Source organism: Paenibacillus sp. SZ31, assembly GCF_012912005.1.
GTDB lineage: Bacteria > Bacillota > Bacilli > Paenibacillales > Paenibacillaceae > Paenibacillus.
In genome coordinates this window covers 1-230,686 of the sequence record NZ_JABBEA010000010.1, presented here as the reverse complement: position 1 = coordinate 230,686, position 230,686 = coordinate 1, and the positions used below count along the sequence as shown (strand labels likewise).

The 230,686-nt window shown below is 46.5% G+C and carries 216 protein-coding genes, 4 tRNA genes, 1 other RNA gene and 1 other annotated feature (1 of these 222 cut by a window edge); of the genes, 188 read left to right on the top strand and 33 right to left on the bottom strand.

Annotated features, from left to right (window positions below):
- Positions 1–49 carry the 5' end (the start) of a PLP-dependent cysteine synthase family protein gene (locus HF638_RS19585; protein WP_169481659.1) on the bottom strand. The gene continues 875 nt to the left of window position 1, outside the view, so only the first 49 of its 924 coding nucleotides appear in the window; it begins with the start codon at positions 47–49; its stop codon lies beyond the left edge, outside the window.
- A 1-nt stretch (position 50) separates the two neighbouring features.
- Entirely contained in the window at positions 51–695 is a 645-nt protein-coding gene (locus tag HF638_RS19580) for a class I SAM-dependent DNA methyltransferase (RefSeq protein WP_169481658.1), read from the bottom strand.
- Between the two features lie 326 nt (positions 696–1,021).
- Between HF638_RS19580 and HF638_RS19575 the strand changes: the two genes are divergently transcribed.
- From HF638_RS19575 to rnpB, 24 genes are all read left to right on the top strand, one after another.
- Positions 1,022–1,381, top strand: coding sequence for a histidine triad nucleotide-binding protein (locus HF638_RS19575; protein ID WP_169481657.1), 360 nt, complete (start codon positions 1,022–1,024; stop codon positions 1,379–1,381).
- A 189-nt stretch (positions 1,382–1,570) separates the two neighbouring features.
- Positions 1,571–1,744, top strand: a complete 174-nt coding sequence (rpsU, locus tag HF638_RS19570) for a 30S ribosomal protein S21 (protein ID WP_005547957.1) — start codon at positions 1,571–1,573, stop codon at positions 1,742–1,744.
- A 15-nt stretch (positions 1,745–1,759) separates the two neighbouring features.
- On the top strand, positions 1,760–2,203 hold the full coding sequence (locus HF638_RS19565) for a GatB/YqeY domain-containing protein (protein ID WP_062835503.1): 444 nt from the start codon (positions 1,760–1,762) through the stop codon (positions 2,201–2,203).
- Positions 2,204–2,487: 284 nt separating this feature from the next.
- On the top strand, positions 2,488–3,810 hold the full coding sequence (locus HF638_RS19560; RefSeq protein WP_169481672.1) for an NfeD family protein: 1,323 nt from the start codon (positions 2,488–2,490) through the stop codon (positions 3,808–3,810).
- Between the two features lie 162 nt (positions 3,811–3,972).
- Positions 3,973–4,983: a flotillin-like protein FloA gene (floA, locus tag HF638_RS19555; protein WP_169481656.1), complete on the top strand. Its 1,011-nt coding sequence runs from the start codon at positions 3,973–3,975 to the stop codon at positions 4,981–4,983.
- Positions 4,984–4,996: 13 nt separating this feature from the next.
- Entirely contained in the window at positions 4,997–5,596 is a 600-nt protein-coding gene (locus HF638_RS19550) for a hypothetical protein (protein ID WP_047843783.1), read from the top strand.
- 180 nt (positions 5,597–5,776) lie between these two features.
- Positions 5,777–6,070: a sporulation protein YqfC gene (gene yqfC, locus HF638_RS19545; RefSeq protein WP_017687241.1), complete on the top strand. Its 294-nt coding sequence runs from the start codon at positions 5,777–5,779 to the stop codon at positions 6,068–6,070.
- Positions 6,067–7,260, top strand: a complete 1,194-nt coding sequence (yqfD, locus tag HF638_RS19540) for a sporulation protein YqfD (RefSeq protein WP_169481655.1) — start codon at positions 6,067–6,069, stop codon at positions 7,258–7,260. Before yqfC ends, yqfD begins: the two co-directional genes overlap by 4 nt.
- Positions 7,261–7,266: 6 nt before the next feature.
- Complete coding sequence (locus HF638_RS19535) at positions 7,267–8,238, top strand: PhoH family protein (protein WP_169481654.1); 972 nt, start codon at positions 7,267–7,269, stop codon at positions 8,236–8,238.
- Between the two features lie 16 nt (positions 8,239–8,254).
- A complete protein-coding gene (locus tag HF638_RS19530) occupies positions 8,255–10,504 on the top strand; it encodes an HDIG domain-containing metalloprotein (protein ID WP_169481653.1) in 2,250 nt (749 codons plus the stop codon).
- Positions 10,505–10,538: 34 nt separating this feature from the next.
- Complete coding sequence (ybeY, locus tag HF638_RS19525; RefSeq protein WP_036674804.1) at positions 10,539–11,036, top strand: rRNA maturation RNase YbeY; 498 nt, start codon at positions 10,539–10,541, stop codon at positions 11,034–11,036.
- Complete coding sequence (locus HF638_RS19520) at positions 11,036–11,407, top strand: diacylglycerol kinase family protein (protein ID WP_169481652.1); 372 nt, start codon at positions 11,036–11,038, stop codon at positions 11,405–11,407. The genes ybeY and HF638_RS19520 overlap by 1 nt, the downstream gene beginning before the upstream one ends.
- Positions 11,408–11,669: 262 nt before the next feature.
- On the top strand, positions 11,670–12,083 hold the full coding sequence (locus tag HF638_RS19515; RefSeq protein ID WP_062835495.1) for a cytidine deaminase: 414 nt from the start codon (positions 11,670–11,672) through the stop codon (positions 12,081–12,083).
- 39 nt (positions 12,084–12,122) lie between these two features.
- Complete coding sequence (gene era / locus HF638_RS19510; protein WP_047843779.1) at positions 12,123–13,022, top strand: GTPase Era; 900 nt, start codon at positions 12,123–12,125, stop codon at positions 13,020–13,022.
- Between the two features lie 104 nt (positions 13,023–13,126).
- Positions 13,127–13,267, top strand: coding sequence for a YqzL family protein (locus tag HF638_RS19505; protein ID WP_169481651.1), 141 nt, complete (start codon positions 13,127–13,129; stop codon positions 13,265–13,267).
- 33 nt (positions 13,268–13,300) lie between these two features.
- Entirely contained in the window at positions 13,301–14,053 is a 753-nt protein-coding gene (recO, locus tag HF638_RS19500) for a DNA repair protein RecO (RefSeq protein WP_036674806.1), read from the top strand.
- A 410-nt stretch (positions 14,054–14,463) separates the two neighbouring features.
- The gene (gene glyQ, locus HF638_RS19495; protein ID WP_169481650.1) at positions 14,464–15,351 is read left to right on the top strand and encodes a glycine--tRNA ligase subunit alpha; all 888 of its coding nucleotides are present in this window, start codon (positions 14,464–14,466) and stop codon (positions 15,349–15,351) included.
- The gene (glyS, locus tag HF638_RS19490; RefSeq protein WP_169481649.1) at positions 15,344–17,419 is read left to right on the top strand and encodes a glycine--tRNA ligase subunit beta; all 2,076 of its coding nucleotides are present in this window, start codon (positions 15,344–15,346) and stop codon (positions 17,417–17,419) included. Before glyQ ends, glyS begins: the two co-directional genes overlap by 8 nt.
- 229 nt (positions 17,420–17,648) lie before the next feature.
- The gene (locus tag HF638_RS19485) at positions 17,649–18,116 is read left to right on the top strand and encodes a YaiI/YqxD family protein (RefSeq protein WP_481856167.1); all 468 of its coding nucleotides are present in this window, start codon (positions 17,649–17,651) and stop codon (positions 18,114–18,116) included.
- A gap of 47 nt (positions 18,117–18,163) precedes the next feature.
- Positions 18,164–19,984, top strand: coding sequence for a DNA primase (dnaG, locus tag HF638_RS19480; RefSeq protein ID WP_036615029.1), 1,821 nt, complete (start codon positions 18,164–18,166; stop codon positions 19,982–19,984).
- 43 nt (positions 19,985–20,027) lie between these two features.
- Positions 20,028–21,167 (top strand): RNA polymerase sigma factor RpoD, encoded by a 1,140-nt coding sequence (rpoD, locus tag HF638_RS19475; protein ID WP_017687256.1) that lies wholly within the window; start codon positions 20,028–20,030, stop codon positions 21,165–21,167.
- A 184-nt stretch (positions 21,168–21,351) separates the two neighbouring features.
- Complete coding sequence (locus tag HF638_RS19470) at positions 21,352–22,110, top strand: tRNA (adenine(22)-N(1))-methyltransferase (protein WP_169481648.1); 759 nt, start codon at positions 21,352–21,354, stop codon at positions 22,108–22,110.
- Complete coding sequence (locus tag HF638_RS19465; protein WP_169481647.1) at positions 22,086–23,201, top strand: Nif3-like dinuclear metal center hexameric protein; 1,116 nt, start codon at positions 22,086–22,088, stop codon at positions 23,199–23,201. The genes HF638_RS19470 and HF638_RS19465 overlap by 25 nt, the downstream gene beginning before the upstream one ends.
- A gap of 82 nt (positions 23,202–23,283) precedes the next feature.
- Positions 23,284–23,692: RNase P RNA component class A (gene rnpB / locus HF638_RS19460), an RNA gene on the top strand.
- 259 nt (positions 23,693–23,951) lie between these two features.
- Here rnpB and HF638_RS19455 read toward each other — a convergent pair.
- A complete protein-coding gene (locus tag HF638_RS19455; protein WP_169481670.1) occupies positions 23,952–25,181 on the bottom strand; it encodes an aminotransferase-like domain-containing protein in 1,230 nt (409 codons plus the stop codon).
- A 114-nt stretch (positions 25,182–25,295) separates the two neighbouring features.
- On the opposite strand from HF638_RS19455, the gene pdxR reads away from it, so the two are divergent.
- Positions 25,296–26,816, top strand: a complete 1,521-nt coding sequence (pdxR, locus tag HF638_RS19450) for a MocR-like pyridoxine biosynthesis transcription factor PdxR (protein WP_169481646.1) — start codon at positions 25,296–25,298, stop codon at positions 26,814–26,816.
- A gap of 86 nt (positions 26,817–26,902) precedes the next feature.
- The gene (locus HF638_RS19445) at positions 26,903–27,160 is read left to right on the top strand and encodes a hypothetical protein (RefSeq protein WP_036615016.1); all 258 of its coding nucleotides are present in this window, start codon (positions 26,903–26,905) and stop codon (positions 27,158–27,160) included.
- A 106-nt stretch (positions 27,161–27,266) separates the two neighbouring features.
- Here the strand turns inward: HF638_RS19445 and HF638_RS19440 are convergent, their stop codons facing one another.
- Positions 27,267–29,141 (bottom strand): S8 family peptidase, encoded by a 1,875-nt coding sequence (locus HF638_RS19440; RefSeq protein WP_169481645.1) that lies wholly within the window; start codon positions 29,139–29,141, stop codon positions 27,267–27,269.
- A 283-nt stretch (positions 29,142–29,424) separates the two neighbouring features.
- Between HF638_RS19440 and HF638_RS19435 the strand changes: the two genes are divergently transcribed.
- The 6 genes from HF638_RS19435 (at position 29,425) to thiI (ending at position 34,275) form a co-directional block, all read left to right on the top strand.
- Positions 29,425–29,931 (top strand): YpuI family protein, encoded by a 507-nt coding sequence (locus tag HF638_RS19435; protein ID WP_062835484.1) that lies wholly within the window; start codon positions 29,425–29,427, stop codon positions 29,929–29,931.
- Positions 29,932–30,098: 167 nt separating this feature from the next.
- Complete coding sequence (locus HF638_RS19430; protein WP_076211597.1) at positions 30,099–30,317, top strand: DUF1540 domain-containing protein; 219 nt, start codon at positions 30,099–30,101, stop codon at positions 30,315–30,317.
- A 35-nt stretch (positions 30,318–30,352) separates the two neighbouring features.
- Positions 30,353–30,766, top strand: a complete 414-nt coding sequence (locus HF638_RS19425; RefSeq protein WP_169481644.1) for a hypothetical protein — start codon at positions 30,353–30,355, stop codon at positions 30,764–30,766.
- 189 nt (positions 30,767–30,955) lie between these two features.
- Positions 30,956–31,708, top strand: a complete 753-nt coding sequence (locus tag HF638_RS19420; protein WP_169481643.1) for a lytic transglycosylase domain-containing protein — start codon at positions 30,956–30,958, stop codon at positions 31,706–31,708.
- Positions 31,709–31,878: 170 nt separating this feature from the next.
- Positions 31,879–33,027 (top strand): cysteine desulfurase family protein, encoded by a 1,149-nt coding sequence (locus HF638_RS19415; RefSeq protein WP_169481642.1) that lies wholly within the window; start codon positions 31,879–31,881, stop codon positions 33,025–33,027.
- A gap of 6 nt (positions 33,028–33,033) precedes the next feature.
- On the top strand, positions 33,034–34,275 hold the full coding sequence (gene thiI / locus HF638_RS19410) for a tRNA uracil 4-sulfurtransferase ThiI (RefSeq protein ID WP_169481669.1): 1,242 nt from the start codon (positions 33,034–33,036) through the stop codon (positions 34,273–34,275).
- Positions 34,276–34,395: 120 nt separating this feature from the next.
- Here the strand turns inward: thiI and HF638_RS19405 are convergent, their stop codons facing one another.
- Positions 34,396–35,106 carry a TerC family protein gene (locus HF638_RS19405; RefSeq protein WP_062835479.1) on the bottom strand — a complete coding sequence of 237 codons (711 nt, stop codon included), beginning with the start codon at positions 35,104–35,106 and terminating at the stop codon, positions 34,396–34,398.
- A gap of 87 nt (positions 35,107–35,193) precedes the next feature.
- Between HF638_RS19405 and HF638_RS19400 the strand changes: the two genes are divergently transcribed.
- From HF638_RS19400 to HF638_RS19375, 6 genes are all read left to right on the top strand, one after another.
- Positions 35,194–35,853, top strand: coding sequence for a TerC family protein (locus tag HF638_RS19400; protein ID WP_169481641.1), 660 nt, complete (start codon positions 35,194–35,196; stop codon positions 35,851–35,853).
- Between the two features lie 297 nt (positions 35,854–36,150).
- Positions 36,151–36,645, top strand: coding sequence for a hypothetical protein (locus tag HF638_RS19395; protein WP_169481640.1), 495 nt, complete (start codon positions 36,151–36,153; stop codon positions 36,643–36,645).
- Between the two features lie 176 nt (positions 36,646–36,821).
- The gene (gene typA, locus HF638_RS19390; protein ID WP_169481639.1) at positions 36,822–38,666 is read left to right on the top strand and encodes a translational GTPase TypA; all 1,845 of its coding nucleotides are present in this window, start codon (positions 36,822–36,824) and stop codon (positions 38,664–38,666) included.
- Positions 38,667–38,972: 306 nt separating this feature from the next.
- Positions 38,973–39,269: a YlaH-like family protein gene (locus HF638_RS19385; RefSeq protein WP_047843765.1), complete on the top strand. Its 297-nt coding sequence runs from the start codon at positions 38,973–38,975 to the stop codon at positions 39,267–39,269.
- Between the two features lie 90 nt (positions 39,270–39,359).
- Positions 39,360–40,421, top strand: a complete 1,062-nt coding sequence (locus HF638_RS19380; protein WP_169481638.1) for an LCP family protein — start codon at positions 39,360–39,362, stop codon at positions 40,419–40,421.
- Positions 40,422–40,519: 98 nt separating this feature from the next.
- Complete coding sequence (locus tag HF638_RS19375; protein WP_169481637.1) at positions 40,520–40,972, top strand: pyridoxamine 5'-phosphate oxidase family protein; 453 nt, start codon at positions 40,520–40,522, stop codon at positions 40,970–40,972.
- Positions 40,973–40,979: 7 nt separating this feature from the next.
- Here HF638_RS19375 and HF638_RS19370 read toward each other — a convergent pair whose 3' ends face one another.
- A complete protein-coding gene (locus HF638_RS19370) occupies positions 40,980–41,675 on the bottom strand; it encodes a YhcN/YlaJ family sporulation lipoprotein (RefSeq protein WP_169481636.1) in 696 nt (231 codons plus the stop codon).
- A 152-nt stretch (positions 41,676–41,827) separates the two neighbouring features.
- Between HF638_RS19370 and HF638_RS19365 the strand changes: the two genes are divergently transcribed.
- Both HF638_RS19365 and HF638_RS19360 read left to right on the top strand, forming a co-directional pair.
- A complete protein-coding gene (locus HF638_RS19365; RefSeq protein WP_169481635.1) occupies positions 41,828–43,162 on the top strand; it encodes a PhoH family protein in 1,335 nt (444 codons plus the stop codon).
- A 221-nt stretch (positions 43,163–43,383) separates the two neighbouring features.
- Positions 43,384–44,652 carry an extracellular solute-binding protein gene (locus HF638_RS19360; RefSeq protein ID WP_169481634.1) on the top strand — a complete coding sequence of 423 codons (1,269 nt, stop codon included), beginning with the start codon at positions 43,384–43,386 and terminating at the stop codon, positions 44,650–44,652.
- A gap of 59 nt (positions 44,653–44,711) precedes the next feature.
- On the opposite strand, the gene HF638_RS19355 is transcribed toward HF638_RS19360, so the two are convergent.
- The gene (locus HF638_RS19355; protein WP_169481633.1) at positions 44,712–45,791 is read right to left on the bottom strand and encodes a hypothetical protein; all 1,080 of its coding nucleotides are present in this window, start codon (positions 45,789–45,791) and stop codon (positions 44,712–44,714) included.
- A gap of 183 nt (positions 45,792–45,974) precedes the next feature.
- On the bottom strand, positions 45,975–46,211 hold the full coding sequence (locus HF638_RS19350) for a DUF2626 domain-containing protein (protein WP_169481632.1): 237 nt from the start codon (positions 46,209–46,211) through the stop codon (positions 45,975–45,977).
- A gap of 316 nt (positions 46,212–46,527) precedes the next feature.
- Between HF638_RS19350 and HF638_RS19345 the strand changes: the two genes are divergently transcribed.
- The 37 genes from HF638_RS19345 to HF638_RS19165 all read left to right on the top strand — a co-directional run bounded on the left by HF638_RS19345 (position 46,528) and on the right by HF638_RS19165 (position 89,484).
- Positions 46,528–47,178 (top strand): RsfA family transcriptional regulator, encoded by a 651-nt coding sequence (locus HF638_RS19345; protein WP_017687282.1) that lies wholly within the window; start codon positions 46,528–46,530, stop codon positions 47,176–47,178.
- 150 nt (positions 47,179–47,328) lie between these two features.
- Entirely contained in the window at positions 47,329–48,288 is a 960-nt protein-coding gene (locus tag HF638_RS19340) for a ketopantoate reductase family protein (protein WP_169481631.1), read from the top strand.
- Positions 48,288–48,662 carry a DUF3397 domain-containing protein gene (locus HF638_RS19335; RefSeq protein ID WP_169481630.1) on the top strand — a complete coding sequence of 125 codons (375 nt, stop codon included), beginning with the start codon at positions 48,288–48,290 and terminating at the stop codon, positions 48,660–48,662. Before HF638_RS19340 ends, HF638_RS19335 begins: the two co-directional genes overlap by 1 nt.
- A gap of 153 nt (positions 48,663–48,815) precedes the next feature.
- Complete coding sequence (locus HF638_RS19330; protein ID WP_169481629.1) at positions 48,816–50,513, top strand: peptide ABC transporter substrate-binding protein; 1,698 nt, start codon at positions 48,816–48,818, stop codon at positions 50,511–50,513.
- Between the two features lie 190 nt (positions 50,514–50,703).
- The gene (locus tag HF638_RS19325; RefSeq protein ID WP_169481628.1) at positions 50,704–51,636 is read left to right on the top strand and encodes an ABC transporter permease; all 933 of its coding nucleotides are present in this window, start codon (positions 50,704–50,706) and stop codon (positions 51,634–51,636) included.
- A 47-nt stretch (positions 51,637–51,683) separates the two neighbouring features.
- Positions 51,684–52,565, top strand: a complete 882-nt coding sequence (locus HF638_RS19320; protein WP_371327939.1) for an ABC transporter permease — start codon at positions 51,684–51,686, stop codon at positions 52,563–52,565.
- Between the two features lie 17 nt (positions 52,566–52,582).
- Positions 52,583–54,352 (top strand): ABC transporter ATP-binding protein, encoded by a 1,770-nt coding sequence (locus HF638_RS19315; protein WP_169481627.1) that lies wholly within the window; start codon positions 52,583–52,585, stop codon positions 54,350–54,352.
- A 157-nt stretch (positions 54,353–54,509) separates the two neighbouring features.
- Complete coding sequence (bshC, locus tag HF638_RS19310; RefSeq protein ID WP_169481626.1) at positions 54,510–56,141, top strand: bacillithiol biosynthesis cysteine-adding enzyme BshC; 1,632 nt, start codon at positions 54,510–54,512, stop codon at positions 56,139–56,141.
- A gap of 45 nt (positions 56,142–56,186) precedes the next feature.
- Positions 56,187–57,452 (top strand): adenosylhomocysteinase, encoded by a 1,266-nt coding sequence (locus HF638_RS19305; RefSeq protein WP_169481625.1) that lies wholly within the window; start codon positions 56,187–56,189, stop codon positions 57,450–57,452.
- 277 nt (positions 57,453–57,729) lie between these two features.
- A complete protein-coding gene (gene mraZ / locus HF638_RS19300) occupies positions 57,730–58,167 on the top strand; it encodes a division/cell wall cluster transcriptional repressor MraZ (protein ID WP_017687291.1) in 438 nt (145 codons plus the stop codon).
- Between the two features lie 18 nt (positions 58,168–58,185).
- On the top strand, positions 58,186–59,136 hold the full coding sequence (rsmH, locus tag HF638_RS19295) for a 16S rRNA (cytosine(1402)-N(4))-methyltransferase RsmH (RefSeq protein WP_169481624.1): 951 nt from the start codon (positions 58,186–58,188) through the stop codon (positions 59,134–59,136).
- Positions 59,137–59,163: 27 nt separating this feature from the next.
- Positions 59,164–59,592 (top strand): hypothetical protein, encoded by a 429-nt coding sequence (locus tag HF638_RS19290; RefSeq protein WP_169481623.1) that lies wholly within the window; start codon positions 59,164–59,166, stop codon positions 59,590–59,592.
- 12 nt (positions 59,593–59,604) lie between these two features.
- Positions 59,605–61,938: a penicillin-binding transpeptidase domain-containing protein gene (locus tag HF638_RS19285; RefSeq protein WP_169481622.1), complete on the top strand. Its 2,334-nt coding sequence runs from the start codon at positions 59,605–59,607 to the stop codon at positions 61,936–61,938.
- 93 nt (positions 61,939–62,031) lie between these two features.
- Positions 62,032–63,984, top strand: coding sequence for a stage V sporulation protein D (locus HF638_RS19280; protein WP_169481621.1), 1,953 nt, complete (start codon positions 62,032–62,034; stop codon positions 63,982–63,984).
- Positions 63,985–64,124: 140 nt separating this feature from the next.
- Entirely contained in the window at positions 64,125–65,612 is a 1,488-nt protein-coding gene (locus HF638_RS19275) for a UDP-N-acetylmuramoyl-L-alanyl-D-glutamate--2,6-diaminopimelate ligase (protein ID WP_169481620.1), read from the top strand.
- On the top strand, positions 65,612–67,024 hold the full coding sequence (locus tag HF638_RS19270) for a UDP-N-acetylmuramoyl-tripeptide--D-alanyl-D-alanine ligase (protein WP_169481668.1): 1,413 nt from the start codon (positions 65,612–65,614) through the stop codon (positions 67,022–67,024). Before HF638_RS19275 ends, HF638_RS19270 begins: the two co-directional genes overlap by 1 nt.
- A gap of 12 nt (positions 67,025–67,036) precedes the next feature.
- Positions 67,037–68,005 carry a phospho-N-acetylmuramoyl-pentapeptide-transferase gene (gene mraY, locus HF638_RS19265; RefSeq protein ID WP_169481619.1) on the top strand — a complete coding sequence of 323 codons (969 nt, stop codon included), beginning with the start codon at positions 67,037–67,039 and terminating at the stop codon, positions 68,003–68,005.
- A 3-nt stretch (positions 68,006–68,008) separates the two neighbouring features.
- Positions 68,009–69,430: a UDP-N-acetylmuramoyl-L-alanine--D-glutamate ligase gene (gene murD, locus HF638_RS19260; RefSeq protein WP_169481618.1), complete on the top strand. Its 1,422-nt coding sequence runs from the start codon at positions 68,009–68,011 to the stop codon at positions 69,428–69,430.
- 48 nt (positions 69,431–69,478) lie between these two features.
- Positions 69,479–70,576 carry a stage V sporulation protein E gene (gene spoVE, locus HF638_RS19255; RefSeq protein WP_169481617.1) on the top strand — a complete coding sequence of 366 codons (1,098 nt, stop codon included), beginning with the start codon at positions 69,479–69,481 and terminating at the stop codon, positions 70,574–70,576.
- 7 nt (positions 70,577–70,583) lie between these two features.
- The gene (gene murG, locus HF638_RS19250; protein ID WP_169481616.1) at positions 70,584–71,693 is read left to right on the top strand and encodes an undecaprenyldiphospho-muramoylpentapeptide beta-N-acetylglucosaminyltransferase; all 1,110 of its coding nucleotides are present in this window, start codon (positions 70,584–70,586) and stop codon (positions 71,691–71,693) included.
- 149 nt (positions 71,694–71,842) lie between these two features.
- Positions 71,843–72,748 (top strand): UDP-N-acetylmuramate dehydrogenase, encoded by a 906-nt coding sequence (gene murB / locus HF638_RS19245; protein ID WP_169481615.1) that lies wholly within the window; start codon positions 71,843–71,845, stop codon positions 72,746–72,748.
- Between the two features lie 17 nt (positions 72,749–72,765).
- A complete protein-coding gene (gene murA / locus HF638_RS19240) occupies positions 72,766–74,049 on the top strand; it encodes a UDP-N-acetylglucosamine 1-carboxyvinyltransferase (RefSeq protein WP_169481614.1) in 1,284 nt (427 codons plus the stop codon).
- Between the two features lie 58 nt (positions 74,050–74,107).
- Positions 74,108–74,875, top strand: a complete 768-nt coding sequence (locus HF638_RS19235) for a cell division protein FtsQ/DivIB (protein WP_169481613.1) — start codon at positions 74,108–74,110, stop codon at positions 74,873–74,875.
- 293 nt (positions 74,876–75,168) lie between these two features.
- A complete protein-coding gene (gene ftsA, locus HF638_RS19230) occupies positions 75,169–76,449 on the top strand; it encodes a cell division protein FtsA (RefSeq protein WP_169481612.1) in 1,281 nt (426 codons plus the stop codon).
- A 150-nt stretch (positions 76,450–76,599) separates the two neighbouring features.
- The gene (ftsZ, locus tag HF638_RS19225) at positions 76,600–77,715 is read left to right on the top strand and encodes a cell division protein FtsZ (RefSeq protein WP_017687306.1); all 1,116 of its coding nucleotides are present in this window, start codon (positions 76,600–76,602) and stop codon (positions 77,713–77,715) included.
- A gap of 254 nt (positions 77,716–77,969) precedes the next feature.
- Positions 77,970–78,950, top strand: a complete 981-nt coding sequence (gene spoIIGA, locus HF638_RS19220; protein WP_169481667.1) for a sigma-E processing peptidase SpoIIGA — start codon at positions 77,970–77,972, stop codon at positions 78,948–78,950.
- 11 nt (positions 78,951–78,961) lie between these two features.
- Positions 78,962–79,684, top strand: a complete 723-nt coding sequence (sigE, locus tag HF638_RS19215; RefSeq protein ID WP_017687308.1) for an RNA polymerase sporulation sigma factor SigE — start codon at positions 78,962–78,964, stop codon at positions 79,682–79,684.
- A gap of 111 nt (positions 79,685–79,795) precedes the next feature.
- Positions 79,796–80,578 carry an RNA polymerase sporulation sigma factor SigG gene (sigG, locus tag HF638_RS19210; RefSeq protein WP_017687309.1) on the top strand — a complete coding sequence of 261 codons (783 nt, stop codon included), beginning with the start codon at positions 79,796–79,798 and terminating at the stop codon, positions 80,576–80,578.
- Positions 80,579–80,752: 174 nt separating this feature from the next.
- The gene (locus HF638_RS19205; RefSeq protein WP_017687310.1) at positions 80,753–81,145 is read left to right on the top strand and encodes a YlmC/YmxH family sporulation protein; all 393 of its coding nucleotides are present in this window, start codon (positions 80,753–80,755) and stop codon (positions 81,143–81,145) included.
- Between the two features lie 51 nt (positions 81,146–81,196).
- Positions 81,197–82,096 (top strand): peptidoglycan editing factor PgeF, encoded by a 900-nt coding sequence (gene pgeF / locus HF638_RS19200; protein WP_169481611.1) that lies wholly within the window; start codon positions 81,197–81,199, stop codon positions 82,094–82,096.
- 6 nt (positions 82,097–82,102) lie between these two features.
- On the top strand, positions 82,103–82,804 hold the full coding sequence (locus HF638_RS19195; protein WP_169481610.1) for a YggS family pyridoxal phosphate-dependent enzyme: 702 nt from the start codon (positions 82,103–82,105) through the stop codon (positions 82,802–82,804).
- Positions 82,795–83,262: a cell division protein SepF gene (locus tag HF638_RS19190; RefSeq protein WP_062835447.1), complete on the top strand. Its 468-nt coding sequence runs from the start codon at positions 82,795–82,797 to the stop codon at positions 83,260–83,262. Before HF638_RS19195 ends, HF638_RS19190 begins: the two co-directional genes overlap by 10 nt.
- A gap of 7 nt (positions 83,263–83,269) precedes the next feature.
- Positions 83,270–83,539 (top strand): YggT family protein, encoded by a 270-nt coding sequence (locus HF638_RS19185; protein ID WP_169481609.1) that lies wholly within the window; start codon positions 83,270–83,272, stop codon positions 83,537–83,539.
- Positions 83,540–83,555: 16 nt separating this feature from the next.
- Entirely contained in the window at positions 83,556–84,338 is a 783-nt protein-coding gene (locus HF638_RS19180; RefSeq protein WP_169481608.1) for a YlmH family RNA-binding protein, read from the top strand.
- Between the two features lie 241 nt (positions 84,339–84,579).
- Positions 84,580–85,089, top strand: a complete 510-nt coding sequence (locus tag HF638_RS19175) for a DivIVA domain-containing protein (protein WP_017687316.1) — start codon at positions 84,580–84,582, stop codon at positions 85,087–85,089.
- Between the two features lie 57 nt (positions 85,090–85,146).
- Positions 85,147–85,439 (top strand) — a binding site (T-box leader).
- A 424-nt stretch (positions 85,440–85,863) separates the two neighbouring features.
- A complete protein-coding gene (gene ileS / locus HF638_RS19170) occupies positions 85,864–88,962 on the top strand; it encodes an isoleucine--tRNA ligase (protein ID WP_169481607.1) in 3,099 nt (1,032 codons plus the stop codon).
- A 165-nt stretch (positions 88,963–89,127) separates the two neighbouring features.
- The gene (locus HF638_RS19165; protein WP_169481606.1) at positions 89,128–89,484 is read left to right on the top strand and encodes a DUF5665 domain-containing protein; all 357 of its coding nucleotides are present in this window, start codon (positions 89,128–89,130) and stop codon (positions 89,482–89,484) included.
- A 43-nt stretch (positions 89,485–89,527) separates the two neighbouring features.
- On the opposite strand, the gene HF638_RS19160 is transcribed toward HF638_RS19165, so the two are convergent.
- Complete coding sequence (locus HF638_RS19160; protein ID WP_169481605.1) at positions 89,528–90,265, bottom strand: TraR/DksA C4-type zinc finger protein; 738 nt, start codon at positions 90,263–90,265, stop codon at positions 89,528–89,530.
- 220 nt (positions 90,266–90,485) lie between these two features.
- Between HF638_RS19160 and lspA the strand changes: the two genes are divergently transcribed.
- The 8 genes from lspA (at position 90,486) to HF638_RS19120 (ending at position 97,051) form a co-directional block, all read left to right on the top strand.
- Positions 90,486–90,980 carry a signal peptidase II gene (lspA, locus tag HF638_RS19155; RefSeq protein ID WP_062835441.1) on the top strand — a complete coding sequence of 165 codons (495 nt, stop codon included), beginning with the start codon at positions 90,486–90,488 and terminating at the stop codon, positions 90,978–90,980.
- Positions 90,973–91,935: an RluA family pseudouridine synthase gene (locus HF638_RS19150; protein ID WP_481856166.1), complete on the top strand. Its 963-nt coding sequence runs from the start codon at positions 90,973–90,975 to the stop codon at positions 91,933–91,935. Before lspA ends, HF638_RS19150 begins: the two co-directional genes overlap by 8 nt.
- Before the next feature lie 110 nt (positions 91,936–92,045).
- Entirely contained in the window at positions 92,046–93,299 is a 1,254-nt protein-coding gene (locus HF638_RS19145; protein WP_169481604.1) for an LL-diaminopimelate aminotransferase, read from the top strand.
- 203 nt (positions 93,300–93,502) lie between these two features.
- Complete coding sequence (locus HF638_RS19140) at positions 93,503–94,393, top strand: decaprenyl-phosphate phosphoribosyltransferase (protein WP_169481665.1); 891 nt, start codon at positions 93,503–93,505, stop codon at positions 94,391–94,393.
- A 19-nt stretch (positions 94,394–94,412) separates the two neighbouring features.
- On the top strand, positions 94,413–95,045 hold the full coding sequence (locus HF638_RS19135; protein ID WP_169481603.1) for an HAD-IB family hydrolase: 633 nt from the start codon (positions 94,413–94,415) through the stop codon (positions 95,043–95,045).
- 26 nt (positions 95,046–95,071) lie between these two features.
- On the top strand, positions 95,072–95,362 hold the full coding sequence (locus HF638_RS19130) for an EamA family transporter (RefSeq protein ID WP_211175697.1): 291 nt from the start codon (positions 95,072–95,074) through the stop codon (positions 95,360–95,362).
- Positions 95,349–95,669, top strand: coding sequence for a DMT family transporter (locus HF638_RS19125; RefSeq protein WP_340398907.1), 321 nt, complete (start codon positions 95,349–95,351; stop codon positions 95,667–95,669). Before HF638_RS19130 ends, HF638_RS19125 begins: the two co-directional genes overlap by 14 nt.
- A gap of 77 nt (positions 95,670–95,746) precedes the next feature.
- Positions 95,747–97,051: a DUF6080 domain-containing protein gene (locus HF638_RS19120; protein ID WP_169481602.1), complete on the top strand. Its 1,305-nt coding sequence runs from the start codon at positions 95,747–95,749 to the stop codon at positions 97,049–97,051.
- Positions 97,052–97,142: 91 nt separating this feature from the next.
- Here the strand turns inward: HF638_RS19120 and HF638_RS19115 are convergent, their stop codons facing one another.
- Positions 97,143–99,818 carry a YhgE/Pip domain-containing protein gene (locus HF638_RS19115; protein WP_169481601.1) on the bottom strand — a complete coding sequence of 892 codons (2,676 nt, stop codon included), beginning with the start codon at positions 99,816–99,818 and terminating at the stop codon, positions 97,143–97,145.
- 709 nt (positions 99,819–100,527) lie between these two features.
- On the opposite strand from HF638_RS19115, the gene pyrR reads away from it, so the two are divergent.
- The 22 genes from pyrR to HF638_RS19005 all read left to right on the top strand — a co-directional run bounded on the left by pyrR (position 100,528) and on the right by HF638_RS19005 (position 122,962).
- Positions 100,528–101,091 (top strand): bifunctional pyr operon transcriptional regulator/uracil phosphoribosyltransferase PyrR, encoded by a 564-nt coding sequence (gene pyrR / locus HF638_RS19110; RefSeq protein ID WP_017687330.1) that lies wholly within the window; start codon positions 100,528–100,530, stop codon positions 101,089–101,091.
- Positions 101,091–102,002, top strand: a complete 912-nt coding sequence (locus HF638_RS19105; RefSeq protein ID WP_481856168.1) for an aspartate carbamoyltransferase catalytic subunit — start codon at positions 101,091–101,093, stop codon at positions 102,000–102,002. Before pyrR ends, HF638_RS19105 begins: the two co-directional genes overlap by 1 nt.
- 126 nt (positions 102,003–102,128) lie before the next feature.
- A complete protein-coding gene (locus HF638_RS19100; protein ID WP_169481599.1) occupies positions 102,129–103,433 on the top strand; it encodes a dihydroorotase in 1,305 nt (434 codons plus the stop codon).
- Between the two features lie 336 nt (positions 103,434–103,769).
- Positions 103,770–104,912, top strand: coding sequence for a glutamine-hydrolyzing carbamoyl-phosphate synthase small subunit (carA, locus tag HF638_RS19095; protein ID WP_169481598.1), 1,143 nt, complete (start codon positions 103,770–103,772; stop codon positions 104,910–104,912).
- A 1-nt stretch (position 104,913) separates the two neighbouring features.
- Positions 104,914–108,132: a carbamoyl-phosphate synthase large subunit gene (gene carB, locus HF638_RS19090; protein WP_169481597.1), complete on the top strand. Its 3,219-nt coding sequence runs from the start codon at positions 104,914–104,916 to the stop codon at positions 108,130–108,132.
- Between the two features lie 103 nt (positions 108,133–108,235).
- Positions 108,236–108,976 (top strand): orotidine-5'-phosphate decarboxylase, encoded by a 741-nt coding sequence (gene pyrF / locus HF638_RS19085; RefSeq protein WP_169481596.1) that lies wholly within the window; start codon positions 108,236–108,238, stop codon positions 108,974–108,976.
- The gene (gene pyrE, locus HF638_RS19080; protein WP_036674850.1) at positions 108,973–109,614 is read left to right on the top strand and encodes an orotate phosphoribosyltransferase; all 642 of its coding nucleotides are present in this window, start codon (positions 108,973–108,975) and stop codon (positions 109,612–109,614) included. Before pyrF ends, pyrE begins: the two co-directional genes overlap by 4 nt.
- 272 nt (positions 109,615–109,886) lie before the next feature.
- Positions 109,887–110,834: an ABC transporter ATP-binding protein gene (locus tag HF638_RS19075; protein WP_169481595.1), complete on the top strand. Its 948-nt coding sequence runs from the start codon at positions 109,887–109,889 to the stop codon at positions 110,832–110,834.
- Complete coding sequence (locus tag HF638_RS19070; RefSeq protein ID WP_169481594.1) at positions 110,797–111,906, top strand: efflux RND transporter periplasmic adaptor subunit; 1,110 nt, start codon at positions 110,797–110,799, stop codon at positions 111,904–111,906. Before HF638_RS19075 ends, HF638_RS19070 begins: the two co-directional genes overlap by 38 nt.
- Positions 111,906–114,818, top strand: coding sequence for an ABC transporter permease (locus HF638_RS19065; RefSeq protein WP_169481593.1), 2,913 nt, complete (start codon positions 111,906–111,908; stop codon positions 114,816–114,818). The genes HF638_RS19070 and HF638_RS19065 overlap by 1 nt, the downstream gene beginning before the upstream one ends.
- 2 nt (positions 114,819–114,820) lie before the next feature.
- Positions 114,821–115,684: an ABC transporter ATP-binding protein gene (locus HF638_RS19060; RefSeq protein WP_036614799.1), complete on the top strand. Its 864-nt coding sequence runs from the start codon at positions 114,821–114,823 to the stop codon at positions 115,682–115,684.
- A gap of 20 nt (positions 115,685–115,704) precedes the next feature.
- Positions 115,705–117,156 carry an ABC transporter substrate-binding protein gene (locus HF638_RS19055; protein ID WP_169481592.1) on the top strand — a complete coding sequence of 484 codons (1,452 nt, stop codon included), beginning with the start codon at positions 115,705–115,707 and terminating at the stop codon, positions 117,154–117,156.
- 136 nt (positions 117,157–117,292) lie between these two features.
- Complete coding sequence (locus tag HF638_RS19050) at positions 117,293–117,457, top strand: hypothetical protein (RefSeq protein WP_169481591.1); 165 nt, start codon at positions 117,293–117,295, stop codon at positions 117,455–117,457.
- Positions 117,458–117,528: 71 nt separating this feature from the next.
- A tRNA-Met gene (locus HF638_RS19045) sits at positions 117,529–117,602 on the top strand.
- Positions 117,603–117,658: 56 nt separating this feature from the next.
- A tRNA-Ile gene (locus tag HF638_RS19040) sits at positions 117,659–117,732 on the top strand.
- A 182-nt stretch (positions 117,733–117,914) separates the two neighbouring features.
- Complete coding sequence (locus HF638_RS19035) at positions 117,915–118,340, top strand: hypothetical protein (protein ID WP_169481590.1); 426 nt, start codon at positions 117,915–117,917, stop codon at positions 118,338–118,340.
- Positions 118,341–118,533: 193 nt separating this feature from the next.
- Positions 118,534–120,084 (top strand): tetratricopeptide repeat protein, encoded by a 1,551-nt coding sequence (locus tag HF638_RS19030; RefSeq protein WP_169481589.1) that lies wholly within the window; start codon positions 118,534–118,536, stop codon positions 120,082–120,084.
- Between the two features lie 180 nt (positions 120,085–120,264).
- Positions 120,265–121,080: an alpha/beta fold hydrolase gene (locus HF638_RS19025; protein ID WP_169481588.1), complete on the top strand. Its 816-nt coding sequence runs from the start codon at positions 120,265–120,267 to the stop codon at positions 121,078–121,080.
- A gap of 147 nt (positions 121,081–121,227) precedes the next feature.
- A complete protein-coding gene (locus tag HF638_RS19020; RefSeq protein WP_169481587.1) occupies positions 121,228–121,395 on the top strand; it encodes a hypothetical protein in 168 nt (55 codons plus the stop codon).
- A 170-nt stretch (positions 121,396–121,565) separates the two neighbouring features.
- Positions 121,566–122,240: a hypothetical protein gene (locus tag HF638_RS19015; RefSeq protein WP_169481586.1), complete on the top strand. Its 675-nt coding sequence runs from the start codon at positions 121,566–121,568 to the stop codon at positions 122,238–122,240.
- A gap of 116 nt (positions 122,241–122,356) precedes the next feature.
- Complete coding sequence (locus tag HF638_RS19010; protein WP_017687347.1) at positions 122,357–122,473, top strand: YjcZ family sporulation protein; 117 nt, start codon at positions 122,357–122,359, stop codon at positions 122,471–122,473.
- A gap of 159 nt (positions 122,474–122,632) precedes the next feature.
- Positions 122,633–122,962 carry a DUF1904 family protein gene (locus HF638_RS19005; protein WP_124116044.1) on the top strand — a complete coding sequence of 110 codons (330 nt, stop codon included), beginning with the start codon at positions 122,633–122,635 and terminating at the stop codon, positions 122,960–122,962.
- A 39-nt stretch (positions 122,963–123,001) separates the two neighbouring features.
- On the opposite strand, the gene HF638_RS19000 is transcribed toward HF638_RS19005, so the two are convergent.
- Positions 123,002–124,225 carry an MFS transporter gene (locus HF638_RS19000; protein ID WP_169481585.1) on the bottom strand — a complete coding sequence of 408 codons (1,224 nt, stop codon included), beginning with the start codon at positions 124,223–124,225 and terminating at the stop codon, positions 123,002–123,004.
- Positions 124,226–124,372: 147 nt separating this feature from the next.
- On the bottom strand, positions 124,373–124,561 hold the full coding sequence (locus HF638_RS29065; protein WP_083679584.1) for a DUF6199 family natural product biosynthesis protein: 189 nt from the start codon (positions 124,559–124,561) through the stop codon (positions 124,373–124,375).
- Between the two features lie 313 nt (positions 124,562–124,874).
- Here HF638_RS29065 and HF638_RS18995 point away from each other — a divergent pair, with 313 nt between their 5' ends.
- Both HF638_RS18995 and HF638_RS18990 read left to right on the top strand, forming a co-directional pair.
- Positions 124,875–126,023 (top strand): sensor histidine kinase, encoded by a 1,149-nt coding sequence (locus tag HF638_RS18995; RefSeq protein ID WP_169481584.1) that lies wholly within the window; start codon positions 124,875–124,877, stop codon positions 126,021–126,023.
- A 110-nt stretch (positions 126,024–126,133) separates the two neighbouring features.
- On the top strand, positions 126,134–126,616 hold the full coding sequence (locus tag HF638_RS18990) for a NucA/NucB deoxyribonuclease domain-containing protein (RefSeq protein WP_169481583.1): 483 nt from the start codon (positions 126,134–126,136) through the stop codon (positions 126,614–126,616).
- A gap of 127 nt (positions 126,617–126,743) precedes the next feature.
- On the opposite strand, the gene HF638_RS18985 is transcribed toward HF638_RS18990, so the two are convergent.
- On the bottom strand, positions 126,744–126,968 hold the full coding sequence (locus tag HF638_RS18985; RefSeq protein ID WP_017687353.1) for a hypothetical protein: 225 nt from the start codon (positions 126,966–126,968) through the stop codon (positions 126,744–126,746).
- A 207-nt stretch (positions 126,969–127,175) separates the two neighbouring features.
- Between HF638_RS18985 and HF638_RS18980 the strand changes: the two genes are divergently transcribed.
- From HF638_RS18980 to HF638_RS18970, 3 genes are all read left to right on the top strand, one after another.
- Positions 127,176–127,625, top strand: coding sequence for a general stress protein (locus HF638_RS18980; RefSeq protein ID WP_169481582.1), 450 nt, complete (start codon positions 127,176–127,178; stop codon positions 127,623–127,625).
- Positions 127,626–128,051: 426 nt separating this feature from the next.
- A tRNA-Leu gene (locus HF638_RS18975) sits at positions 128,052–128,137 on the top strand.
- Positions 128,138–128,413: 276 nt separating this feature from the next.
- Positions 128,414–131,335 carry an insulinase family protein gene (locus HF638_RS18970; protein WP_169481581.1) on the top strand — a complete coding sequence of 974 codons (2,922 nt, stop codon included), beginning with the start codon at positions 128,414–128,416 and terminating at the stop codon, positions 131,333–131,335.
- A gap of 153 nt (positions 131,336–131,488) precedes the next feature.
- Here the strand turns inward: HF638_RS18970 and HF638_RS18965 are convergent, their stop codons facing one another.
- Positions 131,489–132,196: a helix-turn-helix domain-containing protein gene (locus tag HF638_RS18965; protein WP_017687366.1), complete on the bottom strand. Its 708-nt coding sequence runs from the start codon at positions 132,194–132,196 to the stop codon at positions 131,489–131,491.
- Between the two features lie 251 nt (positions 132,197–132,447).
- Between HF638_RS18965 and HF638_RS18960 the strand changes: the two genes are divergently transcribed.
- The 5 genes from HF638_RS18960 to HF638_RS28440 all read left to right on the top strand — a co-directional run bounded on the left by HF638_RS18960 (position 132,448) and on the right by HF638_RS28440 (position 136,272).
- Positions 132,448–133,668, top strand: a complete 1,221-nt coding sequence (locus HF638_RS18960) for a MalY/PatB family protein (protein WP_169481580.1) — start codon at positions 132,448–132,450, stop codon at positions 133,666–133,668.
- 240 nt (positions 133,669–133,908) lie between these two features.
- Entirely contained in the window at positions 133,909–134,577 is a 669-nt protein-coding gene (ung, locus tag HF638_RS18955; RefSeq protein ID WP_047843722.1) for a uracil-DNA glycosylase, read from the top strand.
- 19 nt (positions 134,578–134,596) lie between these two features.
- Positions 134,597–135,016, top strand: a complete 420-nt coding sequence (locus HF638_RS18950) for a hypothetical protein (protein ID WP_169481579.1) — start codon at positions 134,597–134,599, stop codon at positions 135,014–135,016.
- Between the two features lie 422 nt (positions 135,017–135,438).
- Positions 135,439–136,023, top strand: a complete 585-nt coding sequence (locus HF638_RS18945) for an LOG family protein (RefSeq protein WP_169481578.1) — start codon at positions 135,439–135,441, stop codon at positions 136,021–136,023.
- A 120-nt stretch (positions 136,024–136,143) separates the two neighbouring features.
- Positions 136,144–136,272: a hypothetical protein gene (locus tag HF638_RS28440; RefSeq protein WP_017687371.1), complete on the top strand. Its 129-nt coding sequence runs from the start codon at positions 136,144–136,146 to the stop codon at positions 136,270–136,272.
- A gap of 219 nt (positions 136,273–136,491) precedes the next feature.
- Here the strand turns inward: HF638_RS28440 and HF638_RS18940 are convergent, their stop codons facing one another.
- Positions 136,492–136,758 (bottom strand): hypothetical protein, encoded by a 267-nt coding sequence (locus tag HF638_RS18940; RefSeq protein ID WP_169481577.1) that lies wholly within the window; start codon positions 136,756–136,758, stop codon positions 136,492–136,494.
- Between the two features lie 235 nt (positions 136,759–136,993).
- Between HF638_RS18940 and HF638_RS18935 the strand changes: the two genes are divergently transcribed.
- The 8 genes from HF638_RS18935 to HF638_RS18900 all read left to right on the top strand — a co-directional run bounded on the left by HF638_RS18935 (position 136,994) and on the right by HF638_RS18900 (position 144,048).
- Complete coding sequence (locus HF638_RS18935; protein ID WP_169481576.1) at positions 136,994–137,731, top strand: glycerophosphodiester phosphodiesterase; 738 nt, start codon at positions 136,994–136,996, stop codon at positions 137,729–137,731.
- A 274-nt stretch (positions 137,732–138,005) separates the two neighbouring features.
- On the top strand, positions 138,006–139,061 hold the full coding sequence (locus tag HF638_RS18930; RefSeq protein WP_169481575.1) for a FecCD family ABC transporter permease: 1,056 nt from the start codon (positions 138,006–138,008) through the stop codon (positions 139,059–139,061).
- Positions 139,062–139,063: 2 nt separating this feature from the next.
- A complete protein-coding gene (locus tag HF638_RS18925; protein ID WP_169481574.1) occupies positions 139,064–140,095 on the top strand; it encodes a FecCD family ABC transporter permease in 1,032 nt (343 codons plus the stop codon).
- Positions 140,096–140,139: 44 nt separating this feature from the next.
- Complete coding sequence (locus tag HF638_RS18920) at positions 140,140–141,855, top strand: ABC transporter ATP-binding protein (RefSeq protein WP_169481573.1); 1,716 nt, start codon at positions 140,140–140,142, stop codon at positions 141,853–141,855.
- 234 nt (positions 141,856–142,089) lie between these two features.
- Complete coding sequence (locus HF638_RS18915; RefSeq protein WP_169481572.1) at positions 142,090–142,419, top strand: hypothetical protein; 330 nt, start codon at positions 142,090–142,092, stop codon at positions 142,417–142,419.
- A gap of 125 nt (positions 142,420–142,544) precedes the next feature.
- Complete coding sequence (locus HF638_RS18910; RefSeq protein WP_169481571.1) at positions 142,545–142,961, top strand: DUF3221 domain-containing protein; 417 nt, start codon at positions 142,545–142,547, stop codon at positions 142,959–142,961.
- 120 nt (positions 142,962–143,081) lie between these two features.
- Entirely contained in the window at positions 143,082–143,510 is a 429-nt protein-coding gene (locus tag HF638_RS18905) for a DUF5071 domain-containing protein (RefSeq protein ID WP_169481570.1), read from the top strand.
- Between the two features lie 103 nt (positions 143,511–143,613).
- Positions 143,614–144,048, top strand: coding sequence for an Imm8 family immunity protein (locus HF638_RS18900; RefSeq protein WP_169481569.1), 435 nt, complete (start codon positions 143,614–143,616; stop codon positions 144,046–144,048).
- A 135-nt stretch (positions 144,049–144,183) separates the two neighbouring features.
- On the opposite strand, the gene HF638_RS18895 is transcribed toward HF638_RS18900, so the two are convergent.
- Positions 144,184–145,086 (bottom strand): manganese catalase family protein, encoded by a 903-nt coding sequence (locus HF638_RS18895; RefSeq protein ID WP_169481568.1) that lies wholly within the window; start codon positions 145,084–145,086, stop codon positions 144,184–144,186.
- A gap of 171 nt (positions 145,087–145,257) precedes the next feature.
- Here HF638_RS18895 and HF638_RS18890 point away from each other — a divergent pair, with 171 nt between their 5' ends.
- The 4 genes from HF638_RS18890 to HF638_RS18875 all read left to right on the top strand — a co-directional run bounded on the left by HF638_RS18890 (position 145,258) and on the right by HF638_RS18875 (position 146,622).
- A complete protein-coding gene (locus tag HF638_RS18890; protein ID WP_169481567.1) occupies positions 145,258–145,566 on the top strand; it encodes a hypothetical protein in 309 nt (102 codons plus the stop codon).
- A 56-nt stretch (positions 145,567–145,622) separates the two neighbouring features.
- A complete protein-coding gene (locus HF638_RS18885) occupies positions 145,623–145,943 on the top strand; it encodes a DUF3889 domain-containing protein (protein ID WP_169481566.1) in 321 nt (106 codons plus the stop codon).
- A 192-nt stretch (positions 145,944–146,135) separates the two neighbouring features.
- Positions 146,136–146,357 carry a hypothetical protein gene (locus tag HF638_RS18880; RefSeq protein ID WP_017687387.1) on the top strand — a complete coding sequence of 74 codons (222 nt, stop codon included), beginning with the start codon at positions 146,136–146,138 and terminating at the stop codon, positions 146,355–146,357.
- Positions 146,341–146,622, top strand: a complete 282-nt coding sequence (locus tag HF638_RS18875) for a LexA family transcriptional regulator (protein WP_169481565.1) — start codon at positions 146,341–146,343, stop codon at positions 146,620–146,622. The genes HF638_RS18880 and HF638_RS18875 overlap by 17 nt, the downstream gene beginning before the upstream one ends.
- 75 nt (positions 146,623–146,697) lie before the next feature.
- Here HF638_RS18875 and HF638_RS18870 read toward each other — a convergent pair whose 3' ends face one another.
- From HF638_RS18870 to HF638_RS18860, 3 genes are all read right to left on the bottom strand, one after another.
- Positions 146,698–146,934 (bottom strand): DUF3892 domain-containing protein, encoded by a 237-nt coding sequence (locus HF638_RS18870; protein ID WP_169481564.1) that lies wholly within the window; start codon positions 146,932–146,934, stop codon positions 146,698–146,700.
- A gap of 112 nt (positions 146,935–147,046) precedes the next feature.
- Positions 147,047–147,490 carry a GNAT family N-acetyltransferase gene (locus HF638_RS18865; protein ID WP_169481663.1) on the bottom strand — a complete coding sequence of 148 codons (444 nt, stop codon included), beginning with the start codon at positions 147,488–147,490 and terminating at the stop codon, positions 147,047–147,049.
- Positions 147,491–147,728: 238 nt separating this feature from the next.
- Entirely contained in the window at positions 147,729–147,986 is a 258-nt protein-coding gene (locus HF638_RS18860) for a hypothetical protein (RefSeq protein WP_169481563.1), read from the bottom strand.
- 144 nt (positions 147,987–148,130) lie between these two features.
- Between HF638_RS18860 and HF638_RS18855 the strand changes: the two genes are divergently transcribed.
- The 4 genes from HF638_RS18855 (at position 148,131) to HF638_RS18840 (ending at position 150,414) form a co-directional block, all read left to right on the top strand.
- A tRNA-Val gene (locus HF638_RS18855) sits at positions 148,131–148,203 on the top strand.
- Between the two features lie 264 nt (positions 148,204–148,467).
- The gene (locus HF638_RS18850) at positions 148,468–148,740 is read left to right on the top strand and encodes a hypothetical protein (protein ID WP_169481562.1); all 273 of its coding nucleotides are present in this window, start codon (positions 148,468–148,470) and stop codon (positions 148,738–148,740) included.
- Positions 148,727–149,725 (top strand): glycoside hydrolase family protein, encoded by a 999-nt coding sequence (locus HF638_RS18845; protein ID WP_169481561.1) that lies wholly within the window; start codon positions 148,727–148,729, stop codon positions 149,723–149,725. The genes HF638_RS18850 and HF638_RS18845 overlap by 14 nt, the downstream gene beginning before the upstream one ends.
- Before the next feature lie 2 nt (positions 149,726–149,727).
- Positions 149,728–150,414 carry a hypothetical protein gene (locus HF638_RS18840; protein WP_169481560.1) on the top strand — a complete coding sequence of 229 codons (687 nt, stop codon included), beginning with the start codon at positions 149,728–149,730 and terminating at the stop codon, positions 150,412–150,414.
- Between the two features lie 125 nt (positions 150,415–150,539).
- On the opposite strand, the gene HF638_RS18835 is transcribed toward HF638_RS18840, so the two are convergent.
- Positions 150,540–151,751 carry a chromate transporter gene (locus HF638_RS18835; RefSeq protein WP_169481559.1) on the bottom strand — a complete coding sequence of 404 codons (1,212 nt, stop codon included), beginning with the start codon at positions 151,749–151,751 and terminating at the stop codon, positions 150,540–150,542.
- A gap of 258 nt (positions 151,752–152,009) precedes the next feature.
- Here HF638_RS18835 and HF638_RS18830 point away from each other — a divergent pair, with 258 nt between their 5' ends.
- From HF638_RS18830 to HF638_RS18810, 5 genes are all read left to right on the top strand, one after another.
- A complete protein-coding gene (locus HF638_RS18830) occupies positions 152,010–152,429 on the top strand; it encodes an organic hydroperoxide resistance protein (protein WP_017687397.1) in 420 nt (139 codons plus the stop codon).
- A 562-nt stretch (positions 152,430–152,991) separates the two neighbouring features.
- Positions 152,992–153,618, top strand: a complete 627-nt coding sequence (locus HF638_RS18825) for a TetR/AcrR family transcriptional regulator (protein ID WP_169481662.1) — start codon at positions 152,992–152,994, stop codon at positions 153,616–153,618.
- A complete protein-coding gene (locus HF638_RS18820; RefSeq protein ID WP_169481558.1) occupies positions 153,611–154,348 on the top strand; it encodes an SDR family oxidoreductase in 738 nt (245 codons plus the stop codon). Before HF638_RS18825 ends, HF638_RS18820 begins: the two co-directional genes overlap by 8 nt.
- A gap of 506 nt (positions 154,349–154,854) precedes the next feature.
- Positions 154,855–155,409 (top strand): copper amine oxidase, encoded by a 555-nt coding sequence (locus HF638_RS18815; RefSeq protein ID WP_036614723.1) that lies wholly within the window; start codon positions 154,855–154,857, stop codon positions 155,407–155,409.
- 97 nt (positions 155,410–155,506) lie between these two features.
- Complete coding sequence (locus HF638_RS18810; RefSeq protein ID WP_169481557.1) at positions 155,507–155,824, top strand: DUF1292 domain-containing protein; 318 nt, start codon at positions 155,507–155,509, stop codon at positions 155,822–155,824.
- A gap of 208 nt (positions 155,825–156,032) precedes the next feature.
- Here the strand turns inward: HF638_RS18810 and HF638_RS18805 are convergent, their stop codons facing one another.
- Entirely contained in the window at positions 156,033–157,508 is a 1,476-nt protein-coding gene (locus HF638_RS18805) for an aminotransferase class I/II-fold pyridoxal phosphate-dependent enzyme (RefSeq protein ID WP_062836119.1), read from the bottom strand.
- A 176-nt stretch (positions 157,509–157,684) separates the two neighbouring features.
- On the opposite strand from HF638_RS18805, the gene HF638_RS18800 reads away from it, so the two are divergent.
- From HF638_RS18800 to HF638_RS18785, 4 genes are all read left to right on the top strand, one after another.
- Positions 157,685–158,977: an MFS transporter gene (locus HF638_RS18800; RefSeq protein WP_047843707.1), complete on the top strand. Its 1,293-nt coding sequence runs from the start codon at positions 157,685–157,687 to the stop codon at positions 158,975–158,977.
- A gap of 253 nt (positions 158,978–159,230) precedes the next feature.
- Complete coding sequence (locus HF638_RS18795; RefSeq protein WP_145322902.1) at positions 159,231–159,830, top strand: hypothetical protein; 600 nt, start codon at positions 159,231–159,233, stop codon at positions 159,828–159,830.
- A gap of 173 nt (positions 159,831–160,003) precedes the next feature.
- Positions 160,004–161,413 carry an NADP-dependent phosphogluconate dehydrogenase gene (gndA, locus tag HF638_RS18790; protein WP_169481556.1) on the top strand — a complete coding sequence of 470 codons (1,410 nt, stop codon included), beginning with the start codon at positions 160,004–160,006 and terminating at the stop codon, positions 161,411–161,413.
- Positions 161,414–161,727: 314 nt separating this feature from the next.
- The gene (locus HF638_RS18785; protein ID WP_248278203.1) at positions 161,728–162,237 is read left to right on the top strand and encodes a shikimate kinase; all 510 of its coding nucleotides are present in this window, start codon (positions 161,728–161,730) and stop codon (positions 162,235–162,237) included.
- Positions 162,238–162,367: 130 nt separating this feature from the next.
- Here HF638_RS18785 and HF638_RS18780 read toward each other — a convergent pair whose 3' ends face one another.
- Complete coding sequence (locus HF638_RS18780; protein WP_169481555.1) at positions 162,368–162,673, bottom strand: rhodanese-like domain-containing protein; 306 nt, start codon at positions 162,671–162,673, stop codon at positions 162,368–162,370.
- Between the two features lie 106 nt (positions 162,674–162,779).
- On the opposite strand from HF638_RS18780, the gene aroA reads away from it, so the two are divergent.
- From aroA to ptsP, 4 genes are all read left to right on the top strand, one after another.
- Positions 162,780–164,075 (top strand): 3-phosphoshikimate 1-carboxyvinyltransferase, encoded by a 1,296-nt coding sequence (gene aroA / locus HF638_RS18775; RefSeq protein ID WP_169481554.1) that lies wholly within the window; start codon positions 162,780–162,782, stop codon positions 164,073–164,075.
- A gap of 59 nt (positions 164,076–164,134) precedes the next feature.
- Positions 164,135–164,569 (top strand): CoA-binding protein, encoded by a 435-nt coding sequence (locus HF638_RS18770; protein WP_169481553.1) that lies wholly within the window; start codon positions 164,135–164,137, stop codon positions 164,567–164,569.
- Positions 164,570–164,765: 196 nt separating this feature from the next.
- Positions 164,766–166,646: a glucose PTS transporter subunit IIA gene (locus tag HF638_RS18765; protein WP_169481552.1), complete on the top strand. Its 1,881-nt coding sequence runs from the start codon at positions 164,766–164,768 to the stop codon at positions 166,644–166,646.
- The gene (ptsP, locus tag HF638_RS18760; RefSeq protein ID WP_169481551.1) at positions 166,643–168,403 is read left to right on the top strand and encodes a phosphoenolpyruvate--protein phosphotransferase; all 1,761 of its coding nucleotides are present in this window, start codon (positions 166,643–166,645) and stop codon (positions 168,401–168,403) included. The genes HF638_RS18765 and ptsP overlap by 4 nt, the downstream gene beginning before the upstream one ends.
- A gap of 124 nt (positions 168,404–168,527) precedes the next feature.
- On the opposite strand, the gene HF638_RS18755 is transcribed toward ptsP, so the two are convergent.
- The gene (locus HF638_RS18755; protein ID WP_169481550.1) at positions 168,528–169,052 is read right to left on the bottom strand and encodes a type 1 glutamine amidotransferase domain-containing protein; all 525 of its coding nucleotides are present in this window, start codon (positions 169,050–169,052) and stop codon (positions 168,528–168,530) included.
- Between the two features lie 277 nt (positions 169,053–169,329).
- On the opposite strand from HF638_RS18755, the gene HF638_RS18750 reads away from it, so the two are divergent.
- The 4 genes from HF638_RS18750 (at position 169,330) to HF638_RS18735 (ending at position 172,135) form a co-directional block, all read left to right on the top strand.
- The gene (locus HF638_RS18750) at positions 169,330–169,743 is read left to right on the top strand and encodes a hypothetical protein (RefSeq protein ID WP_169481549.1); all 414 of its coding nucleotides are present in this window, start codon (positions 169,330–169,332) and stop codon (positions 169,741–169,743) included.
- A 122-nt stretch (positions 169,744–169,865) separates the two neighbouring features.
- Positions 169,866–170,213 (top strand): bacillithiol system redox-active protein YtxJ, encoded by a 348-nt coding sequence (ytxJ, locus tag HF638_RS18745; protein WP_169481548.1) that lies wholly within the window; start codon positions 169,866–169,868, stop codon positions 170,211–170,213.
- Between the two features lie 92 nt (positions 170,214–170,305).
- Positions 170,306–171,319 carry a catabolite control protein A gene (gene ccpA, locus HF638_RS18740; protein WP_169481547.1) on the top strand — a complete coding sequence of 338 codons (1,014 nt, stop codon included), beginning with the start codon at positions 170,306–170,308 and terminating at the stop codon, positions 171,317–171,319.
- Positions 171,320–171,439: 120 nt separating this feature from the next.
- The gene (locus HF638_RS18735; protein ID WP_169481546.1) at positions 171,440–172,135 is read left to right on the top strand and encodes a 5'-methylthioadenosine/adenosylhomocysteine nucleosidase; all 696 of its coding nucleotides are present in this window, start codon (positions 171,440–171,442) and stop codon (positions 172,133–172,135) included.
- Positions 172,136–172,244: 109 nt separating this feature from the next.
- On the opposite strand, the gene HF638_RS18730 is transcribed toward HF638_RS18735, so the two are convergent.
- Positions 172,245–172,877 (bottom strand): GNAT family N-acetyltransferase, encoded by a 633-nt coding sequence (locus tag HF638_RS18730; RefSeq protein WP_169481545.1) that lies wholly within the window; start codon positions 172,875–172,877, stop codon positions 172,245–172,247.
- A gap of 295 nt (positions 172,878–173,172) precedes the next feature.
- Here HF638_RS18730 and acsA point away from each other — a divergent pair, with 295 nt between their 5' ends.
- Positions 173,173–174,897, top strand: a complete 1,725-nt coding sequence (acsA, locus tag HF638_RS18725; RefSeq protein ID WP_169481544.1) for an acetate--CoA ligase — start codon at positions 173,173–173,175, stop codon at positions 174,895–174,897.
- A 239-nt stretch (positions 174,898–175,136) separates the two neighbouring features.
- Here acsA and HF638_RS18720 read toward each other — a convergent pair whose 3' ends face one another.
- The 3 genes from HF638_RS18720 to rpsD all read right to left on the bottom strand — a co-directional run bounded on the left by HF638_RS18720 (position 175,137) and on the right by rpsD (position 181,357).
- Positions 175,137–178,235 carry a transglycosylase domain-containing protein gene (locus HF638_RS18720; RefSeq protein WP_169481543.1) on the bottom strand — a complete coding sequence of 1,033 codons (3,099 nt, stop codon included), beginning with the start codon at positions 178,233–178,235 and terminating at the stop codon, positions 175,137–175,139.
- A 229-nt stretch (positions 178,236–178,464) separates the two neighbouring features.
- Positions 178,465–180,570, bottom strand: coding sequence for a methyl-accepting chemotaxis protein (locus HF638_RS18715; protein WP_169481542.1), 2,106 nt, complete (start codon positions 180,568–180,570; stop codon positions 178,465–178,467).
- A gap of 187 nt (positions 180,571–180,757) precedes the next feature.
- Complete coding sequence (gene rpsD, locus HF638_RS18710; protein ID WP_169481541.1) at positions 180,758–181,357, bottom strand: 30S ribosomal protein S4; 600 nt, start codon at positions 181,355–181,357, stop codon at positions 180,758–180,760.
- A 465-nt stretch (positions 181,358–181,822) separates the two neighbouring features.
- On the opposite strand from rpsD, the gene HF638_RS18705 reads away from it, so the two are divergent.
- The 5 genes from HF638_RS18705 to HF638_RS18685 all read left to right on the top strand — a co-directional run bounded on the left by HF638_RS18705 (position 181,823) and on the right by HF638_RS18685 (position 186,895).
- Positions 181,823–183,814: a sensor domain-containing diguanylate cyclase gene (locus tag HF638_RS18705; RefSeq protein ID WP_169481540.1), complete on the top strand. Its 1,992-nt coding sequence runs from the start codon at positions 181,823–181,825 to the stop codon at positions 183,812–183,814.
- Positions 183,815–183,950: 136 nt separating this feature from the next.
- Positions 183,951–184,808: a hypothetical protein gene (locus tag HF638_RS18700; protein WP_169481539.1), complete on the top strand. Its 858-nt coding sequence runs from the start codon at positions 183,951–183,953 to the stop codon at positions 184,806–184,808.
- A gap of 111 nt (positions 184,809–184,919) precedes the next feature.
- Positions 184,920–186,035 carry an aminopeptidase gene (locus HF638_RS18695; RefSeq protein WP_076333328.1) on the top strand — a complete coding sequence of 372 codons (1,116 nt, stop codon included), beginning with the start codon at positions 184,920–184,922 and terminating at the stop codon, positions 186,033–186,035.
- A gap of 95 nt (positions 186,036–186,130) precedes the next feature.
- Complete coding sequence (locus HF638_RS18690; protein WP_036614658.1) at positions 186,131–186,376, top strand: HPr family phosphocarrier protein; 246 nt, start codon at positions 186,131–186,133, stop codon at positions 186,374–186,376.
- A gap of 225 nt (positions 186,377–186,601) precedes the next feature.
- Positions 186,602–186,895 carry an Fpa/YlaN family protein gene (locus tag HF638_RS18685; RefSeq protein WP_017687426.1) on the top strand — a complete coding sequence of 98 codons (294 nt, stop codon included), beginning with the start codon at positions 186,602–186,604 and terminating at the stop codon, positions 186,893–186,895.
- 185 nt (positions 186,896–187,080) lie between these two features.
- On the opposite strand, the gene cax is transcribed toward HF638_RS18685, so the two are convergent.
- Positions 187,081–188,169: a calcium/proton exchanger gene (cax, locus tag HF638_RS18680; RefSeq protein ID WP_211175688.1), complete on the bottom strand. Its 1,089-nt coding sequence runs from the start codon at positions 188,167–188,169 to the stop codon at positions 187,081–187,083.
- Between the two features lie 166 nt (positions 188,170–188,335).
- Between cax and HF638_RS18675 the strand changes: the two genes are divergently transcribed.
- Positions 188,336–188,698, top strand: coding sequence for an Asp23/Gls24 family envelope stress response protein (locus HF638_RS18675; protein ID WP_017687428.1), 363 nt, complete (start codon positions 188,336–188,338; stop codon positions 188,696–188,698).
- Positions 188,699–188,876: 178 nt separating this feature from the next.
- Here the strand turns inward: HF638_RS18675 and ftsW are convergent, their stop codons facing one another.
- A complete protein-coding gene (gene ftsW / locus HF638_RS18670; RefSeq protein ID WP_169481538.1) occupies positions 188,877–190,166 on the bottom strand; it encodes a putative lipid II flippase FtsW in 1,290 nt (429 codons plus the stop codon).
- A gap of 13 nt (positions 190,167–190,179) precedes the next feature.
- Positions 190,180–190,527 (bottom strand): YugN family protein, encoded by a 348-nt coding sequence (locus HF638_RS18665; protein WP_062835371.1) that lies wholly within the window; start codon positions 190,525–190,527, stop codon positions 190,180–190,182.
- 210 nt (positions 190,528–190,737) lie between these two features.
- Here HF638_RS18665 and HF638_RS18660 point away from each other — a divergent pair, with 210 nt between their 5' ends.
- From HF638_RS18660 to HF638_RS18625, 8 genes are all read left to right on the top strand, one after another.
- Complete coding sequence (locus tag HF638_RS18660) at positions 190,738–191,907, top strand: M20 family metallopeptidase (protein ID WP_169481537.1); 1,170 nt, start codon at positions 190,738–190,740, stop codon at positions 191,905–191,907.
- A 192-nt stretch (positions 191,908–192,099) separates the two neighbouring features.
- Positions 192,100–193,794: a DNA repair helicase XPB gene (locus HF638_RS18655; RefSeq protein ID WP_169481536.1), complete on the top strand. Its 1,695-nt coding sequence runs from the start codon at positions 192,100–192,102 to the stop codon at positions 193,792–193,794.
- Between the two features lie 36 nt (positions 193,795–193,830).
- Positions 193,831–195,549: a helicase-associated domain-containing protein gene (locus HF638_RS18650; RefSeq protein ID WP_169481535.1), complete on the top strand. Its 1,719-nt coding sequence runs from the start codon at positions 193,831–193,833 to the stop codon at positions 195,547–195,549.
- Positions 195,550–195,701: 152 nt separating this feature from the next.
- Positions 195,702–196,139, top strand: a complete 438-nt coding sequence (locus HF638_RS18645; RefSeq protein WP_169481534.1) for a YlbF/YmcA family competence regulator — start codon at positions 195,702–195,704, stop codon at positions 196,137–196,139.
- 30 nt (positions 196,140–196,169) lie between these two features.
- Positions 196,170–196,433 (top strand): YlbG family protein, encoded by a 264-nt coding sequence (locus HF638_RS18640; RefSeq protein WP_095290540.1) that lies wholly within the window; start codon positions 196,170–196,172, stop codon positions 196,431–196,433.
- A 165-nt stretch (positions 196,434–196,598) separates the two neighbouring features.
- Complete coding sequence (locus HF638_RS18635) at positions 196,599–197,036, top strand: hypothetical protein (RefSeq protein ID WP_017687436.1); 438 nt, start codon at positions 196,599–196,601, stop codon at positions 197,034–197,036.
- Positions 197,037–197,167: 131 nt separating this feature from the next.
- Positions 197,168–198,094 (top strand): selenium metabolism-associated LysR family transcriptional regulator, encoded by a 927-nt coding sequence (locus HF638_RS18630; RefSeq protein WP_169481533.1) that lies wholly within the window; start codon positions 197,168–197,170, stop codon positions 198,092–198,094.
- Positions 198,095–198,155: 61 nt separating this feature from the next.
- The gene (locus HF638_RS18625; RefSeq protein ID WP_169481532.1) at positions 198,156–199,025 is read left to right on the top strand and encodes a PHP domain-containing protein; all 870 of its coding nucleotides are present in this window, start codon (positions 198,156–198,158) and stop codon (positions 199,023–199,025) included.
- Positions 199,026–199,166: 141 nt separating this feature from the next.
- Here the strand turns inward: HF638_RS18625 and HF638_RS18620 are convergent, their stop codons facing one another.
- Both HF638_RS18620 and HF638_RS18615 read right to left on the bottom strand, forming a co-directional pair.
- Positions 199,167–199,613, bottom strand: coding sequence for a GNAT family N-acetyltransferase (locus HF638_RS18620; protein WP_169481531.1), 447 nt, complete (start codon positions 199,611–199,613; stop codon positions 199,167–199,169).
- Between the two features lie 195 nt (positions 199,614–199,808).
- Positions 199,809–201,581, bottom strand: coding sequence for an Rqc2 family fibronectin-binding protein (locus HF638_RS18615; protein WP_169481530.1), 1,773 nt, complete (start codon positions 201,579–201,581; stop codon positions 199,809–199,811).
- A gap of 361 nt (positions 201,582–201,942) precedes the next feature.
- Here HF638_RS18615 and HF638_RS18610 point away from each other — a divergent pair, with 361 nt between their 5' ends.
- The 19 genes from HF638_RS18610 to spoVM all read left to right on the top strand — a co-directional run bounded on the left by HF638_RS18610 (position 201,943) and on the right by spoVM (position 223,523).
- Positions 201,943–204,792, top strand: a complete 2,850-nt coding sequence (locus HF638_RS18610) for a calcium-translocating P-type ATPase, SERCA-type (protein ID WP_169481529.1) — start codon at positions 201,943–201,945, stop codon at positions 204,790–204,792.
- 184 nt (positions 204,793–204,976) lie between these two features.
- Entirely contained in the window at positions 204,977–205,810 is an 834-nt protein-coding gene (dapF, locus tag HF638_RS18605; RefSeq protein ID WP_169481528.1) for a diaminopimelate epimerase, read from the top strand.
- Between the two features lie 215 nt (positions 205,811–206,025).
- On the top strand, positions 206,026–207,915 hold the full coding sequence (locus HF638_RS18600) for a bifunctional homocysteine S-methyltransferase/methylenetetrahydrofolate reductase (protein WP_169481527.1): 1,890 nt from the start codon (positions 206,026–206,028) through the stop codon (positions 207,913–207,915).
- A gap of 19 nt (positions 207,916–207,934) precedes the next feature.
- Complete coding sequence (locus HF638_RS18595; RefSeq protein ID WP_169481526.1) at positions 207,935–208,834, top strand: YicC/YloC family endoribonuclease; 900 nt, start codon at positions 207,935–207,937, stop codon at positions 208,832–208,834.
- 51 nt (positions 208,835–208,885) lie between these two features.
- The gene (remA, locus tag HF638_RS18590) at positions 208,886–209,146 is read left to right on the top strand and encodes an extracellular matrix/biofilm regulator RemA (protein WP_006209218.1); all 261 of its coding nucleotides are present in this window, start codon (positions 208,886–208,888) and stop codon (positions 209,144–209,146) included.
- 13 nt (positions 209,147–209,159) lie between these two features.
- Complete coding sequence (gmk, locus tag HF638_RS18585) at positions 209,160–209,732, top strand: guanylate kinase (RefSeq protein ID WP_017687445.1); 573 nt, start codon at positions 209,160–209,162, stop codon at positions 209,730–209,732.
- A 156-nt stretch (positions 209,733–209,888) separates the two neighbouring features.
- On the top strand, positions 209,889–210,101 hold the full coding sequence (gene rpoZ / locus HF638_RS18580; RefSeq protein WP_036614619.1) for a DNA-directed RNA polymerase subunit omega: 213 nt from the start codon (positions 209,889–209,891) through the stop codon (positions 210,099–210,101).
- A 141-nt stretch (positions 210,102–210,242) separates the two neighbouring features.
- Positions 210,243–211,478, top strand: coding sequence for a bifunctional phosphopantothenoylcysteine decarboxylase/phosphopantothenate--cysteine ligase CoaBC (coaBC, locus tag HF638_RS18575; RefSeq protein WP_169481525.1), 1,236 nt, complete (start codon positions 210,243–210,245; stop codon positions 211,476–211,478).
- Between the two features lie 3 nt (positions 211,479–211,481).
- Positions 211,482–214,031: a primosomal protein N' gene (gene priA, locus HF638_RS18570; RefSeq protein WP_169481524.1), complete on the top strand. Its 2,550-nt coding sequence runs from the start codon at positions 211,482–211,484 to the stop codon at positions 214,029–214,031.
- A gap of 118 nt (positions 214,032–214,149) precedes the next feature.
- Positions 214,150–214,638, top strand: coding sequence for a peptide deformylase (gene def / locus HF638_RS18565; RefSeq protein WP_169481523.1), 489 nt, complete (start codon positions 214,150–214,152; stop codon positions 214,636–214,638).
- Between the two features lie 12 nt (positions 214,639–214,650).
- Positions 214,651–215,604 carry a methionyl-tRNA formyltransferase gene (gene fmt / locus HF638_RS18560; RefSeq protein ID WP_169481522.1) on the top strand — a complete coding sequence of 318 codons (954 nt, stop codon included), beginning with the start codon at positions 214,651–214,653 and terminating at the stop codon, positions 215,602–215,604.
- Complete coding sequence (gene rsmB / locus HF638_RS18555) at positions 215,601–217,103, top strand: 16S rRNA (cytosine(967)-C(5))-methyltransferase RsmB (RefSeq protein ID WP_169481521.1); 1,503 nt, start codon at positions 215,601–215,603, stop codon at positions 217,101–217,103. Before fmt ends, rsmB begins: the two co-directional genes overlap by 4 nt.
- A gap of 254 nt (positions 217,104–217,357) precedes the next feature.
- On the top strand, positions 217,358–218,398 hold the full coding sequence (gene rlmN / locus HF638_RS18550; RefSeq protein ID WP_062836114.1) for a dual-specificity RNA methyltransferase RlmN: 1,041 nt from the start codon (positions 217,358–217,360) through the stop codon (positions 218,396–218,398).
- A gap of 7 nt (positions 218,399–218,405) precedes the next feature.
- Complete coding sequence (locus HF638_RS18545) at positions 218,406–219,182, top strand: Stp1/IreP family PP2C-type Ser/Thr phosphatase (RefSeq protein WP_169481520.1); 777 nt, start codon at positions 218,406–218,408, stop codon at positions 219,180–219,182.
- Positions 219,179–221,389 (top strand): Stk1 family PASTA domain-containing Ser/Thr kinase, encoded by a 2,211-nt coding sequence (gene pknB, locus HF638_RS18540; RefSeq protein WP_169481519.1) that lies wholly within the window; start codon positions 219,179–219,181, stop codon positions 221,387–221,389. The genes HF638_RS18545 and pknB overlap by 4 nt, the downstream gene beginning before the upstream one ends.
- A 61-nt stretch (positions 221,390–221,450) precedes the next feature.
- Positions 221,451–222,359 carry a ribosome small subunit-dependent GTPase A gene (gene rsgA / locus HF638_RS18535; protein WP_169481518.1) on the top strand — a complete coding sequence of 303 codons (909 nt, stop codon included), beginning with the start codon at positions 221,451–221,453 and terminating at the stop codon, positions 222,357–222,359.
- 1 nt (position 222,360) lies between these two features.
- On the top strand, positions 222,361–223,020 hold the full coding sequence (rpe, locus tag HF638_RS18530) for a ribulose-phosphate 3-epimerase (RefSeq protein ID WP_017687456.1): 660 nt from the start codon (positions 222,361–222,363) through the stop codon (positions 223,018–223,020).
- Between the two features lie 3 nt (positions 223,021–223,023).
- Complete coding sequence (locus HF638_RS18525) at positions 223,024–223,275, top strand: hypothetical protein (protein WP_169481517.1); 252 nt, start codon at positions 223,024–223,026, stop codon at positions 223,273–223,275.
- Between the two features lie 167 nt (positions 223,276–223,442).
- Positions 223,443–223,523, top strand: coding sequence for a stage V sporulation protein SpoVM (spoVM, locus tag HF638_RS18520; RefSeq protein WP_019424875.1), 81 nt, complete (start codon positions 223,443–223,445; stop codon positions 223,521–223,523).
- 194 nt (positions 223,524–223,717) lie between these two features.
- Here the strand turns inward: spoVM and rpmB are convergent, their stop codons facing one another.
- Entirely contained in the window at positions 223,718–223,906 is a 189-nt protein-coding gene (gene rpmB / locus HF638_RS18515; RefSeq protein ID WP_017687459.1) for a 50S ribosomal protein L28, read from the bottom strand.
- Positions 223,907–224,542: 636 nt separating this feature from the next.
- On the opposite strand from rpmB, the gene HF638_RS18510 reads away from it, so the two are divergent.
- From HF638_RS18510 to HF638_RS18495, 4 genes are all read left to right on the top strand, one after another.
- On the top strand, positions 224,543–226,354 hold the full coding sequence (locus HF638_RS18510) for a DAK2 domain-containing protein (protein ID WP_169481516.1): 1,812 nt from the start codon (positions 224,543–224,545) through the stop codon (positions 226,352–226,354).
- Between the two features lie 75 nt (positions 226,355–226,429).
- Positions 226,430–227,293: a DegV family protein gene (locus HF638_RS18505; protein ID WP_169481515.1), complete on the top strand. Its 864-nt coding sequence runs from the start codon at positions 226,430–226,432 to the stop codon at positions 227,291–227,293.
- A gap of 10 nt (positions 227,294–227,303) precedes the next feature.
- Positions 227,304–229,349, top strand: coding sequence for an ATP-dependent DNA helicase RecG (recG, locus tag HF638_RS18500; RefSeq protein ID WP_062835348.1), 2,046 nt, complete (start codon positions 227,304–227,306; stop codon positions 229,347–229,349).
- A 114-nt stretch (positions 229,350–229,463) separates the two neighbouring features.
- Positions 229,464–229,751 carry a stage VI sporulation protein F gene (locus tag HF638_RS18495; protein WP_062835347.1) on the top strand — a complete coding sequence of 96 codons (288 nt, stop codon included), beginning with the start codon at positions 229,464–229,466 and terminating at the stop codon, positions 229,749–229,751.
- Positions 229,752–230,686 lie beyond the last annotated feature (935 nt).

Below are 230,686 nucleotides of genomic sequence, written 5' to 3'. Positions count from 1 at the left end.
GCAGTGGCGTATTACCTATAAGTTCCTGTACATGTTGATAAATGGGCAAATTAACCAATCTCCTTTTTTGCGTTCATTAACCATACATATTTGTTTAGTCGGGAAAAGTGCGTGATAAAACCATATTTCGATAAAATGGTTTGTAATACATCGATTGTTGTATAGTATTCGGTCCGTAGATCTGCCAGCAGTTCAGTATAGCCTTGAGAGGTTACCTCATCCTCAATCTGACGACGACTCTCCTGATCCTGAAAGACGGTATCTGCAAACACAATTTTTCCATTGGGGCTGAGCAGTTTGGCATATATTGAAATCGCGTGTTCTTTCTCTGCATCCGTTAAATGATGGAAAGCATATGTGCTCACGATGGCGTCTATTGGCTCAGCGAGAGGAGGGAACTCCAGAAAGTCTCCTTCAACCAATTCGAAATTCAGATTCCGCTTTTGCACTTGATTGATCATCCCTTGTGAAGGTTCAACCCCGTATACTTTATGACCTGCGGCTATCAACTTTTCTGTAAGATTTCCCGTTCCAACGCCAAATTCCAAAATCGTTCCGCTCACCTCTGAGACTACTGTATGAAGAATTTCTTCATAATGCTCAAATACTTCCTGATATTGTTGGTCATGTCCCATTACGGTTTGATCATAATCATTTGACCATTGGTCAAATAAAGCCACAAATTCTCTGCCCATTACCTTAATATCCTCCTTGGTATTGCCAAAAGTAAAAGCAACTATATCAATGGGGATTATATACTATAAAAGTGTAATTTAAAAGAAAAATATGGAATTTTATGGCTTTAAACCATCACCTCTGTACCTCTTCACTTGACTGATTTGCGTGACTTTTTTTAGTTATTTCTCTACCTGAAAGCCATGGATATGGATCTCTGAAAGGAAGAGGAACGAAAAGTGTGTTTAGACTGGCTGGCTGTGTGTCTAGAGATTGGACGTGGGTTTTTACTTCTAGTATGATAGGAGGGAATACATACATTGGTTTACAAAGGAGGGTATGAACTATGGATTGCTTATTTTGCAAAATTGTAGAGGGCAGCATTCCCTCCAATAAAGTACTGGAGAATGACCATGTTATTGTGTTTCATGACATCCAGCCCGCAGCACCGACACATGTGCTCGTCATTCCGAAGAAACATATTGCTTCGATGAATGAAGTGACTGCAGAAGATCTACCTTTGATCGGCGAGATTCATCTGGCTGCTCAAGAAGCGGCCAAGCGTCTTGGGGTGGAGGAAACAGGTTATCGCTTAATCAACAATTGTGGTAAGGATGGAGAACAAACCGTACATCATCTGCATTATCATTTGCTGGGTGGTACCAGACTTGGCGCATTGACAAGTCTGTCTGATTCTCACAAATAAACGAGCTAACGTGTGCTAATATTGGGTCATTATGCATATGTATTAACTTCATGAATATGTGGCCAAAGCTCATAATAAATAAGTGATCATTACATTGAGGTTGACACCTTTATTACCTTTCGCCTATAATGAAAGATGATGAACCGTGTTATTGCTCTTGGACGGTCTGGTCGGAGGGAGGGAAAACTGGTGTCTGAAACTAAAGTTCGCAAAAACGAGACTATTGATGCTGCACTTCGTCGTTTTAAACGTTCCATCGCTAAAGATGGCGTATTGGCTGAGGTGAAGAAACGTAAGCATTATGAGAAGCCAAGCGTAAAGCGCAAGAAAAAGTCCGAGGCTGCTCGTAAGAGAAAGTTTTAGGAGGATTTTGACTACATGAATCTTAGCGAACGATTGAACGAAGATATGAAGCAAGCGATGAAGAGTAAGGACAAGTTCAGACTCTCCAACATTCGGTTGATTCGTTCGACGATCAAGAATCTTGAAATAGATTTGAAAAGAGATTTGGATGACAACGAAGTGCTTGATATCCTGAGTCGTGAAATCAAACAGCGCAAAGATGCCCTCCAAGAATTTGACAAAGCGGGCCGTGAAGACCTCGCGGCAAATGCAAAAGCGGAAATTGAAGTACTCATCCAGTACCTTCCCGCACAGCTTTCCGAAGAAGAAATTAAAGTTATTGTACAGCAGACCATCCAGGAAACCGGTGCTTCTTCGAAAGCCGAGATGGGGAAAGTCATGGCGGCCCTTATGCCGAAAGTTAAAGGCAAAGCGGACGGCAAACTGGTAAATCAAGCAGTTCAACAATTTCTGCAATAAAGCAAATCAATAAACACCTCCTGACTTGTCAGGGGGTGTTTTTTCCGTGTACAAGACCACATGAAGTCCTCGTGACCAGTGGGATTTTCTTATTAATGGTTAATATATATTATTATGGATTTATATTCTTGCAATTGCTCCTGTTTTCAAATATAATTTTAAGATTTTGAAACGAAATGTTGCATTGCACGTAATAAATACCATAAGCTGGACAGTATAACATTATTGGAAAAGGGGGGACTATTGTGAAGGGAAAGCGCCGGAAGAAGCTTACGGGGCCATTGATGCTCTTAATGCTGCTGACGCTGTTGCTTCCTGTCTGGATTGGATCACCGTCAGCGCATGCAGCTGAGAAGAGTGGTGCCGTATATATTATTCCGGTTGACAAACCAATCGAGCAGGGGCTTGGCAAGTTCATGGAACGTGGTTTCAGGGAAGCGGAAAAGATGAACGCTGGCCTGATCGTTCTTGATATCAATACGCCGGGAGGCCGTGTCGACACTGCGGAAGCATTGGGTACCCTGATTAAGGACAGTCCGATAGAGACGGTTGCATTTGTCCGTGGAGATGCTGCTTCAGCTGGGAGTTTTCTGGCCCTGAATGCAGATAAGATCGTAATGTCACCAGGCAGTATGATTGGTGCGGCTGCAATGGTGGATAGTTCGGGCAAACATGTTGATGATCCGAAGCTTGTTGCATTCTGGAAGAGTAAAATGCAGGGAGCGGCCGAGATTAGTGGCCGTGATGGCAAGATTGCAGCTGGAATGACGGATGTTAACATGGTCGTGGAAATGCCAGAGATCAATAAAACCAAGCAAAAAGGTGAAATTATTGCTCTCTCGGCTGAAGAAGCGCTGAAAGTCGGTTATGCCGATCACATCAGCAACACACCAGAAGAAGCAGCGACTTGGCTCGGTTACAGTCTGGATGATGTATTCAAGGTAGAACGGACGACGGCAGAGAATATTTCATCTTTTCTTACCAATCCTGTTGTCATGACTGTATTATTGTTCCTCGGAATCGCGGGTGTGATCATTGAATTGATTGTTCCTGGTTTTGGAGTTCCAGGTATTGTGGGTATCGTGTGTTTCGTCTTATATTTCTCAGGTAATTACATTGCGGGATTTGCCGGAGCGGAGACATGGGTATTGTTTACTGTCGGACTCATCATGATGATTCTGGAGATGTTTATTCCGAGCTTCGGTATTCTGGGGATTTTGGGATCGATTGCGCTTGTGGCCGGTGTCGTAAGGGCTGCTTATGATACGAGTGATGCATTTGTATCTCTGGGTATCGCTTTTGGAGCAGCACTGGTAGTCATTGCGATCATCTCAATCATCTTTAAGGATCGAGGGATCTGGAATCGCTTCATACTGAGTGACAGTATGTCAGCGGACCGTGGATATTCATCAGCCACAGAACGCAAAGAGTTGATTGGTCTGCAAGGAATCAGTCTGACACCACTTCGTCCTTCTGGAACAGCGATGTTTGAAGGGGAACGAATTGACGTTGTGACTGACGGAGACTTCATTCCCATTGATACACCGATTATTGTGATCAAAGCGGAAGGTACCCGGATTGTGGTTCAGCAAGCTTTGCCGGTGTAACTCGCTCTGTTGTCGAAGCGGATCAACGCTTCGGCAATGTACATAACCACGTAGCTGAAGCTGCCAGCGAGGTGGGTGCAGTCTTTAATTTAGCAGCGGACTCATGAATGTCTTCTCAAATGTTTTTATCAAATTCAAATTGCAAATGGAGGAAATTAAACAATGGACACATCTATGATTACGATTTTGCTCATTGCGGTAGTAGGTATTATCGTATTGAGCGTATTCTTCAGCTTTTTCCCGGTTATGCTCTGGGTTTCAGCGATTGCATCCGGCGTACGCGTAAGTATTATTACATTGGTTGCGATGAGACTGAGACGTGTAACGCCTAGCCGTATCGTAAATCCGATGATTAAAGCAACTAAAGCGGGTCTTAAACTTTCAATGAACCAACTGGAGAGTCACTTCCTGGCCGGTGGTAACGTTGACCGTGTTGTAAACGCTCTGATTGCTGCACAACGTGCGAACATTCCACTCGAATTTGAACGTGCTGCTGCCATTGACCTCGCAGGTCGTGACGTATTGCAAGCCGTACAAATGAGCGTTAACCCACGTGTTATCGAAACACCTATTGTCTCTGCGGTAGCCAAAGATGGTATCGAAGTTAAAGTTAGAGCACGAGTTACGGTTCGTGCCAATATTGACCGTCTCGTCGGTGGTGCTGGTGAAGAAACGATCATCGCCCGTGTCGGCGAAGGTATCGTAAGTACAAACGGTTCCTCCAATTCTCACAAAGACGTCCTGGAAAATCCGGATCTGATCTCCCGTACCGTATTGTCCAAAGGTTTGGATGCAGGTACTGCCTTTGAAATCCTGTCCATTGATATTGCGGACGTTGATGTAGGTAAAAACATTGGTGCCTTCTTGCAGACTGAGCAAGCAGAAGCTGACAAACGTATCGCTCAAGCCAAAGCGGAAGAGCGTCGCGCAATGGCCGTAGCCCAAGAGCAAGAGATGAAAGCACGCGTAGTGGAAATGAGAGCGCGCGTTGTTGAATCCGAATCCCAAGTACCTTTGGCAATGGCTGAGGCACTGCGTAGTGGTAAAATCGGTGTCATGGATTACATGAATCTGAAGAATATTGAAGCAGATACTCAAATGCGTAACACATTGGGAAAACCTGGTGAAGGTTCGAATTCCAACGATCAGGGTGATTCCAAAAACGGAAGATAGGCGGTGAGTGCATATGGGCCTATTTGAATGGATTTTTGATAATCTGTATATTGTGGCCGTCATCGGTTTTGCGCTCTTCTCCTTCTTGGGGAAAGCTGCCAAATCGGCTGATCCGAACAAAAAGCGTCCTGCCAACGGGATGCCTACATTTGGAGGCAGTGGTGATTCAGGCCGGGATGAACGTTCAAGAGATAACTCATCTCCGCAGCAGTCTTCCGGACCTACAGACCCCCGCTATGATGAACAGTATGACGATCGGTATGATGACGTGCAATATGAGAATCAGTATGATGAGCCGTATTCGGAGCCTGCTGCATCTTCTCGCCCCGCAACTGACTACAGAAGTGAGGGCACGATGAGTGCGATGGCAAATTCACTTGAGGAACAGATGAGAGGCATGGAAGAACAGCAGCGCTTGATTGAAGAACGCTTGAATCGCATCTCTTCTGCGAATCGGCCAGTTGTGTCTGATTCCAGTTGGGATGAGACCAGCACCGATGAATCGGGAGCGTCTCCACTTCGTCCTGCTGATATTCGTACAGGTGTCCTGTGGGCAGAAGTGCTGGGTTCCCCTCGTTCCAAGCAACCGTTTGGTACAAGAGGAAAACTGTAAACAAGTCAATTTATTGGACGGAAATAGAGCCGTCTCTGGTGAGCATAAAGCCGCCGGAGACGGCTTTTTCTGTGTTCTATCCTTTTTTCTTAATATTCGTACCTAACACGCCCCGGAATTTTCATAAATTCATGAATCTGCGCATAAGTTGAACTGTAGAGGAAGGGGGAAGACCTTCGAATGACCCGGATCAGCCGCAAGCTGCGCAGATGGACCAGTGAAGTGTTGGATCTGCCGCAGGATGTGCTTTATGATATGCCACGGTTAACCCTGATTGGCAGTAAGCAACTGTATATAGAGAATCATCGCGGTGTCATCCATTTCACGCCGGATCGCATCGTGCTGGCTCTTTCCCAAGGCCAGTTGGAGATCAAAGGGACTGCTTTGGTGATACGCAACATTTTGCCGGATGAAGTAGCTGTTGAAGGAACAATCCTGGATATTCATATGAATGGAGTGGAGGGGAACGGATGAAGCAGCCCAGTCTGTACAAACTGCGGGGAGCAGTCCGAATCACGGTCACTGGGGGAGACATTGAAGCATTGATCAACATGGTGGCAGAGCAGGGACTGGAAGTGTGGAACCTGCGTGCTCACGATGGACGCGTGGCAGAGATGAACATTCTGCTGCCGCATTTTTTCAGGCTGCGTCCGATGTTGAAACGGACAGGCTGCAGAGTGAAAGTGACCCATCGCAGCGGTTTTCCTTTTTTTGCGGCCCGATTATTGCGAAGGAAGTTTTTTCTCGGGGGAATGTTGTTTTTTGTGGCAGCTTTGTTTGCTTTGTCGTCTATGGTGTGGAATGTGGAGGTCAAGGGTAACGTTACCATTCCCACGGACGAGGTGCTCGCAGCAGCGAAGAAAGAGGGGGTATACCCTTTCCAATGGGGATTCCGCTTGCAGAGCCAAGACAAGCTCTCCAGACAGCTTGCACTCGCTCTACCGGATGTCACCTGGATTGGCGTGAGCAAAGAGGGGACAACCATTACCATTCAGGTCGTGGAATCGGCGCAACCAAAGCGCGAGCCGTTACTGAATCCCAGACATCTGATCAGCAAAGCGGATGCTGTCGTCACTCAAATCTATGCAGAGCAGGGACGTCCTGTTGTTCAGAAGGACATGCGTGTCAAAAAGGGTCAGGTATTGATCTCGGGTATTCTCGGAGATGAGGAGAACACCAAGACGATCGTTGCCAAAGGGGAAGTACGTGGTCTGGTATGGCGTGAGTATCAGGTAGAAGTCCCGCTTGTGCAAAAACATAACACGATGACGGGTGAGAGCAAAGAACGTTTTTACATGGTGTTGGGAAAATGGGCGATCCAACTATGGGGATACGGAAATACACCGTTCAGTTCTTTTGATACCGAGAGTAATCATAGACCCCTGAGCTGGCGATCCTTTACACTTCCCATGGGCTGGCTGACAGAGAAGGATCTGGAGACCCGAGAGCATGAGGAACAACAGACGATAGAGTGGGCCAGAACGAAAGGATTGGAAGGAGCAAGGAACGATATTATTGCCAAAAATGGCAAAGGAACGAAAATTATAAGTGAAAAAATTTTGCATGAGAAGAAAGAGAATGGTAAAGTTTATATGAAAGTCTTATTTGAGGTAGAAGAAAGCATTGCGGAGGAACTTCCGCTAGTCCATAGTCAAGGAGAATGAGGATATTTGTCAGAGCAAACACGCAGCATACAAATCTCCCTCCAGAGTGCGGGAGAGGGTCAATCTCTTTTTGGACCCCAAGATACTTTTCTTAAACTGATTGAATCCGAGATTCCCGCCCAGATTGCATCCCGTGAAGCGGAGATTGTGATTTTCGGCAATGCACAACAGGTGGAATCGCTTGAACAATTATTTGATGTGTTACTGCAATTGATACGCAACGGATACGTGTTAACCGAAAGAGATGTGAAGTATGCGATTGAACTTGCCAAGGATATGCGGGCAGACCAGCTGTTGGATCTGTTCAAGGGCGAGATTACGACGACATACCGAGGTAAACCAATCCGTGTTAAAACCATTGGACAGAAGCACTATGTAACTACAATTAAAAAACGTGATATTGTATTTGGCATTGGTCCTGCAGGTACGGGTAAAACCTACCTGGCTGTTGTACTGGCTGTTGCCGCAATTAAAGAAGGCAGCGTCAAACGCATTGTGCTGACACGACCTGCTGTTGAAGCAGGAGAGAGTCTTGGATTTTTGCCAGGTGATCTTCAGGAGAAGGTAGACCCGTATCTGCGACCGCTGTACGATGCCCTGTATGACGTTATGGGACAGGAACAGACCGCGAAGGCACTGGAGCGAGGGTTAATCGAAATCGCGCCACTCGCCTACATGCGGGGTCGTACGCTGGATGACTCTTTCATCATTCTTGATGAAGCACAGAACACAACACCGGAACAGATGAAGATGTTCCTGACCCGTCTTGGTTTTGGCTCCAAAATGGTCATCACCGGAGACGTGACACAGATTGATTTACCGCGTGGTAAGAAATCCGGGCTTGTGGAAGCGAATTCGATCTTGAACGAAGTTAACGAGATTGGGTTTGTCTATTTTGCCGAGCAAGATGTTGTGCGGCATTCCCTCGTCCAGAAAATTATCGTGGCTTACAACCACGCCGCAGAAAATCAAGCATAGAAAGGGATTGTCTAAAGTGACCTCGAAGGAACCGTCAAAAGGCAAATCTTTTCAGAATAAGGCTACAGGATGGAAGTATAGCGTGTGGGCACGCTATCTTCTGTTTTTGTTTCTGGTGATTCTTTTCTACGTGAGTCTGGCTTCCAAGTTGCTCCCCGAGCGGTATGATATTCAGGAAGGTACACGGAGTGAAGTGGATATTGCTGCGCCCATGCAGATTCCGAATAACAAGGCCACACTCAAAGCACAGGAAGAAGCGGCTGAACGCGTACAACCAATATTTCAGATCGTGCAGATGCGGAACGAAAATTTGATGACAACCCTGCTTGATCGTGTAGATCGATTAAATCAGGATGATCAGATTTCAAGTCAGGATAAGATTGATATTTATCGGGATGAAATTCCGCAACGCCAGAAGGATTTTGTGACCAACTATATCAATAATAATCGGAAAGCCGGTACATACTCCGAGACGCTGTTGGAAGAGATCCGAAATGTGGTACAGGAGCAAAGCTACCGTATTCCCGAAGAGACCTACATCAAAATCTCACGTCTGACATCGGATGATATCCAAGAGATGAAACCAGTTGCGAGGGATATTGTTTCCCGGTTAATGACGGATCAGATCAGCGATGCAACCACCGCACGTGCGAAAGTAGCCGAGATGGTGAGTGTCAGCTCTCTTAGTAAGCGTACGCAACGTGAGGTGGTGCAGGAGCTTGCTCGCCTCGTGGTGACCGCTAACCGCTTCTACGACGAAGAGGGAACCAAGGAAGCGAAAGTTCAGGCACGTGAGAACACGCAAACCGTCTTTATCAAGCAAGGGGACACATTAGTTGCCAAGGGTGAAATGATCACCCCGGAAATGTATGCGCTCCTGGATGAGAATGACTTGCTGAAAAATGAAGTGAACTACTGGCCGCAGCTTGGGCTTCTTATGTTTTCCTGTCTGTTGTCGGCAGCAATTCTGATGTATATTCAGCAATGCAGCGGAACGCATTTCAAATATAATAATGCGCAGCTGTTGATGCTTGTTCTCATTTTTATTATTACGATTGTAGTTATGCATGTGACGGCGATTATCCAGACCAATGAGAGGTCTTATGTTGGCTTCCTTGCACCTGTTGCGGTAGGGGCGATGTTAATTGCGCTGTTACTGGATACGTCGCTTGCCTTTGTATGTTCGATTTTGATCGGTATGTTGTCTAGCATTATTTTGAACACGCATCAGGGTCAGCTTTTTGACTTTGAACTGGGCTTCTTCGCTGTATTGGTTTCATTTGTTGCGATCTTCGCAACTCATAAGGCTAGCCAACGATCAACGATCTTGAAAGGGGCCATTATGGTCTGCTTGTTCGGGTCCATAGCGGTCTTCACCCTGGCTTTAATTGACTCGGGAGATTGGAACCGAACCACAACACTGTATGGTGTTGGTTTTGCATTTGCTGGTGGCGTATTGACTGCCATATTGGTCATTGGGCTGATGCCATTTTTCGAAACTTCATTTGGCATCTTGTCAGCGCTCAAACTGGTGGAACTGTCTAATCCCAACCATCCGCTTCTGCGCAAGTTGCTCACGGAGACACCGGGTACCTATCATCACAGCGTTATGGTAGGCAATCTGTCGGAGGCTGCGGCAGAGGCCATTGGAGCTAACGGATTGCTCTGTCGAGTGGGATCGTATTATCATGATATTGGCAAGACGAAGCGCCCCATCTATTTTATTGAAAATCAGAATAACATGGAGAATCCGCATGATTCGATCGATCCGAAACTGAGTAAATCCATTATCGTTGCCCATGCCCGTGATGGTGTGGAAATGCAGAAGGATTACAAACTACCCAGACCTATTCGGGATATTGCGGAACAGCATCACGGCACGACATTTCTCCATTATTTCTATCACAAAGCGCTGCGCCAAGCGGAAGAAGCAGGAGTTGAACCTGATTTCACGGAAGAAGATTTCCGTTACCCTGGGCCGAAGGCTCAGTCCAAGGAATCTGCTATTGTTGGCATTGCCGATAGTGTAGAAGCTGCTGTGAGATCTTTACGCAAACCGACAGTGGAGCAAGTGGAGTCCATGATAGAGAAGATTATTAAAGGTCGATTGGATGATCATCAGTTCAATGATTGTGATCTTACGATGCGTGAACTGGACATCGTCGCCAGAACATTGAAGGAAACGGTGATGGGTATCTTCCACTCCAGGATAGAATATCCGGAGGAGATCAAGAAACCAAAGCCGACTTCACCCGAAGCAGGCTAATTTAATATTATTAGTAGACAGGAGTTATGAAGGAATGAGTCTTAACCTGGCATGGAATAATGAACAACAGGATAAAGAAATTACAGAACCGATGATTGCAATGCTGGAACAGTTGCTGAATCTAGCTGGAGAAGCGGAAGGTGTGGCAGACGGAGAAGTGGCTCTGACTTTTGTAAACGATGAGCAGATCCACGAGTTGAACCGTGACTATCGCGGTATTGACCGTCCTACGGATGTATTGTCTTTTGCGATGAATGAGACGGTGGATGAAGAACTCGACATTATCTATGAGTTGGATGAAGATGAAGAAATGGAAGAAATGCCGGATGTTCTTGGAGACATCATCATTTCCGTACCACGGACCATCCTGCAAAGTGAGGAGTATGGACACTCATTTGAACGTGAGCTTGGTTTTTTGTTCGTCCATGGCTTCTTGCACCTGCTCGGATATGACCATCAGGATGAAGCTAGCGAGGCTGAAATGATGGGTAAACAAGAAGCGGTATTGGCCCAGGCCGGGTTGACACGATAATGAAAAGGCGCTCCTGGGGTCTGGTATTCCGCAATGCTGCGGAAGGAATCGCATATGGGTTGCGGACTCAGCGTAATGTGAGAGTTCACACGGGAGTGGCTGTTTTGATGTGTGTAGCCGGCTTTTTTTTCAAAATCTCAAGAATAGATTGGATGTTTGTGCTGACCGCTGTCTTTTTGGTCCTGGTGACTGAATTGATGAACACGGCTGTAGAGGCTGCAGTTGATCTGGCACATCCCCATATCCATCCGCTGGCAAAAGCGGCGAAGGATACCGCGGCCGGGGCAGTTCTGCTGGCTGCGGTATTCGCCGTCATCATCGGTTGTATCGTTTTCATTAAGCCGGTGATGAGCTGGCTGGGTTTTCACTGATTTTGTATTAACTTTGTTTTGATTCGTTTTGATTTTAATACCACACACTAATATAAATTTACTTGATGCAAACACGATAACGGAGAGGTCAGAAGAAACCTGAAGAAACGGAGTGTGCGCCTTTATACCCGGATTTTCCCTTATCAAAAGGGATCAAAAAAATCTGGGGATAACAGCGCTCGGAAGGTTGTTCTGACAGCGGAGTGTCCAGTGTAAATGCACTAGTTTGATTTTATATTGCACCCTAAGGGAGAGAATATCAATGGATAATGGTTTGCTAATGCAAGAAGCAATTAAGGCACGTACGAAGGCGTACACGCCGTATTCCCATTTTGGTGTAGGTGCAGCTTTGCTTGACAGTGAAGGACATGTGCATCATGGTTGTAATATTGAGAATGCTGCGTATACACCAGGTAACTGTGCTGAGCGTACAGCGATGTTCAGTGCCATTGCAGGTGGACAGCAGCCTCGTAGCTTCAAAGCGATTGCCATTGTGGGAGACACGGATGGTCCGATTGCTCCATGTGGCGTATGTCGTCAGGTCATGTACGAACTGTGTGAACCCGATATGAAAGTCATCTTGGGAAACATGAAAGGTGATCTGCAAGAGACCACCGTTGCTGAACTGTTACCTTGGGCTTTTGGGCCTTCTGATCTGAATTCTGCCAAAAAATAAACCAATACATTCCAGGCCTAGGCGCCTGAGGAGGAACATATGAAAAAACAAGCATTCAAATCCGGTTTTGTAGCCATTATTGGACGTCCAAACGTAGGTAAATCCACACTGATGAACCAGGTGATCGGACAGAAAATTGCGATTATGTCGGACAAGCCACAAACGACACGTAATAAGATTCATGGTGTGTATACATCCGAACATCAGCAAATCGTTTTCTTGGACACACCAGGGATTCACAAACGTCAATCCAAACTTGGCGATTACATGAACCAGACTGCTTTGAACACGCTAGGAGAAGTAGAAGCAGCACTGTTTCTGATTGACGCTTCGGAAGGGTTGGGTGGCGGTGACCGTTATATTGCGGAACAGTTGAAAAATATCCGTACGCCTGTCATTCTCGTCATGAATAAAATTGACAAAATTGAGCCGGAAGCGCTGTTGCCACTCATTGAGACGTATCGCAAGCTTCACGATTTCGCTGAAATCGTTCCTGTCTCTGCCATGCTTGGCAGCAATGTCAGCACGTTGCTGGAACAGCTCGGCAAGTATTTGCCTGAAGGTCCACAGTACTATCCTGATGACCAGGTTACTGACCATCCGGAGCAGTTTGTATGTGCCGAGTTGATTCGTGAGAAAATTCTGCAAATGACTCGTGAAGAAGTGCCTCACTCCATTGCTGTAACGATCGAAGATATGAAAGTTCAGGATAATGGTGTCGTTTATATCTCAGCCGTCATTTTTGTGGAACGGGATTCCCAAAAAGGGATCATTATCGGGAAGCAAGGTGCCCTTCTGAAAGAAGTGGGTAAACGAGCTCGACATGACATTCAGAATTTGCTTGGCTCCAAAATCTTCATGGATCTGTGGGTTAAAGTGAAAAAAGACTGGAGAAATCAGGATCGAGTTCTGCGTGACCTTGGCTTTGGCCGTGATTGATCGTCGGAATTGTATCCAGTAATTGCAACACATAGTTTACCTTGCAAGACTCCATCCTATTTGGTAGATGCAGACGTCATTTCCGAAGAGAGGATGAAATTCCGATGCGAGATTTTTCGTGGAAGGTTTTTGCGATGACGGGGGACGTGGAGTCCTATTTGTTATATACCGAGGCGTGTAACTCGTTAGGACAGGAGTCGGAACTTGCAAGGGAAGTGATTGAAGATGAAGAAGCCGAGGGATAACTGGCTGATTCGGGAATGGTTAGGTGACGAGGCATGCTATACAGGGTGGAAGGGATTGTCATCCGCAGCATGGACTACGGCGAAGGGAACAAAATCATTACGCTTTGCACCGAAAGCGGCGGGAAAGTAGGGGTACTCGTCCGCGGTGCCAAAAAGCCCAAGAGCCGACATGCTGCACTGGTGCAGCCGTTTACGTTTGGTCAATATGTATATTTTCGCAATACAGGTCTAGGTACACTGAATGCTGGAGAAATTGTTGAATCCTATCATGAGTTGCGTGAAGATCTGGTCAAGGCCTCTTATGCCTCTTATGCGTGTGAACTATTGGATCGCGTGCTTCAAGATGAAGAGACAGGTACATTTTGGTTCAAACAGTTAAAGGCGTGTCTGCAGGCGTTGAAGGAAGAAAAAGATCCGGTTGTTATTACCAGTCTGTACGAAATGAAAATATTACAGGCATCCGGTTATGGTCCACAGTTCGATGAGTGTATCTCCTGTAATCAGGAGCGACCGGATGAGCAGTTGTTTATAAGTCCCAGACTTGGTGGCGTCCTGTGTCGTGCATGCAAACATTTCGATCCTCCGGCGATGTCAGTCAGTCCAAAGGCTCTGAAGTTGTTACGTTTGTTCGCGCAGTTGGATCTGCAGCGCTTGGGAAATATATCAGTGAGTGAATCTACCCGTGATGAGATCAAAAAACTGATGCGTGCCTTCATGGATCATCAGCTTGGTCTGAATCTTAAATCCCGTTCTTTCCTCGATCAGATGGAGAAGTACGGGATTTGAGGCGTTTTGATGGAAGTGAAACTATATCTTGACTTCATACTAGATTTTATATATTATGAAATATAATTTCTCTTTATGAGACATGCATTGAACGAGAAAGTAAAAGAATGGATTTATTGCATTTGTGGGGGCAAGTTGTTGTATGACACTTGTGAAACATGAATGAGCGAGCCGGGGATGGTGGAAGCCGGGCTAAATCGATCTTTGAAACGGCACTCGGGAGCATGAATGGACACGGAAAAGTGGGCTGGAACGAACAGGATCATCCTGTTTGATCCAAGCCAAGTAGGGTGGAACCGCGGGAATAGCTCTCGTCCCTACGTCTGTACAACAGGCGTAGGACGGGGGCTATTTATTGTTGTCTGCTCCGTTCTAAGCTTGCTAACAAACCATTGAAAAGGAGCATGATTATGAATTTTCAGCAGATGATTCTAACGCTGCAACAATTCTGGGCCGAGCATAACTGTATTATTGTCCAGCCATACGATACGGAAAAAGGGGCAGGTACGATGAACCCGATGACCTTTTTACGTTCGCTTGGACCCGAACCTTGGAAAGTGGCCTATGTGGAGCCTTCCCGTCGTCCTTCGGACGGACGTTATGGCGAGAACCCTAACCGGCTGTACCAGCATCATCAGTTCCAGGTGATCATCAAGCCTTCTCCGGACAATATTCAGGAAATTTACCTGGAAAGTCTGAAGCGTCTGGGCATTGATCCGCTCAAACATGATATTCGATTTGTTGAAGATAACTGGGAGAACCCTTCCCTTGGTTGTGCAGGTCTTGGTTGGGAAGTATGGTTGGACGGAATGGAAATTACACAATTCACGTATTTCCAACAAGTTGGTGGAATCGAGACGAATCCCGTAGCTGTTGAAATTACGTATGGTATGGAGCGTTTGGCTTCGTACATTCAGGAAAAAGAGAATGTGTTTGATCTGGAATGGGTGGAAGGTATCACTTATGGTGATGTATTCCGTCAACCAGAATTCGAACACTCTAAATATACGTTTGAAGTATCTGATGTGAAAATGTTGTTTACACTCTTCAACATGCATGAAGAAGAAGCAAACAAAGCCATGGCACAGCACCTGGTATTCCCGGCATATGACTATGTGCTGAAATGTTCCCACACGTTCAACCTGTTGGATGCACGTGGAGCCATCAGTGTAACGGAACGAACGGGCTACATCACACGTGTCCGTAATCTGGCTCGCCAAGTCGCTGCAACATATATGGAAGAGCGTGAGAAGCTAGGCTTCCCGCTGATCAAGAAAGGGGGAGCCAAGCATGTCTAAGGATCTGTTGTTTGAAATCGGGCTGGAAGAAGTACCTGCACGTTTCATGCGCGCAGCAATCGCGCAGCTACAAGAGCGTATCGTGAAATGGCTTGATGCATCCCGCATTGCTTATGGTGAAGTGAACGCATATGCTACACCGCGCCGACTGGCTGTTTTGATTCAAGGTGTGGCTGAAAAGCAGGAAGATATCGAGGAAGAAGTGAAAGGTCCTTCACGCAAAATTGCACTGGATGACAGTGGCAATTGGAGCAAAGCTGCACTGGGATTCGCCCGCAGTCAAGGTGTTGAACTGGACCAGTTTACGTTCAAGGAATTGAACGGTGTCGAATATATCTATGCAACGAAGAGCAGCAAAGGTGTGGAAACGGCTTCTGTGATTGGCGAAGGCTTGTTATCTGTATTACATGCCATGACGTTCCCGAAATTCATGCGTTGGGCTTCTTATGATTTCAAATTTGTACGTCCAATCCGCTGGATCGTCGCTATGCTCGGCAGTGATGTTATCGACCTGGAAGTAACAGGCGTCAAGTCTGGCAATGTAACTCGCGGACATCGTTTCCTCGGTAAGGAGGCCGTGATTTCCAATCCGTCTTCGTACGTGGAAGTGTTGCGTTCTGAACATGTCATTGCAGATATCCAGGAACGTGAACAGATCATTGTATCCCAAATTCAGGCTCTGGCTGCTGAGAAAAAATGGGATATTGCGATTAAGGAAGACTTGTTGGAAGAAGTGCTGTTCCTGGTGGAAACACCTACGGTATTGTTCGGGACATTCGACTCTTCATTTTTGAATATTCCACAAGAAGTATTGATTACTTCCATGCGTGAGCATCAGCGTTATTTCCCTGTATTGGACAGCGAGGGACAATTGTTGCCATTCTTCGTAACGGTACGTAACGGTGGAAGTGATTCACTGGATGTTATTGCCAAAGGGAATGAAAAAGTTCTGCGTGCACGTCTGTCTGATGCCAAGTTCTTCTATAAGGAAGATCAGAAGCTACAGATTAAGGATGCACTGTCGAAGCTTGAAAGTATCGTCTTCCAGGAAGAGCTGGGAACGGTTGGAGATAAAGTACGTCGTATTCGCAAGATTGCCGATGGGCTTGCTGCCAAATTGCAAGTATCCGGTGATGTTGCCGAATCCGTTAGCCGCTCAGCAGATATCTGCAAATTCGATCTGGTGACACTGATGGTAGGTGAATTCCCGGAACTGCAAGGTGTGATGGGTGAGGATTACGCTCGTAAAGCTGGCGAGAAAGAAGAAGTGGCCAAAGCTGTATTCGAACACTATCAGCCACGTTTCGCCGGAGATCAATCTCCTGCTTCGCTTGTCGGTGCCATTGTGAGTGCTGCGGATAAAATGGACACAATCGTGGGTTGCTTCTCCATCAACATCATTCCTACGGGATCTCAAGATCCGTATGCGCTGCGCCGTCAGGCTGCAGGTATTGTACAGATTTTGCTGGATCATAAGCTACCGTTGACATTGTCAGATGTGTTCGGAGTAGCACTTCAAGTGCATGCCCAGATGAACCTGTTGAAACGTGCAGATGAAGAGGTTCGTAAAGATCTGCAAGACTTCTTCGGGCTTCGTGTGAAAAAATTATTGTCCGAAACCGTCCGTTACGACGTTGTGGATGCCGTGATTTCTTCCGGATTCGATGATATCAGCGCTGTGGTTCCAAAAGGTGAAGCGTTGATGGCGGCTGTTCTGACAGGAGACGCATTCAAAACAACGGTTGAATCGTTCAACCGTGTGGGTAATCTGGCTGCTAAAGCATCCAATGCTTCCGTACATCCGGAACTGTTCACAGAAGATGGAGAGCGTCAGTTACACGAGGCATGGAGCAGAACGAATGCAGAGTACCGTCAGGCCTTGACTCAGCACGATGCTGCAGAAGCGCTGGCTATTGCATCCGCTTGGAAGGATGGTATTACTTCATTCTTCGATTCGGTCATGGTTATGGCTGAAGATGATGCTGTTCGTGCGAACCGACTTGCACTGCTCGCGGCTATTGATCGTGACTTGAAAGGATTTGCTGATTTTTCCAAGTTGGTTTGGTAATTGGGCGTATTTCATGAGTCCTTTTCCACAGACTTGGAGCAATGCTAAAATTCAGTATTAAAGAAGGATATATGAGGGTATAAATATACGGAACGGGTTGTGAAATGTATTTTTTACAATCGCTCCGTATTTTAGCCTTTGATTTCCCTTGCTCCGGCAGAAGGATTTTGCCTGGCCGGGGTCGTATATTACAATATGCAGCTATTTTATGAAACCGGGTGGTCTGGGATTGAGTGAGTTAAATATACGCCATATTGTTGTGGATGGTGATGCTTGTCCGGTCAAAACCGAGATTGCGCAAACCGCTCGCCTTTTCAACATCCCTGTACTGTTAGTCTCTTCATTTGATCATTTGCTTCAAGGAGGAGAAGGGGTGCGAACCGTGCAAGTGGATCGCAGCGATCAGAGCGCAGACCTGTATATTGCTAATCATATTAAGCCATGCGATGTGGTTATCACTCAGGACTATGGACTTGCGGCACTTGCGCTCGGTAAACGTTGTTATGTTTTATCCTTTCGTGGTCGTGAGTTTAACGATCGTGATATTGATTTCATGTTGGATTCTCGTCACACTGCGGCCAAAGCGCGAAAAAGAGGGCATTATGGGAAAGGCCCAAAGCCTTTCACAGAGCAGGATCGAGAAATTTTTCAACATAAACTGACAAAACTTTTAAAAGATTTGCAGGAGAATGTGTAAGTTTATCGAATTATATTTACGTGTTGAAGAGATGAAGGTGGCCAGAGATGAGTACCGGACAAGGCGGTATACCCGAAAGTATTATTGAATCGGTGTTACAGCAGAATGATATTGTCGATACGGTGAGCCGATTTGTGCATCTGACCAAGCAGGGGAAGTATATGAAGGGCCTCTGTCCTTTTCATTCCGAGAAGACGCCTTCGTTCACCGTTACACCTGAGAAACAAATTTTCTACTGCTACGGTTGCGGCACGGGTGGAAATGCCATCAAATTCAGGATGGAAATCGAAGGGTTATCCTTTCCCGAGGCTGTCAAGACGATGGCAGAAGAAAGCCATATCTCTATGGGCGACTGGCAAGGGCGTGAATCTGCTCATGTGAATCCGGAGACGGAACGTCTGTTGGAGGCCTATGAGCTTACCGCGAAGCTGTATCATTTTTTGTTGAAAAATACAGAGCACGGCAAGTCAGCCATGGAGTATTTACGCTCACGAGGTTTTGGCGACAAGTTAATCGACCAGTTCCAGATTGGGTTCGCACCAAATCGTTGGGACACCCTGGTACAATTTCTTGAAAAACGTAACTATCCGCTTGAAGAGATGGAAAAGGGTGGACTTCTGTCACCGCGAAATGAAGGTCAAGGATATGTGGACCGATTCCGAGACCGGATTATGTTCCCGATCAATGGCAGGAGCGGTAAGCCGATTGCATTTGCAGGGCGCATATTGGGAGACGGGCAACCGAAGTATCTAAATTCACCGGAAACCCGGTTATTTAACAAAAGCCGTGTTCTCTATAATCTGCATCATGCCAAAAATGCAATTCGCAAACAACGTCAAGCCATTTTGTTCGAGGGATATGGTGATGTCATATCCGCATGGGATCAGGATATCCAGAATGGTGTAGCGGCAATGGGTACGGCGTTAACCGAGAATCAGGCACTGATGCTCAAGGGGATGTGCGACGAGGTCATCATATGTTATGACGGCGACCGAGCAGGACAAGCTGCTGCACTCAAAAACTTTCCCATTCTTGAGGAAGCCGGATTGCAGGTCAAAGTGGCTCTCATTCCTGAGGGACTTGACCCGGATGATTTTATCCGGAAGCATGGTGGTGAACGGTTCCGAAACCAGATTGTGGACGGTGCCGTGACAACTACAAAATTTAAACTTATAAACCTAAAAAAAAGCCATATACTGCTAGAGGGTGGCGGACAAATCGCCTATTCGAAAGAAGCAGTAAAATTGATTGCCCCCTTACCTTCTCCAACAGAGCGGGAGGTGTATCTTCGTGAACTGGCTGCAGAAGTGGACGTATCCTTCGAAACATTGAAGCAGGAGTGTAATGAAGAACGGGAGGCGATGAAAAATAACCTCCAGTTTGGGGATAATAACCCGAAAAGGTGGAATAATGGTAGGCAACAAAATAGGCAGGTGCCTACACCCAATCTGTTGCCGGCTTACCACGCTGCTGAACGCAAACTGATCGCCTGGATGTTGCAGGATGATGAGGCTGCCCAGTACGTGAATGAGCATCTTGGTGAAGCTTTTAACTTGGATGATCATGCAGCTATTGCTGCTTATCTATATGCCTACTATGCGCAAGGCAAGCCGTCGGATACAAGCCGTTTTATGTCTTCACTGCATGACGATCGTCTGGAAAAAACGGTCAGTTCAATCTCGATGATGGATGGTCCAGGTGAATGGAGTATTCAAATGCTCGATGATTGCATCAGGGAAGTGCTGAAGCATCCGCGTAAGAAAGAGTACGATTTGAAAAAAGAAGAAATGATTGCTGCAGAGCGGGCAGGTGATTCTGTACGCGCGGCACAGATTGCAATTGAAATGATTGCCCTAGAGAGACAGTGAACGTCTGATTATTGGATGTTTCTAGGGAGGAGGGAGTCGAGTTATGGCGAATGATCAGCATACTGAACTAGAAACAGAATTGACACTGGATCAGGTTAAAGATCAATTGATTGAATCAGGTAAGAAAAGAGCTTCGCTGAATTACAAGGAAATCATAGAGAAACTCTCTCCTTTTGAGCAAGATGCAGAGCAAATGGATGAGTTCTATGAGCAACTGAGCGATCTGGGTATCGATGTAGTGAATGAAAATAATGAAGAGGTTACACTTCGTCCTAGTGAAGATTCCGAGAACAACACCAGAGAGGGAGAGGACGAATTCCACTTTGATGATGATCTGAGCTTGCCGCCAGGTATCAAAATCAATGACCCTGTCCGCATGTATCTCAAGGAAATTGGTCGTGTGCCATTGTTGTCGGCAGATGATGAAGTACAGCTGGCCAAACGGATTGAGAACGGGGATGAAGAAGCCAAGCGTCGTCTGGCTGAAGCGAACCTGCGTCTCGTAGTCAGTATCGCCAAGCGGTACGTTGGACGTGGAATGTTGTTCCTTGATTTGATTCAGGAAGGTAATATGGGTCTGATCAAAGCGGTTGAGAAGTTCGACCACAAAAAAGGATACAAGTTCAGTACGTATGCCACATGGTGGATTCGCCAAGCGATCACTCGTGCTATAGCTGACCAGGCGCGTACGATTCGTATCCCTGTGCACATGGTGGAGACGATTAATAAGCTGATCCGGGTATCCCGTCAGCTGTTGCAGGAACTTGGGCGTGAACCAACACCAGAAGAAATCGCTGCTGAGATGGATCTGAGTGTGGAGAAAGTTCGTGAAATTACGAAGATTGCACAGGAACCGGTTTCTCTGGAGACACCGATTGGTGAGGAAGATGATTCCCATCTGGGTGACTTCATTGAGGATCAGGAAGCACTTGCTCCGGCGGATGCTGCTGCATATGAGTTGCTGAAAGAACAGCTCGAAGATGTTCTTGATACATTGACTGAGCGTGAAGAGAATGTTCTTCGTCTACGTTTTGGTCTGGACGATGGACGGACGAGAACGCTGGAGGAAGTCGGCAAGGTATTTGGTGTTACGCGTGAGCGTATTCGTCAGATCGAAGCCAAGGCTCTTCGTAAGTTGCGTCACCCGAGTCGTAGTAAACGACTCAAGGATTTCCTCGAATAATCGAACTATGGGAGACTTTCCGCAAGACGCTTTAGCGGCGGCGGGGTCTCCTTTATTTTTAATTTAAACGTCTTGATTTCTTGGTTTTGGAAATTCATCCTTGAAATGTTTGATTGGATTTTATTTTATCGCTTTTCCTTGTTCAATGCAAATCAATAAATTAAATGAATGGTGTAGGTGCTTCATGAAACTTTCGAATCGATTACAGCGAATACATGATCAAATTCCCGATGGCAGCCGCATTGCTGATATCGGTTCAGACCACGCGTTGTTGCCAGTAGCTGTGATCCGCAGTGGGAAAGCTGCAAGTGCAGTAGCCGGGGAAGTCAATCCTGGCCCTTATGATGCTGCTTGCAAACAAGTCAGCGATGCTGGCCTGAAAGAGAAAATCACAGTGCGTCGTGGAGACGGGCTTGATGTGATTTCTGCGGGAGAAGTGGAAGTCATCACCATTGCGGGTATGGGTGGTGCTCTGATTGCTTCTATTTTGGACCGAGGCTTATCCAAACTGGAAGGAGTCCAGCTCCTTATTTTGCAACCGAATGTGGGAGAGGATATCCTCAGACGCTGGTTGTTGGAGCATAATTGGGTAGTTGTAGCAGAACAGTTGCTCGAAGAAGACGGTAAGATCTATGAAATTATAACGGCGATGCCACAATCCGTAAGCCCGATTGCCAATGTTGAGGTGTATCGTGCACGTCCGCTTCAAGGCGGGACAGAATTGACGGAAGACTTGCTGCTACGGATGGGGCCTTATTTGGTTGATCGACCGACGGATGTATTTTTTGCCAAATGGGAAAGTGAGATCGTCAAACTGCAAGGGGTTGTTAACTCCATCTCCAAATCCGATCAGGATTCTTCCCGGGACAAGGCGGCTGAGGTAGAGCGTCTTATCGCAAACTTGAAGGAGGTTTTGGCATGTTTGCCAAAGGTCAATCTATAATTCAACTGATGGAGCAACTTGCTCCGAAACATCTGGCTGTACCAGATGATCGCATTGGTCTGCAGCTGGGCAGTTTGCAAAAAGAAATCAGTCACGTGTTAGTTGCTTTGGATGTGACGGATGAAGTGGTGGACGAAGCGATTCGTATCGGTGCCAATTTGATTATCGCCCATCATGCCATTATTTTCCGACCGGTTAAGTCACTGAGTACGGATACGCCTATGGGTAAACTGTATGAAAAGCTGATTAAGCATGATATTGCTGTCTATATCAGTCATACGAACCTGGACGTAGCCGAAGGTGGCATGAATGATTGGATGGCCGAGGCACTCGGCATCGAGAGCAAAGAATCGCTGGAGGATGTACATACAGATCATCTGTACAAACTCGCTGTATTTGTGCCTCGCACGCATCATGAACAGGTTCTTCAAGCCATTCTGGAAGCCGGAGCGGGGAGTATCGGTCAATACAACAAGTGCAGCTTCAACACGGAAGGTACAGGAACTTTTGTACCAGGTGAAGGGACACAACCGTTTATTGGTACTCAAGGGCAGATGGAACGTGTGGAAGAAATGCGTATTGAGACCATTGTGCCTCAAAGCCTGCGTAGTAAGGTCGTTCAGGCCATGCTTAAGGCTCACCCGTATGAAGAAGTGGCCTACGACCTCTATGCAATGGATTTAAAAGGTCGTACGCTCGGTCTGGGACGCTTGGGACCCCTTAGGGAGCCTAAGACATTAGGTGAGCTCGTGGAGGTCGTGAAGACCCAATTCAATGTGCCTCATGTGCGTGTAGTAGGGGATCTGAACAAAAAGATCAAAAAAGCAGCGGTTCTTGGCGGCTCCGGCAGCCGTTACGCGCTCACGGCTCGCTTCAAAGGTGCGGATGTTATTGTGACCGGGGATATTGATTATCACACGGCTCATGATGCGTTAATGGCAGGCATGTGTATCATCGACCCGGGACATAATTCCGAGAAGATTATGAAACCGAAAACAGCCGATTGGCTTCGTTCCCATTTGCAAGATAAACGATATGATACGCAAGTTACGGCTTCAGAGGTAAATACGGAAGTATTCCAGTTTATCTAAAAAGATAGTTGCTGTGCGATTCCCAGTAATATTAAGCTTGTCTGGGAACTCAAATGCCTGTATACTATGTAATGTTGTTCGGAAAGTTTGACAGACAATCGCTGGTGGCCTTGTTGCCACGAGAGGAAAGTCCGGGCTCCACAGGGCAGGATGCTGGATAACGTCCAGTCAGCGCGAGTTGAAGGATAGTGCCACAGAAATGGACCGCCGATGGCCGGATTTTCCGGCACAGGCAAGGATGGAACCGAGGTGTAAGAGACCCCGAGGAACGCTGGTGACTTCGTTCCTGGTAAACCCCATCTGGAGCAAGACCTAATGGGACACAGCCGCCTTTTCGGAGGAGGCAACCTTAGCCCGAGGTGTGTCTAGGTTGGTCGCTTGAGCTGTGCAGCAATGTATGGCCTAGATAGATGATTGTCGCTTCTGGTGGGAGGGTAGTTCCCGTATGAACCACGAAGAGCACAGAACCCGGCTTACGGTAAGCTTTCCTAACTGCAACAACAACACCATAGCGACACAATGTAGTCCACCTATCAGTCGAGGACAACTCGTATGAATCATCCGATGGCCTGACTGATCAGAAGGACCCATGAACATCCGAAAAACATAACTCCTGTTGATAACAGGTTCTATAAAAATAAGGCGGCAGTTCCGAGATTCTCGGGCCTGCCGCCTTATTTTTATTTCTCATATCAAGCTATTTAACAACCTTCATACGCTAATGGATATCGAAACATTTATGACAGTTCATTACAGTGTAACAACACTGTCCGATGTTAACGAAGCATGCCAGCGTTGAATGGCGCGATCCATTCGTTCTACAGCCTCCGGGAGTAGCTCGGGATCCGTATGCGTGAAGTTGATCCGCATGCGGTTGAGCTCCGGTGTACCCGCATAGAAGGAATCACCTGGCACAATGCACACTTTCTCCTGAATACCGTAAGTGAACAGATTGCTTGCAAGCATGCCTTCAGGCAATTGCAGCCACAAGAACATGCCACCTTGGGGTGAATTCCACGAGATGCCTTCCCATGCTTTGGCTGCCATAAGAGTCGTCAGTGTTTTCATGCGTTTTTCGTAATCCTCTGAAATATGGCGGATATGCGCATCCAAATCGAAGGATTCAAGCAGTGCGTGAAGAGCTCTTTGGTCGATACTGCTGGAATGCAAGTCTGCACCCTGTTTAGCCCGTGCTGCCATTTTGACAATATCGGGAGCGGCCAGAATCCAGCCGGTACGAAGACCCGGTGCTACCGTTTTGGAAAACGTACTGGTGTAAACGACATTAGAAGGGCCGCCATAGGATGCTGCATCCAATTCTGCAAGAGCAGGGACATCCAATTGCTCCGGATTGAACCGAATTTCGCCATAGGGATCATCTTCGAGGATGAGTACACCATATTTGCGGCATAGATCCACAGCGTTCTGACGTCTTTCTCGTGACCATACTTTACCCGTAGGATTGGAGAACGTTGGGTTGATATAGACGAGCTTTGGACGATGTAGCTGGAGCTGTTCCTCCAAAGATTCAGGCAACATGCCGTGATCATCACAGGCTACGCCGTGAGATTCAGCCTGATAGGAATGAATAACTTGCAGGGCAGCGAGGTAGGTAGGTGATTCAACCAGTACGCGGTCACCCGGATCAAGAAGAATACGACAGACCAAGTCGATGGATTGTTGTGAACCCGTCGTGAGGAGCATATGGTCGGGTGAAGCGGGAATGCCCTTGGATTCAAGACGCTCGGCGATTTTGGCGCGGAGAGGACGATAACCTTCAGTCTCCGCATATTGAAGAGCGGCTGCTCCGCTCATAAATACTTTTTCATATGCAACACGGATAGCTTCCAGCGGGAATGAAGTCTGGGCTGGTAATCCACCGGCTAGTGAGATCATTCCAGGTGCCTGAGCGGCCTGGAGCATGTCGCGAACGACAGAGGACGGGGTGTTTTGTGCCATTTTGGACCAAGGGATACTCATGTTCATGTTATTCTCATCTCCTGTTATTCACTGTTATACTGATATTATAAACTATAATAGACGGACTGCACTATAACAGTAAAATGAAGATCATAACAGTTGGGGGGAGCACGCATGCATATTGAATTAAAACGAGGAAGCAGTACCAAATTGTACGTGCAAATTGCGCTAACGATTGCGGACCGCATCAGGTCAGGACTGATTGAACCCGGAACCCGACTTCCTTCTGTTCGTAAAATGACCACGGATCTGGGTGTCAGCCTGGTCACCGTATCGAAGGCCTATGCTGAACTCGAAGCGATTCAATTGATTACCTGCTCCCAGGGTAAAGGTTGTTACGTAAGAGGGGCGTTGCACGTGGATCAGAGAGAGGATGCCGACCGGACACAACGGGTCCATGGTAATGGTGAATCCAGTACGCCATGGAATTGGCAGATGGCACTGGTGGATTATTTACCAAGAGCACAGCTCTGGAGACATTTTGATACGTCACCTCAAGTACGCTATGAACTTCATATGTCAGCGATTCAGCCTGAACTGTTACCTACACGGGAGATTATCGACAGTGCCTACCGGCTTTCCTCTGATCATGCAGAGCGTATGGCGGCGTATGGATCTTTTCAGGGAGATCGGGAACTCAGACAGATCTTTGCGGAACATTTTGCCGAGCGTGGCCTACAGGTGACACCTGAACGCATGCTAATTACAAGCGGTGCTCAGCAGGGAATTGATCTTGTGGCACGGACTTTTGTCGGACCCGGAGATGTCGTGTATATGGAGGCGCCAAGCTATACCGGAGCCATTGATGTGTTTACAAGCAGAGGGGCCAAGATCATCACGGTTCCGATGGATGACGAAGGCATGCGTATTGATCTGTTAACCCGCTTATGTGACACCTATCCGCCCAAGCTGATCTATACGATCCCGACCTATCACAACCCAACTGGGATCACGATGAGTGCAAGAAGGAGAGCGCAGCTACTGAATCTCGCGCAAAGCTACCACTGCCTCATTCTGGAGGATGACCCGTTTGCAGATCTTTATTTTCGTGATCCTCCCCCGGCTTCCATTAAATCCATGGATGGGACAGGTCATGTGGTGTATATCAAAAGCTTCAGCAAGGTGCTGTCTCCCGGTTGCCGTATAGCCTGCGCCATTGCAGACGGAAGCGTACTGACCCGGCTTGTGGCTGCGAAATCTACGGCAGATTTGGGAAGCCCACTGCTTACACAGAAGGCATTGCAATCCTTTATTCAGAATCAGTATGGGGCCTATGTATCCCGCTTGAGGGATGAATTGTATTCTCGTTTGTGTGCCGCATCTGAAGTGTTGGAAGAGCATGCTACTAAGGATATACACTGGCGCTTGCCAGAGGGAGGACTTAATCTGTGGCTTCAACTTCCGAGTAGCCTGGATATGCGTGAACTGCATCATCAGTCGCTTGCCGCAGGGGTCTCATTCCTCCCGGGTTCCGCCTGTTATGTGGGGGAGACGGATACTTCCAGTCTACGCATCTGCTTCACGGTAACGAGCGTCGAGCTTTTGTGTGAAGGGCTTCGTGTACTTTGCGGAGTCATTGACAGAGTAACACCTCAGCAGGGTGGGGCAGTGGCGGACAGGCTACCGCTCATATAATTTTTAGGAGTATGGACATACATCCAATCCACTTTCGACTTAATGCAATAGGTTATAGTATCACCAGAAAGGGAGTTGGTTTTGAAATGAACCATTACTGTCCACCGCTTTGTCCGATTGTCTGTGACCCGATCCAGGTTGTTGAGGATTATTACATTCCGCAAATCGTACCTGTAATCCACCCGATTGAAGTGATCAAAAAACATCACTGTGTTCCGATCCACCACCACATGTACCCTGTTGTTGTTAAAGAAGAAGATCCTTGCTACGTATCCAGCCATAATCCGAAGAAAAAATCCGTGAAAAAATCAAGCAAAGCCCGCACAACTTCTCGCAAACGGTAATCGCAGCGGGTGCCCCGGGGAATTGGAATTTGGATATAAACCAAAGAGCAGCGTACGCCCCGGGGCGCAGCTGCTTTTGTGTTTTTACAGAATAGAGTCATGACGACTACTGGGTATACTTTTTCATCGTATTATCCATTTGTTGTCTGACATGCTGGGGCCAAAACTGCAGAGGAGCGCTGTTGCCTGATGCGGCTTGCAGTGCTTTATAGACATCGATCTGCCCATAGCCGAAATACTTATCGTGGCCCGGATCGCCGAGGTCGATGACACTTTGGCGCATCAGATCCATGACTTCCGTGTTGGTTAAGTCCGGGTTCAAGGAACGAATCAACCCTGCAAGCGCGGCTACATGTGGGCTAGCCATGGATGTACCAGACAACGCTGCATACTGATTGTCCGGGTACGTACTTGCAATACTGGACCCCGGGGCCATCACATCCACATAGTCCCCGTAGTTGGAATAGGATGCTTTGCTCATATCCGGGTCCGTAGCAGATACGGCAAATACTTCCGGATAGGCAGCAGGGTAGCCAGGACGCTCGGTATTATCGTTTCCTGTGGCTGCAATCAGCACGATATCGCGGTCAAAGGCGTATTTAATGGCATCATGAAGAAATTGCGCGTCAGCATAATTGCCGAGACTCATGTTGATGACTTTAGCTCCATGATCGGCTGCCCAGATGATACCTTCAGCAACGGCATACGTGGTTCCAGACCCCGAGTTATCCAATACTTTTACCGGCAGGACCTTGTTATACCAGCTCATGCCTGCCACGCCTTCATTATTGTTGACAATGGCACCGATAATGCCTGCGACGTGTGTACCATGTCCCACATCATCCATTGGTTGGCTTCCCGGTTCGACCACATTATAGCCCTCAAGAAGCTTGCCCTTCAGGTCAGGGTGATTCATATCAACCCCCGTGTCGACCACAGCAACGATGACATCTTTGTTCCCCTTGGTAATATTCCAACCTCTATTTGTCTCAATCGCAGGCAAGTTCCACTGATAATCGGAGAACAAAATGTCGTTGGGTATCGTTACATCGGTTTGTTCAGTTACGGTGTCATTGGTTAAATACATGTAATGGGGTTCCATATAGAGTGGAGTCCATTTACTTTCGAAATAGCTATGCAATTGCTTGTAATTCATGTGTTCTGACCGAAAAACATACGTATATCCCAGCTTGCGCGCAGATTGCGCTCTTAGATCAGATTTAATGATTCGCATATCCCGTTCACCGGGATCTTGCCGAAAACGGATGACGATTTCATTTTCGTAGAAATGACTGGCATTGGCATTATCATGCCCGGTTTTCACCGTGATTTCGTTCAGCGTATCCGGGTGAACTGACTCAATTTTAAATTTGCCTTCACGCGGATAAGGGATCATGCGCAGATTTTTGCGCTGGTGTTGTTCAACAGCATTCAATACGTTCTGACTAAACAAGGCAATCACAGCTCTTTTACCATCTTTCGAGGGTTGCCCCATTACAAAATATTTTTCTTTTCCCAAAGGGAAAGAAGAGGATTCGAAGCTTTGACGTTTGTTTACTGCTTTTTTGGCAAGGTTCAGCGCATGATCAAGCTTCTGTCGTTCTAGCTTGCTGCCTCGCGGGGATGCCTGATCAAATGGCTTGCCCAATGAGCCATTGGTACCCATAAGATGAATGGATTTGATATGTCCATGTGAACTTTGGAGATCATTCACGTATCGACTAATCTGTGTGTCATTCATTGTTGAGGTTTTCTCCAGCATGATACTGAGATGTTGCTTGGCATCCATGCGAGTCAGGAGATCTGTTGCTTTGACATCCTGCACTTTCAGACGCTGCTTGTTCGTGTGCTCTTCATGAGCAGAATCGGGCAGGGCACTTGGCTTAGGTTCGGGACGATTGGATGTTGGAAGCAGGAGTGTCAGGGCGAGTGCTCCCGCACCAGCTGCAAGGGCCCAGTTAATCCATTTCGGTCTGGACATGGTGGATGGAACCTCCTTGGTTCATTTTGGACAATCATTAACAGTGCTTCATCGTTGTCACTGGTTATATCTATCGTTAGAAAAAGCGGATATTTTTATGCAGGCGAGTTCGAGTCTAACTGCGTATAATAGGCATGTTTAATGACAGAAACGGAAAGCATGATTAAGGGATACCGCTCGTCATCTTTTTATGGTAGGATTATAGCTGAGAATTCAAAGGTCAGGGGAAAACCACCGTTGGCCGACCTATATGTAAGGACTTATTTAAGGGGGAGCTACCTTTATGTCAGCAGCCAATGTACAGAAAACATGTGAGTCAACTAGGGAAAAGTTAAAACCGGCTATCGATCGGATTGAAAAATTTTTGAATGAAAATGCCTTGCCTGAACTGGATCAGAATCAGACGGAAGAATCAACAGCCTTCTACAAAGGATTTCTTTCAGATCTCCGTCATTTGCTCGTTTTTTCTGAAGTTTCTTACGAAAAACTTGGCGTTGTGCTGCGTCGTGCCAACTTTGATGTCGATTTTGCCGAAAAGGCTCTTTATAATACGTATCACCAATGCGTAAATAGCTTTTTCTATCCGAAAAATGAATGTTATTCCGAAGACGGAAGATACGCTTACACAGGACAAGACGCCATTCGGTTCCGTGATAAGCCAATCCGTGCAGTACGGGATGTCATTCTTGAGGTTTCCAAAACGTACGAAGAATTGCGCGATGATCTGGCATATTATGAAAGTGACTACTTGACTCAGCGCCGTATGCAAAATCAACGTAATCACGCTTAATTCACGTTTAAACCTTAATATGAAATTGGACGAAACCGCCCTTGTGGCGGTTTTTTTGCGTCTCTAGGTGACAATCAGACTATGGCGTGATCATGTCATCATCTGGCATTTTGGCGGGGAATATCGGGTTTGTGGCGGGGAGACAATAGTAGTCGAGGTGATAAAAAATGAGCCAAGACAAACCAATAGTCAAATGCAGCGTCTCCAACTGCAACTTCTGGGGAGAAAACAACTTCTGCCAAGCTGATGCCATCATGATTGACATTGATCAACATGCCACCCGTCGTCTGCATGAGGAATTTGCCGGTGAGACATTTGACTCCGATCACCATGATCATGCACGCACATCCTCTGCAACATGTTGTCACACGTTCAAACCTAAGTGAGCAGTCATCCCTATTTATAACGGAGGTGCTTCCAAATGAAAAATGACGATAATAAGTTTAATTTTCAAGATCGTCCTAAAATCAATGTTGACGGTGAAAAACAGCGTATGCGTGTCGATTATCCCAGAAAAGCACATCGGGAAGAATACGGGGCAGAGGTCGCTCCTCCGACTGTTGTAAGAACTGGAGGTACCGAACGGGCAGAGCCTGTACCTGAGAAGCATGAGGCTGACCGGGTCATGGAATCAACAGGTAAGGTCGCGGGTTACATGGGACTTGCCTTCGGCATCGCGTCCTTGTTTATGTGGTCAATTGTACTTGGACCGGCCGCAGCCGTACTGGGTTACTATGCTTATGTGAATGGTCGTAAGACAGCGGGCGCCTGGTCCATTGGACTGGGTATTGTAGCTACGCTGAGTTATTTTTTCATGATTCCATTCGCTCGCTAAATTGTAAAATGATTTATTCAAAAGCCTTCTGTTCTCACCCACATGCGGTGAATAACAGAAGGTTTCTTTCGTATATGCGCAGGTTAAGTGGGAAGATTCATATAATTTTTTGAAAACAATGGAACCTTGCTGTAAAACGATGTAGAATAAGGTCATAATACGCTTATTATACGGGAGTGGGTATAACTCATGCAGATTGATCCAAACGGATCGCGGCAGTTGTTGGAACTGCAATTGTCCAATGTGAACAACCAAACCAATGGATCAGACCCAGATGCTGGTTCAACAGTGGATTTCGCCAACATGATGGACGGGCTGTTAGGCACGGGTGCCAATTCGTCAAGCAATACGAATTCCAGCGCCACAGGCTCCAAAAGATCCAGTGATGGTCTGTTGTGGCTGCAACTTGGAAGCACGTACAATCCGGATATAAATACGGCAGGATCTTCCTCTGTCTCCAATAACATCGTTGAGTCTTTATTATCTTTATCCAATACAGGAATCGTGGATTCCGGTGCATCTGTACCTACGGATTATGAATCATTGATTGCGGAAGCAAGTGCCAAGTATGGTGTGCCTGAATCATTGATCAAGGCCGTCATTGACACAGAATCCAATTTTGACCCAAATGTAGTGTCCTCCGCAGGTGCTAAGGGGCTTATGCAATTAATGGATGGCACGGCTGCAGGGCTGGGTGTGAGTAATTCGTTTGATCCTGCCCAGAACATTGATGCAGGTACGAAGTATCTTTCCCTTCAGCTTCAGCGTTTCGGTGGAGAAGTGAAGATGGCGCTTGCTGCTTATAATGCAGGACCGGGTCGTGTTTCACGTCTGGGCGTGTCGAGTGATAGTGAACTGATGAGTGTACTTAACCGTCTGCCTTCAGAAACTCAGAATTATATTTCCAAGGTGGAAAAGGCACAGTCCAAATATGTGATCTAAATTCACAGAAAGACATTGCGAAAACACATCATTGCAGGACAAGATCAAATGTGGGAGCAGCAGCGCTTGAAACGCTTGTTCCCGGTTGGTCTTTTTGTGTTGTATGGGTATCGTGTTACAATGCTCACTGTAGGTTTATGAACCAAGAGATAAGGGAGGTCTAACCTCATTTGAAATATTTTGATTATGCTGCAACGACACCTCCCCATCCTGATGTGATTCGTACGATGGCCGAAATTATGGAGACACAATTCGGAAATCCGTCCTCCATTCACGGGTATGGAGAGCGTGCTCATCAATTGTTGCGTCGTGCTCGATCCGGATGTGCTGCGGCAATAGGTGTTAAGCCTGAAGAGATTGTATTTACTTCCGGTGCGACCGAGAGTAACAATCTCGCAATAAAAGGTGCGGCATTACGTTATCAGTCACGAGGCAGACACATCATAACAACGGCTACCGAGCATGCTTCGGTGTATGAAAGTTTTATGCAATTGCAGCAGTGGGGATGGGATGTAACGCTAATTCCTGTCAATTCCGATGGTGTGGTGAACGCTCAACAGGTTGTAGAAGCGATCAGACCGGATACGGTGCTTGTGAGTCTGATGCATGTTAACAATGAAACAGGAGCCATCCATCCGATTGCAGAGATCGGCAAACAGCTCAAAAAGAAAGCACCACGTGTGCTTTTCCATGTAGATGGTGTTCAGGGCTTTGGGAAAATGAAGGCTACACCTGCCGCATGGAGTGCAGATCTGTACAGTTTGTCTGCTCACAAGATCCGTGGACCGAAGGGAGCAGGTCTCCTGTATGTGCGAAGTGGAGTGGAGCTTACGCCACTATTGTCAGGGGGATCACAGGAGCAGGGCCTAAGAGCAGGTACAGAGAACGTGGCCTTGCTGGTAGGCATGGCGAAGGCCATGCGAATGGCAGCGGAAGATCAGGTGGATTTTGCCCGGCGTACAACGGTGCTCCGTGATCAATTGATGGAAACGATACGTGCCATTCCTGAATTTGAATTAATCAGTCGCCAAGAGGGAGCGCCTCATATTGTGCACTTCTCCTATCCCGGAATGAAGGCAGAAGTGGCGCTGCACACCTTGGAGCAACTTGGCGTAACGATATCCACCCAATCGGCCTGTTCTTCGCGTTCGGCTGAACCGAGTCGGGCTCTACTCGCGATGGGCAGGGATGCAGCTTGTGCTGCTGGCGGATTGCGTATTAGTCTTGGAGATGAACTTACAGAAGAAGATGTAGCCTTGCTTGAGCAGGCTTTACATCAGATGGTGGCGCAGTTGCGACCCCTTGAAAGGCGGATGTGAATGGATATGAAATATGATATGCTGCTTCTCCGTTTCGGAGAGTTTATGTTAAAAGGGAAGAATCGTGCACGATTTGAAAAAACAATCATTACACAGGTGAAAGCTTTGCTTAAACCTTATCCAGGAGCGAGCCTTCGCAAAGAATATGGCCGTGTCTATGTGGATCTTGGCGGTGAATCACATACTGAACTGATTAATGTACTGAAGCGGGTATTCGGTGTGATGTCGATTAGTCCGGTTAAAGTTACTCCATCCGAGCTAGATGAGATTGTGAAAACAGCAGTTGCGTTTATGGACGAAAGGCAAGACGAATTTAAGGAAGGCACCACATTCAAGGTAAATGTAAGGCGGGTATGGAAAGAGTTCCCGAACTCTTCGCATGAAATGAATCATCTGGTTGGTTCCCCGATCCTACGGAAGTTTCAGCAATTAAGTGTTGATGTTCGTCAACCTGATATTGAACTTCGAGTGGAAATTCGGGATCAGGGCACCTATGTTTTCAACGAAACCATTCCGGCAGTAGGTGGGTTTCCGCTGGGTACGAATGGAAAAGCGATGGTACTGCTGTCAGGTGGAATAGATAGTCCCGTTGCAGCCTGGTCTTCCATGCGCCGTGGACTGGAAGTGGAATGTGTGCATTTCTACAGTTACCCGTTCACAAGCGAGCGTGCCAAAGAGAAAGTCATTGATTTGGCGCGTGCCCTTGCTGATCATGCAGGAACAATCAAGCTGCATCTGGTTCCATTTACAGAGATTCAAACGGCATTTACCCAACTGGGTCAGGATAACCTGATTATTACGCTGATGAGACGTTCAATGCTCCGAATTGCCTCCAAACTTGCCGAGCGTGAACGTGCACTTGCACTGATCACCGGAGATAGCTTGGGTCAAGTAGCGAGTCAGACGCTTCCGAGTATGAATGTCATTGGTCGTGCGACGGATCTGCCGCTGCTACGGCCACTGGTTATGATGGATAAGCAGGAGATCATCACCCTGTCCAAACAGATCGGAACGTATGACATATCTATTTTGCCATATGAGGATTGCTGTACTCTCTTTGTGCCAAAGTCACCTTCAACCAATCCAAATCTTCGAATTGTGGATAAAATTGAATCGACAATGAGCCAGTTGCCCGAATGGCTGGATCAGGCGGTAGAGCAGACAGAAACGATCACACTTCATGCCGGTGAAACTTCCATGGTATCCAATCAGACAGGTGATAATGGATTGAAGGATGATTGGTTCTAATTCAACAAAAATTAGCACGACTGACATAATAAGGGCTATGTAAACTGGAAAAAAGGACTGTACGATGAAATATCGTTCAGTCCTTTGCTGTATTCAGAAGACATTTTAAGATTAGACTCCCTATGAGTAGGAGCGCTGCTGCTCCCCGCCAGATCCCTTGTTGCTGGAGCTGCTGGAGCGTTTGCGATAACCCGCAAAGACTACGCCTGCAATAACAACAACGATGAAGAGAATGCGCAATGCCGGATGTTCAGTAAAGTAAGGCAAGAGTCGCTGCTCCTCAGTAATCATATTGGAAGCTGTATACCCGAGAACAATGGCTCCGACATAGATGATCCAAGGGAAGTGATTGATGAGCTTGATAAACAGGGTACTACCCCAGACGATGATCGGTACACTGATTAAGAGTCCGAGAATGACAAGCACGAGATGCTGCTGTGCAGCTCCGGCGACTGCAATCACGTTATCTAATCCCATGGCTGCATCCGCGATTACGATGGTTCGAATAGCGGTCCACAGGGAAGTTCCCGCCTGAATATCATTGTGTTCATCCCCCTGATCAGCCAATAATTTATAGGCAATCCAGATCAGAAGTATGCCTCCCACAAGCAAGAGCCAAGGCACCTTAAGCAACCATAACACAACAACCGTTGCCAAAATTCGAATCAGAAGTGCGCCGCCGGTTCCGTATAGAATCGCCTTTTTCTGCACGGAGGGATGCAAATTTCGAGCTGCAAGGCCAATGACGATGGCATTATCTCCAGCCAGAATGAGATCAATAAAGACAACGTTCAACAAAGCCAGCCAGAATGTGGGACTAAATAGCTCCATGGGATATGTCACTCCTTATATAATGTTCAATCATTAAGAATAGCATGGACAACTCTGACATACAAGTTAATGTGGGGGGATGAGGACATGGATACACTATGGCTGTTAACTGAGATTTTAATGATCAATCTGGTATTGAGTGGAGATAATGCGGTTGTTATTGCGCTTGCCAGCAAGGATCTGCCACCAATACAACGTAAAAAGGCGGTATGGTGGGGGGCTTTTGGTGCGGTACTGTTACGCTGCGTATTAACCTTCGTAGCAGTATTATTGCTGGGAATTCCGTTTATTCAGGCCGCAGGTGGTCTACTGTTACTCTGGATTGCAGTGAAGCTGCTGCTTCAAAATGATGATGAAGTACATATCCGAGAAGCTTCCACGACCTGGAAAGCCATTCAAACGATTCTGATTGCCGATTTTGTAATGAGTCTGGATAATGTCTTGGCCATAGCAGCATTGGCTGATGGAGATCTGGCTTTGATCGTCATCGGGATTGCTATCAGTATCCCTATTGTCGTATGGGGGAGTGGGTTAATTGTTGGTTTGTTGAAGCGATTTCCGATTCTGGTATTCGTCGGCTCAGGCATTCTGGCCTTCACAGCAGGTGAGATGGTAATGAAAGATCCAAAGTTAGGAGAATGGCTGGGAGGAATGGCATCAGAGGTACATACGCTGCTACCCGCAGCAATGGCTTGTCTTGTGGTCGCGGTTGGAGGCGCGCATAAATTTGTGCGGAAGAACGCATAGTTTGGTATCGGGTAAAAGCTTGGACATATGGCCGTCTGAACCGTCTGGTTTAGGCGGTTTTGTGTGGCGAGAAATCCTCTTGTCAATACATGTCCCATTGGGCTAGTCATAAGTTGCACATTTTAGGGTAATACAGGTAAAGGGAGCAAGTAAAGTGCGACATAAAGTATAGTTTTTTGGCGAAACATCGGATACACTAGAAGCAGGATTACAGGATTGAAAACCAATGACATCATGGAATGCGCATCGTTTATAAGAGTGAAAATACATAGCCAATGGTATAAGAGGTGAATTCAGATGAGGATGAGAAATGAAAAAGCGATTGGACTATTTATTGTGGTTGCGGGGATTATTATTCTGCTTGGCAAGTTTGGTGTGTTTGGATTCATTGGTCGTAATTTCTGGCCTTTGCTAATTCTGCTGCCAGGTATCGCCCTTCATGCGTTATACTATGCGCGTATTTCACCATCGTGGTCACTTGTTCCTGGTGGCATACTAACGGTGTATGGTGTTTTATTCAGTATAACGAATACATGGGGTGCAGGACTTATGAGCAGGCTGTGGCCAGCGTTCTTGCTGGGGATCGCCATAGGTTTACTCGAATATGGAATGGCTGAGCGGCGAAGACCGGAATTTGTGTTACCTGCAGCTCTGATCCTTGGAGCGGTGTCGATCATATTATTCGGATTTACCTTGCTTCAAACGGGAATAATCTATGTGTTGGCTGTCCTTTTGATCTTGGGCGGAGCCTGGTTATTGCTTGGTCGAGGGCGTCAAGGGAGAGGCTGGTAACATTCCCAGTGGTCTTTTCATGCGAAATATCTTGATTTTTACCTATGATCAACTATAATATAAGGGATATAGACATGCGTCGGGATATCACCGACGCTTATTTTGTGAGTAACCTGCGAAATTGCGGGAAGTTTAGTAGATAAGAATTGAAATTGGAAAGGATATGGATACAAACCATGCATTCAAGAGAACACATTCGCAATATTGCGATTATTGCCCACGTCGACCACGGGAAAACTACGCTCGTCGACAAGTTGCTCCAGCAATCCGGTACTTTCCGTGATCACGAAACGGTACAGGAGCGCGCAATGGACTCCAACGATTTGGAGCGTGAACGCGGTATTACGATTTTGGCCAAAAACACGGCTATAACTTATAAAGATTACCTGATCAACATTGTGGATACACCAGGACACGCCGACTTCGGTGGTGAAGTGGAACGTATCATGAAAATGGTTGACGGCGTATTGCTCGTTGTTGATGCATATGAAGGCTGTATGCCACAAACGAAGTTCGTACTTCGTAAAGCACTGGAGCACAACCTGACACCAATCGTTGTTGTAAATAAAATTGACCGTCCAGCGGCTCGTCCGACTGAGGTTATTGATGAAGTACTGGACCTGTTCATTGAACTGGGTGCCAACGATCAACAACTTGAATTCCCTGTTGTATATGCTTCCGCATTGAACGGAACATCCAGCATGGATAATGATCCTGCGAAACAGGACGACAACATGATGGCGATCTACAATACGATCGTTAGTCATATCCCTCACCCAACAGAGAATGTTGAAGAGCCACTTCAATTCCTCGTTACTTTGATGGACTACAATGAATACCTTGGCCGTATTGCCATTGGTCGTGTTAACCGCGGTGTGATCCGTCAAGGACAATCGGTAACGGTTATTATGCGTGATGGTAAAAGCAAAACTGCACGTATCGAGAAACTGTTTGGTTTCCAAGGTCTCAAGCGTGTTGAGACAGAAGAAGCAGGAGCAGGCGATATCGTTGCGATTGCAGGGATCAAGGACATCAACATTGGTGAAACCATCGCTGATCCGAATAACCCAGAAGCACTTCCAGTTTTGAAAATTGATGAGCCTACACTGCAAATGACGTTCCTCGTGAACAACAGTCCATTCGCAGGTCGTGAAGGTAAATGGGTAACTTCCCGTAAACTTCGTGAGCGTTTGTTCAAAGAGTTGGAAACAGACGTTTCCCTTCGTGTTGACGAAACGGAAAGCCCTGATGCATTTGTCGTTTCCGGACGTGGTGAGCTTCACTTGGGTATCCTGATTGAAAATATGCGTCGTGAAGGATATGAGCTTCAAGTATCCAAACCAGAAGTTATCGTAAGAGAAGTTGACGGTAAGAAAATGGAACCGGTTGAGCGCTTGTTGATTGATATCCCTGAAGAGAGCATGGGTTCCGTAATGGAGAGCCTGGGCGCACGTAAAGCAGAGATGGTTAACATGGTCAACACTGGTAGTGGACAAGTACGTCTGGAGTTCCTGATTCCAGCACGTGGTTTGATCGGATATAGCACAAACTTCCTGACTTTGACTCGTGGTTACGGTGTTATGAACCATGCATTTGACAGCTACGCTCCAGTAGTGTCCGGTCAAGTGGGTGGACGTCACCAAGGTGTACTGATCTCAACTGAAACGGGTACATCTACGTTCTACGGAATGATGGGCGTTGAGGATCGTGGTACGCTCTTCTTGGAGCCGGGTACTGAAATCTACGAAGGTATGATTGTTGGTGAACATACACGTGACAATGATATCGTTGTTAACATTTGCAAAGAAAAACAACTGACTAACGTTCGTTCTTCTGGTAAAGATGATACGGTTAAAATTAAAACTCCGATTATCTTCTCATTGGAACAGGCGCTTGAATATCTGAATGAAGATGAATATTGTGAGATTACACCAAAATCTATTCGTCTTCGTAAGAAGATCCTGAACAAATCCGAGCGTGAGCGTGCAGAAAAACAACGCAAAATGGCTTCAAAATCCTAATAACAACAAAATAATTTATATAAGTTAACGTTTGATGGAACACATCTACACCATCGACATCGATTACAGCCCGCTAAAGTAGTGGAGGATACGGAATCGATTCTGTAGGAGCGAAGCGTTCGCCTTTATCCCCGGATTTTACCATTGAGAAATGGATCAAAAAAAATATGGGGATAACAGCGACCAAAAGAACGATCCGAATCCGAAACGGTCGCATTGCAGAGCTTTGTAATTAATGTTGTTGGTGGTGTTCCATCAACCAGTTAACTTATATCCTAGCATGATAACGAAAGGAGCTGGCTGTGCATGCAAGCATGGTTCGCGTCAAACCCGATCGTAGCCTACATCGTCATCTTTGTATTGATTACTTACGTATATAACAAGGTGTTTCGGGTACGTCAGAAATTGCCGCTTGGTAAGGAAATCGTTCTCTATATATTGATGGCGATGGGCACATTCATGCTTCTTATTTTTCAAATCGACAAGCTTCCCATCATTCAATGTTTGCTGGTGGCGGTTGGTTTGATGTTATTAGTGAGAGTGCGTTATTTTATTGAAGGTCGTCAAAAGAAAAAAGCGGAAGCTGCCGCTCGAAACTCATAAATCCTGTCTTGTACAGACCATCCGTTTTCCTTAGGGAAAGCGGTTGTCTTTTATTTAGACAAAAACAGATGTGATAAAGGTGTTGAAGATATGAACTCGAATTCGAACGGACTGCCTCCACGGAGACAGGCACCGACGCAATCCGGCGCTTCTGGATCGAAGAATGGCAAGGGAAAGCAGCCTAAGAAGAAAAAGAGAATGAATGCTTTTGGCAGAATCTTTTTGAGTCTATTGGTTATTGCCATTGTGGTAGGCGGCGGATATGCGTATTGGGTATACAATCAAGTCGTTGATACAGGCATCGACAAACCGGTACCTCCGGGGATGTCAGCCACAACCAAACCGATCACGATGTTGTTGCTTGGTACGGATAACCGTCCGGAAACTGGTACGTATCTCTCGGATGTCGTTATGGTAGCTTCGTTGAATCCGGAGACCAAGACGGCAACCATTGTATCTTTGCCACGAGACACACGTATTCAATTAGATGGATACAAATCCAACAAGCTGAACTCCTATTATCCAAGGTTCAAAGCACAGGAAAAAACCTCCGGCAAAAATGCAGAGGATCAGATGAAAGAAATGATGGGCAAATATTTGGATGTAGATATTAATTATACAACCGTCCTGAATTTCCAGGCGTTCCGTGATGCTGTCAATGCTGTAGGTGGCGTGGATGTGACTGTGGATAAAAATATGTGTTACAGAGATACAGCCGACGGTACGGATATCAATCTGGTCGCTGGCGCACAACATCTCGATGGTAAAGCGGCACTGGACTTTGTTCGTTACCGGAAATCCAATTGTGATCCAAAGACTGCTGAATCCAACGACTTTGATCGTAACAAACGTCAAAACCAAGTGCTGAACTCTATGCTGGATCAGATGAAATCTCTTGGAGGCATTACGAAGATTAGCAAAGTGATTGGTGCAGTGGATGATAACATGACGACAGATGTGGAATCGGAACAAATGAAAAACTTTATCTCGACGTATTGGAACATATCTACCTCGGATGTGCATTATACTCCGGTTACCGGAGAGTGGAGAAGTCCATATGTGTATATTAATGAGACGGAACTCGCCAATGCAAAGCAGGCTTTGCAAGATACACTTTCAGGTAAAGTAACGACTTCACCTTCAGCCGAATAACCTTCATTCTTTTGGGATTGGAAGCACGCTAATTGGTATGCTATAATAACATAAACCAAGTTTAAGAATTGCATAAAGAAGGTTAGGGGGCTGGTTGAATGTCCGAAGCCGTCACACAATTAACTGATTCTCTTTTACAGCAATTCAAGAATGAGACCTTTGTGCTTCTGAGCACAGTGGATGTAGAATCCGGAGGTCCGACTTCAACAGCCATCTCCTGGATTTATGCGGAGAATGCTTCTACGTTTCGTGTAGCGATCGATCATCGTTCACGCTTAGTAAACAACATGATTAAGAATCCGCTCATTACAGTTACTGTCTTTGGAGAAGAGACGGTGTACGCAGTGAACGGACGTGCTGCGGTACGACAAGATCCGCTGCAGGATGTTCCATTTAATATGTGCTGTTTCGACATTACGATTGAAGCGGTGAGGAATGCTCTGTTTTACGGCGCTCAACTGTCTTCTGTGCCTCAATATGTCAAAATATATGATCAGCGTGCTGCTGAGAAATTAGATGAGCAGGTTTTTGCTGCCATGAAAAAAGCCTAGTGAGAGATCACTGGGCTTTTTGTTGTTTTTTGTCCGATGAATGCAGCTGCTGCATTTGTTGTTCTGGATTCTCATGTTCATCCGGATTTTGACGGACTTTGACGTCTTTTGGTAGTTGGGGAATAATGCGTCCCACCATGTCAGCGAGTTCTGAAGCAAAACCGGAGATCGGGTGTCCTTGACGAATATGTTCACCAATTTCTTTAATTCGTTCAGTGACATCCGCATCTGCAGTAACAATGGAATCTACGCCTTCGGGGTCTTTGCGAAGTGCCTCGGCTACAGAGTACTTAATGGTACCTACTCGAGCACGTTCCAGTTCACCATCAACATCAATGCCAACTACGGCTGTATTACCGAGTATGACGCAGTTCGCATCTTCAACACCTTCGACTTGCTTGGCAAGGGCTTTAAGATGATTAATCCGTTTTTCATTTGGCATCCGGCCATTCTCTGCATCATCCGCAATGTTGGTATCATGGACTTCACCCGTATTTTCATTGAGACGGTTCAGACGTGAAGGGTTCATCCGATCTTCCTGTGCATTGAGCATGTGAGATCCTTTCCTTTGATCTTGCTGAGTTGTTACATTTCCTCCGTAACCTTTTGCATGTGTACCCTGATTCGGCGAAGCGTTGCGTGTGGGACTGTTGCAACCTGTAAGTATAAAGATCAGAAGCAGTGTGCATACCCATATTTTCATAAATGTTCATCCTTTCTTGGAGTTTTTCAGAATGGTTGACAATTATTTTGCCCTAGTCGAATACATTTATGTATGGGATCATGATTGTCCATGCCGCTGCTGAAAGATCACACTATCCATGCCTTTAACGACGCCGCTTTGGAGGGGATTGAATGAAAAAGATTTTTGTATTGGATACCAACGTGCTTCTGCATGACCCCAATGCCATATTTGCCTTTGAGGAACATGAGGTAATCATTCCCGCGGTTGTACTGGAGGAGATCGACTCCAAAAAAAGAAATGCCGATGAGATTGGGCGTAATGCCCGTAATGTATCCAGACTTTTGGATGGATTACGTGAGCTGGGTCACCTGCACAGTGGGGTGCCTTTGGCTAATGGAGGTAATCTGAAAGTAGAGCTGAATCATCGGAGTTTCGTGAAAGTTCAGGAAATGTTTGGTGAAGTGTCCAATGATAATCGCATTTTGGCCGTCGCACTGAATTATCAGATTGAGGAGAATGAGAAGGAAGTAGTCGAACGTCAGGTGGTGCTGGTCAGTAAAGATGTACTGGTGCGTATCAAAGCGGATGTACTTGGTCTGTTCACACAGGATTACTTATCAGATCGGACGGCAGGACTCAGTGAGTTATATCCAGGTTATACAGCCCTAAAAGTTCACCCGTCAGTGATTGATGAGTTTTACACATATCGTTTTTTACCGATCAAACCGTTACAATTGTCTTATTCGCTGTATCCGAATGAATTCGTCATTCTCAAGGATGAGATGGGAACCAATAAATCGGCTTTGCTTAAAGTGAATACAGAGGGAACGAAGCTGGAGCCGCTTTTCCTCAGTAATGATAATGTCTGGGGCATTAGCGCTCGTAACGCGCAACAACGCATGGCACTGGAACTGCTTTTGAATGATGACATCCCGCTGGTTACCATCACTGGTAAAGCTGGAACAGGAAAAACCTTGCTGGCACTTGCAGCGGGTCTGCTTAAGGTAGAGGATGATCATAAATACAAAAAACTGTTGATCGCTCGTCCTGTCGTTCCGATGGGGAAAGATATCGGTTACTTGCCTGGTGAGAAGGAAGAAAAGCTCCGGCCATGGATGCAACCGATTTATGATAATTTAGAGTTCTTGTTTGACACCAAAAAATCCGGAGATATCGATAAAATTCTAATGGGGCTTGGCAGTATTCAGGTGGAGGCTCTAACATATATTCGTGGAAGATCGATACCTGGACAGTTTATCATTATTGATGAAGCACAGAACCTGTCCCGCCATGAAGTGAAAACGATCGTATCAAGGGTCGGTGAAGGCAGTAAAATCATCTTGATGGGAGACCCTGAGCAAATAGACCATCCGTATCTCGATTCGGCAAGTAACGGTCTGACGTATATCGTAGAAAGGTTCAAACAAGAGGGGATTAGCGGACATATTATGCTCGAAAAAGGAGAACGTTCCAAGCTAGCACAGCTTGCAGCTGATTTATTGTAAAATTCAGGGTATTTATTTCCCGGAAAATGTTGCTATTAAAGCCGGCTCTTGGAGCCGGCTTTTTGCTGAAAAAATAAGAAAGCGTTATTGCACAGAACTCTGTATGCTCTTATTATGCAAAAATCCGAAAAAGTGTTTTTCGGCAGGGTAGGACAAGAGTACTACTTATTTGTTACAATAATTGCTGCAGGAAAAAACTAGGTGAACAAGGAGGGGAGTTAATGAAGCGTAGACATCAGGTTGTTTTGTTCGCGGTATTGCTGCTTTCGTTAACGATCCTGTCTCCGAGTTTTGACTTCAGAGGTTCACAGCTCAACCAGGAACGAGACCAGGAAAAGGATACCTTTCCGGGTTCTTCTTCCCGTAATGAGGATGCTCAAGCCCCACTGGAGATTGTAGTCGCCATGTCGGATGAAGAGTTTCATGCCTTTCAAAAGATAGCCAAAGAAGTTGCTGCTTCACAGTTAGTAGAGATTAATCTTCGGAATGAGAAGCCGGATACATATAAGCGTGTTTTGGATCTTGAGTTTTCACTGGGGGAGAACGGGGATGTGGTTCTGCTTGATAGTGAGGAAGTGCAATACTATGCCAAAAAAGGGCATCTGTATCCGTTAAACGGTACGACATTATCAAAGTCGCTTGGAGAGACGGTAGCCAGGCTACGTGGAATGACAGAGTGGAATGGTTATCAATGGGGGATGCCTTTTGATTTTGACCCGTACATTCTGGCGGCAAAATCTTCATTTCTGAAGAAAGCTGGTCTGGAGATGTTACCTCACAGTAAAGATCAATGGACCAAACTCACTCAACAATCCATGGCGGAAGGAATTCCGTTAATTGCAATGAACATGAGTGATATGTACGGGACGAGTGCGTGGTTGAATCATTTTGAACCGGGGATGGCACCTGATCAAGTTAAACGTTCGCAAACTTCTCCGCAAACAAGTGGTCTTGAGCAGGGCATTCAGTTAATGGATCAGATTCAGCCCTATATTAGGGGCCAATCTACCAATCCGGAGTTCTCTCCAACTGCTGACCAGAACGGAACACCGATGGTTGTAACATTGTTATCGCAATTATTAAGTATAGAGCAAGAGAGTACAGTTGATAAAGGTTCTTTAGAGCGCATTACTTTCGAAACTTTGGAATCAGTGGAGTCCAGAAGTCTTGTTATTACTGCCGGTTCGGTTGAGGCTGAGGAAGCCAGCAGATGGATTGAAGGCATGACGTCCGCTACGACACAGTTGAAATGGTATCAACAGGTTAATCGCTTGCCTGCAAAGCAACAGGAACTGGATTTGGAGTCTGAGAAGCTCGCTGGACGTTATGACATGACCAAGGGACAATCCTGGTTTTCAACCGAAGATGTCCCCGCTGCAACGGCCGAAAGTCATGCTGTGATAACACGATTTCATAAAAAGGTGCAGCAATTCTTAAAGGGTGAGATTACAGCCAATCAATACGTAGATAGTATTAGAGCGAAAAATTAACTTTAAGTTCGTGTTCAAAAAGTTTGGTTTTCAGTACCGAGAAGATGGAATGAAGCCCTCTAAAAAGATATAGCCAGTTTTACTTCCAGTACACCCTCACTTGTTGATACATCAGTGGCTTTGACAAAGGACAGAATTTTCTGTGGATAGAATCCAAGGTCAAATTCTCTTTCCAGCATTCGGCGAGTAGTGTCTGGTAATTCAAGCTGATTGAATACAAGTTTGTCCACATGAAAACGTATGGAGTTTTGAGGTTCATTTTCTACCGTATAATGTCCTTCAATGCTTAGTTGCAATTGATCCCGCTGACCGGAAGCTGTAATCTTATCCTGATTGAACTTAAAAGCAAAGTCTTCAAAGATGGAATTCTGGGAACGAAGAAACGCATTAAGCTCATCCTGGCCAATTCGAATTGTATACGTTGTTCCGGTTGTGGAAATACCTCCGTTTTGCTCTTGAATAAAGTCTGGAAGGTTCTGCATGGCAGATGCCAAAGCTTTGAAATATCGTTTCACCTCATAGATGCCTATGTTCTCCCAATAGAGAGTCAGTTCATCCATCAGTTTTTGAATCGCTGCCGCATCTCCGCTGGTGGCTATTTGGGCGTCCACTTCTTTTTGCAGGGCGACTACACGTTCCCGCTGGTTTTGAAGATTAGTCTTCATTTCAGATAATTCTGCTGTAGTCTGACGAATCTGAGTGGAAGTCTGTTGCAGGTCGCGATAACGTTCCTGATACTTGTCTAGCACAGCCTGATCCCGTCCTATAATAATTTGGTAATAATCATACAGTACAAACAGGTCTTTGAATGACCTGGCTCCCAGGACCGTCATGAGAAGACTGTCACGTTCACCGGTATAGTAGGATCTTACCACAGCCCCGGCCCGATCTTGCTGAATATGTATCTGCTGTTCCTGTTCCTGAAGCTGGATGGATAATGTCTCGTATTGTTGAGCCAGCTGCTTCTGCCTTTCTGAGATGCGTTCGATTTCATGATCGATTTCGACGATGGATAGACTTTTTTGCAATATTTCACGTGTATCCTCGGGTGAAGACTCTCCATAGGCATAAGTTGATGGTAGTTGAAGAAATACAATGATGCATAATATAAAGGCGTTAATGCCGTATTGACGTTTCACCGATCATTCTCCTTTCTACTTCTTAAATGACAATAGTACAGGCTTGTTGTCTTCCAGACAATATATGAAACAAATACGTGAAATATCCTTAGTGGTTACATAACACCACGAACCATCATTTAATCTGAACATAACAAAAAAGCAACCCGACTGATGCCGGATCACTTTGATGTTGCAGGTGGATTAGAGCGGCAACCCCATTTGGAATACGGTCCAGTAGCTGAACCCCGAGAATGTCACGATCATATAACCCCAGAAGAGCAATATGTACGTTCGTTCAGTAAATTTCAAGTATCCCAAAATGACAAAAAACGCAGTCTGCAGGAAAAAAAGCAAAGCCATTTCGACCAGATCTCCCGCAAAAGCCATCAGGCCAATCGCAAGCGTGAAGAACCCGAGTACCCGAAACATGCGTGCCACGGTAAATCCTCCTCTCCTAAGTGCGATCATAGATTGTCTACACAACATTATACCGGGAAAGGAAAAACGTGTAAACAAAATTGGATATGAAAGCGAATTCTTTTTTTTGCCCTGTAGCAAGTAAAGCAGGAGTAGTTTTACATATGTTACGTATGAGCAAGCCTAAATGTGGAAATACATTTTAGTATGAAATCAATTCTATGAACTCTATGAGAGGCATAAGAATGAATGAAGCAGCTTTTATACCTAATTCACATACCGGGCTTCCGGTAATGCGGACGGTTATTTTAGGATGTTGTTAGGAGGGTATTATAGCATGACTGCAGTGAGACAGGATGCTTGGAGTACAGAAGACGATTTGATATTAGCTGAGGTTACTTTGCGTCATATTCGGGAAGGTAGCACACAACTGGCCGCTTTTGAAGAGGTAGGCGAAAAAATAGGCAGAACTTCTGCCGCATGCGGTTTTCGCTGGAACAGCTGTGTACGTAAAAAGTATGAGTCTGCTATCAGTAACGCCAAGGCACAACGGCAAAAACGTAGTTATCTCAGAAAGCAGCCGGCTATGCTGGGACCGCAGGTTGCAGCTCTGTCTACACTGGATACCGAAGAACATCTGTATAAATCAGATGGGATCTCGGACGATTCATTATCTATGGATGCTGTAATCCGCTTCCTGCGACAATGGAAAGGAACAGTGCAGGAGAGCAGTCGTCAGCTCAAGATGCTCGAGAAGGAGCTTCGGGAGAAAGAAGATGAATTGCTTGAACTACGGTGCGAGAATGACCGTCTCTCCAAGGAAGTGAACGAAGTACAAACGGATTACCGTGTGGTGAATGACGATTACAAAGCTTTGATTCAGATTATGGATCGGGCTCGCAGACTCGCATTTTTGTCTGAAGAAGAAGAGGAACTCAAAACACGTTTCAAGATGGATGCCAACGGGAACCTGGAACGAATTGAATAGCAAGAACAGGCCTTTGATTTGCAAAAGTCAGATATAGACCCGCCACACCTCCGTTACGTAACGGCAGGTATGACGGGTTTTTAGTTTGGTGATTTTGTTCTATTATAGATAAGAGAAGAGCAACTACTGAAGCGGAGAGGAGTGCATCATATGATCATTGACATCGTAGGAGCGGGGTCACTGGGACTTTTGTATGGCGGAAAACTGCTGGCAGCAGGTAACGAAGTTCGATTTTGGACCAGAACATCCGCTCAGGTAGATTTACTAAGTCGTGATGGAGTAACGATCGTGGAACAAGACGGGAAGATACATATTCAACCAGATCAGATACAGGCAAAACCGATAAACGAGCTGTCGGACACATGGGAGCGCACGCCTGGAGAGTGGTTATTGCTCATGGTTAAGCAAACAAGCATTGACGAGTTCATTCATGAGGTTGGTCCATTGAAAGATCATGTGATAAACATCGCGTGCTTCCAAAATGGGATGGGCCATCTGGAGAAATTACAAGCTGCTTTGCCGCATTCCCTTATATGCAGCGCGATTACAACAGAGGGTGCGAAGCGTGCCCAGTATCAGGTCACTCGGGCGAGTGCAGGTGAAACCAGACTGGGAAGGCGCAACATACCTATCGAAGCTCCTACCTCAATAGAGGAGGAGAGAACATTTACTCTTTCGAGACTTCTGCAGCAGGCAGGATTTGACTGTACAGTGTCGAATGAAATCGATAAGCTGATATACAGGAAACTGTTGATCAACGCGGTCATTAACCCGCTTACGGCATTATGGCGAATCCCCAATGGTGAATTGATCATTAAGGAAGATCGCAAGAAGCTTATGCGACAGTTATATGATGAAACACTGGTAATCTACTCAGCCAGTGGAATAAGGCTAGATCAGGATATGTGGGAGCAACTGATCGGTGTCTGTCGTTCCACAGCCACGAATACTTCCTCGATGCTTGCAGATGTTCTCCAAGGACGTGGCACAGAAGTCGGATCAATCAACGGACATATTGTAAGGATGGCACAAAAGTCAGGCCTTGCTGCACCTACACATGAAATACTGCTTCATCTGATTGAAGGAATGCAACCGGAAGGAGTGAGTTAATGGGACTTTTTATTGTATTGAGCATACTACCTTTTTTTCCGTTCTTTCTTGTATATTGGGGAATGTACATTTGGAAAAAAGACAAACGCACAGCGTTGCGAATGGCAATGGATGTAACCACTTTTTTTCTTGTATTTTCAGTTTCAGCGTTATTCAACTTAACATTTGACTCGAATTTTGGTTTTTATCTGACATTAATACTCATACTAGTAGCACTTGGATTCATCGGGGGTGCGCAAAATCGACTAAAAGGGAAGGTCGATAGGGGTAGAATGTTCCGGGCCGTATGGCGCATGTCTTTCGTCATCATGAGTTTCGGGTATATTTTGTTTACTTTATTTGGATTATTTAGATACTTCATGCAACAGATGTGAGGATACATAACGCAAAAGGGCTAAAAAATGTGTCGATTTTGTCGAAAACTGAAAAAAACATTACTTTCTGAAAAAGTAATGTAGATTTTTTTGACCGGTGGTTGTATAATCTATAAACATATAAACCATATCAATTTAGGGGGAACGTGTTAGATGAAAAGGAAAAGTCTATTAGTCCTTTTGACGCTGATTTTGGCGTTCGGTACCGTACTTGCAGCGTGCGGATCGAAAAACGAAGGCACAGGTAACACCGATACTGGTTCTGCAAACGAAGGAAATGGTCTTGCTAAAGATCAAATCTTGAAAATCAACCTGTCAGCTGAACCTCCTACGTTGGACCCGGCTCAAGCAAAAGACAGCCAAACCAACACAGTTTTGAAATTCTTGTATGAAGGTCTTGTACGCATCGATGCTGATGGTAAAGAACAAGCAGGCGTAGCTAAAGACTGGACAATCTCCGAAGATGGTTTGAAATATGTTTTCAACCTGAACCCGGAAGCTAAATGGAGCAACGGTGATGCAATCACTGCCGAAGACTTTGTTCGTTCTTGGGAACGTGCTTTGAAACCGGAAACAGCTTCTCCATATGCTTACCAATTGTACTACATCAAAGGCGCTGAAGGTTACAACCTCAGCAAAGACGAAACATACACTGGTACTAAAATCACAGAGTTCTCACAAGTAGGCGTTAAAGCTACTGATGCGAACACACTGGAAGTAACGTTGGAAAACCCAACACCTTACTTCTTGGGTCTGACAGCATTCTACACGTACTACCCAGTACATGCATCTGCTGACACGAATGACAAATTCTTCACAGACTACAAAAACATGATCGTTAACGGACCATTCGTAATGGATCAATACGCTAAAGGTCAAAAAATTGTTGTGAAGAAAAACGATGGCTATCATGCAGCTGCCGACATCAAATTGGCTCAAATCGATATGTCCCTGACTAACAGCAGTGCTTCTGAACTGCAAGCTTACAAATCAGGACAATTGGACTACACTGGTGCACCTAACGGTGAAATTCCATCCGATCAAATTCCTTCTGTAAAAGCGGAATTGCCGGACGAGTTCAAAGCTACTGGTATTGCAAGTACGTACTACTATCAGTTCAACGTAAATGAAGCACCATTCAACAACGTTAAAATCCGTAAAGCATTTGCAATGTCCATTAACCGTCAACTGATCGTTGACAAAGTAACACAAGGTGGACAAATTCCAGCATTCGGCTTTGTACCTCCAGGTATCCGTGGTGAAAACGGCGAGTTCCGTGATGAGCACAAAGACGATTACTTCACTGAAAATGTAGAAGAAGCTAAAGCATTGCTTGCTGAAGGTATGAAAGAAGAAGGTTACACAACATTGCCAGCTGTTACTTTGATCTACAACACAAGTGACGGTCACGCGAAAATTGCGTTGGCAATTGCTGATATGTGGAAACAAAATCTTGGTGTTGACGTGAAATCAGAAAACCAAGAGTGGGGCGTATTCCTTGAGAATCGTCAAAACCAAAACTTCCAAGTCGCTCGTGCAGGCTGGTCTGCTGACTACAACGATCCATACAACTTCTTGGAAATGTGGACTACTGGAAACACAAACAATGATTCCAAATTCAGCAACGAACAGTATGACAAAGATGTTAAAGACACTGTGAAATCTGCTGATCCAGCTGCACGTATGGCTGCATTTGCTGACGCTGAGAAAATCCTGATTCAAGATGAAATGGGCGTTATGCCAATCTATTACTACACTAACGTATCTTTGACTAAGCCTTACCTGAAAGACGTACAACTTGATTTCAGTGGAGCTATTGACTTCACTCGTGCATATCTGGAAGAGAAATAAGTTGTTCTGAAGTCTAATATGATTACTTCGGGATATATATGTGGAATTCCATATATATCCCGATTTTTTTGTATGTGCACCGATTTTCCTTATAATTCTTGAAATTTCCGATAAATGGATTGGACTTTATTTCTGTCTAATTCTACAATCGATTTGTATACAAAATATTGTTTGTGGAGGTGTGCAAGGGTTGGTTAAGTACGTTTTGAAAAAACTACTATTTATGCTGCTATCGCTTTTCATACTCGCATCGATGACTTTCTTCCTGATGAAGGCCATTCCTGGTGACCCTTTTACATCCGAGAAAAAAGTATCACCTGAAATCCGTGCACTCTTGGAAACCAAGTATGGACTGGATAAGCCGATGTATGAACAATACCTGAAGTATATGGGTGGAATTGTCAAAGGAGATTTCGGGGTTTCAATGAAATATTTGAATCGCGATGTGTCCAGTATGATTGCTGAAACATTCACTGCTTCACTGAAGCTTGGTATCTTTGCGATCATTATCTCCATTGTTGTTGGTGTATTGCTGGGTCTTCTCGCAGCAGTCTATCATCGCAAATTAATTGATGATGTCACAATGGTCATAGCTGTCATAGGTATTGCTGTTCCGAGCTTCTTGCTCGCATCATTACTACAGTATCTATTTGCCTTCAAATTGGGATGGTTCAACGTTATGGGCTTCGACGGACCACTTGACTATGTTCTCCCAGTTGCAGCATTGTCTGCATCACCAATTGCCTTTATCGCACGATTGACTCGTTCAAGCATGCTGGAAGTTTTACATGCAGATTATATCAAAACAGCTAAAGCCAAAGGTTTGAAATGGCCAGCGATTATGTTTAAACACGTTGTAAGAAACGGTATTCTACCGGTAGTAACTTATGTTGGTCCAATGACAGCGAATATCATCACAGGTTCCGTTGTAATTGAACAGATCTTTAACATCGGGGGAATTGGTAAAGTATTCGTAGAAAGTATCACAAACCGGGATTACACCATGATTATGGGAATCACGATTTTCTATGGTATTCTCCTCATGTTGGCACGTTTCCTAACAGATATTGCTTACGTGCTGATCGATCCTAGAATTAAGCTGGAAAGCCGGAAGGGGGCATAACGTTGTCTGGCACGAATAATAAAAAGAATGAAACGGCGAACACTAACCTGACTAGTCAGGCAGCGGTTAAACCGCAAGAAAGTGTATCCCTTTTTAAAGATGCCATGTACAGACTTGCAACCAATAAGGCTGCTATGATAAGTCTGGGTGTATTGGTTCTTGTCGTGATTTTCTCTTTGATTGGTCCAACTTCTTTGTTTACAAGTTATAATTACTATTCAAATGATTTGATGAATGCCAACGCAGCGCCTAGTGCCGAGCATTGGTTCGGTACGGATGAACTTGGTCGTGATGTATGGGTAAGAACATGGGTTGGTGCACGTGTATCCCTTACTGTAGGTTTGGCAGCAGCTCTGATTGACCTTGTTATTGGTGTAATCTATGGTGCTATTATGGGTTACTATGGCGGACGTGTTGATGGTATCATGAACAAGTTCTCCGAAATCTTGTATTCCCTGCCTTACATGCTCGTTGTTATCTTGTTGCTGGTTGTATTGGAACCAAGTCTGACAACCATCATCATTGCCCTCACCATTACAGGCTGGATCAGTATGTCTTGGATTGTACGTGGTGAGATTATGCAACTCAAAAACAGAGACTTCATTCTCGCGGCACGCTCCATGGGTGCAAGTACAGGACGTCAATTGTTCCGTCACTTGTTGCCAAATGCAGTGGGTCCGATTATCGTAACTTTGACATTGTCTATTCCTAACGCAATCTTTGCAGAGGCGTTTCTGAGCTTCCTCGGACTTGGTGTATCTGCACCGAGATCATCCCTAGGATCCATGATCAATGACGCACTCACAGGCTGGACGCTGTATCCTTGGCGGATGTGGTTCCCGGCAGGTCTGATGGTTCTGACTATGCTTGCATTTAACTTGCTCGGTGACGGTCTGCGCGACGCACTCGATCCGAAATTACGTAAATAGAAATAGGAGGTGGGATTATGGAGCCGATTTTAACAGTCAAGGACTTGAGCGTGTCATTCTCAACGCGCTCTGGTGAATTTGATGCCGTTAAAAATGTGAGTTTTGAAATTGGCAAAGGAGAGACGCTGGGGATCGTAGGTGAATCTGGTAGTGGTAAGAGTGTTACCGCCCAAACCATCATGAAATTGATTCCCTCCCCGCCTTCGAAGGTCAAAAGCGGAGAAATTACTTTTCACGGGCAAGACCTGCTGAATAAGACAGACAAACAAATGGAAGCGATTCGTGGTAAAGATATCGGTATGATCTTCCAAGATCCAATGACTTCTTTGAATCCTACCATTAAAATTGGTAAACAAATTACCGAAGTATTGCGCAAGCACCAAAACATGTCCAAACAAGCAGCGGATAAAGCTGCGTTGGAAATGTTGGAACTTGTAGGTATCAAAAATGCGGCTATTCGCATGAATCATTACCCACACCAATTCTCTGGTGGTATGCGTCAGCGTGCCATGATTGCGATTGCGCTTGCTTGTCGTCCATCCCTTCTGATTGCGGATGAGCCGACAACTGCACTTGACGTTACAATCCAGGCTCAAATTCTGGATGTAATGAAAGATATGCAGCAAAAGCTTGGAACATCAATCATGCTCATTACGCATGACCTTGGTGTTGTAGCAGGTATGTGTGACCGTGTTGTTGTTATGAAAGAAGGCGAAGTTGTTGAAACAGGAACAACTGCTGAAATCTTTAGTAATCCTCAACATCCATATACGATTAAATTGCTGAATGCTTTACCTCGCCTGGACGAGCCCAAAAAGGAAAAACCAGCTCCAGCTGGTATTATCAAAGGCAGCAACAAGCCTCTGGTGCAAGTGAAAAACTTGAAACAATACTTTAATTTGGGCAAAGGTAACATTCTCAAAGCGGTCAATGATGTAAGCTTTGATATCTTTGAAGGTGAAACACTTGGCGTTGTAGGCGAGTCCGGCTGTGGTAAATCCACAACAGGTCGTACTATTCTGCGTCTTTATGAGCCAACTGGTGGAAATGTTAACTTTAACGGAACGGATATCTACAAGTTGTCCCCGCGCAAAATGAAAGAAATGCGTAAAGATATGCAGATGATCTTCCAAGATCCATATGCATCCCTTAACCCGCGTTTCAACGTAATGGATATTATCGGGGAGTCCCTTGATATTCATGGTCTGGCTTCCAGCTCTAAAGAGCGTAAGAGACGAGTGGAAGAGTTGCTTGATCTGGTAGGTTTGAATCCAAGTCATGCACTTCGTTATCCACATGAATTCTCTGGTGGTCAAAGACAACGGATCGGGATTGCGCGTGCACTTGCTGTAGACCCTAAATTCATCATCTGTGATGAGCCATTGTCTGCACTGGATGTATCCATTCAGGCGCAGGTCGTTAAATTGCTTGAAGAACTTCAGCAACGTCTCGGCTTGACATACCTGTTTATTGCGCATGACTTGTCCATGGTTAAACATATCAGTGACCGTGTAGCTGTAATGTACATGGGTAAAGTGGTTGAACTCGCAGAAAGTGAAGAATTGTATGCGAACCCTATTCACCCTTATACCAAAACATTGCTTTCAGCGATCCCTGTGCCTGATCCGGAAGTGGAAGCGAACAAACGTCGCATTTTGCTGCCGGATGAGCATATGAGTCCGATTCAGAATGGATCTGGCGGTCCTGCAAATGACCCGTACAACCTGGAAAATGCTCAATTGATTGAGGTTTCCAAAGGTCATTGGGTTGCAGAACCTTACGTATAATAGAAATATTAAAGTGATATGCTATTATTGATGTATTATGTGCCGCCGACTCGTTCGGCGGTTTTTTTCGTTTTTTAATTACTTTCTTTTGACGAAGCGCCCCTGAATTCGGTACAATCAAGAAAGGCTCTTTGAAGCAGAATAGGAGGCAGACCTCATGAACGGTATTACCGAGGCACTCCGCAGCGGATCAAGACTTGCAGAAGATTATATCTGTTCAAGAGATGCTGCGCGTGTCCTTTACGAGTATGACATTCGCTGGGAATCAGGACTTCAGGCACGTGCCGAGTGGCTGGACCAATCGGAAAACACACGTATTGATCGTCTTGATCTGGCAGAGTATTTACGTATATATAATAAACGGGTGAACGACCATGGAGAGGTTCATGCGTCCATCACACGTCTTGCAGAACAAGGTGCATTGGTGGTTACAGGAGGACAGCAAAGTGGTTTGCTAACCGGACCACTGTTTGTCATATACAAAGCCGCCAGCGTAGTGGCAGCTGCGCGTGAAGCTGAAGAAAGACTTCAACGCCCGGTCGTTCCCGTATTCTGGATCGCGGGTGAAGACCATGACTGGGATGAAGTTAACCATACGTATCTGCCTGATCACCAGGGAGACATGAAGAAAGTCAAGTTGCAAGGACGATTCACAGGAAGGGATTCTGTGAGTAATGTTCATGTGGATACGCAGCAGTGGATGAGTGTACTCGAGCAGGTTGAACATCTGTTGCCTGATACGATACATAAACCAGGATTGATGAAATGCATTACTGAGATCCATCAATCCAGTTCGAATCTGAGTGATGCCTTTGCCCGCATGATATCCGCTTTGTTTGCCAGCAGTGGACTTGTACTAATGGATGCATCAGATCCGGACTTACGCAGGCTGGAACAGCCCATATTTGAACGACTCATCCGACAAAATGAAGTGTTACGTAACGCTTACACACAAGGATCTTCGTTAGTACAACAAGCTGGTTATGCTATGCCTGCCGAAGTGGCTGAGGATGGAGCCAATCTGTTTTATATCCATGAAGGCACACGTTTGCTTTTGCTGCTTAAGGATGGCTTGTATGGCGATCGTAAAGGGCTGGTTTCTTTCACAGAGGAGCGTCTGCTTCAGGAACTGGAAGAGCATCCCGAGCGCTTCAGTAACAACGTATTGACGCGGCCATTAATGCAGGATTCCGTTCTACCAGTAGCCGCTGTTATTTTGGGTCAAGGTGAAATTGCATATTGGGGTTTGACTCGCGAAGCGTTCCGTCAGTTCGGACTGCAAATGCCTATTTTGTTGCCACGCTTGTCTTTCACCGTTATGGAAGATATTCATGATAAACATATGAAGCAATATGGACTTTCTTTTCAGGATGTTCAATATGATATGGAAGATAAGAAGGAACAGTGGCTCGCACAACAGGAGACGTTCCAAGTAGATGAACAATTTGATAAGGTTCAGGAAGCATTTCTGGATCTGTATGGCCCATTGTTAGATGAAATTACGGAAATCCATCCGGGGTTGGAACGAATTGGAGATACCAACTTGAATAAAATCAACGAGCAAATGCAGTATCTCAAACAGCAGACTCAAAAAGCCATTGAGGATAAACATAATGTAAGTCTAAGGCATTGGAACGGCATTCAAAACTCTCTATTCCCGACGGGCAAACCGCAGGAACGAGTACATAATGCACTCTTTTACCTGAATCGTTATGGCACCGAGTGGATCGATGAACTGATTAAGGCTTCAAGCGAATTCCGTGGAGAGCACAAGGTTATTGCACTGTAGAGACCCTTTATAATAGAAGAAACACATAAACGAGGAGGACGTGAAATGACTACACCTGCATTGCAAAACAGTATTGTTAAAGATATGGGACTCGCTTCAGAGGGGCATTTGAAAATTGATTGGGTAGAGGCGCACATGCCGGTATTGAACCGTATTCGTCGCCAGTTTGAACAGGATCTTCCTTTTAAAGGTTTGAAGGTTGCTATTTGTCTTCATCTGGAGGCAAAAACAGCTTACTTGGCAAAAGTGATCCAAGCCGGCGGGGCAGAAGTAACGATTACGCACAGTAACCCATTGTCTACACAAGATGATGTATGCGCAGCATTGGTAGAGGATGGCGTTACCGTATATGCGAAGTACAACCCGGAACCTGCGGAATTCAAATCACTGCAGCTTCGTGCACTTGAGGTGAAACCTGATCTCATTATTGATGATGGCGGAGACTTCGCAACCATTATTGCATCCGAGCGTCCTGACCTCGCAGCGACGATTCGCGGAGGAGCAGAAGAAACGACAACGGGCATTATTCGTTTGAAAGCATTGGCGAAAGAAGGCCAATTGAAATTCCCGATGGTGGCAGTTAATGACGCATACTGCAAATATCTGTTTGATAATCGTTATGGCACAGGTCAATCCGCATTTGACGGTATTATTCGTACAACCAATCTGGTTATAGCAGGGAAAAATGTAGTAGTAGCCGGATATGGTTGGTGTGGTAAAGGGGTAGCGATGCGCGCCAAAGGTCTTGGAGCGAATGTGATCGTAACCGAGATTGATCCAATCAAAGCGGTAGAAGCACACATGGACGGATTCCGGGTCATGACGATGGTGGAAGCCGCCAAGTTGGGCGATTTCTTTATCGCAGTTACAGGTAATAAGGATGTTATCACGGGTGAACATTATGATGTGATGAAGGACGGAGCAATCCTGAGCAATGCAGGTCACTTTGATGTTGAAGTGAATAAACCTGAACTGGCTAAACGTTCGGAATCAATTCGCACAGTTCGCCGCAATATTGAGGAATATCGTTTCAAAGATGGTCGTAAAATGTACCTTCTTGCAGAGGGTCGTCTGGTGAACCTGGGTGCAGCAGATGGTCACCCTGCCGAAATCATGGATACGACGTTTGCTCTACAGGCGCTTGGTCTGCGTTATGTGAGTGAAAATTATGCTGAACTAGGTAAAAACGTTGTTAATGTACCTTATGATATCGACCAACAGGTTGCCAGCTATAAACTTGAGAGCCTGAATATTGGCATTGATTCCTTGTCAGCAGAACAGGAAAGATACCTGGATAGCTGGAAATTTTAAGCACTATCCAATAATTACAAGCTGATGAAATGATTCAAAGGGTATAGAATGGTTTATTGATGATTGATATGGCTCATGTGCGGGTAGACATACGATTGCCCGTATACGGGAAACGTCTTTGATCCTGAGTGACAGGATCAAAGACGTTTTTTTATGCTGAAAAATTAAAAAATCAAAGAATGCAAGAAGGGTTTTGATTTTTTTGTGCGAATCTATTATGCTTAGGTGGTGGAAAGTGGGGCAAAGTGGGAGAAACGGGTGAGGAGTGAGTGGGCCAATGTTTATGGGGGAGTTCCAACATAGCATTGATGATAAGGGTCGGGTTATCATTCCGGCTAAATTCCGCGAATCTCTGGGACCTTCTTTCGTTGTCACACGGGGTTTGGACCAGTGTCTTTTCGTGTACCCCATGGAGGAGTGGGGGGTCATGGAACAGAAGCTCAAAGCACTGCCATTGATGAAATCTGATGCACGTGCGTTTACCCGGTTTTTTTTCTCGGGTGCAACCGAATGTGAACTGGACAAACAGGGCAGGGTAAATCTGCCGGGCAATTTAAGAGAGTATGCCAAGCTGGACAAGGATTGTGTTGTTCTTGGCGTGTCGAACCGGGTGGAGATTTGGAGCAAAGGCATATGGGAGAGTTATTTCAATCAATCCGAAGAAGCATTCAACGACATTGCCGAAAAGCTGGTCGATTTTAATTTTGATTTATAAAGTCAGGAGGGGTGCAGGTTGTTTCACCACATAACCGTACTCAAAGAAGAGGCAACAGAGGGATTAAACATCAAGCAGGACGGTATATACGTGGACTGCACTTTAGGCGGTGGCGGACATAGCTCCGTGATTGCATCCAAGCTCGGTCCAGGGGGACGTCTGATCGCACTTGATCAGGATGATTGGGCTTTGGATAATGCTCGCGAGAAGCTCGCTGCCTATGGAGAACGTGTAACATTGGTGAAAACCAATTTTAGAGATCTGGAACAGGTACTCAAGGATCTGGATGTACCGATGAAGGATGGCGTACCACAGGTCGATGGTATCTTGTACGACTTGGGTGTGTCATCTCCGCAATTTGATGAAGGAGAACGTGGATTCAGCTACAATCACGATGCTCCGCTCGATATGCGAATGGACCAGGATGCAATGCTGACGGCCAAAGAGATTGTGAATGAATGGCCAGAAGAAGAGATTGCTCGAATTTTGTATCGCTATGGCGAAGAGAAGTTTTCGAGAAGAATTGCTCGTGTTATCGTCGGAAAACGAGCTCAGGCTACCATTGAGACGACTGGTGAACTAGTGGAACTGATCAAGGAAGGCATACCGGCCGCAGCTCGCCGTACCGGTGGACATCCTGCCAAACGCAGCTTCCAGGCATTACGGATTGCCGTCAACGATGAGTTGGGGGCGTTTGAAGAAGGCCTACATCAGGCTGTTCGTTGTCTGGCACCAGGAGGACGTGTATCTGTTATTACCTTCCACTCCCTTGAGGATCGGATATGTAAACAGATTTTAAGCAGTTATCTGGAGAAATGTACATGTCCACCCGATTTTCCATTGTGTGTATGTGGGGGCAAGGGGTCCCTGCGTTTAATTAACAGAAAACCGCTGATTCCAACGGAAACGGAATTGGCCGAAAATTCACGTGCTCGTTCAGCCAAGCTGCGCGTAGCCGAGAAATTGTAGATCAAGAGTGGAGGAGAGAATCGGAGTATGGCATATACACGTGGTAATCTCGCCGTAAAAGAGAAAGCGTCCCAGGAACGTGTGACCCAGCAACGATACAAAGAAACCACCAAAGTGGTGACCCGTCGTACGGGTCTTCCGGCACGCGAGAAAATTTTGTATCTGATTACCCTGGTTGCAGTGATCCTTGTTGGAGGAGCCTTGATGTCTCGTTATGCTCATATCTATGATCTGAACAAGCAGGCACAGTCCACTATTTCGGATATCAAGGGGTATGAGAAGACGATTGCAGACCTGCAAGTGGAAAAAGAAACATTGAACAACCAGGTCATCGAAAATGCAAAACAACTTGGGTACGTTGAAGCTTCAGGTAAGGATGTCATTTTTGTACCTCGCTCAACAAGTACGAAATCAACAGGTACTGAATCGTCCTCGAATACAGCAAGCAGTAAGTAAAGAGGTGTTCCGATGATAAAAAGAATAAAGATGCGCACGTTGCTAATAGGGGGATGTATTACCCTCTTTTTTCTTGTACTCGTAACCCGAATCTTTTTCATTCAAGTTGTGAATGGCGGTGTATGGCAGGAACGGGCGGCTGGTCTGGTAGAGCGGGAACAGACGATTAAGGCTGCGCGTGGTACGATTACGGATCGCAATGGTAACGTGTTGGCTACCGATGCGCCTGCATACACGGTTTCGGTCAATCCCCTCTTGATCGATGAACTCGGCATACAGGATGTCGTCACGGAGAAACTCTCTACCCTTCTAGGGAAAAATGAGAGTGAGATGCGTGCTCTGGTCACAGCCAAAAATAAAGATGGAATTTTCTATCAGCAACGTGAAGTGCGCAGTGAAGGATATAAAATCAGTCCTGAGCTTGCTGCAAAAGTCAATGAGCTGCGTGAAGAACTGCAAGATGAATATAAGGCGCGTAATGCAATCGTAATGGCTCAAGAGTCGAAGCGTTTTTACCCTGAAGAAACACTTGCTTCTCATCTCTTGGGATATATGAGCCGTGACGGGAAAGCTGTCAATGGACTCGAAGTCTCATATGATGAAGCACTGACAGGTACAGACGGGTATCTGAATTATCAGAAGGATGCCAAAGGCATTAAACTTCCGGATTCACAGGATAACTATCTGCCACCTCAGAACGGGAAAAACCTCACACTGACCATCGATGATACGATCCAGTTCTACATTGAGGATGCTATGAAAGAAGCGGTCGCCAAGTATAACCCACTGAGCATGACGGTTATTGCTGCGGACCCGAACACGATGGAGATTCTGGGGATGGCGAACTGGCCGACCTTTAACCCTAATACGTATGGGAGCACACCTGATCAAAAGAACTTTATTAATCATGCGACGCAATCCATCTATGAGCCGGGTTCTACATTCAAAATCGTTACACTGGCAGGGGCTGTGGAAGAAAAACTCTTCGATCCCAATGCAAGTTTTGAGTCCAAGCGCATGTATATTGGCGGTTTCCCGATTAGTGATAATGGTCATTCCTATGGTTGGATCTCTTATCTCGAAGGTGTCAAACGGTCAAGTAACATTGCCTTTGTTAACTTGGGTTACAACATGCTTGGTGGTGAACGTCTGCGTCATTACATAGACGAATTCGGTTTTGGCAAAAAGACAGGTATTGATCTGCCGAGTGAAGCTGCTTCACCGATCAAGCCACTGGTCTACAAATCCGAGATTGCTACCGCAGCTTACGGTCACGGTCTTGTACAGGTAACACCAATTCAACAGGTCGCAGCAATCTCTGCGATTGCTAACGGTGGTAAGTTACTTGAGCCGCACCTGGTGAAGGAGATCAAGAATCCGAATGATGGGACCGCGGAAGTGATCAAACCCAAAGTTGTTCGTCAGGTGATCTCCAAAGAATCTTCCAAACTGGTGAGTGGTTATCTGGAACAAGTGGTTGCAGACCAAACGATTGGTACGGGTCGTAACGCCTATATTGAAGGTTACCGTGTAGCTGGTAAGACGGGTACAGCAAGGAAGGTCGTTAACGGGCAGTACAGTAAGTCGAAAGACGTTGTATCGTTTATTGGATTTGCACCCGTGAATAATCCGAAGATTGCTATACTTGTTGTCATTGACCAACCGGACGGAACCAACATTGGGGGAGGAACTGCGGCTGCCCCGGTATTCAAAAAAATCGTGAGCCAAACTCTTCAATATATGGGAGTTCCCAAGGATACAGCTAAAACCGCTGACAAAAAGTCAAAAGAAGTGCCTGTCGTGCAAGCCAAGGCACCTGACCTGAGTGGCAAGACAGCCAAACAGGCCAGAAGCCAACTTCTAAGCGCAGGTATTGCTTATGTAACTCTTGGTCAAGGTGATAATGTGATTAGGCAGTACCCTGTTGCCGGAGCATCCATGAATCCAGGTCAACGAATCTATCTGCTTACGGAAGAAAGCAGCAAGATGAAGGTTCCTGATCTAACAGGTGAATCTCTCCGGGATGCTCTTGAAGTGCTTTCTCTCATGAAAGTGGGAGTAACGGTCAAGGGTGAAGGGTATGTCGTGAAGCAAACTGAGCAAGTAGCAGGCGAGCAGAGAACCGTACAGTTGAATTTGCAGACTGCCAAAGCCGCAGTTACCGGCATAGCAGATGAGGCTCCAGTCTCTTCTGATCCGTCCTCAGAAACCGAAGAGAAGGAACAAGACGCTTCGGGAGCAGAAGGTAAAACCGACGGAAAAGACGAAACAGATAACAATAAGGCTCCTGCCAGTGAATCCGAATCCTCTGATGAACCAGCAACAAATGGGGCTTCACTACCATAGGGAGCTCTGACAGCTTGTTCTAACCCCCGGTTGTCCTGAATATTCATGAATGGAACGAGATCATGATTTTGGGACGAGTGGGGGGATCTTTTCGTGAAGGGATCAAGCGTAAATCTGCGTCGCAGGTTGCTATGGAGTTTAGTATTTTTAGTTTTGTTATTTTCGGCCTTGGTGATCAGGCTTGCTTATGTACAGCTCGGGCAAGGCCCTGAATTGTCAGCAAAAGCAGAAGAATCTTGGCGTCGTAATATTCCTTACTCTGCCAAGCGAGGAGAGATCCTCGATCGAAATGGGACCTCTCTGGCCTATAATGTGACAACACCGACCATTATGGCTATCCCGGCACAAGTCAAGGAAGCTGAGACAACAGCCAGAGCGCTGGCTCCATTGCTGGGGATGACGGAAGAGAAAGTGCTGGCAACCATCAAGAAACGAGAACTCATTGTACGATTACAACCCGGCGGCCGCAAAATTACGATGGATAAAGCTCAGCGCATCCGTGATTTGAAGCTTCCGGGTATCGTTGTTGCTGAGGACAATAAACGTTTTTATCCCTATGATGATCTGGCAGCCCATATTCTCGGATTTACGGGGATTGATAATCAAGGCTTAACGGGTGTTGAGAAGAAATATGATGATAAGCTGAATGGTTTGAATGGCAGTGTGTCCTACTTGTCCGATGCGGCCGGAAGGCTAATGCCGGGCTCATCCGAGAAGTATGTGGAACCGAAGGACGGCCTTAACCTCAAGCTGACCATTGATAAATCCATTCAGTCCATCATGGAGAGAGAACTGGACCAGGCCATGGTGAAGTTCCAAGCGAACTCAGCACTGGCTATAGCGATGAATCCCAAAACGGGTGAAATTTTGGGTATGTCGAGCAGGCCGGGATACGAACCGGCCGATTATCAGCAATATCCCGCGGAGATATACAATCGGAATTTACCGATCTGGATGACCTACGAACCGGGTTCCACATTCAAGATCATTACCTTGGCAGCAGCGCTTGAAGAGAAAAAGGTCAATCTGCAACAGGATCAATTTTTTGATCCCGGATATGTTGAGGTGGGTGGAGCGCGTCTGCGTTGCTGGAAAAAGGGCGGCCACGGAAGTCAGACTTTCCTGCAAGTTGTAGAGAACTCATGCAACCCGGGATTTGTAGCTCTGGGGCAGAGACTGGGAAAAGAATCGCTCTTCTCCTATATTAAAGACTTTGGCTTCGGTACCAAAACGGGAATTGACCTCAGTGGAGAAGCCAGTGGGATTTTGTTCAAACTGTCCAGAGTAGGACCTGTCGAACTTGCAACAACTGCTTTTGGTCAAGGTGTATCCGTTACCCCTATTCAACAAGTAGCGGCTGTGTCAGCGGCCATCAATGGGGGTAAACTTTACAAGCCATATGTTACGAAAGCGTGGGTCCATCCGGTTACGGGAGAAGTGATGGAAGAAGCCAAGCCGGAGCTGGTTCGTCAGGTGATCTCGGAGAATACATCCAAGCAAGTACGTGAAGCACTCGAGAGTGTTGTCGCGAAAGGTACTGGGCGTCCGGCATTCATTGATGGATACCGGGTCGGTGGCAAAACAGGTACAGCCCAGAAGGTCATCAACGGACGTTATTCCTCAACCGAGCATATCGTATCCTTTATCGGATTTGCACCGGCAGATGACCCTCAGATTGTAGTCTATACCGCAGTGGATAATCCCAAAGGAATACAGTTCGGGGGTGTAGTTGCCGCCCCGATTGTACAGAACATCCTTGAGGATGCGCTGCATTACATGAATGTTCCTGTTCGGAAGGATCAGGTCGCCAAAGAATACAAATATGGTGAGACCAAAATCGTGACGGTTCCAGATCTGACAGGAGCTACAGTCGAAGATCTGTATGAAGACCTGAACATGAATTTTATGCTGGCAAAGTCCGGCAGTGGCAAATATGTGATTAATCAGGCACCTAAGCCTGGGGCAAGGGTAGATCAGGGTTCAACCATCCGCATTTACATGGGGGATGTTCTGAACGATGCGCATGACCACACAAAGGATGAATAATGCGGCTTTGGAGCAGTTTGTGGCTTCAAGCGCAACAAAATTCATCCTAACGCGTTTCATTATTTGATTGTATTGACGATATTAATAAATACAGACATATGCTAAAACAGAAGTATAATTGGAAAAGTGAGGTTATTCATGTGCTTTTAAAACAATTTGCATCGATGCTGACCACCGCCCGTCTCGTGGGCGAATCGAATACAGAATGCCAAAACCTTCAGACAGATTCCCGGCAGGTAAAACCGGGTGATCTGTTTATCTGTCTTCCGGGACATACGGTAGATGGTCATGATTATGCAGAAAAAGCCGTCAATGCCGGTGCAGTTGCATTGGTGGTTGAACGTCAGCTGGATCTGCCTGTACCACAATTGCTGGTGAAGGACAGTCGGTTTGCGATGGCTGTTCTGGCAGATTTCTTTTTTGACTCGCCAAGCCAGAAGATGAATATGATTGGTGTAACGGGAACGAACGGCAAAACAACGACCACCTATTTGATTGAAAAAATCATGAGCGATTTTGGACGCAAGACGGGATTAATTGGTACCATTCAAATGCGGTATGACGGTCGCACCTACCCGATGTCAGGAACGACACCAGAGGCGCTTGATCTGCAGCGTAGTCTGCATGATATGGTTCAGAAGGGGACGGACTGCTGTGTTATGGAAGTTTCTTCTCACGCACTGGAACAAGGGCGAGTAAAGGGGACGAATTTCCGTACTGCGGTATTCACTAACCTGACGCAGGATCATTTGGACTACCACCATTCCATGGAGGAATATCGCGGGGCCAAAGGGTTGTTCTTTGCACGACTGGGTAACGGATATACCGAAGATGCTTCACAGCGTAAATTCGCTGTCATCAATGCAGATGATCCAGCTGCGGCTTATTTCATCTCTGTGACTGCGGCTGAAGTGATTACATATGGCATGGGTGAAGAGGCAGATGTGCGCGCATCCCAAATCTCAATTACCTCTCAGGGGACTTCTTTCCACGTGGATACATTTGCAGGCAGCACGGATATCCGCTTGCGCATGGTAGGTAAATTCAATGTGTACAATGCGATGGCAGCAATATCTGCAGCGCTGGTGGAAGGCGTTCCACTGGAGGAGATCAAGCGCAGTCTGGAGACGGTTCCGGGTGTGGATGGACGTGTTGAAGGAGTGGACGAAGGACAGCCATTTGCTGTTATTGTCGATTATGCCCATACACCGGATGGACTGGAGAATGTACTGCGGACGGTGAAGGAATTTGCTGAAGGACGTGTAATCTGTGTGTTTGGGTGTGGTGGTGACAGAGACCGTACCAAACGACCTCTCATGGGTAAGATTGCTGCGAAGTATAGTGATTTTGTACTCGTCACATCTGATAATCCACGGACAGAAGATCCGGATCTGATTCTCAAAGACATTGAACAGGGCCTGATTGAAGAATCCGTTCCTGCTGAACGTTATACGATGATTGTGGATCGGCGCCAAGCGATTCATGAAGCTATTGAAATGGCAAGCCCAGCCGATGTAGTATTGATTGCGGGCAAGGGTCACGAGACCTATCAGATTATCGGCACAACCAAAACCGATTTTGATGACCGAATCATAGCCAAAGAAGCGATAAGGGGCAAATCCAATTGATAAAAAGAACATTGGCACAATTGGCCGAGATGTGTGGAGGAACATTAAGTGACGTTGCTGCTCATGGCAATGTAATGGTCGAAGGGGTGTTTACCGATTCGCGTAAACCCCTGGGAGGCAGCTTGTTTATCCCGCTAGTGGGTGAAAGGTTTGACGGACACGAATTTGTGCAAGCCTGTCTAGAGAAGGGTGCCGCAGGAGCGATCTGGCAAAAGGATCATGGTATTCCGCCACAAGGAGCTGTCATTGTTGTTGACGACACACTTGTCGCACTGCAAGCACTCGCATCTGCCTATCTAACGGAGAATAAAGCTGCTGTTGTTGGCATTACAGGCAGTAACGGCAAGACGACAACGAAGGACATCGTGGATGCGATTCTCTCGGCGACGTTCAAAGTGCACAAGACACAAGGAAACTTCAACAACCATATTGGTTTACCATTGACTGTACTAAGCATGGACCCGGATACAGAGATTATCATTTTGGAGATGGGTATGAGTGGTCGCGGGGAAATTAACGATTTATCGGTTATTGCGCAGCCTGATGTAGCGATCATTACCAATATTGGTGAATCTCATCTGCTGCAACTGGGGTCGAGATTGGAGATTGCCAGAGCCAAAGCCGAGATTGCAGCGGGAATGAAACCGGACGGGTTACTGATCTACAACGGAGACGAGCCTTTAATTGCACAAGTCCTTGAAGAACCCGCAACGAAACAACCGGAGGGATTGCAGCGGTATACATTTGGTCTGCAAACCGATAATGATGACTATCCTACCGGACTCATGAATGCACAGAACGGGGTCGTTTTCACCACGAAACAGTCTGGAGACCATGCAATTACGCTCCCCCTGCTGGGAACGCATAATGTCGTTAACTGTCTGGCTGCCCTCGCTGTAGCCCGTCATTTTGGAGTGACTACGGAACAGATTGCTGCGGGATTGTCCCGCTTGAAACTGACAGGCATGCGCATTGAGGTTACGCAAGGCGTTAGTGGTCTGACCCTGCTGAATGATGCATACAATGCAAGTCCAACTTCCATGAAGGCCGCCATTGATGTATTAGAGGGTCTGAAAGGGTATCGCATGAAAGTGGCTGTGCTTGGTGATATGCTTGAACTCGGTCCTCAGGAGCAGGATCTGCATTACGGAATCGGAGAGTATATCACATCTGCCAAAATGGACATGGTGCTGGTATATGGTCCGCTATCAGCTAATATTGCTGAAGGAGCAAGAAAGCAAATGCCGGCTGAGGCTGTGCATGCTTTTATAGATAAAGAAGAAATGACCCGTTATCTTCTGGAAAAACTACATCCCAGAGACGTTGTCTTGTTCAAAGCCTCAAGGGGCATGAAGCTGGAGGACGTGGTCGAAGCACTACAAATAGCACCATTACAGAATCGAGTAGACTAGAGGGGTGAACCCATGGATTTTCAGGTATTACTGTTAACAATCGGCGTTTCATTTATTCTGGCGGTGATTGCTGCACCGCTCCTGATTCCGCTGTTACGACGCATGAAATTCGGACAGCAGGTTAGGGAAGATGGGCCTCAGAGCCATTTGAAAAAGAGCGGAACACCTACAATGGGTGGCGTCGTCATTTTAGTTGCGTTCACATTGGCCTTTTTGAAATTTTCAGCAGTCAAGAATACAGACTTTTATGTCTTGCTCGTGGCTACGCTGGGATTCGGGTTGATTGGTTTCCTGGATGATTACATCAAAATTGTGTTCAAACGCTCACTGGGACTCACTGCCAGACAAAAAATGCTGGGACAATTGTTCTTCAGTGCAGTGATGTGTTTCTTGCTGATCCAGAATGGGCACAGCACAGCCATCTCTATTCCGGGTACGTCATTCTCGTTCGACTGGACCGGATGGTTCTATTATCCGTTTGTCGTATTCATGATGCTTGCCATTACCAATGCGGTTAACTTTACCGATGGTTTGGATGGTTTGCTGTCCGGGGTAAGTGCCATTGCCTTTGGGGCGTTTGCCATTGTGGCGATGCAAGCCACGTCGATGCCGGCAGCTGTAGCTGCAGCTGCTATGATCGGAGCTGTGCTCGGTTTCTTGGTATATAACGCGCATCCGGCCAAAGTGTTTATGGGAGACACAGGTTCTCTAGGTATTGGCGGTGCAATTGGTGCGGTAGCGATTGTAACCAAAACAGAGCTTCTATTTGTCATTATTGGCGGTATTTTTGTCATCGAGATTCTGTCTGTTATTATTCAAGTGGTATCATTCAAGACTCGCGGCAAACGTGTATTCAAAATGAGCCCTATTCACCATCACTTTGAATTAAGTGGTTGGTCAGAATGGCGGGTTGTTATTACTTTTTGGGCGGTAGGCGCAATTTTGGCCGCTCTTGGACTTTATCTCAACAAGGGGTTGTAGATCATGAACCATCCTGAATCATATCGCGGACAACAAGTCGTCGTGCTCGGATTGGCCAAAAGCGGCGTACAAGTCGCCAAAGTACTGGACCGTGCCGGAGCGAAGGTTACAGTGAATGATAAAAAAGAGAGAGAACAGTGTCCCGAAGCTTCCGAATTGGAGGCTTTGGGAATTTCTGTTGTATGCGGAGGACATCCGGATGATCTGATTCACAGTGATGTGAAGCTGGTCGTTAAAAACCCGGGTATCCCATACCATGCTGCTCCTGTGCAGCAAGCTTTGGCATTAGGCATTGAAGTGGTGACAGAGGTTGAGGTCGCTTATCATCTATGTGCTGCACCCATGATTGGTATTACAGGCTCCAACGGGAAAACAACAACGACCACTTGGGTGGGAAAAATGTTGGAACATGCCGGTCTCAAACCGATCGTTGCCGGTAATATCGGAACACCACTCTGTGAAGCGGCAGAGCAAGCTTCTCCAGAACACTGGATGGTCGTCGAGCTTAGCAGTTTCCAACTCAAAGGAACGGCTGATTTCCGTCCGCGTATCGCCAGCTTGCTTAACGTTGCAGAGACGCATCTGGACTATCATGGGGGCATGGATGATTATGTGGCTTCCAAAGCTAAACTGTTCGCCAATCAGCAGCCTGATGACGTAGCCATCCTGAATTGGGATGATGCGGTATGTCGTGGTCTGGTTCCTTACATCAAAGGCAGATTGCTTCCTTTCTCAGTGACAGAAAAATTGGATACAGGTGTGTATGCAGATCCTCCTTATGTGGATGGAGAAGAGGATGATGTGAAGCGTCAGGTTATCTACGCGGATGAAAACGGAAATCTGCACATCATTATCGACATTGAGGATATTGGCCTTCCTGGGCGATTCAATGTGGAAAATGCACTGGCTGCTGTGGCTATCGCCGTAGCGGCAGGAGCTGATCCTGCGGTGCTGGCTGTTCCGCTTGCAGACTTCAAGGGAGTTGAACACCGACTTGAATATGTTCTAGAGCATAATGGATCTGCATACTACAACAACTCCAAAGCGACCAATTCGAAGGCTACGGTCATGGCCCTGAATTCATTCAAGGAACCGGTCGTGTTAATTGCCGGAGGGCTGGATCGTGGATCAGACATGATGGAATTGTTACCTTTGTTCCAAGAACGGGTAAAAGCTGTCGTTGCAATTGGAGAGACACGGACAAAAATTGCCAAGGTCGCGGAACTTGCCGGATTAAAGCAAATTAAGGTCGTCGATAATGAGGAGGACGCTGCCCGGACGTTAACCGTTGCTGTGCAGGAAGCATCGAAACTTGCCACTGCTGGTGATGTCGTTTTGTTATCCCCGGCATGTGCAAGTTGGGATATGTTTGCTTCCTATGAAGAGCGGGGACGCATTTTTAAAGAGGCGGCGCATAACTTGTAAGTAGGGGGGTGGAAAAGCCCCTACTTCCATGCAAGGGGTGGCCTCCTGATGAAACAGACGCGACCGGCACCAGATATTTGGTTGCTGACTTGTATTTTGGCATTGCTTGCCATCGGCATCATAATGGTATATAGCGCGGGCTCGGTGCTTGCCTTTCATGATTATGGCGATTCATTTTATTTTGTAAAAAGACAGGCCCTGTTTGCGGTGCTTGGGCTTGTGGCCATGTTCGTAACTGCTAATGTAGACTACCGGGTGTGGAGGAAATATGCCAAGCCAATATTGATTGCCTGTTTTATTATGCTCATTGCGGTGCTCATTCCTGGCATCGGAGTGGTTCGCGGCGGCGCACGTAGTTGGCTGGGTATAGGTTCGTTCGGTATCCAGCCCTCAGAATTCATGAAGCTGGGCATGATTTTGTTTCTTGCTCACTGGCTGGGCAAGGAGCCAGGCAAAATCAAGACCTTCACAACGGGGCTTCTGCCACCGCTGGGATTGATCGGTTTGGCTTTTGGTATTATTATGCTGCAACCTGATTTGGGGACAGGCACTGTGATGATGGGCGCATCGATGCTTATTATTTTTACAGCCGGAGCACGAATGAAACATCTAAGCTTGCTTGCTCTTGGCGGCGTAGCCGGATTTGCAGCGTTGATCGCAGCAGCCCCCTATCGGTTGCAGCGTATCACAGCGTTTTTGGACCCATGGTCCGATCCGCTGGGTGCCGGTTATCAGATCATTCAATCGTTATACGCGATTGGTCCAGGTGGTCTGGCGGGATTGGGACTGGGTATGAGCCGGCAGAAGTACAGTTATGTACCTGAACCGCAAACGGACTTTATTTTTAGTATTTTGGCCGAAGAACTCGGCTTTATAGGTGGAATGATTGTATTATTGTTGTTTCTGGTGCTGGTGTGGAGAGGAATGCGTGTAGCGATGACCGTCCCGGATGCCTTCGGCAGCCTGCTTGGTGTTGGTATCGTAGGTATGGTCGCCGTGCAGGTCATTATTAACATTGGTGTTGTCATTGGAATGATGCCAGTTACGGGTATTACCTTACCTCTGATCAGTTACGGCGGATCATCGTTAACCCTCATGCTCACAGCACTGGGCATTTTAGTGAACTTATCCCGTTATGCGAGGTGACTATGCGATGCGAGTCGTTCTTAGCGGTGGCGGTACGGGTGGACATATCTATCCGGCCGTTGCCATAGCAAGACAATGCGAGGCGGAGAACCCGGACTCGACATTTCTATATATTGGCGGAACCAGAGGGCTGGAAAGCAAACTGGTTCCTCAGGAAAATATTCCTTTTAAATCCATTGATATTACCGGTTTTCGGCGCAAATTGTCCATCGATAACCTGAAAACGGTCATGCGTTTCATCCAAGGTGTACGCAAGTCCAAAAAAATGCTGAAGGAATTCAAACCGGATGTTGTGATTGGTACGGGTGGATATGTGTGTGGACCTGTGGTGTATGCAGCAACAAAACTGGGGATTCCGAGTATAATTCATGAACAGAACGCCATTCCGGGTCTAACTAACAAATTTTTGATGCGTTATGTGGACACGGTTGCCGTTAGCTTTGAAGGTCTTGAAAAATCGTTTTCGGGTGCGAAAAAGGTGATCTACACCGGTAATCCGCGAGCGACTACGGTAGCTCAGGCTAGCCGTGATCGTGGTTTTGCCACGTTAGGTGTCCCGATGAACAGCCGTGTTGTTCTTGTGGTCGGTGGCAGTCGTGGAGCAAAAGCAATCAATAAAGCCATGGTGGACATGGCTCCAATGCTGGAACAGCTGGATGATGTACATGTGGTTTACGTGACAGGGGATACCTATTTTGATGAAACGCGTGAAGCTATTCGCAGTTCATTGGGTACGATGCCAAATCACCTGCATGTTCTGCCTTACGTGCACAATATGCCTGAGGTACTTGCTTGCACATCCTTGATTGTAAACCGCGCTGGAGCATCATTCCTTGCGGAGATTACATCACTGGGTATTCCTTCGATCCTGATTCCGTCACCTAACGTGACCAACAATCATCAGGAAGCCAATGCACGCAAGCTTGAAGGTGGAGGCGCGTCGCTCACGATGCTGGAGAAGGATCTTACAGGCAAAGTACTGTATGAAGCCATCGCCGGGATTATGAATGATGAACTCGGACGCAAACGAATGGCTGAAGCCTCCCGGAAACTGGGGAAACCGGATGCAGCTGAAGTACTTGTGCGTGAAATTCAGCGTCTTGCTGCACGCCGATAAAGTGCGTTTGTGGGCGATTGTCACACACAAGACGGGACTGACATAAGATACCGTATAAATCGTGACCATCGTTCCATGGCGCCAGAACACGGTCTGTAGCAACAGAACATATCGTGTTCATCGGTTTTGAAGCAAAGGAGGATGCACACATGCACCAGTGGATATCGATACTGTCCCAGCATAATGTTGGCAGAGTTCTTGAAAACGAATCGTTAGCCAAATACACCACATGGAAGATCGGCGGTCCTGCGGATGCACTGGTCATTCCGGAGAATAAAGAGCAGATGATACATCTCGTTCAATTGCTTCACAAGCATCAGATTCCGTGGATGCAACTTGGACGGGGTTCAAACATGCTGGTGTCAGACAAAGGAATACGTGGTGTTGTTGTGAAACCGGGCGAAGGCTTTGATTATGCCGAGTTTCACGAAGGCGGCGTAACCGCCGGAGCGGCGCATTCTTTTGTTAAACTCAGTGTGGTTGCTGCCAAAAAGGAATGGACCGGTCTGGAATTCGGCAGCGGTATCCCCGGCACGGTCGGTGGGGCCGTATACATGAACGCAGGTGCTCATGGATCGGATGTGTCACGGATATTCAAATTCGCTGAGATTGTACTGGAGACAGGGGAATTGGTACGTTACAGCAAGGAGGACATGGATTTTGCCTACCGCCACTCTGTTCTGCATGACCGGAGAGGCATCGTGCTGGAAGCTACATTCGAACTTCAGCAGGGAGAGCGCAAAGTCATTTCGGAAGCCATGGCGGCTTACAAAGATCGCCGGCGCCGCACACAGCCACTGCAGATGGCATGTGCAGGCAGCGTGTTCCGGAACCCTCCGGGTGATCATGCAGCCCGTCTGATTGAAGCAGCAGGGCTGAAAGGGTTGACTCAGGGAGGCGCACAGGTATCCACCATGCATGCCAATTTCATTGTCAATACAGGGCAAGCAACAGCAGAGGACGTTATCACCCTAATGCAGCAGATTCAGAGCACTATATCATCTCAAAACGGTATTAACCTGGTACCGGAAGTCTTCGTAGTGGGTGAGCGGTAAACCCCGGAGGTGATACATTGGACAAATTGGTGATTGAAGGCGGGAAACCCCTCTCAGGATCCATACGCATCCATGGAGCAAAAAATGCCGCTTTACCGATTATGGCCGCAAGTTTGTTGGCAGATGGAGAAGTTACACTGCATAACGTTCCACACTTGCTGGACATTGAAGTGATGCTGTATATCCTGGAACGGCTTGGATGCACGTGTCGGCATGAACAGGGAACAGTGACGATTAACACCTCGTCTATCCGGTCATATGATGTGCCAGAAGATCTAATGAAGCAGATGCGCTCTTCCATTTTTTTGATGGGACCATTGCTGGCTAAGTTTGGGCAAGTGTCAGTGTACCAGCCAGGGGGCTGTGCCATTGGAGAACGCAAAATTGATCTTCACCTCCGGGGCCTGGAAGCGCTCGGAGCTTTGATTGAAGAGCAGGACCAACAGATTATATGTCATGGTAAGAATCTGGTGGGTACAGATATTCATTTGGATTTCCCGAGTGTGGGAGCGACCGAGAATATCATGATGGCAGCCGTTATGGCGACAGGCACGACAACCATATGCAACGCCGCAAGAGAACCTGAAATACAGGATCTGCAAAACTTCCTGAATGCTATGGGTGCAAGCATCATTGGTGCAGGAACGGATACGATCACGATTAATGGCGTTGAGAAACTGAAGCCTTGTTCGTATGAGATTATACCGGATCGAATCGTTGCTGGAACCGTTATGATTGCAGCCGCGGCAACACGAGGCAATGTTACGCTTACACACTGCAATCCGGCTCATCTTACTTCACTTATACATGTGTTGAAGCGCACTGGTGTTCAAATCACAGTCTGCAATGATATAATGACGGTGAGCTGTATGAGCCGTCCAAAATCAGTAGACCGTATTGTGACTTCTCCGTATCCTTCGTTTCCGACAGATCTGCAATCGCAAATCATGGTGCTGCTCAGTCTGGCAGACGGATTCAGTGTGATGAAGGAAACGGTATTCGAGGGCCGGTTCAAACATGTGGATGAGCTGAATGTGATGGGGGCTGATATTTCAGTCGATCTGAACGCAGCATTTATCCGTGGTGTTCCCCGTCTATACGGGGCAACAGTAGAAGCAACCGATCTTCGTGCAGGTGCAGCTCTGGTTATTGCAGGTCTGGCTGCTCAAGGCAAAACGGTTGTGGAGCAAGTGCATCATATTGACCGGGGATACGATCAGATCGAGAAGTTATTCCAGAGTCTTGGAGCATCGGTTGAGCGACAGTCGCCCGTTTCGAAACAGTTGGATTTTGCCAATTAACGTCCTTGGCGTCCCCTTCTTGAAGGGAGGGGACCTGAGGCTTTGTGGAGCGCTACTTATGCCTAAAAGTCAAATTCCGGTTCTGAAGAAGAATCGGCCAAAAGGAAACACAAGCCGCAAAATTGTAATTATTCTATTATTACTTTTTATTGTATTGCTCGCTGTATTATTCTTTCGTTCTTCCATGAGTCGGATTTCGGCAATTGAAATTACGGGTAATGTATATACAGCGACTTCAGAACTGTTGGAAAAAAGCGGTCTGAGAGAAGGCGATCAATTTTTTGGGACAACTGCTGCTGAGGTTATTGAGCGTCTCAAGAGCATCAAGGCGATTTCAACCGTTACCGTGGACAAGCAATTCCCGGGTATTATTCATATCAAAGTTCAGGAATATGCCACGGTTGCGTATGAACTTGGTTCTGACGGTACGCTAAAAGCGATACTGGCCAGCGGGACAAGCTTGACGGTCCCGGCAACGATCGGTGTTGCTGTAGAGAAGCCCATATTGACCCAATGGAAGGCGGATGATCCGCTCAAAGCCGAGCTAAGCGAGACGCTGGCTAAAATTCCAAACGAATTGACGACGGATATTTCGGAGATTATTCCGAATCCTACGCCTTCATTTCCGGATCAGATTCGGATATATACCAAATCACAGTTTGAAGTGATTACAACCGTCTCACTTTTATCGGATAAAGTGGAGTATCTGAATCAGGTGATTGAGACTGAACGGCCTGGGAAAATCACTATGCTTGAAGCAGATACCTATGTACCTTTCATTCCGGATGACCCGGAAGATGAGGCTGAACCGGGAGCAACCCCCTGATCTTTGCCATTATGAGGCTGAACTTAATATGAAAGCCTAGGCGGGTCGGGGTTTGGCCCCGTCAGAGCAATGAAACTTGTTCTTTCTGAGAAGAAGAAAAAATGATACACTTGAACTTATGGCACATGAGTTGCCTCCTTCTTTTTTCTTCAAGGTTTTATGTCTCGCAACCAGATTTTGACACCCAAAAACATTGTAGAAAAAAGAGGGAAAGCCTGAAGTGTGTTGAATATGTTTTAAGAGTGTTTAAATCCGAACGTATTTTACTATTGGAGTCAGGAGGTGCCACAGACTTGAGCAACAATGACATCATTGTTAGTTTGGACATCGGTACATCCAAAATTCGCGCTATTATTGGGGAAATGAATAATGGAACCTTTAATATTATAGGAGTTGGATCTGCCGACTCGGAGGGAATTCGCAAAGGTGTAATCGTAGATATCGATCAGACGGTGCAGTCGATTCGCAACGCAGTGGATCATGCAGAACGTATGGTAGGTATTCAAATATCCGAAGTGTATGTTGGAATCTCGGGAAATCATATCGGACTGATGAGCAGTCACGGCGTCGTGGCTGTGTCTAACGAGGATCGTGAAATCGGAGAAGAAGACATGGAGCGGGTGTTGAAGGCAGCCGAAGTGATTGCAGTTCCGCCGGAACGGGAAATTATTGATGTTGTCGCCAAGCAATATGTTGTAGATGGCTTGGAGGGCATACAGGACCCCCGTGGTATGATTGGTGTTCGTCTGGAAGTTGAAGCGACGATCATTACGGGTGCAAAAACCGCGATACATAATCTTTTGCGCTGCGTGGAAAAAGCGGGTCTGAAAGTAAGCGATCTGGTTCTCATGTCGCTTGGAGCGGGTCAACTGGCTTTGTCCAAAGATGAAAAAACGATGGGTTCCGTGCTTGTTGATATTGGAGCAGGTGCAACAACCATCGCCATTTTTGAAGAAGACAGTCTTGTCGCAACATCAACGTTGCCTATTGGCGGGGAGTTTGTAACGAATGATATCGCCTATGGCTTACGCACGTTAACGGATCAAGCGGAGAAAGTGAAACTGAAATATGGCTGTGCCTGGTTGGATGATGCTGCTGCGGATGTGATGTTCAAAGTAACCCGAATCGGCAGTAATGTAGACAAGGAGTTTTCACAGGAGGATCTGGCGGCTATTATTGAACCTCGGGTTCAGGAAATATTCCAGATGATCTCTCAAGAAGTGAAGCGCCTTGGTTACAACGAGCTTCCTGGAGGTTATATACTAACGGGGGGTACGGTCTCTATGCCGGGGGTTCTGCAGGTGGCTCAGCATGAGCTTGCTGCTTCGGTACGAGTTGCAGTTCCGGATTATATTGGTGTGCGTGACCCTGGTTTCACAAGCGGAGTCGGCATATTGCACAGTGTGATTCGCAGTTTGCGCATTCGTCCCTCGACCAACAACGGCGGTGGAAATAACAATAATAATAACAACAAGAAACCGACCAACCGTCCGAAGCCTAATACGGCACAGGAATCGGAGCAAAAACCCGGTCTGTTCGAACGGCTGAAGAATATGTTCAGTGAATTTATATAACAGGTTGGATCCATTTCATACATTCTTGAAGCCGTCTGAATGCGCCGGTACTAAAATAAACGCTTTCGTTCGTCGATATATGAAATTGATTCGGTTCAAATCAAAAATTGGACGGGCCATCCATGCACATTGAGGGGGAGATGGAATAATATGTTGGAATTTGATTTCGAGATGGAGAGCTTGGCTCAGATTAAAGTCATCGGTGTAGGCGGCGGCGGAAGCAATGCAGTCAACCGTATGATTGAAAATGGTGTACAAGGTGTTGAATTTATTACGGTAAATACGGATGCTCAGGCGTTACACCTGGCGAAATCCGAGCATAAATTGCAAATCGGTGATAAATTGACTCGTGGTCTTGGCGCTGGCGCCAACCCGGATGTAGGTAAAAAAGCAGCGGAAGAGTCCCGCGATTTGATCATGAACACGTTGAAAGGTGCAGACATGGTATTTGTTACGGCCGGTATGGGCGGCGGTACAGGTACAGGTGCGGCTCCGGTTATTGCCGAAATCGCTAAAGAGTGTGGTGCACTTACAGTGGGTGTCGTAACTCGTCCATTTACATTTGAAGGACGCAAGCGTTCCAGCCATGCAGAGCAAGGTATTGAAGCGCTCAAAGAAAAAGTCGACACACTGATCGTGATTCCTAATGATCGTTTGCTCGAAATCGTAGACAAAAAGACACCTATGCTTGAAGCATTCCGTCAAGCGGATAACGTACTTCGTCAAGCTGTACAAGGTATTTCTGATTTGATCGCTGTACCGGGTCTGATCAACCTTGACTTTGCTGACGTCAAAACGATTATGCATGAACGTGGTTCTGCCCTTATGGGAATTGGTGAATCAACTGGTGAGAATCGTGCCGCAGAAGCAGCACGGAAAGCCATTATGAGTCCGTTGCTTGAAACTTCTATTGAAGGTGCTCGCGGCGTAATCATGAACATTACGGGGGGCGTTAATCTGTCCCTGTATGAAGTGAACGAAGCGGCAGAGATCGTAACGTCTGCTTCCGACCCGGAAGTGAATATGATCTTTGGTGCCATCATTGACGAAGACCTCAAAGAAGAAATTAAGGTTACGGTTATTGCAACTGGTTTTGAAGATAAACCTGCTCCACCACCACCAGGACGTAAACCAGCTCCAGCAACAGCGGAGACGACGGATACGCGTTCTCCGAACCTGCGTCCATTCGGAAATCAGCCGAGCAATGATCAGCTGGACATTCCGACATTTTTACGCAATCGTTCACGCAATAATAACAACGATTAATACGCATATCGATTTATCGAAAACCCGGTGCTCCTGATGGAGTGGCCGGGTTTTTTCTGTTTTTTTAGATATCATAACATACAGCATTGAACAAATTCTGAACAACGGGCCTGAGTAATTCCGACAAAAAAAGTTGGAAACACACCCCCATGATTAGACAGACTTTGAACAGGGGGCTCCGTATACTTGTGAATATGCTCAAGAATATCGGAATACCACTATTTCGATATGTTGGTTGCAGGTAGGTGAAGAGTTTGGTTGTGTATGTGGATCTTATTTTTTTGACGAACCTGTGTATTGACGGTGTACTCATCGGACTGACCGCCTGGATGCGCAAAACAAAACTGGTCTGGTGGAGATGGTTGCTATCAGCCATTGTGGGTGCATTATACGTGGTCATGATGTTTGTACCGGAGTTTGATTTTATGTTCACCTTTTTGATCAAGTTCGGATTCTCGCTGGTCATGCTTACAATTGCTTTTGGTTTTAAGGGTCTGCAGGCTTTTGCGAGGACGCTCGGTACCTTCTATGTGATTAATTTTGTCGCTGCCGGAGGTATTCTGGGTGTGCATTACATGCTTCAGAGCTCCGGAGAGCTGTTTAACGGCATTTGGTTCACGGCTTCTGGCGGGATGTCATTTGATCTGAAGATTGCCTTCTGGTTCACGTTTATTGTATTTTTTGCCGTCCTGTTATTATTCAAAGCTGTGCAGAGTTCGAAACAGAAAACGGATCGCATGACGACCTATTTGGGTAAAGTTGAGGTCTGCATCGATGAGGTAGTCATTTCTTGTACAGGCCTTCTGGATACGGGCAATCAACTCACCGATCCCTTATCGCGCATGCCGGTCATGGTGATGGAGGTTTCGTTATGGCAAGACATGCTGCCGGCTTCATGGAAGGGAAGACTCAAGGACGAGGCGCCGGACAACCTTATTATGGAGCTTGATCAGGAAAGTTTTCAGTGGCAGGATCGACTGCGGCTTGTGCCCTATCGGGGCATTAACAAAGGGACTGCGTTTATGCTGGCGATGAAGCCGGACCGGGTGAAGGTGACGATGGAGGAAACATGTTATGAGACGACAAGGGTATTAATTGGGCTGGATGGAGGTGTGTTGTCGTCAGATGGGAAATACCAGGCCGTGATTCATCCTGAACTTGTGCAAGACGCTGCTTCTGCGCAGTCTACGGCTCTCTCTGCGGGAGCAACAGAAAAGCCGCTGAATGTGGTATAGGAGGAACGTACATGCTTGTGAAATGGAAACTGGTGGCGCAGCTGCAATATTACCGTCTATTATTTTTGTTGGGGCTCAAAAGTGAAGAGATTTATTATATTGGGGGAAGTGAAGCACTTCCGCCGCCATTGACACGGGAAGAGGAAGAATTTTTGCTGCAAAAATTATCCTCGGGAGACTCGGCCATTCGTGCGATGCTTATTGAGCGTAACCTTCGTCTGGTGGTATACATCGCACGTAAATTTGAGAATACAGGAATCAATATTGAAGATTTGGTATCCATTGGAGCGATTGGATTGATTAAGGCAGTCAATACATTTGACCCGGAAAAGAAAATCAAACTGGCAACCTATGCTTCACGTTGTATCGAAAATGAAATTTTGATGTACCTACGACGCAATAGTAAGATCCGAACTGAAGTTTCTTTTGATGAACCGCTCAACATTGATTGGGATGGAAATGAACTATTATTATCCGATGTATTGGGTACAGAAAACGATACAATCTATCGGAATATTGAAGAGCAAGTAGACCGGAAGCTTCTACACAAGGCACTGGAAAAATTAACGGAGCGCGAGCGAATGATTATGGAGCTTCGTTTTGGCTTGACAGATGGGGAAGAAAAGACTCAAAAAGATGTAGCGGATCTACTTGGAATCTCCCAATCCTACATCTCTCGACTCGAAAAAAGAATCATTAAAAGACTCCGTAAGGAGTTCAATAAAATGGTCTGAAATACATCGCTGGTCAGAATGGGTATTACTGGCAAGGATGCCAAGTACGAATAAAAAAGCCTGCCCCGGAGATAATGTACATTAATGTTTCTCCTTGGGAGGTAAATCACGATGACCCGAAACAAAGTCGAGATTTGTGGCGTGGACACCGCAAAATTGCCTGTCCTCACCAACACTGAAATGCGGGAATTGTTTCATTCCCTTCAGCAACACCATGATCGCTCAGCAAGAGAGAAATTAGTGAATGGCAACCTGCGTCTGGTACTCAGTGTCATTCAGCGTTTTAACAATCGGGGGGAGTTTGTCGATGATCTGTTCCAGGTTGGTTGCATCGGCCTGATGAAAGCCATTGATAATTTTGATTTATCCCAGAATGTCAAATTTTCAACCTACGCGGTGCCGATGATTATCGGTGAAATCCGTCGATACCTGCGTGATAATAACCCGATTCGGGTATCTCGCTCCTTGAGGGACATTGCTTACAAAGCACTTCAGGTCCGTGACAGCCTGACGAATAAAAACTCTCGGGAACCGACGATATTCGAAATTGCGGAAGTACTGAATGTGCCGAAAGAAGATGTTGTTTTTGCATTGGACGCCATTCAGGACCCGGTCTCGCTCTTCGAACCGATCTATCATGATGGTGGAGATCCGATCTATGTTATGGATCAGATCAGCGATGACAGAAACAAGGATGTGTCGTGGATCGAGGAAATTGCGCTTCGGGAAGCGATGCATCGTCTTGGTCAGCGGGAAAAAATGATTCTGTCGATGCGGTTTTTCGAAGGAAAAACCCAGATGGAAGTGGCTGATGAAATTGGCATTTCCCAGGCTCAGGTATCACGTCTGGAGAAATCAGCGATACAGCAGATGCAAAAACATGTAAAGTCGTAACACGATGCAAGAGCAGGAGGACGATCAATCGGGGCAGTGTATACCGTTGGTCGTCTTTTTGTTTTTGGCGATTTCTACATTCGATGAAAAACAGGACATTTTTCGCCCCTGAAACATATATTGTATAGAAGCGTGAGGAACGGACAGAAGAGGAATAACAGGGGGCGGAATTGAATGAAAGTAAATACGAGCGAAGTAGCGGCACGAGGTATGAAAATCTCGGACTTTCAGACAAAGGATGTTATTAACATTACGGATGGCAAACGTCTGGGTCAGATCAGTGACCTGGAGCTTGATCTGAAGCAGGGACGAATTGAAGCGATTGTTGTACCAGGGTACAGCCGTTTCATGGGTCTCTTTGGAGGGGGAACGGACTTGGTCATTCCCTGGAGAAATATTGTGAAGATTGGTTCAGATGTGATTCTGGTGAAGATGGATGAGGTTAAGGAGAACACGTATGACGAGCGTGATCGGGAAGCGCGTCTGTATGATGAACAGCAACATAACCGCACAGAACGTGTGGAACGCATCGAACGTTCGGAACGTAATCAGCGTCGAACGATATAAATGAGACAGAATGTGGCTCATTTGGTACACTGGAAGTGGTGAGGTGAGAGAATGGAACCCTTTGTATTGAATAAGGAATTACGTGAACGGACAGAGAATCCTAACTCAGATTTCGGTTCTGACCCGTTATTATTATATGTTGAGCCTTGGAGACAGCAGTTTGAAAAGTTGAATGTCGGGTTTACGACAAGACATGGTGGAGTCGGAAATGTTCCCTATTCTACGCTCAATTGTGCTTATCATGTGGGGGATGATCCGGAAGTTGTACTTAACAACCGCAGGCTTGTAACAGAGAAGCTTGGTTTTGCAGCAGAAGCATGGACCTGTGGAGAGCAGGTGCACGGCAAACATGTAGCTGTAATTACAACTGAAGATCGGAGCAGGGGATTATTTGATCGTCAATCTGCATTGCAGGATACAGATGGATTGGTCACGAATGTGCCTGGGGTGCTACTGACTTCTTTCTATGCCGACTGTGTTCCGCTTTATTTCTATGACCCGGTGCATCAGGCTGTAGGTCTTGCTCATGCTGGCTGGAAAGGTACAGTCGCGGGTATAGCCGTATCCATGGTGGAGACGATGGAACGGGAGTATGGAAGCCGTAGACAGGATATTCGTGCTGCCATCGGTCCGTCCATTGGGGATTGCTGTTATGAAGTAGATGAGGCGGTTATGCAGCATGTACGAGTTTGGTTTGATGATTCTCCGGTTAATGATAAATACGAGGGTTCTGCTTCTAAACAAGCATATCGACCCGTGAATAACGGCAAAACGATGTTAAACTTGAAAGAATGTAATCGACACATTATGATGAAAGCAGGAATAATGCCGGATCATATCGAATGTACAACATGGTGTACAAGTTGTCATCCCGAACTCTTTTTCTCCTACCGGAAGGAAAATGGTGTTACAGGGCGGATGGCGAGCTGGATTGGGCTGGAAGAGAGGTGACCCTCTGTGTCTTTGGAGGAGCGTATACAACAGGTGAATCAGAAGATCGAGGATGCATGTCGGCGCAGTAACCGTCAACGTGATGATGTGAATGTGATTGCGGTCACGAAGTATGTCTCACTTGAAACAACGGGATCGGTGCTGAATCATGGTCTTGAGCATATTGGAGAAAACCGGTGGCAGGATGCACAGGCCAAATGGGAAGCTTTTGGTCAGCAGGGTACCTGGCACTTTATCGGTCATTTGCAGACAAACAAGGTGAAAGACGTGATTGGCAAGTTTCGTTACATACATTCACTGGATCGTTTGTCATTGGCGAAGGAGTTGGATAAGAAAGCAGCTTCACTTGGCATACAAGTGGAAACGTTTTTGCAGGTGAATATTTCGGGTGAAGAGAGCAAGTATGGCTTACAGCCGGAACAGGCAAGTTCATTTTTGCGTGATATTCGTTCGTTCAACAATCTCAAGGTCGTCGGCCTGATGACCATGGCACCTCATGAGGAGAATCCGGAGCTGACGCGTCCCGTATTTCGTGGATTGCGTGAGCTGAGAGATCAATTGAATGGACAAGCTCTTACAGCAGAACCATTGACTGAACTGTCGATGGGGATGTCCAATGATTTTGAAGTGGCCATTGAAGAAGGGGCAACCTGGGTTCGGCTGGGATCGATTCTCGTAGGAAAAGAGGAGGGTTCACGATGGGCGTAATGAATAAATTTATGAATTTCCTCGGACTTCAGGAAGAGGAAGAGATTGTGGAACGTGAACGGATGGCTGCGCAGGAGGAAAATGAACCTGAACAGCAGGAAGCTGAAACTTCCAGTCTCGATAAACGTAGAAACCAAAGGGGGAATAATGTGGTGAGCATTCATTCCCAGAAAAATGTTAAAGTTGTCCTGTATGAACCGCGTTCTTACGACGAGGCTCAGGAGATTGCCGACCATCTGCGTTCGCATCGTACCGTTGTGGTGAATTTGCAACGAATACGTCAGGACCAAGCGCTGCGCGTTATTGATTTTTTGAGTGGCACGGTATACGCATTGGGTGGCGGTATCTCCAAAATCGGCGGAAACATTTTTCTCTGTACGCCAGATACGGTTGAAATTCAGGGATCAATTACGGAAATACTGGCTGACAGCGAGCAAGATTATAACAGAATGAGGTGAGCCGTTTTTGGATTCGTTAGTTAATATTTTGGGTTTTGCATATCAAATTTACTTTTACATGGTCATCGTCTACATATTGATGTCATGGCTTCCCAATGCACGGGAGAGCTTTATCGGTGAATGGCTAGGCAAATTAGTGGAACCATACCTAAGTCCGTTTCGTCGATTTATACCGCCTTTGTTCGGGGTGCTGGATATTTCCCCGATTGTGGCGCTGATTGTTCTTCAACTGGCGCTTAATGGGCTGATCTCCATACTTCGGTATTTTGCATATTAGGGTAGGGTGACTATAGATGAGCGGTGAAATTTACGAACATTTTAGCCATGATGAGCGGGATTTTGTAGATAAAGCATCGGACTGGGTTGAGCAGGCAGGCAAGTATCATGACATGAAGCTAACTGACTTTCTTGACCCAAGGCAGGTTTTTATTTTACAAACTCTTGCCAATCGTCGTAATGACGTTCAGATTCGTCTGGATGGTGGTTATGAGGCTGCTGAGCGCAAGCGTGCGCTGGTTGCACCTGATTATATGTATCTGGATGATGAGGATATGGGTATGCAGGTGCTGAGTATTACGTCTGATGATCAGAAAATCTCGGAGCTGGAGCATGGGGACTATATGGGTTCCCTGCTCGGGCTTGGGATGAAACGTGGAAAGATCGGGGATATCCAAGTGCTGGAGGACGGTTGCCATACAGTGGTGGCGGCGGAAACCGGCGCTTTTTTATCGCTTCAACTGAATCAGGTGCATCGGTTACATGTGTTCACGGAGTTACTTCCTTTGGATCAGATGCGTTGGTCAGAGAACAAACTGGAGACGATGGACATTACGGTCGCTTCGCTTCGTTTGGATGGAATCTGTGCAGATGTGTATCGGCTTAGTCGCAGTAAAGTGCTGGTGCCGATCAAAGCTGGTCGCTGCCGTGTAAACTGGAAAGTTGAGGAAGATCCCTCCAAATCGCTAAAAGCGGGTGATGTTGTATCGATTCAGGGATTTGGCCGTTTCAAGGTTATGGAACAGGATGGGATGACCAAAAAAGGGCGTTGCCGAGTGAAAATCGGCAAATTTGCCTGAGTCTGTTGCAGGAAAATCCGCTTTCTTGTCGAAATGTTTATCATAAAGGTGTAGAAAATACGCGGTGTATCCGATAAACATTAAGTCAAAAGCTTTACATGAACGTTGGAGGATGCAATTCTGATCCTGCATTCCGTATACGTTGCCAAGGTTAGTCATCAACGATACGGCCCCTTGGGTGGTACCCATATGCTGCAAACCTTCTCTGGACGGGAAGGAACTTTAACAGGAGGTGGACAGCATGCCATTAACGCCGCTGGACATACACAACAAGGAATTTTCCCGACGTTTGCGCGGGTATGACGAGGATGAAGTCAATGAATTCCTGGATCAAGTCATCAAAGATTACGAAGGCGTCATTCGCGAGAACAAAGAGCTGAGCAATCAGTTGCTGTCCGTTCAGGAGAAACTGGATCATTTTTCTACAATTGAAGAGACGCTTAGCAAAACGATCATCATTGCGCAGGAAGCTGCTGATGATGTGAAGGGTAATGCGAAGAAAGAAGCGCAGTTGATCGTGAAGGAAGCAGAGAAAAATGCAGACCGGATCGTGAACGAATCGTTGGGCAAATCTCGCAAAATTGCTTTGGAAGTGGAAGAACTGAAAAAGCAGGCCTCGATTTATCGTGCCCGTTTCCGCACGCTTGTTGAAGCGCAGCTTGAACTGTTGACTCAGGATGGTTGGGAAGTGCTTGAGAGCCGGGAGCAGGAAGTGCGTGACCGTGAGCGGGAGATGAAAGAAATTTATTAGTCTGTCGCCTGGTTGACTTTTGTCTGCAAAGAGGCTATAACTATATTCATAATGAATAGTGATTCCATGACGGGTTCAGTACGTTATGATCTCATCCCTCAGAGAGTTGGTGGTTGGTGCAAACCAATGGATGAGTTATAGCCGAATATCTCCCCGGAGAAGTGACGCTGAAGCGGTGATCTTGATTACCGTGTGTAAGCCGAACCGTAAGCCGTACGTTATAACGGCACCCTGCGGTAGTATAGTGGGGCATAAGCGCTGTTGATGACAGAGCATACCCAGGCTTGCTTGGATGTGGTTTGTGATGAACAGAATTAGGGTGGTAACGCGAGTATAGCCTCGTCCCTTTCCAGGGACGGGGCTTTTTTGTGTCCAAAAAAGGCTAACGTTCATGAGGCCCGAAGGGACCTCAGGGAGAGAGACACCTGCCGGGAGAGCGGAGCACCTGGCACTTAGGTTTCGCCAAGGCGAATGTTCATGAGGCCCGAAGGGTCCTCAAGAAGAGAGCCGCACGCCGGGGGAGCGAAGCGCCCGGCAACACCCGCCTCGCGGTAAGGCCATGCGGCGTTCACGCAGGGAACAACCGCAGAATGGCCGCCATCACGCACATAAACCCTCGCCGATAAGCACCACCGTTCCTCAACGACAACCCATCCCGGGTGTCCAGAGGGCGGAGCGCCAATGGGGTCCCCCTTGGCAAGGGGGATTTAGGGGGATTGAAACGCTTTTTGTGGACGGTCCACAATCTAACCAAAGAAAGGAAAGTTGATCATCATGCAACGAGTTGACGTCAAAGAGAAGGCACGCGCCAGAGAATTACGCGTGTTAGATAAATGGAAAACGGAGAATACATTCAAAAGATCCATCGAAAACCGGGAGGGCAAGCCAAACTTCGTATTTTATGAAGGGCCGCCTACAGCGAACGGTAAACCGCATATCGGTCACGTACTGGGACGCGTAATCAAGGATTTCGTTGGACGGTATAACACGATGAAGGGTTACCGTGTCGTTCGTAAAGCGGGCTGGGATACACATGGTCTGCCTGTAGAACTGGGTGTGCAGAAGAAGCTTGGCATCTCCCACAAGTGGGAAATCGAAGATTACGGCGTGGAGAAATTCATTAACGAATGTAAAGCGAGCGTATTCGAGTACGAGCAACAATGGCGTGATCTGACGGAAGGTATTGGATATTGGACGGATATGGATAACCCATATATCACCCTTGATAACAACTACATCGAGAGTGTATGGAATATCCTGGCGACGATCCACGAGAAAGGATTGCTGTATCGTGGTCATCGTGTGAGCCCGTATTGTCCATCTTGTCAGACGACACTGAGTTCCCATGAAGTTGCACAAGGGTACAAAGACGTCAAAGACTTGAGCGCTACAGCGAAATTCAAACTGAATGACAGCGGAGAATTCGTACTCGCCTGGACGACGACGCCTTGGACATTGCCTTCGCACGTTGCACTTGCCGTGAACCCGGATATGGATTACTCCCGTGTTCGTCAAGACAACGAAGTGTACATCATGGCAACCAATCTGGTGGAGAAAGTCATGAAAGATGCCAAAGGTGAGTATGAGATCATTGGTGCACTGAAAGGTGCCGACCTCGTTGGCAAAACGTATGATCCTCCGTTCAACTACGTACAGGCTGAGAAAGCCAACATTATCCTGGGCGCAGGCTTTGTAACGGATGCAAGTGGTACGGGTATCGTACACATGGCTCCTGCCCATGGTGAAGATGACTACCGTGTATGCCGTGAGAATGGGATCAGCTTCGTGAACATGGTGGACCTGGAAGGCAAATTTGTCGCTGAGGTTACTGACTTTGCCGGACGTTTCGTGAAGGATTGTGATATTGATATCGTAAGATATCTGTCGGAGCATGGACGTTTGTTCAGCAAAGAAAAGTATGAGCACAGCTACCCATTCTGCTGGCGTTGTGATACACCGCTTCTGTACTATGCAATGGATAGCTGGTTTATCCAAACGACAGCCATCAAGGACCAACTGATTGCCAACAATAGTGAAGTGGATTGGTTCCCGGGTCATGTTCGGGAAGGTCGCTTCGGGAAATTCCTTGAGGATCTGGTGGATTGGAATATCAGCCGTGATCGCTATTGGGGAACTCCGCTGAACATCTGGGTGTGCGAGGAGACTGGGGAACAATTTGCTCCACATAGCATTGCAGAATTGCGTGCTCGTGCGGTAGGCGACGTGCCTGAGAATCTTGAATTGCATAAACCTTATGTGGATGACGTTAAAGTCATGAGCTCTTGTGGCAAATATGAAATGAAGCGTACACCGGAAGTGATCGATGTCTGGTTCGACAGCGGCTCCATGCCGTTTGCCCAGCAGCACTATCCATTTGAAAATAAAGAAGTATTCGAACAGCAGTATCCTGCGGATATGATCTGTGAAGGGATTGACCAGACACGTGGCTGGTTCTACAGCTTGTTGGCAGTTTCCACCCTTTTGACAGGCAAAGCGCCTTACAAAGCGGTTATGGCTACAGGTCACGTTCTCGATGAGAACGGACAGAAGATGTCCAAATCCAAAGGAAACGTTATCGATCCTTGGGAAGTCATTGAAGAATACGGTACTGATGCATTCCGCTGGGCTTTGTTGTCTGACAGTGCACCGTGGAACAGCAAACGTTTCTCCAAAGGTATCGTAGGCGAAGCAAAATCCAAAATGGTGGATACGCTGGTCAACACCCATGCATTCCTGACGCTTTATGCTACCATTGATGGATTTGATCCACAGGAGCACCCGTTCCAACTGTCCGCACACAAGCTGGATCGCTGGATTCTGTCAAGACTGAACAGCCTGATCCTGGTTGTAGAAAAAGCGTTGCTGGTAAACGACTATCTGAACTCTTCCAAAGCGATTGAAGCTTTTGTCGATGAGTTGAGTAACTGGTATATCCGTCGTTCCCGTGACCGTTTCTGGGGAAGTGGCCTGACAGAGGATAAATTGGACGCTTACCGTACATTGACTGAGGTACTGGTGACTACTGCGAAGTTGGTTGCTCCGTTCACACCAATGCTGGCAGAAGACATCTATCTGAACCTTGCAACAGGTGAGAGTGTGCACATGGAAGACTATCCGGTAGCTAACGAAGCGCTGATTGATGCAGGACTGGAACAGGATATGGAGACGGCTCGCCGCGTGGTCGAACTTGCCCGTAACGTTCGTAACGAAACAGGCATTAAGACACGTCAGCCGCTGTCCGAATTGATCGTTTCCCTGGAGAAAGGCTTTGACCTGACAAGTTATGAAGAGATCATCAAAGAAGAGATCAATGTAAAAGGAATCCGTACCGAGCATAATGATGCGGAATTCGTTGACTTTACGTTGAAGCTGAACCTGAAGGTCGCAGGTAAAAAATACGGCAAAAACGTAGGTTTCCTGCAAAACTTCTTCAAGGGAATGTCCGCCGATGAGACGCGTAAAGTGGTTGCGGAAGGTGTACTGAACATCGTTTCTCCAGAAGGAGAAGAGCTGCAAGTGACGAGCGAAGAATTGTTGGTCGATAAACAAGCCAAATCAGGCTTTGCCTCAGCATCGGGTTACGGTCTGACGGTTGCGCTCAATACCGAAATCACGGCAGCATTGGAACAGGAAGGCTGGGTCCGTGAAGTGGTTCGTGCTGTGCAGGATACCCGGAAACGTCTGGACCTGCCGATTGAGAAAAGAGTACGTTTGACGCTGGATGTGGATGCATCCCTTCAGGAAGCTATTCAGGCGTTTGATGATGTGTTGCGTGAAAATGTTCTCGTAACCGAAGTTACATTTGGCTCGAATGAGTCCATGGAACGCGTTGAAGCCGGAGGCAAATCGATCGGTATTTACATCGAGGCGTAATTCGAAGTATGTAATATTCAACATTGACAGAATATAGCGTAAAAATAAACGAGCCGCAGAGGCAGGGACATATTCCCTGGTTCTGGGCTCGTTTGTTTTTTAGGCAAAAAGGCAATGATTTTATAGTGCAGTCAATCTATATTGATCAAAGGAACTGACCAAAACATGAGCGAACATGACAAGCAATCCACATCCAATTCACCATCAACATCAGATGATCTGAATTCACATGACAAAATCGAAGAGTTACATACCCTGACGAACCGTCTGGCGAATGAACTGGAACGTTCCCGGATTGCGCAATACACGGAATTGCTGAACAGGCCATGGAAACTGATTGGATTGAACCTGTTGTCTGGAGCCGCAAGAGGTGTGGGGATCGCAATTGGGTTTACCTTTTTCGCAGCAACGATCATCTACGTGTTACAGGTACTTGGGGCGCTTAATCTTCCTATTGTTGGAGACTACATCGCTGATATTGTGCGCATTGTGCAGCGTCAGCTTGATATGAACACCTACTAAGCGATTAGGCGAAAAAGCAAATGCAAATGATATCAAAATGCAATTAATACGTGTCATCCGTCTCCATATCCGGTTCTAACAGACCATCGCCTTCACGGTTCTCCAGGTACTGGCGATATTGCCGATTACGCACGATGGAGACGTCATGACCGTAGATATCCGTTGCCACAAAGCTTTCGTACGCTTCAACGCAGCCTTCCACTTCATCTGTGGCTTCAATGGCCATAACGTCATAACTGTCGATATCACGTCCTTCAGCCATCGCTGGCGAGTTCGATGTGCCCCAGCTCTCAACAATCTGCCAGGTATCCTCACCATCGAAGCCATTTTGGTCATCCCGTTCATCCAGACTCGTTCGGCCAAATGCCGGGGCAAGAAATTCTTCCTCGACAGGACGGTTTTCGGAAACGACGGTTTCCGGTTGATGTTTTTTGCAATATTTTGTGTAAGGAACAGCTTCCATGCGTTCATAAGGGATAGGTTGCTGGCAGACCGCACATGTACCATAATGGCCTTCTTCGATGGAGTGCAGTGCAGAATCAATACGTTCTAATTGGAATTCATCGTGTTCCAGCAGGGAAATATCCTTCTCGCGTTCATACACCTCGGTGGCTATGTCACCAGGATGGTTATCAATCGGTGATAATTCACCTGTCTGTAGTTTGAGGGAGTCTCCAAGGCCATAATGTTCGTTCTCCGACAGTCTATGTTCAATATCGCGCTTATCGGTTATCAGTTGGGAACGTAAAAATTGTAGTTGGTCAGCAGTAAAATGTGACATGGTTTTCCCCTTTCTGCTTTCGTCTGGAATCCGGAATTTGACTCTATTGTAGGATGTGCCATTAAGGGCAAGATTACAGAAGGGAAATGTTATCGTTTTTGCCATGAGGATTGCAATGTAGCGCGTCGTGGACGATTTCCAAACAGCTGTGCTACAATAAACAAGTCTGGCGTAAGCCTGGTATCGTTTGGAAAAGACAAGAACGGAGTGACAAACAAACGTGGTGTATTATATCCTCGCTTTTATCGTATTTTTATTGGATCAGGGAACCAAGTTCCTGATTGCAACCCGGATGGAACTCAGAGAAGAAATTCCGGTCATCGGCAATTTCTTTGTCATCACATCACATCGTAATTCAGGTGCAGCTTTTGGCATTCTGCAAGACCAGCGTTGGTTCTTTATTGTGGTTACGGTGATTGTGGTCGTTGCCTTGATTTGGTATTTGCAAAAGGTAAAAGATACCCCGCACAAATTGCTGCCTGTGGCGCTTAGCTTGGTGCTCGGTGGAGCAATTGGCAACTTCCTTGACCGGGCACTGACCGGAGAAGTTGTGGATTTTGTACAGCTTAATTTTGGAAGTTACACGTTTCCCATTTTCAACATCGCCGACTCGGCAATCTGTATCGGTGTAGCGTTGATCATTGTGGAGACGTTGCTTGAAGGACGGCGCGAAAAAGCAGCCGCGAAGATTGAAGGGAATGAACACCATGAGTAATCCGAATGAGGAACAGATCAACGACGAAGAACTAATGAATGGCAATGAGCGTATGGAATGGACCGTTGCCGCTGAACATAAGAAAGAACGAATTGACAAATATATTACGGAAGCTGTGGATAACGTATCTCGCTCCCAAGTTCAATTGTGGATCGGAGACGGGATGGTTACGGTAAATGGTGCTGTAGTCAAAGCCAATGCTAAGTTATCCGAAGGTGATCTGATTGTACTACAGATTCCTGAACCGGCTGCCGTCGAGATCATTGCCGAAGATATTCCGCTGGAAGTGGTATATGAAGATAGCGACCTGATCGTGATCAACAAACAGCGTGGTCTTGTAGTGCATCCTGCACCAGGACATACGTCTGGAACACTCGTCAATGCACTCATGTACCACTGCAAAGACCTTTCGGGTATCAATGGAGAGTTGCGCCCGGGTATTGTGCATCGCATCGATAAGGATACTTCCGGCCTAATTATGGCTGCCAAGAACGATCGTGCGCATGCGTCATTGGCTGCGCAGTTGAAAGACCATACGGTGAACAGACGTTATATTGCGCTCGTTCATGGTCATCTTAATCATGAACAAGGGACCGTTGATGCACCGATTGGACGCGATACTAATGATCGCAAAATGTATACAGTCACGGAACGCAACAGTAAACATGCCGTTACGCATTTTACCGTTTCAGAGCGCATCAATGACTATACCTTGCTGGAATTGAAACTGGAAACAGGACGTACCCACCAGATCCGGGTTCACATGAAATTTATCGGTCACCCGCTTGTAGGAGATCCAACTTATGGACGGAATAAAGGCATCAAAATGCAAGGACAGGCTCTTCATGCGGCCATTCTTGGATTTGTGCATCCAACAACGGGAGAATACCTTGAATTTTCAGCTCCGATTCCACAGGATATGGAAGACGTGCTTGCTTCGCTACGCAGTCGTTAACAGCTCCAAGAAAGTACAAATGTTCGGATACTTTGTCCATGGCTTTGATCACGCAAATGCTTCATATTAAAGTGTAGAAATTTGCGTCAAATGAGGAGATGAACAACGTTATGAGTATCGATAAATATCAAGAAACTTACATTCAGACTAATTTTGCCGACCGTATCGGTGGCTCCAACTATGGTAAAGACACGAACATTTATAAATTCGAGAAAATCAAACGTGCCAAAGCTTCGGCCAAAAAAGATTTTCCCGATGTGGAACTGATTGACCTTGGTGTAGGTGAACCAGACGAAATGGCGGATGCAGGCATTGTAGCTGCACTTGCAGAAGAAGCTTCCAGACCTGAGAACCGTGGTTATGCCGATAATGGTATTCCTGAATTCAAGACTGCTGCTGCGTCCTACCTGAAAAACGTATTCAACGTAGAAGGAATCGATGCAGATACCGAAATCGTGCACTCCATTGGTTCCAAGCCGGCTTTGGCGATGATGCCTTCATGCTTCATCAATCCGGGTGATGTGACCATCATGACCGTTCCAGGTTACCCGGTTATGGGTACACATACCAAGTATCTGGGCGGAGAAGTGTTCAACATTCAGTTGACGAAGGAAAACAACTTCTTGCCTGATCTGACGGCTATTCCGGAAGACATCGCAAAACGTGCGAAATTGTTATACCTGAACTATCCGAACAACCCAACAGGTGCAAGTGCGACGGTGGAGTTCTTCACTGAAGTCGTGGAATGGGCGAAGAAATACAATGTAGTCGTTGTCCATGATGCTCCTTATGCAGCATTGACGTACGATGGCAAAAAACCGTTCAGCTTCCTGTCGGTACCTGGTGCGAAGGATGTCGGCGTAGAGCTACACTCTCTGTCCAAGTCCTACAACATGACGGGTTGGAGAATCGGATTCGTAGCGGGTAACCCGCTTGTAGTCAAAGCATTCAGCGACGTGAAGGACAACAATGACTCCGGTCAGTTCATCGCGATTCAAAAGGCAGCTGCTTATGGATTGAATCACCCTGAGATCACGGAAAAAATTGCAGAGAAATATTCCCGTCGTCACGACATGCTCGTTGCCGCACTGAACGAACTGGGCTTCCAGGCTGAAAAACCTAAAGGTTCCTTCTTCCTGTATGTTGAAGCACCAAAAGGTGTGGTTGGCGGACGTCGCTTCGAATCCGGCGAAGATTTCTCCCAATTCCTGATCCGTGAGAAACTGATCTCGTCCGTACCTTGGGATGATGCAGGTAACTTTGTTCGTTTCTCCGTTACCTTTGAAGCTAAGGGTGAAGAGGAAGAGAAACGCGTTATTGCTGAGATCAAACGTCGTCTGAGCGACGTACAATTTGAATTTTAATCGCATTACCCAATAGTTTAATTACGTACTAACGAAGAGACCAGAAATGGTCTCTTTTTTTATGCCCATATTAGATTTTTTTAATTTACTCCCTTTACAAAATTATACAAGCAACATATGATTAGATCTTTACGTTATTTGTTATATACAGAAGTTGTTGTTGAAGGGAGTTATTACAATTGTTATCATCACGAACCAGTACGGTGTCTTCACCGGCTACAGGAACAGGTAGTACAGTGTCAGGATTAGTCAGATTGTTAAGACCCAAACAGTGGACTAAAAATCTGCTGTTATTTGCTGCTTTATTATTCTCTTTTGAAGAAATTCGGACCGAAACTATTCTTGCGACATTGCTTGGTTTTATTCTATTTAGTCTCGTTGCAGGCTGTGTTTATATTTTGAATGACTACGTAGACCGGGACAGGGATCGGCAGCATCCAGTGAAAAAGTTTCGTCCCATTGCTTCAAGGCAGGTGAATCCGACTCATGCTTTGTTGTTCGGTATTATTCTATTGACCCTTTCCGTAGGAACGGCTTTTGTGATGAACCCGCTATTTGGCGTATTGTGTGTCGTCTACTTCTTGTTGAATGTCTCGTATTCATTTGTACTGAAACATCTCGTTATCCTGGATATGATGACCATTGCAGCCGGCTTTGTACTTCGCGCGATTGCAGGTGGTGTGCTGATCCATGTGCCATTCACGCCGTGGTTTTTGATCTGTACGATGTTGTTGTCGTTGTTTCTGGCCATTGGTAAAAGAAGAAATGAACTTACTTTGCTGGAAGGAAACACGGGATCACACCGTAAGGTTTTGGATAACTACTCCATTACGTTGCTGGATCAATTCAATACGATTGTGACCACAGCTACGATTATCAGTTATTCCCTGTTCACATTCACTTCAGATCGGTCCATCCATCTGATGTGGACGATTCCATTGGTCATTTACGGCATGTTCCGTTACCTGTATCTGATCCATATGAAGAACCAGGGCGGCTCGCCAGATCGTGTGCTATTAGAGGACAAGCCCATATTAATTACGGTGATATTGTATGTGATAAGTGTTGTTACAATCTTTGCTATCTTTGAATAAAAGGCTGAGGGGGATCAGGGTGAAAAGCACGAAAGTCGCGATTTTTGATATTGATAAAACGATTATACGCAGTGATTCGATGTTTCAATTTGTGCATTATGGTGTTAGACGTTACCCGTGGCAGGTATGGAGATTACCTGTCATTGCATTACATACCGTGTTATTCAAGGCAGGCTTCATGACGGTTGAACAAGTGAAACGATCCTACTTTCAAGAAATTGAGCGCATGTCTGAAAAAGATCTGGAACATTTCTTTGATACCCGCTTGCGTACGTCCATTTTTGCTGAGGCCAGTGTAGAGATGCAGCATCGCAAGGAAGCAGGCTACCATGTCTTACTCGTAACCGCATCTCCGCATGCCTATATGAAATACTTTAAAAACTTTCCCTGGGTGGATCATGTAATTGGAACTGAACTTGTCCGTCATGAGAATGGTTACACATGCAGAGTTGATGGCAGTAATTGCAAAGGGGAAGAGAAGGTACGCCGAATTCAGTCTTATCTGAGTGAGAAGAAGATGGTAATTGACTATGACCAGTCATGTTCCTATTCGGACTCCTTATCCGACCTTCCGGTGATGCAGCTGGTGAGTCAACGATACTTTATTAACAAGCGTGTTCCGGACATGGAGGCATTAACGTGGGGGAAATAAAGTCACGTCATACTGGTAAATGGTTGATGCTCGTCTCCGCATTTCTGACAGCAACGGGTCAATTGTTCTGGAAATGGGGACTAACCGAGTGGATCTACCTGGGTGTTGGTTTTCTATGTTATGGAGTTGGAGCGATCTTGATGATTAAAGCTTTTGCTCTGGAAAAACTCTCTGTTGCTTATCCGCTGATGTGTGCCAGTTACGTATTTGCCTTAATCTATGGATATTTCTTGCTCGGGGAAGAAATTACGGTGCAGAAGCTGGCAGCAGTCGTGTTGCTTGGAATCGGGGTGACATTAACCAGTGTTGATCGATAGCTGGATGGTTGCTGTGCTAATTGTTATGACGTTGTGCGGTGCATTGGGCGGGGCCGGATTGAAAGCTTATGCGACAAGTCGCAATCGCCTACATGTGCTCATGGGACTCGGATTCTATGGAACAGGTGCATTGTTGAATATTGTATTGTTGAAGTTTCTTCCATTAACCGTAGTACTGCCTGCCAATGCATTGACATATGTCTGGACTCTCATCATCGCGCGGTTGGTATTTAAGGAGATGGTGGGTCCTTTACGCTGGATAGGTGTGGCATGTATTATGGGTGGCCTATGTTTATTGGTGTTTTAAGGTGAACTAAAGATAATTTACATGAGCACTCAAGTTATATAATTTTTTATAAAATTTATTGGATGTGAAATGAAAGAATGAACTTTTTAGATTACTTATTTTATAATCGCAGAGCCAACTGGATAGCCTTCTACCTGTTTGCGGGATTTGCTCTGTTCTATGGTTTAATGAACGGCTCGTATGTTCTGTACATTGAAAATAATGCAGATATGCTTGGGACGTATACCCCATTTAATACGACGCTGTTTCCGATCAATTTATTCAACTTTGATCCTTCCATGTATTATGGGGACAATAGTTCTTCTGTTATCCATCCGCTGATTTCCTTTCTGGCAGTCACCCTTGCGGCTGTAGCGAAGCTGCTGGGAGGCAACTGGTTCTTTCTAATCCTGCAATCGTTAGTGAATGCGGGTTCGGTAGTGCTGGCGTATCTGTTTCTGAGTCAAAAAGAAGACAAGCCGAGCATCACACCGCTGCTGTTCGCTTTGTTGTTTGGTTTCAGTTCCTATTTAATGTATACCGCATTGATTCCGGACTCATATCCGTATGTACAGTTCGTTATCCTGTTCTCGGTGGTTTACTTGCAGTATACTCGTGAGCGTCAGGACGTATGTTATGTACCCAATGCGTTGCTTGCATCGATTAACTTCGGGTTAACCTCGACGAATATCGTACCGTTTGCAGCTGCCACTTTTTTCAATATGCATGGATGGCGTAATAAGGCGAATTTGAAAAAGTTCATTGGAATCATGGCACTGGCAGTTGTAATCATTGCCGTATTCACAGGCATTCAGTATGTTGCATTCGGAGGTCGTAGCTGGGTTAGTAACTGGCTGTTGGGCATTCAAAATGGCGGGACCAGTTATGCAACACCATTCCAATTTGCAGTTCACTGGAAAGCATTAAACATGTTAACCATCAATCCAATGCTGACACCGAAGATGCATTTACTGGACCCGGGCATGGCAGCCTTTGTTACGGATCTATCCCGTTCCAATCCAATCTATGTGCAGATGACAGGTATCTTTATTTTACTACTGGCATTCATGGGCTTCATTAAAGGCATTCGTGAACGAGAAGTGTGGACCCTTGTGCCATATATTTTGTTTGCCTTTTTGCTTCATGTAGTCGTGGGCTTTGGTCTAGCTGTGTTTCAATACGATATGTACCTGTATGCGGGACATTATCTGTTTGCGTTCTTCCTGTTGGGTGGGGGTTTCGTTATCGGCCTCCGTCGAGGATTGGGGAAAAAAGTAGTTATAGGTTTGATCATGTTATGTGTTATCGTTACGGCAAGTAACAACATCTATCGCCATGTAGAAACATTAACAACAATCAAGCAATCCTATGATCAGTTGGAACAGGAACGCTCAGTGAAATAATCAAAATGTATCGATTCATATAGGGAAACGAGATAAGGCCATGGGATGTAAACTCCAATGGCCTTATCTCGTTTAGTATCCAGCACATGAGTTAAGCAATAATCTTGGTCTTCTTGGCATTCTCGGCTGAACGTTTGGTGAGACTGCTTAGTGGTCGTTTCAAAGCAAGGGCAATGATGAGGCTCAGCGCGATGAACATACATAACCACAGAATATCTTTGATGGCAGTAGACCACAAGATGCCGCCGACCGACTCACGCAGCAGGCTAATCGCATATGTGAAGGGCATGAACGGATTCAATGCCTGGAAAAAGGGTGATGTCATGCTGATCGGGAACGTACCGCCCGAGCTGGAGAACTGGAACACCATGAAGATAATGGCTATCCCTTTTCCGATATTCCCAAATACGGATAGCAGGGTGTACGTTATGGTGACAAATACGGCACTCACCAGCATGGCAAACAGGACAAACCACAGTTTATCTGCGACGTAAGTACCCAGGATTAAGATATCTCCCAGGGTGACGCATACCGCCTGAAGCAATCCAATGGTTAGAAAAGTAGCAAGACGTCCGAGATACAACTCGTATCCCCGGAACTTGCCATCCGGATTTTCGGCTTCAGCACGAAGCAGGGAGATCAGCAGCGTTGAACCGACCCACAAGGACAACACGCCATAAAATGGCGACATTGCCGATCCATAATTCGGAATCGGGTAAAGTTGCTGTTCTTTGATTTGCACGGGACTCGAAAGGAAAGCACTCTCTTCCTCAATGTCGCCGCGCAGAAGCTTGGCAAGTTCGGCAAACTGGTTATTACCTTCAACTTCCCTGAGCTTGTCCGCAGCCTTGCTGATGGCACTTTCCAATGCTGGCAGATCATCACGTACCAGCGTGGCAACACGGTGAACTCCTTTTTCGACCTGCGGCAGCTGATTCTCTACAAAATCGGATGCCTTGCCTATCTGTTTCTCGGCATTAGGCAGATCATTACGAACAAAATCAGCGGCTTCGTTCAGTTTGCTTCCCAGCTTGGGCAGATCGGTCCGAATTAATGAAGACACGGTGTTTAAAGCTTGGATAAAACCTTCACTTTTGTTCGCGAGAGTCTCCGATATCTCATGGATCTTCAATTGTATTTGAGGCAGTTCGCTCTGGATTTTCGTCAACTCGGTCTGCCCAAACATAATCCCTTCTTTGGCTGATGCAAGAATGTCAGCAATATCCGGTATACGATCCTTTGCCCCTTGTAGAGTTTCTGCTGAAGTGGAGAGGATAGACCTGAGCTTATCCGCACCAGTTGCAAGAGCAGGCGATATTTCACTTTCATAGGTGTTTAAGGTATTGCCAATCCTGCTGCTAATATCCTTCGAGAGAGTATTTAACTGAGCGATGACATCTGCCGGTGGAGTTGTATTGCGACGCATGGCATTACTGATGATGCCAGCCAAGCGGATTTGCAACTGAAGTTTATCTGAAACGGTGTTCAGTTGTGTAATTTTATCGGCAAGTGGTTGGCTTGGAAGCAAGTTGTCGATGTTGCCCAGTAGTTCTGCCATACTGTCGACGAGTTTTACCGCAATCCCTAAACGCGTAGCAATTCGATCGAGATCTTCTGCGGTTGGCAGGTTGTTAAGATCCAAATTTTGCAATTGTGTAAATATGTCCCCTGCAGCGTTAGTAATCTGTTGCACTAGCAGTAGATTTTGGCGGATCGCTGGGCCAATCGCCTGAAACGCTTCTTCACTGGAATCCACAAATTGATTCAAGCCTTCGGCCAGCTCAATCCCGTTGCCAGCGATTTGTGATACTTTGTCCAAATCTTGCTCTGCGGCCGTGACGATAGACAGAGCTTTGTCGGTTTTATCCAGTGCCGTTTGGATGACACCTGATACCTGACCAAAGTTTTCATCCACTTCTTGAATGCGTTCCACAGCTTTTTGTATATCGGGAATCCGCCCCTGGATAGCCAGCACTTCGGAAGCCGCATCATTAATTTGTGGCCAATACTCCTGCACCTTGAGCACATATTGTGCCGCTTCATTGATTTCAGGCAGTTTTTTTTCTATTTCAACGATCTTTTGAGCATCTTTTACAATCTCAGGCATGGCTTTTTCTACTTCCAGAACCTTTTGACCAGCGGCTTGTATAGCCGGAAGATTCTTCTCCAGCGTGAAAATGCCATTCTCCATCTTGCGTAATGTTGGAAGCTGCGCATTAATTTCAACCCCGGCTTCCTTCAGCTTGGTTAGAACGGCCTCACTAACGGCTTCGGTGAAATTCTCATTGATTTGCGTTGTTATCGCAGATACACCGGAGCCTGTGATTTTTGGAGCAATGGCATTCACCTTTTCATTGACGGTATAGATTACTTCCGGTCGTTCCAGCTTCCCATCAACGATGCCTGTAATTTTGGATGAAAAGTCCCCCGGAATGAGCAGGCTTGCATAATACTCTCCAGTTTGCACACCCCGATTAGCCTCAGCCTGGTCCACAAAAGTCCAGCCCAGCTTTTCGTTTTGCTTCAGGCTCGACACCAATTCATCTCCGATATTAACGTTGGTTCCTTCAACAGTCGCACCCTTGTCCTCAGTTGTCACCGCAATTTTGATCCCTTGGGTATTACTGTACGGGTCCCAGACGGATTTCACATTGACCCAGTCATATACCCCGGGTAGTAAAATTATTGCCACAATTAGAAATATACCTGTGGGAACCTTCAGAATATGCAACCAGTCTGTTTTGTAAACGTGCCAAATGTGACGCATGACTTCCTCCTAAATGTACATAAATGTAGGACGTATCTTATTTCTATGACTGATATTTGTGAATCGTATGTATATTGGCTTTTTTTAAGCATATAGGAATGGGTTCGTGTTTATAAACTGTACCCATTTCACTTGGACCTAATGCAGAGCCTTCATATATTTCGTAAGAGGAAACGCACCGTTTGTTCTAAAATGAAGGGATATATATCAACATTGAATATAGTCAGAGGGTTATTTTGGCTATAACGGATTTCTCATTTTTATATGGATAAATATACAGAAATGTTGTATAATTATGAATAACCAATGAGATGTAATGTGCATGGATGTTTTTCGGCCTAACTGCTGATTCTAAGAAGAACGTAGCAGAGGATTTTCACCTGCGATGGTGAGGTGTTGACAGGGGGTTGTCTTTCTGTCATAATTCATGAAGACAAACGGACATATTGAGTACAGAACCCTGTGAGGTCCTGCAATATGAACGACATGAATAGCACCTTTAAATCAGTCCCGTGAGACTGGCAAGGTAACGTGAACGATACATCGTTTTTTGCTGCGGCAAATGAAGCGATGCATCCCCGAGAGTAAACTTTCTTCAGAGCGGTCTGAAGTTCGGAGACTCCTTGCCAATAAACACGGCAAGGAGTCTTTTTTGTTCTCCTCGTCACGGGGCCATGATCTGGAGGGAAATCCTGAGGAGGCTGAACGCATGAGCACAGAGACACATGTCATTATGGATGAGACGGCGATCCGCCGCGCATTAACACGGATTGCCCATGAGATATTGGAGAAAAACAAAGGAATCGACGATTGTGTGTTGGTCGGTATCCGTACACGCGGGGTCTACCTGGCAGAACGGATCGCAGCCAAGATTGAAGAAATCGAAGGCGCCAAAGTCCCCTGGGGAGAACTGGATGTGACTCCTTACCGCGATGACCGCTTGGATGAAAATAAAGCGAATCGCAAGGAAATGTTGATTATGACACCTGAATCACTTTCGATTCATAACAAAAAAGTGATTTTGTTCGATGATGTGCTCTATACCGGACGGACGATTCGCGCAGCGATGGATGCCCTGATGGACTGCGGAAGACCGCAGAACATTCAGCTGGCTGTACTCGCAGACCGCGGACACCGGGAACTTCCGATTCGACCTGATTTTATCGGTAAGAATGTGCCGACTTCCAAATCAGAGGAGATCGAGGTTGCACTCATGGAAACGGACGGACAGGACGAAGTCAAAATCACTCAGAACCGGGGGGAGCAAGCATGATGATTACACAGACAGCATTGAGAGACCGGAGCTTGCTTGGATTGAAGGAACTTAGCCGAGGAGAGATCGAGTCGATTCTGAACAGAGCAGCTCACTGGGAAGCGCAGAAAGAGAAACTGGTTCCTGTACTGGAATCACGCTTCGTTGCGAACATGTTCTTCGAGAACAGCACACGTACCCGTTTTTCCTTCGAAATGGCAGAGAAACGCCTGGGTGCACAAGTGCTGAACTTTACGGCAGCCGCATCCAGTGTGGAAAAAGGAGAGTCCATCTACGATACGGTACGCACACTTGAGTCGATGGGCATTGATGCAGGCGTGATCCGGTTGAAACCGGCAGGCGTTCTGCAACAACTGGCTCAGAAAGTGAGTGTTCCGCTCGTGAACGCTGGAGACGGCAACAATGAGCATCCTACACAAGCACTGCTGGACCTCTACACGATGCGAAAAGCATTTGGCGAACTGAAGGGCTTGCGTGTCTCCATCATCGGTGACATTCTGCATAGCCGCGTAGCGCGCTCCAACCTGTGGGCACTGCAAAAGTTTGGCGCAGATGTACGCTTCTGTGCACCGCAAACGATGCAGGCACCGGAACTCGCAGAGCATGCTCCTTATGTCGGTCTCGAAGAAGCGCTGGATGCAGATGTAGTCATGATGCTCCGTGTTCAACTGGAACGTCATCAACATGGCTTAATTACTTCAGCTGAGGATTATCGCGAACACTACGGATTGACGGAAGAACGGGCATCACGCCTAAAACCAAGAACCATTATCATGCACCCTGCTCCTGTGAATCGCAACGTCGAGGTAGATGACGCGGTTGTGGAGAGTGAAGCATCACGGATTTTCCCGCAGATGGCAAACGGCGTTCCAATCCGCATGGCGGTTATGGAACGTGCGATGAAACTGTAACAGGGTCTGGCTGTGGGTCATAGGCTGACGGTACGGTAGTTCTTATAGAGCAATAAGAGAGTACACGATAAAGAAAATCACCCGGCTTGCCTGGTAAGCCGGACAGAACCGAAGCGGAGGGCAATTATGCTACAGATTATAAAGAACGCGAACATCTTGAACCAACAAGGGGAACTTGAACGGAAAACCATCATTATAGATGAAGGTAAAATTAAAAAGATCGCTGGTCTGGAAGACCAAGCCGTATTGGATGCCGAAAAGTCAGCGCAAAGTGTGACAGACGCATCAGGCAAACTGGTCATTCCCGGATTGATCGATATGCACGTGCATCTGCGTGAACCTGGATTCGAACACAAAGAGACGATCGAAACAGGTGCCCGTTCAGCAGCACAAGGCGGATTTACAACGATCGCTTGCATGCCGAACACAAGACCAGTAACAGACACAGCTGAAGTTGTGAAACTGGTATTGGATAAAGCCAAAGAAGCTGATCTGGTTAAAGTGTTGCCTTATGCAGCTATTACAAAAAACGAGCTGGGTCGTGAACTTACCGATTTTGCCGCATTAAAAGAAGCAGGAGCTATTGGATTCACGGATGACGGTGTAGGCGTACAAAACGCTCAAATGATGAAGGATGCCATGAGCCTTGCGGCAAGCATGGATATGCCAGTTATCGCACACTGTGAAGATGACTCACTGGTTGTCGGTGGATATGTGACGGAAGGCGAGTTTTCGAAGCGTCACGGCATCAAAGGGATTCCAAATGAATCCGAGGCCATCCACGTTGGCCGTGATATCCTGCTCGCAGAAGCAACGGGAGTTCATTACCACGTCTGCCACGTAAGTACAGAGCAGTCAGTTCGCCTGATTCGTCTGGCAAAGTCCATCGGCATTAAAGTAACTGCTGAGGTATGTCCGCACCATCTGGTGTTGTCGGATGAAGATATCCCGGGCATGGACGCCAACTGGAAAATGAACCCGCCGCTACGCTCACCACGTGATGTGCAGGCTTGTATCGAAGGTTTGCTGGACGGTACGCTGGACATGATCGTAACCGATCACGCGCCACACAGTGAAGAAGAGAAAGCCAAAGGCATGGAGCTGGCACCCTTCGGAATCGTTGGATTCGAAACAGCCTTCCCGCTGCTGTACACGAAGTTTGTGGAAACAGGACTTTGGAGCTTGGACTTCCTGGTGAAACGCATGACTGCTGATCCGGCACGTGTATTCCGACTGGATACAGGCAAACTTGAAGAGGGAGCACCAGCGGATATCACGATGATTGACCTGAACGAGGAAAAAGCAGTTGATCCTGCAACGTTTGCAACCAAAGGAAGAAACACACCATTCACAGGCTGGAAGCTTAAAGGCTGGGCCACACAAACATGGGTGGATGGCAAAAGCGTATGGCAAAACACGGTACACCAGTAAAACGGTAATTTAGTAAATTGAAAAATTAGTACACAGTAACATCTTTTCAACTAACTCGAGGCAAATCATGCCGAGAGTCTAACATACGAAACAAAGCAAAGTTGAATGTCATGATTTTGAACTTGGACACCAACGTAACTGCGGAGTGGGCAGAAAGAACCCGAAGAAGCAAAGCGTTCGCCTTTATCACCGAATTACTCCATTTGAAGAATGGGATCAAAGTAATCCGGGGATAACAGCGATCAAAGGGTTTTCTGCCCACGGAGCCGCACGAAGTTTCCAGAAAGTTCAACCCCAATGCATTCAACGTTGATAAACACAGAGGAGTGAAATGGGATGCAGGCACAGGCAAGATTATTGTTGGAAGACGGCACACTGTTCACCGGGAAAGCATTCGGTGCTGAAGGTGAAACGACAGGTGAGGTCGTTTTTAATACGGGAATTACAGGCTATCAAGAGGTGCTTTCGGATCCTTCCTATTGCGGTCAAATCGTAACCATGACGTATCCGCTGATCGGAAACTACGGCATTACGCGTGATGACTTTGAGTCAATTCGTCCATACGTGCACGGTTTCGTCGTGCGTCGCCATGAGCCAACGCCAAGCAACTGGCGTGCGGAATACAGCGTAGACAATCTGCTCAAGGAATACGGTATCGTAGGAATCAGCGAAATTGATACACGCATGTTGACTCGCCGGATTCGTCACCACGGCACAATGAAGGGAATTCTCACAACAGGATCGAAGCCTGTGGAAGAACTGCTGGAGATGATGGGAGACACCACCATCGCCGAGCTGCGTAACCAGGTGCCTATGACTTCTACGGAGCATGTCTACAACAGCCCGGGAACGGCTGAACGTATTGTGCTCGTGGATTACGGTGCGAAAACAGGAATCTTGCGTGAACTCAGCAAACGTAACTGTGACGTTGTCGTTGTTCCACATGATGTAACAGCAGATGAGATTCGTCGCTTGAACCCGGACGGCATTCAACTGTCCAACGGCCCTGGGGACCCGAAAGACGTACCTCACGCAGTTAACATGATCAGTGAACTGCTTGGCGAATACCCGATCTTCGGCATCTGCCTGGGTCACCAATTGTTCGCACTTGCGGCAGGAGCAGACACCGAAAAACTCAAGTTTGGACATCGCGGAGGAAACCACCCGGTGAAAGAATTGGAGAGCGGACGTTGCTTCATCACATCCCAGAACCATGGATTTACCGTAAACGAAGAGTCTGTGAAGAGTACAGACCTGGAAGTTACACATATCAACAATAACGATAAGACCATTGAAGGTCTGAAACATAAAACATTCCCGGCATTCTCGGTTCAATATCACCCTGAAGCAGCCCCGGGTCCTTACGACAACAGCTACCTGTTCGACCGTTTCATCGAGATGATTCGCGAGCACAAAATCACTAACCCGCAAAAGCCGCGTCAAGCCGTACTGGCAGCCGCAGTGAAAGGAGCACAATAACATGCCGATTAACAAAGATCTCAAAAAAATTCTGGTGATTGGTTCCGGTCCAATCGTCATCGGTCAAGCGGCCGAGTTCGACTATGCCGGTACACAAGCTTGCCAGGCACTGAAAGAAGAAGGCGTGGAAGTTGTACTCATTAACAGCAACCCGGCGACCATCATGACGGATACGAACATGGCTGACAAAGTCTACATCGAGCCAATCACTCTGGAGTTTGTAACGCAAATCATTCGTCAAGAGCGTCCAGATGGCTTGCTGCCAACACTGGGGGGTCAAACAGGTCTGAACATGGCTGTAGAGCTGGCTCGTGCAGGTGTGCTGGAACGTGAAAATGTGAAATTGCTCGGAACGCAACTGACATCCATCGAGAAAGCGGAAGATCGGGATCTGTTCCGTGACCTCATGCGTGAATTGGAACAACCTGTACCTGAGAGTGTAATCGTAACTACACTTGAAGAATCACTTGAATTTGCGAATGAGATTGGTTATCCAATCATTGTGCGTCCAGCCTATACACTGGGCGGAACAGGCGGCGGAATCTGTGCGAATGAAGAAGAGCTGCGCGAGACGGTGGCAGCGGGAATTCGTTACAGCCCGATTGGGCAATGTCTGGTCGAGAAGAGCATTGCAGGCATGAAAGAAGTCGAGTATGAAGTGATGCGGGACAAAAACGATAACTGTATCGTTGTCTGCAACATGGAAAACTTTGACCCAGTAGGTGTTCATACAGGCGACAGTATCGTCGTAGCACCAAGCCAAACATTGTCGGACCGTGAATATCAAATGCTGCGTTCAGCTTCCCTGAAAATCATCCGTGCCCTGAACATCGAGGGTGGATGTAACGTACAGTTTGCACTGGACCCACACAGCTTCCAATACTATGTTATCGAAGTAAATCCACGGGTAAGCCGTTCATCGGCCTTGGCTTCCAAAGCAACGGGTTATCCGATTGCGAAAATGGCTGCCAAAATTGCCATGGGTTACACGTTGGATGAAATCGTGAACCCGGTAACAGGCCAAACGTATGCTTGCTTCGAGCCTACGCTGGATTATATCGTGAGCAAAATCCCACGCTGGCCGTTCGACAAGTTCATCTCGGCGAACCGTAAACTGGGAACTCAGATGAAAGCAACAGGCGAAGTGATGGCGATTGGCCGGACATTCGAAGAGTCGATTCACAAAGCAGTTCGTTCCCTGGAAATCGGCGTACACCGCCTTTACCTGAAGGATGCAGAAACGCTGGATGAAGCTACTTTGAATGAACGTCTGATCAAAGCGGATGATGAGCGTATCTTCCTGATTGCCGAAGCATTCCGCAGAGGTTATACGTTGCAACAACTACAGGACCTGACCAAGATTGACTGGTGGTTCCTGGACAAAATCGAAGGTCTGATCGCATTCGAAGATCGCATTCGCGAAGAATCCGAATTGTCTTCCGACATTCTGTATCAAGCGAAACGCCTTGGATTCACGGACCGCGCCATTGCTGAACTGCGTGCGCAAGGTCAACCTGGAGGCACATTAACAACTGAAGCGGAAGTTAGAACTCGTCGGGAAGCAGAGAACCTACGCCCAGTGTACAAAATGGTAGATACATGTGCAGCTGAGTTCGAAGCAACAACGCCATATTACTACTCAACTTACGAGACAGAGAATGAAGTTATCCCTTCAGACAAGAAAAAAGTTGTGGTGCTGGGTTCAGGACCAATCCGGATCGGTCAAGGGATCGAGTTCGACTACTCTACTGTACACGCAGTATGGGCATTACAAAAAGCAGGCTATGAAGCAGTCATTATCAACAATAACCCGGAGACGGTGTCTACGGACTTTAATACATCGGATCGCCTGTACTTTGAACCGCTCTTCTTCGAAGATGTCATGAACGTGATTGAACAGGAGAAACCAGTAGGGGTTATCGTACAATTCGGTGGTCAAACGGCTATCAACCTGGCAGCACCACTGCGTAATGCAGGTGTAACCATTCTCGGAACGGATCTGGAAAGCATCGATGAGGCGGAGGATCGCAAGAAGTTCGAGCGTCTGCTCTCCCGTCTGGAGATTGCACAGCCAAAAGGTAAAACGGTCATTTCCGTTGATGATGCGGTAGAAACAGCTCAAAGTCTGGGCTACCCGGTACTGGTTCGTCCTTCCTATGTACTCGGCGGTCGTGCGATGGAGATTGTATACTCCGATGCTGAATTGCTGACATACATGGAACAGGCGGTTAAAATCAATCCAGAGCATCCGGTCCTGATCGACCGTTACATGATGGGTAAAGAAGTTGAGGTTGACGCCATCTGTGATGGTGAAACGGTATTGATTCCGGGAATCATGGAACATATCGAGCGTGCAGGGGTTCACTCTGGTGACTCCATCGCGGTATATCCTCCTCAACATCTGTCCCAGGATTTGAAAGAGAAAATTGTAGAGATTACCATCAAAATTGCGAAAGAACTGAAAACGGTAGGTTTGGTCAACATCCAGTTTGTTATCCATGATGGCCAAGTGTACATTATCGAGGTGAACCCGCGTTCATCCCGTACCGTACCATTCCTGAGCAAAGTAACCAACATTCCGATGGCGAACCTGGCAACACAAGCCATTCTGGGTGTGAAACTAAAAGATCTTGGTTATGTTGACGGGCTGTGGCCTGAATCGGATCATGTATCTGTTAAAGTTCCGGTCTTCTCCTTCGCGAAGCTGCGTCGTGTAGAACCAACCCTCGGACCTGAGATGAAATCCACAGGTGAGGTTATGGGTCGTGACCCGAATTACGCTAAAGCGTTGTTCAAAGGTCTCATCGGAGCAGGAATGAAAATTCCGGCAACCGGAGCGATTGTTGTGACTGTAGCAGACAAAGACAAGGACGAAGCGGTTCCTTTGCTCGAAGGTTTCTACAGACTGGGTTACAAAATCATGGCTACCGGCGGAACAGCAGCTGCGCTTGAAGCAGCAAACATTCCGGTAACGACTGTGAACAAATTAAGTGAAGGTTCGCCGAACATTCTGGATATGATCCGCAGCGGCGAAGCAAACTTTGTCTTCAACACACTGACCAAAGGCAAAACACCGCAGCGTGATGGATTCCGTATCCGTCGTGAAGCGGTAGAAAACGGCATTGTATGTATGACTTCATTGGATACGATTCGTGCGCTGCTGATCATGCTGCAAACGATCAACTTCTCTTCGGAAGCAATGCCTGTCTTTGTAAAATAAATAAGTCTCTGATGAAGGACATCAGTCAGCCTGCGGGCTGGCGGGATGTCCTTTATAACGGACAAAAACGGAAAAAATGAGCAAGTGGAGGGGAGCGCTGGTGATGAATGACACGAATTTCAATGAAATGGCTGGCCGTCTGATGGTGGCACTGGATTACCCTGGAGCGGAAGAAGCGAAAGCATTGGTACAAGCCCTTGAAGGCATTCCCTGTTATCTGAAGGTTGGCATGCAGCTGTTCTACGCAGCAGGACCGGACTTTATTCGGGAGCTGAAATCCAAAGGGTACTCCGTTTTTCTGGATGTGAAAATGCATGACATTCCTAATACCGTTCGTGGCGGTGCTGAGAGTATCACGCGTCTGGGTGTAGACATGTTCAATGTACATGCAGCCGGCGGAACCATCATGATGCGTGCTGCACGTGAAGGGGCTGAGGCAGCCATAGCTGCTGATCCTTCCCTTAGCAAGCCCGAGATCATTGCAGTCACCCAACTGACCAGTACGAGTCTGGAAACGATGAATACCGAGATTGGCATTCCAGGAAGTGTGGAAGCTGCAGTGGTTCGTTATGCTGGACTGGCCCAAGAGGCCGGACTGGATGGGGTTGTTGCTTCTCCACTGGAAGTGCCCGCAATTCGGGCAGCGTGCGGCAGTGCTTTTCACACCGTTACACCGGGAATTCGTCCAGCGGGTAGTGGTCTGGGAGATCAGACGCGCGTCTTGACGCCGGGTGAAGCCATCGCTAGAGGCAGTCATTACATTGTTGTAGGCAGACCTATTACAGGCGCTCCCAATCCGCGAGAAGCGGCAGAAACCATTTTGAAGGAGATGTTGAACGCATGATCGAACTGAATGAGATTCCAAATCATATTGCTTCCCAACTGTTGAAAATCAAAGCCGTGGCGTTGCGTCCGCAGCAACCATTTACATGGACATCCGGCATCAAATCACCGATATACTGCGATAACCGGCTAACGATGTCCTATCCCGAGATTCGTAACGATATCGCTGAAGCTTTTGCTACGATTATTCGTAACCAGTACCCGGATGCAGAAGTCATCGCAGGTACGGCAACCGCAGGTATCCCGCATGCTGCCTGGGTAGCTCAGAAACTGAATCTGCCGATGGCTTACATTCGCGATAAAGCGAAAGGACATGGCAAGGAGAACCTGATCGAAGGTCTGATTACTGAAGGACAGAAAGTGGTTGTCATCGAAGATCTGATCTCCACAGGTGGAAGCTCAATCAAAGCAGCCGAAGCTGTACGTGTAGCAGGTGCAACACCTCTCGCCGTGCTTGCGATCTTCAGCTACCAGCTGGATAAAGGTGTTAAAGCATTCGAAGATGCTGGAATTCCACTTCAGACGCTGTCCAATTACACGGCTCTGATGGATGTGGCTTTGGCTCAGGGAACGATTCAGGAGAGTGATTTTGAACTGCTTAAATCCTGGCGTGAAGATCCTTCTTCATTTGGTAAATAATATCATTGATACCCCGGAAAAATGTTCAGGAATGAACGGTATCAAAATTGTAATGATTGCCGTTATAGCGGCAAAACCATCGAATATACAAGAGGCATCCCACACTATGGGGTGCTTTTTTCGTTTCTTCATCAAAATATTAACTTTTTCCCTCTACCGTTGTAAAAAGCTTGTAACTTTTAGTTGTGATCGGTCGTTTATAATTCAGTGTAGGATGGAACAGATTTCTAATTTTAGGTTTTTTGAAGAAATGAACGGGATTTCAGGAAAGGATGAGCGTGATTGCTGGCATGAAGAATTTATTTCTCAGACAAAGACCTGCCAAGAGCCAGTCAGGCGATGAACATCAACAGGGGGAATCACCGCTGGAGGCATTGACGGAATCGGGAGAAAATACATACAACAATGAGCACGTTCCCCCGACGAGTGAACCTCTTTCACCTGAAAGTGAAATTGCTTCGGATGAAGTGGCAGCGGCTGCTGTCACTACCGTTGATGAACCCCAAAAGAAGATCAAACCGAAGAAGGATATGTTGCCTCCATATGATGGACCTGTATTGGAGGTGCGTAACGTACATCGCAGTTTTCAGACAGGGAGTCGCATCATCCATGTGCTCAAAGGCATTGATATGGAAGTGAATCCGCAACAGTTGGTCATGCTGAAGGGACGATCAGGCTCAGGCAAAACAACCTTGCTGAATATGCTCGGTGGACTGGATCAGCCTTCAAGTGGAGATATTCTATTCTCCGGCCAGCCTCTTCAGGATTGGGGAGACCGACGGCGGACCGCTTTGCGGCGCAAGGAGATCGGTTTTATTTTTCAGGCGTATGCACTCATGCCCTTATTATCTGCTTGGGAAAATGTAGAACTGTCGCTGCGTATGGCGGATGTACCGCGAGCGGAATGGAAGGACAGGGTTGGCCATTGTCTGGATCTGGTTGGACTGTCCAAACGTGTGAAGCACCGTCCTTTCGAGATGTCTGGGGGCGAGCAGCAGCGGGTGGCTATAGCCAAGGCCATTGCCCATAGACCCCGATTGTTGCTTGCGGATGAACCAACGGCAGAACTGGATTCCAAGATGGGCGCACAGGTCATGGCCGTATTCCGCAATATTATTGAAGTAGAACAAGTAACGATATGTATGACTACACACGATCCTACAATTTTGGAGGTTGCGGACCATGTTTATGAAATGGCGGACGGCAGATTTATCAAGTAGAGGGGCCGCTCCGAAGAGGGGGAAACGCGCAGCAGTTATTGTACTTGGTGCGATAATGGTTGCAACGATGTCCGGCTGCTCATTGCTGCCGTCAGAAACAGAGGAAGAAGTGCTTCCGCCAATTACGCCGCCAACGATCTCCAAGAAACCGGAATATGAAGTTCGGACGGAAACGTTGGAGAAAAAAGTAAGTGGTAGCGGCAAGATGATGAGTCAGCGTGAAGAGAAGGTGTACTTCACGCTCGATGGCATGCATGTCAAAGAGTTGAATGTTAAACCGGGGGATAAAGTGAAAAAGGGTCAACTTCTCGCCGTGCTCGATGTGGAGAGTGTAGAGAAGGAGATCCGTGGCAAGAAACTGCAGATTCGCAAATCCGAAGTTCAAATGAAGGAAACACTTCGCAAGAAGGATGAGATGGACCCGGTAGAGTTCGAAGAAGCAACGATTGCGTTTGAAGAACTACGCCAGGAACTCGCTGATCTGGAGGAACAACTGGGCAAAGCCACGTTGACTGCTCCATTTGGAGGCACTGTTATTGCTGTGCAGGTAGAGAAGGGTGCAGCCGTGAAAGCGTATGATCCGATTGCTACGATTGCGGATACATCCAATCTGGTTGTGGCAGCAACCTTTGCCAAAGAAGATCTGGAGAAGTTCTCAGCGGGTATGAAAGCGGAAGTAGACATTAATGGAGCGGGTAAAGTCGCTGGCAAAATTAAAGTCATGCCTATCGCTGAAGCATCGGGAAGCGGCAGTGGTGGAGGATCGGGAGAAGGAGCAACACCTCCGGTCAAAGAATCGTTGGATCAATATGTAATTGTTACACTTGCAAAAATGCCAAAAGGCGTGGAACGTGGAACACCTCTATCGGTCTCCATCGTAACGCAGCGTACCGAGAACGCGATTGTGATTCCTGTATCCGCTTTACGCTCCATCGGTTCAAGAACGTACGTGCAAGTCGTCGAGAGTGATGGCAGCAAGCGTGAAGTGGACGTTGAAGTTGGCCAGCAGACGTCGACGGATGTCGAGATTCTGAAAGGTCTGACCGTAGGCCAGAAAGTAGTGGGACGCTAATGGGGCTGCCATTGCTTCGGCTGCTGTTCCGCAAAATGTGGAACACGCGCTGGATGACCTTCAGCACACTGATCGGATTGATTGTGGCGGTTGCGTTCACCGTCAGTATTCCAATGTATGCCGATGGTGCGCTGAAACGGGTCGTCGCGCAGACGCTACAGGATAACAGTGAGGGATTGCCAGCGGGTTCGTTGCTGATGAGTTATCAGGCACCTGGTGGTGTGAAAACAGACACAAGGGGTCTGGACGAAGTAGATCGTTATATTCGTGAGGATGTCCCTCGCGACATCGGGTTTCCTTTCCATACGTATGTGAATTCCAGATCCATTCGCAGCACCGAGGTGAGCCCCGAAGATCCAACGAAAGTGGACGCCAGCCGGGTGCGCAGTATGAGTATGGGCACGATGAGTGGACTGGATGCACAGGTGAATTACTCTGCCGGAGTGAAACCTGGCAATCAGGTCAAGGACGATATTATCGAGGCAGTTATGCTGGAAGAAGGTATGTACCGTAACGATCTGCATATCGGCGATATTCTGGAATATCCGGTGTATAGCGGCCTTGATATCACATTACGTGTGAAGATTACAGGTTCCTTCAAGGCAGATGATCCGAACAGTCCTTACTGGGTGCAGGGATTTGACGGCATGATGAATGGACTTTATGTGGATGAATCGGTTTTTAATGATGTTTTACTGAAGGAAAAAGGCATTCCACTTCAGAATTCACGCTGGTATTATGCCTTTGATCTGAAAGAAATTCAAACCAGCCAGTTGTCGGGTCTGACTTCCATGTTGGAAAGGCTGGATATCGATCTGTATCAGCGGCTGAAAGATACGAAAGTAGACATTACCTTCGGTGATCTGCTCAAGCAGTTCCGTAGTCAGAGTCTGCAATTGCAGACCATGCTGTTTACTTTGGCAGCACCGATGATTGCGATGGTCTTTTATTTTATTGCGATGAACGCCAGACAGTCATTACAGAAGCAAGAGAGTGATATTGCGGTATTGCGTAGCCGTGGAGCTTCAGCTCGGCAGATCTTCTCTCTCTACCTGCTTGAAGGTATATTCCTGGGCGTTATTGCGTTGATTATTGGACCGTTTCTCGGTTGGTTTATGGCCAAGAGTATCGGCTCAGCAAGCGGTTTCCTGTCATTCGTAGACCGGAAGTCCATTCCGATCGGTATATCGAAAGAAGCTATTTTGCTGGGCGTAGCAGCGGTCCTTGTTGCCATCATCGCATCACTTATTCCTGCGATAACCTATGCACGGGCAACCATTGTATCAGCCAAGCGGCGACAAGCGCGTACAGACCGCGCTCCAGTATGGCAACGCTGGTTCCTGGATGTTGTGTTGCTGGGTCTGGCCGGCTATGGATACTACCTGTTCTATGAACGTCAGATGTTAACCTTCCAGACCGGTATGACAACCGATCAGCTGCAGGTACAGCCGTTTCTGTTCTTTGTACCCGCACTCGCGATCTTTGCGTTAGGATTATTCTTCCTGCGCTTGTTCCCGTGGATATTGAAGCTTATTCAGCTAATCGGTCGCAAGTTTCTCCCAGTCCCATTGTACCTGACATTAACGCAGCTATCGCGTTCATCGTCTTCCTATTATCCATTGATGATCCTGCTGGTATTAACACTGGGACTTGGGGTGTACAACTCGGCTGCGGCCCGGACGATTGATCTGAATTCCACCGAGCGTACACTGTACCGTTATGGTTCTGATGTGATCATGCAGACCGTATGGGAAGGAACGCCTGAGATTAAGCCTAGTTCCGGACAGAATGGCGGTTCAGGTGGAGGTCAACAAGGCGGAGGCGGCGGTTCTGGTGGTGGAGGCGCTCCCGGCGGAGGAAATGGCGGTGGAGGTGCTCCAGGTGGAGGCGGTGGATCTTCTCAGCCATCGAAAGTCATCTACTCTGAACCTCCATTCGAAGTATTCCGCAGATTAGATGGTGTGGAACATGCAGCAAGAGTGCTGCAGACCAAGGGCAATATTATCGTCTCTGGTAAATCGGGTGGACAGGGAATGCTGGTCGGAATTGATAATGTGGACTTTGCTCAAGTGGCATGGTTCCGCAACGACCTGTTCCCGGCACATCCCTACAAGTACCTTGACTTGCTTGGTAAATATGAAGGGGCTGTATTGATCTCTTCGAAATTTGCTGACAAATTTAAGTTAAAAACCGGAGATCTTGTCTCCATGGGTGTACAGGGGCAGGCGATTGAATTCGTCGTGTTTGGGATCATTCCTTACTGGCCAGCCCAGTATCCAGATCAGATGCCATTCTTCGTGGCGAATCTGGATTATATCTATGATCAGGTGCCTCTGATTCCTTATGAGGTGTGGCTGAAAATGGAACCGGATGCCAAAGTGGCTCCACTAATGGAGAAACTCGCAGCAGAAGGCATTGAGTTATCATCTGTACGTGACGTACGCACCGAATTGGTATCTCAGGCTAAACATCCGTCACGAGGTGGCGTATTCGGGATTCTAAGCCTTGGGTTCCTGGTATCGGTTATTATCTCATTGATCGGATACGTGCTGTACTGGTTCTTTAACCTGTCCGGACGTGTTGTGCAGTTTGGTGTATTACGTGCCATGGGCTTATCCCGGGCACAACTGAGCGGCATGTTACTGCTGGAACAGGTGTTCACAGCGGGACTGTCGATCCTGCTAGGTATTGGGATTGGTCAGGTATCCAGTCGTTTATTCCTGCCATTCCTGCAAACGACGGATAATGTATCTGCTCAGGTACCTCCGTTCCGGATTGTGTTTGAACAGCAGGATATGTTGCAACTGTATGGGGTCACCGTGGTGATGCTGGTCATTGGTGCAACGATGTTGCTCTGGCAGATTCGCAGATTGCGAGTTCACCAGGCAGTCAAAATGGGAGAGGAGAGGTAAACGTGATCCAATGCGAAGGACTTGTCAAAATTTTTAAATCCAGCGATGTGGAAGTCGTTGCCCTTCAGGGCCTCAACCTGACTGTCAATCAAGGTGAAATGATGGCGATCATCGGTAACAGTGGTAGTGGTAAATCCACGCTGTTGAATATTCTGGGCGGGCTTGATCGTCCTACTGCTGGTACAGCTGTTGTAGGAGACTGGGATCTGCTGAAGATGACAGATGCCCAATTGGTCGAGTACAAGCGTCATACCGTAGGTTTTATCTGGCAAAATAACGGTCGTAACCTGCTGCCTTACCTCACTGCACTGGAAAATGTGGAGACACCCATGATTCTGGGAGGTAAGCGTGATCGTGCTTATGCGAAACAGTTACTCGAATGGGTAGGCCTTAAGGATCGGATGCATAACAAATTGCATCAATTGTCAGGGGGAGAGCAACAACGGGTAGCGATTGCGATCTCATTATCCAATCGTCCCAAAATTCTGCTTGCAGATGAACCTACCGGTTCGGTCGATTCCGAGACATGTGATACAATCATGGGCATTTTCCGAAGAATGAACAAGGAACTTGGCGTTACGATTGTCATCGTTACCCATGACTTGACGCTTGCTGGCAAGGTAGACCGGATCGTTGCGATTCGGGACGGCTTGACCAGTACCGAGTTTGTGAAGCGCAACCCGAATCTGGATGATGAGCATAACTTGTCCGAGGCGGGTATGCCAGACATTCATGAAGCATTTGTCATTATAGACCGTGCAGGACGACTTCAGGTGCCAAAAGAGTATCTGGAGGCCTTATCCATTGATAACCGGGCGACATTGGAATTTGACGGTGAACGTATTGTCATTACACCGCCAAGATAATTAAGAGGGGGAACTGGGAAATGAAGAATAGTATGTGGGGAAAACGTGTGCTGGCTGTCATCGCTACTGCGACGCTAGCACTGCCGCTGATTGCCGGCTGTACGGCAAGTGAGGCCAAGGATACGGAGCAGCGTGTATTACGTGTGGCTACGTTGTGGGGAGGACAGGATGACAGTTACTTCCGTCAGCAATTTACCGATGCTTTTGAATTGACACATCCCAATGTAACCATCGAAATTGTAGCTGCTGTTGATCAGAGCAGTATGTATGGGTATGGCAACACGGAAGAACAGCCGGAAGTTCCAGATACAATGGAAAGTCTGAAGAAGATTATGACTGGGGATAACCCGGTTGACGTTATCGTGGCCGATACCGCTACAGTGAAATCATTAATTCAGGAGAATCTGGTGAAACAGCTGGACCCACTGATGCAGGAAGATAAGTTTGATACCAGTGATATCGTGCCTAGTGTACTGGAGGGAATTAAGGACCTTGGGGATCAGAGCATTTATGCATTGACACCAACGTTCTCCTCATCGGCTTTGTTCTATAACAAGGGTATGTTTGAAAAAGCAGGTGTGGAACCACCAACGGACAACATGACCTGGGACGATATTTTCAATCTGGGTACCCGTCTAACGAAAGGTGAAGGTAAAGATCATGTATTTGGCTTCTCCTTCACGACATATCAGGGTGGTTCGCCGTACTACTCCATGCAGCAGTACTACAGCTCGTTGCAGCTGAAGACGTTTGATGACAAAGCTGAAAAAATGACTGTGGATTCTCCTCAATGGGAGAAAGTATGGAGCACGATCAGCAAACTTGCGATTGACAAAGTTATTCCTAAAGGCGACGAACCACAGGATCAGGACCCGAGTGGGCGTTATAATCCAATGCAGGGTGATCTGTTCCTGAGTGGCAAGTCAGCCATGGTTATTGGTGATTACAGTTATATTAATCAATTAATTGATGCAAATAAAAATGCAGATAAGATGAAAGACTTTACGAAAGTGGATTGGGATGTAGTCACACCTCCAGTTCACCCGGAAGCGCCTGAAATCGGAGGCAACATTTATCTGAGCAACTTGATGGCGATCAATAGTGCGGCTCAGAACCCAGATGATGCTTGGGAACTGATCAAGTACATGAACAGTGAAGATTGGGCGAAAATCAAGGCGCGTAGCAGCTATGAGATGGTATCCCGGAAGAGCTTCATCAAGCCAAAAGATGGCCTGGATTATAACATTCAAGCATTCTATTCTTTGAAGCCGATCCCACCAACGAATACCAACCTGGATAAACTTTATCAAAAATCCCCAGGCTTATGGCAAGTAAACGAAAAAGGCATGGAATATTTCAATCAAGTACTTGAGAACAAAAAGACACCAAAAGAAGCGCTTGGCGAATGGGCAGCTAAAGGTAACGAGATGTTAGAGAAATTGAAAAAAGACCCTAAAGCTACGTTTCAATAAGATTTGATGATGTATAGTCACATCAAGATTTTAAGGATAGCCGCTGAAGATTTTAATCTTTGGCGGCTATTTTTATGGAAATGGGGTATTCTACAAAAAGCAGGAATAAATGACGACTCCGGAAAGGACGAGCGGTATGCACTGGGTATATTTCAGCAAGTTGTATGCAACCAAATTTCAAGCAGGATGTCTGGCGAAACGAATGGAGCAGGACGGGTGGATCTACGGTTACAATGAACCGGCAGAAGTCGAAGTGTATCGTTCACGCAAAGGTCGTTATGGTGTTCGATTTATTCCCTGACATTACCCCTTGACTTATTAGGATAGAATGGTGTATATTAATTAAGTCGCTGTTTTAATATTTCTTACTGACGCGGGGTGGAGCAGCCCGGTAGCTCGTCGGGCTCATAACCCGAAGGCCGCAGGTTCAAATCCTGCCCCCGCAATTTAGTTTCACTTGGATGATTCACAGCCATCATCTGCACGTTATACATTATGTCTAGGGCCCTTAGCTCAGTTGGTTAGAGCGGTCGGCTCATAACCGATTGGTCACAGGTTCGAGTCCTGTAGGGCCCATACTCTTAAAACCCTTGCCTAGCAAGGGTTTTTTTCTGTCTTCATTTAGGTGCTAGAGTATAAGGTAACTTGTTAATGGTGTCTTTCTAATCTGCCCTTTTTTGCGCAATTCAGTGTATGTCCACGCCGTACACCAAATCTCGCATATACTATCCTATCCCAACCCATAGGAGGTAGATTTCATGAGTCAATTTATTGATGCAAGAACCTCGCAGAATGCGAGTTTGGCTAACTCAATTGCTATACCAATCCTTGTAATTAACACACCTCAATTATTTGGACAAATCGGTTTGATAACCACTGCTGGTATTGGAACAAACCCGCGGGTGCAGTTCAAGGGAACTGTGTCTGTACAACTTCCATTAGCCGTCGCTGGTATAACCATTACGATTGTCAGAGGAACTTTGCCAACAGACCCTGTTATCTATTCCGCAACGTCTACGTTTAGCTTGAGCATCCTGGCACCTCAGATTATTACCTTCTCTGCGGATGACTTCAACCCACCAATTACACCTCAATTGACGTACACTGCATTTGTTAGCTCCAACTTGTTGGGAACAGTGCGTGTAGGCCCTGAGAACTTCGACGGAGTCTTGTTTTCCGACTAATAATGAAGGACATCACAGACCTGCCCTCAAAAGCAGGTTTTTTTCTTGTTAAAGGGGAAAACTCAACTCCATCGAGTAGACAGGGTTCTATGATATAATGCATTACAGAGACTGAATGGTATTCGAAATCAAGTAGTCCGTGAACATCTGAGAATCTTATGAAATTAGTTATAGAAAGCAGGTTTCCACTTTAATGACGTCAAATGAAAGTCAACGTTTTCGTTACAGCGAAGCTCCGGTCTGGGATTGGCAGAGAGCTTATTATGAACAGAAGGGGCTAGAGGCTTGGACAGAGAATCAGGTCCCTCAATATATTACCAGTAATCCGATGATTGCCACGGCGTATGCAGAGATGATTTTTGGATTTCTTCAGGACCTCGCAAACAAGGGACAGATTACCGAAACCGTGACCATTCTGGAACTTGGGGCGGGCGTAGGGCGTTTGGCACACCAAGTCCTGCTTAAACTGATTGAGTTAAAGGAGTTTGCTGGAATAGAGCTACCTCCATTCAGATATGTGATGACGGATCTCGTAGCGGAGAATGTGCAAGGTTGGAGAGAGCATCCATCCATGCAATCCTTTATTCAACAAGGTATAGTGGATTTTGCGCGTTTTGACGCTGTAGCGGATACGGAGCTAAAACTGGTTGTCGCGGGTACAGTTATACGGCCAGGCGATCTGAAACAACCGTTGTTGTTGATTGCCAATTACTTTTTTGACAGCATTCCGCAGGAATTAATCTATATTGGTGACGGCGAGATATATGAGTGTGATCTGCTTGTTCAGTCTCCGGATCGTCGTCATGATCTTGAACCCGCTGAGATGCTGAAGAACATGACACTGAGTTACGAGTATCGCCGGGCGCCCGAATACAGTGCAGATAACTATCCGTATTCGGAACTGATCACATTGTACAAGGCGGAGCTGGAGGATTCACACATCCTTTTCCCTGCAATCGGCTTGTCCTGTCTCGAACGGTTGAACAAGCTGTCTCAGTCAGGTTATGTGTTGATTACCGCTGATAAAGGGGATCATCGACTGGATAACTGGAAGTTCGCAGAGCCACCTGAATTCGTTCTTCACGGGAGTTTTTCTTTAACGGCCAACTACCATGCCATTCAATATGTCCTGGAACAACAGGGCGCACATACTCGATTCACGACGCATCATTATAAAGATCTGAACGTTGGGTGCATGCTGATGGTGGACGAACCGATCCGTTATGTGAACACTCGGCTGGCCTACCATCGATTTGTTGAACGTTTTGGACCGGATGATTTTTTCAGTATGAAACAATGGGTAGACTCTCGAATAGAGAGTATGGAGTTGAAGCATATTTTGCCGTTTTGGCGTCTGGGTGGATATGATGCTGAGTTCTTGATTCACAGTGCTACGCACATTTCCAGTCTTCTTCCTGATGCAAGTGATGAGGAAATGCTCGATATTCAGTCTGGCATTCATACGATGTGGTCGTCCTACTATGTGATGGAGCAGCAAGGGGGACTGGCATTTCTGGCAGGGCAGTTATTATATGAAATGTATATGTATGAGGATGCGAAACGGTTTCTGGAGATATCGTTGGTCGCAGATCCGAGTAACCATACTCCGGCAGTCTTGTACGATTTGGCTGTGTGCTGTTATGAACTTGAACTGGAAGAAGAAACCTTGTCATATACCCATAAAGTACTGGCCCTGGAACCTGATCATGAAGAGGCAGGAGATTTACTGAGAAGTTTCGAATGATGTTTTTATAGGCTAATAAACAGTGCGGCTCCGTATGAATAAGGGGGCGCGCTGTTTTTGTATTGGTCTGAAATCAGTCGAGATAAAAATGAAAGAATATAATTCTTTATTTTACATAATGACCCATTAAAGATATACTTTTCATATATTCTATTTCAATATTTTAAGGAGGATATGTAAATGAAAAGTAAATTGGTTTTAATTCTGACGTTTTGTCTCGTGTTTCTAATTCCTTCAGAATTAGTAGAAGGAAAACCAAGCCAGGTCGGTTCGAGTGGTATGTATGAAGTGAGTACCGGAGTATCGTTGTATGCTGAAATACAAGGAATAAAACATTCTTTTCCCACGGTAGTTTTTATTAGTGGATATGGAGATAGTTCAACTATCTGGTTGGAAGTTCAATCTGAGATGGCGAAGCATACTTTGACAGTATCCTATGATCGTGCTGGACTTGGACTTAGTGGAGAAACAAATAAAGATAAAACGACAAAACAACAAGTAAAAGAATTACATAAGTTGCTAAGAAAAGCTAATGTACCTGGTCCATATTTACTGGTTGGACATAGTATTGGAGGTTTGAATGTCAGAGCATTTGCTGATCGTTATACTTCTGAGGTAGCTGGAGCAGTCCTGTTAGATTCTTCTCATGAGAATCAGGAAGAGGCAATTTTGGCAACATTGCCACCAGAGTTTATAGACCTGTACAAGTCACAGTTTTCGGCAGAAGGTGACTATGCGGAAGTGACAAAGAGCTTTTCATTTGTTGATAAAATACGTAAAAATGATGCCTTGCGCCATACTCCATTAACGGTAATTTCGGCGACGGAACACGGAATGGGTCCTGAGATGGAAGTGAAGTGGGCAGAATTGCAAGAAGATCTGGCTACTCTATCCGATAAAGCCAATCATATTACTGTCGAAGATTCGGGCCATTACGTACATTTAGAGAGTCCTGAACTTGTTGTAGATGAGATTATTTCTTTGCTTAGGGATTGAAGGTAGTTGGATAAAGAGAAGTGATACTCGGATTAATATGCATGGACGATATTATTTGATTATTAAAATTGAAACTTATGTTCTTTTTTATCGTATTAATGGGATATTCAACCAATCATCTATTTCAACAGAAAAGGAGACAAAGACATGAAAAAAGCCTTATCCGTTGCATTATATCCATTAATGTGGGTTTTGGGGGCATTTAGTGTTCTGTCTGGAAATGCAAACAGTGTCCTATTGGCTAAGGATATCGCTACAGATCGAAGCTATGATGGGCAGGCCATCTATGATAGTATTGAACGTAGAAACGCCTAACTACATACCATTGAACTGTAAAAGTAATTGTTTCACCGAGCAATAACATGAGAACCAATTACTCTTGAAGCGAAGTACGATGAGCAGTGTTCTGTCCGTACAACCTTTAAGCCGGTTTCGTACCTTATTCGGGTATGAACCGGCTTTTATTTATGAATGGGGGATGCCAGTTGAAGATTATCATTGCACAACCGAGGCTGGAACAGCATGTGTTGCAGCTTGAAACCGAACTCAAGCAATATACAGATGCAGATGTATTGTTTTTTCCTGAAGGTTATCTGAACCAGAATGTCGAGGAAGCTTGTCGCCTGGCAGCTGAATATGGAACTATGATTGTATCAGGTCATCGCAGACTGGACGAACGTCCGAAGGACCGATCAATCATCATCAGTAAGGCCGGGGAGATCGTATTGGAGAAAGCCAAATATACACCTGCTGAGACGGTTGAGGAGCAGGGTTGGACAATAAGCACGTTGTTGTGTGATGAGCTGGTCCTGCAAGGATTTCGCAACGAAAATATAGGAAGTGTGGATATCATTATGCATTCCATTGGTGTGGGGATGTTCAGCGAAGAACAATACAGTGAATGGGTCGAAGAGGCCCGGCAGATTGCCTTGCAGCATCAATGTATTGTTATGGGGACAAGTCATGCGGATGGTTCGTATCGTGATAGCGAGATCTCCATTCCGATCGCGTATTGTATAGCGCCTGATGGAGAAGTTGTTTTGGCATCCCGAAGTGATACACGCACTCGTACAATCCTTCTGGCCAGAGGGAGTACAGACCCAACATCTCAGAAGTCGCTACAAAACCGAGTGAATATAACCATCGCCCCATCCGTTTAAGTCACCGGGCATGAATCCCAGATGAATGGGCTGCTGAACTTGCCGATTCGCCCGGTCACTTCCGCGGAATACGCATATGTTATGGCATACCTTGAAATTCAAAGGAGGCCAATCAAATGAGTCAAGTTGGATACGGTTGTTGTAATGTTGGTGGCGGCGGATGGACTTCCACAAGTGCAATTCTCGTGCTTTTCATCCTGCTCGTGATCATCACAAAATCTTTCTGGCTGTAAGTCACGTATAGAAATCGTGCAGGCAATGGCTCCGCTGGGACTCCAGCGGGGCTTTTCCTATTATAAGAAGCAACAGATGCCCTCAATGACATTTGACAACTGAAAACAATGTGCTTAAAATCACATAAGAGACTATTAACAGAGATTGAAGGGATAGCAATGCCGTTTATTCGCTTTAAAGGATTCACAGGTCCTCAGCTAGAGGAAGTTGTACCCCAAATTACAGAGCAGATGGCCCTAATTACTCATATTCCACGGGAGAGAATGAAGGCAGAGCGTCATGATGTACAAGCGCTAACACCTTCTCCAGCTTCTATAGAGATTCTGATGTTTCAACGTGATCAGGAGATTCATAATCGGATTGCATCGTCGTTGCAGGCTATTCTGGAAGAAGCGTACATGCCGGATGTGCATATTTTCTTCAATATATTGTCACCCACTTTGTATTATAAACAAGGCAAACCGCTGACAGATTATCGATTGGATTGAGATTGTGAGGGACGAGCAGATGTTGCTCGTCTTTTTGATTTACATATTTTTCGTATGTTTAGTAATATACTCGTTCCTGTGAACCCGGCTCAACGATATAGAGCATATCGCAGACACGATAAACAAGGCTCCACCGATCAGGTATACCCATCGAACGCCTAGTTGATCGACGACTAGACCGAAGATGACTATGGATACACTCATAACCGTGGAGATCAGGACGCCATGTACGGCGTATACCTGGGACAAGGATTCAGCGAGCACACTTCTCTGAAACGCTGTCTGTTGAGCCATATCACGAATCTGGTAGACAGGGCCTATAAGTATACATAACGCCAGCGCGAGCCATGGCAGGCTGTTGAGACCATAAACGATGGTCATCAGGCTGAGGAGAAGAGAACCCATGGTCATGCTGGCGATCAGGTGCTTCTGAATCAGTTTGGCCAGAGCAAGAGCCAGAATACCTCCAAGCATGGTTCCAGCAGCGTAACTCGAGTTCATGAGTCCCCACCAACCTTCTCCTCGTGCCAGAGCTTCTTTCGCAAAGGCCAGCGTAATCGCTCCGATCCAGATGGAACTCACAAGACCTTGGGTGATGTCCATAAGTGTGATCAGTCGTAAGGTTGGATTCTTCCAAAGCATGCTCCAGCCTTTTCGCAGTACATTCTGTGTGACGATCGATTTCTCGGGTTGTTCTATATCCCGTGTGAGCGATCCAAGGGCAATCAGGAAGATCAGAACGGCCCAGGACAGGCTTGTAGCTGCCCAGAAGGTCTGTGACGCTCCCCAGTTCATCACGGCAAATCCCGTCATGGCGTACCCGACAATGGTCACCGTCTGATTGGAGAAAGAGAGGAGGCTATTGGTCTTCACCAGATCTTCTCCCTGAACCAACCGTGGCGTTAAAGTATCCAGTAACGGAGATTCCCAGCCTTCCAAAAAGGATAGAATGACAACTCCGATCAACAGAAGTGGCAGTTGTGAGGTCAAGTGATTCAACGAAATCGCTATCCCAGTCATGAGGAATGCTTTGGCTACGGGAATACTGATCAGCAGTCTGGAGAATGAGAAACGCTTCACAAGTAATGGCAAAGTAAATTCCGCTGTTATGCGTGCGATAATTCGAATGAATGGAAACATGGCAGCGTAGAGTACCGATCCAGTCTGACTATAAATAAACGTAGTAATAACCATGATATATATGACATTAATGAGCGAGAGCAGCGTTTTGGCAGCCCAGTATGGATAAAATGCGATGTTCATGCCAATGATGTCCTTTCCGAAACGATATGTCTATATTACGGGCATTGTCATCTTCGCACCACAAACAAAGTTATCATTTTCCCGTCATTTCAACGCAAAAAAAAAAGAAACTGTCCAATAGGACAGTTGTCTTCGGATGTCTATAGATCATGCCATAGCGAGTGTGAAGGCGATAAGCAACATTAAAAGGCTGGTCATTCTGACCATAGCCATATAAGGTCTGCTGGGCTCGGTTTCACCCCGGGAAATCCAGCCATACCGCAGATACCAACCGAATTTTGGGAAACAGAGATTGATAATACAGAGTACCATGAATATAAAAAAGAGGGTTCTCATACCCATCTTCCTTTCCTAACTTACATAACGGATCTCATCTTAACGTTTGCGTCTGGAAAAAATGACTACGATCAGAATAATAATGATGATAATTAACAGAAATTTCATGTATGTTCCTCCTGATGACAGTTAGGTTATTGTCGAATGTTAGTTATCAACTATTACCCATAAACCACATGACTTGAATAACTGTGTTACAATTAAAATATATTGTTTCTATATCAACACATACCATCTGGTTAGTTTTATCTCCATATAAAGTACGAATGCTGAATATATAAACATTAACGTGTGTGAGATGAAGGAGGAAGGCATGAGCCAACATAATCAACTCTCATTACAATGGGAATTTATCATCTCGAAAGTGAAATCCTCTGTTACCGTGGTCGATGCTACCCTGCCTGAGCTTCCGCTCATGTATGTAAATGAACATTTTACCCGGCTGACAGGATACACGTATGAAGAGTCTGTCGGACAGAATTGTCGGTTTCTGCAAGGACAGGATACAGACCCCGAGACGGTAATACAGATTCGTGATGCATTAAAAAAACAAGAGTCCATTAAGATTGATATCTTAAATTATACAAAAAGTGGCCAGAAGTTCTGGAACGAACTGAATATTGATCCGATCTTTAATGAATCAGGAGAGTGTCTGTATTTTGTGGGGATTCAATACGACATTTCAGAACGAAAGTATGCCGATCAGCAGCTAAAGTTTGCAACTTCCATGGCTGAGATGAACAGCAGAGGGCAATTGGAATTCATCGGTAAGCTAAATCATGAGCTTCGTACCCCGCTTAACGGCATTATGGGTATGATTGAACTTGCTAGCATGGGTGAAACCACGGATGAGCAGAAAGAATATCTGGAGCTTGCACGTCAATCGGGTGAGGCACTACTGAACATCGTTAACAATAGCCTGGATATGGCGAAGCTGGGCAGAGGTAAAATGGATGTCGAAAACATTGAATTTCAGCCGTTGAAGCTGATCCAACAGATTGTGAAGACACATGAGCCTGCGGCGCAGAACAAACAAATACGTTTGCTCTGCCATGCTGATCTGAGTGTTCCTGATGTGCTTATCGGTGATCCGCTGAGACTTCGGCAGGTACTGGATAACTTGCTGAGTAATGCGATCAAGTTCACGGAACAGGGTGAAGTGCAGTTACAGGTGGATGTGAGGCAACAACGGATGGATACCGTTGTATTGGTATTCTCTGTGCGTGATACGGGAATTGGTATTCCTCAGCATCAGATCGAACAATTGTTTGACGCATTTACCCAGACGGATATCTCCCATGCACGCCGATTTGGTGGAAGCGGGCTTGGCCTGACCATCTGCAAAGAGCTGCTGGAACTGATGAATGGTCAGATTTCGGTGGAGAGTACCGAAGGGAAAGGTACACAGTTTGAGGTTACACTGCCATTGCTGCGCCAACAGGCCATTCCCAATGTAGGATAATGAATCAAGCATGACAGCCGGGCGGTCTCGGCTGTTTTTTTTATTATATTGGATTGTTTTACGAACGGGCGTTCTGTTATAATGCAAGTGTTGAATGGGGGAGACACAGCATGAGTAAGAGACGCACAAGACGAAAACGCAAAGGTAAGCAAGGTTTCAAAAAGCAGGTACTGACGTTGGTAGCGATGTTGCTGGTAGCCCTCTATGCCTGGGCTGGGGGAGAATGGCCTGAGGAGATACCTAATCCATTCGTAGGGACTAATAAGAGTGTAGACCATACCATCACGTTCCCTTCAGAGCGTTATCCCGAAACAGCCAATCATATTAAAGCAGCTATCAAGGCAGGGCATTCGGATGTATGCACCATTGATCGTAATGGAGCGGAAGGCAATCGGGATTTATCACTTAAGGGTGTTCCGGTCAAAAAGGGTAAGGATCGGGACGAGTGGCCGATGGCGATGTGCGCTGAGGGAGGCACAGGCGCAGATATCCAGTACATTACCCCGAAGGATAATCGCGGTGCAGGTTCATGGGTGGGGAATCAGTTAAGTACATATCCGGATGGAACACGAGTGAAGTTTGTAGTGAAGTAACGACAGGATAAGTGGAAGAGAAAAACCAGACGTTCATGCGTCTGGTTTTTTTGGTATGAAGTGCTGGCATAAATAAATGTTGTTGATGTAAATATACGAGAACTGATTTCTATGATTACAGATCCGACTAAACGAGTTGCATTCCACTTAAATGATGAGACCGGATGCTTAACAGACGAGTAACATGTTCAACCTCATCGAACGGTATCCACAGACTTCCGTGAACGGTACGTAAGGAGAGAATGGATGTATCGGCGGTACGCTCGGGAAATCCGGTTACCGTCTGACCGCTTGTATTACGAACCATGATCTGTTGTTTGCGCCGGATGGCAATTTCTACCTCTTTTTTCATAAGTCATTGCTCCTGATTATGAGATGTTAAATCCATATGTCAATGTTTTCAATGGTTAATTTGTCTTCTTTATCTAGTCTATCAGAACTAGGTATAGATTTCCAGAAGAGAAATCAACAATCTTCTAGGTGATTTGTCATAGCTAGGCTTTATCCGTTTTTGAATGGGGATTACGGGGTTATATTAGGGTAAAAGGAGGGGAACGGAATGACACAATTAATCATTGGGCTTGCACGTACCGAAAACGAAGCTATATTGATGCTGAATCAGGTGAAAAAGGAAGGCATCAAGGACAAATATTTGGGAGCGGTGGCGAAGGAACAACTCAATCTGGAGCTGGTGAGCGAGAAGACGGGGCTGCCTAAACCTTTGAAGGGTGCAGGAACGGATGGTGCCTTTGGCGCTCTGAAAGGTATATTGGCTGGTCTGGGGAAGCGGATGGATCAGACGATGTCGATCGGAAATGCAGTGCGCAGGCTCGCTGGCAATGAGATTGGAAGTGAGACCGATGATTTGGTGCTTACACTGACTGAAGCGGGGATCTCGGAAGAAGACGCACGGTATTATGAAGATTGGCTGTTAAAGGATCATATCTTGGTTATCGTGGAGTGCAGTGAGGAAGAAGCGGCTCGTGTTCGACCTATTTTACTTTTTTAGTTTAATTTAAGGCTGATTTTAGGTTTCTTTAATGTTGGGGAGGTATTCTTATATCACACCTCCCTTAATATAGATTGGTTTACCGGAAGTCCGGGACCGCAACTCGGACTTTCTAGGCACTGTGAGCTGACGCTTGCAGTGCCTGTTTCATGTATATAAGTTGAACTAAAGATTATTTACACTGACACTACGATGACAGAATAACCTTCTAATCGCTGTTATCCCCAGATTTTTTCGATTCCCTTTTCTCAAGGGAAAATCCGGTGATAAAGGCGAACGCTTCGCTTTTTCAGTTTTTTCTGTCCTCTCCGTTATCGTGTAAATCATTAGTTAAACTTATATAGTTAGATTATATTTAATAAAGGTGTTGCAAAGTTAATTAGTTCATGGTAAGATATTTCTTGTCGCCAAGAAATACATAATCCTGCCGGGGTGGCGGAATTGGCAGACGCACAGGACTTAAAATCCTGCGGTAGGTGACTACCGTACCGGTTCGATCCCGGTCCTCGGCATCTTTAAAGGAAAGATCGCATGACGCTTGTTAACCAAGCTGCATGCGATCTTTTTTTTGTTCTTTAATATGAATGTCATGTCATAACTGACCACATCACCATGCAGTTCATAAACATAAACCCTGCATAATACATATCAGAAGGTACATTTATCTGACTTTTATGAAGAGACGGAACAATGGTGTATACTATCCGTAGGCATATATTACCTTTACCTTGCTGAACGATAAGTCACAAAACCAATAAAACAATCTTATGGACGGAGGACTCAAGTTTATGTTGAAACAGCTTAAGCCATACAAGGTGTTACAGGAGCGCAGAATCGAAGAACTGAAATCGGATGCGTATCTGCTGGAACACCAGAAATCCGGAGCCAAAATTGTACTTTTATCCAATCAGGACGACAACAAAGTATTCAGTATCGGTTTCCGCACACCTCCGGAAGATGATACAGGGGTAGCCCATATCCTCGAACACTCCGTGCTCTGTGGGTCCAAGAAATTTCCGGCCAAGGATTCTTTTGTTGAGTTGCTGAAAGGTTCTTTGAATACATTCCTTAACGCCATGACGTATCCGGATAAGACGATCTACCCGATCGCGAGTCGTAATGACCACGACTTCCATAACCTGATGGATATATATCTGGATGCAGTATTGAATACAAATATTTATGAAAATGAAAAGATATTTCTGCAAGAGGGCTGGAACTACAACCTGACCTCTGCTGACGATGAGTTAACCTACAACGGAGTTGTATATAACGAGATGAAGGGTGCCTTTTCTTCACCGGAACGAATGGTGCGCAGAGAAGTGCTGAACTCCCTTTTCCCGGATACCACATACTCCTCCGAATCTGGCGGATTCCCGGAAGCTATTCTGGACCTAACCTATCAAGGGCTGCTGGATTTCCACACGAGATACTATCATCCGTCCAACAGTTACATCTATCTGTATGGCGATATGGATATGGAAGAGAAACTGCAATGGCTGGATGAAAACTACCTGAGCGCATATGATCGAATCGAGATTGATTCTGCCATTCAACTTCAACCTGCCTTTGCAGAACGGGTAGACACAGTTAAGACTTACTCTGCGGGAAGTACGGAATCGGAAGTGGATAACAGCTTCTTGACCTATAACGCGGTAATCGGCACAAGTCTGGATAAGGAACTGAACATTTCGTTCCAAATTCTGTTATACGCCCTTCTGAATGCTCCGGGAGCGGTACTGAAGCAGGCGTTGCTGGATAAAGGCATTGCGAAGGACGTCTATGGTTCATATGATGACAGCCTGTATCAGCCTGTGTTCACGGTGGGACTGAAGAAGAGCAATCTGGCGAGCAAAGAGGATTTCCTGGGAACGGTAAAAGAAGTGCTTGAGCGTGTGGTGAAAGAAGGTTTTGATCCGAAAGCGCTGCTTGCAGGCATTAACTCGTATGAGTTCAATCACAGGGAAGCGGACTATGGCAGAATGCCGAAGGGCCTGATCTACGGATTCTCCTCCCTACAAAGCTGGTTGTACGATGAAGAAGCACCCTTCACTCATTTAGAAGCCAATGACGTATTTGCTGAACTGCGGACAAAAATGAACGAAGGTTACTTCGAGCAACTTATTGAGAAATATATTTTGCAGAACACACATACTTCTTTTGTGGCGCTTACCCCGGATAAAGGGCTGAACTCACGCAAGGATGAGGCGTTGAAAGCACGTCTGAAAACTATTCAGGCCGGTCTTAGTGAGGAAGAAGTTCAGACGTTGATTCAAAAAACGGAAGCACTCGCCGAGTATCAGAATACACCTTCAACCAAAGAGCAGCAGCAGGTCATTCCGACGTTATCGATCGAAGATATTGAACCGAAGGCCTCTACGTTGCATCAAACGGTGAATCAGGTCGATGGCACAACTATTCTGCATCATAACCTCTACACCAACGGAATTGGTTATCTGAGACTGTTGTTCGATATCAAAGAAGTGCCACGTCATCTCCTTCCGTATGCAGGATTGTTGAAAAATGTACTGGGTTACGTTGATACTCAAAACTACTCGTTCAATGAATTGTCCAATGAAATCCACATCCATTCGGGTGGTATTCATAGCGGGATTGGCTCTTATGCTAACGCGCATAAGCACAATGAATTCAAGGCTACCTATGAGTTCAACGCGAAAGTGTTGTATGACAAGCTTGGATTTGCCTTTGATATGATCAAAGAAATCGTGTTCACATCCCGATTCGATAATTCGAAGCGGTTGTATGAGATCATCTCTCAGATGAAAGGTAATCTGCAACGTAATCTGATCAATAGCGGACACTCGGCGGGAATCGGCCGGTCTTCGTCCAAACATTCAGCGGTTGCGGATTTCAGAGAAGCTGTGAGTGGCATTGCCTTTTACCAGTGGCTTGAGGATCTTCAGGCAAACTTTGAGGCCAGAAAAGAAGAGCTATCCTCCAGCCTGCAAGAGTTGACGGGGTATATTTTCAGACCGGAGAACTTGCTTGTCAGTTACACTGCCGATGAACAGGGATATGAAGGATTGGAGCAACAGGTATCCGATCTGAAAGCGAAGCTGTTCACACATGAGGTTGCCAAGGAAGAATTTACATTCACACCTGCTACTCATAAGGAAGGATTCCGTTCTCCTTCGGAGGTGCAGTACGTGGTGCAAACGGGCAATTATATCGACAAAGGATATCAATACACGGGTTCACTGCGGGTCTTGCAGGGCATTCTGTCCCTGGATTACTTATGGACCAATATCCGGGCCAAAGGTGGAGCTTATGGCTGCATGTCAGGCTTCAGACGGAACGGAGACAGCTACGTTGCATCGTACCGTGATCCAAATCTCGATAAAACGTACAAAGTATATGAAGAGATACCGCAATATTTGACCGACTTCCGGGCAGACGAGCGGGAAATGACGCGTTATATCATTGGTGCGATTCAGGATCTCGATACGCCGAGAACGCCTTATGGTGAAGGGGCATTCTCTCTTGAGTGTTATCTGTCGAATGTGACTGAAGCGGATCTGCAACAGGAACGTGACGAAGTGTTAAGCACGAAGGAAAGTGACATTATCGGTTTTGCTGAGCTTTTATCGGCCATACTTGAACAGCAACAGCGCTGCGTGATCGGTAATGAGAACAAGATAGAGGAACAGAAGCAAATGTTTGACGAAACGCTGGATTTAATTAAAAACTAAGCGCTAGTCTCGTTTATTCCACGATCCAATAAGCGTCAAAGCGAAAGGCACTTTTATGAGCTGGTTTCAACAGCTTATAAAAGTGCCTTTTCTAATGGGGAGGGACTGTCTCCATTTCCATATGACATGAGAATGTGTGACACGCTGCATTGTTCAGGTGACGGCGAGCATGTTGTATATTTTCAGAGTCCGTAGATCTTCCTTTGAGATTTTTAATTCATTATATAACTCCTGATTCTCGGGCAGCGGGGTTCTGGAGAATAACATTTTGAGCGCGATAGGCATGAAAGGTCTGAACGAGACACCTGCCATGAGTCCCCACTTTTTCTCCGATTCCTGAAAAGACGCCAAAATATTAATATATAGATTCTCCAGCGGGGTGGCCTGATTTTTTAAAATCAGCGTGGTGAGTGTATCATAATGCTCGGTGTGGCCCCAGTACATATTCTCGCATTCCTGGTAGTTCTCAAAATCCTTCACATTCATATACATCACGGTGCGATAACGGTTGGCATCCGACTGGGCCATCATGTCAATGACACAACGAATGAGACTGTTGTTCCGCCCATCATAGAAGTAGGAGTAGAAACGTGTGGAGTTCTTGAAAAAGCTGGACGGCACTGCATTCATCAGGGGAGATGCATGCCTGGGTTCTTGGTACAAGAGTTGCTCCACCTGAATGTTGAGCGCGTTTGCAATATGATGTAACGTGACCAGATCAAGTGTAATATCTCCGCTCTCATATTTGGATAACGTGCCCTTGCTCTTGAAGATCTGATCCGCAAGCTGTTGAATGGTCAGTCCCCGCCACTTTCGAAAGTTTCGTATTTTCTTGCCGACTTCCTGATTGATATTGTTCATAGACCGGTTCTCCTTATGCAATGTTTCTTGAGAGTACGTGAAAATGATGAAAGTCATTCATAAAAATGATTCTATATGAGAAATATATCACTTTTTCACGGAAATACCTATTCTGGAGAAACAATAAACTTTATTTGTTTCGTCAGAATAGATTGTATTGCATTTGATGCAATTCCTGCGTCATGAAATAATAGGTGTAATACGACATGAAACGACAATGAAAAAGTAAAGCAGATAGAGGAGTAGAAGCTATGAAATACGACTTTGATGAGATTATAGACCGCACAGGAACAAATGCCATGAATACGGATGGTTTCCGTCAATATATTTTTAACGCCACAGAAGATATGACATTTCCATTTAAGGATGAAGAATTCATTCGCATGTGGATTGCAGATATGGAATTTGCCACACCTCCCGAGATTCTGGATGCAGTTAAGGAACGTCTGGACCGTAGAATCATGGGTTACTCTCAGGTATTTGATCCGGCATATTACGAAGCTGTCTCGAACTGGATGAAAAGATACTATGACTGGTCCTTCCCGAAGGAGCATTTGGAGACCTCAAACGGGATCATTCCCGCTTTGTATGAACTGGTGGAATATATCTGTCAGTCGGATGAGAAAGTACTGATTGTTACCCCGTCTTATGGTTTCTTCAAGTCAGCAGCGGAGCATAACAATCTTGAACTGGTGTGTTCGGATATGATCAACGATCAGGGACGTTACTCGATTGATTTTGAGGATTTTGAAGCCAAGGCGAAGGATGAGAAGGTAAGGGTATGTATTTTCTGCAACCCCCATAATCCGTCTGGACGTGTCTGGACAACCGAAGAGTTACAACGTGTGGGTGAGATATGCCTGCGGAACAACGTATGGGTCATTTCGGATGAAATTCACTGTGATCTGCTGCGGACTGGCAAGAGACATACGCCACTCGCGAAGCTGTTCCCGGATACGGATCGAATCATTACATGCATGTCTCCGAGCAAAACATTCAACATGGCTGGTCTGATGTTCTCCAATGTCATTATTCCCAACAAGGCACTTCGAGACATCTGGCAGGCGCGCCATTATGGTTTTAAAAACCCACTGAGCATCGCTGCCACTCAAGCGGCTTACGAAACGGGTGATGAATGGCTGAAACAATTAAAAGGTTATTTAGACGCCAATTTCGACTGCGTAGAACAGTATTTGAAACAACATCTGCCACGGGCTGTCTTTCACATTCCGGAGGCAACATATCTGGCCTGGATTGACATCTCGGCATATGCTCCACAAAATGTAAGTTTACCTTTATTCTTCGCTGAGCAAGCGGGTGTATTGCTCGAAGATGGTCATATGTTTGTAGCCAATGGTGAGGGTTGCATTCGGTTGAATCTGGCTTGTCCCCGCTCTGTGCTTCAGGAAGGATTACAGAGAATCAGTAGTGTGCTTGTGAAAGAAGTCGAAGAGGTGCCCGTCCAAGTATAAAGTCATCAAGTCACCACGCAATAGCGAGGTGACTTTTTTGTATGAGTATACTGAATGTAGCAAGAATACAATTTTTTTTGAGGTGGACTTATACCTGATGCGCAATTCTGGTCTGCTGTCCCCGGTTATGTTAAAATGGTGGATAGTCTATGAGTTGCATGACATGCGGCTCTCAGAAGGAAGAGCCCAGTAGTTGGGCTGCACGAAACTGTATTCATCAGGGGAAAGGAGCCTATACATATGTTTGGAAACGATTGGGACAAGGTGCTTCAGGAAGAGACGGAAGCCGAATATTTCAACAAGATTCGTTACACCCTCGCCGCCGAGTATAAAACGCAGACGGTCTTTCCGCCCAAAGAAGACCTGTTCTCCGCACTGAAGTTGACTCCGTATCATCAGGTTAAGGCTGTTATTATTGGTCAGGACCCTTATCACGGAGCGGGTCAGGCTCACGGATTGAGCTTTTCGGTTAGACCGGGAGTTCGCGTACCACCTTCTCTGAAAAATATATATAAGGAACTTCAGGCCGATCTGGACCTGCCGATTCCGAATCATGGATCTTTGGTCCATTGGGCACAGCAGGGAGTCCTGCTATTAAATGCTGTTCTGACGGTCCGTGAAGGTCAGCCGAATTCGCATCAGGCACTGGGCTGGCAGACGTTTACGGATGCTGTTATTCGTGCGCTGAATGAACGCTCAGAGCCGATGGTATATATGCTGTGGGGTAGTCATGCCCAGAAGAAAGGTGCATTTATTAATCGGGACAAGCACCTGGTACTGGAGTCTACACATCCTAGTCCGCTGGCTGCGCATCGTGGATTCCTCGGCAGTCGTCCCTTTTCCAAAGCCAATGACTTCTTGACCTCCAAAGGTATTGAACCGATCGATTGGAAGATACCTGAAAACTAGACAGATGGAGGTGAGAGCATTGCGACATTGGATAGGACGAAAAGTAGCGGTATATCGTGCGACAGGCATACGAGAGCCTTTGAAGGGAACGCTGGTCGAGTGGGATGAAGAAGGGGAATGTGTACGAATCGGACCGAAACGGATTAAGGTGTCGTTTGACAATATCGCAATGATCAGACCTCTTCCCGAAGAGAGTCTTCCCTTAAAGAAAGCACGTTCTGAAGTGCACAAGGTTGGATATGTGATGAAAAAGGCGATTCAGTTCGAAAATGCCATCTATTTCAAGTCACAGGTTATGATCTGGCGCCGGGCCAAAATTGTAGCGTTATCCACGACGATTCTGCGTCATGATGAGGATCAGGTTGAACTTGCAGATGGCCGGATTCTGCGTAAAGACAAGCATATGTTTGTCGTGCGTTCACGCCGTGGGATCCGTTAGTACCACGAAGATTTAATATTCATTTCATGCAAAGATCATACGGATTTAATGTTCGGTCTGTATATTAGGTAGTAACAACCCCTTCTAAATTGATATGTATTGAAATGGGAGCCCGGCCGGCTGCAAACGGCCGGGTATTTTTTTATCCATTTGTTCTGTTAACCTGTTGTACATACCCATAACATTCATGTTATATATTATTAAAATAGAAAATTGAACTAAACATTTACACGCGAACGTAGAAGGCAGAAATAACCAGAAGAAGCGGAGCGTTCGCCTTTATCAACAGATTTTCACCTTTGTAAAATTGAATCAAAAAATCTGGGGATAACAGCGATCGGAAGGTTGTTCTGTCATCGAAGTGGCAAGTGTAAATATTCTTTAGTTCAATCTAAAAAGATCATGAGAAGGAGTGAAACCCAATGAAACGTATAGCTGTTTTTGCAGGCTCCAATCCGGGAAATCACCCCGATTATACAGAGAAGGCTGTTCAACTGGGCAAACAGATTGCTGATCGCGGATATGCACTGGTTTACGGTGGTTCTTGCATGGGCTTAATGGGCGCAGTTGCCGATGCGGCTCTGAAGCAAGGTGGAGAAGTGATTGGTGTCATGCCTACCGGATTGTTCCGGGGTGAGGTTGTCCATGGAGGGCTTACACAGCTGATTGAAGTGGGAACCATGCATGAACGGAAGGCTACGATGGCGGAATTATCCGATGGATTCATTGCACTTCCTGGCGGCATGGGGACATTTGAAGAACTTTTTGAGGTACTGTGCTGGGCACAGATTGGCATTCATCGCAAGCCTGTCGGCTTATTGAACGTCAACGGATATTATGGCCCGCTGATGAAGATGGTAGAGCATAGCGTACAGGAAGGGTTCTCCAACACATCACATCTTAGTCTGTGGAGTCTGGAATCCGATCCAGCTGAACTACTCAATCAGATGTCATCCTATATTCCGGCAGAGTTGACCCAGAAGTGGTCACAGCTGAACGGACAATGATTATACAAGAATAGAGGGCTTTAACCAATCGCTTTTGAGGAGAAATTTCAATCTGCCCAAGCAAGTTGCGCTATCGGACATAGTCTATAGTGTACTTTAGTGAAGAGGGGAGTGTCACTCATGAGCGAACTTAAAGGCACAGGTTACGGATACGGCGGAGGCTTCAGTGGTGGAGCATGGACATCGACAGGAGCAATTCTGGTGTTGTTCATTCTGTTGGTTATCATCTCTCGTACATTCATTCTGTAATTCGGTCCACATTCCGAGATGAGGGATCGTGCTGCAGAGGCAGCCGCCCGGATACAAAATGACCTTTCCAAAGAGACGCCGGTACATGCCGGCGTTTCAGGGAACGGTTTTTTGACGTTTCCAGCATACGTTAAGCGATTGAAAAAGCAAAAACCTGCCCCTGAATAAGGTCAGAAGCAGGAGAGAGCCTCCTGAGCCAATAGCTGCGTATTAAGCAGCTTACACCACAACAGCAGTTTGATTCGGATTACTTAACGATTTCCAGGCGATATATAGCCCGATGGCGGCAGCAATTAAGGAAAGTATAGCTGCAACAATAGCCAGCTGATCCAGTGTGTTGGGTGAACTGGAGTTATAGGAACGCTGTTTAGCCGTCTTGCCGGATTTGTTTTTGATATGGACAGATGATCTGGAAAGCCTGGAAGCCGACTGTAACTGGGATGTGCGAGGACGCGTAGGTGTCGATTTTTTCTTTGAGGGATTCAATAGTCAACCTCCTTATAACGGAGTGCAGTGCTTCCATCGTTCGTTCATACTATATTATGTCGATTTTCAGATTGAGTTCGCAAAAATGAGTGAATCCCCAGCCCGTTGGATGTTCAACCATACTGCATGTATTGACTAAGTAAACAACCAATTAAACGCTCTGTTAATACAGGTCTAACAAACGGTGTTTATAGTGTAGATCATAGAGTTAACGTTGAACGCAGGAGGCGCTGGAATGAGGAACTTTGAAATTATTGCCCATCGTGGTGCATCTGCCGTATGCCCGGAGAATACGATGATTGCTTTTGAACGTAGCCTGGAGCTTGGAGCGACAGGCATGGAAACCGATGTGCAGATGACGAGTGATGGCCGATTGGTGCTGATTCATGATGAGACGTTAAGCCGGACTGCGGGTGTAGAGGGCTGGGTTAAAGATATAACTTACGATCAATTACGCACATACGATGCTGGGTCCTGGTTTCACAACGATTTTGCCGGGGAACGCATTCCTTCTCTGGAGGAGTTATTCAGGCTGGTAGAGGGGAAAGGAACCTTGCTTAATCTGGAGTTGAAAAATGGTATTGTGAGTTACAAGGGAATGGAAGAGAAGATTATACAGGCGATCCGGGACTGGAAACTGGAGCAACAGGTCGTTCTGTCTAGCTTCAATCATGCTTCGCTGGTAAGGTGTAAGCGTCTTGCCCCGGATATTCGTACAGCACTTCTATATATGGAAAAGTTGTATCGTCCCTATGACTATGCCGTCAAAGTTGAAGCTTCCGGCCTTCATCCCTACAAGCTGGCTGTTGCCTATGAAGATGTTGCCGCAGCATTGTCACATGGCGTTGTTACCTATCCATTTACGGTGAATGATCCTGCCGAGATGCAAGCCATGATTGACATGGGTGTGCAAGGCATTATTACCGATGTTCCTGATGTCCTGGCATCCTTAATTAGGGTACCTGCCCGTTAATCGAGTCTGTGTTATACATGTGTTCTACATAAGCAATCACAAGGTTGTGTTCGAGCTTTTTGGCTCCTGCACAGCCTTTTTGCGTGCAAAATTGTGTGCAAATCTTCATATATGCAATAAACATGTCCCATTTGTCCATTGCCAGAGTCCGTGGATTCACTTACAATGGTCTATGGGAATGAGAATCAATATCATTAAAGTTCGGTATTTATAGAGAGGTGATTGTTATGTACATAGGTTTGAGCAGCTCCACTCATAACGAGGGTGGGCGCGTATGAGTTCAAAAGCTTCACCAGCAAATCATAATCCGGAATCACCCACAGCGAAGATACACACTCGTCCGTGGGCAGCCACACTTATTCTTACAGGGGGAGTTTTACTACTCGCTCTGGGCATGGCATTGTCCATTTCTTTTGGCGCTGCTGATATTAAGCTTGGTGTTGTCTGGAAAGCCATCTTTGATTTCAATCCTGAGCTAACTCCGCATCAGATCATATGGGAGATTCGATTGCCGCGTATTCTTGGCGGGGCGATGGTAGGTGCATGCTTCGCTGTAGCTGGTGCGATCATGCAAGGCATGACCCGTAACCCGCTGGCCGATTCTGGTCTGCTTGGGCTGAATGCGGGCGCTGGATTTGCGCTTGCGATCTGTTTTGCCTTTTTCCCAGGCTTGCCGTTTATGTACATCATTATGTATTCATTCATTGGAGCAGGGCTTGGTGTTCTGTTGGTGTACGGTTTTGGCGCAGCTTCCAAATCGGGTCTTACACCTCTACGCCTTGTGCTTGCAGGTGCAGCTGTATCAGCGATGCTATCAGCACTCAGTGAAGGGATTGCATTGTATTTCAGAATTGGACAAGATCTGGCTTTCTGGACAGCCGGCGGTGTAGCCGGAACGAAGTGGTCTCAACTGGAGGTCATGTTCCCATGGGTACTCGCTGCACTGATTGCAGGTCTTCTCATCTCCCGTTCCATTACTCTGCTTAGCCTCGGAGAAGATATTGCCGTTGGCTTGGGCCAACGTACGGGGCTGATCAAGCTCGTGGGTCTGATTGTTGTACTGATCCTCGCGGGTACGGCTGTGTCCGTTGTGGGTGCGGTTGGTTTTGTTGGACTTATTATTCCCCATCTTACTCGAAAGATGGTTGGGGTAGATTATCGTTGGATTATTCCATGTTCCGCAGTAATGGGCAGTCTGTTACTTGTATTTGCGGATCTGGCTGCACGTATGATTAACCCGCCGTACGAGACGCCAATTGGCGCATTGGTTGCCCTCATCGGGGTACCATTCTTCCTGTATCTGGCGCGTAAAGAAAGGAGGACTCTGTAACGATGGAATCCTCAACAATAGTTGGAGCAGAGCGCAAAAAGAGAGCCAAGAGCGCGATTGTCCTCATTGTGCTTGCCCTATTAATTATTACGGCTTTTGTGGTGAGCATGAACACAGGTTTTACCAAGCTTTCGCCGCTTGAGGTGATGCGTACCTTGTTTGGCGGAGGTACGGCGAAACAGGAATTGATCCTGTTTGAATTCCGTCTGCCGCGTATCGTTATTTCGGTAATGGTCGGTGCAGGACTTGCGTTATCTGGTTGTATTTTGCAGGGGGTATCTCGCAATGCGCTGGCAGATCCGGGTATCCTCGGGATTAATGCAGGTGCTGGACTTGTCGTTATGTTATTTGTTTCCTTTTTCCCGACAACCACAGCGGCTCCGGTATTTCTGTTGCCAATTCTGGCCCTGATCGGTTCCGGTTTTGCTGCATTTCTGATCTATGTGCTCTCTTACAAAAAAGGAGAGGGCATTATGCCCACTCGGATGTTACTTACGGGTATCGGGGTAGCAGCAGGAATCAGCTCGGTCATGATCGTGCTTACCTTGCGGCTTAGTCCGGAAAAGTATCAGTTTGTAGCTACCTGGATGGCAGGCAGCATCTGGGGCTCGAACTGGAAATTTGTAACGGCATTGCTGCCGTTTCTAATCGTGCTTGTACCGATTGTTCTGTATAAGGCACGAGTATTGAACGTACTTAATCTGGGTGACCAGACTGCGAGTGGACTCGGGGCTCCGGTTGAGCGTGAGCGTCTGATTCTGCTTGCGGCTGCCGTAGGGCTTGCAGGCTCATGTGTATCTGTGAGCGGGGGAATTGGTTTTGTCGGTCTGATCGGACCGCATTTGGCGCGTCGTCTGGTGGGTCCAAAACATCAGTTCCTTTTACCCGCATCTGCACTGGTTGGCTCATTGCTCGTGCTCGTTGCAGATACGCTGGGCCGTGTCATTCTACAGCCTTCAGAGATACCTGCGGGTATACTGGTTGCCATTATTGGTGCGCCATACTTCCTGTACCTCTTAAGCAAGACGAAATAGAACGTAATCATCAATGTGTGGTTGCATAAGGAGGACTTCAGTCCATGCTTCGCCGTTTCTTTGCCTATTACAGGCCTTACAAAAAGCTCTTTATTCTTGACTTCAGTTGTGCGATTCTAGTCGCTCTGCTGGAGCTGGCTTTTCCACTGGCGGTCAACCGGGTAGTCGATGATCTGCTGCCAGGCGGCCGCTGGGACTGGATTCTATGGGCCTGTCTGGCATTGCTGGGCATCTACTTATTGAATTCATTTCTGAACTTTGTGGTTACCTATTGGGGACACAAGCTGGGCATTAACATTGAGACGGATATGCGTAAAAGTCTGTTTAATCATGTGCAGAAGCTATCGTTCCGTTTCTTCGATAATACAAAAACAGGACACCTCGTGTCCCGCATGACTAACGATCTAATGGATATCGGTGAGATTGCCCATCATGGTCCAGAGGATGTATTTATCGCGGTGATGACACTGATTGGTGCATTCAGCATCATGATGAGCATTAATGGAAATCTGGCGGTGTTAACCTTTATCATCGTTCCGTTGATTATTTATCTGTCACTCTACTTTGGTAGCAAAATGTCCAAGGCATTCAGCCGAATGTTCGGTGATATTGCCGACTTCAACGCTCGTGTAGAGAACAATATCACAGGTATCCGAGTTGTTCAGGCTTTTGCTAATGAAGAGCATGAAAAAGCACAATTCGCTGTGAACAATGGTCGTTTCCGTCAGACCAAACTAATCGCATACAAAATCATGGCCTGGAACTCCTCTGTCAGTTATATGCTGATGAAGCTGGTATCCCTCTTTGTCCTGGTATGTGGAACGTGGTTTGTCATTCAAGGCAGTATGACCTACGGTCAGTTCATTGCATTTATTATGTTATCCAATGTGTTCTTGACACCGATCCAGAAGATCAACTCGGTTATTGAGACGTATCCAAAAGGGATTGCAGGCTTCAAACGTTATACGGAGCTGCTTGATATGGAACCGGATGTGGAAGATCGTCCAGGGGCCGTTACGGTATCCCATTTGCGTGGAGATATTCGTTATGAGCAAGTAACCTTTGGTTATTCCGATCAGGAACCTGTGCTCAAAGGTATTGATCTAAACGTACGTGCAGGTGAAACTGTAGCGCTTGTCGGTCCATCGGGGGCAGGTAAAACAACGCTATGCAGTCTGCTGCCACGGTTCTATGATGTGCTGGAAGGTCGTATCACGATCGATGGGCAGGAGATACAGGATATGACACTGGATTCCTTGCGTAGTCATATCGGAATTGTACAACAGGACGTGTTCCTCTTCGATGGATCCATTCGCGAGAATATTGCCTATGGCAAGCTGGATGCGTCCGAAGAAGAAATCTGGATGGCTGCTAGACGTGCACAGATGGAACCTTTGATTCAATCGATGCCCGAAGGATTGGATACGTTAATTGGTGAACGCGGCGTGAAGCTGTCCGGTGGACAGAAACAGCGTTTGTCCATTGCACGGATGTTCCTGAAAAATCCACCAATTCTGATCCTGGACGAAGCCACATCAGCGCTGGATACAGAAACGGAAGCAGCGATTCAGCAATCGCTTGCTGAGCTGTCCGAGGGTCGGACCACACTGGTCATTGCTCACCGATTGGCTACGATCAAAAATGCAGATCGCATTATTGTCGTTGCTGAACAAGGCATAACGGAGCAGGGGCGTCATGAAGAATTACTCGCGGCAGGTGGGGTGTACAGTCGCCTTCACTATGCGCAGTTTGGCTCGTAACCTATTCGATGTGGATGTAACAATGTAAATATGAGAAGTAACGCCATCGTTCTTGACTTGGAAGGAGTCAGGACGGTGGCGTTATTTTCTTTTTCATAATTATTGTGTGGGTCTGGGGTGCCATGCTGTTGTCTGCCTGTGATCATGGGCATAGAATCGGGTAATGATAGTTAAGTCTTCAACTTCAATGAGTTAATATGTTCATCATTATATATGACGTAGGAGGCGAACGAGATGCAGTTGAGCGATATGCAGAAAATTCTTATGACCTGTCTATTATTTATTCTGATTTTGTGGTTTCTGATTCAAGGAATTCGCAAGCATACCGGTAATGGCAGGGGTTCCAGCTTCCGACGCTGGGGTGGATGGCTTATTGGACTTTTCATTGTTGGCGCCGTGCCACTCGGTTTTGCGTTGTACACGAAGATCTTTGATGAGCGCCTGGATGCCAACATCGGGTTGGGGCTTGCCATGTTTTTTGTGTGGGCCTATTGTGTGATCTTGTTGTGTACGGCTTTGGTGGTATGGGGCAGGTATCTGTATAAGAGAAACATTAAGAAGTGAAGTATTCTGATTGCTTGAGACGAGCCGTGTGAGAGACGAGGATGAGTTGAAGGCTGTGTTTGCAACAATAACTTGGTATTGGACGTTAGCATTAGAAAGGGAATATAGTTAAGGAGGACGGACATATGTCCAATCTTCGTACAGCCTTCATATCAATTTCAATCTTGCTAGGATGTCTTACGGGATGTGCGGAACAAAATGCATGTAAGTCGGCGCAGACTACAACGGATGTACCAGATGATAGAGGTTTCACTGGTTATGTGGTTGAACGCAAAGACGATTCTATTCTTGTTGTTGATCCCGCATTTCAAGATTACAGTTCCAATGGGGGAGACAGTCGGTATTATCCGGCAAAATGGTTCTCCAACGCGCCTAATCAGCAGATCGGCTCCTATGTTGAAATCTGGACGGATGGAGGCCCGGAAAACGAACCCTATCCTGGGCAGGCCAGAGCAGAAACGATAGCGGTATCTTGTCCAAATACTCCAGATGGTGCTCATCTAAGTGAGGCGGACGCAATTCGGGGTGGACTATTCGCATGAGAGATGCGATGTCAACGACGGAGAATCAAGATGATATTGATATCAGAGTAGAGGATGTAGAGTCAGTCGAGTAATAGAAGAGAACAAAAGTATTTATATGGGATGGGAGAGGGGATTTAAATGGAGATTAGGGAGTATCTTCCCCGCGATAAGTCTGATTTTGAAGCGGTGCGCAAGTTAAGTGAATTTAGTGATGTCGAATTAAAAGTTATCATCCCAGAGCTTATGGAGTGGTTGCAAGACGGGAATTGGCCTATCTCTAAGCCGATAGAGGATCTGCTATTGAGACTGGGCGAAGACTTAATTCCTCATATTAAGGATGTATTGCAAACCCAAGATCCACAGTGGGAATATTTCATTTTGGTCGGATTAATTGATCGATTACCTATATCTCATCTAAGTTTGATCCAGACGGATTTGGTAAGGATACTGGAATCTCCTACACCGAGTGAGGTACTTGAGGAGTTGGATGAGGTTATCTTGGAGCTTTTGGAAAAGATGAAGGGAGACCAACGAGAGATAGGTGGATATGGAAGTTTGGATACATAGAAATTGGTAAGTAGCTTTCTAAGAAAATGGAATATGCTATGCAACACTGCAACAATAAAAATAGCAATTAATGGAAGAACTAGATACCTAAGAGGTGTAAAACGTGATTAAGCCGATCTTAAAAGATCTTATTATTACTGGAAATCCGAATATTCATGGCAAGTTACAATTCACGGAGACTGAAGATATCGGAGACGATTTTTACTTATCCGGTACAGCCTGTATTGGAACGGAAGATTCTGAAGGTGAGGATAATTTTGATTTTACAATCATAACTCCGAAAGCATTAGAAAGAGAACTGAAAAACGAGATTAACGTAGTATTGGGTATGAGGCATTTTATTGTTAATAAGTTAGATTTTGAATTGATTACGGAAACCATTCAGCAAATTCTGACGCAGCATCAGGGAGAGACTTGGGAAGAAATAGCCAAAGACCTAGCTCCTTATTTTAGATGGGAATATACGGATTCTATACGTTTGAAGAGTGAAGAAGAGCTCTTGGAGATGATTAAGAAACATTCGGATAACGATATTTAATTGAATATAAGATTAATGGTGAGTTTTCAGATGATTGTTTCGGTATATTGTAGCAAAGTGAAATATTGAAATCTTGTTACAACTGTAATAAGCCCAAACCTTTGAAGGTTGGGCTTATTTTGTTACTTTGCTGAATTAATCCACAATATTCCCTGCCATCTTCAGACGGCGAGCAATTTCTTTGAATTCTTCCTGAGAGATGCCTGGTGCAAATTCTTCCTCCACTGCTGGAGATTCCGGAATCGGGTACCCTTCAGGTATCCCTTGAATGACTTCCAAAGGTTGTCCATCTTCGGGGTGAGTTCCTTTCCAGATCTGACCGATCGTGTTGAAGTCTTTATCACTATAGGTATACAGCTTGGTGTGTACCCCTTTTTCTTCATATTTACGAGCCTCATTGAAGGCTTTGTTGTTCAGTGAAGGGATAGGAACCAGCTTGGTTACATTTACGCCAGTTGCAATCTCAAGTGCTTTTGCATATGCAACGACATGCACGCCGCCACGCACCAGTAGGTAACCGACAACTTCCCGGGCTGCGGGGTGATCGGTCATTTCGTATACTTTCATTTTATGGGTACGCGCTCCGCATTCAAGGAAAAAGTTGTGGAGCAGATCCTCCACCAGGTTGCCACTGTTGAAGACGTGTGCTCCTGTCCACGGATTACCCATGGAGTCGAAAGGCATCGCTCCCTGCGCACCTGCCAGAAAATGATACGACAGACGAGCATCCTTCACGGAGCCAAGCGGTGTATCGTCGGGTTCTTTGTATTCGGTTGATCCTCTGAGGCATTTGTTAATACCATGAGACACCAGCTCAACATGACCCAATTCTTCGGCCGTGATACTCATGACGAGGTCATAGAAGGGCTTCAACTTTTCTTTGGAGCGAAAATTAAACGATTGATAGAGGTAGTTGTTCAACGTTGACATTTCTCCGAATTTGCCACCGAGCAATTCTTGTATGGCTGCTGCTGCATTCGGATCTGGCTTCTCGACATTGGGAATCTCAATCAGGATTTCATCCAAGCGTTTGAACATTCGGGTGTAACCTCCTCATAGTGGTATTGCAGATCGTGTAGGTTCAGATCGTGAATTCACCTCATATCTTCTCCCTTTTGTTATTTCCAATACGGTCAATTTTATGTATAATCAAACACTCAAACGAGTCTTCCAGTTAAATGAGAACCATGATTTTTAAAGGAGTAAGAGATGAATACACGTTGGATAAAAATGGTGTGGATTTTGATGTTTCTAATGATTCTGATGTACATAAGCAGCGAGCCTATCACAGCATATGTCGTTACGAACGAGGTTCAGATGGATGAAGAAACGAGGCAGTTAATTGAAAAGAAATACGGGTTGGAACGTCCTCAGGAGCCACTGACACAACAACACTTTCTCTCGGGTGATTGGGGAATGAGTTTCCGGACGGAGCCTCCTGATTCGTTTGACCGACTTGTTCATGTGGTTCCTTTTTCCCTACGGCCACTGGCCTGGATCTTTCGTTTATTCGTGTAAAATAAAACCCGGACGGGCAATATAACAGAAACATATTGTCCCAAGGAGTGAGTGAAATGAGAATGCTCATCGTTACCGTCATGTCGGTAGTCCTGAGTTTGGCTGGCATTACATCAGGAACAGGCGCCGCTATCCCTGATTATGCGAAGTGGGGAATTATCGCGGTCAAAGAAACACAAACCAAATATAATGTGGATATTTTGGACTACAAGCATATCGGTCGCACCTCTCTAACAGCGGACGAATCACGGGAACAATTCAAGTTATGGGTTCGTTCAAAAGACGGCAAGCAGTTCGCAGTCTATGTGAATGTTGATTTTAATCCGTCTACACAGCAATTGAAAAAAGTACAATTTTCGGAATCGGATCGACACTGATCTGTTAATGAACGTAGTGATTACAATACATTGTTTTCATATTAGCTACACTATGGGTTGAACCAGACTGCCTTAATCTTTAAGGTGAAGTCTGGTTTTTTTATTTTACAAAACCCTTTTTTTACTATTGAATAAAGAACTTATGTTCGCATATAATAAATACAAACAAACGTTCTTATCGGAGGGATGATTATGCTAGGGAAATATATTGGCCAGATGGTGGAGCTTGTCTACATGGATCGTGCAGGGCAGATCACGCAGCGACAGATTCGAATTAACAGTGTACGTGGCGGGATGATTAGGGCATCAGCAGGAAAAGAAGGCTCACCTCGAACATTTCTGGAGCAAGGTATTCTGGCATGGCGTCCTGTTACGGATCTGAACGGGGAGGTAAAGTATGCTGAACGACTTTGAACGCAAGATTTTGCGAATTATGGTGAACTATGCAGGACAACGGCGCCGGTTGCCGCGTATGGATGAATTGGAGAACAAGACGGGACGAAGTAAAGCATTTATTCATGAGTCATTGCTGGAGCTTGAACGGACCGGGCATATCGCGTGGGATAACCATTCTACTCTCGAAGGTATACAGATTTTGCAGGCATGGGAACAGGTACAACAGCCGATTCGCAAAAGCCAGCCTGCCGGGGATTACGTAAAATATTTTACGGACTACTAGTCATAATAAGAAAACGCCAACCCGGATAACCGGATCGGCGCTTACTATGTCACACGTACGAGGTGTGCATCTATTTTAGAAATGGGGAAGTTGATCCAGGTTATTGGTTGGGTCGCCGTCGGCATCGCCGCGAATGTACATTTCTCCATCCTTGCCTTTAAATATATTCACGCCGGCAATAGCCCCAGCTTTTACTTCTGCAAGTGCCTGTTGGTAATCCAGTACACGTCCTGCTGAAGTCTGAAAGGCCGTCAGGTCACCGTCACCATTTTTCTGTACTGCTGTGAAACTCTCGCGTGTCGTTTGATCCATGATGTCACACTCTCCTTATATGACGAGATAGGAATCTGTTTACCTGATTAGCCTATCCGAATTCATCGGAAGTATGCACCATATGCTGATAAAGACCTGCCAACCCGAGGTTTTACAGGCTTTTTCTCATACGAACATGCAGAATATCTGCATCATAAAAAGGTTCTTCCGAAATCACTTCATAGCCCAGTTTTTCATAGAATTTCTGAGCCTGACATTGAGCATCCAGTATAGAATAGGATAAGCCGAGTTCACGAGCCCGCTCCTCCATAGCCAACAGAAGCACACGTCCATAACCAAATGAACGATGAGACTCAAGTACCGCGATCCGCTGCATCTTGGCCGTATCCTTGCTGTAATAGATCAGACGCCCCGTGGCCACAGCCTGCCCATCCGTACTTAACAATACATGATGCACATCCGGACTGATGACATCATATTGATCAATCTCAATCTCAGCAGGCACCTGTTGCTCGATCACAAAAACGTGATGGCGAATTCCCAAGGCTTGCTCCAGTTGTTCTTCCGTCGTTACATAACTAATCTCAGCTGCCAATTCCATTCCTTCTTTCTGCTCTTGCGCGACATATCAGACTGAATTATACAAAAAAATGCTTTTCCTGTATAGTTAAGTCTGGAACATATTGGGAGAGGAGGGGCTGGCGATGGGCATGGCAGGCATTATGGTAATTACATTGCTAATGTCGGCGGGAATGATTGCTCTGTTGTATTACGTGACCAAGAAAGCATATTCAAGGAAGTGGGATGAAGATGAGTAATTCACCTGTTAACCTTCACGGTAAGACTTCACTGCTCCCTCGCGGAGAATATACATCTTGAATCACAGATTTGGAGTACACGTCTAACCAGACAGGCAGAGAATCACCCTTTTCATTGGGCTGCTGTAATTGTTGGAATTGTACCGTATGTTCATCCCGCTCCAAGCTGCAACCCGTAACGGTTGTAATCAGAACCATAAGCCCAACGAAGGGGAAGAAGCATTTGGTGAATGTATATTTATTGAGGGGTGGACGTTTTGTTATGTTTCTCATAGGGAATTCACCTCGCTGTAGAAATGGTAATCTTTCCTTTATTGTGCACCATTTTGGGTGAATTATAACTAAATAAATTATTGACAATGAACACGGTTACTTGATATGATACTGTTACTTGATTGGGAAACAATTATATATCATGATCTGTTAGCTCAGCTGGGAGAGCACTATCTTGACAGGGTAGGGGTCAGTGGTTCGAGCCCACTACAGATCATACACGAGAAGCCTTACAATGTAAGGCTTCTTTTCTTTTTTTATGAACTGTGAAGAAGGCGTAAAATAAGTTTTGGGGACAGAAGTTTTAGTAATAGAGAATAGAATAAGTTTTCCAGATTTCTTTTCATTTTTTGTTCGGCGATTGTTCTAAATGATTCATAGCTCATTTTGGAATATTAGGCTGCAAGATGGGCATGATGCTTTAACATAAAGGCAACTTCATGAATATACTTATCGGGAGAAAACAATAGGAGGGATTAATATGAAGGATCAACATTATCCGGGCGTACCTATGAAAAGGAGGTTTGCTAATCACAACGGTAAGAGAAGTAAAGGAATCAACAAAATGAAAGCGTATTCATATAATGCTGATATTCGCCCTATCATTCGTATTACTCAGGAACCAGCTACGAATGTGGGTAATGTTGTTGATTGTTCAATCCTATTAAAAGACACTTCGGATAGTTTATATTCGTCACCGGTAAATGGTAATACCCTGCTCACGAAGGAGTTGAGTTCTCATGTCTATGACTGATAATATTGCTCAGGCAGCACTCGATGCAGCGATGAAGGCGAATAGGGCTATTGCGCCATACGATTATTGCGATGCAGAATCCAGACGGATGTACACACCTCAATTTGATAAAAAGATGGACAATCCTATGTATACCGCTGCAATGGCGGGTCTACAATCAATCTATTGGTTTCGGGCGATCAAGGTAAAGGGGCTTATCCCTGATGCAAAAGCAGATTATTATGCCACGTATTCAACCAACCACAATCGGATCGGCGGAATTGGACTGGCGTATTCCAACAGCCCAACAGGACCATGGACCAAACACGGACAGGTATATCTCGATACCGTGGTTGGGAATTCAACGGAAACTCCATTTGTGATCTGGAACGATGAAGAACAATTATTCTTCATGTATTATCAACAAAACGGACTGGGGATCAATCAATCGACGGCACTCGCGACCTCTGTAGACATGATCAACTGGACAAGAGTGGGTTTGATTCTGGACAAACCTCCAGGTTTCCCAGGTGATGGTCATACCGGATACTTCTCATGCTTTAGAAATGGTGGCAAATGGATTGGTTTCTCGGTGATGGGCGGCGGTGACTTTGGCCGTAAATGTATCTGGCATTCTCATGATGGGCGCAGCTGGCTAGCTGATCCGAGACCATTAATGGGAGGTAATGATGCCACTTTAAACGCGGGGGAAAACATTTCGAGACCCAATGCTGGTGTATTTATGTACAAAGGGAGCATGTGGTGGCTGGGCATGTTATCGGCTTATGCTTCCGGTGGGGTTACGACGGTAGCTCGGCCTGCTATTGCCAAGATCGGTGCAGATTTTCGTCAACTGCTGGACAAACCTTCAGATATACATTTTCCGGCATTGAATTGGGAAACGACGAACATGCAATCCATGATGGTGTCCGTTATGGACGGTGTAGTGTACGTGTATTACAATACCGATCATAATATCGGCGTAGCCTATTCGGTGGAGGTGTAGAGATGGTTATACGTGATGCAGCGGGTCAGATCGTGCCCTTTGGAAAGGTCCACAAACAGCTTGTGGCCGATTTTCTTCACGGAACGTTACCGGATTGGCTTGAGGTGGTGGGAACGTCTACGTTTGAGCCTTTGCCCGACAGAGGAACCATTACAGTTACAACACCGGCAACGGCAGGAGCTTCGGCAGAGTTAAAAATGAAACATCTGATTGACAGCTCGAAAGTAACCGCAATTGCAGTTACCTTGGAAGCGCTCCAATTGAACGGGAACATTGGAATTTCAGTTCAGCTTGGCATTAAATCGAAGGATAGCAAGGCTGGAATCACGTTTTTTCAGAACGTGAATCAGAAGTATGGTATGGTCCGTGCCTATAAAGCAGATGGAACGTACACCGATTTCAAGCAAAACATGGTGTTCTTCACCACACATGGTGTAGCAGGAGATGAGGCACAAAACCGTAAGAACCTGACTGTGCTGCTCTGCACGGGATTACAGTTCTCAGCTGGGTTCGAGAGACCGTCCGTATGGCTTGGTGCGGATGACCAGTATGGCGGTGTTGCTGCTGACCTCAGTGGTGGGATATTCCAACATGGAAACCTACAATGTCTGTTGAAGCTGACAACAAGCCCGGCAGAGGCCAAGTATTTCAAGTGTGCACAGATGAAAGTGGATATCTGGAGTAACTAATTGGAATGACGAAGAGAATAAATAGATTATCTGCATGCATCGGTAAAAAGACATACTTGCAGTAATTTGGTACCTAAACACGGACGCTTTGAAAAAGAAGTGCAGTGTTTGGGTACCTTTTTTATTTAGAGAAAGTTCATGATTGTACCGCCTGCTGCACCAGTAATGACAACGATCCAGGGTGGTACTTTCCAAAAAACGAGCATTAGAAACAACACGCATACCAGTGCAAAATCAACAGGAGTTAGGATCGAAGTTGTCCAAAGCGGATCGTACAACGAAGCCAACAAAATACCTACAACGGCTGCATTAATTCCGATAAATGCTCCTTGAATTTTCGAGCTTTTACATAAAGAATTCCAGAAGGGTAATGCTCCTACGATCAGAAGGAACGCTGGCAAAAAGATAGCGATCGTTGCGACCAAAGCACCCGTAACCCCACGCATCATCGCTCCTAAATAACCGGCAAAGGTGAACAATGGTCCTGGAACAGCTTGCGTTGCTCCATATCCTGCCAAAAAGTCGGACTTGTTGATCAGACCTGTAGGGACGAATTCACGTTCCAGTAACGGAAGTACAACATGCCCTCCACCAAATACAAGTGATCCTGAACGGTAGAAGCTATCAAAGAATAACAGCCATCCCGAACGATCAAATGGTGTGAATACCGGTAGAAGAATCAGGATTCCAAAGAACGAAGCCAAACAGAATATTGCCAAGTTACGACTCACTGGGATAGACAAGTCTACTGTCTTAGTACCTGTCATTTTTCTAAAATGGATCATGCCTACCATACCTGCAATAACAATAAAAAGGATTGGAGTGAACGCAGTCTGCCACACAAGAGTCGACGCTGCAGTGAAGATAGCGATGGTTGCCCTGTAACGGTCAGGAGTTAGTTTTTGCCCCATGCCCAATATCGCTTGAGCAACAATAGCTACAGCAACAATCTTAAGGCCGTGAATCCAGCCAGTACGGCTGATATCAAATCCTTGTAGAAGGAAAGCGAACAAAACTAACGCAATGACAGAAGGAAGTGTGAAACCTAGCCAAGCTATTAGTCCCCCCAGCAAACCGCCCCGGATGATGCCAATTCCAATCCCGACTTGACTGCTGGCAGGCCCGGGCAAAAATTGACATAGCGCAACTAAATCTGCATAGCTTCGTTCATCCATCCATTTTCTACGGACAACATATTCTTCATGAAAGTAACCAAGATGAGCGATCGGTCCTCCAAATGAAGTCAGGCCGAGTTTGGTTGATACAGCCAACACCTCATAAAGTGCTCTGACTTTATGTTTGGGCTTGTCCGGGGTTAGAAATAAATTATTCTCCAAACGTGTTATTCCTCCTTAACGGTTCGACCTAGGTTATCTGATGGATGTCAGTTAAGGAAGGACAATTTTCTCTACAGATAGCTATATTATAATCATCCTCATCGTCATTCATTTGAACGCAGCATTAAACTATATTATTTTTTAACACAAACTATTTACATACACAATTTAATTGTGTACAATGTAATTGTTAGCGATAAAAGAGAGATCGAAATTTAGTCAAAAAATAAATCTAATTAACTAAAGGAGTTTTCACAAATGAAAACATTATATGAAACAACAGTCATCAATACAGGCGGACGTCAAGGAATCGTACAATCTCCAGATAACGTGTTTATGTTGGATGTTGCTGCACCGCCTGAACTTGGAGGACAAGTGACAACAGCTACCAATCCGGAGCAGTTGTTTGCAGCAGGGTATAGTGCTTGTTTTAACTCCGCCCTGGAGTTTCAATTGAAGAAACACAAAGTTGAAATTGAAAGAAGTACTGTAGCTGCAACCGTAATGTTAGTGACGGACTCTGAAGATAACGGTGTGAAACTTCAAGTAGATTTGGAAGTTAAAATTCTCGGTCTGGATGAGGAGACAGCACAGAAGTTTGTGAAACTTGCCCATGACTACTGCCCATATTCCAAAGGAATCAAAGGAAACGTGAATGTTAACGTGGAACTCGCGTAATCATTGATACTATTTGTTGTTGATAAGAAGCCTCCGAGAAATCGGAGGCTTTTTTTGGTGTTTTATGCATAAAAATCAATATCATACTCAATTGTGGGTTATAATGGTATTAAGATTACACAAAACTGCTGAAAGGGGAATGTACTTATGATGGATTTTAGCAAACCACCCCATGGCTCTGAGACCGATACCCATCGTCAGCGTCATCAGGAGAATGAACAGAAATACCTATCCGGAGGGAAGGGCATTTGGTACGAAATCAGCAACTGGCTCATTCTCGGAGGTATCCTCCTTGTCATATTTTTATTATTTAAATACGTTTTCTAAGTGCATCAATTGTGACTATACTAAACTATTGTAAATCTTAAAGCGTGTTGATATATATGATAAGGAAGCAAAAGAGCCAAGTTTTAAAGGGCTCTTTTTTTGTTGTGACTTCATTGAATGTTAAAATGATAAATAATAACAAATGACAAAAATCAATAATTGTCATTTGTTATCGAGTGTGTTAATCTAATCTCAATGGAGGTGGCAAGTGGATGGTGTTAACCATCTCGTTCATATGGTAAAAGACAAAACTTCTGAATTTCTCACCAAAGAGCAGATTATTGCAGCTACGCAGGAAACGATAAGACGCTTCGGTGCTGCCAAAACATCCGTCACCGATGTCGCCAAATTGCTCGGAGTCAGTCATGGAACGATATACAGGCATTACGCCAGCAAGAAGGAATTGCTTGAAGGTGTGACTGAACAATGGCTTGAAGATGAAATCATCACACCTTTTACTTTGGTAACTCAGGATGAGAACAACACAAGGGAAGGCACACATCATCTGAAAGTATATATAGAAACATTAATACGTCTTAAACGTCATTATGCTGAGTCAGATCCCGAATTATTTGAGATGTATGCCCGGGTTACGCAGGAATCGGCTGATCTGATCCGCAAACATGTGGAACATCTTATACACCATCTAAGCGAAATTATTCGAAAGAATCACCAGTTTAAGTTCAGTGATCCTAAGGTAACAGCAACGGCTATTCTTCATGCAACGGCTCGTTTCCATCACCCGGCACATGCCTATGAATGGTGCAGCGATACGATAGATGATGAATTTGCACAAGTATGGTTATTAGTCGAACACGGTTTATCTAATATGAATGAAGAAGGTGGGAGATCGAATGAATAAACTAACAGGTAAGGTTGCTGTGGTCACAGGATCGTCGAGAGGTATTGGGCGTGCCATTGCGGAGCAACTCGCGGAGCTCGGAGCCGATGTGGTGATTAATTATGCAAGTCGTCCGGACAAAGCAGAAGAGGTAGCTGAGATTGTTCGGGAAAAAGGAGTTCGTGCCATTACCGTGCAAGCCGATTTGGCGCGGAAGGAAGATGTGGAACGTCTGTTTTCTCAAACGATCAGCGAGCTTGGGAAAGTGGATATTCTAATCAATAATGCAGGCATCATGAAGACAACTCCTCTAGCGGAAGTGACAGAGGAAGAATTTGATCAGCAGTTTGCCATTAATGTCAAAGGCACGTTCTTTGCTTGCCAACAAGCGCTTAAATATATGGAAGATGCAGGACGTATCGTGAACTTTTCTACCTCGGTAACAGGACAGATGTTTCCTGGTTACAGTGTATATGCAGGGACCAAGGGAGCGGTAGAGCAGATTACCCGTCAACTCGCCAAGGAGTTTGGTTCCAAACAGATTACGATTAATGCAGTCGCACCAGGTCCCAATACAGAGTTGTTCTCGGTTGGCAAGACAGAGCAACAGTTGGAAGGAATACGTAAAATGAATGCATTCGGTCGTCTGGGTGAGCCGGAAGACATTGCGAGTGTCATTTCATTTCTGGTAGGCCCAGAGTCTCAATGGGTTACGGGTCAGACGATTCGAGTGAATGGTGGCTTTATTTAACATAACTGAGTATCAGGAAGTCGATCATTCCATTTGACACACAACCGGGCGAATCCCCATATGATGCATTACATCAGTAAGCACTTGGGGAAATGGGGAATCCGGGATGGCAAAGGCAAAAGGAAAGAAAGCTCCCGCGTTAAAGAGTGACAAAATTCGTGTATCCATGAAGTTGGTCACTTCGGATGTATGTGAGAGATGCAAGACACCATGTACGCGAGGAATGGATTATGCTGCACGTATGAGAATTGAAGGGGCATTAGGCAAGGGCGTTCCCTGTATATTGACCCGCCATACTTCTTCGTAACTCTTCGTATAATCCCGTATATATAACAATAATTGGACAGAGGCATCCTTTAATGAGGATCGCCTCTTTTTGAGCATTCCAAGGGGTGGAAAAAATTCTGGATAAAAAATGAAAAATGATGAAAAACAGCGCAACTTTGTGGATGACTCTGCAGTATAAATGTACAACAGCTAGCAGCAGGGGAGGGAATATTGACGGGATGAAATGGAAACGAATATTGCTTTGTGTCACGGTATTCTCCTTGCTCGGCGGGTCTTTATTGTTTGCAGATTCGGTGAACGAGAAGATTCGAGTTCTCATTAACGGCAAGGAAGCAGCTGATGGAGGTTATCTGATTGATGGAACGACCTATGTACCTGTAAGAGAAGCCGGAGGCGTCGTCAAATGGGATAGCAGCAACAAGAGAGTAACGGTGATCAAACCGAATGTACATATTTTTCTCTTCAAGGGAGACACTGTATTTGGCAACGTTAACGTAGGTAAGCTGAAATTCAATGTATTTTCACAAGTGGACAGTTTAACAGCAGATGTAGCTGCCGTGAAAGTAACGATTACTAACCCGAGCGGTCAGGTGAAGGATATCCAGTCTCAGGAGCTTACGACCCAGAAGGATAACTTCTGGTTCCGCACATATGATTTTACGTACGATTTCAGTCGTGCTGGCAAGTATCAGGTCGGCTTTCATATTAAAGAAAATGCAAACAGCAGCTACGTCCTGGTAGCGGAGAAAATCATTACAGCGCTGAACGATTGAAGCGAAAATTACCCTGTGAGTTAAATTGACCTGGGTCATTGAACATGTTACGATATGCAAGGTTACACAATTTCTATTTATAAAGCGAGGTATTTCAATGAGCGATCACACACATGAACACGGCGATGGCTGCGGATGCGGGCAAGACCACGACCACGAACACGAGCATGAAGAAGTCCTTCTCACATTAACAGACGAGAACGGCCAAGACGTGGAGATGGTTTTGGTGGAGACGTTTGACGTGGAGAAGCATGTTTATGCGCTCCTGCTGGAACGTAACAATCCTGAAGCTGACGGCATCATTCTGCGTATGGAAGAAGAAGACGAGGAAATGGTGCTCTACAATATTGAAGACGAAGAAGAGTGGAACCGCGTTGAAGCGGCTTACAACGAACTCGTTGCATCACAAGAATAGTCATTCTTTTGGAACATAACATGAAGGCTCCTTGATTTCAGGGGGCCTTTTGTTTGTTTTCAAGAGGTAGACGAGTATTTTCATGGACGGTTTGAATGACGAAATAGACGGGAAAATGCAAACTCGATTGTCCCATAAAATAAAAAAGGACCAAGCTTAAGGCTTGGTCCTTTAAGTCCATCCCATTTACAGCACAAATGGGGTTGTTCTAGAAAATAGCATCGGCTTCCACAATCACTTTAACGTTGGTTACGCTGCGATCTTCGGGTCCTTTGACAGGCAATCCAACTTCGACATGGTCGATGATGTAGTCGATGTTCTCTTGGGTAATAACCTCACCCGGTAACAGAATCGGAATTCCTGGCGGATAGACATAGATGAATTCCGAAATAATACGTCCTGCGGATTCCTTGAACGGAATGACTTCGGTGTCACCGTAGAATGCGTCCCGTGGAGTCAGCATCAACTGTGGAATATCCGGAACTTTAACCACCAGTTCATGGGCCGGGTTCACTTGATAATAGGTACGGGAGAGATCCTGCAAAGCGTTCAGCAAAATATCCACGCTGTCATCCGTATCTCCTGGCGTGATGAGACACAGAATATTGTACATATCACTAAGTTCGACCTCGATGTTGTAATGCTCACGCAGCCAGTTCTCTGTCTCATACCCTGTAATGCCTAGATGGCGGACATGAATCGTTACTTTGGTGGGATCATAGTTAAAGGTAGCTTCTGTACCCAGCAGCTCTTTGCCGAAGCAATACAGTCCATCCATATCGTTAATCGAACGTCTGGCGAACTCAGCCAATTCAATCGCCTTCTGAGCAATTTCACGACCGTGGAGTGCCAGATTACGTCTGGATGTGTCGAGTGAAGCGAGCAAAATATATGAAGTTGATGTTGAAGTGAGAAGGCTCAAGATCGTCTGTACACGTTGTGGATTCACGAACCCGTTCTTTGTGTTCAGGTTGAGTACGGAGCTCTGTGTCATGGAGCCACCAAGCTTGTGAACACTGGTTGCAGCCATATCGGCACCTGCTGCCATCGCTGACAACGGCAGATCCTCATGGAAATGAATAAGTACGCCATGTGCTTCATCAACAAGCACAGGGACTTGATAGCTGTGTGCCAGCTCAACAATCTCTTTCAGATCGGTAACTACACCGTAATAGGTCGGGTTAATCACGAGCAATGCCTTGGCATCTGGATGACGCTCAAGTGCGCGACGGATAGACTGTGTGGTCACTCCGTGATCAATACCTAGATTGACGTCTTGTGAAGGTGAGACAAATACAGGTTTGGCGCCTGAAAAAATAATGGCCGAAAGAACCGATTTATGCACATTACGGGGCACAATAATTTTGTCACCCGGTGTGCATACAGACAGGATCATGGTCATAATGGCACTGCTTGTGCCTTGTACACTAAAATAGGTATAATCGGCTCCGAAGGCATCTGCTGCCAGGATCTGTGCTTCCTGAATGACACCCGTTGGCTGATGAAGATCATCCAGCGGTGCGATGTTAATCAAATCTATGGAGAAGGCATTATCGCCAATAAATTCACGGAATTCGGTATCCGCTCCCAATCCTTTTTTATGGCCCGGAATATGAAACTGTACCGGATTGAGTGCCGCATGATTTTTTAAAGCGGTAAACAGCGGCGTACGGTGGTGATTCATCAGTGCTGTCACAACCCTTCCTAATAAAATTGGTAAACAAAGATGAGTATAGCAAATTAAGAACCGAATGCAACAGTATAATCGACAATTTTTTAAATTGCCGAGATTTGGGCACATTCCCCGGGGTTACACTAAGGATAAGGGATGGGTTAATGAACGCCGAAAGGGGAAAAAGAATGCAAACCGACACAAAACCAGCCAAAATTTTGCGATCACCATTTTTTATCGCGATGTGGCTGACACTTTTTCTAGTTGAAATTATCAAAGGGGCCCTGTTGGTAGCTGTTCTGCCTGTGTATATGGACAATATACTGGGCCTGTCCGCTGGTGTTATCGGTGTGGCCTTTGCCCTTCAATATCTTGGAGATAATCTGTTCCGGGCACCTTCCGGCTGGGCTGCAGAACGGATCGGTTTTCGTGCAACGATGGTTACAGCATTAATCTGTACCTTAATCGCTGTTATTATGATCCTTTTTCTCAAAAGTGCCTTTGGACTGGCCATGGCCTGTCTCATTCTTGGCATTGGTACGTCACCACTCTGGCCTTGCGCCATGACAGGGGTGACGGCGATGTCAGGCCCGCAGAACAAGAATGGTACAGCAATGGGGGCGCTGGAGATGGCTGCTCTCGGCGGAACGGGGCTTGGACCTATAGGCATGAACTGGCTGTTGGAGCGTACGCATCATGATTATCGAACTATATTCCTCGTGCTGATGGGTTGTGCCATTCTCGTTATCCTGGTGGCCATGATTCTTCCTGGACGTGTCATTGTTGAAGGAGAGCATGCCGAGCAAGCAGCGAAGAATAGTGATGTGAAATATCCAGCCAAACCGAATTTGCTCACACCGTTCATCCGGCTGCAAAAGAGTGTGAAGGACACACTGCAACGAGTGCGCAGTACGCTTAATGTCAATCCACTCGTGTATCCTGCATTGTTTATGCAGTCGTTTGTCATCGGGCTGCTCAGTCCAGTAATCACGCTATATACACGCACAGATCTGCACATCTCACCGAACCTTTACAGTTTGTTGCTGATTGCGGGTGGTGGAATAACCGTTATTGCCTTGCTGCCTGTTGGTAAAATGGTAGACCGGTTCGGCACGAAACCGTTCCTGAACGTTGGTTTTTTGATGGCGGCAGCGAGTCTGTTCGCGTTTTCCTCCATAACATCCATTCCCGTGGTGTTCGGTGTTGTCATGCTGGTGGGAATCAGTTACGCCATGATTTTACCAGCCTGGAATGCTTTTGTAGCTACACTGATTCCCAAAGGGGAGCGGGGAGCGATCTGGGGATTTTTCCTTACACTGCAAGGATCAGGTATGGTTGTAGGCCCCATTGTTTCCGGACTGCTGTGGGACCATGTTAGCCATCCGGCTCCATTCATCGGAAGTGCCATTGTCATGGCAGGACTTGCAGTCGTGCATTTTGTATTATCTCGGAATCCGTTCCGTACTGCTCCAGCTAAATAAGCAAGAGAAAAGGGAGTTCCGTCAACCGTAGTGGTTGTGGAGCTCCCTTTTTCGCGTCCATTATATCAACAAAATCGGGGGCTTGCCCCTGTGCTCCCGCGGAAAGCTGCAATCCTGCGGCTCTTTCGGTGAAAAATAGTCAAATAACCAAGTACCCTTACATAAAATGAAGTATAAAATAGGGTAAGCCGATTGAGTAGAAGCGATTGAAGACGAGGGCCGGAGCAATTCCGGTACAGATGGAGGGAGTGCCGTGAATAAGAGTTATGAAGTTGAATATTGCAATCTGGAGCTGCGGTTCAACCGTCGGCATATCCAAAATTTGATCAAAGACCTTATTCGTGAGGGGTATTCACTATATTGGAGCGAGGACGAATCCTTTTTTATCCTGTCTGTCCGTACCGGCCGTAAGCTGGTAAAGCTCCGTTTTCAACAGACACGCAGTGGGAACTACAAGATGACAGGTGATTATATTATCAAGGACGCGAAGCTGGCAGAGTGGCTTGAGAAGCTGATTGGAGATACACGCGGGCATGCGGTTGTGAAGCGGTTCAAGGATCAGCAGATGACCGTGGAGAACATTTTATTCGGTGAAGTCATTCGGCTCGTGGAAGTGTCTGGGTTCAAACAGCGTGTCATTTTTCAAAAGGAACCTGCGCCGACGGCGGAAGAGATGGAAGAAATGTTCCTCTCGCGCGAAGGCGAGGAGCGACTCATGTTATTGCGCATGGAAGTGGATGATGAGCTGGAGCGCCTGTACACCGCCATGCAGATGGATAATATTGAAAAAGCCAATGCTTGTCGTGAAGTCTTAAAACAGCTGTCTGGACATCTGTTAATGTTGGAAGGTTGATCAAAGAAAGGCCGTATTTATGAAAATACGATGAACACCTCATCAGATTGGGGTGTTTTCTCGTTGCGTAACTGTGCCACGGGGTTCACTTCTATACATAAAACCGTTAAAATAGGAGTATTGTTGAGAATTTATTTCAATAAAATTAATTGGAGCAAAGGATGGAGGACCAGATGACAAAACAACAAATCGGCGTAATTGGCCTGGCTGTCATGGGCAAAAATTTGGCCCTTAACATTGAAAGCAGAGGTTTCTCGGTATCGGTATATAACCGTTCCCCGGAGAAAACCAATGATCTTCTGAAAGAAGCTGAAGGTAAAAACCTGACAGGCTCATTCTCCATTGAAGAGTTCGTAGCATCCCTGGAATCCCCGCGCAAAATCTTGATCATGGTACAAGCCGGCAAAGCGACCGACGCTACCATTGAACAACTGCTGCCTCACTTGGATGAGGGCGACATCATCATTGATGGAGGTAACGCATACTTCCCTGACACGCAACGTCGCAGCAAAGAGTTGGAAGACAAAGGCATTCGCTTCATCGGTACAGGCGTATCCGGTGGTGAAGAAGGCGCATTGAAAGGCCCTTCAATCATGCCAGGTGGACAGGAAAGTGCTTATAAACTGGTTGAACCGATTCTGACGGCGATCTCGGCCAAAGTCGGTGACGATCCATGTTGTACATATATTGGACCTGACGGTGCCGGACACTATGTGAAAATGGTGCATAACGGTATCGAGTACGGAGACATGCAGTTGATTGGTGAAGCGTACCACTTGCTCAAATCCGTATTGAACGTTTCCGTTGAAGAGCTTCACGCAATCTTTACGGAATGGAACCAAGGAGAGCTGGATAGCTACCTGATCGAAATCACGGCAGATATCTTCTCCAAATATGATCCGGAAACCGGCAAACCAATGGTTGACGTTATTCTGGACGCGGCTGGACAAAAAGGAACAGGTAAATGGACAAGCCAAAGCGCGCTGGATCTCGGCGTACCATTGTCCATGATTACGGAATCCGTATTCTCCCGTTTCTTGTCTGCGATGAAGGACGAGCGTGTAGCAGCTAGCAAAATCCTGAATGGACCAGCGACTGAAGCGTTCTCCGGTGACAAAAAAGCATTTATCGAGAGCGTGCGTAAAGCCCTCTTTGCAAGTAAAATCGTATCCTACGCACAAGGATTTGCACAAATGCGTGCAGCTTCCGATGAGTATGGCTGGGATCTGAAATACGGCAACATTGCCATGATCTTCCGCGGCGGCTGCATCATCCGTTCGCAGTTCTTGCAAAATATCAAGGAAGCTTATGATAAAGACGCAGCACTGAAAAACCTGCTCTTGGATCCGTACTTCCAAAACATCGTTGAGTCTTATCAAGGCGCATGGCGTGAAGTTGTAGCGGCTGCTGTAAAACAAGGTGTTCCAGTACCTGGATTCTCCAGCGCATTGTCTTACTACGACAGCTATCGTACGGAGCGTTTGCCAGCCAACTTGCTGCAAGCACAACGTGACTACTTCGGTGCTCACACATTCAAACGTGTAGACAAAGAAGGCAGCTTCCACCACAACTGGATGGAGTAGTACCACCGCATATACGAGTCGAAGGGATCTGGCTAGTGCCCCTTTAGGTGGCAGCTTTGGCCTGTTGAAGGGCTCATAAAGAGGTTTGGTGTTCCGGTGATTGCCGGTTAACGCCAGGCCTCTTTTTTTTGAATAAGCTCATTGGAGTTCGTTAGGTTGGTGGTTGGTTACTGATTGTGAAAGTATAGAGCTCAAAAGTGCTTGCGGATGTTCCAAAGGAAGTCGGTAAGGAGATGGTCTTTCCCAGTCCGCAGGGCTGTGTTATGATAGGACAAAAGTGCTCACGAATTGCTTGAATTAAAGGAGTGTACACCTTGAGCAAGTCTAACAATATTATTCTCATCGGCATGATGGGAACTGGCAAATCAACCGTCGCTGACATGCTTGCACGCGAGCTTGGCTACCGATTGATTGATGTGGACGCCGCGGTGGAAAAAGAGGAAGGCTGTACGATTCCAGAACTGTTCACTGACAAGGGAGAGACGTATTTCCGTGATGCCGAGAGCCGTATGTTGTGCTCGGTACTGGAGAAAAAGTCACAGGTCATTGCGACCGGAGGTGGCGTGGTGCTGCGTTCGGATAATTGTGACGTGATGTCGAAGAATGGCTGGGTTGTTGCCCTGACTGCTGATCCAGCAGTGATTGTAGAACGTGTTAGCGGCTGTGACAATCGTCCGCTTCTTGCAGGCAATGCAGAGGAACGTATCAAGACGATTATGGAAGAACGGAAAGACGCATATCGGTTCGCGCATTATACAGTGGATACAACCGAGTTATCCGCTGCTGAAGTGACTCGTTTAATTTTAGTGCATTACCGCGTCTAAGCTTGTGATCGTCGAAGTTTGTTGGTTGATAGATAGGTGGCGGATATAACAAAACGGGCCATATGGCCCGTTTCTAGTAGTGGAGTAGAGGTCACAAGGTTACAATGACTTTGCTCCGCTCCGAGTTTCTCTAGTCTTCCTGTTGCCATTGAAGCATGCCGCCAATCATGTTCGTACAGCCTTCATATCCGAGTTGCTGCAGATATTCACAGGCACGTTCACTGCGGTAACCGCTACGACAGATGATTACGATCTCGCCTGACTTATCAATCTCAGACAGTCGGTCCGGAATCTGTCCAAGCGGGATATGCTTGGCTCCTTCGATCATGCCTTGTGCCACTTCATCTTCCTCGCGGACGTCTATCATCTGCAGCTTCTCTCCCGCCTGTAAACGGCGGCGCAGCTCAGATGTTTCAATTTCAGCTATTTGTGTCATATTCAGGTCCTCTTTTCTGTATGGACTTAACGCCTATAATGATACCCAAGCGATGCACGGAATGTCAATTTGGCCACAATATAATCAATGAAGGAGAATTTCATCCATGGACGTTATTGTTAAACCAACCCCTACCCTGAACGGGGAAATCGGAGCACTGTCCTCCAAAAACTACACGACTCGCTATTTGCTGGCTGCTGCGCTGGCAGAAGGTACAAGTACCATTCATTTCCCGGCACACAGTGAAGACAGTGACGCCATGCGCAGATGTATTCGCGATCTGGGGGCAGTGCTTGAAGAAGACGACAGCAAGATTGTGATCCAGGGCTTTGGCAGTCATCCCCGTGATGTGCGTGAATTGAATGTAGGGAATGCAGGTGCTGTACTTCGTTTCCTGATGGGCGTTACAGCGCTCTGCCCTGAAGTTACTTTTGTGAATACGTACCCGGATTCTCTGGGCAAACGTCCACATGATGACCTGATCGATGCGCTGGGTCAACTGGGTGTAGAAGTACAACATGAACAAGGACGCCTACCGATTACGATCAAAGGTGGCAATGCCAAGGGTGGACACATTCGTGTATCCGGCTCCGTCAGCTCCCAATATCTGAGCGCATTGCTGTTTGTTACGCCTTTGCTTGCAGAAGACAGCACCATTGAAGTACTGAATGACCTGAAGTCCAAAGTCGTTATCGGACAGACGCTGGAAGTGCTGGAGCAGGCAGGCATCGTTATCCATGCAAGTGATGATTACATGTTATTCCGTGTACCAGGTGGACAGGCTTACCAACCAACAACCTACACGGTTCAAGGGGACTACCCTGGCTCAGCAGCGGTTCTTGCCGCAGCAGCGGTTACACAGTCTGATGTGAAAATTCTGCGCCTGATGGAGCAGAGCAAACAAGGTGAACGTGCCATCGTTGACGTGTTGCGCATGATGGAAGTACCGTTGACACATGAGAACGATGTCGTTCACGTTCAAGGCAATGGCAGACTGAAAGCGATCGAATTCGACGGGGATGCCGCGACGGACGCCGTTTTGGCTATGGTAGCCGCAGCAGTGTTTGCGGAAGGCACCTCACGGTTCTATAATGTAGAGAACCTGCGTTACAAGGAATGTGACCGAATCACCGATTATTTGAACGAGCTGCGGAAGGCAGGAGCGAACGTCGAAGAGCGTCAGGCTGAGATTATCGTACACGGGCGTCCGGAAGGCGTTGAAGGTGGCGTTGAGATTAACGCTCATTACGATCATCGCGTAATTATGGCGCTTACAGTTGTTGGCCTGCGTTCCAAGGAACCACTTCGTATTCGGGATGCACACCATGTAGCCAAGTCTTATCCGCAATATTTCGATCATTTGCAGGCGCTTGGCGCCTCGGTTCAATGGGTAAAAGAGTAAATAACTGAAAACCTGTCTTTTGAACACGCACTTTAATCAGAAAAGGATGGTGCTTGAACATGGAATTTAACAACCCTACTCGTGAAGAAATTGGACAACTTTTGCGCAATGCAGGCAACATCGCAGTCGTCGGCTTATCAGACAAATCGGATCGCACTTCCTATATGGTAGCCGAAGCCATGCAGAGCAGAGGCTATCGCATCATCCCGGTTAATCCACAGGTGCAAGGTGAAATCCTTGGAGAGACGGTATATGCCACACTCGCGGATATTCCAGAGCCGGTAGACATCGTCAATGTGTTTCGTCGCGAAGAGTTTTGCGCAGATGTAGCTCGTGACGCTGCTGTCATCAAAGCGAATGTGCTGTGGCTGCAGCTTGGCATCCATAGTGATGAAGCGGTCCAGATTGCTGCGGACAACGGCATGACAGCGGTAACGAATCGTTGTATCAAGGTAGAGGATTCCATCGTTCTGCGCGGCGCTGGACGCGGCTGAGAGGCTCGTTCACCTGTGATCGGATAATCTCCTGATCTCACCCAATTGAATGATTATAGGATGAATCCCGTTAACTTGAAGTTGACGGGATTTTTTCTGTTCCATTTTTGCCGTATTAATTACCAATTGGTTACTGTTTTGCTTTGACAAAACGTTGCGTAAAGCTTACCATCTAGGATAGAAAGGAGAGGTCGCCATGAATTGGCTCGGATCCTTGCAGCAGCTCGGACGAGCGGTAATGCTGCCTACAATGGTCCTGCCCGCCGCCGCAATTTTGCTCAGTGTTGGCAGTCTGCCTTGGGACGCCTGGGGATTGGATGTTGTCGGTGAAGTGTCTACCGTGGCCGGACACGGTATTTTTTATTTCTTACCGTATTTGTTCGCTGTCGGTGTAGCACTGGGACTCTCCAACCAGGCCGGACAAGCGGGACTAGCTGCGCTGGCTGGTATCGTGATATATGATCAGGTGACTCGCAACTTCGGTGACGGCACCGTTCAGCCCGCTTCCTTAATCGGAATCATACTCGGCGCGCTTGCCGGGGGAATGCATAATCGCTTTAAAAGCATTAAACTACCTGAAATTTTACAATTCTTTGGGGGTTCTAGGTTTGTTTTACTCATTGTTGGACTCTGTTCGGCACTGTTCTCCTGTTTTATGTTATGGCTTGCTCCGATCCTGCAGCATGGATTGAACGCCATCGCCACTTGGGAATACAGTCTCGGGGGTTTTGGACTGTTCATCTACGGTGTGTTATACAGGGTGCTGGTCGCTTTCGGGCTTCATCACCTGCTTAACAATGTGTTTTGGTTCCAGTTAGGGACGTTCGAAACGCCTGATGGTAACATTGTGCAAGGGGATTTGCCTCGATTTTTTGCAGGTGATCCCACCGCAGGATTCTTTATGGCGGGTTTGTTTCCCATCATGATGTTCGCCATTCCGGCAATAGCCTTCGCTATTATTCAGGAAGCCAGAGAAGATCTGAAACCGAAAATTAAGAAAACCTTTCTGACATCGGCACTCGTTTGTTTTCTGACCGGGGTATCGGAGCAGATTGAGTTTGCTTTTTTGTTCGCTGCACCTTATCTGTTCATCGTGCATGCAGTCATGTCCGGTGTTGCCATGTGGATTAGCTACTGGCTCGATATCCGGCACGGCTTTTCTTACTCCGCAGGTATTATTGATTACATACTCAATTTCCATCTATCGGAGAATGCTTGGAAGCTCATTCCGGTTGGCATACTATATGGGCTGGTCTATTACTTCCTGTTCCGATGGGCGATTCGTACGTTCAAAATACCAACACCAGGACGTGAAGAGGGGTCTATGTTGGAAGATTGGGTAGGTAACATTCCTTATCAGGCACCTTTGATTCTCGAAGCATTGGGTGGAAAAGGTAACATTGTGCAGGTTGAAGCCTGTATTACACGTCTTCGCCTGACTGTTCATGATGACCGCCTGATCGACACGGGTGCCATGAAAAGTATGGGGTCCGCTGGACTAATCAAGCTGGGTGGCGGTAACGTACAGGTGGTATTCGGTACCTACTCGGAATTGATCCGGGAAGAAATCGCGAAGCTGCTAGAAAGAGATCTGCAACAGGTTCTATTCTGTGCCCCCGTTCAGGGTAAAATGCTACCGATCGAAGAGGTGCCGGATCAGATCTTTGCAGCCAAGCTTGTTGGGGATGGAGTAGCCTTTGTTCCGGAAAAGGGAGAGCTGGTTTCACCCGTGTACGGAACGATTATGCACTTGTACCCGACCATGCATGCCCTGGGTATTTCCACCCGGGAAGGGCTTGAGGTGTTGCTGCATATCGGCATCGATACCTCTCAGTTGAAAGGCCATTTTGAAGCTTTTGTTCAGGAGGGCGATACGGTGGAGCCAGGGCAGTTGTTGATCAAGTTTGATCTGGCAGTACTTCGCGAGCAAGCGGCGTCACTGACAACACCAATGGTAATTACGAATCCGGATCGTGTAAAATCATGGAGTTTTGCTCCATTTAAGCAAGTTAAGAAAGGTCAGGCATCCGTTATGTCCGTGGTGCTCTATGACAGGAACGTTGGAGGGGTAGAATGAAGATACAAGGCATCAACGGAGCTGCAGGCATAGCCATCGGCAAAGCATTTGTCCTGCCCAGTTGGGAATGGGATCTGCCGGATCAGAAGATGGATTCGGTGGATCTCGCCCAGGAGTTCGAACGGTTGTATGAGGGCATACGGACATCAAAGGATGAGATCGAATATATCAAAAATGAGTTCAAGGAAGTCGTTGGTCCAGAGGAGTCCAGTATTTTTGATGCACATCTGGCGATCCTCGAAGATCCGGTATTCATGAACGAAATTCGCGGCATTATCGAACGCCAATACAAGGCGGCAGAAGTGGCGGTCAAAGAAGCCATTGACCATTTTGTGACGATGTTTGATCTGTTGGAAGATGAGTATATGAAGGAGCGGGCTATTGACATCAAGGATGTGGGTAACCGTCTGCTCAAGCATTTGCTCGGCGCACCCGAGATTACACTTCCTTCGGATACCCAGCCTTATGTACTCGTTGCGAAAGAGCTGTCGCCATCTCAACTGGCACATCTGAATCCCACTCATGTGCTAGGTATTGTAACCTTGATTGGTGGGAAAACATCACATTCTGCGATTATGGCTCGTGCACTTGGCATTCCTCTCGTTTCCGGTCTGGAAGCGAGTCTTGGCATGCCGGTAGAGACAGGGGATATGCTTGTGGTAGATGGTGATAATGGTTTGGTATTTACCGATCCGGACCGCAAGACAATTGAACGGTATACGATGCTGCGCAGTAAGCAGTTGAAGAAAAAGGAACAACTTCAAGTGCTTGCTACGGTAGATGCCGTAACTAAAGACGGGGCCGTATTACATCTTGCTTCCAATATCAGTTCCGTGAAGGAACTGGACATGGCTTTGAAACATGGAGCGAAAGGCGTAGGTTTGTTCCGGACAGAGTTCCTGTATATGGATCGGGCTACGTTCCCAGGTGAGCAAGAACAGTATGAGGTATACCGCCTTGTGGCAGAGAAAACAGCAGGCCAATCCGTTGTCATTCGTACACTGGATATTGGTGGTGACAAGCAACTTGATTATTTTGAACTGCCAGAGGAAGACAATCCTTTTCTGGGATACCGTGCCATTCGGATTAGTCTGGACCGCAAGGATCTGTTCAAAACACAGCTTACAGCCATTCTGCGTGCCAGCGCTGCCGGTAATGTCAAAATCATGTATCCGATGATCTCTTCGGTGGAAGAGCTTCAGCAGGCCAATGAGATTCTTCGTGAGGCGATGTCTGATCTGGACGAGCGGGGATTATCATATGACCCTCACATTCAGGTGGGGATTATGATTGAAGTTCCAGCAGCGGTGATGATTGCAGATCTGCTCGCTGAGGAAGCGGATTTCTTCAGTATTGGTACGAACGATCTGGTTCAATATGTATTGGCAGTAGATCGAATGAACGAACAGATTGCCCATATGTATCATCCGTATCATCCGGCTGTTCTACGGATGCTTCGTGCCACAGCGGATGCGGCTCATACGGCCGGAATTGATGTTAGTGTGTGCGGAGAGATGGCAGGGGACGAACGTGCCATTCCGCTTTGGTTGGAGCTTGGCATTCGCCACTTGAGTATGTCTCCACAATCCCTGCTGCGTGTGAAACACAGAGTGCTGAACACAACGGCATCGGCAGCCAAAGAAGAAGCGCGTAAGTGCTTTGCCTTGCGAACCAGCGGAGATATCGAGGAGCGCCTACAGGTTTTTAATGATTCCACAGGTAGTCCAGACGAACAAAGTGGCTCGAATGCATCATGAAACAGATAATTGGATATAAACACCTTTAAGTTAATATATTTACATTTGTGATAAATTGTTGTTGAGAAACTTGTCATAGTAAAATAACCCCGTTGTGCTGATCTCAAGCACAACGGGGTTATTTTTATTTGTCAGCGAGTGCATCACAGAATGCCTTACCGTAAGGTGGAAGGTCGGGTGGACGACGTGCTGAGATGATATGTCCATCAACAACAACTGCTTCATCTTTCCAGATGGCACCTGCATTTTCCATGTCATCCCGAATGCCTGGTGTAGAGGTTACCGTTACTCCGTCCAGAATTTTGGCGGAGATCAGAACCCAACCTGCATGACAGATTTGTCCGATCGGTTTCCGGTCTGCATTCATTTCCTTCACAAGCTCAAGTACTTTGGGATAACGACGCAGCTTGTCCGGCGCCCAGCCGCCTGGCACGAGAATACCATCATACTGTGAACTGTCGAGTTCATCGAAACTGTATTCAGCTTCAGCAGGGACACCATATTTGCCAATATAGGTTTTTCCTTTTTTCTCTCCAGCCAGATGCACCTCTGCGCCTTCTTCACGAACACGATGCACAGGGTACCACAATTCCAGATCTTCGAATTCTTCATCGACCAGAGCGATGACTTTTTTACCGGTTAATCTCATATCCATCTCTCCTTTTTGTGGTGATTAGGGATGTCGCGTCTTTCATTGTAACAGATTCTCCGTGGGAGTTCATGGAAGTGCATATTCACTTTTGAGGAAGCGATTACAAGTCAAGGGCTACCTGCATTCGACAACCTTCTTCTGGTGGGAGTGGTAATTTGTGCAACCTCTCATTTGCAGCAGGATTTGAGCCGAAATAGGTCGAATGGTACTTATATAAGAGTACAGAACGAATGAGGTGATGGTTGTGCGCAAGTCGTGCAGATGTGGACATGTAATGGAGTTGGAGTTAAGAACCGTGGTATACGCCAAAAAGGTGGAGATTCGAAACGTTCCTGTATTTGCGTGTACAGACTGTGTATCATACGAAGTGCTTCCACCGGTCAAGCCGGACTTAACAGAATGCATAAGCACACTGGGTGAACAACCCGTGAAGCAGGATGTATCTTTTGGTGAACGGAATGAACTGGCAGATCTGTTTCATGAACAACTGTTAGCCTGGCCGGATGCGACGGATCGGGAGATGGAATATCGAATGCAGCAAGCGGTGGAGGAACGTATTAATCTGCTGTTGGACATTATGGGGTACGCAACGAAGTCTGGAGATGCAGTGTGGATGGAGACCACGGAGCGCAGATTAAGTCAATTATCGGGATTTGTGTGGCAGGAGTACTTCTCGAATGCTGTCTAATTTTGACGTGTGAAATGCTTGTTTTCATGAAAATTGGCTTTTTCGCGCACTTTTTGTTAAGATATCGAAGAGTGAAAACGCTCAACATAGCGGTATTCCTGGTAAAGGAGGATGTATATCTAATGGCTGACATGACTAAAATGACAAGTATTGAACAGCTAAACTCCGCAGTGGAGGCTACCAAGGATCAACCCTTGCTTCTGTTTAAGCACAGTACACGCTGCCCGATCAGCTCAAATGCTTATCAGGAGATGAACGATTATTTGCAGAACAATCCCAATGAACAAGTGAAATATGGCATCATCTATGTTGTGGAAGATCGCTCGGTATCCAACGAAGCAGCTGACAAGCTGGGTGTTAAGCACGAATCTCCACAGGCGATCCTGATTAAAAAGGGAATTCCTGTATGGCATACTTCCCATTCAGATATTACTAGCGCCACACTTACGAATGTTTTGAGTGAGTCCTAAAGCCTATTTTAATTGATTAATGCAAAAATTTGTCGTAATATAAATCTTAATGAAAATGGTATGAAAATTTACTGGTAATGGAGAGAAGTACTGTGACGGTAACCATTTATGATGTGGCACGTGAAGCTGGAGTGTCTATGGCAACGGTATCACGGGTAGTTAATAATAACCCTAATGTCAAACCGCAAACGCGGAAAAAAGTATATGAAGCCATCGAGCGGTTGGGATATCGTCCAAATGCGGTAGCCAGAGGTCTGGCAAGCAAGAAGACAACCACGGTCGGGGTCGTTATTCCGGATATTTCGAACTCAACCTTCGCGGAGATTGCCCGCGGAATTGAAGATATTGCGAATATGTATCACTACAATATTATTTTGTGTAATGCGGATAAGAAGAAAGAAAAAGAAATTCGTGTTATTAACACTCTGCTTGAAAAACAAGTAGACGGACTGCTCTTCATGGGCGGAACAGTAACGGACGAACACATTCAGGCGTTCCAGTCTGCGGCTGTGCCGATCGTACTTTGTGCAACGAGTGATGAGAAGGGATCATTCCCTTCTGTGGATATTGACCATGAGGCAGCTGCGTTTGACGCGGTAAACACCTTGATTCGTCATGGACACAAGGAAATCGCAATGATCAGTGGTACACTGCAAGATCCTGCGAATGGATATGCTCGTTTCCAAGGTTACAAGAAAGCACTGGAAGCAGCAGGCATGGAATATCAAGAGGATCTGGTACGTATCGGTAACTATCGTTATGAATCAGGTGTGGAAGCAATGAAGTATTTCCTCGGACTGAAGAAGAAACCGTCGGCGATCTTTGCTGCAACAGATGAAATGGCGATTGGTGCCATTCACAGCATTCAGGATGAAGGCCTGAAAGTACCGGATGATTTCTCCATTATTAGTGTGGATAACATCCGTATGGCTTCCATGGTGCGTCCTCAGTTGACGACAGTGGCTCAGCCAATGTACGATCTTGGCGCGGTAGCAATGCGTTTGCTGACCAAGCTGATGAAGAAGGAAAATGTGGAGAACCCACGGGTTATTTTGCCACATGAAACGATTCTTCGTCTGTCTGTAAGTCACGCAGATGTAGTTTAATCGGGAATATATACAGGAAAGGGAGAAGTCATTCTCTCTACATAGTGGATATGCGAAAGCTCCGGAGACGGAGCTTTTGTGCTGAATGAGTTTAATAATGAAAACAGGGGGTATCAGAAGATGCGTGAAACGATTGGTATTATCGGAGCGATGGATGAGGAAGTTGAGCTTTTGCTGGCAGGTATGAAGCAGCTGGAGACGGTCAAACAAACCGGGATTACATACGTTGCAGGCGAGTGGCTTGGCAAGCAAATCGTTGTGTGTAAATCTGGTGTAGGTAAAGTAAACGCAGCGGTTACGACACAGATCTTGATTGATCGTTTTCAGGTTAATCGCATTATCTTCACAGGTGTTGCGGGTGCAGTTAACCCAGACCTAAACATTGGAGATATGGTTATATCGTCCGTGTGTGTACAGCACGACATGGATGTAACGCCACTGGGATTCGAACGCGGGGTAATTCCTTACCAGGAGACATCAGCATTCCGTGCCGAGGCTTCGCTTATTGCGCTGGCTGAAGAGGCATGTAAAGCTCAGGGAGCCAATTACCTGATTGGTAAAGTGTTATCGGGAGACCAATTTATCGCCAATAAAGATACGGTTAACATGTTATATACTGAAATGGACGGTGCATGTGCCGAAATGGAAGGGGCGGCAGTCGCTCAGGTCTGTTACATGAATCGTGTACCATTTGTTGTCCTGCGTGGTATGTCAGATAAAGCGGATGGCTCGGCGCATGTTAACTTTGCTGAATTTACTGTGGAGTCTTCGCAGCGTTCACACCGCATTGTGGAGCATATGTTAGAAAATATGTAATGGCAACATCAAGAAAAACCGCCCTTCGATTAGCTGTTCCATGAATTATGGAGCAACGCTGCGAGAGGCGGTTTTTGTTATGTATGTCGTTTTCGAACAGATCATTGAATTAATACATGAACCGATGGCGGAAGCGCACACGATCGAACTGTTCTTCCGATGTTATGGGCACATGACTTCCGATTCGCACCATCAAACAGTTCGCAGGATGTGAACAGATTTCGGGGTCGTCTGTTGCATACCAGGTCATGTCAATCGTCTGCATCAGCTTCTCCATCATTTTACGATAATCCCATACGTTTAGTCCGCTGCCCTTGAGGTCCCAATGCCAATAATATTCTGTTGTGAAAATAATGTAGTTCTCCATGTGTTTATCTTCCAGAGCGGTAAGCAACATTTCACGTCCAATGCCAAGCGAGCGGTAGTCGTCCGCAACCTCGATTGCCCCAAGCTCAATCAAATCAGTCATGTTGCCCTCGGACCAGCGTTCACATTCATCCGCATAGTGAAAAGTTACATATCCAATTATCGTTTCATTTTCGTGTGCGAGGATGATTCGCCCTTCTGGCAATGCTGCGATCTCAGCCAATGCTTCTTGTTGCTCGATTGGGCGCCGAAAGGCATCCAGATCCGGATGGAAGGCAAGACTGGTTATCTCCTCAGCTTGCACGGGGCCTTCAATCGTAATTCGGTGTCCTGACTTGAGGATGGACCGGATATGATATTCCTTGACATGTTCCATGGTTCACGCTCCTCTCTCCCCCTCTTTTTGAGGTTGTTCAAAAAGTCCGCTATAGCAAAAATCCAAAAAAATGAAAAGCCATAGACGACAATTGAAAATATTTGCTATAATTGCGTAGACAAAAAATGTTCACAATTGATCGCAGTATGGATAACATCTGTTTGGCAGAGCAAGTACATGATGAGAAGTTCTCTCTACTAATGTAAGCGCTAACTGGAAGTTCAGTCAACACAAAGGCAATGAGAATTAACCCATAACGGGAATCGAAATGTCGAGTTGAAGGAGGCTGGCAAGCATGAGTCAAGCACATGGTGAGATGCTGCAAACGGTTGTGTCCGAATCTAACCTGGGCGATTACACGGAGGCGAGAAGCCGGTTCGATTGGGAATCGGTGGAAAGGCACTTTACGTGGCACGCCAGCGGAAAAGTGAACATGGCACATGAAGCGATTGACCGTCATGTACTGGAAGGAAGGGGCGGAAGAACCGCTTTATTGTATAGTGATGCTTCGCGTGAAGAGGCCTATACCTTTGCTGATCTGAGTGAACAGTCGAGTCGGTTCGGGAATGTTCTCCGCAAATATGGCATAGCCAAAGGGGAGCGTGTGTTTATTTTTATGCCGCGAAGCCCAGAGCTGTATTTTAGTCTTCTGGGTATATTGAAGGCCGGAGCCATCGCGGGCCCTTTGTTCGAAGCGTTTATGGAAACGGCTGTGAAGGATCGGCTGGAGGATAGCGGGGCTGTAGCACTCGTCACGACTCCGGAATTGCTGGGGCGGATCAAACGCTCCGAACTGCCTGAACTCAAACATATCTTTATTGTGGGTGGCGGCACACAGACTGAAGAAGGACTCATTGATTTTGATGCAGAAATGTCTGCAGCTTCGGATGAGATGGAAGTGGAGTGGTTGAATCGTGAGGATGGCTTGTTAATTCACTATACCTCAGGCTCTACGGGTAAACCCAAAGGGGTCTACCATGTTCAGAATGCCATGATTCAGCACTATTATACAGGCAAGGTTGTACTGGATTTACGTGAGGATGACGTGTACTGGTGCACAGCTGATCCTGGTTGGGTGACAGGTACCTCTTATGGGATCTTTGCTCCGTGGCTTAATGGAGTGACCAATGTGATACGTGGCGGGCGTTTCAGTCCTCAAGATTGGTACAGCACCATCCAGAAGAACAAAGTCACCATCTGGTACAGCGCACCAACAGCCTTCCGTATGCTGATGGGAGCAGGGGAGGAGACGATTGCCCAGCATGATCTGAGCAGTCTGCGTCACGTGATGTCTGTCGGTGAACCGCTCAATCCGGAGGTTGTTCGTTGGGGCTGGAAAACCTATGGTCAGCGAATTCATGATACATGGTGGATGACCGAAACAGGTGCACAGCTGATCTGTAACTATCCCGGAATGCCGATCAAGCCTGGCTCCATGGGACGTCCATTGCCTGGAATTGAGGCAGCTATTATTGATGATCGCGGGCAGGAATTGCCACCGTACAGCATGGGCAATCTGGCGATACGAACACCTTGGCCATCTATGATGGCTAAGATCTGGAATAATCCTGCGAAATACGAGGAGTATTTCAGGCTTACGGGCTGGTATGTGTCTGGCGATTCTGCTTACATGGATGAAGAAGGATATTTCTGGTTCCAGGGACGGATTGATGATGTAATTAATTCGTCAGGCGAGCGTATCGGACCTTTCGAGGTGGAGAGCAAGCTCGTGGAGCATCCTGCGGTAGCAGAGGCGGGGGTAATCGGTAAGCCTGATGTGACACGTGGGGAGATCATCAAGGCCTTTGTAGCGCTTCGTGAAGGATATGAGCCGACCCCGGAGCTAAAAGAAGAGATTTATCGATTTGTAAAAGAAGGCCTGTCTGCTCACGCTGCTCCGCGTGAGATTGAGTTTAAGGATAAACTGCCCAAGACACGTTCCGGCAAGATCATGCGCCGGGTACTGAAAGCCTGGGAGCTTGATCTGCCAGCAGGGGATCTATCCACCATTGAAGACTAGCGAGCTAGTGTTAAGATCATCCATGTCTGGATATCGATGTCGTTACAAATGACCAGGGAAGAAGTTAATACTCTACGAATCCAAATACGGTGACTCTACGCATTTAAATCGGTTGTAAAAGCCTGCTTTATGCCAATGGCATGAAAGCAGGCTTTTTTAGCTGCTGCAAATGCAAATGAAAAAGCCGCACCCTCAGATACGGTCTGAGCGTGCGGCTTTTTGTGGATCACTATGTTGAATCAGGGTTGAAAATGTACGGCTGCAGAAGGTTCGGATTCACCCGCACTGTTGCTGGCAGATACTTTGAACCATCCACTGGTCGCTTCAGGCACTCCATAATCCATGGTCGTTCCCGACGTTGTTCCAATTTTCGTGTAAGGAGCCGAGCCCGATTCACTGTAATATACAGTGTAACTATCTGCATTTGGATTGGAAGCCCATTGAATGCGCAGTCCTTGAGAGAGCGCAGATACGCTGACTTGACCAGGTGTGCCTGGGGCTGTCGTTGTCGTATTATCGTTCTGCGTTTCTCCCGGAGTAATGACTGTACCTGGAACTTCAATCGGCTCGTTAATCTCTTCTTCCACAGGAGGGGCTACGCTTCCAGCACTATTTACGGTAGCGCTAGGAGCAGACTCTCTGCCCGCAACATCTACTGCGGTTACATAGAAGGCGAAGTTGCCGCCTGGCGCTGCATATGCAGAGAATGATCTGGATTCACCGGTCAGGACAACTTGACCCTGATTCTGGAATCCTCCACCGTTTACAGAACGATACAGACGATAACCAACGACATCATTTTCAGGTGTGGCATTAAATGTAATGACTGCTCTGTCACCCGAGGTAGAGATTCGTACGTTACCTGGTGCATCAGGAGCTTTGCCGTTATCTGTTCTTGGATCAACCTGTGTTGGCATGTCTGCATCAGCATCTTCAGGAAGGTAATAAGCAAGTGACTCATGTCGGCTCATGCGTGAGAATGCATTTTGCAATTCCTTGATGAGATCAGAAATCGGTTTTTTACGCTTAATTACCGTTTTTTCCTTCAACATGTCCGCAGGCGTTCCATCACGCGGAATGTAATTTACACCATTGTAAGTAATGTACTTGGCTTTGGCGACGCCGTCATCGCTATCCTTCGGAACAAATTTGCTGTTGAAAATATCCGTAACAAATTTGTCAGTCATGGAGGTTGGCAATTTGCCGCTGTAAGCCGATACCGTCCGTGTTTCGATGCCAGATGGTTTTTTGAACGAATCCGTCACGAACAGATCTTTTTGCGTATCAATTACTTCATTCAAGATTTTTGACCACAGTTGCTGCGCACGTTTTCTCTGTGATTTGCTTTCCAGCGTATTCACTGGCTGTTTGTATCCAACCCACACACCAAGTGTGACATCTGGCGTATAGCCTTCAAACCAGACATCTGCATAGTTTTGAGTGGAGCCCGTTTTACCTACGATCGGCACACTCTTGGAATATTTGTAATTTTCCCGTACCTTATCTGCCGTACCTTCCGTAATAACGGTCCGCAGCATATCGGTCATCAGGTATGCTGTCTGCTCCGAGAAGGCTTGGACAGGTTCAGTATCATGTTTATACACGATGTTGCCTTTGGAATCTACAATTTTACTAATCATGTAGGAATCGTTATACACACCATTATTGGCGATAGCACCGTAGGCACTAGTTAGTTCTTCAACGGTTACTCCGTATTGGAGACCTCCCAGAACACCTGTCTGAGCCTGATAGTCTTCCTTCTGAATGGTAGTAATTCCTAGTTTCTTGGCGAATGCCCAAGCCTTGTCGATACCTACTTCTTCATTGAACAACTTCAGAGCCGGTATATTAAGTGAATAATTCAGTGCTCTCCGGGCTGTGACAAGTCCTTGATAACGGTTATTGGCATTCTTTGCAATGTGGTACCCGCTCGGACCGTTTTTCAAGATGATCGGTGAGTCATCAATAATTGAAGCAGGCTGAACAAGACCTTCATCTAGCGCAGGAAGATAAGCGGCAATAGGTTTCATCGTTGAACCTGGCTGACGCACCATCTGCGTTGCGTAGTTCATCTGTTCATCCTGGAAATCCCGTCCCTCAATCATGCCTAGAATAGCACCCGTTTTGTGATTAATCAGCATGGCAGCAGTTTGTTCTTTCCCTTTGACAGGATCATCTGCTGAGAAATTGCTGTCATCTTCCGCAATGGTACGCATCGTTTTGTAGATACTTTTGTTAATTGTCGTATAGATACGGTATCCACCTGTACGCAGTTGCGTCTGAGCTTCCTCTAATAACGCACTACTTTCCTTTTGAGGTGTGTCCGCATCCGTACCTTTATCTGTGGATTCAGCTGTATCGGAATTCAATTGTTTCATCAAAATCTGTGCAGCTTGTCGTTCCGTTTCCATCATAAGGTATGGATAAGTATTGTAAGCCTTGATGGTCTTCGGAGCGAGTGAACTTTTGATATCAAAAGCTAGAGCTTCGTCATGCTGGGACTGATTGATTTTGCCCAGTTCAAGCATACGGCGCAATACCAGATGCTGACGGTTGATTGCGCGGTCAAAATTTTCCTCTACAAAATCGCCTTTACCGTTAAAGGCAGAGTAAGAGGAGGGTAGCTGCGGCAATCCAGCAAGATAAGCAGCCTGAGCGATGTTGATTTTTTCAAGATCATTAATATTGAACAGACCTTTAGCAGCGGCCTTGATTCCGTAAACGTTATATCCGCTGGAACCGTTACCGAAAGGAACCTTGTTCAGATAGGCTGTCATGATCTCATCTTTCGTCAGGAAACGTTCGAGTCGGAGTGAGAGCAAGATTTCTTTCACTTTCCGATCTTCTGTGCGATCCAAATTCAGAAACACACGACGCGCCAATTGCTGAGTCAGTGTACTACCGCCGGTTTGTACTGATTCTTTCAGCACTTTCTGTTTCACGGCACGGAGCGTTCCGCTCATGTCTACACCTTTATGTTCGTAAAAATGATTGTCTTCAATTGAAACGACAGCATCAATAACCTTTTGTGGGATCTGGTCCGTAGTGACCGGACGCCTGTCTTCTTCCGTACGTAATTGACCGATCGGACTGCCGTCGGCAAAGTAAGCAAAGCCTGTGATGGAGTTTTCGCTGACTTTTTGTTCAATCAGGGCCCTTGAACGGACAGGCTCGTCTTTCACAATGGAACTGACGTATCCCATCAAAGCACCGCCTACAAATAGTGCCCCCATAAAGCCAAGGACAACCATCCAACTGACGAAACTTCCCAGTCTGCGGGCAAAGCTACGCTTGCGTGCAGGCTGTGCATCGGGCTTTTTCTTATTAACATCAACCATTCAGTGTCTTCCTCCTTTTAACAGCACTTATTATAGCATAAAAAGGCGGGTTTGCATGCCTGAGAAATACAAGTAATGGTCGAAATTTGCCATTCTGCCATGGATTATGCTATATATCATGCGATATTGAAGCACATTTCATGAGTTGTAAGCCAAAATAAGCAGGCCACCTCCATGCTGTGGTGCATAGGATGGCCTGAATGATGTGTCGTATTTGAGGTCTTCTATATCAGGTTTTGAAGCGTTGAATCAGTTCCAATAGTTCCTGGGTAAGGTTAGCTAGCGATGCAGATGCTGCTGTGATCTCTTCCATGGATGCAAGTTGTTCTTCAGAAGCAGAGGCAACACGAGTCGCATGATCGGCTGTCTCATGTCCAATGGTTTTGAGTTGCACCAACGTGGCATCCACTTGTTGCGATCCAGCTGACATCTGCTGCGCAATGGCTGAGACATGCTCAATCTGCTCATTAACATCTGAAATCTGTGAAGAGATGGAGAGGAATAGTTCACCACTCTCATTAATCACTTCCGCAATATGACTAACTTCGGAGTTCCCGTGTTCCATATTTTCAACGAGAGAAAGGACCTCTTGCTGAACGCTATGAATCAACGCTGCAATCTGCGCTGCTGATATTCTGGATTGTTCAGCCAGATTACGAATTTCGGAGGCAACAACACCAAACCCGCGTCCGTGTTCACCCGCTCGTGATGCTTCAATGGAAGCATTAAGTGCGAGAAGATTGGTTTGACGGCTAACTTCCGTGATCATACCCGTAATATGGCCAATCTCTTCAGAACGTTGACGGAAATTCTCGAGTGCAGTCATGGACGTTTGCACAGAAGAGGTGGCACTATCCACCATGCGCATGGCGGACTGAATCTTATCGGTTCCAACGGTTGTTCGCTCAGCCACAGCTCGAGATGAATCGGATACATCGGAGGCGGCTTTTGCAATTCTTCCGATTCCCGCAGATATTTCATTCATGGAACGGGAGGATTCTTGCAACTCCTGCACTTGTTTACCTGCTTTATCTGCAACTTCCAGTCCTGTTAATGCAATCAGCTCGGCGGATTTACCTGTTTCTTCGGCTCCGGCGGTCAACTGTTGAGAGGTGGAGCCCACAGATAACGCATGTTCGGAAATAACCGATATCGTATGACGCAATGTATCCATCATCTGATTCATATGGCCTGCCATGATACCGAATTCATCTTTGGATCGTACGGGTAACTTTTGTGTCAGATCTCCGCCAGCGAGCTGTCCAGCGACGATATTGACTTGATTCAACTGCCTTACAATGGAGATGATGGTGTAGGTGACCACACCTGCAAGCAGAAGTACAGCCAGTGCAGCAATCAATATGGACCAGTTCAAACTGTCATAGAAAGGTTGAAGGATATGACTCTTTGGCAGCGCCGAGACGAGGTACCAGTTCGAATCTGTTCCTTGCAACCTGGCGGGCTCGGCAATAAATAATTCTTCACCTACTTCGGGGTCAGTAGCATAAAATTGGGATTCTCCAGACTGTATACGCTGAATGACTGTCTTCACTTCAGGTGGAATTACGGCTCCTTCATTGGCCAGTTCCGGCTTGGAGCCGTGAGCAGCCATCTGTCCTTCACCAGTAATCAGCATGGCATAACCCTGATCCGGATTGAGCGATGCTATATTTTGCTGAAAACGGTCAATGGTAAAGTCAGCCCCAACAATGCCCAAAAACGTTTTGTTTTCATCTAATAGGGGGAGCACAATCGAAACAAGTAGTGTTTCTTTTCCGCCAACTGTATAGGTAACAGGCTCAGACCAATAGATGGATTTAGTTTTCTTGGGTTGTTGATAGTACGTACTGGTTTCGCTGTTCCCCTCATAGGTAGTCAGAGGTTCAAAATACAGAGAGTTACCGTCCCGTATGGCGTATGGAACGAATCGACCCGTAGCATCATCATATACATTTTTATTCACGTGATCCGCATCGTTTCCATCAAAGGCATTAGGTTCCCAGCCTGTATAAAAGCCGAAAACTTTCTCGTCCTTTTTCAGATACTGTTCAAGGAGTCTAACAACTTCCTCGCGGTTGAGAGACCCGTTCTGAGCGGCATCCAATAACGTGGTACTCATGGTGTCTAATGTATTTTTGACCTGATTAATGTCAGTCATGAACTCGTTCGTAGCCCGATTTGCTGCCTTTCCAGCAACGGATTCACCGTACTGCAGGCTTTTGTCGTAAATGGATTTGGTGTTAAATGCAATCAAGGCTCCAATACAACAGAGTAATACTACTCCGAGTAAAAGTCCGAGCTTAACAGCGAGCTTGCGATTGCGAAAAAAATGCATGTTTAATCCCCCTCGATGTTACTCTAGTGATGTTAGTATGGATGTGTGCTTCTCCTATAGGGAGTCTATATTTTATATCGATATTTAAGCTTCTATAATGAAGATAAATAGAAAAAAGCATAGAAAAACAGCTGCCGAGAAAATCTCGACAGCTGTTTGGATTGAAACTTTAATGTGATTGCAACGATTAACGGTTGTAGAACTCGACGATTTGTTTTTCATCGATGTCTTGGGACAATTCAGCACGCTCAGGCAAGCGGATGAATTTACCTTCTACAGCTGCTTCGTTGTATTCAACGTATGCTGGAAGATGCGAACGGCCTTCCAAAGCTTCTTTAACGGAAGAAAGAGCGCGGCTCTTCTCACGCAAGCCGATTAGATCGCCAGTGCTTACTTGGTAAGAAGCGATATCGACTTTTTTGCCGTTTACAGTTACGTGACCGTGTGCTACCAACTGACGCGCTCCAGCGCGGGAGTTAGCAAAACCAAGGCGGTAAACGAGGTTGTCAAGGCGGCACTCAAGCAAGAACATGAAGTTTTCGCCGGCAATACCTTGCATTTTTTGAGCTTTGGAGAACAGTGTGCGGAATTGCTTCTCGCCCAAACCGTACATGTGGCGCAATTTTTGTTTTTCTTGCAATTGCATACCGTAGTTGCTCATTTTTCTGCGTTGGTTAGCTCCGTGCTGACCTGGAGGGAAAGGGCGTTTCAATTCTTTGCCTGTTCCGCTAAGGGAAATGCCGAGGCGACGGCTCAATTTAAATTTAGGACCAGTGTAACGTGCCATGTTTAAAGTAGCTCCTTTTTAGTTAAAGTTCATATTAGGGCTCTGTTTGCGCTCCAATTTGTTGATGCGGGCTTGGCCTCGCATAGAACGATCAGGAAAGTTCAGCCGCTGTCCTGAAAGCAACAAAAAGAATGAGGGTGACACAACCGGTAATGCCCAAATTTAAAGACCCATTAGTAGTCTTCATCAACAATTTATATTACAGTTTAAGAGAACCAAAGTCAAGCGTAGAATAAAAGTAAAAAAACGTCTAAATTTGTCGATAGGTCATTGGGCCTAAAATAATGGGACAATTTTCTGAAATATGGATGCAAAAAAGCTTTAAACAGAGTAAAATAGATTGTATCTTAACTTTAAATCATCTTTATGTAGCAAGGTTATCGCAACGAATTTGCAGGTTTGCGATAACGTCTGCAGATTAATGCATCCTGGTGGATGCAAAAACGGTGCAAAGGAGCGCCTGACATGTTAGAACATCTAAGAAGTTTACCTGCCAGCTTGAATTCACGAAGTTCGGGCGATTCCGCATCTTTTGCCGCTCCTCATCCTCATGAAGAGCATGTGTTGTGGATGCAAAAAATGGATATCACACCTTTTGATTTTTCATATTTGGGCAGCTTGCTAGAGCAGGCTTACAGTGACTGGAACTCCAAAGTAGATTCGGACCTGGACAGGAGATCAACCTTTTATAGTGTATGGAACACGGAAGGCGTTTGTATAGGATACGATAGTGATCCTGCTGCTGATCCGGGCGTGGATGCACGCAGGCTTGTATTGGAATGTTTGGATAAGAGACAGGCCCTGTCCCGCAGAGGGACTAGCGAACGTGGAGAATATCTCCTGTTAACACATCCTTTATTCTCCAGAACGAACAAGGATATGTTTGCCGTATTTACTGCTGTAATCTATGATTCCAATCGATATGAAACGTCTGAAGCTGTGGTTCGATCTGAGGCATTGCATTACCGCACCTGCTTTTACCGAAGATTTGAATACATATTTATGACGGACCTGTTACATGCTCATGAACAAACAGCGCGTGAAGAACACCGGAGGTCTATTCTCTTTCAGATTGTTCAGCGAATGCATGACAAAATGGATGTCGACACCATATTGGATGAGGTATTTGACAGTATGGACTATCTGTACCCGGCCACGTATATCACACTTTATATGTCTCAGGATCAGAGCAACTTTAATCCACGGATTAAACCATTGCTTGTCCAAGAACGAGGGGAAGATATATGTGTGCGTTCGTTTATGGAAGGCAAGCTGATCGTTGCTCGTTCAGATGATGGAGAGAATCGCATCGTAGAGGTAGGTCTTCCTTTGAAAGGAAAACAAGGCATATACGGTGTGTTCCATATCGAAATGAACGAAGAGATCATGGAAGAATCAGATCTGCAATTGATTACGATGATGGTAGATACCGCAGGCACGGCCTTTGAGAATGCCAAGTTGCACGAACAATCCAATATGTTGATACAGGAACTTCGTCTAATCAATGATCTTACACAGCGCTTGAACAAGAGCCTGCATCTTTCGGAGATCTATCAATTATCAGAGCAAGAGTTAAAGGAAATATTTCGGGCTGAAACGTGTTGCATTCTTCAACTCAATGACAGTACGAATGACTTTGAAGTCATGTCTTCTAACGTGAAAGATGTCTTTCACCAATCATTCTCTGTAGACTACGGTATCGCAGGCTTAGTGTATCGAACAGAGGAACCTCTAATTATATCCAATTATGCGCAATATGATAAAGTGTCCTCCTTTTTCATGGAAGATACCGGATCCATGTCACTGATTGCATCACCGATCAGAGTCAATGGTGAAGTGAAGGGTGCCATTTTGTTGGGACACAGCAGAGAGCAATATTTTTCATATGATAATTATCGGCTTTTGCAGATGTTGTCCATTCATATCGGGCTTGCCCTGTCGAATGCCACGCTGCATGCCGAGGTTCGACGTTTGGCTAATCTGGATATGTTGACAGGATTGTACGTAAGGCATTATCTCGATAGCGTCATTCACGAGCGTCAGGCTCATGAGTTCTGTGGCTCTCTCATTGTGGTTGATATTGATCAATTCAAACAGGTGAATGACACCTTTGGACACCAGACGGGGGATCAAGTACTGAAGCAGGTGAGTGAAATTGTCACCAGCTCTGTTCGTCCGGAAGACATCTGCGCCAGATGGGGTGGAGAAGAATTGGCCATCTATATGCCGCAGGTAAGTGTGCATCAGGCGCTAGAATACGCGGAAGTGATCCGAAGGAGAGTCGCGGAGGAGACCAGACCTTTTGTTACGGTATCCAGTGGCATCGCCGAGTGGAATTGGATGGATGAGAAGGTTAGTGTGGAGTCTTTGTTTTATCGGGCTGACATGGCTTTGTACAGCGCAAAGAATGGCGGTCGGAACAGAATTGTTATAGAAGAACAGGAAGTAACACGTTAAGAGAGAGCCATTCCAATTGCGGAGTCGTGCTCTCTTTTTTTTATGTCTTGGAGTCCAAGTTGTTTATAGAAGGAAGTATAAGCAAATACGGGCAGGGCAATCTAAGGAGAAAGTTGACGGAAGGGTGAAGATGGACATGCTTAACCGCCGATCGGTATGTACGTTATGGTTACTCGTGAGCATCGTGATTATTGGTGTTCCGGGTTGTGGATTGATTCAGCGAGATCGAACACCTGAAGAAGTTTTTTCCCTGGCCTTATCCGGGATAGCGGGTAAAGAAACGTTAAGTTTTGAAGGGGAAGCAGGACTGCGACGGGAGGACAGTGGGCTGTTCGAGAATCAGTTCAAATTTGAAGGCAAGCTGGAGAATCATGATCGTCTTACCCTTCAGACCCGTTTGCCTGGAGAGGTAACCGCTGTGGGCACAGGTATTCATACAACCGCCGTAAACAATAACGGACAGCCCAGTGGATTTAGCGCTTCTTTCGAGCGAAAACAAGGGCAATGGATGGCATTGTCAGCACAGCATGAGCCGCTGCGTGGTTCTCTTTCTCGGTTTAATCCAATCGCGCAATTGGAGAAGATCGACGGGATGCACAAAACGATTCAATCCGAGTATGGGTCCGGGCGTCGAACCAGAACGTTACGGATTGAACTTGCAGCGGAAGACGCCAAAACATGGGCTGTAGCCCAGCTAAACGACGAGATGAACGCTATTCGCGCAGAATATATGCATAAGGCAGCTACGGTGAAAGGAGTGCGCAAAGAGAAGCTTGAGAGGGATCTGGAGAAAGTATGGAAACAGGGTGAAACAACGATGCAACAGATGATGGAAAAAGCTAATGTGCAGACGGTATATCATCTCACGGTAGATCGGAAGAGCAGTTTGCCTCTTCGCTTATCCTCTGAAAGTCAGGTGAGTTACACGGACAACAACCGTAAGAGCAACAAAGAAGCTCTTGTCACCGATGTAAACTTCAAGTCATATCAATAAATGAAGTGAGGGACTGCCTGCTGACGGGATGACTGTTCGCGTGCTACAATAGTATCGTAATTTACCGTTGTTCAATTTAAGCATGGCAGATGACAGGAGGATTTTACCAAGATGAAGGACCCGAGAATTCAAAAGCTTGCAGCAAGCCTGGTGGGCTATTCTGTAGATGTGCAGCCTGGTGAAAATGTATTGGTTGAGATGATTGGATCAGAACGTGATCTGATTAACGCCATTATTGAAGAGGTAGGCAAAAAAGGTGGTAACGTCTTTGTACAGTTGACGGATAAGACCGTACAGCGTGCGATGTTGAAAAATGCGACAGAAGAAATGATGAAAACGTGGGCAGAGATTGATCTGAACCGTATGAAGCAGATGGATTGTTATATCGGTATTCGTGCGGGAGAAAATGTGAATGATCTGTCCGATGTGCCGGAAGAAAAAATGAAAATGTACAATTCTTTGTATTCCCACCCGGTACATAGTGAACAACGTGTCAAACATACGAAATGGGTTGTACTTCGTTACCCTAACGCAAGTATGGCGCAACTCGCGAATACGAGTACAGAAGCGTTCGAAGATTTCTACTTTGACGTATGTAACCTGGATTATGCCAAAATGGACAAAGCACAGGACTCACTGGCTAACCTGATGAAACGTACGGACAAAGTTCGCATCACGGGACCAGGAACAGAGCTGAGCTTCTCCATTAAAGATATCGGTGCAGAGAAATGTTCTGGCCAAAAAAATATTCCGGATGGCGAAGTGTACAGTGCCCCTGTACGTGATTCCGTGAACGGAACGATTAGTTATAACTCGCCAACCCTTTACAATGGAGTGACTTTTGAAAATATCAAGTTCACATTCAAGGATGGCAAAATCGTCGAAGCGACAAGCAACGATACAGAGCGCTTGAATGAAATCCTGAATTCGGATGAGGGCGCCCGTCATATCGGTGAATTCGCGATTGGATTTAATCCGCATATTCTGCATCCGATGAAAGATATCTTGTTCGATGAGAAAATCGCAGGTAGCTTGCACTTTACGCCAGGTCAGGCGTATGAAGAAACAGATAACGGAAACCGTTCCTCTATTCACTGGGATCTGGTATTGATTCAGCGTCCAGACTATGGCGGCGGAGAAATTTATTTTGACGATGTACTGATTCGTAAAGACGGTATCTTTGTTATTCCTGAGCTGGAATGCCTCAATCCGGACCGTTTGAAATAGGAACAGGATTTTGCTGTTGCTAGGAAAGCGGATTCACGGTATCATGTAGTGGTAATTAATAGATGATACCAAAGTAAAAAGACGGAGGGATTCCTATGTCGAGTAATAACGCGGCTGTAGTGGAAATTGCTCAAACAGCAGGCAAGTTTACTTCTTCAATCGTGCTTCATTCGGAGAACAAGTATATCGATGTGAAAAGCATTCTCGGGTTGTTTACAACGCTGATCAGCACGCACAGCTATGAACTGCATGTTCATGGACCAGATGCAGTTGAAGCGAAAGCAGCCATGTCAGAAGTATTTGCCAAGCATGGACTGAATGTAAGCATCGCATCTGAGTAATAGCTCTCAAGAAGCACCTCTGCCTTTTTTGGCAGGGGTGTTTTTTGGCATTACATGACCTGAGCACTCATCTGGACATCCCTGGAACAGGGGGAATAAGCTACAAGAGAAGGCTTCACTTTGTGGGCTTATTTTGGTCAGGTTCTTGTATTAGCTCTCCATTTCGTCTAATATTAGAGGTAGAACGTCTTTACGCGATTTTTGGGACATAGGGGGGAAAAATGCATGACTTCATCTGATCTGCAGGACCAGCTGAATTTGAAAGCGATCAGTCTTCTTCAAGAAGATGCAGATAAAATACAGAAGCTTATTGAAGTACAGATGGAGAATCTGGCTACCCGCTACTGCCCTCTCTATGAGGAAGTATTGGATACACAGATGTATGGGTTCTCCAAGGAAGTTGACTTTGCTGTTCGTGCAGGGCTCCTTCCAGAAGGTGCAGGTAAGCAGCTGGTTAGCGCGCTTGAGCGGAATTTGGCCATTTTATATGAAGCCTTGAACAAAAAGAATGAGCAATAGCCTGCAATTGTGCGGGTCAGAATAGAAGGCATGCAGGCGTTAATGCATGCTTTTTTTGTGCGTCTGAATTGATTGTGATGCAAGTCACTCCGAAGACGCGTATAAGCGAAGAGACAGCTCGATATGGATATTCGAGCTGTCTCTTATGGCTTGTTTATTTTAATGCTAGTTTGCTGAGGGAAGGGTTATACCAGGAAGAAAGATACGCCCAGAATGATATATACGACGAGCAGAAGTAGACCCTCATACCAGTTCGTAGAACCATCTTGGGTGATCGACTTCGCAATAAATACGGATACGCCGATGGCGACCAGTTCAATCGTTGTAAACACGATATCCATGGTTCTGCCTGTGAAGTAGCTGACAAAAATCAGAACAGGGGCAACGAAGAGTGCAATCTGCAAGCTGCTGCCGACAGCAATCTCGACGGCTGCTCCGATTTTATTTTTCATGGCAAGCATGATGGCCGCACTGTGTTCCGCTGCATTACCGATGATTGCCACAAGGAATGCACCGACAAACAGTTCGCTAAGACCAAATTCCGAAGTGAATACTTCGAGCGTGCCGACCAGCCATTCACTGACAAAGGCAACCATGACCGTCGCGAGCACAAGGTAGAGAATTGATTTTTTCTTGGACCATGCCGGAGCATGCTCATGCGGTAGCTCTTCATCACGATCCTCAGTGACGTCCGCAAGATAGTTCTTGTGCGTCACCATGGAGAACAGTAACCAGGCGATGTACGCGAGGATGAGCAACCCGGCCACAATGAGACTTAGTGTATTCGTGTCTTTCTGTGTAATGGAATGTGTATTGAGAAAGACTGCAGGAATAAACAGGGCAATGATGGCAACAATCATCAGGGAACCATTCAGACCTGCGAGTGAAACATTATAATTCTGGATTTTAAACTTGAGTCCTCCAGCAAAAATACTTAACCCGAGCACTAACAGCAAATTTCCGATGATGGAGCCTGTCAGACTTGCTTTGACCATGTCGAACAGTCCCTCTTTCACGAGGAAAATGGCGATAATCAATTCGGCGGCATTGCCGAAGGTCGCATTCAAGAATCCACCCAGCCGCTGTCCGGCGTAGTGGGCAACATTTTCGGTGGCTTTGCCTAAAAAACCGGCCACAAAAATAACCGAAATGGCTGAAATCACGAACTGTAGAATCGAATCCCATTTCATGTAGTGGGCGATGGCACTGAGTGCAAAGAAAGCAATCAGTAAAATGGATGAAATCCGGTTTCTCACAACAAACACCTCGGTCATAAAATATTTTGTTTTGAAATTGCATTGTAAAACGCTTATGAGATTATTTTCATATTTCAATATAACCAAATGGTGGTAGGTTGTAAACGCATCTTTTTGAGTTTAATTTGCTTTTTGGGGTGGAAAGGATTTAAAATACGAGTAACGAAGTGAAGGAGGATGTGGCATGGCAGAACAACTTCAACTGGAGAGCGGAAACATCCGGATTGCCGATGACGTGGTTGCGAAAATTGCCGGAATGGCTGCAATGGAAACGCCCGGAATTGCCGCAATGTCTGGAGGATTGTCAGAGGGCTGGGCGAAGCGACTCAGCGGTAAAAACGTACAGAAAGGCGTGAGCGTTGAGGTCGGCCAGCTAGAAGCAGCCATTGACCTGCGCATCATCGTCCTGTACGAAACCCCGATTCATGAAGTTTCCCGTATGCTTCAGCAGAATGTAAGAGAAGCGGTAGAGACCATGACCGGATTACGTGTGGTTGAAGTCAATGTAAAGGTAGAAGGCGTATCTTTCAAAGGCGACGATCTGTAAAATTTCGCAATCCGCAATGGAGTACAGAGGTGATATTGGCTTTGTTCTTCATCTTGATAGACAGAGTGTACCAAGTACACACAAGAAGGCTGCGCATCCGATGGGGTGCACAGCCTTTTTTGTGTTAGCTTTTTATTTTGAATGGAGACGTGTTCCGTTCCTTGATGACCAGTCCCGTTTACCGAATCCGACGGATGGACTCCCGTGAACGAAGAGCGGGAGAGGTGCGAGTCTGTGTCTGTACAGTCACGGACTTGGTTTTCTCTTCCTTGATCACATCCAGGTTGTTGGTACGCGAGATACTCAGCAAAATGCCCATGGCGACCATCATCACAAAGAGTGAGGTACCCCCATAACTGATAAACGGAAGTGTGACCCCTGTAACCGGAATGGTCTGAGTTACACCGCCAATGTTGATGAATGCCTGTATCGCGATCAGTCCCATGATGCCTATGCCGACTAGTGTTCCGAATGGATCGGGACAACGTAGAGATACAATAATTCCTCGCCAGATGAAGTACAGATAAACCAGCAGGAATAATGTACTTCCGATGAATCCGAGTTCTTCCCCAATTACGGAGAAAATAAAGTCATTATACGCATTTGGCAAATAGTGCAGCTTCATCGTACCTTGTCCAATCCCGGAACCCGTCATGCCGCCATCACCAATGGCCACAAGAGAGCGATAGAGGTTAAGACTTCCGCCATTAATATCAGATAATGGATCAAGAAAAGCCTGAATACGTCCGATCTTGTAGTTCTGCTCCGCAGTGACTGCTGTTGTGGCAGTCGTCGTGTCTGAAGGAGACATGGAAGAGAACAGGGAATTCGCTCCGAACGCCAGTGCTCCACCGAGTACAACCAAGAGAATCGAACCCAGGATATGTTTCATACTGGCGCCACCGGCATAGATCAAGAGACCACAGGTGGACACCAGGATGAAGGTGGTACCAAAGTCTGGTTGCAACATGATCAGTCCTGCGATGAATCCAACGATGAACAAGACGGGGAAATAACCTGTCTTGAAAACCCTGAATTTCTCACCTTTTTTGGTGATAAGAGCAGAGAGATATAGAATGATAGCAATTTTTGCGAACTCTGCAGGCTGAAGACTGAACCCGAAAATGTGAATCCAGCTTCGTGCACCGTTCAATACTGCGCCTGAGATCAATACAATCACCAGCATGACCGTAGTGAGCAGGAAAAAGGGTGCATAGAGCTTTTTGTACTTGTTGAAGCGGATATTCATGGCAAAGAACATGCCAAATAGACCGATAATCGCCCACATAAGTTGTTTTTTCGTGAAGAACAGGGCATCATTGTTAAATCTTTCGCTTGCGATTGCAATGCTGGAACTGGAGCTGAATACCATCACCAGTCCGAAGCCCACCAACAATAAAGTGAGGATTAGCAGTTGAAAATCCGGCGTGCCTCTCTTCGTTTTCGTTTGGGCCGATTGTTGTTTCATCGTTTGGCCCAGCCTATGCTTCCAGCAGTTCTTTAAGCTGCTGTAATTTTTCGGCTGCCAGCTTCACGACTGGCTGTGGAACGGAAGAGTCATAATCCAGACCGTGAGGGAAGGTGGCTTTGCCAAGATAAACGGCTTCAACAGCAAGAACGGTATCCGGTTTTTCCAATTTTCCTTCCACTGCGCGGGTATTAATGCGTACAAAGTATTCTGATTTGGTTTGTTCATCTTCAATTTTGTAGTCATATGTAGCACGGTAATATTCCCATTGCCACCGGACAAATCCGACTTTCTCGGCGCTCTCATCCAGGTATGCCAAGTCGCTCTTCAAGCCATCCAAGCCTGTATTCTCAAAAATCATAAGCGTCTGATCCTCCTCATAAGCTTCCGAGTGTAATTTCTCGTGCATTTCTCTAGTTCATGATAGTATGTTTCCCCTTCCCGTGCAAGCTTTCCAGGGGTGTTTCGTATCGGTTTTCTTCCAATTCTGCTACAATATACAGCAATAGGTTTGAAGAGGAAGGTTCGGGCTTGATCAAAGTCCCGTTCAAGATTGAAAGGGTGGAGAGACATGACTAATAATATATGGTGGGAAGATCTGCAGATCCACATGGTGGAATGGCGGCGTCACCTTCATCGCAATCCTGAGGTTTCCTTTCATGAGGAGAAGACATCCTCTTTTGTAGCGGATATGTTGGAGAGCTTTGGCGTTGAAGTGAAGCGTCATGTAGGCGGTCACGGGGTCATCGGTACGATTCGTGGGGACAAGCCAGGGCCTGTCGTCATGCTGCGGGCCGATATGGACGCATTGCCTATTCAGGATGAGAAGAATATCGAATATGCGTCACAACAAGCAGGAGCGATGCATGCATGCGGCCACGATGGTCATATCTCGATCTTGCTTGGTACGGCATTGTATTTCAGTCGTCACAAGCAGGAGATCCGAGGCGAGATTCGCTTTTTGTTCCAGCCAGCAGAAGAATTGCTTCCGGGCGGTGCAGTCCAGGTCATTGCGGATGGTGCGCTTGAAGGCGTGGACGTCATATACGGCATTCATCTGTGGACCCCGTTGCCTGTAGGTGTTGTTGCCAGTAAAGCAGGACCGATGATGGCAGCGGCGGACGACTTTTACATTGAGATCAAAGGAAAAGGTGGACATGGTGGCATGCCGCAATCCACGATAGACAGTCTTATCGCGGGTTCTGCGCTTGTGATGCAGCTTCAGACCGTTGTCAGTCGTTCGGTTGATCCATTGCAACCGGCGGTGTTGACCATTGGCACAATGCAGGCTGGCTCCGCTCAAAACGTGATTGCAGAGCAGTGCAAAATGAGCGGTACGGTAAGAACGTTTGATGAAGAGACCCGAAATGGGATGAAAGAGCGGGTGCTTACTATGGTGGCCCAGACAGGGGCTGCGTACGGGGCCGAGACTCAAGTGAAATATATTATGGGATATCCGCCTGTGGTGAATGATGAACTGGAAACAGCGCGTTTCTTCAGGGAGGCTACAGAAGTATTTGGGGCAGAACGAGTGCAAACGTCGCCGATGCTGATGCCAGCGGAAGATTTTGCGTATTATCTGCAGAAGGTTCCAGGGTGCTTTATGTTTGTTGGAGCGGGTAATCCGGATAAAAATGCGATCTATCCGCATCATCATCCGATGTTTGATTTTGATGAAGATGCGATGCAGACAGCCGTTAGATTATTTATCGCCATGGCTAAGGGTTACACAGCCGAATGACTTTAGATGCAGTTGGGCATCCTGTTAATACCTAGGTATGGGCAGGATGTTTTTTTGTGGATTTTTATAGAGGTTGTTCAAAAAGTCCATCTTCTCGGTACTGAAAATTAGACTTTTTGAACTCGAAATTATGGAGGTTCATTTTCGGAAGCTGCCGGAACTGGACTTTTTTGTGATAGGAGGAAGTTTCGAATGGAAGGAACAGAACATACAGAGAGAACGGATGCTTGTATCGTTCAGCGGGATTTTACGGTTTTGCTGGAAGTCGGACACCCCGGATTCGAAAGAGCAAGAGAGCAGCTCGGGAAGTATTCAGAGCTGGTCAAGACACCGGCGGCGTTTCATACCTATCGAATCACTCCGTTGTCGCTCTGGAATGCCGCTGCACTGGGATGGAATGCAGATCAGGTCATCGCAAGTCTGGAGTTGGTATCTCGCTGGAACGTGCCTGCTGCACTCATACAGGATGTTCAGAGGATTATGGATCAGTACGGCAAATTAAAGCTGCATTCCCAAGCAGATCATGCCAGAATGCGCCTTTACAGTGAGGATGAGCGGTTGCTGGATGAGTTAAGCGGATTGAAAACAATAGCTGCCTTTCGTATGGAACGAACAGACGCTCATGAGCTTCTGCTCTCAGGAGAGCAACGAGGGTTATTGAAAAGGGAATTAACAAGGCTGGGTTACCCGGTACTTGATTATGTGGGATATCGGGAGGGAACCAAACTTTCATTCGAGTGGCGAACCAATGATTCAGGGGACCACTCAGAGCGATTTGCGTTGCGTTCCTATCAGAGAGAGGCTGTGGATGCATTCGAAGGCAGTGAGGGCATGGGAGGAAGCGGATTGCTGGTGCTGCCTTGCGGGGCAGGCAAAACGGTCATTGGCATGGCCGTTCTGGAGCGGATTCAATGTGAATGCTTGATTTTAACGTCCAATACGACGTCCGTGCGACAGTGGATTCAGGAAATTCAAGACAAAACAACGATTACCAGCGAACAGATCGGTGAGTATTCTGGTCAGAAAAAACAGGTGAAACCTGTGACTGTAGCTACCTATCAGATTCTTACACATCGGAAATCCAAGGATGCTGATTTTACCCATATCAAACTGCTCAGTGAGCGGCAATGGGGTCTGATCATATATGACGAAGTGCATTTGCTGCCAGCCCCGGTGTTTCGTGCAACTGCGGATATTCAAGCTACTCGAAGACTGGGATTAACGGCTACCTTGGTTCGAGAGGATGGCTGTGAACAGGATGTATTCTCGTTGATTGGGCCGAAGCTCTATGATATGCCGTGGAAACAGTTGGAGCAGCAAGGATGGATTGCCGATGTACAATGTCAGGAGATCCGTATCCCGTTCTCCCCAGAACTAAGATCGAATTATCTGCAAGCCGAGGTTAAGCATCAATTTCGATTGGCTGCCGAGAATCCGGCGAAGGTACATGTGGTCAAACGTTTGCTGGAGCGTCATCGCGATCTGTCTACACTTGTAATTGGACAATATCTGGATCAACTTGAGTTGATTGCCCGGGAAATTGAAGCACCTTTGATTTCAGGAACAATGTCGCAGCAAGAGCGAATAAAATGGTTTGCCGCTTTTCGACGTGGAGAGATTAAAACGATTGTTGTATCCAAGGTTGCCAATTTTGCTGTGGATCTGCCTGATGCCGCTGTAGCACTTGAAATATCCGGTAGTTTCGGTTCAAGGCAGGAAGAGGCACAGCGTTTGGGGAGAATTCTGAGACCAAAAGCTGGAGAAAACAAAGCATATTTCTATGCGTTGGTATCAGAGGATAGTAAGGAACAGGAGTTTGCTTTAAACCGTCAGATGTTCTTGGTGGAGCAGGGATATGAATATGCCATTGTGTACGAGAACGAATAGTCCATTTATACTCGCGAAAAGAGGAGGGATTGGGATATGTCTTCATTTGAACCAATAGATGAGCCTGTGGTACTGAACCTTGATTCATGGTCAAAGCTTGCTTCGGTGGAACAAAAAGTGCTTGGTGCAATTTTTCACAAACATGCCGGTCAGCCGTTTTCCTCCCTCCTGCCGCGAGAACAGTGGGCCATCGAAGGACTAAGTGTCGCAGAAGCCAATTCTTCATTCGTCAACCTTAGGCAGCAAAGATGGATTGAATCTGTATATAAGAGTTGGGGGGAGCGATTATTCTATATTCCTGCTTCGCTGATGGAGACATTGACGATTGCTTACGCACAAAGAGTAGGCATAACCGTTGAACAGATGGCACAGCATGCTCAAGTACTACAGGAGGGAAAGCCGGATATTGCTGCAGAGCTGCTTCATCTGATCGCGTGGATCGAAAGAGAAGGACTTCCTTTGACAGGGAAGGGCACTATACATAAAAAAAGTGTTCAAAAATTAAGTGTGATCACCGTACTATCTTCGACAGACTTTGATGGTTTGGGCATCCGATATGAACATTCGGATCTGTATCCGATCCACGTTGCAATCCTTCTCGATCTATTGCTCAGTCTGAATCTGGTTCAGAAGGAAGATGGCCGAATTCGGATCGTAGATCATCAATTACAACAGTGGTTGAAGCTTTCATGGGGACAGATGCATCGGGAGGTATATCAAGCTTGTGTGGACAGATACGGGAATACCGAGCCTGCGCTACAGCATTTCCGTCATCAATTGGCCGTACTTGCTCCAGGGAAGAACGTATGGTGTCGTACAGTGAATTCGACATTGGAACCTCAGATCAGGGGCTGGCTTTATGCACTGGCCGGTTGGGGTTATGGTGATGTTGGAGAAGATCAGTCAGGAGCAATGGCATTCCGTTGGTTAATTGAACCACAGAGCCTGCTGAATTTACGTCAAGAGGCGGTAGGTGAGGCGGAGTCGTGTGGATTTTACATGCAGCCAGATTTCGAAATGTTGGTGCCACCGGAAGCAGGCCCTGATGTAATCTGGATGCTGGAGCAATGCGCAGAGCGGGTGACGCGTGATCGGATATCCATCTACCGCATGACAAGAGAGCGGATCATTTTGGCCATAGCCAAAGGACATGCATTACATGAAGTGATGGAGTTTCTGGATCAATATGCCCTGACAGGCGTGCCGGAGAATGTACGTATTGCATTAGCAGATTGGGGGAAGGAAGCTGATGCTGCATCAGTGGCTGTAGAGCGGAACATGGAGGTAATGGAGGCAAGTACAGGCCCCACAGAGAATCAGAAGTTATTCGAAAAAGATGTCTTGAGCGGTGTATATTCTTCTTTTTACACACCTGGTAATCAAGGTCTGGTTGATGTGCCTGCATTGCTGCATGGGATGGAACGTGATCATGCAGTAATCGAGAAGACGGTCTCTCTGTTGGGGGTTGAGGAGATACCGGAGACCTGGTACAGGGAGTGGCGTCGATATCATAGTTCAACAGCACGACAGATTGCTGCCAAAGCCATTGAGTGGCAGACCAAGTTGGGGATACAACAGGATGATTGCACTCAATACCTCATTCCACATCAGGTGGAGGGGCGTGAAGAATGGACATTAAGCGGTTGGTGTATTTTGGATTCAAGTGAACGTACATCTGAGATAGAATGGCGTACATTCTCCCCGTCGGAGTGGGATACGATGCGTCTTATCCTACCAGATGATGTCATAACCTGACTATTTCAAATGAATATCAGGTTGAAAGGCGAATTTTCGAATTCCCCTTATTTCTAATTGCAGGAAAAACTCTTCTTAACTATTCATGGATATGCTATGATGAGATAGTCTACGTTAAGTAGAACTTTATATATAGATAGGATGAATATTTCATGAGCGTAGCGGAAATGAACACGGTCGATATGGCCCAAGTGTTAACGGGCGCATATGAACTGGGCGACATGATTAACCAATCTGCCGAAGTATCGGATTATTTATATTGGAAGCAGCAAGTCGAAACTACCCCTGAGATTCAGACAGGGATTCGGAAGCTGAATGCCAAGAAGGAATTGTTTGAAGAAACACAGCGTTTTGGGCATTTTCACCCGGATTACCATGCAGCGAAAGATCAGGTGAAGGCTCTGGAACAGGAGTTGGAAAATTTCGAGGCGGTAATCCGCTTCAAACAGGCAGAGAAGTCCCTGGATGATATGTTATTCCAGATGTCAGAGACCATTGCATTCGCAGTGTCAACGACCATTAAGGTACCGAGCAACGATCCGAATCCGAAGGGCGGCTGCGGTAGTGGCGGCAAGTGTGGTTGCAGTTAAGTAATCATTATAGAAGGGCGGGGAACGATGATGTTTGCGGAAAGGACTGGATTCATTATTTGGGTCAGTGATTTGAAGGCTGCCCGTAATCTCGAAAAATATGGCACCGTGCATTATATCTCCCGCCGTATGCATTATGTGGTCATGTATGTTAATGCAGAACGGGCAGAAGATACGATGAAAAATGTGAAGCGACTTTCCTATGTGCGCAAGATCGAACGCTCGTATCGAAATGAGATTAAAACCGAGTATGCCAGCAAAACCATGGACAAAACAAGTTTTTACGGAATATAGACGAGAAACTGGAGGGGCCCTTTGGGGTCGCTCCTTTCTTGAATTATGCACAAACGGACTTTTGTGAAAAAAAGTTAAACTTACGCCTTGAGGTTGCGGGACTTATGTTGTAATATATTTGGTAATAAATAGATAGAAAGTCCTATCTGGTGGAGAGTGATTCCCATGCGTGATAAGGTGATGCAACGTTGGAGCACCTACGAGCCGTTTTTCGTGGCTCTTGGAGACAAGAAAGTGGCCGACATCGTCATTACCCATCATGCCAAGATGCGGTATGCAGACCGTATTGAGCCTGCACGTAGTGATGATGACCATATTGCAGCGTGGTTATGGGAGTGTCTGAAGCAGGACCGTATAACACCATACTACCGTAATGAACAGGACGTCTACCTGATTGATGAGGATCTGGTTGTGGTCGCCGAATTTTCCGAACTTGAAGGAGAATATGATATTGCGGGCAACCCGCTGCACAAAATGATTGTAGTTACGTTTCTGGGACGTATGTCGGAGACCATTGAGTTGAGGGACCTGAAGTCATATTATTCATGGTTAAGACATTCAAGAAGAATGACGCTGGTCAAAAATAGCCGCAAGCATAAGTAAGTTGAGTAGATTCAATATGTTGAAATCATAGATTCAAGTATTATCGCATGCAGACAAGCTGCATGCTTTTTTTGTTGCCAAGCGGGAAATCGGCTACAATGTAGAGAGTGTAATCGAAGAGGGGCGAAGATATGAATTTTCACCAATTGCATATTTTTTATACGGTAGCAGAGAAAGGCAGCTTCTCAGCTGCTGCACAAGCATTACATATGACTCAACCGGCAGTAACGATGCAGATTCAATCACTGGAGGACTATTTCGGAACCAAGTTATTGCATCGTTCCACCAAAAAAATAGAATTATCTGAGGCTGGCCGGACTTTATTGCCTCATGCCAAACGGAGCGTAGAACTGGTCCGACAGACGGATGAAGCGATGTCGGCGTTTACCCAGATGTTACAGGGCCGACTCCAGCTTGGAGCGAGTTTAACGATCGGGGAGTATGTGCTTCCACGAATGCTCGGACCGTTTGCGCTTCAGTATCCCGATATTTCCATCGTCATGAAAGTGATGAATACAACGCAAATTATGGATGATATATTGAAGCACCAGCTTAATTTTGGTCTGATTGAAGCGCCAGTACACCACCCGGACATGATTGTGGAGCCTGTCATGCAGGACGAGCTAAAACTGATTGTACCTGCCGGGCATGATCTGGCTAAGCGTAGCAAAGTGAACCTTGAAGATGTGATGAATTATCCCTTTGTGCTGCGTGAGAAGGGTTCGGGTACCCGTCAGGTGATGGAAGACCAATTGCAAAAGAAAAAGATTGATCCACAGGATATGAATGTGGTGATGGAGCTTGGCAGTACAGGAGCGGTAAAATCGGCTGTGGAGGCAGGGGTAGGCATTACGATGTTATCTCCTTCTTCCGTGCAGCATGAGCTAGCTCTGGGACTCGTTCATATTGTGGATATCCGTGGACTCGAATTCAAACGGCAGTTCTATGCCATCCATCTAAAATCGTCCTTGTTGCCCCTGTCAGCTGTAGCATTCCTGAACTATCTGCGTCAACAGGAGCAACCTGAGCCAGAACACAAGACGGGGAAGGCAAAATAGCCGGAAACTCAATGATAGATGAGATTTAACCCAAATGACTTACACAAAGGAGTTGTTGTACATGGATCAACACCAAGGACGCTGTGATCTTCATACCCATAGTCAGGCCTCCGACGGAATGCAGCCACCAGCTGATAATGTGAAGCTTGCCAAACAAAAAGGACTATCTGCGGTTGCCCTAACGGACCATGATACAGTAGCTGGTGTAGCAGAAGCACAGCAAGCGGGGAAAGAGTTCGAAATTGATGTCATTGCTGGAGTGGAGATCAGCACCCGGGCTGGCGGCAAAGATATTCATGTACTGGGCTATTACGTAAATACGGAGGATGAGCAGTTCCTGCAACGGTTGCGCGGATTACGAGAAGCGCGAGATGAGCGGAATCATCTGATTATTGGCAAGCTACAGGAACTCGGGCTTGATATAACCTGGCAAGAGGTACTCGATGAGCTGGGACGGCCGTTAGAGCCGGATGAGAGTATCGGAAGACCTCATATGGCTGATGTTTTGGTGAAGAAGGGATATGCTATCGACATGCGGGATGCATTCGATCGATATCTTGCGGAAGGTAAGCCTGGCTTCGTATCTGTACCTCGAGTTGCACCCAAGGATGCATGCGAGTGGATCCGAGTCGCAGGTGGAGCCGCTGTGATTGCCCATCCGGGTCTCTATCATGATGATGAACTGGTACGCCGCATCATCGAAGACTCTCATCCAGATGGCATTGAAGTATTTCATTCGGACCATGGCCTGGAAGAGGAACGCAGGTATGCTGAGATGGCCCGGGAATATGACCTCATTGAGACTGGTGGATCGGATTATCACGGTGAACGGCAAGGTGTTGTTTTCCACGGGGATCTCGGTAGCAAGACCGTAACGCTTGATGTGTTGGAGAGGCTGAAGGCTGCTGCTTCACAGCAAAAGGGAGTATAGGCGAAACGTGGTAAAGCTCTATCTGACTAAATGAATTCTGCATTATTGGAATATATTTTAAGGTCGAAGGAGTATAGGACATGCAAACATGATAGACCTAAACCTTCATGTGTGTATGTCCTTTTTTGTGTTAATCAGAGTCTATGTAATCGAATAATTTACCCAATCGCCACGTGTAGCTCCAAGACGCTCGAATAATTGCTGTGCCCGCTCATTAGTTACTGCTGTGATCCAGGACATATAAGCACATCCTTGTTCACGCGTATATTGCTGGCAGTGTGCAAATAATTGGGCTTCCGCTTTGCCCTCTCGGAATGTTTCCGTAACAAAAAGGTCATTCATGATGGCGACACGCTCTGCTTTCATCGTGCTGTAGGTAAAGAACAGGGTGGAAAATCCGATAAGCTCCCCGTCCTGTTCTGCCACGAATTGAGCGCCGATCTGCTGATTAAGTAGGTTGTTAATCAAGAGCTGGATGGATTGATCACCAGGCCAGGGGTTGTTGTAGAATCCCACCACATAGTCATGCATTAATGCCATCAGGGGTTTCAGATCATCAGGTTGCGTTTCTCGAATATGTATGGTCATGGTACACTTCCTTTAACTACAAATTTTATTCATCACAATTGAATTATTATACATATAAATGAATTAATATTCAATAAGAGTAATAAATAAGTTGAACTTCACCTATCACTCAAACAAATAATGCAATAACAAAAATCCCCTGAACCGCTAATGGTCAGGGGATTTTTCTATTGTTACTGTTTCATCTATAATATACTATCCATTTTTAATGGTGGATGGCAGGCTCTTGATCAATTCACCATTTGGCGTGACAAACAAGGTCTTCTGATGATCATAGATGACAAAACCGGGCTTCGCACCACTTGGTTTGCGTACATGACGGATAAACGTGTAATCCACTGGCACGCTACTGGACTCCTTGGCTTGGCTGAAATAGGCAGCAAGCTGTGCTGCTTCTTCCAATGTAGCTTCACCAAAGTCCGTACTGCGGATGACGACATGGGAACCTGGAATGTCTTTGGTGTGCAGCCAAGTGTCGTTGGAAGAAGCGAGACGGTTGGTCACATACTCATTTTGCAGGTTATTTTTGCCCACAAGAATATCAATTCCCTCGGAGGATGTGAACTGGTGTACGGTCGGACGGTCGCTTTTTTTCTTCTTTTTACCCTTTTTGTTACGGTCACGAAGGTATCCCTGTTGCACAAGCTCATCCCGAATTTCCTCAATGTCGTTCATCGATGCGATGGACAGCTGCTGCAACAGATTATCGAGATAGTCAATCTCGTCTTTGGTTTTGCCAAGCTGCTCATGAATGACAGCCAGACTATTCTTGTATTTGTTATAACGCTTGAAATAACGCTGTGCGTTGTCAGACGGTGTGAGCAGCGGATCAAGCTGAATAGTAATGTTGGCTTGGTCTTCATCGTAGAAGTTCACAAGCTCCACACTCTTGTCCCCTTTGTGGACCTGATGCAGGGAGGCAAACAGCAACTCACCCCATAGTCTGAACTTGTCTGCATCGTCCGCTTCCAGCAGGTCCTTGTTCAGGTTGTCCAGCTTTTTGATGTTTTTGCTTCGCTCATTCTGCAGAAAACGGAGCAGATCACTTACTCTCTGTTTTACCGTGTCCCGTTCAGCCTTGTCTCCGTAATAATCCTCCATGCACTTGCTCATCGTGTCATAGGTTTTCTCCAAGTCCTGAATGCTCTGAAGATGAACGGCCGAGAAAATCATTTTGCCTTTGGCGTTCATTCCGGTTACAGGCGTGTAGATATGATCTCTGACAGGTCCCATCACAGCTTCAAAAGCGTTCCAGAGTGCCCCCGCCTCAATCCGGCTCTCACCCTCCACTACCCCCTGAGTGCTTACCGTGTCTTCAGCAGAAGTCCCACGAGCGGCAATCTCTCCCGCAATCAGCGGGCTAAGACCGCTAAAGGAATTCACAAGCCAGCGGGATGCCTCTTCTTCAGCGGCATGATAGCTGTCCTCGAATGCAGTCCGGCTCACTTCGAGCGGATTACTTTTATGTTGTTCAGGCGGAGCGGTATAGGAGAATCCGGGCATGATCACCCGGTAGCTACTGATGGAAGGAGTCACATGATGAATGCCATCCAGAATCGTTCCTGTCACAGGATCAAGCAAAATAATATTACTGTGACGCCCCATCAATTCAATGATGATCCGTTTAACTGAAACATCTCCCAGTTCGTCACGCTGGCGCACATTGATGTGGATAATACGTTCCATGCCAATCTGACGGATCTCCTCAATGATTGCACCTTCACAGTGCTTGCGGAGCAGCATGCAGAACATGGGTGCTTCAGTAGGGTTTAAAAATGTCTTTTCCGTATAATGCACACGGGGATATGTCGGGCTTGCCGAAACAAGCAATTTACTATTTCCGCGCTGAGCACGCAGTGTGAGAACTACGTCATGGCCATTCGGCTGATGGATCTTGCTGATACGTCCACCAATGCAGCCTTGCAATTCATGAACAATGGCTCGTGTTACGATGCCGTCCAATGCCATTTTTTCCACTTCCTCTCTCTATCGAGCATCTGCATTTTATCATCATGCCAAATGCTTCATCTATATAACTGAAATGAGCAACCAGGTTATGTAAAAAAAACAGGACTGGATGCAGATTCTTCGTTGCTTGCCTGTTGAACGCTGGAATCGGTACTGCGCAGAACATCGCAGACTTTTATTTTAGCCTATTCTGTCCATCAGGGAAAGGATTCACCTCTTGGGTGCTAATCACAGACCTGTCCGAATACATATAGAGCAGGTAGTTTGTCCGGCATAGTGTACAGCCTGTCGACCAGCGCGCCGGTGAAGCATGTGAGCTTATTTTGCAGATGAAATACAGACTGGGAGGGAACCTTGAAGCATGGAACATACCAAGTGGCATCAACTTAGTGATGAAGAGCTTCGTAACACTCTTGGCGTCAGCCCGCAGGAAGGATTGACGGATGAAGCTGTAACAGAGAAGAGGAAAGTAGTCGGTTCAAATGAGCTGAGCGAGGGGAAACGGATTTCTCCTATTACATTGCTCTTGAATCAGTTCAAGGATTTTATGGTACTGGTGTTGATGGGAGCAACGTTGGTATCCGGATTGCTGGGTGAGTATCTGGATGCAGTAACGATCGTGGCGATTATCGTACTGAATGCCATTCTGGGGTTTGTGCAGGAATTCCGGGCAGAACGATCTCTTCGAGCATTGAAACAGTTGTCCGCACCTCTTGCCAAAGTGCTTCGATCGGGCCAGGAAGTACATCTTGCCGCCAAACAGCTCGTACCCGGGGATATTGTCATGGTTGAAAGCGGTGACCGCATCCCCGCTGATGTACGCTGGCTGCAAACGAACAGTCTGGATGTTGAGGAGTCGGCGCTTACCGGGGAATCGGTTCCCGTAAGCAAGCACTGCCTTCCGATTGCCGACGAGGACGTTCCGCTGGGCGACCAGAAGAATATTGGTTTTATGGGTACCATGGTCACGCGTGGTACGGCTAAAGGTGTGGTTATCCGTACGGGAATGGAGACCGAGATGGGCAAAATTGCCGATCTGATCCAGAATACGGAGGAGCAGGAAACACCGCTACAGCACAGGCTGGAACAACTGGGCAAAATTTTGATTTTTGTCGCATTGGGATTAACCGTCATGGTCGTCGTCGCAGGAATATTGCACGGACAACCAGCTGTTGGCATGTTTCTGGCAGGGGTCAGCCTCGCGGTGGCAGCCATACCGGAGGGTCTGCCGGCCATTGTAACCATTGCACTCGCACTTGGCGTGCAGCGAATGATCAAACGTAAAGCCATTGTACGCAAACTGCCTTCAGTCGAAACCCTTGGGTGTGCGTCCGTAATCTGTTCGGATAAGACAGGCACACTCACCCAGAACAAGATGACGGTAACGGATGTGTGGCTGGAGGGACGCAGCATCAAGGTTACCGGGGATGGCTATGCACCTGAGGGGCAGATGCTGGAGAACGGTCGAACGGTGGAATTGAAGAGTGACCAATCTCTACGCAGAATGCTTCAGATCAGCGCACTTTGCAACAATGCGAGTATTGTGGAGAGTGTTTCAAACGAATTAGGAAACAAGAAAAAAGGCAAAGATACCAAAAAGAAAAATACAAAAAAAGATGATTACAAAGAAGAAGCGGCCCAGCGAGATAATGTATTCTGGGAGCTGAAGGGTGATCCGACGGAAGGGGCACTGGTTACACTGGCCTCCAAAATGGGGCTTACGCCTACTGGCCTCAAAGAGTTGTATGCCCGCCAGCAGGAGTTCCCGTTTGATTCGGAGCGTAAACGCATGTCGGTCCTGGTTCATCACCAGGGAGGACGAATGATCTATACCAAAGGTGCACCGGATGTGTTGATCGGACACTGCAGTTATATTTTATGGGAAGGCAAGGTCGTACCTTTCACCGGAACACTGCGGCAAAAAGTGATGGCAGCCAACGAGAGCATGGCCGGAGCGGCACTGCGTGTCCTCGGAATGGCCTATCGTGAAGTGCGACCGGAGGAAAAAGTGGCTGACGAACACGCCGCCGAAAGTCAGCTTGTCTTCGTCGGACTTGCAGGTATGATTGATCCGCCGCGTCGTGAAGTGCGAGATGCGATTGCAACATGCCGCAAGGCGGGCATACGTACCGTCATGATCACAGGTGATCATGGAACAACGGCAGAAGCCATTGCGCATCAGCTGGGGATTCTTCCACGTGGAGGTGCCTCGCTAAGCGGTCAGCAACTGGCAGGCATGACGGACGAGCAACTGGATAAACAGGTTGAGGGCATCTACGTGTTCTCAAGGGTATCTCCTGAACATAAACTTCGCATCGTGAAATCGTTCCAGCGCAAAGGGCATGTCGTCGCCATGACGGGGGATGGAGTGAACGACGCTCCGGCGATTAAAGCGGCTGACATCGGGATCGCGATGGGCATTACAGGCACAGATGTGACGAAGGAAGCTTCGGCGCTCATTCTAAGTGATGATAACTTCTCAACCATTGTGGCTGCGATTGAAGAAGGACGTAATATTTATGAGAACATTCGCAAGTTTATCCGGTATTTGCTGGCATCGAACGTGGGCGAGATTTTGACAATGTTCTTTGCGATGATGATGGGCTTGCCGCTTCCCCTCGTGCCTATTCAAATTCTGTGGGTTAACCTGGTGACAGATGGGTTGCCTGCAATGGCGCTTGGGGTAGATCAGCCTGAGAAAGATTTAATGGAACACAAACCCCGTGGCGCCAAGGAAAATATTTTTGCCCGTAGACTAGGTTGGAAAATCGTCAGCCGGGGTGTATTAATTGGATTATGTACACTCGGAGCGTTCTGGCTTACCCTTCAGGCTGCACCGGATAACCCGGGGCAACTGATCAAGGCACAGTCGGTGGCTTTTGCTACACTCGTTTTGGCGCAGCTTATTCATGTCTTTGACTGCCGTAGTTCGCGGTCCATCTTCCACCGGAATCCGCTACAGAACAAATATCTGGTTCTTGCGGTTATTTCATCGGTTGTACTGATGCTGGTTGTAATGTACGTTGAACCGCTGCAGCCGATCTTCAAAACCGTACCTCTGGGATTACGTGAATGGGCGATCTGTATCGTTGCTGCGGGTATCCCGACGTTTCTTATGGGCGCAGGCAGCGTCTGGGGTGGTCGTCGTAACCGCCGTCGCATGGGTGGTTCTGGCCGCTTCGTACCGAAAAGTACAAAGTTTTCGGCATAAAATCAATAGCTTTTCCTGATCCATTTCGGTATGCTATCCTCAAAATGATTCGAAGCGGCAGCTTTGGCATTTTGCAGGATAGCTTTTTTGTGTGCAAATGTTGAATATGAATTTCTATGGTGATCCTGTAGAAGAGCAAGAATATAGCTTTGGCAACAGACTGCCAAAAGGAGTGGGCAAGATTATGGAATTTACGAAAATGCATGGACTTGGTAACGATTTTATCGTTGTATTTGGTGAAAAGGAGCTTCCGGCAGATGCAGCAGAATTGGCTGTGAAATGGTGCAACCGTTTCTTCGGTATCGGTGCGGACGGCCTGGTTTATATACTGCCTTCAGAGAAGGCGGACTTTCAGATGCGCATCATGAATTCGGACGGTTCGGAAGCAGAGCAGTGCGGTAATGCGATTCGCTGTGTATCCAAATATGTATACGATCATGGTCACGTGAACCAGGAGCAGATCACCATTGAAACGATTGGTGCAGGGGTACAACCTGTAAGTCTCAACATTCGTGATGGTAAAGTGGAAACGGTACGTGTCGACATGGGTGAGCCGATCCTGAACGGCCTTCAAGTACCTACAACGGTGGATGCGAATCCAGTGGTTGATCACTACATTGAAGCGAATGGACATGCATTCAAATTCACTGCCGTATCCATGGGTAACCCGCATGCCGTCATCTACGTTGATGATGCTGTGAATTTTGATCTCACAACTTGGGGCCCACTTCTTGAAGTACATCCGATGTTCCCGAAAAAAATCAATGTGGAATTTGCTACAGTTCGTGACCGTGGATATGTGGACATGCGTGTATGGGAACGGGGAGCTGGTCCAACACTTGCTTGCGGAACCGGAGCTTGTGCAACACTGGTATCTTCTGTCCTGAATGGACATACAGATCGTACAGCCATCATCAGCCTCAAGGGTGGAGATCTCCATATTGAGTGGAATGAAGCTGACAATCATGTGTACATGACCGGACCTGCTGAAGTTGTTTTTAAGGGAATCACTTCATAATCAAGTGAACGGTGTAACACAAGAGGCCTGCGGGCCTCTTTTTTTGTCAAAAAGGACAGGTCGTGTCTCCTGTACAGAGACATATTGGGGGCTGTATGGCAAGAAAGTCCATATGAGCTGGATACTCATTAAAAACCTGTGTTTTTCTTCGTTTTTTAGCGTTTTTTGTGTTACATTAGTATGAAAATGATCACAGCTAGGCGGGGGGAAAAGGGATGAAGGCGGATTTGCGTAAAGCTATGCAGGAACGGGTTCTCGTTGGAGATGGGGCCATGGGAACATTTCTGTACCAAATGGGATTCCCGGTAGGGATTTCATATGAAGAGTTGAACTTGATTTCACCTGAAGTGGTGGCGGATGTACATCGCCGTTATCGGGACGCAGGTACAGAAGTATTTGAAACAAATACGTATTCTGCCAATTACGACAAGTTGTCCAAGTTCGGTCTGGAGTCCAAGGTGGAGGACGTGAACCGTGCCGGCGTACGCATTGCCAAAGAGATAGCTGGAGATACCGGTTATGTGCTTGGTGCAGTTGGTTCCATTCGAGGTGGCAAGCGGACGAACGTGTCTACAAGTGAACTGAAACGCTTCTATCAACAACAGATCTTTGCTTTGCTTGATGAAGGTGTGGATGGCATTCTGCTTGAAACCTTCTATGATATCGAGGAAATGGATATTGCCCTTTTGCAAGCGCGCAAGCTGAGCGATCTGCCTGTGATTGGACAGTTCGCGGTAGAGGATGTAGGACACACACTGGACGGATATACGATGCCTGAAGCATTCCGGATCATGCGGGAGCAGGGCGCAGACGTGATCGGTTTTAACTGTCGCTCAGGTCCAAACGGGATTATGCGAGCCATGGAAACCGTTTCCGGACGTATCGGTATTCCGATGTCTGTTTATCCGAATGCGGGTGCAGCAGACTATGTCGATGGTCAGTTCCGTTATGGTGCGACTCCAGAGTACTTTGGTCAGACGGCAGTGCAATTTGCTGAACTGGGCGCTCGTATTATTGGCGGTTGCTGTGGTACGACACCTGATCATATTACCGCAATGAAAGAGGCACTCGCTAACTATGTCCCTTCGCCCATCTTGGAGCCTGATCCGTCAGAAACCAAAGCGCGTATCGTGCTGCATGAAAATGTGGATGAGCGTTCCGGACGTGGCGGACAGCCTACGATCGTTGATCTGGTCAAGCAACGTCACACAGTCATTGTTGAACTTGACCCGCCACGTGACCTGGACATTGCCAAGTTCATGAAAGGTGCCGAGACTCTGAAAGCAGCAGGAGCGGATGCCCTGACCCTGGCGGACAATTCATTAGCGGTTACACGGATGAGCAACATGGCGCTGGGTCACCTCGTTCAGGATCGCACGGGCCTTCGTCCACTGGTGCATATTGCCTGCCGTGACCGGAACCTGATTGGAACGCAGTCCCACATGATGGGTTTTGATGCTCTGGGCATTAATCATGTACTGGCTGTTACAGGTGATCCTGCAAGATTTGGCGATCTGCCAGGTTCAAGCTCGGTATACGATCTGACTTCTTTTGAAATCATACGCATGATCAAGCAGTTGAACGATGGGGTGGCCTTCTCGGGTAAACCGCTGAAGCAGAAAGCTGGCTTTGTCATCGGGGCGGCATTTAATCCTAATGTGAAATATTTGGAGAAAGCTGTACAACGTCTGGAGAAGAAAATTGCCTCTGGCGCTGATTACATCATGACACAACCGATCTATGATCCTGAGTTGATTGTAGCAATGCACGAAGCGACCAAACATCTGGATGTGCCCATTTTTGTAGGTGTGATGCCACTGGCAAGTGGACGGAATGCAGAGTATCTGCACAACGAGGTTCCGGGAATCCAGCTCTCGGATGAAGTGCGTTCCCGGATGGCAGGTCTGGAAGGTGAAGAGGGTCGTGCGATGGGGGTAAAAATTGCTAAGGAACTGCTGGACGTAGCCACAGCGCATTTCAAAGGCATCTATCTCATGACACCGTTTATGTTCTACGGCATGACGGCTGAACTGACTCAATATGTATGGGAGAAGTCGGAGCATCAATGTCCTACTTGTTTCAACCCTAATAATCAATTACAATAGTAAAACGGATGTGATGCCGATGTCATTCAGTATGACCGGATACGGTCAATCCGCCTTTCATTTTGGCGGCTATAAGGTACAATTAGAGATCAAATCTGTTAATCATCGTTATTGCGAAGTGATGATGCGTCTGCCAAGAGAGTGGACGTATTATGAAGACGGTTTGAGGAAGATCGTACAGAGTCGTTTGAAACGTGGGCGGATTGATGTTTATGTAATGAAAGAAAAAGAGGAAGACCAGGCTCTTCCCGCTGTTCTGAATGAACAGACGGTCAGGGCCTATCTGCAGGCTGCAGAGCAACTGGAGACTCAATATGGAATGCACGGAAAACCAAGTATTGTGGATATGCTTGGGCTGCCGGACGTCATGGTTCATTCGGATGGGACAAGTTCCATTCCCGAAGAGCAGAAAGACGAATGGGAGCGAGTTTTGCAGGAAGGATTGAGAGAGGCTCTGTCCAGTCTGGAGCAGATGCGCGCACGCGAGGGTCTTCATCTGGCCAGTGATCTGGAACGGCGGATTATCCGTCTGGAGTCACTGCATACCGAGATGCTTGCTCTTGCACCGACTGTGGTGAGTGATTACCGCAACAAGTTAAGGCAGAGGCTTACGGAAATGCAGGAAGAAGGCTCTTTCCCTTTTGATGAGCATAAATTGGGTATGGAAATTGCAATGTTTGCCGATCGTTCTAACATAGAAGAGGAGCTTACGCGTCTACTCAGTCACTTTGGACAGAGCAGGAAACTGCTGAAGAGTGATGAACCGGTAGGTCGTAAGTTGGACTTTCTAATTCAAGAGATGAATCGGGAAGTCAATACGATTGGATCAAAAGCCAACCACTTGGCTCTGGTGAACCGTGTTGTCGAGATGAAGGCGGAGCTGGAGAAGATTCGTGAGCAAGCGGCGAATATCGAATGAACGGCCACATTTCGGCATAAGAGTCGCATGTATAGGGGGAAGAACCTGATTATGGCAATCAAACTCATTAACATTGGATTCGGTAACATCGTATCGGCGAACCGGATTATATCCATCGTGAGTCCGGAATCGGCGCCGATCAAGAGAATTATACAAGAGGCAAGAGATCGTCACATGCTGATTGATGCAACGTACGGAAGACGTACTCGTGCCGTAATTATTACGGATAGCGATCATGTCATTCTGTCTGCAGTTCAGCCGGAGACGGTCGCCCATCGTCTTTCTTCGAAAGATGATGATAACGACGAATAAAATGGAGTGTAATATGTCTAAGGGATTACTAGTAGTGTTGTCCGGCCCATCTGGGGTCGGGAAGGGTACAGTATGCAGCGCTTTGCGCAAACGGGTGCCGGAATTGATCTATTCCGTATCGGCGACAACCCGTCAGCCTCGTCTTGGTGAAGAACATGGTGTGAACTATTTCTTCAGAAGTCATGAAGAGTTCCAGAACATGATTGCTGAAGATCAATTGTTGGAACATGCGGAGTATGTCGGTAATTATTACGGAACACCGCGTGATTTTGTAGAGAAAACGATTAACGAAGGCCGCGACATCATTCTGGAGATTGAGGTTCAAGGCGCGTTAAAAGTGAAAGAGAAATTCCCGGAAGGCATCTTTGTTTTCCTGCTTCCTCCTTCATTGGACGAGCTGAAAGATCGCATTCAGGGTCGTGGTACTGAAAGTCAAGCGACCATTGATCACCGGATGTCTGTGGCGGTCGATGAGATCAGTCTGCTGGAGCAGTATGATTACGCTGTTGTTAATGATGAAATTGATTTGGCGTGCAAGAGAATAGAAAGCATCATAATCGCCGAACATTGTAAGATCAATAAATAATCCCTTTTGCCGCTGCAGAATGCGATATAAGTGGGGCAGTTGTCATATCATATACTCAAGTAGTCCTCTCGGACTGCCTGAATGTGAAGACATGCCACATCAGTTCTGTCAGGCGGCAACTTGCGATTATACTAATGCGAAGAGGTGTTTGTTAATATGCTGTATCCTTCTATTGATGAAATGATGAACAAAGTCGACAGCAAGTATTCCCTTGTTGTTGCTGCTTCCCGCCGGGCTAGACAGCTACGTGAAGGTGAAAAAACGGATTTAAGAGGTGCGAGATCCCATAAACAAGTTGGCGTTGCACTGGAAGAAATCTATGGAGACCTGCTCGTTGTCATCAAAGGACAGGACGAAGAAGAAGAGTAAGCCGCCTGCGGCTGCTCTTCAACTGCATACGGCGTAAGCCGGATTAATTGACAACCGCGAGGTTGTTATTTTTTTACGAATAAGCATATTTTAACGGAATCTTAATAATTAGACGTCGTATAAATATCGGGGGAAGTAAACATGTTGAACGGTAAAAAAATCGTGCTTGGTGTGACAGGCGGCATAGCCGCTTACAAAGCGGCAACATTATGCAGCAGACTGGTGCAAAAGGGAGCGGATGTTCATGTAATTATGACAGCTTCCGCTACACAGTTTATTACCGAATTAACGCTACAAACGTTGACCCGAAACACCGTATATACCGATACATTTGATGAGCGTGAGCCGGCAGTCGTATCTCATATTCATCTGGCCGATCTGGCTGATCTTGTTCTGGTTGCTCCGGCTACAGCGAATGTGATTGCCAAGATGGCGCATGGCATGGCAGATGATATGCTCTCAACGACGTTGCTTGCCACGACAGCCCCTGTCATGATTGCACCAGCTATGAATGTACATATGTATGATCATCCAGCTGTAAAGCATAATATGAGCCTGCTTGTTGAACGGGGCGCCATGATGATTGAACCGGGTGAAGGTCTGCTTGCGTGTGGATATGTGGGCAAGGGACGTCTGGAAGAACCGGAGAGCATTGTGGATGTGGTGGAACGTTTCTTTGAACAGCGCGAGTCTGCAGACATTAGTCGGCAGGGACAAGCTCCATTGTTACATGGCAAGAAGGTAGTCGTTACGGCTGGAGGTACGATTGAACGCATTGATCCAGTACGATATATTACGAACGATTCATCTGGCAAAATGGGATTTGCCATAGCCGCAGCTGCGCGTGATCTGGGGGCAGATGTGAAATTGGTTATGGGCAGTACCCAAGCCAAGCCACCGGAGAATGTTGAGTTGATCCCTGTACAGTCTGCACAGGATATGTATGAAGCGGTAACACGCGAGTGGGACGATGCAGATATCGTGGTTAAGGCGGCGGCAGTTGCCGATTATCGTCCAAAGGAAGTTTATACCGAGAAGATCAAGAAGAAAGGCGACACGCTGTCGCTCGAACTTGTTAAAAATATAGATATTCTTGAAACACTGGGCAAACAGAAAACCCATCAGTTTTTGATTGGTTTTGCTGCGGAGACTCAGTCGGTTGAGATGTATGCTCGTGAGAAATTGGAACGGAAAAATTGTGATCTGATCGTAGCCAATGACGTAACCCGCACGGGTGCAGGATTTGGAACAGACACCAACGCGGTACATATCTATGACCGGGAGGGTTTGGTGGAGGAGCTTCCAGTGATAGCCAAGGACGATGTGGCTCATCGGTTGCTCCGGATTGCGGCGGAGCGCATTGCCGGGAGGAATTAGGATATGGAGATTGCCAAGGTCATAGTCGATGTTCCCGTGAAGGAAACAGACCGGCCGTTTGATTACCTGGTACCTGAATCGATGAGAGAATGGATCGAGATTGGCAGCCGGGTGGGTGTACCTTTTGGTCATCGGACGGTGCAGGGATTCGTGATTGATCTTGTGCCGCGTACCGGAGAGGAAACATTCAAGCTTAAGCAGATTCAGGAGTTACTGGACATTGTTCCCCCGTTATCAAAGGATTTGGTTGAGTTGGCCGAATGGATGAGTGGACGATATGCCAGTAACCGGATTTTGTCATTGCAGGTCATGGTGCCGACGGCATTGAAGGGGAAAGCAGAACGCTACATCTCGCTGGGAGATGCACTTGATGGACAGATGGCGGGTGCACAACCGGATGATGAGGTGTTATTTGTTTGGGGAGAAGAGTCTACGACCGAGAAAGTACAGCAGGATATCATCCGTTTTGTCAAAAGTCGGGGTCAGGTACCGCTGCAACAACTGAGTCGAAAATATCCCAATCATGCTGCACTAATTAAGAAATTATTGCTTGGTGGTGTACTGCTGGAAAGTCAGGCCATCAAGGACAAATTGAATAAGAAAACGATGAAGTCCGTTGATCTGGCTGTAGATATCGCTGCTGCTCAGGAAGCACTTGCATCGTTCCCGGCGAAAGCACAGCGCCAGAAGGAGATTCTGGCTTTTTTGCTGGAAATGAAAGAACTGCTGCCCATGCCGATGAAAGAAGTGTTATCTACACTGCAGGTATCGGCCGCAACGATTAAGGGGCTTGAGGAAAAGGGACTGATCGTCACCGAGGACGTTGAGGTCTTCCGTGACCCTTATCAGGGCAGGAAGTTCAAAGCGACTGAACCTCTGGTTCTGACCAATGAACAGAAGCATGTCTACGACAATATCAATGGCCGATTGCAGGAACAACGCCATGGGGTATTTTTGCTGCATGGTGTCACGGGCAGTGGCAAGACGGAAGTCTATCTTCAAACCATTCAACAATGCATCGAGCAGGATCGACAGGCCATCGTATTGGTGCCCGAAATTGCACTGACCCCGCAAATGGTAGAACGTTTCAAAGGACGCTTCGGCGACCAGGTTGCTGTCATGCACAGTCGTCTGTCTGGTGGTGAACGTTATGATGAATGGCGCAAGATTCGTGAGGGTCAGGTGAAGGTTGCGATTGGGGCGCGTTCAGCCGTATTTGCTCCGTTCAGTCGGCTAGGGCTGATCATTATGGATGAGGAACACGAGACTTCTTACAAACAGGAGGAAACTCCAAAATATCATGCCCGGGATGTAGCCGTAAAAAGAGCACAGCAGCATCAGGCCGTGGTTGTTCTGGGTTCAGCGACACCTTCGCTGGAAAGTTACTATGCGGCACGCTCGCAGAGCAACGATGATTTTGCACCACTCTTGCTGGAGATGCCAACACGGGCACTGGGGAACAAGTTGCCTGAAGTACGAATTGTTGACATGCGCGAAGAATTGAAGGATGGCAACCGTTCCATGTTCAGCAGGGCTTTGCACAAAGGGCTGGAGGAGCGCTTGGAACGTGGTGAACAGACGGTGCTTCTGCTGAACCGCCGTGGATATTCGACCTTTGTGATGTGCCGAAGTTGTGGATATGTGGCAGGTTGTCCCGAATGTGATATTTCATTGACGTATCATCAGCGCTCGAATAATCTCCGTTGTCATTACTGCGGGTATGCGGAAGCGGCTCCTGAAGTGTGTCCGGATTGTGGAAGTGAGCATATTCGATACTTCGGTACTGGTACACAGCGGGTCGAGGAAGAGCTTGCGAAGCTCTTTCCGGGCATTCGGGTCATTCGGATGGATGTGGATACGACAACGGAAAAAGGGGCTCACGAGAAGCTGCTGAAACAGTTTCGTGAGAAAAAAGCAGACGTGTTGCTAGGCACCCAGATGGTTGCGAAGGGACTTGATTTCCCGGATGTAACCCTGGTTGGCGTGATAACAGCGGATTCAGCACTGAATTTACCTGATTTCCGTGCTGCGGAAAAAACGTTTCAGTTACTAACACAGGTAGCTGGCCGAGCGGGTCGTCACCAACTGCCTGGTGAGGTGTTCGTTCAGTCCTATACGCCGGAGCATTACTCCATTGGGCATGCGAGTCAGCATGACTATGTGTCGTTTGTACGTGAGGAGTTGCTGCACCGTCGCAATCTGCAATATCCGCCATACTGTCGCCTGATTCTGGTGACCTTTTCGCATGAACAACTTCCGGTATTGATTCGTCTTGCCGAGAACTACACGCGAATACTGAAGGAGAAGGCTAATGCAGCAGGATGGCTCGGCAGTCTGGATCGTTTCAGCAATGATGCCTTTGATGTGCTTGGGCCGGTAGCGTCCCCGATTCCACGGATCAAGAATAGATACAGATTCCAATGTATGATAAAATGGCGGGGGGATGTAGACGCCATCGGACTTGCTCTGGCAACAGCCCGGCGCATGGACGATGATGTTCAGGCGCAAAAACTGCTCATTAGTCTGGATGTAGACCCGCAAATGTTAATGTAAGCATTTTGCAGCAATGCGGATGTAAACAAGCGGTATAAACATAGATTAAAAATGAATACACCAAAAATAAAGAATATCGTCCTGAAATTATGATGAGGATTAGGAAGGTGCTTACAACATGTCGATTCGCATTATCGTTCAAGAACCAGATGAGGTGCTCCACAAGAGAGCCAAAGAAGTACCGAAAATTACACCGAATGTACAAAAATTGCTGGATGATATGGCTGATACCATGTACGATGCGGAAGGTGTGGGTCTTGCTGCGCCACAGGTCGGCATTTTGAAACGTCTGATCGTTATTGACGCTGGTGATGAGCAAGGACTGATCAAGATGATTAACCCTGAGATTATCGCAAGTGAGGGAGAGCAATTCGGACCGGAAGGTTGTCTGAGTATCCCTGGAATTAATGGTGACGTTCGTCGTTTTGAGACCGTTACGGTCAAGGGTCTGGATCGTGAAGGCAAAGAGTTGATTATTACGGGTAGTGGCCTGTTGTCCCGTGCATTCCAGCATGAAATTGATCATCTGGATGGCGTACTCTTTACGGATATCGCCGAGAAAGTGTACGAAATTGCAGCAGATCAAACGGGACCGCGTCGTAATTAAGGAGTGATTGATTTGAATATTGTTTTTATGGGAACACCTGAATTTGCAGTTCCTTCTCTCGATATGCTGATGGCAGAGGGATACAATGTGGTGGGTGTGGTGACTCAACCTGATAAACCACAGGGGCGCAAAAAAGTACTTACGCCAACACCGGTTAAGGCCGCAGCAGAACGCCACGGTCTGCCGGTGTTTCAGCCTGTTAAACTGCGTGATCCGGAAGCCGTAGCTCGCTTGGCTGAATGGAAGCCGGATCTGATCGTTACCGCGGCATTCGGGCAGATTCTGCCCAAAGCCGTGCTGGATATGCCTGTTCGCGGTTGTGTGAACGTGCATGGCTCTCTTTTGCCGAAATATCGGGGGGGAGCCCCGATCCAACGTTCCATTATTAACGGGGAATCCGTGACAGGAGTCACATTAATGTATATGGCTGAAGGCCTGGATACGGGAGATATGATCTCGTATGTGCAACTGCCGATTACGGATGAAGATACATCAGGAACGATGTTTGACAAACTAAGTGAGGCAGGCTCTAGATTGCTACTGGCTGAAATGCCACGATTGATTGCAGGCGAAACAACGGCTGTCCCTCAGGATGATGCCGAGGCTTCGTATGCGCGCAATCTGACTCGGGAAGACGAGAAGATGGACTGGAGTCGCACATCACGCGAATTATTCAATCAGATCCGTGGTCTTGTGCCATTCTCGGGTGCATTTACGATGTGGGATGATCAGGTCTTCAAAGTCTGGGCGGCCGCCAATCCGGATCATTCGAACATAACCTCTTCTTCGGATGCTGGACAAGCAGAGCCGGGAACGGTGCTGCAGTTGAATAAGGCAGGTATTGAAGTGTGTACAGGCAATGGATCTCTCTGGTTGACTGAGGTGCAACCTGCGGGGAAAAAGGTGATGCAAGCCGCTGACTTTGCCCGTGGCGGTACACTGAAACCTGGAACGGTGCTGCGATGAGCGGTAATACACCAGGGCGTTCGTCAGGACAAGGTCATAAAGCTGTAGCAAATGCATCTGGGCGCGAAGGAAATCGTCGTCCGAATCCGGGGAAATCGGGTGGCGCAGGAAATGCTTCCGCAAATGGTGCATCTCGCTCCCAGAAACCGAAAACTTCTGCTCGTGCTTTGGCGGTGAAGGTTCTTAGCGCTGTTGAGCAAGATGGAGCATATAGTAATCTGGAGTTGAACCGTCGTCTGAAAGAGGCGGATTTAAGCCCTGCGGATGCTGGACTAGCTACCGAATTAGTGTACGGAACAATCGCTAGATTGAATACACTTGATTATTACTTGGAACGTTTCGTTGCAAAAGGAGTATCCAAACTACAACCTTGGGTTCGTAGCCTGCTTCGGATCAGTGTATATCAGATGATCTACCTGGATCGTATTCCGGAACATGCCGTGGTTAGCGAAGCGGTTAATCTGGCGAAGAAACTGGGCCATCAGGGGATCTCGGGCATGGTGAATGGTGTGCTGCGCAATATGATCCGCAATCGGGATGAACTTCGTATTCCAGAACATCTACCCGTTGCCGAACGTATCTCTCTTGAGCATTCCCACCCGTTATGGATGGTTGAGCGCTGGATTGCCCAGTACGGTGAGGAGACGGCAGAAGCCATCTGTCGTGCGAATAATGAGCCGCCAGCGGTGAGTGTTCGGGTCAACACCACGATGATCACGCGGGAGAAACTGATGCATGAGATGACCAGCACAGGTGCAGTTGTTGAAGCTTCCCAGCTGAGTTCCGATGGAATTCTTGTACGCAGTGGCGGGAATATGGCACTAACGTCCTGGTATCGGGATGGCTTCTTCTCCGTACAGGACGAAAGTTCCATGCTCGTAGCTGAAGCGGTTGCGCCGGAAGAAGACCAACTTGTATTGGATTGCTGCGCAGCTCCAGGTGGTAAAACAGCTCACATGGCGGAGAAAATGCACGATCGTGGTCGTATTGTCGCTAACGATTTACATGCTCACAAGCGCCAGCTGATCCTGGATCAGGCGGAGCGTCTCGGTCTGAGCTGTATCGATGCTGTAACTGGAGATGCGCTAGACCTGAATGAACGGTACCCGGAAGCGTCGTTTGACCGGATTTTGCTGGATGCACCATGTTCCGGTCTGGGTGTTATTCGCCGCAAGCCTGATGTGAAATGGACCAAAACCGTAAAAGATATCGAAGATATCGCAGGCTTGCAGCGTGAATTGCTTGATCATGTTGCGCCGTTGTTAAAACTAGGTGGTATTCTGGTGTATAGCACGTGTACGATTGAGCCTGCTGAGAATGAGGATATGGTTGCAGACTTCTTGAATCGACATCCGGAATATCGTCCAGCAGAAACATCCGTCTGGTCTGAATCGGAGACAGCGAACTTGAAGGTTGTGAACGGTGGTATTCAGCTTTTGCCACAATACGCTCACAGCGACGGATTTTTCATCGCACGGTTGACAAAAACAGCGGAATAACAGTTTAATAGAGCACGGAAGTATGACCGCCGAGGGGAACTTCGGCGGATTTCTTTGTGATGGGACTTCGATATATTTGTCAGAGAAAAGTGATGACAGGGTGCGATGGTCGCATTGAGGTGTTATAATGCATGAAGTACAGATATCAAGGGTATACATGGATGTAAAGCGGTCTTTGTGATAGAATAGGACGAATGGAACGAAAAGATGGAAGCCAAACGAAAAGAAAAGAAGGAATAGGTGTTGACAACAAAATGAAACCTTTTATATATGATTATTCCCTGGAAGAACTGCAGCAATGGGCTGTGGAGAATGGGGAACCGGCGTTTCGCGGTGGTCAAATCTTTGACTGGATTTATGTAAAACGCGTGAATGATTTTAGTGAAATGACGAATCTGTCCAAGCCATTGCGTGAGAAGCTGACAGAGCAATTTGAATTTGTAACGCTTAAGGAAATTACAAAATTTGAATCCAAGGATGGAACGGTTAAATTCCTCTTTGGTCTTCATGATGATCATGCTATTGAGACAGTAATCATGAAGCATAACTACGGGAACAGCATCTGTGTAACCACACAGGTTGGATGTCGTATTGGTTGTACATTCTGTGCATCCACATTGGGTGGACTCAAGCGTAACCTTACGGCTGGGGAGATTGTTGCCCAGGTTGTGCAGGCTCAGAAAATTCTGGATGAACGCGGCGAGCGTGTCAGCAGCATTGTAATCATGGGTTCGGGTGAGCCTTTCGAAAACTATGAAGCTACGATGACTTTCCTGCGCATTATGATTCATGAAAAAGGGCTGAACATCGGTCAGCGTCACATCACGGTATCCACGAGCGGAATCGTTCCGAACATCTACAAGTTTGCAGATGAAGATACACAGATTAACCTCGCCATTTCGATCCATGCACCAAATGATGCATTGCGTTCGAAATTGATGCCGGTTAACCGTCGTTTTCCTTTTGAAGATGTAATGGAGTCTCTTCGTTATTATCTGGCCAAAACAGGTCGGAGAATTACGTTTGAGTATGCACTCATTGGTGGGGTGAACGACCAGCCAGAGCACGCAGCAGAACTGGCAAGCGTGCTTAAGAACATGTTGTGCCACGTGAATCTGATTCCGGTTAACCATGTTCCAGAACGCAAGTATGTAAGAACATCGAGAAGCGACATTTTCAATTTTCAGAAGATTCTCTCGGAACAGGGTGTTAATGTAACCATTCGTCGTGAACAGGGACATGATATTGCTGCCGCTTGCGGTCAGCTTCGTGCAAAGCATATGGAGTTGAGGTGAGAACGTTTTGATCAAAACAGTTCATGTGAGCCATATCGGACGAGTGCGTTCGGTGAATGAGGATTCAGCCTGGATTCGTAATCTCGATACAGGATATATTCTGGGGATTGTTGCCGATGGCATGGGTGGACATCTTGCAGGGGATACGGCAAGCCGCTTGGCAGTAGAGACGTTGGTGAAAGATCTGGGAACACTGGAACCAGGTCTGTCACATGCGTCTCTGTCTGCGGCTCTCAGCGATGCTATTTTGCATGCCAACGAAGTTATCTTCCGCACGGCATCAACAGATGACAAGTATCACAACATGGGAACAACGGTGGTTGCGGCTTTATTGAACGATACGGAAGGTGTTATTGGACACATCGGTGATAGCAGAGCCTACAAAATTGCGAACAAAGCTGTGATCCAGCTAACCGAAGACCATACACTGGTGAATGAATTGTTCAAAAATGGCCAGATCAGCAAAGAGGATGTGTCTCATCATCCCCGTCGTAACGTGCTGACGCGTGCCCTTGGAACAGATGCTGAAGTGAAGGTGGATCTGGATACCGTCAAGCTGGAGGAAGGCGAAGTTCTGCTCTTGTGCAGTGACGGTCTCAGTAACCTGGTTAGCAATGAGCAGATTATTCAGGTTGCCGGCAATCTGGAACTGGCATTGGAAGATCGTGCAGACCGACTGCTTCAGTTGGCTTTACTTGCTGGGGGAGATGACAACATCACGGTTGCATTGTTTGAGTTGCAGAAGGAAGGTTCCGTGGATACGGAAACGGGGTGTGAGTCATGATTGGGCACCAGCTAGGCGGACGCTATGAAGTGATTGAGCGTGTCGGCGGTGGCGGCATGGCTCTCGTGTACAAAGCTCAGGATCTTCTGCTGAACCGGAATGTAGCGATCAAAGTCCTTAGACAACAGTTTGTGCATGACGAAGAGTTTATTCGCCGTTTCCGCAGGGAAGCACAATCGGCAGCATCACTTTCTCATCCGAATGTAGTCAGTATTTATGACGTGGGGCAGGAAGATGACGTTCATTATATTGTCATGGAGTATGTGGAAGGCAAAAACCTGAATGAAATTATTAAAGAGCGCGCACCTCTGCAGGTGGACGAATCGGTCCGAATCGCTTCCCAGATTGCAGATGCTCTTGATCATGCACATCATAATCAAATTATTCATCGGGATATCAAACCCCATAATATATTAATTGGCCGGAATGGCCGCGTGAAGGTAACGGATTTCGGGATCGCTCGTGCCGTTACATCTACAACGATCACACAGACGGGTTCTGTAGTTGGTTCTGTACATTACTTCTCACCGGAGCATGCCAAAGGCATCGTTACTGGTGAAAAATCGGACTTATATTCTCTTGGGATCGTACTCTATCAAATGCTGACTGGGCAACTTCCGTTTCTGGGTGAAAGTCCAATCAGTGTAGCATTGAAGCATTTGCAGGAAGAGTTCGATGAACCACGTAAATTCAATCCATTGATTCCGCAAAGTGTGGAAAATGTCATCTTAAAATCCATGCGTAAAAATCCGCAGGAACGTTATCAGTCGGCCAAAGAGATGCAGACGGATCTGGAAACTTGCCTGATGCCGGAGAGACGTAATGAAACGAAGATTGATTTTCCGGATGAGGATGACATAGACCAGACTCGCGTTATGCCAGCCATCAAGCCTGAACCGCGCGGAGTTACATCGACGGGGGCAGTGCCTGTGATGGAGTCTGACGAAGTAACTGGCAAGGGTAAGGCGAAAGCCAAGAGCTGGAAGAAGCCAACACTACTCATTTCATTAACTGTTCTTATTCTAATCGCCATGGTGGGCGTTGTATGGTATGTCAAGGGGATGCTGGTTGTACCTGAAGTAACCGTACCTAACGTGATTACCCAGACGGAAGAAAAGGCTCGGGAAATGCTTGAGGAGAAAGGACTCGTCGTCAGTGATGAGGTCATCCGTCTGTATCAGGAAGATGTCGAACCCGGGATTGTCTTTGAGCAGAGCAGAAAAGAAGGCGATGTCGTCAAAGAAGGTTCCGAGGTCCAGATCAGTGTTGGTGCAGAAAAAGAACTGGTGAAGATGATTGATGTCAAGCAAGACCCTTATGATGAGGCTGTCAAGAAATTGACTAAACTTGGTATTAAAGAAGATCAGATTCAGCGAAAAGATGAGTTCTCCAATGATGTGGCTTCAGGTACTGTTATTTCCCAGACACCTGGTGTCAATGAGGAATTCGATCCTGAGATAGTTCAGATTGAGTTAACCGTAAGTAAAGGTACCGAAACGGTCAAAATGCCTGATCTGAAAAATCTTACCCGCAGTGAAGCCGAAGAAAAACTGAAATCTGCGGGACTTGTGCTTGCTCAGGTGCAGGAAGAATCAAGTTATACGGTGGACCAGGGCAAAGTGACGCAGCAATGGCCTGTGGAAGCGGGCGCAGAGGTGAGTCCTGGCGATAAGATTACGATCTTTATCAGTACAGGGTATCCGCCTGAAGCACTGCAATATCCTTTTAATATCAATGTATCACCCAAAGAAGAGGGCAAAAATAGTAAAATCCGTATCACATATGAAGATGCACGCGGCAAGAATCAGGAATGGGGAACACGCACCGTGAACTCAACCCAGATCTTGACCATTCCACTTGTGCTCGCTCCAAATGAAAATGGGGCTGTGTCCGTATATCGCGATGGACAGTTCCTGGATACGTATCTAGTCTCCTACAGTGAAGCCAAAAACGGAACAGTGAATGTACCTTCCATTGACCCGGAACAAAGCACGCAAACGCCGCCAGAAAATGAGCCTGATCCAGGTGAAGGCAGCGTAGATGAGGGCAGTGTTGATCCCAATCAGGAAGGTGAACCTGAGTCCACACCGGCAGACGGTGAGGGTGACAATGTAGATGAAGACACTTCTGCCATGAATAATGGTAAAGGGCAAGGTAAGGAAAAAGAGAAGAAAAAGGAAGTCATTAACGCATCAAGCCGTCCATAAGGGCGGCTTATGCTGGCGTCTGGAGTAAATGTACCACCATCTAAAGGAGGGCGACGGAGCTATGCCAGAAGGTATCATCGTTAAAGCGCTAAGCGGTTACTATTATGTCATGCCAGTGGAAGACAACGGGGTTCCTTCGGTTGAAGGTTCCGCCGTTCAATGTCGAGCCAGAGGTATCTTCAGAAAACGGGGAACGTCACCGCTTGTAGGTGACCGCGTCAGCTACATGCTGACAGAGAACGGAGAAGGAACGGTAGATGAAATCCGGAAGCGTGAGACGGAACTCATCCGTCCTCAGGTAGCCAACGTAAGCTTGGCGGTTCTGTTATTTTCAGTAAAAGAACCGGATATGAACCTGAATCTGTTGGACAAGTTCCTCGTTCACATCGAGCAGGCTGGGCTGGATGCTCTGATTGTGCTGACCAAGCAGGATCTGGCTGATCCAGCCAAAGACACTGTTGCTGAAGTGAAAGCATTGTATGAACAGGTTGGTTACGAAGTAATCTCGACAAGTTCACGTACCGGTGAAGGCAGTGAACTGCTCAGAGACCGTCTCGCTGGTAAGATTAGCGTATTTTCTGGTCAATCCGGTGTAGGCAAGTCATCCATGTTAAATGCATTGATGCCCGGGCTGACGCTGGAGACGAGTGCGATCAGCATGCGTCTAGGACGAGGGAAACACACCACTAGGCACGTGGAGCTTATTCCGTTGGATAATGGTGGATTTGTTGCGGATACGCCAGGATTCAGCCAACTGGACTTTCTGGAGATCGGTGTGGAGGAACTCTCCACTTGTTTCCGGGAATTCGCCCAGTTTGCAGATCAGTGCAAATTCCGAGGTTGTACCCATACACATGAACCAGGCTGTCGTGTGCTTGTGGCCAAGGAGGAAGGTCTGATCTCCGAAAGCCGATATCAACACTATGTGCTGTTCCTGACCGAAATGAAAGATAAGAAGCGGAGGTATTAACATGATTAAAATTGCCCCATCGATATTATCAGCTGATTTTGCCCGACTTGGTGCTGAAGTTGCAGAAGCCCAAGCTGCAGGAGGAGACTGGATTCATGTTGACGTTATGGACGGTCATTTCGTCCCTAATATTACGCTTGGACCTGCGATTGTGAAGGCGATCGCTCCACATACAAGTTTGCCGCTCGATGTGCATTTGATGATTGAGAATCCGGAGCGTTATGTTGAGGAATTTGCCAAAGCGGGAGCAGCAGTAATTACGGTTCATGCTGAGGCTTGTGTGCATCTGCACCGGGTTATTCATCTGATCAAGGAGCAGGGAGTGAAGGCAGGGGTTGCCCTAAATCCGGGAACGCCAGCGTCAGCCATTCTCGAAGTTCTGGATGATGTGGATATGGTTCTTGTCATGACAGTAAATCCTGGTTTTGGCGGACAGGCATTCATCTCGGGTACCATGAACAAAATCAAGCAGATTCGTACTTGGTTGAACGAAAAGGGGCGCCATGATGTACATATCGAAGTAGATGGCGGAATTGCTGCCGATACAGCCCCGCTTGTGGTGGAAGCTGGAGCAGATGTACTCGTTGCCGGAAGTGCCGTATTTGGTCGTGAGGATCGTGCTGCCGCGATTACTGAAATCCGTCGTAGCTACGGAGGCTGATCTATGACCCTCAAGGAGACGCTGTGGACGATGGCTGCGAGTCTCGCGACGGGACTTGTGCTTGCTTTGTTTGCGGTTATTCAATCCCCGTATAACGCCATTACATCATTGATCGGGGTTGGCGTTGTTATTATGTATTTCCGCAAATTTGATCGTACGGGACATCGGGTTACTTTTGTCATATTCAGCATACTGTATTATTTACTGAGTGTTTTCATGATCGCTGTCTATCAATATATTCCTACCCAATCGTAAATGACCTGATCTTCGGGCTTGTCATTGTGGAATAGGGATCGAAGGTTCCGCATAAATATGGTTACATGAGCAGGTTTCTCATGTAGCCTTTTTTGTCGTGTTAGAGGTAAAGAAGGCCTGAAGCATAGGATACGGCGGACGCATGAGCATGATGGGGAGGGTGAATTATGAAATTTTACACATTCAAACTGCCGAAGTTTTTGGGAGGGTTTGTAAAGGCGATTCTTAATACGTTTCAAAAGAACTGATCAGATTGATGAGGTAACAGGGAATACCGCCGCTTTGGCTCAGGCTTATCTGGAATTCGTACCTGCGAAGCGTCATGCGGCGGCCATTCACATGTTAATGAGCGTATTCATGTATTCCTTTTTTGAATACCAAAAAAGCACCTGCAAGGAACAAGGTGCTTTTTGCTTACCCGATTTATAGTAGCTTTGCGTGATTATACGCGAGTCACTTTACCGGCTTTCAGTGCACGGGTGCTTACGTATACACGTTTTGGTTTACCGTCAACGAGAATGCGGACCTTCTGAACGTTTACGCCCCAAGTACGACGGTTACGGTTGTTAGCGTGGGATACGTGGTTACCGGTGCCCGGTTTCTTACCTGTCACATAACATTTGCGAGACATAGATTACACCTCCTATCCTAAAATAACCAGTTGCCTTCGGAAACGAGAAGTCATTCCATAAGGACTAAATTGTTCTTCCTGACCGAGAAGATCAGGTTTCAGTAGCTAATGGTGTTGTTTAAGCCGGCATGACCGGATCATTTCCATTACTTAACCTGCATAAAACAATACTTGAATATAATATCATAATCAAAAAAGCTTCGTCAACTGATCCAAAAACTTTATTTATTTCTCCTGTCTAATATAGTACAATGTTGAATAGTCCATAATACAGTGGTGAACAGGCTGTTGCCGCGAGGAAGTCGGAGAATAAACCGTACTTAGAGGTCGGTGGTCTGCTTTTTGGCAACGCTGTGAGCTGCGGCATTCCATCATTGGCACCAGTCTCCATGCGGCATTCATGCCGGCTCTTGATACCGGTGCATATCCGTATGCCCCGAAGTTAGGGGTGCAGAGAGTGCAGGATATTGGTAGCCCGGCCGCCCAGACCGTTAATCCGGCTGACATTATGTATTGTATGCCTGTGCCGGACAAGGTATGGACGAAGAATAACGCAGTCCGCGTTAGCGCATGAACAGACCAGACACATCTTGGTGCAAGGTGTTCGTGTATCAAGCTAGGAAGGGGAATTCTCACTTGAGTATACGTTCTTTAAATGGAACAGATTTCACCGCAATGGTACTTGCCGGAGCGGAACAACTTGGACAGCATGCAGAGCACGTCAATTCCCTGAATGTTTTCCCTGTGCCGGATGGTGACACGGGAACGAACATGAATTTGACAATGAGTGCAGGAGTTGCAGAGATTAAAAGAAAAAGTTCTGCCTCCATCGGCGAAGCTGCCGGTATTTTATCGAAAGGCTTGCTTATGGGCGCACGGGGAAATTCGGGAGTTATTCTATCGCAATTGTTCCGTGGATTTAGTCGTTCAGCTGCTCCCTATGAGGAACTGAATACGCTCCAATTCGCAGCAGCCCTGCAGAACGGTGTTGATGCAGCTTACAAAGCTGTCGTAAAGCCCGTTGAAGGGACCATTCTTACCGTAGCCAAGGAAGCGGCTAAACATGCCAATTACTACGCAAGACGGACGAATGATATTACTGAATTAATGAATGAAGTTTTGTTAAAAGCAAAAGAAGCACTGGCAATGACTCCGGAATTGCTGCCTGTACTGAAACAGGTTGGTGTTGTGGATTCAGGTGGTCAGGGGCTTGTATATATCTACGAGGGCTTTATGGAAGTATTGCTTCAAAGTGACGGAGTGAATCGTACTTCTCTGAAGAAAGAAGTATCTCCATCCGTGGCAGCATCTGCTTTGAAACCGGCTGCACTGGCAGAAGTGGTTGTCAAGAAACCTGCACAGCAGCAGGTGATTGCACCAGAGATGCCGTTGTCCGCTCAGGCGAGATTGGAAACGGAAGATATTGAATTCCTGTATGACATGGAATTCTTCATTAATCGTGAGCTTGGAGAGAACGCAGGAGTGGCATTCGATGACGAAGCATTCCGGAAAGCGTTGTCAGTAAATGGGGATTCAATCATTATCATTGCCGATGATGAAGTGATCAAAGTTCATGTCCATTCCAAGACACCAGGGGATGTTTTAAACCTGGCACTTCAATATGGTGAAATCACACAGATTCATATTCTCAATATGCGTGAACAGCATCGGGATCTCCTGACGGCAGGTATGGACATTGCTCCTTCACCTGAATTGTTTGCAGAGATTCCACCTGAGGCAGCGCGTAGCCTTGAAGAGGCTGTGCTTCCTGCGGATGAGATGGCACCGTACGGTTTTATTGCGGTATCCTCCGGTGATGGTATTGCAGAGATCTTCCAAAGTCTTGGCGTCGATGTCGTTCTGTCTGGTGGACAGACGATGAATCCAAGTACGGAGGATTTTGTGAAAGCCGTTCGTTCCATTGCTGCGGAGCAGGTATTTATACTCCCGAACAATTCTAACATTGTACTGGCTGCTGAGCAGGCTCGTGAATTGCTTGAAGACGAGCGTCGGATTACGGTCATTCCAAGCAAGACGATTCCACAGGGAATGGCTGCGGCTTTTGCTTTCCAAGAGGATGAGTCTGCAGAAACGAACCGTGACCAGATGCTCGAGGCGATTAGCCGGGTGCAATCCGGTCAAGTGACTCATGCGGTTCGCGATACGCAATACGATGAATTAGATATTAAGGCGGGGCACTATATCGGTATTCATAACTCCAAAATTGTAGCGACGGATGAAACCATGCTTCAAGCATGTGAAGGTCTGCTCAAGCAGATGATGGAGAGTGGAGATGAAGTGGTGACGATCCTTGAAGGGGAAGAAGCTGACCCTGAGGTTACCGCTGCCCTCGCTGCATGGCTTGAAGAACAGTATCCTGATGCTGAGGTAGAGGTACATCTTGGAGGACAGCCTGTGTACTATTACTTGTTCTCCGTGGAGTCCTAATAGAGGTTGTTCAAAAAGTCTCCAATTGACTGCTTGAACATGCACTATAGCACTTTAGCGAAGAGGAGGAGAGTCATGAGCCACAAGGTTGCAATTGTAACGGACAGTACGGCAGATATTCCAGAAGAACTCATTCGCAAATACGGGGTTCACATTGTTCCGCTGCGTGTTCTGTTCGGGGAAGAAACGTATGCGGACGGCGTTGATCTGACTTCGGAACAGTTCTATGAAAAATTGAAGAAGGTATCTGTGTTGCCTACAACTTCACAGCCATCTCCAACCGATTTCATGAATGTATATCAAGCACTGCTTGATGAGAACCCCGAACGTCCGATTGTATCGATCCACCTGTCATCCGGCATGAGTGGTACCTATCAATCGGCCATGCTCGGCAAGTCTTTGCTGGAGCGTGAGGGTGACATCACCGTGCTGGATTCGAAGTCAGCATCGTATGGATACGGTCTGATGGTAGTACAGGCTGCTGAACTTGCCGAACAGGGCAAGTCAGCAGCCGAAATCGCTACCGCTATTGAAGGGATGCAACAATCTCGTAAATTGTTCTTTCTCGTGGATACCCTTGAGTATCTGCAAAAGGGTGGTCGGATCGGCAAAGCTTCAGCCATCTTGGGAACGCTGCTTAACATTAAGCCGATCCTGTCTATTGATGAAGAAGGCGTGATCTACGCAGTTGAGAAAGTCAGAGGTCATAAAAAAGCAATGGCACGCATTATTGAACTGTTCCAGAAGGATCTTGCAGGCAAACGGGTTAACCTGGCGGTAGGTCATACCGCTGACCCGGGATCAGCGATCGCTTGTGCAGAGCAGCTGCGTGGTCATTTTACACTGAATGAAGTGATCTATACCAATATTGGAGCCGTAATAGGCAGTCATGTTGGACCGGGTGTCATTGCGATCTTTATGTGGCCTGTTCCGGAATGAGGGATTAGACATGAAATTGGAAGAAATATCAGTTAAGCAAATTAACGGCGTGAGTGCTCTCAAAGAGGGAGAGCTTCACGCCTTTGGCATCTCTACTGTTAAAGACCTGCTTGAATATTATCCGTTCCGTTATGAGGATTATCGTCTGCGTTCCCTTAGTGAAGTGAAGGATGGGGACAAGATTACGGTCCAGGGACAGGTAATGGGTATTCCTGTATTACAACGATACGGCAAAAAGTCCCGTCTCACCTGTAAGATCATGACGGAAGAGTGGATGATTACCGCCACCTGGTTCAATCGCCATTTTCTCAAAGAACAGCTTACCCCCAATCGGGAGATTGTGATCACAGGGAAATGGGAACAAAAGCGTATGCAGATGACGGTGACTGACTCGGAATTCCCGGATAAAGGGGACGGGCGTTCAGGCACACTGCAACCTGTATATTCGGTAACCGGAAAACTGACGCAACAATGGATGCGCAAAACGATTAATCAGGGGTTAGTTCAATTCGGTGATATGATTCCCGAGATTCTGCCCCAATCGTTGATGAAGAAATACAGTTTGATGCCACGCAAGCAGGCAATTGCGGGGATTCATCGTCCGCAGGACAACCGGGAAGGTCAGCAGGCGAGACAGCGGATGGTGTATGAAGAGCTGTTTCTATTCCAGTTGAAAATGCAGGCTTATCGTGCGTTGAATCGAAATCGCATGGATGGCGTGGTACATACTACGGATAATACGACGATTCGCGAGTTTGTACGTAGCTTACCTTTTGAACTGACAGATGCTCAGAAAAAGGTGGAGCTTGAAATTTTGCATGATATGCGTTCGCCCTATGCAATGAACCGGTTATTGCAGGGCGATGTAGGTTCGGGTAAAACGGTTATTGCGGCGATTGCGCTATACACAACTGTTCGATCCGGTTTTCAGGGGGCTCTGATGGTGCCTACGGAGATTCTGGCGGAGCAGCATATGCGCTCACTGCAAAAGCTGTTTGAACCATTTGGGGTAACCGTAGGGCTGTTAACAGGCAGTGTAAATGGCCGTAAACGTAAAGATCTGATCGCCTCGTTGCAAATGGGCATGATTGATATCGTGGTGGGTACACACGCCCTGATTCAGGAAGATGTTTTCTTCCGTGATCTGGGTCTTGTGGTGACGGACGAGCAGCATCGCTTCGGGGTGAATCAGCGCAGCGTTTTACGACGCAAAGGATATAATCCAGATGTGTTAACGATGACGGCTACGCCAATTCCACGGACACTTGCCATTACGGCTTTTGGTGACATAGAAGTATCCACGATCTCAGAACGTCCGAAGGGACGGATTCCGATCTCTACGTATTGGGTCAAGCACGATATGATGGAGCGGGTGCTCGGGTTTATTTCCAGAGAAGTGGATCAGGGCCGTCAGGCTTATCTGATCTGTCCCCTTATTGAAGAGTCGGAGAAGCTTGATGTGCAGAATGCCATTGATCTGCATGTGCAGATGCAGCAGAACTTTCCGAAATATCGTGTAGGTCTGTTGCACGGACGGATGACGGCTGCGGAGAAAGAAGAGATGATGCGTGACTTCTACAGCAATGATATTCAGCTTCTCGTCTCGACTACCGTTGTGGAGGTTGGGGTCGATGTGCCGAATGCCACGTTAATGGTCATTATGGATGCGGATCGTTTCGGTCTATCCCAGCTGCATCAGCTTCGTGGTCGGGTTGGTCGTGGGGCCCATGCATCCTATTGTGTACTCATTGCTGATCCCAAGACGGAGGTTGGACAGGAGCGGATGAAGGTCATGACGGAAACCGAGGATGGATTCGAAGTATCGCGTCGGGATCTGGATCTTCGGGGTCCAGGTGATTTCTTTGGTACAAAACAGAGCGGATTGCCCGAGTTCCGTCTTGCCGACATGGTTGCTGATTTTGCTGTGTTGGAACAGGCCAGAGATGATGTATCCCAGTTGATTGCAGAAGCGGATTTCTGGACGTCTGTGGACTATACACCTCTGCGTGATTTTCTACAGCAACAGCAAGTATTTAAAGGTGATCTGATTGACTAAAGCTGCCCATGGCGACTGGTTTTTCGTATTACCTTTGTAAAAAAAGACAAGTGTACAAGCCCTCCCGACATATGAATAAGAAGTGAGTTTATTCTTTGGGAGGTGCTGTACGTTTTGGGTTACCAACAATATGGAATCAGTCCGCAGCTGGTGGAGCGGATCAAATTAAAGATGAAAAATCCCGCTGTCAAAGAGCGTATCAAAAAGTTGATTGATGGCGTGACCAAGTCTGATCTGCAAGATAAGGCCAAGGTCAGAAGGTTGGTCAAGTCTTCGGCAGTCATTATGAATGAGAATTTCTCTACAGCTCAGGAGGAGCAGTTTGTTGCTTTTGTGCTCGCGCAGAAGATTGATCCAAACAATACGTTTCATTTGATTAAGCTGTGGGGGATGTTTAGGTAGGGATTCGATGTAATGTTGGGTGGGTTAAAGAGCTTTGTTTACACGGGGGCACTACGAGTGCAGTACCATCTTTCGATCGCTGTTATCCCCGGATTTTTTTGATTCCCTTTTCTAAAGGGTAAAATCCGGGGATAAAGGCGAGATGATGCTTACGAAGTAGCTTTCTTTCAGAAAGCTTTTAGCTTCGCTTCTTCAGATTGGTTCTGCACTCTCCGTTACTGTGTAGCTGGAGTTCATTTTATAAAGCCAAAATTACATCGAATGATTGTTTGGTAATTTAGGAAGGGGTGTTCCATTAAGTCATCTGACTAATGGAACACCCCTTTTTTTGGTGGAGATAGGGATGAAGAAGGTTTTAGTTGGGTTTGAAATCGAAAGTTTATGTATTTTTATCCGCGGTGCTTTTACTTTTATCCTTAAAAGAGCTGATGAATATTAAAGTTATGATTAGAACTACAATTATAGTGCTGTTATAAGGATCTTCTTTTAGAATGTAGTCCTGTATAATTAAAGTTAGTATTGAAATAAATAAAATAATTTGTAGGACTAGCTTTGTTGATCGATCAGGATCGTTAGATCGTCTGGAGACACAATAAATGGTGTACCATAAAAAACTAAAGAGCAGAAGTGAACCCAAGAGTAGAATTGCAAGCATGCATGAACACCTTTCTGTATTAATATTCACTGAATAATTGGAATAACATAATAACTGATTATAACATAGGTTTTTCTGGAATCGGACATTTTTATAGAAGTTAAGGGATGAAACTATTGTGTGCTTGGTGCAGTCTTGTTGATGCATTTTCACAGGATGGACTTTGCTTTCCTTTGGGGGGAGCGGTAAACTGTTGCATACGAGCATACGAGCATACGAGCATACGAGCATACGAGCATACGAGCATACGAGCATACGAGCATACGAGCATACGAGCATA

Excerpts from the sequence above, each read along its gene's own strand:
- HF638_RS19580 (WP_169481658.1), bottom strand. The coding sequence starts at position 695 with ATGGGCAGAGAATTTGTGGCTTTATTTGACCAATGGTCAAATGATTAT.
- HF638_RS19575 (WP_169481657.1), top strand. The coding sequence starts at position 1,022 with ATGGATTGCTTATTTTGCAAAATTGTAGAGGGCAGCATTCCCTCCAAT.
- HF638_RS19565 (WP_062835503.1), top strand. The coding sequence starts at position 1,760 with ATGAATCTTAGCGAACGATTGAACGAAGATATGAAGCAAGCGATGAAG.
- HF638_RS19560 (WP_169481672.1), top strand. The coding sequence starts at position 2,488 with ATGCTCTTAATGCTGCTGACGCTGTTGCTTCCTGTCTGGATTGGATCA.
- floA (WP_169481656.1), top strand. The coding sequence starts at position 3,973 with ATGGACACATCTATGATTACGATTTTGCTCATTGCGGTAGTAGGTATT.
- HF638_RS19550 (WP_047843783.1), top strand. The coding sequence starts at position 4,997 with ATGGGCCTATTTGAATGGATTTTTGATAATCTGTATATTGTGGCCGTC.
- yqfC (WP_017687241.1), top strand. The coding sequence starts at position 5,777 with ATGACCCGGATCAGCCGCAAGCTGCGCAGATGGACCAGTGAAGTGTTG.
- yqfD (WP_169481655.1), top strand. The coding sequence starts at position 6,067 with ATGAAGCAGCCCAGTCTGTACAAACTGCGGGGAGCAGTCCGAATCACG.
- ybeY (WP_036674804.1), top strand. The coding sequence starts at position 10,539 with ATGAGTCTTAACCTGGCATGGAATAATGAACAACAGGATAAAGAAATT.
- HF638_RS19520 (WP_169481652.1), top strand. The coding sequence starts at position 11,036 with ATGAAAAGGCGCTCCTGGGGTCTGGTATTCCGCAATGCTGCGGAAGGA.
- HF638_RS19515 (WP_062835495.1), top strand. The coding sequence starts at position 11,670 with ATGGATAATGGTTTGCTAATGCAAGAAGCAATTAAGGCACGTACGAAG.
- era (WP_047843779.1), top strand. The coding sequence starts at position 12,123 with ATGAAAAAACAAGCATTCAAATCCGGTTTTGTAGCCATTATTGGACGT.
- HF638_RS19505 (WP_169481651.1), top strand. The coding sequence starts at position 13,127 with ATGCGAGATTTTTCGTGGAAGGTTTTTGCGATGACGGGGGACGTGGAG.
- recO (WP_036674806.1), top strand. The coding sequence starts at position 13,301 with ATGCTATACAGGGTGGAAGGGATTGTCATCCGCAGCATGGACTACGGC.
- glyQ (WP_169481650.1), top strand. The coding sequence starts at position 14,464 with ATGAATTTTCAGCAGATGATTCTAACGCTGCAACAATTCTGGGCCGAG.
- glyS (WP_169481649.1), top strand. The coding sequence starts at position 15,344 with ATGTCTAAGGATCTGTTGTTTGAAATCGGGCTGGAAGAAGTACCTGCA.
- dnaG (WP_036615029.1), top strand. The coding sequence starts at position 18,164 with ATGAGTACCGGACAAGGCGGTATACCCGAAAGTATTATTGAATCGGTG.
- rpoD (WP_017687256.1), top strand. The coding sequence starts at position 20,028 with ATGGCGAATGATCAGCATACTGAACTAGAAACAGAATTGACACTGGAT.
- HF638_RS19470 (WP_169481648.1), top strand. The coding sequence starts at position 21,352 with ATGAAACTTTCGAATCGATTACAGCGAATACATGATCAAATTCCCGAT.
- HF638_RS19465 (WP_169481647.1), top strand. The coding sequence starts at position 22,086 with ATGTTTGCCAAAGGTCAATCTATAATTCAACTGATGGAGCAACTTGCT.
- HF638_RS19455 (WP_169481670.1), bottom strand. The coding sequence starts at position 25,181 with ATGAGTATCCCTTGGTCCAAAATGGCACAAAACACCCCGTCCTCTGTC.
- pdxR (WP_169481646.1), top strand. The coding sequence starts at position 25,296 with ATGCATATTGAATTAAAACGAGGAAGCAGTACCAAATTGTACGTGCAA.
- HF638_RS19445 (WP_036615016.1), top strand. The coding sequence starts at position 26,903 with ATGAACCATTACTGTCCACCGCTTTGTCCGATTGTCTGTGACCCGATC.
- HF638_RS19440 (WP_169481645.1), bottom strand. The coding sequence starts at position 29,141 with ATGTCCAGACCGAAATGGATTAACTGGGCCCTTGCAGCTGGTGCGGGA.
- HF638_RS19435 (WP_062835484.1), top strand. The coding sequence starts at position 29,425 with ATGTCAGCAGCCAATGTACAGAAAACATGTGAGTCAACTAGGGAAAAG.
- HF638_RS19430 (WP_076211597.1), top strand. The coding sequence starts at position 30,099 with ATGAGCCAAGACAAACCAATAGTCAAATGCAGCGTCTCCAACTGCAAC.
- HF638_RS19425 (WP_169481644.1), top strand. The coding sequence starts at position 30,353 with ATGAAAAATGACGATAATAAGTTTAATTTTCAAGATCGTCCTAAAATC.
- HF638_RS19420 (WP_169481643.1), top strand. The coding sequence starts at position 30,956 with ATGCAGATTGATCCAAACGGATCGCGGCAGTTGTTGGAACTGCAATTG.
- thiI (WP_169481669.1), top strand. The coding sequence starts at position 33,034 with ATGAAATATGATATGCTGCTTCTCCGTTTCGGAGAGTTTATGTTAAAA.
- HF638_RS19405 (WP_062835479.1), bottom strand. The coding sequence starts at position 35,106 with ATGGAGCTATTTAGTCCCACATTCTGGCTGGCTTTGTTGAACGTTGTC.
- HF638_RS19400 (WP_169481641.1), top strand. The coding sequence starts at position 35,194 with ATGGATACACTATGGCTGTTAACTGAGATTTTAATGATCAATCTGGTA.
- HF638_RS19395 (WP_169481640.1), top strand. The coding sequence starts at position 36,151 with ATGAGGATGAGAAATGAAAAAGCGATTGGACTATTTATTGTGGTTGCG.
- typA (WP_169481639.1), top strand. The coding sequence starts at position 36,822 with ATGCATTCAAGAGAACACATTCGCAATATTGCGATTATTGCCCACGTC.
- HF638_RS19385 (WP_047843765.1), top strand. The coding sequence starts at position 38,973 with ATGCAAGCATGGTTCGCGTCAAACCCGATCGTAGCCTACATCGTCATC.
- HF638_RS19380 (WP_169481638.1), top strand. The coding sequence starts at position 39,360 with ATGAACTCGAATTCGAACGGACTGCCTCCACGGAGACAGGCACCGACG.
- HF638_RS19375 (WP_169481637.1), top strand. The coding sequence starts at position 40,520 with ATGTCCGAAGCCGTCACACAATTAACTGATTCTCTTTTACAGCAATTC.
- HF638_RS19370 (WP_169481636.1), bottom strand. The coding sequence starts at position 41,675 with ATGAAAATATGGGTATGCACACTGCTTCTGATCTTTATACTTACAGGT.
- HF638_RS19365 (WP_169481635.1), top strand. The coding sequence starts at position 41,828 with ATGAAAAAGATTTTTGTATTGGATACCAACGTGCTTCTGCATGACCCC.
- HF638_RS19360 (WP_169481634.1), top strand. The coding sequence starts at position 43,384 with ATGAAGCGTAGACATCAGGTTGTTTTGTTCGCGGTATTGCTGCTTTCG.
- HF638_RS19345 (WP_017687282.1), top strand. The coding sequence starts at position 46,528 with ATGACTGCAGTGAGACAGGATGCTTGGAGTACAGAAGACGATTTGATA.
- HF638_RS19340 (WP_169481631.1), top strand. The coding sequence starts at position 47,329 with ATGATCATTGACATCGTAGGAGCGGGGTCACTGGGACTTTTGTATGGC.
- HF638_RS19335 (WP_169481630.1), top strand. The coding sequence starts at position 48,288 with ATGGGACTTTTTATTGTATTGAGCATACTACCTTTTTTTCCGTTCTTT.
- HF638_RS19330 (WP_169481629.1), top strand. The coding sequence starts at position 48,816 with ATGAAAAGGAAAAGTCTATTAGTCCTTTTGACGCTGATTTTGGCGTTC.
- HF638_RS19315 (WP_169481627.1), top strand. The coding sequence starts at position 52,583 with ATGGAGCCGATTTTAACAGTCAAGGACTTGAGCGTGTCATTCTCAACG.
- bshC (WP_169481626.1), top strand. The coding sequence starts at position 54,510 with ATGAACGGTATTACCGAGGCACTCCGCAGCGGATCAAGACTTGCAGAA.
- HF638_RS19305 (WP_169481625.1), top strand. The coding sequence starts at position 56,187 with ATGACTACACCTGCATTGCAAAACAGTATTGTTAAAGATATGGGACTC.
- mraZ (WP_017687291.1), top strand. The coding sequence starts at position 57,730 with ATGTTTATGGGGGAGTTCCAACATAGCATTGATGATAAGGGTCGGGTT.
- HF638_RS19290 (WP_169481623.1), top strand. The coding sequence starts at position 59,164 with ATGGCATATACACGTGGTAATCTCGCCGTAAAAGAGAAAGCGTCCCAG.
- HF638_RS19285 (WP_169481622.1), top strand. The coding sequence starts at position 59,605 with ATGATAAAAAGAATAAAGATGCGCACGTTGCTAATAGGGGGATGTATT.
- mraY (WP_169481619.1), top strand. The coding sequence starts at position 67,037 with ATGGATTTTCAGGTATTACTGTTAACAATCGGCGTTTCATTTATTCTG.
- murD (WP_169481618.1), top strand. The coding sequence starts at position 68,009 with ATGAACCATCCTGAATCATATCGCGGACAACAAGTCGTCGTGCTCGGA.
- spoVE (WP_169481617.1), top strand. The coding sequence starts at position 69,479 with ATGAAACAGACGCGACCGGCACCAGATATTTGGTTGCTGACTTGTATT.
- murG (WP_169481616.1), top strand. The coding sequence starts at position 70,584 with ATGCGAGTCGTTCTTAGCGGTGGCGGTACGGGTGGACATATCTATCCG.
- murB (WP_169481615.1), top strand. The coding sequence starts at position 71,843 with ATGCACCAGTGGATATCGATACTGTCCCAGCATAATGTTGGCAGAGTT.
- HF638_RS19235 (WP_169481613.1), top strand. The coding sequence starts at position 74,108 with ATGCCTAAAAGTCAAATTCCGGTTCTGAAGAAGAATCGGCCAAAAGGA.
- ftsZ (WP_017687306.1), top strand. The coding sequence starts at position 76,600 with ATGTTGGAATTTGATTTCGAGATGGAGAGCTTGGCTCAGATTAAAGTC.
- sigE (WP_017687308.1), top strand. The coding sequence starts at position 78,962 with ATGCTTGTGAAATGGAAACTGGTGGCGCAGCTGCAATATTACCGTCTA.
- sigG (WP_017687309.1), top strand. The coding sequence starts at position 79,796 with ATGACCCGAAACAAAGTCGAGATTTGTGGCGTGGACACCGCAAAATTG.
- HF638_RS19205 (WP_017687310.1), top strand. The coding sequence starts at position 80,753 with ATGAAAGTAAATACGAGCGAAGTAGCGGCACGAGGTATGAAAATCTCG.
- pgeF (WP_169481611.1), top strand. The coding sequence starts at position 81,197 with ATGGAACCCTTTGTATTGAATAAGGAATTACGTGAACGGACAGAGAAT.
- HF638_RS19190 (WP_062835447.1), top strand. The coding sequence starts at position 82,795 with ATGGGCGTAATGAATAAATTTATGAATTTCCTCGGACTTCAGGAAGAG.
- HF638_RS19180 (WP_169481608.1), top strand. The coding sequence starts at position 83,556 with ATGAGCGGTGAAATTTACGAACATTTTAGCCATGATGAGCGGGATTTT.
- HF638_RS19175 (WP_017687316.1), top strand. The coding sequence starts at position 84,580 with ATGCCATTAACGCCGCTGGACATACACAACAAGGAATTTTCCCGACGT.
- ileS (WP_169481607.1), top strand. The coding sequence starts at position 85,864 with ATGCAACGAGTTGACGTCAAAGAGAAGGCACGCGCCAGAGAATTACGC.
- HF638_RS19165 (WP_169481606.1), top strand. The coding sequence starts at position 89,128 with ATGAGCGAACATGACAAGCAATCCACATCCAATTCACCATCAACATCA.
- HF638_RS19160 (WP_169481605.1), bottom strand. The coding sequence starts at position 90,265 with ATGTCACATTTTACTGCTGACCAACTACAATTTTTACGTTCCCAACTG.
- HF638_RS19150 (WP_481856166.1), top strand. The coding sequence starts at position 90,973 with ATGAGTAATCCGAATGAGGAACAGATCAACGACGAAGAACTAATGAAT.
- HF638_RS19145 (WP_169481604.1), top strand. The coding sequence starts at position 92,046 with ATGAGTATCGATAAATATCAAGAAACTTACATTCAGACTAATTTTGCC.
- HF638_RS19130 (WP_211175697.1), top strand. The coding sequence starts at position 95,072 with ATGCTCGTCTCCGCATTTCTGACAGCAACGGGTCAATTGTTCTGGAAA.
- HF638_RS19120 (WP_169481602.1), top strand. The coding sequence starts at position 95,747 with ATGAACTTTTTAGATTACTTATTTTATAATCGCAGAGCCAACTGGATA.
- HF638_RS19115 (WP_169481601.1), bottom strand. The coding sequence starts at position 99,818 with ATGCGTCACATTTGGCACGTTTACAAAACAGACTGGTTGCATATTCTG.
- pyrR (WP_017687330.1), top strand. The coding sequence starts at position 100,528 with ATGAGCACAGAGACACATGTCATTATGGATGAGACGGCGATCCGCCGC.
- HF638_RS19105 (WP_481856168.1), top strand. The coding sequence starts at position 101,091 with ATGATTACACAGACAGCATTGAGAGACCGGAGCTTGCTTGGATTGAAG.
- HF638_RS19100 (WP_169481599.1), top strand. The coding sequence starts at position 102,129 with ATGCTACAGATTATAAAGAACGCGAACATCTTGAACCAACAAGGGGAA.
- carA (WP_169481598.1), top strand. The coding sequence starts at position 103,770 with ATGCAGGCACAGGCAAGATTATTGTTGGAAGACGGCACACTGTTCACC.
- carB (WP_169481597.1), top strand. The coding sequence starts at position 104,914 with ATGCCGATTAACAAAGATCTCAAAAAAATTCTGGTGATTGGTTCCGGT.
- pyrF (WP_169481596.1), top strand. The coding sequence starts at position 108,236 with ATGAATGACACGAATTTCAATGAAATGGCTGGCCGTCTGATGGTGGCA.
- pyrE (WP_036674850.1), top strand. The coding sequence starts at position 108,973 with ATGATCGAACTGAATGAGATTCCAAATCATATTGCTTCCCAACTGTTG.
- HF638_RS19075 (WP_169481595.1), top strand. The coding sequence starts at position 109,887 with ATGAGCGTGATTGCTGGCATGAAGAATTTATTTCTCAGACAAAGACCT.
- HF638_RS19070 (WP_169481594.1), top strand. The coding sequence starts at position 110,797 with ATGTTTATGAAATGGCGGACGGCAGATTTATCAAGTAGAGGGGCCGCT.
- HF638_RS19065 (WP_169481593.1), top strand. The coding sequence starts at position 111,906 with ATGGGGCTGCCATTGCTTCGGCTGCTGTTCCGCAAAATGTGGAACACG.
- HF638_RS19055 (WP_169481592.1), top strand. The coding sequence starts at position 115,705 with ATGAAGAATAGTATGTGGGGAAAACGTGTGCTGGCTGTCATCGCTACT.
- HF638_RS19050 (WP_169481591.1), top strand. The coding sequence starts at position 117,293 with ATGCACTGGGTATATTTCAGCAAGTTGTATGCAACCAAATTTCAAGCA.
- HF638_RS19035 (WP_169481590.1), top strand. The coding sequence starts at position 117,915 with ATGAGTCAATTTATTGATGCAAGAACCTCGCAGAATGCGAGTTTGGCT.
- HF638_RS19030 (WP_169481589.1), top strand. The coding sequence starts at position 118,534 with ATGACGTCAAATGAAAGTCAACGTTTTCGTTACAGCGAAGCTCCGGTC.
- HF638_RS19025 (WP_169481588.1), top strand. The coding sequence starts at position 120,265 with ATGAAAAGTAAATTGGTTTTAATTCTGACGTTTTGTCTCGTGTTTCTA.
- HF638_RS19020 (WP_169481587.1), top strand. The coding sequence starts at position 121,228 with ATGAAAAAAGCCTTATCCGTTGCATTATATCCATTAATGTGGGTTTTG.
- HF638_RS19010 (WP_017687347.1), top strand. The coding sequence starts at position 122,357 with ATGAGTCAAGTTGGATACGGTTGTTGTAATGTTGGTGGCGGCGGATGG.
- HF638_RS19005 (WP_124116044.1), top strand. The coding sequence starts at position 122,633 with ATGCCGTTTATTCGCTTTAAAGGATTCACAGGTCCTCAGCTAGAGGAA.
- HF638_RS19000 (WP_169481585.1), bottom strand. The coding sequence starts at position 124,225 with ATGAACATCGCATTTTATCCATACTGGGCTGCCAAAACGCTGCTCTCG.
- HF638_RS29065 (WP_083679584.1), bottom strand. The coding sequence starts at position 124,561 with ATGAGAACCCTCTTTTTTATATTCATGGTACTCTGTATTATCAATCTC.
- HF638_RS18995 (WP_169481584.1), top strand. The coding sequence starts at position 124,875 with ATGAGCCAACATAATCAACTCTCATTACAATGGGAATTTATCATCTCG.
- HF638_RS18990 (WP_169481583.1), top strand. The coding sequence starts at position 126,134 with ATGAGTAAGAGACGCACAAGACGAAAACGCAAAGGTAAGCAAGGTTTC.
- HF638_RS18985 (WP_017687353.1), bottom strand. The coding sequence starts at position 126,968 with ATGAAAAAAGAGGTAGAAATTGCCATCCGGCGCAAACAACAGATCATG.
- HF638_RS18980 (WP_169481582.1), top strand. The coding sequence starts at position 127,176 with ATGACACAATTAATCATTGGGCTTGCACGTACCGAAAACGAAGCTATA.
- HF638_RS18970 (WP_169481581.1), top strand. The coding sequence starts at position 128,414 with ATGTTGAAACAGCTTAAGCCATACAAGGTGTTACAGGAGCGCAGAATC.
- HF638_RS18965 (WP_017687366.1), bottom strand. The coding sequence starts at position 132,196 with ATGAACAATATCAATCAGGAAGTCGGCAAGAAAATACGAAACTTTCGA.
- HF638_RS18960 (WP_169481580.1), top strand. The coding sequence starts at position 132,448 with ATGAAATACGACTTTGATGAGATTATAGACCGCACAGGAACAAATGCC.
- ung (WP_047843722.1), top strand. The coding sequence starts at position 133,909 with ATGTTTGGAAACGATTGGGACAAGGTGCTTCAGGAAGAGACGGAAGCC.
- HF638_RS18945 (WP_169481578.1), top strand. The coding sequence starts at position 135,439 with ATGAAACGTATAGCTGTTTTTGCAGGCTCCAATCCGGGAAATCACCCC.
- HF638_RS28440 (WP_017687371.1), top strand. The coding sequence starts at position 136,144 with ATGAGCGAACTTAAAGGCACAGGTTACGGATACGGCGGAGGCTTCAGT.
- HF638_RS18935 (WP_169481576.1), top strand. The coding sequence starts at position 136,994 with ATGAGGAACTTTGAAATTATTGCCCATCGTGGTGCATCTGCCGTATGC.
- HF638_RS18930 (WP_169481575.1), top strand. The coding sequence starts at position 138,006 with ATGAGTTCAAAAGCTTCACCAGCAAATCATAATCCGGAATCACCCACA.
- HF638_RS18925 (WP_169481574.1), top strand. The coding sequence starts at position 139,064 with ATGGAATCCTCAACAATAGTTGGAGCAGAGCGCAAAAAGAGAGCCAAG.
- HF638_RS18920 (WP_169481573.1), top strand. The coding sequence starts at position 140,140 with ATGCTTCGCCGTTTCTTTGCCTATTACAGGCCTTACAAAAAGCTCTTT.
- HF638_RS18915 (WP_169481572.1), top strand. The coding sequence starts at position 142,090 with ATGCAGTTGAGCGATATGCAGAAAATTCTTATGACCTGTCTATTATTT.
- HF638_RS18910 (WP_169481571.1), top strand. The coding sequence starts at position 142,545 with ATGTCCAATCTTCGTACAGCCTTCATATCAATTTCAATCTTGCTAGGA.
- HF638_RS18905 (WP_169481570.1), top strand. The coding sequence starts at position 143,082 with ATGGAGATTAGGGAGTATCTTCCCCGCGATAAGTCTGATTTTGAAGCG.
- HF638_RS18895 (WP_169481568.1), bottom strand. The coding sequence starts at position 145,086 with ATGTTCAAACGCTTGGATGAAATCCTGATTGAGATTCCCAATGTCGAG.
- HF638_RS18890 (WP_169481567.1), top strand. The coding sequence starts at position 145,258 with ATGAATACACGTTGGATAAAAATGGTGTGGATTTTGATGTTTCTAATG.
- HF638_RS18885 (WP_169481566.1), top strand. The coding sequence starts at position 145,623 with ATGAGAATGCTCATCGTTACCGTCATGTCGGTAGTCCTGAGTTTGGCT.
- HF638_RS18880 (WP_017687387.1), top strand. The coding sequence starts at position 146,136 with ATGCTAGGGAAATATATTGGCCAGATGGTGGAGCTTGTCTACATGGAT.
- HF638_RS18875 (WP_169481565.1), top strand. The coding sequence starts at position 146,341 with ATGCTGAACGACTTTGAACGCAAGATTTTGCGAATTATGGTGAACTAT.
- HF638_RS18870 (WP_169481564.1), bottom strand. The coding sequence starts at position 146,934 with ATGGATCAAACGACACGCGAGAGTTTCACAGCAGTACAGAAAAATGGT.
- HF638_RS18860 (WP_169481563.1), bottom strand. The coding sequence starts at position 147,986 with ATGAGAAACATAACAAAACGTCCACCCCTCAATAAATATACATTCACC.
- HF638_RS18850 (WP_169481562.1), top strand. The coding sequence starts at position 148,468 with ATGAAGGATCAACATTATCCGGGCGTACCTATGAAAAGGAGGTTTGCT.
- HF638_RS18845 (WP_169481561.1), top strand. The coding sequence starts at position 148,727 with ATGTCTATGACTGATAATATTGCTCAGGCAGCACTCGATGCAGCGATG.
- HF638_RS18840 (WP_169481560.1), top strand. The coding sequence starts at position 149,728 with ATGGTTATACGTGATGCAGCGGGTCAGATCGTGCCCTTTGGAAAGGTC.
- HF638_RS18830 (WP_017687397.1), top strand. The coding sequence starts at position 152,010 with ATGAAAACATTATATGAAACAACAGTCATCAATACAGGCGGACGTCAA.
- HF638_RS18825 (WP_169481662.1), top strand. The coding sequence starts at position 152,992 with ATGGTAAAAGACAAAACTTCTGAATTTCTCACCAAAGAGCAGATTATT.
- HF638_RS18820 (WP_169481558.1), top strand. The coding sequence starts at position 153,611 with ATGAATAAACTAACAGGTAAGGTTGCTGTGGTCACAGGATCGTCGAGA.
- HF638_RS18815 (WP_036614723.1), top strand. The coding sequence starts at position 154,855 with ATGAAATGGAAACGAATATTGCTTTGTGTCACGGTATTCTCCTTGCTC.
- HF638_RS18810 (WP_169481557.1), top strand. The coding sequence starts at position 155,507 with ATGAGCGATCACACACATGAACACGGCGATGGCTGCGGATGCGGGCAA.
- HF638_RS18805 (WP_062836119.1), bottom strand. The coding sequence starts at position 157,508 with ATGAATCACCACCGTACGCCGCTGTTTACCGCTTTAAAAAATCATGCG.
- HF638_RS18800 (WP_047843707.1), top strand. The coding sequence starts at position 157,685 with ATGCAAACCGACACAAAACCAGCCAAAATTTTGCGATCACCATTTTTT.
- gndA (WP_169481556.1), top strand. The coding sequence starts at position 160,004 with ATGACAAAACAACAAATCGGCGTAATTGGCCTGGCTGTCATGGGCAAA.
- HF638_RS18780 (WP_169481555.1), bottom strand. The coding sequence starts at position 162,673 with ATGACACAAATAGCTGAAATTGAAACATCTGAGCTGCGCCGCCGTTTA.
- aroA (WP_169481554.1), top strand. The coding sequence starts at position 162,780 with ATGGACGTTATTGTTAAACCAACCCCTACCCTGAACGGGGAAATCGGA.
- HF638_RS18770 (WP_169481553.1), top strand. The coding sequence starts at position 164,135 with ATGGAATTTAACAACCCTACTCGTGAAGAAATTGGACAACTTTTGCGC.
- HF638_RS18765 (WP_169481552.1), top strand. The coding sequence starts at position 164,766 with ATGAATTGGCTCGGATCCTTGCAGCAGCTCGGACGAGCGGTAATGCTG.
- ptsP (WP_169481551.1), top strand. The coding sequence starts at position 166,643 with ATGAAGATACAAGGCATCAACGGAGCTGCAGGCATAGCCATCGGCAAA.
- HF638_RS18755 (WP_169481550.1), bottom strand. The coding sequence starts at position 169,052 with ATGAGATTAACCGGTAAAAAAGTCATCGCTCTGGTCGATGAAGAATTC.
- HF638_RS18750 (WP_169481549.1), top strand. The coding sequence starts at position 169,330 with ATGGAGTTGGAGTTAAGAACCGTGGTATACGCCAAAAAGGTGGAGATT.
- ytxJ (WP_169481548.1), top strand. The coding sequence starts at position 169,866 with ATGGCTGACATGACTAAAATGACAAGTATTGAACAGCTAAACTCCGCA.
- HF638_RS18735 (WP_169481546.1), top strand. The coding sequence starts at position 171,440 with ATGCGTGAAACGATTGGTATTATCGGAGCGATGGATGAGGAAGTTGAG.
- HF638_RS18730 (WP_169481545.1), bottom strand. The coding sequence starts at position 172,877 with ATGGAACATGTCAAGGAATATCATATCCGGTCCATCCTCAAGTCAGGA.
- acsA (WP_169481544.1), top strand. The coding sequence starts at position 173,173 with ATGAGTCAAGCACATGGTGAGATGCTGCAAACGGTTGTGTCCGAATCT.
- HF638_RS18720 (WP_169481543.1), bottom strand. The coding sequence starts at position 178,235 with ATGGTTGATGTTAATAAGAAAAAGCCCGATGCACAGCCTGCACGCAAG.
- HF638_RS18715 (WP_169481542.1), bottom strand. The coding sequence starts at position 180,570 with ATGCATTTTTTTCGCAATCGCAAGCTCGCTGTTAAGCTCGGACTTTTA.
- rpsD (WP_169481541.1), bottom strand. The coding sequence starts at position 181,357 with ATGGCACGTTACACTGGTCCTAAATTTAAATTGAGCCGTCGCCTCGGC.
- HF638_RS18705 (WP_169481540.1), top strand. The coding sequence starts at position 181,823 with ATGTTAGAACATCTAAGAAGTTTACCTGCCAGCTTGAATTCACGAAGT.
- HF638_RS18700 (WP_169481539.1), top strand. The coding sequence starts at position 183,951 with ATGCTTAACCGCCGATCGGTATGTACGTTATGGTTACTCGTGAGCATC.
- HF638_RS18695 (WP_076333328.1), top strand. The coding sequence starts at position 184,920 with ATGAAGGACCCGAGAATTCAAAAGCTTGCAGCAAGCCTGGTGGGCTAT.
- HF638_RS18690 (WP_036614658.1), top strand. The coding sequence starts at position 186,131 with ATGTCGAGTAATAACGCGGCTGTAGTGGAAATTGCTCAAACAGCAGGC.
- HF638_RS18685 (WP_017687426.1), top strand. The coding sequence starts at position 186,602 with ATGACTTCATCTGATCTGCAGGACCAGCTGAATTTGAAAGCGATCAGT.
- cax (WP_211175688.1), bottom strand. The coding sequence starts at position 188,169 with ATGACCGAGGTGTTTGTTGTGAGAAACCGGATTTCATCCATTTTACTG.
- HF638_RS18675 (WP_017687428.1), top strand. The coding sequence starts at position 188,336 with ATGGCAGAACAACTTCAACTGGAGAGCGGAAACATCCGGATTGCCGAT.
- ftsW (WP_169481538.1), bottom strand. The coding sequence starts at position 190,166 with ATGAAACAACAATCGGCCCAAACGAAAACGAAGAGAGGCACGCCGGAT.
- HF638_RS18665 (WP_062835371.1), bottom strand. The coding sequence starts at position 190,527 with ATGATTTTTGAGAATACAGGCTTGGATGGCTTGAAGAGCGACTTGGCA.
- HF638_RS18660 (WP_169481537.1), top strand. The coding sequence starts at position 190,738 with ATGACTAATAATATATGGTGGGAAGATCTGCAGATCCACATGGTGGAA.
- HF638_RS18655 (WP_169481536.1), top strand. The coding sequence starts at position 192,100 with ATGGAAGGAACAGAACATACAGAGAGAACGGATGCTTGTATCGTTCAG.
- HF638_RS18650 (WP_169481535.1), top strand. The coding sequence starts at position 193,831 with ATGTCTTCATTTGAACCAATAGATGAGCCTGTGGTACTGAACCTTGAT.
- HF638_RS18645 (WP_169481534.1), top strand. The coding sequence starts at position 195,702 with ATGAGCGTAGCGGAAATGAACACGGTCGATATGGCCCAAGTGTTAACG.
- HF638_RS18640 (WP_095290540.1), top strand. The coding sequence starts at position 196,170 with ATGTTTGCGGAAAGGACTGGATTCATTATTTGGGTCAGTGATTTGAAG.
- HF638_RS18635 (WP_017687436.1), top strand. The coding sequence starts at position 196,599 with ATGCGTGATAAGGTGATGCAACGTTGGAGCACCTACGAGCCGTTTTTC.
- HF638_RS18630 (WP_169481533.1), top strand. The coding sequence starts at position 197,168 with ATGAATTTTCACCAATTGCATATTTTTTATACGGTAGCAGAGAAAGGC.
- HF638_RS18625 (WP_169481532.1), top strand. The coding sequence starts at position 198,156 with ATGGATCAACACCAAGGACGCTGTGATCTTCATACCCATAGTCAGGCC.
- HF638_RS18620 (WP_169481531.1), bottom strand. The coding sequence starts at position 199,613 with ATGACCATACATATTCGAGAAACGCAACCTGATGATCTGAAACCCCTG.
- HF638_RS18615 (WP_169481530.1), bottom strand. The coding sequence starts at position 201,581 with ATGGCATTGGACGGCATCGTAACACGAGCCATTGTTCATGAATTGCAA.
- HF638_RS18610 (WP_169481529.1), top strand. The coding sequence starts at position 201,943 with ATGGAACATACCAAGTGGCATCAACTTAGTGATGAAGAGCTTCGTAAC.
- dapF (WP_169481528.1), top strand. The coding sequence starts at position 204,977 with ATGGAATTTACGAAAATGCATGGACTTGGTAACGATTTTATCGTTGTA.
- HF638_RS18600 (WP_169481527.1), top strand. The coding sequence starts at position 206,026 with ATGAAGGCGGATTTGCGTAAAGCTATGCAGGAACGGGTTCTCGTTGGA.
- HF638_RS18595 (WP_169481526.1), top strand. The coding sequence starts at position 207,935 with ATGTCATTCAGTATGACCGGATACGGTCAATCCGCCTTTCATTTTGGC.
- remA (WP_006209218.1), top strand. The coding sequence starts at position 208,886 with ATGGCAATCAAACTCATTAACATTGGATTCGGTAACATCGTATCGGCG.
- gmk (WP_017687445.1), top strand. The coding sequence starts at position 209,160 with ATGTCTAAGGGATTACTAGTAGTGTTGTCCGGCCCATCTGGGGTCGGG.
- rpoZ (WP_036614619.1), top strand. The coding sequence starts at position 209,889 with ATGCTGTATCCTTCTATTGATGAAATGATGAACAAAGTCGACAGCAAG.
- coaBC (WP_169481525.1), top strand. The coding sequence starts at position 210,243 with ATGTTGAACGGTAAAAAAATCGTGCTTGGTGTGACAGGCGGCATAGCC.
- priA (WP_169481524.1), top strand. The coding sequence starts at position 211,482 with ATGGAGATTGCCAAGGTCATAGTCGATGTTCCCGTGAAGGAAACAGAC.
- def (WP_169481523.1), top strand. The coding sequence starts at position 214,150 with ATGTCGATTCGCATTATCGTTCAAGAACCAGATGAGGTGCTCCACAAG.
- rsmB (WP_169481521.1), top strand. The coding sequence starts at position 215,601 with ATGAGCGGTAATACACCAGGGCGTTCGTCAGGACAAGGTCATAAAGCT.
- rlmN (WP_062836114.1), top strand. The coding sequence starts at position 217,358 with ATGAAACCTTTTATATATGATTATTCCCTGGAAGAACTGCAGCAATGG.
- pknB (WP_169481519.1), top strand. The coding sequence starts at position 219,179 with ATGATTGGGCACCAGCTAGGCGGACGCTATGAAGTGATTGAGCGTGTC.
- rsgA (WP_169481518.1), top strand. The coding sequence starts at position 221,451 with ATGCCAGAAGGTATCATCGTTAAAGCGCTAAGCGGTTACTATTATGTC.
- rpe (WP_017687456.1), top strand. The coding sequence starts at position 222,361 with ATGATTAAAATTGCCCCATCGATATTATCAGCTGATTTTGCCCGACTT.
- HF638_RS18525 (WP_169481517.1), top strand. The coding sequence starts at position 223,024 with ATGACCCTCAAGGAGACGCTGTGGACGATGGCTGCGAGTCTCGCGACG.
- spoVM (WP_019424875.1), top strand. The coding sequence starts at position 223,443 with ATGAAATTTTACACATTCAAACTGCCGAAGTTTTTGGGAGGGTTTGTA.
- rpmB (WP_017687459.1), bottom strand. The coding sequence starts at position 223,906 with ATGTCTCGCAAATGTTATGTGACAGGTAAGAAACCGGGCACCGGTAAC.
- HF638_RS18505 (WP_169481515.1), top strand. The coding sequence starts at position 226,430 with ATGAGCCACAAGGTTGCAATTGTAACGGACAGTACGGCAGATATTCCA.
- recG (WP_062835348.1), top strand. The coding sequence starts at position 227,304 with ATGAAATTGGAAGAAATATCAGTTAAGCAAATTAACGGCGTGAGTGCT.